This is a genomic window from Arcicella sp. LKC2W (assembly GCF_034931005.1).
In the GTDB taxonomy this organism is placed as follows: Bacteria; Bacteroidota; Bacteroidia; order Cytophagales; family Spirosomataceae; genus Arcicella.
Genome location: NZ_JAYGIN010000015.1, coordinates 57,672 through 246,426, shown reverse-complemented (window position 1 = coordinate 246,426; position 188,755 = coordinate 57,672). Strand labels below are relative to the sequence as shown.

151 protein-coding genes and 1 tRNA gene (1 of these 152 running past the window's edge) are annotated in these 188,755 nt (G+C 35.5%); 91 read left to right on the top strand and 61 right to left on the bottom strand.

Annotated features, from left to right (window positions below):
* The first annotated feature begins 365 nt into the window (after positions 1 to 365).
* On the top strand, positions 366 to 818 hold the full coding sequence (gene tnpA, locus VB796_RS14050; protein ID WP_323347193.1) for an IS200/IS605 family transposase: 453 nt from the start codon (positions 366 to 368) through the stop codon (positions 816 to 818).
* A 90-nt stretch (positions 819 to 908) separates the two neighbouring features.
* Entirely contained in the window at positions 909 to 2,180 is a 1,272-nt protein-coding gene (serS, locus tag VB796_RS14045; RefSeq protein ID WP_323347192.1) for a serine--tRNA ligase, read from the top strand.
* A gap of 165 nt (positions 2,181 to 2,345) precedes the next feature.
* Here the strand turns inward: serS and VB796_RS14040 are convergent, their stop codons facing one another.
* Positions 2,346 to 3,179: a phytoene/squalene synthase family protein gene (locus VB796_RS14040; protein ID WP_323347191.1), complete on the bottom strand. Its 834-nt coding sequence runs from the start codon at positions 3,177 to 3,179 to the stop codon at positions 2,346 to 2,348.
* Positions 3,180 to 3,291: 112 nt separating this feature from the next.
* The gene (locus VB796_RS14035) at positions 3,292 to 4,761 is read right to left on the bottom strand and encodes a phytoene desaturase family protein (RefSeq protein WP_323347190.1); all 1,470 of its coding nucleotides are present in this window, start codon (positions 4,759 to 4,761) and stop codon (positions 3,292 to 3,294) included.
* A 136-nt stretch (positions 4,762 to 4,897) separates the two neighbouring features.
* Here VB796_RS14035 and VB796_RS14030 point away from each other — a divergent pair, with 136 nt between their 5' ends.
* The gene (locus VB796_RS14030) at positions 4,898 to 5,443 is read left to right on the top strand and encodes a Uma2 family endonuclease (RefSeq protein WP_323347189.1); all 546 of its coding nucleotides are present in this window, start codon (positions 4,898 to 4,900) and stop codon (positions 5,441 to 5,443) included.
* Between the two features lie 150 nt (positions 5,444 to 5,593).
* Here VB796_RS14030 and VB796_RS14025 read toward each other — a convergent pair whose 3' ends face one another.
* Positions 5,594 to 6,823: an isocitrate dehydrogenase (NADP(+)) gene (locus VB796_RS14025; RefSeq protein WP_323347188.1), complete on the bottom strand. Its 1,230-nt coding sequence runs from the start codon at positions 6,821 to 6,823 to the stop codon at positions 5,594 to 5,596.
* A gap of 295 nt (positions 6,824 to 7,118) precedes the next feature.
* Here VB796_RS14025 and VB796_RS14020 point away from each other — a divergent pair, with 295 nt between their 5' ends.
* The 6 genes from VB796_RS14020 to VB796_RS13995 all read left to right on the top strand — a co-directional run bounded on the left by VB796_RS14020 (position 7,119) and on the right by VB796_RS13995 (position 16,559).
* Entirely contained in the window at positions 7,119 to 8,531 is a 1,413-nt protein-coding gene (locus tag VB796_RS14020) for a S8 family peptidase (protein ID WP_323347187.1), read from the top strand.
* 70 nt (positions 8,532 to 8,601) lie between these two features.
* Positions 8,602 to 11,313 carry a CHAT domain-containing tetratricopeptide repeat protein gene (locus VB796_RS14015; RefSeq protein ID WP_323347186.1) on the top strand — a complete coding sequence of 904 codons (2,712 nt, stop codon included), beginning with the start codon at positions 8,602 to 8,604 and terminating at the stop codon, positions 11,311 to 11,313.
* A 100-nt stretch (positions 11,314 to 11,413) separates the two neighbouring features.
* A complete protein-coding gene (locus tag VB796_RS14010; RefSeq protein ID WP_323347185.1) occupies positions 11,414 to 12,571 on the top strand; it encodes a PepSY-like domain-containing protein in 1,158 nt (385 codons plus the stop codon).
* A 160-nt stretch (positions 12,572 to 12,731) separates the two neighbouring features.
* Entirely contained in the window at positions 12,732 to 13,997 is a 1,266-nt protein-coding gene (locus VB796_RS14005; RefSeq protein ID WP_323347184.1) for an Ig-like domain-containing protein, read from the top strand.
* A 599-nt stretch (positions 13,998 to 14,596) separates the two neighbouring features.
* Positions 14,597 to 15,148, top strand: a complete 552-nt coding sequence (locus VB796_RS14000) for an RNA polymerase sigma factor (RefSeq protein WP_323347183.1) — start codon at positions 14,597 to 14,599, stop codon at positions 15,146 to 15,148.
* Positions 15,135 to 16,559, top strand: a complete 1,425-nt coding sequence (locus VB796_RS13995; protein WP_323347182.1) for a hypothetical protein — start codon at positions 15,135 to 15,137, stop codon at positions 16,557 to 16,559. Before VB796_RS14000 ends, VB796_RS13995 begins: the two co-directional genes overlap by 14 nt.
* A 231-nt stretch (positions 16,560 to 16,790) precedes the next feature.
* On the opposite strand, the gene VB796_RS13990 is transcribed toward VB796_RS13995, so the two are convergent.
* From VB796_RS13990 to VB796_RS13980, 3 genes are all read right to left on the bottom strand, one after another.
* On the bottom strand, positions 16,791 to 17,303 hold the full coding sequence (locus tag VB796_RS13990) for a DinB family protein (protein ID WP_323347181.1): 513 nt from the start codon (positions 17,301 to 17,303) through the stop codon (positions 16,791 to 16,793).
* A gap of 194 nt (positions 17,304 to 17,497) precedes the next feature.
* Positions 17,498 to 17,947, bottom strand: coding sequence for a GNAT family N-acetyltransferase (locus VB796_RS13985; RefSeq protein ID WP_323347180.1), 450 nt, complete (start codon positions 17,945 to 17,947; stop codon positions 17,498 to 17,500).
* Between the two features lies 1 nt (position 17,948).
* Positions 17,949 to 18,413 (bottom strand): DinB family protein, encoded by a 465-nt coding sequence (locus VB796_RS13980; protein ID WP_323347179.1) that lies wholly within the window; start codon positions 18,411 to 18,413, stop codon positions 17,949 to 17,951.
* Positions 18,414 to 18,795: 382 nt separating this feature from the next.
* Here VB796_RS13980 and VB796_RS13975 point away from each other — a divergent pair, with 382 nt between their 5' ends.
* From VB796_RS13975 to ilvN, 6 genes are all read left to right on the top strand, one after another.
* Complete coding sequence (locus VB796_RS13975) at positions 18,796 to 19,356, top strand: GNAT family N-acetyltransferase (RefSeq protein ID WP_323347178.1); 561 nt, start codon at positions 18,796 to 18,798, stop codon at positions 19,354 to 19,356.
* Positions 19,357 to 19,455: 99 nt separating this feature from the next.
* Positions 19,456 to 20,010: a DinB family protein gene (locus tag VB796_RS13970; protein WP_323347177.1), complete on the top strand. Its 555-nt coding sequence runs from the start codon at positions 19,456 to 19,458 to the stop codon at positions 20,008 to 20,010.
* 563 nt (positions 20,011 to 20,573) lie between these two features.
* Positions 20,574 to 22,262, top strand: coding sequence for a dihydroxy-acid dehydratase (gene ilvD, locus VB796_RS13965; RefSeq protein ID WP_323347176.1), 1,689 nt, complete (start codon positions 20,574 to 20,576; stop codon positions 22,260 to 22,262).
* Positions 22,263 to 22,402: 140 nt separating this feature from the next.
* Complete coding sequence (locus VB796_RS13960) at positions 22,403 to 23,713, top strand: hypothetical protein (RefSeq protein WP_323347175.1); 1,311 nt, start codon at positions 22,403 to 22,405, stop codon at positions 23,711 to 23,713.
* Positions 23,714 to 23,821: 108 nt separating this feature from the next.
* Positions 23,822 to 25,564, top strand: coding sequence for a biosynthetic-type acetolactate synthase large subunit (gene ilvB, locus VB796_RS13955; protein ID WP_323347174.1), 1,743 nt, complete (start codon positions 23,822 to 23,824; stop codon positions 25,562 to 25,564).
* Between the two features lie 154 nt (positions 25,565 to 25,718).
* Positions 25,719 to 26,249: an acetolactate synthase small subunit gene (gene ilvN, locus VB796_RS13950; protein ID WP_109743873.1), complete on the top strand. Its 531-nt coding sequence runs from the start codon at positions 25,719 to 25,721 to the stop codon at positions 26,247 to 26,249.
* Positions 26,250 to 26,365: 116 nt separating this feature from the next.
* On the opposite strand, the gene ilvC is transcribed toward ilvN, so the two are convergent.
* Positions 26,366 to 27,850, bottom strand: a complete 1,485-nt coding sequence (gene ilvC, locus VB796_RS13945) for a ketol-acid reductoisomerase (protein ID WP_109743876.1) — start codon at positions 27,848 to 27,850, stop codon at positions 26,366 to 26,368.
* Positions 27,851 to 28,126: 276 nt separating this feature from the next.
* Here ilvC and VB796_RS13940 point away from each other — a divergent pair, with 276 nt between their 5' ends.
* Positions 28,127 to 28,999, top strand: a complete 873-nt coding sequence (locus VB796_RS13940; RefSeq protein WP_323347173.1) for an AraC family transcriptional regulator — start codon at positions 28,127 to 28,129, stop codon at positions 28,997 to 28,999.
* 65 nt (positions 29,000 to 29,064) lie between these two features.
* Here the strand turns inward: VB796_RS13940 and VB796_RS13935 are convergent, their stop codons facing one another.
* Complete coding sequence (locus VB796_RS13935; RefSeq protein ID WP_323347172.1) at positions 29,065 to 29,874, bottom strand: DUF4405 domain-containing protein; 810 nt, start codon at positions 29,872 to 29,874, stop codon at positions 29,065 to 29,067.
* A 192-nt stretch (positions 29,875 to 30,066) separates the two neighbouring features.
* Between VB796_RS13935 and VB796_RS13930 the strand changes: the two genes are divergently transcribed.
* The 3 genes from VB796_RS13930 (at position 30,067) to VB796_RS13920 (ending at position 33,471) form a co-directional block, all read left to right on the top strand.
* A complete protein-coding gene (locus VB796_RS13930) occupies positions 30,067 to 30,591 on the top strand; it encodes a collagen-like protein (protein ID WP_323347171.1) in 525 nt (174 codons plus the stop codon).
* 171 nt (positions 30,592 to 30,762) lie between these two features.
* Positions 30,763 to 32,196: a hypothetical protein gene (locus VB796_RS13925; protein WP_323347170.1), complete on the top strand. Its 1,434-nt coding sequence runs from the start codon at positions 30,763 to 30,765 to the stop codon at positions 32,194 to 32,196.
* 198 nt (positions 32,197 to 32,394) lie between these two features.
* A complete protein-coding gene (locus tag VB796_RS13920; protein ID WP_323347169.1) occupies positions 32,395 to 33,471 on the top strand; it encodes a M12 family metallopeptidase in 1,077 nt (358 codons plus the stop codon).
* A gap of 48 nt (positions 33,472 to 33,519) precedes the next feature.
* Here the strand turns inward: VB796_RS13920 and VB796_RS13915 are convergent, their stop codons facing one another.
* Positions 33,520 to 36,189: an MGH1-like glycoside hydrolase domain-containing protein gene (locus VB796_RS13915; protein ID WP_323347168.1), complete on the bottom strand. Its 2,670-nt coding sequence runs from the start codon at positions 36,187 to 36,189 to the stop codon at positions 33,520 to 33,522.
* 546 nt (positions 36,190 to 36,735) lie between these two features.
* On the opposite strand from VB796_RS13915, the gene VB796_RS13910 reads away from it, so the two are divergent.
* The 7 genes from VB796_RS13910 to VB796_RS13880 all read left to right on the top strand — a co-directional run bounded on the left by VB796_RS13910 (position 36,736) and on the right by VB796_RS13880 (position 44,752).
* A complete protein-coding gene (locus tag VB796_RS13910; RefSeq protein ID WP_323347167.1) occupies positions 36,736 to 37,023 on the top strand; it encodes a YHS domain-containing protein in 288 nt (95 codons plus the stop codon).
* Between the two features lie 194 nt (positions 37,024 to 37,217).
* Complete coding sequence (locus VB796_RS13905; RefSeq protein ID WP_323347166.1) at positions 37,218 to 38,480, top strand: aminotransferase class I/II-fold pyridoxal phosphate-dependent enzyme; 1,263 nt, start codon at positions 37,218 to 37,220, stop codon at positions 38,478 to 38,480.
* 293 nt (positions 38,481 to 38,773) lie between these two features.
* The gene (locus VB796_RS13900) at positions 38,774 to 40,957 is read left to right on the top strand and encodes an FUSC family protein (RefSeq protein WP_323347165.1); all 2,184 of its coding nucleotides are present in this window, start codon (positions 38,774 to 38,776) and stop codon (positions 40,955 to 40,957) included.
* 74 nt (positions 40,958 to 41,031) lie between these two features.
* Positions 41,032 to 42,273: a NupC/NupG family nucleoside CNT transporter gene (locus VB796_RS13895; RefSeq protein ID WP_323347164.1), complete on the top strand. Its 1,242-nt coding sequence runs from the start codon at positions 41,032 to 41,034 to the stop codon at positions 42,271 to 42,273.
* Positions 42,274 to 42,301: 28 nt separating this feature from the next.
* On the top strand, positions 42,302 to 43,429 hold the full coding sequence (locus tag VB796_RS13890; RefSeq protein ID WP_323347163.1) for an AAA family ATPase: 1,128 nt from the start codon (positions 42,302 to 42,304) through the stop codon (positions 43,427 to 43,429).
* Positions 43,393 to 44,046, top strand: coding sequence for a DUF4276 family protein (locus VB796_RS13885; RefSeq protein WP_323347162.1), 654 nt, complete (start codon positions 43,393 to 43,395; stop codon positions 44,044 to 44,046). The genes VB796_RS13890 and VB796_RS13885 overlap by 37 nt, the downstream gene beginning before the upstream one ends.
* A 136-nt stretch (positions 44,047 to 44,182) precedes the next feature.
* Entirely contained in the window at positions 44,183 to 44,752 is a 570-nt protein-coding gene (locus VB796_RS13880) for a hypothetical protein (protein ID WP_323347161.1), read from the top strand.
* 52 nt (positions 44,753 to 44,804) lie between these two features.
* Here VB796_RS13880 and nadB read toward each other — a convergent pair whose 3' ends face one another.
* Positions 44,805 to 46,394 carry an L-aspartate oxidase gene (gene nadB / locus VB796_RS13875; protein WP_323347160.1) on the bottom strand — a complete coding sequence of 530 codons (1,590 nt, stop codon included), beginning with the start codon at positions 46,392 to 46,394 and terminating at the stop codon, positions 44,805 to 44,807.
* A gap of 201 nt (positions 46,395 to 46,595) precedes the next feature.
* Here nadB and VB796_RS13870 point away from each other — a divergent pair, with 201 nt between their 5' ends.
* Positions 46,596 to 47,549 (top strand): hypothetical protein, encoded by a 954-nt coding sequence (locus VB796_RS13870; protein ID WP_323347159.1) that lies wholly within the window; start codon positions 46,596 to 46,598, stop codon positions 47,547 to 47,549.
* Between the two features lie 383 nt (positions 47,550 to 47,932).
* On the opposite strand, the gene VB796_RS13865 is transcribed toward VB796_RS13870, so the two are convergent.
* Positions 47,933 to 48,424, bottom strand: a complete 492-nt coding sequence (locus VB796_RS13865; protein ID WP_323347158.1) for a gamma carbonic anhydrase family protein — start codon at positions 48,422 to 48,424, stop codon at positions 47,933 to 47,935.
* Positions 48,425 to 48,636: 212 nt separating this feature from the next.
* On the opposite strand from VB796_RS13865, the gene VB796_RS13860 reads away from it, so the two are divergent.
* The 7 genes from VB796_RS13860 to gldN all read left to right on the top strand — a co-directional run bounded on the left by VB796_RS13860 (position 48,637) and on the right by gldN (position 59,252).
* On the top strand, positions 48,637 to 50,454 hold the full coding sequence (locus VB796_RS13860) for a family 16 glycoside hydrolase (RefSeq protein WP_323347157.1): 1,818 nt from the start codon (positions 48,637 to 48,639) through the stop codon (positions 50,452 to 50,454).
* A gap of 91 nt (positions 50,455 to 50,545) precedes the next feature.
* Entirely contained in the window at positions 50,546 to 52,546 is a 2,001-nt protein-coding gene (locus VB796_RS13855; RefSeq protein WP_323347156.1) for a c-type cytochrome, read from the top strand.
* A gap of 478 nt (positions 52,547 to 53,024) precedes the next feature.
* Positions 53,025 to 53,999, top strand: a complete 975-nt coding sequence (locus VB796_RS13850) for a type IX secretion system membrane protein PorP/SprF (RefSeq protein ID WP_323347155.1) — start codon at positions 53,025 to 53,027, stop codon at positions 53,997 to 53,999.
* Positions 54,000 to 54,245: 246 nt separating this feature from the next.
* Positions 54,246 to 55,406 (top strand): SUMF1/EgtB/PvdO family nonheme iron enzyme, encoded by a 1,161-nt coding sequence (locus VB796_RS13845; RefSeq protein ID WP_323347154.1) that lies wholly within the window; start codon positions 54,246 to 54,248, stop codon positions 55,404 to 55,406.
* A 247-nt stretch (positions 55,407 to 55,653) separates the two neighbouring features.
* On the top strand, positions 55,654 to 56,439 hold the full coding sequence (gene gldL / locus VB796_RS13840) for a gliding motility protein GldL (protein WP_323347153.1): 786 nt from the start codon (positions 55,654 to 55,656) through the stop codon (positions 56,437 to 56,439).
* A 129-nt stretch (positions 56,440 to 56,568) separates the two neighbouring features.
* On the top strand, positions 56,569 to 58,152 hold the full coding sequence (gldM, locus tag VB796_RS13835; RefSeq protein ID WP_323347152.1) for a gliding motility protein GldM: 1,584 nt from the start codon (positions 56,569 to 56,571) through the stop codon (positions 58,150 to 58,152).
* 188 nt (positions 58,153 to 58,340) lie between these two features.
* Positions 58,341 to 59,252: a gliding motility protein GldN gene (gene gldN, locus VB796_RS13830; protein WP_323347151.1), complete on the top strand. Its 912-nt coding sequence runs from the start codon at positions 58,341 to 58,343 to the stop codon at positions 59,250 to 59,252.
* A gap of 55 nt (positions 59,253 to 59,307) precedes the next feature.
* Here gldN and uvrC read toward each other — a convergent pair whose 3' ends face one another.
* Positions 59,308 to 61,119, bottom strand: a complete 1,812-nt coding sequence (gene uvrC, locus VB796_RS13825) for an excinuclease ABC subunit UvrC (RefSeq protein WP_323347150.1) — start codon at positions 61,117 to 61,119, stop codon at positions 59,308 to 59,310.
* Positions 61,120 to 61,473: 354 nt separating this feature from the next.
* Here uvrC and VB796_RS13820 point away from each other — a divergent pair, with 354 nt between their 5' ends.
* The 6 genes from VB796_RS13820 (at position 61,474) to VB796_RS13795 (ending at position 75,293) form a co-directional block, all read left to right on the top strand.
* The gene (locus VB796_RS13820; protein ID WP_323347149.1) at positions 61,474 to 64,674 is read left to right on the top strand and encodes a TonB-dependent receptor; all 3,201 of its coding nucleotides are present in this window, start codon (positions 61,474 to 61,476) and stop codon (positions 64,672 to 64,674) included.
* A 39-nt stretch (positions 64,675 to 64,713) separates the two neighbouring features.
* Positions 64,714 to 66,408: a RagB/SusD family nutrient uptake outer membrane protein gene (locus VB796_RS13815; RefSeq protein WP_323347148.1), complete on the top strand. Its 1,695-nt coding sequence runs from the start codon at positions 64,714 to 64,716 to the stop codon at positions 66,406 to 66,408.
* Between the two features lie 227 nt (positions 66,409 to 66,635).
* Positions 66,636 to 69,956 carry a VCBS repeat-containing protein gene (locus VB796_RS13810; RefSeq protein WP_323347147.1) on the top strand — a complete coding sequence of 1,107 codons (3,321 nt, stop codon included), beginning with the start codon at positions 66,636 to 66,638 and terminating at the stop codon, positions 69,954 to 69,956.
* Between the two features lie 59 nt (positions 69,957 to 70,015).
* Positions 70,016 to 71,563 (top strand): VCBS repeat-containing protein, encoded by a 1,548-nt coding sequence (locus tag VB796_RS13805; protein WP_323347146.1) that lies wholly within the window; start codon positions 70,016 to 70,018, stop codon positions 71,561 to 71,563.
* Positions 71,564 to 71,721: 158 nt separating this feature from the next.
* Positions 71,722 to 72,852: a DUF4249 domain-containing protein gene (locus VB796_RS13800; protein WP_323347145.1), complete on the top strand. Its 1,131-nt coding sequence runs from the start codon at positions 71,722 to 71,724 to the stop codon at positions 72,850 to 72,852.
* A gap of 41 nt (positions 72,853 to 72,893) precedes the next feature.
* Positions 72,894 to 75,293: a TonB-dependent receptor gene (locus tag VB796_RS13795; RefSeq protein WP_323347144.1), complete on the top strand. Its 2,400-nt coding sequence runs from the start codon at positions 72,894 to 72,896 to the stop codon at positions 75,291 to 75,293.
* 67 nt (positions 75,294 to 75,360) lie between these two features.
* On the opposite strand, the gene VB796_RS13790 is transcribed toward VB796_RS13795, so the two are convergent.
* Both VB796_RS13790 and VB796_RS13785 read right to left on the bottom strand, forming a co-directional pair.
* Complete coding sequence (locus tag VB796_RS13790) at positions 75,361 to 76,176, bottom strand: response regulator (RefSeq protein ID WP_323347143.1); 816 nt, start codon at positions 76,174 to 76,176, stop codon at positions 75,361 to 75,363.
* Between the two features lie 48 nt (positions 76,177 to 76,224).
* Positions 76,225 to 79,377, bottom strand: a complete 3,153-nt coding sequence (locus VB796_RS13785; RefSeq protein ID WP_323347142.1) for a ligand-binding sensor domain-containing protein — start codon at positions 79,375 to 79,377, stop codon at positions 76,225 to 76,227.
* Positions 79,378 to 79,737: 360 nt separating this feature from the next.
* Between VB796_RS13785 and VB796_RS13780 the strand changes: the two genes are divergently transcribed.
* The 3 genes from VB796_RS13780 to xylA all read left to right on the top strand — a co-directional run bounded on the left by VB796_RS13780 (position 79,738) and on the right by xylA (position 87,754).
* Complete coding sequence (locus VB796_RS13780) at positions 79,738 to 82,188, top strand: glutaminase family protein (RefSeq protein ID WP_323347141.1); 2,451 nt, start codon at positions 79,738 to 79,740, stop codon at positions 82,186 to 82,188.
* A gap of 255 nt (positions 82,189 to 82,443) precedes the next feature.
* On the top strand, positions 82,444 to 86,034 hold the full coding sequence (locus tag VB796_RS13775) for a VCBS repeat-containing protein (protein ID WP_323347140.1): 3,591 nt from the start codon (positions 82,444 to 82,446) through the stop codon (positions 86,032 to 86,034).
* Between the two features lie 388 nt (positions 86,035 to 86,422).
* Positions 86,423 to 87,754 (top strand): xylose isomerase, encoded by a 1,332-nt coding sequence (gene xylA / locus VB796_RS13770; protein WP_323347139.1) that lies wholly within the window; start codon positions 86,423 to 86,425, stop codon positions 87,752 to 87,754.
* 109 nt (positions 87,755 to 87,863) lie between these two features.
* Here xylA and VB796_RS13765 read toward each other — a convergent pair whose 3' ends face one another.
* The 3 genes from VB796_RS13765 to VB796_RS13755 form a co-directional block, all read right to left on the bottom strand.
* Positions 87,864 to 88,880, bottom strand: a complete 1,017-nt coding sequence (locus tag VB796_RS13765) for a GntR family transcriptional regulator (RefSeq protein ID WP_323347138.1) — start codon at positions 88,878 to 88,880, stop codon at positions 87,864 to 87,866.
* Between the two features lie 2 nt (positions 88,881 to 88,882).
* Entirely contained in the window at positions 88,883 to 91,234 is a 2,352-nt protein-coding gene (locus VB796_RS13760; RefSeq protein WP_323347137.1) for a penicillin-binding protein 1A, read from the bottom strand.
* Positions 91,235 to 91,444: 210 nt separating this feature from the next.
* A complete protein-coding gene (locus VB796_RS13755; RefSeq protein WP_323347136.1) occupies positions 91,445 to 93,589 on the bottom strand; it encodes a hypothetical protein in 2,145 nt (714 codons plus the stop codon).
* Positions 93,590 to 93,864: 275 nt separating this feature from the next.
* On the opposite strand from VB796_RS13755, the gene VB796_RS13750 reads away from it, so the two are divergent.
* From VB796_RS13750 to VB796_RS13725, 6 genes are all read left to right on the top strand, one after another.
* The gene (locus tag VB796_RS13750; protein WP_323347135.1) at positions 93,865 to 94,071 is read left to right on the top strand and encodes an AtpZ/AtpI family protein; all 207 of its coding nucleotides are present in this window, start codon (positions 93,865 to 93,867) and stop codon (positions 94,069 to 94,071) included.
* Between the two features lie 341 nt (positions 94,072 to 94,412).
* Positions 94,413 to 94,775 (top strand): DUF1304 domain-containing protein, encoded by a 363-nt coding sequence (locus VB796_RS13745; protein WP_323347134.1) that lies wholly within the window; start codon positions 94,413 to 94,415, stop codon positions 94,773 to 94,775.
* Between the two features lie 25 nt (positions 94,776 to 94,800).
* Positions 94,801 to 95,295, top strand: coding sequence for a DinB family protein (locus VB796_RS13740; RefSeq protein WP_323347133.1), 495 nt, complete (start codon positions 94,801 to 94,803; stop codon positions 95,293 to 95,295).
* 74 nt (positions 95,296 to 95,369) lie between these two features.
* On the top strand, positions 95,370 to 97,361 hold the full coding sequence (locus VB796_RS13735; protein WP_323347132.1) for a peptidoglycan D,D-transpeptidase FtsI family protein: 1,992 nt from the start codon (positions 95,370 to 95,372) through the stop codon (positions 97,359 to 97,361).
* Between the two features lie 96 nt (positions 97,362 to 97,457).
* On the top strand, positions 97,458 to 98,747 hold the full coding sequence (gene rodA, locus VB796_RS13730) for a rod shape-determining protein RodA (RefSeq protein ID WP_323347131.1): 1,290 nt from the start codon (positions 97,458 to 97,460) through the stop codon (positions 98,745 to 98,747).
* Positions 98,748 to 98,870: 123 nt separating this feature from the next.
* The gene (locus VB796_RS13725) at positions 98,871 to 100,124 is read left to right on the top strand and encodes an MFS transporter (RefSeq protein WP_323347130.1); all 1,254 of its coding nucleotides are present in this window, start codon (positions 98,871 to 98,873) and stop codon (positions 100,122 to 100,124) included.
* A 455-nt stretch (positions 100,125 to 100,579) separates the two neighbouring features.
* Here VB796_RS13725 and selD read toward each other — a convergent pair whose 3' ends face one another.
* The 4 genes from selD to VB796_RS13705 all read right to left on the bottom strand — a co-directional run bounded on the left by selD (position 100,580) and on the right by VB796_RS13705 (position 104,616).
* Positions 100,580 to 101,620 (bottom strand): selenide, water dikinase SelD, encoded by a 1,041-nt coding sequence (selD, locus tag VB796_RS13720; RefSeq protein ID WP_323347129.1) that lies wholly within the window; start codon positions 101,618 to 101,620, stop codon positions 100,580 to 100,582.
* Positions 101,621 to 101,736: 116 nt separating this feature from the next.
* Positions 101,737 to 102,789: a tRNA 2-selenouridine(34) synthase MnmH gene (gene mnmH, locus VB796_RS13715; protein ID WP_323347128.1), complete on the bottom strand. Its 1,053-nt coding sequence runs from the start codon at positions 102,787 to 102,789 to the stop codon at positions 101,737 to 101,739.
* Between the two features lie 373 nt (positions 102,790 to 103,162).
* On the bottom strand, positions 103,163 to 103,732 hold the full coding sequence (locus VB796_RS13710; RefSeq protein WP_323347127.1) for a phosphoribosylglycinamide formyltransferase: 570 nt from the start codon (positions 103,730 to 103,732) through the stop codon (positions 103,163 to 103,165).
* Complete coding sequence (locus tag VB796_RS13705) at positions 103,729 to 104,616, bottom strand: geranylgeranylglycerol-phosphate geranylgeranyltransferase (protein WP_323347126.1); 888 nt, start codon at positions 104,614 to 104,616, stop codon at positions 103,729 to 103,731. The genes VB796_RS13710 and VB796_RS13705 overlap by 4 nt, the downstream gene beginning before the upstream one ends.
* A 316-nt stretch (positions 104,617 to 104,932) precedes the next feature.
* Between VB796_RS13705 and bshA the strand changes: the two genes are divergently transcribed.
* The 7 genes from bshA (at position 104,933) to VB796_RS13670 (ending at position 111,422) form a co-directional block, all read left to right on the top strand.
* Positions 104,933 to 106,093 carry an N-acetyl-alpha-D-glucosaminyl L-malate synthase BshA gene (gene bshA / locus VB796_RS13700; protein ID WP_323347125.1) on the top strand — a complete coding sequence of 387 codons (1,161 nt, stop codon included), beginning with the start codon at positions 104,933 to 104,935 and terminating at the stop codon, positions 106,091 to 106,093.
* Between the two features lie 64 nt (positions 106,094 to 106,157).
* The gene (locus VB796_RS13695) at positions 106,158 to 106,379 is read left to right on the top strand and encodes a hypothetical protein (RefSeq protein WP_323347124.1); all 222 of its coding nucleotides are present in this window, start codon (positions 106,158 to 106,160) and stop codon (positions 106,377 to 106,379) included.
* On the top strand, positions 106,380 to 106,979 hold the full coding sequence (locus tag VB796_RS13690) for a hypothetical protein (protein WP_323347123.1): 600 nt from the start codon (positions 106,380 to 106,382) through the stop codon (positions 106,977 to 106,979). It abuts the gene before it with no gap.
* Between the two features lie 3 nt (positions 106,980 to 106,982).
* Entirely contained in the window at positions 106,983 to 108,266 is a 1,284-nt protein-coding gene (locus VB796_RS13685) for an NAD(P)/FAD-dependent oxidoreductase (protein WP_323347122.1), read from the top strand.
* A gap of 203 nt (positions 108,267 to 108,469) precedes the next feature.
* Positions 108,470 to 109,120, top strand: coding sequence for a sterol desaturase family protein (locus VB796_RS13680; protein WP_323347121.1), 651 nt, complete (start codon positions 108,470 to 108,472; stop codon positions 109,118 to 109,120).
* A gap of 158 nt (positions 109,121 to 109,278) precedes the next feature.
* Entirely contained in the window at positions 109,279 to 109,962 is a 684-nt protein-coding gene (locus tag VB796_RS13675) for a response regulator transcription factor (RefSeq protein WP_323347120.1), read from the top strand.
* A gap of 74 nt (positions 109,963 to 110,036) precedes the next feature.
* Positions 110,037 to 111,422, top strand: a complete 1,386-nt coding sequence (locus VB796_RS13670; RefSeq protein ID WP_323347119.1) for a HAMP domain-containing sensor histidine kinase — start codon at positions 110,037 to 110,039, stop codon at positions 111,420 to 111,422.
* A 137-nt stretch (positions 111,423 to 111,559) separates the two neighbouring features.
* Here VB796_RS13670 and VB796_RS13665 read toward each other — a convergent pair whose 3' ends face one another.
* Positions 111,560 to 111,706 (bottom strand): hypothetical protein, encoded by a 147-nt coding sequence (locus VB796_RS13665; RefSeq protein WP_323347118.1) that lies wholly within the window; start codon positions 111,704 to 111,706, stop codon positions 111,560 to 111,562.
* A 7-nt stretch (positions 111,707 to 111,713) separates the two neighbouring features.
* A complete protein-coding gene (gene folK / locus VB796_RS13660; RefSeq protein ID WP_323347117.1) occupies positions 111,714 to 112,187 on the bottom strand; it encodes a 2-amino-4-hydroxy-6-hydroxymethyldihydropteridine diphosphokinase in 474 nt (157 codons plus the stop codon).
* Between the two features lie 79 nt (positions 112,188 to 112,266).
* Here folK and VB796_RS13655 point away from each other — a divergent pair, with 79 nt between their 5' ends.
* Both VB796_RS13655 and VB796_RS13650 read left to right on the top strand, forming a co-directional pair.
* Positions 112,267 to 112,821 carry a YqgE/AlgH family protein gene (locus tag VB796_RS13655; RefSeq protein WP_323347116.1) on the top strand — a complete coding sequence of 185 codons (555 nt, stop codon included), beginning with the start codon at positions 112,267 to 112,269 and terminating at the stop codon, positions 112,819 to 112,821.
* A gap of 144 nt (positions 112,822 to 112,965) precedes the next feature.
* A complete protein-coding gene (locus tag VB796_RS13650; RefSeq protein ID WP_323347115.1) occupies positions 112,966 to 113,418 on the top strand; it encodes a hypothetical protein in 453 nt (150 codons plus the stop codon).
* A 55-nt stretch (positions 113,419 to 113,473) separates the two neighbouring features.
* Here the strand turns inward: VB796_RS13650 and VB796_RS13645 are convergent, their stop codons facing one another.
* Together VB796_RS13645 and VB796_RS13640 are read right to left on the bottom strand one after the other, a co-directional pair.
* Positions 113,474 to 114,193: a pirin family protein gene (locus VB796_RS13645; protein ID WP_323347114.1), complete on the bottom strand. Its 720-nt coding sequence runs from the start codon at positions 114,191 to 114,193 to the stop codon at positions 113,474 to 113,476.
* 110 nt (positions 114,194 to 114,303) lie between these two features.
* On the bottom strand, positions 114,304 to 114,894 hold the full coding sequence (locus VB796_RS13640) for a Crp/Fnr family transcriptional regulator (RefSeq protein ID WP_323347113.1): 591 nt from the start codon (positions 114,892 to 114,894) through the stop codon (positions 114,304 to 114,306).
* A 164-nt stretch (positions 114,895 to 115,058) separates the two neighbouring features.
* On the opposite strand from VB796_RS13640, the gene VB796_RS13635 reads away from it, so the two are divergent.
* The gene (locus VB796_RS13635; protein WP_323347112.1) at positions 115,059 to 116,072 is read left to right on the top strand and encodes a zinc-binding alcohol dehydrogenase family protein; all 1,014 of its coding nucleotides are present in this window, start codon (positions 115,059 to 115,061) and stop codon (positions 116,070 to 116,072) included.
* Positions 116,073 to 116,255: 183 nt separating this feature from the next.
* On the opposite strand, the gene rho is transcribed toward VB796_RS13635, so the two are convergent.
* Positions 116,256 to 117,965 carry a transcription termination factor Rho gene (rho, locus tag VB796_RS13630; RefSeq protein WP_323347111.1) on the bottom strand — a complete coding sequence of 570 codons (1,710 nt, stop codon included), beginning with the start codon at positions 117,963 to 117,965 and terminating at the stop codon, positions 116,256 to 116,258.
* A 379-nt stretch (positions 117,966 to 118,344) separates the two neighbouring features.
* On the opposite strand from rho, the gene VB796_RS13625 reads away from it, so the two are divergent.
* A complete protein-coding gene (locus VB796_RS13625; protein WP_323347110.1) occupies positions 118,345 to 118,593 on the top strand; it encodes a hypothetical protein in 249 nt (82 codons plus the stop codon).
* Between the two features lie 159 nt (positions 118,594 to 118,752).
* Complete coding sequence (locus tag VB796_RS13620) at positions 118,753 to 119,814, top strand: NAD-dependent epimerase/dehydratase family protein (protein ID WP_323347109.1); 1,062 nt, start codon at positions 118,753 to 118,755, stop codon at positions 119,812 to 119,814.
* Positions 119,815 to 119,881: 67 nt separating this feature from the next.
* On the opposite strand, the gene VB796_RS13615 is transcribed toward VB796_RS13620, so the two are convergent.
* From VB796_RS13615 to VB796_RS13605, 3 genes are all read right to left on the bottom strand, one after another.
* Entirely contained in the window at positions 119,882 to 120,538 is a 657-nt protein-coding gene (locus VB796_RS13615; protein ID WP_323347108.1) for a LysM peptidoglycan-binding domain-containing protein, read from the bottom strand.
* 152 nt (positions 120,539 to 120,690) lie between these two features.
* Positions 120,691 to 121,173 (bottom strand): 5-(carboxyamino)imidazole ribonucleotide mutase, encoded by a 483-nt coding sequence (gene purE, locus VB796_RS13610; protein WP_323347107.1) that lies wholly within the window; start codon positions 121,171 to 121,173, stop codon positions 120,691 to 120,693.
* 90 nt (positions 121,174 to 121,263) lie between these two features.
* Positions 121,264 to 122,385, bottom strand: coding sequence for a 5-(carboxyamino)imidazole ribonucleotide synthase (locus VB796_RS13605; RefSeq protein ID WP_323347106.1), 1,122 nt, complete (start codon positions 122,383 to 122,385; stop codon positions 121,264 to 121,266).
* A 180-nt stretch (positions 122,386 to 122,565) separates the two neighbouring features.
* Between VB796_RS13605 and VB796_RS13600 the strand changes: the two genes are divergently transcribed.
* Positions 122,566 to 123,138 carry a DUF6580 family putative transport protein gene (locus VB796_RS13600; protein WP_323347105.1) on the top strand — a complete coding sequence of 191 codons (573 nt, stop codon included), beginning with the start codon at positions 122,566 to 122,568 and terminating at the stop codon, positions 123,136 to 123,138.
* A 164-nt stretch (positions 123,139 to 123,302) separates the two neighbouring features.
* On the opposite strand, the gene der is transcribed toward VB796_RS13600, so the two are convergent.
* The 4 genes from der to era all read right to left on the bottom strand — a co-directional run bounded on the left by der (position 123,303) and on the right by era (position 127,580).
* Positions 123,303 to 124,625, bottom strand: coding sequence for a ribosome biogenesis GTPase Der (der, locus tag VB796_RS13595; protein ID WP_323347104.1), 1,323 nt, complete (start codon positions 124,623 to 124,625; stop codon positions 123,303 to 123,305).
* A 140-nt stretch (positions 124,626 to 124,765) separates the two neighbouring features.
* Positions 124,766 to 125,593, bottom strand: coding sequence for a hypothetical protein (locus VB796_RS13590; protein WP_323347103.1), 828 nt, complete (start codon positions 125,591 to 125,593; stop codon positions 124,766 to 124,768).
* A gap of 297 nt (positions 125,594 to 125,890) precedes the next feature.
* Positions 125,891 to 126,610: a DUF3800 domain-containing protein gene (locus VB796_RS13585; RefSeq protein WP_323347102.1), complete on the bottom strand. Its 720-nt coding sequence runs from the start codon at positions 126,608 to 126,610 to the stop codon at positions 125,891 to 125,893.
* A gap of 64 nt (positions 126,611 to 126,674) precedes the next feature.
* A complete protein-coding gene (era, locus tag VB796_RS13580; RefSeq protein ID WP_323347101.1) occupies positions 126,675 to 127,580 on the bottom strand; it encodes a GTPase Era in 906 nt (301 codons plus the stop codon).
* Between the two features lie 326 nt (positions 127,581 to 127,906).
* On the opposite strand from era, the gene VB796_RS13575 reads away from it, so the two are divergent.
* The 8 genes from VB796_RS13575 (at position 127,907) to VB796_RS13540 (ending at position 134,171) form a co-directional block, all read left to right on the top strand.
* The gene (locus tag VB796_RS13575; protein WP_323347100.1) at positions 127,907 to 129,247 is read left to right on the top strand and encodes a site-specific integrase; all 1,341 of its coding nucleotides are present in this window, start codon (positions 127,907 to 127,909) and stop codon (positions 129,245 to 129,247) included.
* A 65-nt stretch (positions 129,248 to 129,312) separates the two neighbouring features.
* Entirely contained in the window at positions 129,313 to 130,218 is a 906-nt protein-coding gene (locus tag VB796_RS13570; protein WP_323347099.1) for a hypothetical protein, read from the top strand.
* A gap of 89 nt (positions 130,219 to 130,307) precedes the next feature.
* Positions 130,308 to 130,613, top strand: coding sequence for a helix-turn-helix domain-containing protein (locus VB796_RS13565; protein ID WP_323347098.1), 306 nt, complete (start codon positions 130,308 to 130,310; stop codon positions 130,611 to 130,613).
* Positions 130,610 to 131,035 carry a hypothetical protein gene (locus VB796_RS13560; RefSeq protein ID WP_323347097.1) on the top strand — a complete coding sequence of 142 codons (426 nt, stop codon included), beginning with the start codon at positions 130,610 to 130,612 and terminating at the stop codon, positions 131,033 to 131,035. The genes VB796_RS13565 and VB796_RS13560 overlap by 4 nt, the downstream gene beginning before the upstream one ends.
* A 96-nt stretch (positions 131,036 to 131,131) precedes the next feature.
* A complete protein-coding gene (locus VB796_RS13555; protein WP_323347096.1) occupies positions 131,132 to 132,598 on the top strand; it encodes a hypothetical protein in 1,467 nt (488 codons plus the stop codon).
* A 424-nt stretch (positions 132,599 to 133,022) separates the two neighbouring features.
* Complete coding sequence (locus tag VB796_RS13550; RefSeq protein WP_323347095.1) at positions 133,023 to 133,310, top strand: helix-turn-helix domain-containing protein; 288 nt, start codon at positions 133,023 to 133,025, stop codon at positions 133,308 to 133,310.
* 50 nt (positions 133,311 to 133,360) lie between these two features.
* Entirely contained in the window at positions 133,361 to 133,573 is a 213-nt protein-coding gene (locus VB796_RS13545) for a hypothetical protein (protein WP_323347094.1), read from the top strand.
* A gap of 364 nt (positions 133,574 to 133,937) precedes the next feature.
* Entirely contained in the window at positions 133,938 to 134,171 is a 234-nt protein-coding gene (locus VB796_RS13540) for a hypothetical protein (RefSeq protein WP_323347093.1), read from the top strand.
* Between the two features lie 455 nt (positions 134,172 to 134,626).
* Here VB796_RS13540 and VB796_RS13535 read toward each other — a convergent pair.
* The 6 genes from VB796_RS13535 to VB796_RS13510 form a co-directional block, all read right to left on the bottom strand.
* Positions 134,627 to 134,699, bottom strand: a tRNA-Met gene (locus VB796_RS13535).
* A gap of 253 nt (positions 134,700 to 134,952) precedes the next feature.
* Positions 134,953 to 135,684 carry an ABC transporter ATP-binding protein gene (locus VB796_RS13530; protein WP_323347195.1) on the bottom strand — a complete coding sequence of 244 codons (732 nt, stop codon included), beginning with the start codon at positions 135,682 to 135,684 and terminating at the stop codon, positions 134,953 to 134,955.
* 78 nt (positions 135,685 to 135,762) lie between these two features.
* Entirely contained in the window at positions 135,763 to 136,035 is a 273-nt protein-coding gene (locus tag VB796_RS13525; RefSeq protein ID WP_323347092.1) for a hypothetical protein, read from the bottom strand.
* A 10-nt stretch (positions 136,036 to 136,045) separates the two neighbouring features.
* On the bottom strand, positions 136,046 to 136,510 hold the full coding sequence (locus VB796_RS13520) for a hypothetical protein (protein ID WP_323347091.1): 465 nt from the start codon (positions 136,508 to 136,510) through the stop codon (positions 136,046 to 136,048).
* Between the two features lie 36 nt (positions 136,511 to 136,546).
* Entirely contained in the window at positions 136,547 to 138,988 is a 2,442-nt protein-coding gene (locus tag VB796_RS13515) for a hypothetical protein (RefSeq protein ID WP_323347090.1), read from the bottom strand.
* 189 nt (positions 138,989 to 139,177) lie between these two features.
* Positions 139,178 to 139,597 (bottom strand): hotdog fold thioesterase, encoded by a 420-nt coding sequence (locus tag VB796_RS13510; RefSeq protein WP_323347089.1) that lies wholly within the window; start codon positions 139,595 to 139,597, stop codon positions 139,178 to 139,180.
* 274 nt (positions 139,598 to 139,871) lie between these two features.
* Between VB796_RS13510 and VB796_RS13505 the strand changes: the two genes are divergently transcribed.
* From VB796_RS13505 to VB796_RS13455, 11 genes are all read left to right on the top strand, one after another.
* Positions 139,872 to 140,525, top strand: coding sequence for a histidine phosphatase family protein (locus VB796_RS13505; protein WP_323347088.1), 654 nt, complete (start codon positions 139,872 to 139,874; stop codon positions 140,523 to 140,525).
* A gap of 123 nt (positions 140,526 to 140,648) precedes the next feature.
* Positions 140,649 to 141,740: a sensor histidine kinase gene (locus VB796_RS13500; protein WP_323347087.1), complete on the top strand. Its 1,092-nt coding sequence runs from the start codon at positions 140,649 to 140,651 to the stop codon at positions 141,738 to 141,740.
* A 68-nt stretch (positions 141,741 to 141,808) separates the two neighbouring features.
* Positions 141,809 to 142,546 (top strand): LytTR family DNA-binding domain-containing protein, encoded by a 738-nt coding sequence (locus tag VB796_RS13495; protein ID WP_323347086.1) that lies wholly within the window; start codon positions 141,809 to 141,811, stop codon positions 142,544 to 142,546.
* Between the two features lie 134 nt (positions 142,547 to 142,680).
* Positions 142,681 to 143,223: a hypothetical protein gene (locus VB796_RS13490; protein ID WP_323347085.1), complete on the top strand. Its 543-nt coding sequence runs from the start codon at positions 142,681 to 142,683 to the stop codon at positions 143,221 to 143,223.
* On the top strand, positions 143,220 to 144,173 hold the full coding sequence (locus VB796_RS13485) for a hypothetical protein (protein ID WP_323347084.1): 954 nt from the start codon (positions 143,220 to 143,222) through the stop codon (positions 144,171 to 144,173). The genes VB796_RS13490 and VB796_RS13485 overlap by 4 nt, the downstream gene beginning before the upstream one ends.
* A gap of 201 nt (positions 144,174 to 144,374) precedes the next feature.
* Entirely contained in the window at positions 144,375 to 146,240 is a 1,866-nt protein-coding gene (locus tag VB796_RS13480; RefSeq protein WP_323347083.1) for a carbamoyltransferase, read from the top strand.
* Entirely contained in the window at positions 146,240 to 147,421 is a 1,182-nt protein-coding gene (locus VB796_RS13475; RefSeq protein WP_323347082.1) for a hypothetical protein, read from the top strand. The genes VB796_RS13480 and VB796_RS13475 overlap by 1 nt, the downstream gene beginning before the upstream one ends.
* A gap of 102 nt (positions 147,422 to 147,523) precedes the next feature.
* Complete coding sequence (locus VB796_RS13470) at positions 147,524 to 147,673, top strand: DUF5989 family protein (RefSeq protein ID WP_323347081.1); 150 nt, start codon at positions 147,524 to 147,526, stop codon at positions 147,671 to 147,673.
* Positions 147,674 to 147,750: 77 nt separating this feature from the next.
* Entirely contained in the window at positions 147,751 to 148,125 is a 375-nt protein-coding gene (locus VB796_RS13465; protein WP_323347080.1) for an SxtJ family membrane protein, read from the top strand.
* Positions 148,126 to 148,211: 86 nt separating this feature from the next.
* Positions 148,212 to 149,147 (top strand): glycosyltransferase, encoded by a 936-nt coding sequence (locus VB796_RS13460; protein WP_323347079.1) that lies wholly within the window; start codon positions 148,212 to 148,214, stop codon positions 149,145 to 149,147.
* Between the two features lie 88 nt (positions 149,148 to 149,235).
* Positions 149,236 to 149,970: a glycosyltransferase family 2 protein gene (locus tag VB796_RS13455; protein ID WP_323347078.1), complete on the top strand. Its 735-nt coding sequence runs from the start codon at positions 149,236 to 149,238 to the stop codon at positions 149,968 to 149,970.
* Between the two features lie 6 nt (positions 149,971 to 149,976).
* On the opposite strand, the gene VB796_RS13450 is transcribed toward VB796_RS13455, so the two are convergent.
* On the bottom strand, positions 149,977 to 150,420 hold the full coding sequence (locus tag VB796_RS13450; RefSeq protein ID WP_323347077.1) for a hypothetical protein: 444 nt from the start codon (positions 150,418 to 150,420) through the stop codon (positions 149,977 to 149,979).
* An 84-nt stretch (positions 150,421 to 150,504) separates the two neighbouring features.
* On the opposite strand from VB796_RS13450, the gene VB796_RS13445 reads away from it, so the two are divergent.
* On the top strand, positions 150,505 to 152,247 hold the full coding sequence (locus VB796_RS13445) for a capsule assembly Wzi family protein (RefSeq protein WP_323347076.1): 1,743 nt from the start codon (positions 150,505 to 150,507) through the stop codon (positions 152,245 to 152,247).
* 1 nt (position 152,248) lies between these two features.
* Here the strand turns inward: VB796_RS13445 and VB796_RS13440 are convergent, their stop codons facing one another.
* From VB796_RS13440 to VB796_RS13415, 6 genes are all read right to left on the bottom strand, one after another.
* Entirely contained in the window at positions 152,249 to 153,781 is a 1,533-nt protein-coding gene (locus tag VB796_RS13440; protein ID WP_323347075.1) for a glycoside hydrolase family 10 protein, read from the bottom strand.
* Between the two features lie 42 nt (positions 153,782 to 153,823).
* Positions 153,824 to 154,519: a response regulator transcription factor gene (locus VB796_RS13435; protein ID WP_323347074.1), complete on the bottom strand. Its 696-nt coding sequence runs from the start codon at positions 154,517 to 154,519 to the stop codon at positions 153,824 to 153,826.
* 187 nt (positions 154,520 to 154,706) lie between these two features.
* On the bottom strand, positions 154,707 to 156,233 hold the full coding sequence (gpmI, locus tag VB796_RS13430) for a 2,3-bisphosphoglycerate-independent phosphoglycerate mutase (RefSeq protein ID WP_323347073.1): 1,527 nt from the start codon (positions 156,231 to 156,233) through the stop codon (positions 154,707 to 154,709).
* Positions 156,234 to 156,357: 124 nt separating this feature from the next.
* On the bottom strand, positions 156,358 to 156,957 hold the full coding sequence (locus VB796_RS13425) for a DUF1684 domain-containing protein (RefSeq protein ID WP_323347072.1): 600 nt from the start codon (positions 156,955 to 156,957) through the stop codon (positions 156,358 to 156,360).
* Between the two features lie 10 nt (positions 156,958 to 156,967).
* A complete protein-coding gene (locus tag VB796_RS13420; protein WP_323347070.1) occupies positions 156,968 to 157,471 on the bottom strand; it encodes a low molecular weight protein-tyrosine-phosphatase in 504 nt (167 codons plus the stop codon).
* A gap of 68 nt (positions 157,472 to 157,539) precedes the next feature.
* The gene (locus tag VB796_RS13415; protein WP_323347068.1) at positions 157,540 to 157,929 is read right to left on the bottom strand and encodes an FtsB family cell division protein; all 390 of its coding nucleotides are present in this window, start codon (positions 157,927 to 157,929) and stop codon (positions 157,540 to 157,542) included.
* Between the two features lie 394 nt (positions 157,930 to 158,323).
* Between VB796_RS13415 and VB796_RS13410 the strand changes: the two genes are divergently transcribed.
* Positions 158,324 to 158,611 carry a hypothetical protein gene (locus VB796_RS13410; protein WP_323347066.1) on the top strand — a complete coding sequence of 96 codons (288 nt, stop codon included), beginning with the start codon at positions 158,324 to 158,326 and terminating at the stop codon, positions 158,609 to 158,611.
* 77 nt (positions 158,612 to 158,688) lie between these two features.
* Entirely contained in the window at positions 158,689 to 159,990 is a 1,302-nt protein-coding gene (locus tag VB796_RS13405; RefSeq protein ID WP_323347064.1) for a hemolysin family protein, read from the top strand.
* Positions 159,991 to 160,049: 59 nt separating this feature from the next.
* On the opposite strand, the gene VB796_RS13400 is transcribed toward VB796_RS13405, so the two are convergent.
* From VB796_RS13400 to VB796_RS13355, 10 genes are all read right to left on the bottom strand, one after another.
* On the bottom strand, positions 160,050 to 161,279 hold the full coding sequence (locus tag VB796_RS13400) for a chorismate-binding protein (RefSeq protein ID WP_323347063.1): 1,230 nt from the start codon (positions 161,277 to 161,279) through the stop codon (positions 160,050 to 160,052).
* A gap of 138 nt (positions 161,280 to 161,417) precedes the next feature.
* Positions 161,418 to 162,737: an adenosylmethionine--8-amino-7-oxononanoate transaminase gene (bioA, locus tag VB796_RS13395; protein ID WP_323347062.1), complete on the bottom strand. Its 1,320-nt coding sequence runs from the start codon at positions 162,735 to 162,737 to the stop codon at positions 161,418 to 161,420.
* A gap of 82 nt (positions 162,738 to 162,819) precedes the next feature.
* On the bottom strand, positions 162,820 to 163,431 hold the full coding sequence (bioD, locus tag VB796_RS13390) for a dethiobiotin synthase (RefSeq protein ID WP_323347061.1): 612 nt from the start codon (positions 163,429 to 163,431) through the stop codon (positions 162,820 to 162,822).
* Positions 163,428 to 164,555: an 8-amino-7-oxononanoate synthase gene (locus VB796_RS13385; protein ID WP_323347059.1), complete on the bottom strand. Its 1,128-nt coding sequence runs from the start codon at positions 164,553 to 164,555 to the stop codon at positions 163,428 to 163,430. The genes bioD and VB796_RS13385 overlap by 4 nt, the downstream gene beginning before the upstream one ends.
* A 264-nt stretch (positions 164,556 to 164,819) precedes the next feature.
* Complete coding sequence (locus tag VB796_RS13380; protein WP_323347058.1) at positions 164,820 to 165,290, bottom strand: GyrI-like domain-containing protein; 471 nt, start codon at positions 165,288 to 165,290, stop codon at positions 164,820 to 164,822.
* 8 nt (positions 165,291 to 165,298) lie between these two features.
* Positions 165,299 to 165,580 (bottom strand): putative quinol monooxygenase, encoded by a 282-nt coding sequence (locus VB796_RS13375; protein WP_323347057.1) that lies wholly within the window; start codon positions 165,578 to 165,580, stop codon positions 165,299 to 165,301.
* 14 nt (positions 165,581 to 165,594) lie between these two features.
* On the bottom strand, positions 165,595 to 165,987 hold the full coding sequence (locus VB796_RS13370; protein ID WP_323347056.1) for a VOC family protein: 393 nt from the start codon (positions 165,985 to 165,987) through the stop codon (positions 165,595 to 165,597).
* A 122-nt stretch (positions 165,988 to 166,109) separates the two neighbouring features.
* A complete protein-coding gene (locus VB796_RS13365) occupies positions 166,110 to 166,592 on the bottom strand; it encodes a hypothetical protein (protein WP_323347055.1) in 483 nt (160 codons plus the stop codon).
* A gap of 69 nt (positions 166,593 to 166,661) precedes the next feature.
* On the bottom strand, positions 166,662 to 169,007 hold the full coding sequence (locus VB796_RS13360) for a M1 family metallopeptidase (RefSeq protein ID WP_323347054.1): 2,346 nt from the start codon (positions 169,005 to 169,007) through the stop codon (positions 166,662 to 166,664).
* A gap of 132 nt (positions 169,008 to 169,139) precedes the next feature.
* Positions 169,140 to 170,585 (bottom strand): S41 family peptidase, encoded by a 1,446-nt coding sequence (locus VB796_RS13355; protein WP_323347053.1) that lies wholly within the window; start codon positions 170,583 to 170,585, stop codon positions 169,140 to 169,142.
* 220 nt (positions 170,586 to 170,805) lie between these two features.
* Here VB796_RS13355 and VB796_RS13350 point away from each other — a divergent pair, with 220 nt between their 5' ends.
* A complete protein-coding gene (locus VB796_RS13350) occupies positions 170,806 to 171,318 on the top strand; it encodes a hypothetical protein (protein WP_323347052.1) in 513 nt (170 codons plus the stop codon).
* A 187-nt stretch (positions 171,319 to 171,505) separates the two neighbouring features.
* On the opposite strand, the gene VB796_RS13345 is transcribed toward VB796_RS13350, so the two are convergent.
* The gene (locus VB796_RS13345; RefSeq protein WP_323347051.1) at positions 171,506 to 173,497 is read right to left on the bottom strand and encodes a sensor histidine kinase; all 1,992 of its coding nucleotides are present in this window, start codon (positions 173,495 to 173,497) and stop codon (positions 171,506 to 171,508) included.
* Positions 173,498 to 173,752: 255 nt separating this feature from the next.
* Between VB796_RS13345 and VB796_RS13340 the strand changes: the two genes are divergently transcribed.
* From VB796_RS13340 to VB796_RS13330, 3 genes are all read left to right on the top strand, one after another.
* Positions 173,753 to 174,094: a LytTR family DNA-binding domain-containing protein gene (locus VB796_RS13340; protein WP_323347050.1), complete on the top strand. Its 342-nt coding sequence runs from the start codon at positions 173,753 to 173,755 to the stop codon at positions 174,092 to 174,094.
* Between the two features lie 707 nt (positions 174,095 to 174,801).
* On the top strand, positions 174,802 to 178,005 hold the full coding sequence (locus tag VB796_RS13335; protein WP_323347049.1) for a T9SS type A sorting domain-containing protein: 3,204 nt from the start codon (positions 174,802 to 174,804) through the stop codon (positions 178,003 to 178,005).
* 105 nt (positions 178,006 to 178,110) lie between these two features.
* A complete protein-coding gene (locus VB796_RS13330; protein WP_323347048.1) occupies positions 178,111 to 178,899 on the top strand; it encodes a hypothetical protein in 789 nt (262 codons plus the stop codon).
* A 55-nt stretch (positions 178,900 to 178,954) separates the two neighbouring features.
* Here the strand turns inward: VB796_RS13330 and VB796_RS13325 are convergent, their stop codons facing one another.
* From VB796_RS13325 to VB796_RS13310, 4 genes are all read right to left on the bottom strand, one after another.
* On the bottom strand, positions 178,955 to 179,539 hold the full coding sequence (locus tag VB796_RS13325) for a LutC/YkgG family protein (RefSeq protein ID WP_323347047.1): 585 nt from the start codon (positions 179,537 to 179,539) through the stop codon (positions 178,955 to 178,957).
* A gap of 129 nt (positions 179,540 to 179,668) precedes the next feature.
* On the bottom strand, positions 179,669 to 181,036 hold the full coding sequence (locus tag VB796_RS13320) for a lactate utilization protein B (protein ID WP_323347046.1): 1,368 nt from the start codon (positions 181,034 to 181,036) through the stop codon (positions 179,669 to 179,671).
* A gap of 101 nt (positions 181,037 to 181,137) precedes the next feature.
* Entirely contained in the window at positions 181,138 to 181,866 is a 729-nt protein-coding gene (locus tag VB796_RS13315) for a (Fe-S)-binding protein (RefSeq protein ID WP_323347045.1), read from the bottom strand.
* Between the two features lie 155 nt (positions 181,867 to 182,021).
* On the bottom strand, positions 182,022 to 182,876 hold the full coding sequence (locus VB796_RS13310) for an AraC family transcriptional regulator (RefSeq protein WP_323347044.1): 855 nt from the start codon (positions 182,874 to 182,876) through the stop codon (positions 182,022 to 182,024).
* 352 nt (positions 182,877 to 183,228) lie between these two features.
* Between VB796_RS13310 and VB796_RS13305 the strand changes: the two genes are divergently transcribed.
* From VB796_RS13305 to VB796_RS13295, 3 genes are all read left to right on the top strand, one after another.
* Complete coding sequence (locus VB796_RS13305) at positions 183,229 to 184,458, top strand: MFS transporter (RefSeq protein ID WP_323347043.1); 1,230 nt, start codon at positions 183,229 to 183,231, stop codon at positions 184,456 to 184,458.
* Positions 184,459 to 184,776: 318 nt separating this feature from the next.
* Positions 184,777 to 186,276: an alpha,alpha-trehalase TreA gene (gene treA / locus VB796_RS13300; RefSeq protein WP_323347042.1), complete on the top strand. Its 1,500-nt coding sequence runs from the start codon at positions 184,777 to 184,779 to the stop codon at positions 186,274 to 186,276.
* A gap of 372 nt (positions 186,277 to 186,648) precedes the next feature.
* Positions 186,649 to 188,755: the 5' portion of a TonB-dependent receptor domain-containing protein gene (locus VB796_RS13295; RefSeq protein ID WP_323347041.1), read on the top strand. Its footprint extends 701 nt past the window's final position; the window shows 2,107 of its 2,808 coding nt (coding positions 1-2,107); its start codon is at positions 186,649 to 186,651; its stop codon lies beyond the right edge, outside the window.

Below are 188,755 nucleotides of genomic sequence, written 5' to 3'. Positions count from 1 at the left end.
TAAAGTCATTGAGAACACAGGCTTTAGCTAACAAGTATTACTAACTCCAGCCTTTAGGCTGGGGAAAAGAATCATAGGTTTTGGCTAAAGCCGTTGCTTACAAATACTTGAATAATCTGCCTTTTTTTGATAAAGTCATTGAGAACACAGGCTTTAGCTAACAAGTATTACTAACTCCAGCCTTTAGGCTGGGGAAAAGAATCATAGGTTTTGGCTAAAGCCGTTGCTTACAAATACTTGAATAATCTGCATTTTTTTGATAAAGTCATTGAGAACACAGGCTTTAGCCAAAAAATATTACTAACTCCAGCCTTTAGGCTGGGGAAAAGAATGAAAATAGACAATATCTACTAAATTAAACGATAATGAGTTTTGTGAAAATATATCTTCATGTTGTTTGGGCAACGAAAAAACGTGAGCCATTTCTTAAAAAGTCTATTCGTCCAATTCTCTTTCAACACATTTTACAGAATGCTCGTGAAAAAGGAATTTATGTAGATTTTATTAATGGTGTTGAAGACCATATTCATTGTTTGATTTCGTTGGGACCAACCCAAAATATTGCCAATGTTATGCAACTCATTAAAGGTGAGTCTTCATTTTGGGCAAACAAAGTTGAATTAGTCCCCGAAAAATTAACTTGGGCAGAAGAATATTTTGCAGTATCAGTGAGTGAATCCCAAGTAGATAGTGTTCGTAATTATATCAAAAATCAAGAAGAACATCATAAAAAGAAATCTTTTCAGATTGAATGTGATGAGTTTATAGAAAAATATGGGTTTCCAATCGCTGATTTACCTTCTGAATTAAAAGAATAAGGGTATTATTTTGAGTGATTTACTTTACCCTAAAATTATCATTAAGTCTTGCCTTTAGGCTGGAGATTATAAAAATTACAAGTTATAACCATGTTACAAATACAACAAATAAAAGAAAACAAAGCCGCAACGATTGAAGGCTTGAATAGAAAATATTTCAAAGGTGGAGAAGAAGCCGTTGAGCAAATTTTAGGTTTAGACGAAAAACGTCGTGAAACTCAGGTTGAATTAGACAATACACTTGCCAAATCAAATGCTCTTGCTAAAGAAATTGGTGGTTTGATGAAGGCAGGTAAAAAAGAAGAAGCCGAAGCCGCAAAAGCTGAAACGGGTACTTTGAAGGCTCGCTCTAAAGAATTAGAAGATGTGTTAAAAGGTTTAGAGTCAGAACTTTATGAAGTATTGGTGACTTTGCCAAATCTTCCACATTCAAGCGTTCCCGCAGGAAAAACACCCGAAGAAAATGAAGTTGTTTTGGAAAATGGTGCTATTCCAACGCTTCCAGAAGGAGCAGTTCCGCACTGGGATTTGATTAAGAAGTACGATATTATTGACTTTGAATTAGGGAATAAAATCACGGGGGCAGGGTTTCCTGTTTACAAAGGAAAAGGAGCAAGAATACAACGTGCTTTGATAAATTTCTTCTTGGATGAAGCTATTAATGCAGGTTATGTAGAAGTGCAACCTCCAATTTTGATTAATAAAGAATCTGGTTTTGGCACGGGACAATTACCCGATAAAGACGGTCAAATGTACCACGCTACTGAAGACGATTTATTCTTGATTCCAACTGCCGAAGTACCAATTACCAATATGTACCGTGATGTAATTTTGCAAGAAAGCGAATTACCCATTAAAAATGCGGGTTATACGCCTTGTTTCAGAAGAGAAGCGGGTTCTTGGGGGGCTCACGTGCGTGGCTTAAACCGTTTGCATCAGTTTGATAAAATCGAGATTGTCCGCATTGAAAAACCAGAAAATTCTTATGCGGCTTTGGAAGAAATGTCTTTGCACGTGCAGAGTATTTTGCAGAAATTAGAATTGCCTTACCGTGTGTTGCGTTTGTGCGGTGGTGATATGAGCTTTACGTCTGCTCTCACGTATGACATGGAAACTTATTCAGCGGCACAAGGGCGTTGGTTGGAAGTAAGTTCAGTTTCAAACTTTGAGACTTATCAAGCAAATCGTTTAAAATTGAGAATGAAAACTGAAGGAAAATCTCAATTATTACATACGCTAAACGGTTCTGCATTGGCTTTGCCACGTATTTTAGCTACCATTTTGGAGAATAACCAAACGGCTGAAGGGATTAAAATTCCGAAGGTTTTAGTGCCTTATTGTGGGTTTGAGATGATTGCTTAGATAATGTATTTCAACTTCCCGAAAGTTCTAAAACTTTCGGGAAGTTCCCCAATCAAAGGGTTTGGAATAAACATTATTAGACAAACTTATGTACAATTTTGTGTATCTCTTTATAACCTTAAGTTCTTCATAAAACTATTCTAAATGGCTTCTTAGTAACTTTATCTACAAAACATTCAACCTCAACTTCACATACGTACTCGCCAACAAAGCCATTTTTTGAATATCTGGAACTCTAATTCTTTCGTTTTGAATTTTGGAAGCAGGACAGTTTTTGATTTTATCGAATAGTCTCAAATAATATTTATAAGCTAAATAAACGCCTCCTTTTGCTCCCTTAGGTAAGGCTAAAATACCACGAAGTGCCGCATCAAAATCCGCTTGAATATCATCTTCAATGGCTTTTTTATCGGCTAAGGTAAAATTCTGAAAATCTACATCGGGGAAATAGGTACGTCCTCTTTCTTGAAAATCAGATTTAATATCTCGCAAGAAATTTACTTTCTGAAAAGCTGAGCCTAAACGTTTGGCATCAGCTTTTAAAGTGTCATATTGTTCCGAATTTCCTTCACAAAAAACTCGCAGACACATCAAGCCAACTACTTCTGCTGAACCGTAAATGTATTCTTCGTAACCATCTTGATTGTAGTCGGCGAAGTACAAGTCCATTTCCATCGAGTGCAAAAAAGCCTCAATTAATTCATGGTCGATTTTATATTTATTGACAATCAACTGAAAAGAATGCAAAACAGGATTTAAACTAACACCCTCTTCAATTGCCGTATAAGTATCCGCTTTGAAGCGGGCTAATAACGCTTTTTTATCAAAACCATGAAATGTATCCACAATCTCGTCTGCGTAGCGTACAAAACCATAAATAGCATAGATAGGCAAGTGAAATTCCTTGTCTAAAGTCTTGATACCTAAGGTAAAAGACGTGCTGTAATGCTCCGTGATGAGCTTGCTACATTCAAGCGTTGTTTTGGTATATAAATCCATTTTTAGATATTAGATAATAGAGGTCAGAGTATAGATTTTGGATAACAAAGGTCAGAGCATAGATTTTAGACTTTAAACGAAAGGAATGAGTCATAAATCTATTCTCTGTAATCTATCCTCTATTCTCTTTTTCAACTTCCCCTGCTACCAAAAGCCCCGAAATCAAGGACGGTGGAACGCCTGGCCCTGGAACGGTCAATTGACCTGTATAATATAAATTTTTTACTTTTTTACTTTTTAAGGTTGGCTTCAAAAGTGCCGTTTGCATCAAAGTATTGGCTAATCCATAAGCGTTTCCTTTGAAGGCGTTATAATCGCTCTTAAAATCATGGTGAGCGTAGCTTCTTTTGTAAATTACAGAATCTCTGACATTTTCGCCACAATATTTTTCCAAACGTTCCATAATGATGTGATAGTATTTCTCTCGAATTTCGTCAGTATCTTCCAAATTGGGTGCTACTGGAATTAGTAGAAACAAGTTCTCACAGCCTTCTGGGGCAATACTATCATCTGTTTTTGATGGAGCTGAAGCGTAAAAAAGTGGTTTTGAAGGCCATTTTGGCTCGGTATAAATTTCATGAGCGTGAACTTTGAAATCTTCATCAAAGAATAAATTATGATGTTTTAATTTTGCAATTCGTTTGTTTACGCCCAAATAAAACAACAAGGACGACGGAGCCATTACTCGTTTATCCCAATATTTTTCGTCGTAATTTCTGTATTTATCTTCTAACAATTTATCTTCTACGTGATGATAATCAGCACTTGCCACAACTACATCAGCCGTAAATTCTCCGTCTTCGGTAATAACTTTATTGGCTTTATCACCTTGAACTTCAATTTTCTGGACGTTTTTGTTCAATAATATTTTTACGCCTTTTTCTTCTGCCAAAGACACCATTCCTTTCACAATTTCGTGCATTCCGCCCATTGGGTACCACGTTCCCATTTCCATCTCGGCGTAATTCATCAAGCTGTACATGGCGGGTGTATTTTCGGGTGTAGCTCCCAAAAATAAAATAGGAAACTCCATGATTTTTAGGATTTTTTCATCCGTAAAAAACTTCCGAATGTGCGAAGAAAAAGATTGGAATACGTCTAATCGAGTTACGTCGTACAATAATTTTACACTCAAAAATTCGGTAATACTGCGTGAAGGTTTCCAAACAAAATTATTGATGCCAACGTCGTATTTATACGCTGCCTGACGCATAAATTCTTGGAATTTAACTTTGCTTCCTGCTTCCATACTCTCGAATAAATCGCCTAATTTCTCTACTCCCGCAGGTAAATTGATAGTTTCATTTCCTTCTAAAATAACCGAATATGAAGGGTCGAGGCGAACTAAATTGTAATAATCGGAAGTCTTTTTACCAAAAGTTTCGAAATAATTATCAAACACATCTGGCATCCAATACCAACTTGGACCCATATCGAAAGTAAATCCTTGCTCATGAAAAACTCTTGCACGACCACCCGCAACGCTATTTTTTTCTAAAATGATAACTTCATGTCCTTTATCTGCCAAACTTGTAGCTGCTGCCAATCCCGAAAAACCCGAGCCGATTACTATTACTTTCATGTATTTTTTATGATAATGCTTAATAAAATCTAAACAAAGATAAGCAGGCTTTGTTTGAATAATGCTCTAAGATTTTGAATAGAAACCTTGATTTTTACGGATATTTCTCTATTTTTGAATAAAAAATAATAAACCAATGGTAGCAACAAAAGACATATTAGCTCTACCCAGAACCTTAGAGGAGTTCATGGCTTGGGAACCAGAAGATGGTTTTAAGTATGAATGGAACGATGGGGAAATAATCAAATTTATCGGCATGAACAAAACACAAGTCTTTATCTACGAAGCACTTAATCAATTATTTATTGAAAAGGGATTATGGAAATTAGGTACATTTATCTCTGAGTATGATGTTCAACTTACTGGTATTCAGATGAGAAGACCAGATATCGCTTTTCTTTCAAAAGAGCAGATAGCATTAACAAAACAAGGTGAAGACGAAATTCCAGAGTTTGTAATTGAGGTGATTTCTGGAAATGATAAGGCAAATAAAGTAGAGGAGAAAACGGTTGAGTATTTTAAAGCAGGCGTAAAAGTTTTGTGGTTAATTTATCCAGATAATAAAACAGTTCAAGTTTACACATCTCTAAAACAAGCTCAGATTTGCTATGATGATGATATTTGTTCCGCCAGTCCAGTTTTACCAGATTTTGAAATTAAGGTGAATGATATTTTTAATTGATACATTATTAAAACAAAACCCCACAAGATATTAAAATCTCGTGGGGTTTTGTTTTACATTGCGAAGCAATTCATTCAATCACAAATCACTCATTCACTAAATATCGTGGAGTAATTCACTCAATCACAAATCACTCATTCACTAAATGAATTACGCTAATGCTACTTGTAAATTCTCGTCAATTGCTGCCAAGAATTCTTCTGTATATAGATAGTGTTCGCCATGACTCACTTTATTTCCGTGAATACAAACAGCTAAATCTTTTGTCATTTTTCCAGACTCTACCGTAGCAACACAAACTTTTTCTAAAGTTTGGCAGAAGTTAATTAGAGCTTCGTTTCCGTCTAATTTACCACGGAATTCTAAACCACGAGTCCATGCGAAGATAGAAGCGATTGGATTAGTTGAAGTTGGTTTTCCAGCTTGGTGGTCACGGTAGTGACGTGTTACCGTTCCGTGAGCAGCTTCAGCTTCCATTACTTTTCCGTCTGGTGTAATCAATACTGAAGTCATCAAACCTAATGAACCGAAACCTTGAGCAACTGTATCTGACTGAACGTCTCCGTCATAGTTTTTACAAGCCCAAACAAAGTTACCATTCCATTTCAAAGCAGAAGCAACCATGTCATCAATCAAACGGTGTTCGTAAACAATACCCGCTGCCTCAAATTGTGCTTTGTAATCTGCTTGGTAGATTTCTTCAAAAATATCTTTGAAACGACCATCGTATTTTTTCAAGATGGTGTTTTTCGTAGATAAATATAAAGGCCATCCTTTGCTCAATGCCATGTTGAAACATGAGTGTGCAAAACCACGGATAGACTCGTCAGTGTTATACATTGTTAAAGCTACACCGTCGTTTTTGAAGTTGAATACTTCAAAAGTTTGAACTTCAGAACCGTCTTCTGGCGTGAAAGTAACGGTTAATTTACCTTTTCCTTTTGTTAAGAAATCAGTTGCTCTATATTGGTCTCCAAAAGCGTGACGACCAATCATGATTGGTGCAGTCCAGTTTGGTACTAATCTTGGAACGTTTGTACAAACGATTGGCTCACGGAAAACTGTACCATCTAAGATGTTACGGATTGTTCCGTTTGGAGATTTCCACATTTGTTTCAAATTGAATTCTTTCACACGAGCTTCATCAGGAGTGATGGTAGCACATTTGATACCTACACCATACTTTTTGATAGCTTCTGCTGCATCAACAGTAACTTGGTCGTTGGTTTCATCACGGTATTCCATTCCTAAGTCGTAGTATTTAATATCTACGTCTAAGTAAGGAGTAATTAATTTATCCTTGATAAATTTCCAGATAATACGAGTCATTTCGTCGCCATCAAGTTCAACGACAGGGTTTGCAACTTTAATTTTTTCCATTGTGAAATATGCTAATTTTTGTATTTCGTGAGCAAGAATGCTCTGTTTTATCAGATTTTAAAGTATCTGAGATTATTTTACTAAAATAATTTGGGGCAAAGGTACGGAATGAATTAATACGGTGTATTTCATTTGATTGTGAACCGTTAAATAAGTTATTAAGATTACATTATTTCTTGATTGAGATAATTTGTATCTTAAATTATTAAACTGTTCGTGTTTCCTTTTCTACTGATAATTGCGACTAAATTTCCAGTTGAAACTTTTCAATATTTAACCCTTTAATTATTAAACCATGAAACGTCCACTGCTTGTTCTCCTACTACTTCTTTTATTATTCTCTATTTTCTTCTACTTTTCACTCGGAACAAAACCCAAAATTATTGGAGAAGAATCCAATAGGTCTCGTTCATTTACGCAATTAGATTCAGTCATGAGGGGGGCATCAAATTATGTTTATTTAGAAGGTGCTGGTTATGTACTAAAAAATCGTCGGGCGGTATTATTGATGGGAAAAGATACCGTAAAAAGTCAGCAAAGTGAGGCAATAGAATCTGTTGAGAAAGAATTGGAAAGCTATTGGAAATGGGAGGTTTTGTCTGGCAATAAAACGCTTGAAGATATAACGCCAGAAAATAAATCAAGTGAAAGAGAAACCCCCAATATGTTAAGTAGAATTGTGAATGTTTTTAAAGTGGCTGATGCTGTCAATGTTATTGTAGATGCTAATAAAACCTGTGATTGTGATGGAGGTTTATTAATGCTTGCTGGACCAGATTTGCATAAAATAGAAACGACTTTAAATCCAGACGGTGAAATTATTGGAGCAGGAGTGCCACATTTTGACCCAAATATGCCAACATATAAATCACCATATTTAGGCTCATTGAAACAAGCTCGTAATGAGCCAGTGGTAGGTTCTGGAAAGTCTGAAACGTTTACCATTGGTATTATTGACTCTGGTATTAATGCAAATGATGAACCTTTTATTGCGAATCACTTAGACTCAACTTTAGACTATAATTTTGTGGCAGAAGGTGCAACTTCTACCAATGACGTAACTGACCCAAATCCAGTCATTCACGGAACAAAAATTGCACGAGTTATTGTACAAGAAACTGGAAAAGCATACGCTAAAAATTTGAAAATCGTTGGTTTAAAGACCTTTGACAGCCAAAATATTGGCAATTTATATGATAATTTATGTGCCATTTTATATGCTATTAAACATAAAATGAAGGTAGTAAATGCCAGTTGGGGAGGAAAGAAAGATTCGCCAATATTCAGAGAAGTGATGCGTCGGGCGGTGGAAGCAAAATTAATTGTTATTTGTTCTGCTGGAAATGAGCAAATTGATATTGATGCAAATCCTTATTATCCAGCGTGTTATGCTGATGATGCTTTGTTCGGAAATAACGTTGTGACAGTTACCAGTAAATTTAAGGGTATGGTTTGTATGAATAAATCAATTTCAGCGAAGAAAATAGACCTTTCAGTAGATGCCGATATGATGGGAATTACTTGTTTGCACGCCATTCCAAACTCAGTAGGGAAAACGGGTTCTTATGAAGCAGGAACATCTTATGCCGCACCTTATGTGGTGGCAGAGGTTGTGAAATATATGCAACGAAAACCAGTTTTTGTGAAAAATGATTTTATCAATTCTCTTAGCCGCAAAGGGAAAATTAGACGATATACAAATCCGTAAGAAAATTTTAAATCTCCTATAAAAGTTTTAAATTGAAGCAGTTAACCCAAAACTGTTTCAATTTAAAACTATGCAAAAATATCTTTATACTTTTCTTTTTGTTATTCTCTCCAATTTATTCTCTTGGGCAAATTGTCCAACCTCTTCTGAAATTTGGCTCAATTATCAAAAGGCTATTAAAGTAAAATCTCCACAAAATGTATTTATTAATTTGAGTCAGATTTGCTCAAAATGTAATATTAAAGATTCTACCTACACATTTATTTTAGAAAAAATCGCAGAAAATTTTGCTGCCGATAATCAATACGAAAAAGCTATTCAATTTATCAATCAAGCTATTGTGTTGAATAAATCTCACCAACGAGGCTATGACGAATCTTGTTTGGAGAGTAATTATTTTTGTTTGGGCAAATATTATAATCATCAAGGTGAAAACCAAAAAGCTTCTGATGCCTTTGACTTGAGTATTTTAATGGCAAAGAAATTTCCCAAAAAATCAAAGTTTTTGTCTAAATCATATTCTCAAAAAGCAATGATTTGGAGTAAAATTGGGGACTTTGAAAAAGCCATTACCCAAGCAGATATTGGCATTAATTATGGTAAGCAAAAAGGCGATAAAATGGTGTTGGGTTTGTGTTATACTGAAAAAGCCAAAGCCTTAAACAGTTTAGGAAAATCATCTGAAGCGGATGTCATTTTGTACAAAGCCATTGAAGTATTGGAAAATGGTAACGCTGAAAGTTTTTCATATTTGGCGTATGCTTATTATATATTAGCCCAAAATTTCAAGAGTAAACAAGCTTATAATGAGGCAATTACACTTTATCAAAAGGCTCAAAAATACTTCGCTCTTAGTGAAGAAACCTATATGTTTTCGATGACTTATATTAGTCTCGGCATGGCATATTATTATCTGAAAGATTACAACAAAGCCTTAGCTCACTTTAATATTGCCCTCAAAACCAACGAAAGTCCATACATAAAAGTCAATATTTTGGATGATATTGCTTCAACTTATAGAATGAAAAAGGAGTATCCATTGGCTTTTTTATTCTTCCAAAAGGCTTTAGCAATTGCTCCCATTGGCTTTAAAAATACGTCACTTTTTGATAATCCATCGGTTTCTTCACTCAAACGAGCAGATTTCAAATCTTTTTATCTTACAACGTTGACCGATAAAGCCGAAACTTGGCTTGAATATTACGAAAAAACAAAATCTCCTGAACACCTGAAAGTGGCTCTTGAAACGTACAGTATTGCCGACAAATTAATCGACATTATGCGTTTTGAACATACAGGCACAACTTCTAAATTATTTTGGCGGAGCAAAACTCATTCACTTTATGAACAGGCAATTAAGACCTGTTTTTTGCTGAAAAATTATGATAAGGCGTTTTATTTTTTTGAGAAAAGTAAGGCAATTCTTCTCAATGACCGCCTCAACGAGCTGACCGCAAAACAACAACTTTCCCCCGAAGATTTGGCTAAAGAAGTTGATTTTCAACAAAAAATAACGGAACTAAATAAAAAGCTATCTTCTGAAAATGAAAACTCTGATAAGTACGAAAACTTACAAATGAAAGTGCTTGATATTCAGAAGCAACAGGAGCAATTTATTAGAGGTTTAGAAACAAAAAATCCGACTTATTTTAGGTATAAATATGATACAACGTTGGTTTCACTAAATCAAGTCAAAAAGTATTTGATAAATGACCAAACACTGCTCGAATATTTTGTGGGTAAAAATGCCATTTATGCTTTACAAGTATCTGATGATAGTGTAAATATGTATGCCATTGATGTGAAAAATTATGCAGATAATGCTACTCGTTTTTTGTCTTATTGTGCTGATAATCAAATGTGTAATAGTGACTTTAAAGGATTTTTGAGTATTAGTAATCAACTTTATCGGCAAATGTTTACTAATATTTTTATTCCCAAAGGACGATTGATTATTGCTCAAGACGGCTTTTTTATTCCCTTTGAAGCCCTCAGTAAATCGGCACAAAAGCCGTCATATTTACTCAATGATAATGCCATTAGTTACACTTATTCGATGCAATTTTTGTTGAAAAACTTAGGCGAGAAATCATTTTCATTTCGGCATAAATTTATGGGAATGTCGCCTGTGAATTTTAGTGATAATTTGAACCAAACAGCTCTTTCAGGCTCTGATTTTTCGTTGGCAACTATCACCTCAAACTTCTTATTTGGGAAGAATTTTAATCAACAAGAAGCCACCAAAAATACATTTTTAGCTAATGCCCACAATTATCAAATTGTGCATCTTTATACCCATGCCCAAGCTGATAGCACCGACCAAGAACCCATGATTTATTTTAAAGATTCGGTCTTGAAATTATCAGAATTATCAGGTTTAGAACGCTTCAAAACTCAATTAATGGCATTGTCAGCCTGTAAAACTGCCGTTGGTAAAAATGCAGTAGGAGAGGGGATTTTGAGCCTTTCAAGAGGTTTTGCCGCTTTGGGAATACCCGCTACATTAACAACACTTTGGAGCGTTGAAAATCAGGCAACTTATACACTCAACGAGTTGTTTTACAGGTATTTATCGGAAGGATATTCAAAAGATATTTCTCTGCAAAAAGCTAAATTGGAGTTTCTTCAAAGTCAATCTGGCGAAAAGCAATTACCTACCTTTTGGGCGGCGGCGGTTTTAGTGGGTGATGCCGAAGCCATAAGCTTTAATAAATTTTGGTTTTATCTGCTTGCGGGTATCGTTTTACTTTTGGGAGGGTTTTGGTGGTTTCAAAAAAAATAATTTCAACAATGCAACCCTTCACTTGTACGTTCTTGTCTAATGGTTGTAGCTGCAAAAAATTATTAAAACTTGATTATTAAAACTCTTGATATCTTAAAACATGAAAAAACTTATTTTTATTTGCTCGATGACCTTAGTAGGTTTATTGGCTGGCTGTACCGAAAAATTAGATACGGCAATAGAGCCAGCACAATCGGTTGATAATACAACGACTGCCCGCATTTCGGCAGTGATTAAAACAGATTACCCAGCGGCTACCAATCTTTCAGTTTCAACGATTGATGATAAAAAAGTTTACGGATGTGATTTCTCGGTGTCGGGTGTGTTGCATGAAGCAGCGGTTTCTGCAACAGGACAAATCTTAAGTGTATATCATTCGGCTGATAGTTTGAAACTGCCAGATGCTATCAAAACGTATCTTTCTACTACTTATTTGGGTTATAAACTTGAAAAAGTAGCCATCGGAAAAGATGCTTCTGGCAATGCTTCATACAAAGTTTTGATAGAACATAATGACCAAAAAATTACGATTGTCTTTGATGCTAAATTGGCAGTTGTGGCAACATTTACCGAACCAAAGAATAATGTTTCGGGGGATAAAAATAAGATTTTTGCTGCAAAATTAGCCGATTTGCCAACTATAATTCAAACTCAATTGACTGGTTATGATTTTATTGGAGCAGTCGTGAAAACTAATTCTGACGGTAAAAAGAAATATTTTGTAACAGCTAAAAAAGATGGTATCCTTTATGAATTTACGTATGATAATGAAGGAAAATTAATCAAAACGGATTCTATCGACCCAAGTAAGAAAATTGAGGATAAATCCTTGAAAGAAAGTGATTTACCGCAAGTTATTAAAGATTATATCCAAATAAATTATAAAGACTGGAAATACGAAAAAGGAGTGGTATTGTTGAAAGGTGGCGTGATAGATTCGTATTCTATCATCTTGTTGAAAGATAAAAAAATATCAATTTTATTCTTCGATAAAGACGGGAAGTTCTTGAAAGTGGTAGAAACACCAACCATTCAATTACCTAAATTTGAAAATAAAGTAATAATTGTGACAGATTTGCCAGCAATTATTACCGAATATTTAAACAAAACGTATGCAGGTTGGACATTCACCAAGGGTACGGTTACTTTAAAAGATAGCTCGCCCGAAGCATATTATGTGTATATCACCGTTGGAACTGATAAATACCATGTTTATTTTGATAAAAATGGTAAATTCTTAGCGGCAAAAAAAGGATAATACAATTCTTTGGAACTGAATAATAATCCAAATTTGAGAGGTAGTTGTGTAGGAGAGTATTGAGTTGAAGTACAGCGTGTTTGTGGTTTTGAAAAATTACAGCTTGATACTTTACACATCGTACTCAATACTTTCTAACACAATTACATCTTACAAAAGCATGAAAAATGTAGTAAACATATTGATATTTATCGTACTGTGTCTTCTGTCGTCTTGCGATGAAATAAAACAAGTGCCTACGCCAGTGATTGTCAATCCTACGGTAGAAACTCCGTTGATTAATACCAGAATTATTTATACCCAACCCAATAATTTCGTTGCTTTTGATACAAAAGATTTATTGTTAAAATCACAAGGTTTTACTTCTCTAAAGCTTGAAGCTTTACCTAAATTTGGTAAAATCAGTTTCAGTAAATCAGGATTGATTTTGTATAAAGCTGATTCTGCCAAAGCCGAAACGTCAGAATTATTGATTTACAAAACCATCAATACTGACCCCATCAAAACAAAACAAGACACCCTCCGAATTGTCGTAAGTTCAGACATCAATAAAATTCCGTGTAATGCAGGGGCAATTCCTGATTTTTATACCGTAAAAGTGAATACGCCTTCCGTTCTGAATATCTTAAAAAATGACCGATTTTGTAATGCCATTCTTGATTCTGTAACCCTTGAAATTGTTGAGAAACCACTTTTAGGAACAGCTTCTATTCAAAATAATCGTGTTTTATACACTCCTCGGACTGGCTTGAGTGCTGATGATATTTTCTTGTATCGTATTTGTACAGGCGGTGCTACGCCCAAATGTATGATTGCGGGTGTGAGAATAGACGTAGAGGGAAATTTATGTAAAACGTTTTTGATGCCGGACCTTTTGGTTATTAATAAAACAAATGCTAATGCTCAGACTATTAAGGTGTTAGACAATGATAAACTCTGTGATAATTATGACAAAAAGAGCCTTAAAATTTCAGTTCAACCACGTTTTGGGAAAGCAATTGTTAATAATAGCGAAATAGAATATACTCAAACGGCGAATAAAGCCACCATTGATGCCTTAGAATATACCATTACGGATAAAGAAGGAAAGAACCCTTTGAAAATGATGGTTGAAATATATATCAAAGAAGTTGTAACCTGTAAAGCTGATGCCAAAAATGGAGAAATGGAAGTGTCTGTTAGTCAAGTAAAAGAAACGGAAATAGAAATTCCGTATAGCTTATATCTGACCACTTGTGTAGAGATAAAGTCCGTAAATTTTGAGGTACAACCAAATTTTGGAACATTGCGAATAGAAGGTAAAAAGTTATGGTATAAACTAAAACCTTCTGATGGAAAAGAGCATAACGACCAGTTTAAATATATGGTTACCACGACTAACGGTGAGACGTTGAAAGCCAATTTTACCGTTAAGATTAAAAAATGATTGTAAGTTTTTGGGGGGGAGTTTCTCAAAAATGCTAAAATATTCAGGTTTGCAAATAGAATAAGCTTTATGATATTAAATACACTGTTTAATAAGTTATTTAAACTTCCCGAAAGTTCTAAAACTTTCGGGAAGTTCTCCAATCAAACATTTTAGGGTGAAAATTATTCAGAAAACTTATTAAACACTGTATTAAAGCTGTTTAAACTTTTGAGATTTCGTAGAAATAGGACTTAGAAATCGTCTTTGTGACCCTGTCTGACTATCGTATGGTCGAGCTACCTCGTCTGACTATCGTCTGACTGCGTAGAACTTTACACGCAGTCAGACGATAGTCAGACGAGGTAGACTTTACACGCAGTCAGACGATAGTCAGACGAGGTAGAACTTTACACGCAGTCTGACGATAGTCAGACGAGGTAGCTCAACCAGACGATAAGATTCAATCTAATCAAGAATTGACATAATTGAGAAAGTTTAAACAGTTTCATTGTTAATAAATAGCCTATGCTATTTGCTTTTCGCAAATCGCTTACGATAAATAACTTCTCTTAAAAAAAAGGCCCAAGCTTAAAGCCAATAGCCGAAAGCCCAAACGCATGATAAACGAACAGGAATTAGTCAAAGCCTGCCAAAATAATGACCGCAAAGCCCAAACTGCCTTTTACAACTTGTACAAGGGCAAATTGATGGGTGTTTGTCGGCGTTATACCCGCACGCCCGATGAAGCCGAAGATATTTATCAAGAAGCCTTTGTAAAAATTTTCAACAACATCCATACCCTCGAAAAAGCAGGAGCGGTGGGTGCTTGGGTTCGTCAGACGGTTATCAGGACTGCCATTAATTACTACCACGCAAATCTTAAATTCCAACAAAATACCGATTATGAAAGCACTTTACTAAGCAACGATGATTACCCCAACCTGTTAGCTAATCTTTCAAATGAAGAATTGCTGACACTTATCAACCAACTTCCCGACGGCTACCGTATGGTTTTTAACCTCTATGTAATTGATGGTTATAGCCATGCTGAAATCGGACAGATGTTGGGAGTGAGTGAGAATACGTCAAAATCGCAACTCTCACGAGCAAAAGAACTGCTTAGAAAGCAACTAAAACCAATGGGAATTATCAGCTATGAACGCACTTAATAACGAAAACGACCCTTTTGAGGATGTATTTAGAGACAGATTCGCTGATTTCGAGTCTGAACCAGATTTCCAACTTTGGCATAAAATAGAGCCTCAACTCCCTGTGAACCCCACAAGGAAAATACCGTATTGGCAAATCTCAACGATAGCATTAATTATGTTATTGACAGGTTTGAGCGTGTATCATTTCTCAAAATCTTCAGAAGAAAATACCGTAACTTTTTCAGGATTTCACCCCAAAAAAATGACTGAATTTGAACGTAAATTAGTATTACAAAAAGTAGAAAATGATAATCAGAAAATAGGTATAATACCATTGAATGCTAAATCAACTCCTTCGCACAAATTAGAAGAAAAGCAAAATGAGACTACTCAGCTTTTTTCAAAGATTATTTCTAATAAAAAATCAAAACTGGTTACTAATTATACTAATCCCAATCATTTTAATGCTACACCTGAAAATCAGACTTTTGTTGAGGTGACTTCTGAAAAAAGTACCATTTTCAATATTGAAAATCAGAATAAGTCTAAAAAATATAATAAAAATAATAAAGCTCAATTAAACCTTTTTCCCTCAAAAATATCTAAAGAGAGCATTGTAGAAAATTATCATGAAATAAATGAAAATATTTTTGACATTAAAGGCAATAAAAGCCCATTACTTAATGTATTTAATAATAATAAAGGTTTTTTATTGACAATCTTAAACTCAAAAGATTATAGTTTATTATCAAATGATTTTAGAAAACTAAAGTTGAAATATGTAACTTTGCAAAAAGAAGAAGAATATTTCAAAGAGTCAAAGCCAATTGATTTGTATTTTAGTGTAATGCCTTTATTGAATTATTACACAATTACGCCTAATGGCAACGATGCAAATTTTGTACATGGAATAGCCGTAAATGATGATGATGACCGTCTGGGATTTTATACACAAGGTGGGGTCATTTTTACCCTATCTGATAAGTTTAAGCTACGTACAGGATTAACTTATACAAGTACCAAACACAGCATCAATTATCAGATTAGGACAGACTCCTTAGTCGTGCAATCGCCTGATAATAAAGGGGTTGATGTGAGTTTTGCAGAAATAAATAAAACATATTCACAGGCTGCAAACTATTTAGGCACAAAAATTGAATTACAATATATATTCCTAAAAGGAGAGGCACTCACACATTATGTGAATGTCGGTGCAGAGGGAGCTTATAGGCTTAATGGCAATCATCAGTTTAACGGTTTTGCCAACTTTGCTTACGGCGTAACTCGTCAAATTGGAGACAATGCTTACTTATTTATTGAGCCAACTTTTAGTTATTCACTCAATCAACAAAGCGACAGCAACGCCTTCTTGTTAGTTAAACCTAATAAAATCGGTTTTAATATCGGTGTTAATTTTAAAATTAAGTAAGATGAAAAATGTATTGAGTTTTTGTTGGAAAACAGTCGCTTGTGTAGCAATGATATTTGTGGGGTTAGCAGTTGCTATTTTTGATGGTGACATTCATAAAATGTAAAATATTCTGAACAGTTTTGATAGATTTGGTCTTTATCATTTCGTTCAAATTGTTTATCAGATTGTATATTAATAACCTAAAAGGCGAATGGAATACATTCGCCTTTTTCAATTTCTGGCACTCCTTCAACTGAGTTGAAATAATATCGCTTTATAATGATGCAAGGTATGATAAATCGTAAAGTATAACATTTCTCGAAGTGTCAATTTGCCTAAAAGTGGATGTGGTAAGAGATATTTATCTAAATCTTCTTCCGAAAATTCATCAACCTTTTTCAAAAATGTATCATTTACCGTTCTAAATTGCTTCAATAATTCGTCCTTGTTGATGTCTTCTTCTTTGGGAGTAAATTGCCCAGTAGGAACATTTCCTTCCGCTAATTTTTGGTGATATTTCTCCACCATTTCTTCATAATTTCTTGGACTTCTGTTCAATTTTCCAAAAAATAACAGAGCAAAATTGGGTAAGGTGAAAGCTAAATTTAATGGTTTCACCGAGAGAATCAAGTGCTGGATATTTTGGGCAGCCGACCATTTTTCTTTTTTTTGGTAGAAAATATCGATTGCTGAGTGATTTATAGAGGTTTCAACAATATTGAAACCTTCTGAAAGTTTTTGGATAATTTCTTGTTTCGTCATGTTTTGAATGGTTTTGGAATTAAAAACTGGGCAAATTCAAAGAACTCACCCAGTTTATACTATTAATCATTGTATAAAATTTTGTAAATCAATCTGATTTAAGAATGTTTTGCCAAACGATTGTTTGGTAAAAATGCCAAATGATTTTGAATAAAGCAAATTTTGAAAGTAATACTTTTGTAAGGGGTTGATTTTTAGAGGAATGATTGTTGTTCTGAGGAGTTGCTGAAATACAGTGTGAAAGAATCTTCACTTTCTTCAATCATCACAAAACCTAAATTTTGATAAAACTGAATAGCTCTTTTATTAACTTTCAAAACCTCCAAATGTATTTCAGAATGTTGTTTTATTAAATCTTGAAGAATGATTTTACCAATTCCATTTCCTTGAAATTGCTTCAAAATCATGATATTTGCCAGAAAAATATGGTCCTCACGATTTTCTATTTCGAGATAACCAATACCTTCTTCGTGCCGTTCAATAATTTGGAAATGCTCTTTTTTGTAGTGTTCACGATGAAATTCATCTTGGGCTTGTTCGTTCCAACCCCAAAGCATTTCGAGATATTCGTACAAGGCATTTTTCTTGGTTTTGTAAGTCAAATCAAGGTCGTTGTCAGTCGCTTTTCGTAGGGAAAAAATCATGTTAAATAGTCACTCCTATTTGTCTGAGATGATGGTCGAGGTGGCGAACATAGTCATTGGCAACAAATTCAAGTGTAACCAAATCATCTTTCAGCATAGGAGTTGTTGCACTGCCCCAATTGGTGATAGTTTTGTAATTTTCAAGAGGTAAATTGCTTAAGATTTGACAAAAATGTTTATTCAATAACACCCAAAAACCAAGTAAATCTTTTGAGTCATAGTTCTGATAATCAGCCGCTTTAACCCATTCGTTTTGATGATAAATAATATGTGCATTTTCCTGATATTGTCCAACAACCATTCTACGGATATTACTTTGGGCTGAATCAATTAAATGCCCTAAAATCTCTTTTTTAGACCAAACTTCTGGATTGCTTTTGGCTTGTAAATCTTCTTCTGAAAGTGTAGAAATATAGGAATTTGCTAATGAAATTCGATTGTTTAATAGATTGATTACTTCGTTCATATTCGTAAAATTTTGTGCTACAAACTTACACTATTTTCACTTCTTTGGAGTTATTTTGATTTACAGATTGAAGTCTGTCGAATTACCTTTGTTTCAAAAAAGTATATTTATAAATTTACATAAGCCTCAAATTATGGGATAATTCCTATTTGGAGAGGAATAAAAAATCGGAACTATCTACAATTTGTCGCAGAATAAAATTAGCCCACAGATTGTACTGATTCAACGGATTTACAGGGATAAATTTAAAGGAAAGTCAGTGTAAATCTGTTTTATCTGTTCTATCCGTGGTCTAATTTTGTCTTGCTACAAATAGTAGATAATTCCGTAAAAAATCAATCAATTTAAGTACAATTTTCATTAAAAACTATCCATTAAATTTATGAGTGTCATTTTCACGACCATAACGACAGACCGAGAAATCCAACAATTATTGGATTTGCAACAAGTAAATTTGACGAAAAATATCTCCGAAGACGTTGCCAACGACCAAGGATTTGTTACCGTAGTTCATAATTTTGACCTGCTTTCACGCATGAATCAGGCTTATCCGCAAATTATTGCTAAAGACGGCGACAAAGTGGTGGGTTACGCTTTAGTAATGCCCGAAAGTTTCAGATTTGACGTTCCAGTGTTGACCGCCATGTTTGAAATGTTGGACAAATTGGAATACAAAGGCAAACTGATAAAAGATACCAAATACTACGCAATGGGGCAGATTTGCGTAGCGGAAGGCTACCGAGGACAAGGTATTTTTGATGGACTTTACGCCAAACATAAAACCGAATTATCCGACCATTTTGAGCTTTGCGTAACCGAAATTGCCAAGCGAAATCTCCGTTCATTGGCGGCTCATAAACGAGTAGGTTTTGAAATTATCCACGAATATTTTGATACGACTTATCCAGAATTATGGGAAGTGGTGGCGTGGGATTTTTCGTAAACAAACATAAAACACTATAATCAATCGCTGACCCTGATTTGCACTCAGGGTCGTTTGGTTTAGCGTCTTTGACGCATTTTAAACACTAAAATCAACTGCATGAAAATCTCCAGAAATACCCTCTTAAAAACTCTAACAGCAGGATTAATTACCATCCCAAGTTTTGGAAAAAAGCAAATTGAAAAAGACCTTTTGGGTTTTAAAGATGAATTTGCAACCGCTTGGAAACGCTCGGAGGAATATACGCTGACAATTTTCAACCAAATGCCCGAAGAGAAATTGGAGTTTCGTTATACTCCCGAGTCGTTTTCGTTCAGAACGCAATTTGTGCATTGTATCATTTATACGGCTATGCAATTGTCTGGGCGTTTAAATATTCCCAATCCTTACGAGAAAACGCCACCGTCATTTTGGGCAAAATTATCAAAAGCTGATTTGGAAAAGGAACTTCAACAGTTTTACGCTTGGGTTATAACGGTGGTCAATGCTACCAAAGCTGAACAATTGCTAAAACCCGAAGATTATGCGGGAGGAAGTTTGCCCGTTTGGCGTTTTTTCTATGCTATGGAAAACCACATCATTCATCATCGTGGACAAGCAATTTGTTATTTACGACTCAACGAAATTATTCCAGAAGGATACGTTGGTTGGTAGTTTGTAGCACGGGAATCTTTCCCGTGTATCTTCATCCAATGCACAGAAAAGATTCCTATACTATACAAAAATGAATTTTGCGAATTTTCGCTAAATGTAATTTTCTAAAATTCGCAAAAATATTTTCTCTTGAATCTGTCCTTTTTTGCAAAATAAAAGATAGTAAATTTAATTATTTAAAGAATTATCTTTTGAATTTTATGCATAATTCAAAAAATAATCATTGGCGAAAGTGTGAATTGGTAAAATATTATTTGGTTTTTCTTTGCAATTAAGAAATAAACTCCTGTATATTTGTTCAGTATCGAATAATAATATAGCGAATTTTCGCTGTTAAATAATATGATTAATTTAGATGCTTCAACATGGTTTAAATATTATTGTAGTCCTAATTCTGCTCTGCTAAAAAGTTAGAGATAGGCTTTTATATATCATTAAAGACCTTTCTCTATCCGAGGAAGGTCTTTTGTTTGAACTGTAGGACAGGTTTCCAACCTGTCAATTGCGTCCTGACAGGTTGAAAACCTGTCCTACTATTAAAAAAACTATCAAAACAATCAATCATGAGTACTGAAAATCAACTTAACAAATTCTCTCGTACACTTACTCAAGAAGTTACAAATCCTGCTGCAAAAGCGATGCTTTATGGTATCGGTCTGACAACAGAAGATATGCAAAAAGCCCAAATTGGTATCGCCAGCACGGGTTATGAAGGAAATACTTGTAATATGCACTTGAACGGACTTTCGGTTCATGTCAAAAAAGGTATTCAAGATAATGGAATGGTTGGTTTGATTTTTCATACCATTGGCGTTTCAGACGGAATGACTAACGGAAACAACGGAATGTCATATTCTTTGCCTTCTCGTGATTTAATTGCTGATTCAATCGAAAACGTAGTGGGTGCTCAATGGTACGACGGCGTAATTGCCGTAGTGGGTTGCGACAAAAATATGCCAGGAGCCATGATGGCAATTGCTCGTTTGAATCGTCCTGCCATGTTAGTTTATGGTGGAACAATTCGTTCAGGAGAATACAAAGGACAAAAATTAGACATCGTTTCTGCTTTTGAAGCTTTAGGAAAGAAATTCGCAGGAAATATTTCAGACGAAGATTACGAAGGTGTTATCAAAAATGCCATCCCAGGAGCAGGAGCTTGTGGAGGTATGTACACAGCTAACACAATGGCGAGTTCGATGGAAGCAATGGGTTTGACTTTGCCAAATTCATCATCGTATCCAGCAACGCACGAAGGCAAAAAAGCTGAATGTTTAGCGATTGGGGCTGCCATGAAAAATATGTTGGAGAAAAATATTCTTCCACGTGAAATCATGACTCGCAAGGCATTTGAAAATGCTATGACGGTTGTAATGGCAATGGGTGGTTCAACCAATGCTGTTCTTCATTATTTGGCAATTGCTCGTGCAGCGGAGGTTGATTTTACCTTGAAGGATATTCAAGCAATTTCTGACAGAACGCCTTTAATCGCTGACTTAAAACCTTCTGGAAAATACTACATGGAAGATATGTTGGCAATTGGTGGAGTTCCTGCGGTAATGAAATACTTGTTACAAGAAGGTTTATTACACGGTGATTGTATGACGATTACGGGTAAAACCATTGCTGAAAATTTAGCAGAAGTTCCTGAGTTGAATTTTGAAACGCAAAAAATAATTGTGCCATTAACAAGTCCAATCAAAGCAACGGGTCACTTACAAATTTTGTACGGAAACTTGGCTACTGGCGGAGCAGTCGCAAAAATTACAGGAAAAGAAGGAGAGAAATTTGAAGGAGTTGCTAAAGTTTGTGAATGTGAAGAAGAAGTAATTGAGTTTTTGCAAAAAGGCGAAATCGTGGAAGGACAAGTAATTGTAATTCGTAACGAAGGTCCAAAAGGTGGGCCAGGAATGCCAGAAATGTTGAAACCAACTTCGGCAGTAATGGGAGCAGGTTTAGGAAATAAAGTAGCCATGATTACTGACGGACGTTTCTCGGGTGGTACGCATGGTTTTGTGGTTGGACACGTTACGCCAGAAGCTCAAGTAGGTGGAAATATTGGTTTGGTAAAAGACGGAGACTTAATCACCATTGATGCTACCAATAATATTCTTCATGTACACGTTTCAGACGAAGAATTGGAAGAAAGACGTAAACTTTGGAAACCAATCGAGTCGCCATTTAAGCAAGGTGTTTTGCGTAAATACGTGAAAAATGTAAGCTCTGCGAGTGAAGGTTGTGTGACGGATTTATAAGAAAATATCGTTTTCTCGATTGGTTAAAATACAGAATTTTGACCAATCGAGATGATCTAAGATGGAATAAACTGCTTAATGAGTAGATAAAATAGATTTTATAAATGGGGGTAAAATCGAAAAAATTAAAGATGAAATTTATGAAATTAATTAATTCAAGCATTTTTACTGTATTAGAAATTACCATTTTTGCCTCATTAATTTCATACTTATTTGTTAACCAACTCAACATTCCAACGATTGATGAATGGGAATTGGCGGGTTTTGTCAAACATTATTATGAAGGAACGCTCAGTATTTCAGTTTTAAATGCTCCTCATAACGAGTGCAGAATGTTGTATCCTCATTTGATAAATTTGTTCATTATCTTAATTAGTAAATGGCAGTCGTTTTATCTGGTTTCGTTCAACATGGTACTCTTGTTTGGATTTTACTTGATTTTTAAGCGTAATGTTTTTAGTTTTTTAAGCTCAAAAAGTACCATCAATCATATCGTTTTAGTGATGTGTATGGTGATGATATTTTCATTTAAGAATTATGAAGGCATTATTTCTGGATTTATTCTATGTCATTATTTAATGATTTTTGCTACGTTTTTATCATTGATTATTTTGCAAAAAATTACATGGAGAAATGTCTTGATTAGTTGTTTATTGGCTCATATTGCTACTTTATCTTATGCAACGGGCTTCCTGACGTGGGTGTGTATTCTTGCTATAATTATATTAAATAGCTTAGAAATAAAGAATAAAATTGGTTTTATCTTATTTGTTTCGCTGTGTATGACGCTTCAAGTATTTTTTTACTTTAGTGATTATCATTCGACCAGTGTTTTGACGGAAAGAACTTTAAATCCCTTAAAAATCGTTCCTTATTGTTTGAGTTTTCTTTCTAATAATATTACATCAAATAGTACGTTGGGAATTATTTTTTCCATTGGGCAATTTATCTCAATTTTTGGAGCAACTTACCTGATTTTCAAATTTGACAGAGAAAAATTAAAGCATTTAATTCCTTATTTGATATTTGGATTGTTTGGTGTTTTAATTAGTTTGATGACCGCCTACGGGAGGGCATCGGAAGGTGTTGAACAAAGTTTGGCGAAGCGATACTGTATTTTGAGTTTACCTTTTACGTTATTATTCTTTGTGTCAATACTCATCCATTTTGAATACTTAAACCGTTGGAATAACTTAAAATTTGTTAAGAATGCTTTTTTATTATCAGTGTTGGCTTTTTTCTCCTATTTAGTTTTTACACAAGGACGATACATTAAGTTGGCAAATGAGAAAAATACGGATATTCTTACTGCCAAAGAATTGGTTTTGCAGTCGGATTACTCAAATATTATGGTGAAAAATTTCATTTATCCATATCCAGAAAGATTAAAAAAACACGTAGAAATTTTGAATAAATATAGATTTAGTTTGTATTATTCTGGGAGTTTGTAGGCAATGCAGTTGGGTGAAATTTTAGGAATCATCCACAACCAGAAAAGTAAAATTATCAAAGACACAAAACCACAAGAATAAAAATTATTCAATTAAAAAATTAACAACATGGCAAACACACAAACCATGACCGCAGAAGCGACCACAATCGAACCTCCCAAGTTTTTATCGGGAGCTCAAGCCATCATGCAATGTTTGGTAGAGAATAATGTAAAAACCATTTTCGGTTATCCTGGAGGGGCAATTATGCCAACTTACGATGCCCTCTATGATTATCAAGACCGTATTAAACATATTTTGGTTCGTCACGAACAAGGTGCTGGACACGCTGCCCAAGGGTATGCTCGTATGACAGGGCGTGCAGGGGTTGCGATGGTGACATCTGGCCCAGGAGCAACTAATTTAATGACTCCCATCGCTGATGCTTTGTTGGACTCAACACCAATGGTTTGTTTGGTTGGTCAAGTAAAAGCTAATTTATTGGGAACAGATGCTTTCCAAGAATGTGATATTATTGGTATGTCGATGCCAGTAACTAAGTGGAATTATCAAATTACAGATGCCGATGAAATTCCAGAAATCATGGCGAAGGCATTTTATATTGCCGAGTCTGGTCGTCCAGGCCCAGTATTATTGGATATTACTCGCACCGCCCAAGCAGATTTTATGACAAAACCATTTGTCTATAAGCCTTGTGATGAAATTGTAAGTTACCGTCCGAGATATATTCCGAAGCAATCACAAGTTGAGGAAGCTGCCAAATTGATAAACTCGGCTCAAAAACCATATATTTTTGCAGGTCATGGTATTTTAATTGCTAATGCTCAGGATGAATTAGATGCCTTTGCTCGAAAAGCCGATATTCCAGTAGCTACTACACTTTTGGGAATGTCAGCATTGCCCCATAATCACCCAAATTATATTGGTTGGTTAGGAATGCACGGAAACTATGGAGCAAATGTTTTGACAGACGAAGCCGATTTAATCATTGCCATCGGAATGCGTTTTGATGACCGTGTAACGGGTGATTTGGCTAAATTTATCAGTCAAGCAAAGGTTGTTCATATAGATATTGACCCTGCAGAAATTAACAAAAATATCGTGGCAACTGCACCAGTTGTAGGTGATGCCAGAGAAGCACTGAAAGCCCTTTTACCATTAATCAAAGAACGTAAGCATACCGAATGGATTGCAGAATTCAAAAAGTATGATGAAGTAGAATTTGAGAAGGTTTCTAAACGTGATTTATTCCATGATGGCGACCAAATCAAGATGGGAGAAGCCGTTGCGATGCTTTCTAAAAAGACAAAAGGTGAAGCCGTTACGGTAACAGACGTTGGACAACACCAAATGATTGTCAACCGCTATTATGAGTACATGAAACCAAATTCGTTGGTGACATCAGGTGGTGCTGGTACAATGGGATTTGCCCTTCCTGCTGCTTTTGGGGCTAAAGTTGGAGCTCCCGACCGTGAAGTAATTGCCTTAATTGGTGATGGCGGTTTTCAAATGACAATTCAAGAATTGGGAACGATTGCTCAAAGTGGTTTACCTGTAAAAATCATCATTTTGAATAATAATTTCTTAGGAATGGTTCGTCAGTGGCAACAGTTGTTTTTCGAGAAAAGATATTCATTCGTAGAACTACAAAACCCTGATTTTATTACCATTGCCAAAGGTTTTGGTATTGATGCTCACAAGGTTTCAGACCGTGCTGAATTATCGGGAGAATTGGATAAAATGTTGGCAGCTAATACGCCATACTTGTTAGAAATTGTTTGTGAGAAAGAAGAAAACGTATTCCCAATGGTTCCTGCTGGTGGAAGCGTGTCGAGTATTCGTTTGGAATAATAATTTCGATAATATGTAGGGGCGTATCGGATACGCCCGATATTAGTTTGGGCGTATCCGATACGCCCCTACATACTAAGTTATCTAATATTTTCTTAAAGTAGAAAGAGCAAAATTGATTTTAGGTTAAATTTATTGCTCCGTAATCAAAACAATGACAACATACACATTATCCATATTCACCACCAATACCATTGGTTTATTGAACCGTATTACGATTATTTTTACTCGTAGAAGGTTAAATATAGAGTCCTTAACTGTTTGTGAAACCGAACGTAAGGGCGTTTCTCGCTTCACCATCGTGATTCGTCACGAAAGTCGTGATGCTGTTGAGAAATTAGTACGTCAAATCCGTAAAGTGGTTGATGTTTTAGCCGTTTTCGGGTATCTTGACCACGAAATTGTATTCAACGAAATTGCTCTTTTTAAATTAGCAACTCCACTTGGAGGAACGCCATTAGACATCAAAGAAATCAACCTCGACTGGAACGCAAAAGTTGTTCATTGGGGACTTGATTACGTAGTAATTGAAAAGAACGGAACAGAAGCAGAAATTTCTGAATTCTACCAATACATGAAAAATTGGGAGATTTTGGAATATTTAAAATCAGGAAGAGTAGCCGTTGGAAAAACCGAAAAAGGCTTGGTAGAATATTTGCCAGAAGCGGATTGGGAGACGGTTTAGCCTTTATTCAGCTACAATAAAAAAATCCTGTAAATCTTCAAAGTTTACAGGATTTTTGTTTAGGAAGCAGTGACCAACAAACGTTAATCACTGTTTTCTGATTATTGATAACTGAATTACGCTACCGTAGCAATTGCTTTCATAGCACCCATTGCCTGACGTAATCTGTCACCAACTTTCTCAATTGAATGGCTACGAATTGCTTTATTTACTGCGTTTAATGTTCTGTTATCTACACCGTTATCTTTTCCTTCGTTGAAGTTTTTACCAACGATGTCAGTCTCAACTTTCGTCATGAAATCAGCTAATAATGGCTTACAAGCGTGGTCGAATAAATAACATCCGTATTCAGCCGTATCAGAAATTACTGAGTTCATTTCAAATAATTTTCTACGTGCAATTGTATTTGCGATAAGTGGCGTTTCGTGTAATGATTCGTAGTAAGCAGATTCTTCAATGATTCCTGATTCTACCATTGTTTCATACGCTAATTCAACACCTGCACGTACCATTGCAACCATCAAAAGACCGTTGTCAAAATATTCTTGTTCTGCAATTTTAACCGCTCCAGCAGGTGTTTTTTCGAATGCTGTTTCGCCAGTTGCTGCTCTCCAAGTCAATAAGTTTTTATCGTCGTTAGCCCAGTCTTCCATCATTGTTTGCGAGAAATGACCGCTCATGATATCGTCTTGGTGCTTTTGGAACAACGGACGCATAATCGTTTTCAATTCTTCAGAAATTTCAAATGCTTTGATTTTCGCAGGATTTGAAAGTCTGTCGAACATACCCGTAATACCACCTTGTTTCAATGCTTCCGTGATAGTTTCCCAACCGTATTGGATTAATTTTGAAGCATATCCAGCGTCGATTCCTTTCTCAATCATTTTGTCGAAACAAAGGATTGAACCAGTTTGCAACAAACCACAAAGGATAGTTTGCTCACCCATTAAGTCAGATTTTACTTCTGCCACAAATGATGATTTCAATACACCCGCACGGTGTCCACCTGTACCTACGCAATAAGCTTTTGCGTAATCCCAACCTTTTCCTTGTGGGTCGTTTTCTGGGTGAACGGCAATCAAAGTAGGCACACCAAAACCACGAACATATTCAGCACGAACTTCTGAACCTGGGCATTTTGGAGCAACCATAATAACTGTTAAATCTTTACGGATTTGCATTCCTTCTTCAACGATGTTGAAACCATGTGAATAAGAAAGCGTAGCATCTTGTTTCATCAATGGCATTACCGCTGAAACAACCGCTGTATGTTGTTTATCTGGCGTAAGGTTGATTACTAAGTCAGCCGTTGGAATTAATTGCTCGTAAGTACCAACTGTGAAATTATTTTCAGTAGCACTTTTCCAAGATTGTCTTTTTGCGTCGATAGCTTCTTGACGGAGAGCGTAAGAAACGTCTAAGCCAGAATCACGAAGGTTTAAACCTTGGTTAAGTCCTTGAGCTCCACAACCTACTACCACAATTTTTTTACCTTCTAAAGCTTTAACACCGTCAGCGAATGCACTGCTATCCATGAATTCACAAACGCCTAATTGACTAAGTTTTTCTCTTAATGAAAGAGTATTGAAATAATTTGCCATTATTTTTTGAGTGATTTTGTTAAGTATTGTCTGCCGTGTTCCCCACAGCGAAATTTATAATGTAAAGTTCATCAAAAACCATTGAAATATTGTGGTAAATAATCCTTAATTTTAGGTAGTTATGATGGGTAATGAATATTTTGAATTTTACTATTTATATTTAATTGATTGTTTTACAGTCTTTTATGTAAAATGTTAATTGTGAAAATATTTATAAAAATATACTTTCGGTGGAAAAATCACTCAATCATAAATCACCCAATCACTAAATTATTCATGCAATCAATCCCCGTTTATAGCATAGACAAGTTCAATTCTAAAACCGAAAATACCATTCAGTTTCAGATTGAACCTTTTGATATTCACCGAAATTTTAAAGTGACTTATCCGCATAGGCACGATGATTTTTATGAGATTCTTTTCATCACACAGGGCGAAGGCGTTTATACGATTGATATGCAGGATTATGTCATTAAGCCTTACACCATTTTCTTTGTTTCACCAGGGCAAATCCATGAATTAGTATTATCCGAAGATGTGCAGGGCTTTATTTTCCTGTTTACTTCGTCGTTTTATCATTTCAATAAAACTGACCCTTACAAACTTTTTGAGTTGCCATTTTTCTATAATTTAGCCCAAGAAACACCGCCTCTTTATTTAGAAAATGAAGCAGAAAGGCAAAATTTTATTGACCTTTTTAAGAAAGCAATCCAAGAAAATTATTTAAAATTAGCTGATAATGAGGAGGTTATTAGGGCATTGTTGGATTTAGTGTTGATTCAAAGTAAACGGATTTACCCTGTTCATGTTACCGAAGAATCTACCAATAAAGGACGTATTTTAGTGAAGCGTTTTAAACAATTAATTGAAGAAAAATGTCAGGAGAATTTGTCAGTGAAGGAATATGCAGAACTCTTGAAAATTACATCGAATCACCTGAGTGAAACCGTGAAAAATATCACAGGAAGAACTTCAACTGATTTAATTAATGACCGCATGATAATGGAAATTAAGCGATTATTAACCCATACAGATTTGGGCGTTTCGCAAATTGCATATCAACTCAATTTTGCTGACCAATCTTATTTTTCAAAATATTTCAAAAAGTTGACGAACCAAACGCCAGTAGAGTTTCGTAAAAATTTGTAGTGGCGTATCCCATACGCCAGTCACCCAATAATCAGGTCACTGGCGTATGCAATACGTCACTACGGCTATAAAATCTCTACTAATCCACTCTTAATCAATGAATTATCTTTAGAAGATAATTTTGAAATTCCTCCACTAACTTTCGCTTCGTAAACTTCTGTTTTGTCTTTGCTTTTTACTTCCAATAATACATAGAAAGTCCCTTTGGCAGTCGTTTTTGAATTAACCACAAAGTTTTCGTGTGGCGTATCTTTTTCTGAAAGAGGTAATTTTGATGTAGTTTTTGCCTGCCAAGTCGGAAGTGATTCTGGTTTGAAATCAGAAAATTCAAATTTACCTTCTCTCGCTTCTTCTTCGCTTTTGGGAGCTTGGGCTTCTTTGGCAGGAACGTACAGATTTTCTACAAATTTATGCGTTGAATCTTCCACCCAAATGGCTACAACGGGCATTTCTGTCTCCTTGTTTTTCTCTACTAAAACTCTCAATGCTGTTCCCTTTGAGTCTTGATTGGTTTTTATTTCTTCAAAAGATAATGCCTCAGGACGTTGTCTTTTCTTAGCAAAAACTCTCCCTGCTTCTGCTATTGGTTCAAATACTTCAGTAACACTTCCAATGAGTACAATACCAAAAATTGCGGAAGCTACTATAAGTTCTTTCTGAATTTTTCCTGATTTTCTTTCTTTAGAATAGCCTGTAATTGATGACCAATTGTTGACAATGTGAAAAATAGCAAAGCCGATAAAAATCAAACCAAAAATGGTATGAGTGATTTCGGCAGCGTGAGATTTCTGTTTGATGTAAAGTAAAATACCCGTGATGGCAATAGCCAAAAAGGCAAATGCAATGGTTAAGCTAATAATGTTCTTGCTTTTCATGTTTTCGATTAAATGTGGTACTAACAAATTTAAAGAATTTATCTGATTGTGTTGAAAGGTAAACCGTTAAATCAGTAAAGTGACCGTAAAATCAGAAGTTTATAGAGGGTATTTTTTTATAATAGTTCTTTGCTATCGCTTAGTCAATGTACTTGATGAGCATCTATTGTTTAACATAAAAATATAGAAAACATGAAAACAACTACAAGAATTTTCGGATTAGCATTGATAACTATGGCTGTTATCTTAATGAATGCCTGTAAAAGTGAAAAAGGCGATGTTGGACCTGTTGGTGCAACGGGAGCGACAGGAGCAACGGGAGCTACTGGTGCAACAGGACAAACTGGTGCGACAGGGACAGCGAATGTTCAATATTCAGATTGGATTACTGTTAGCTTTATTGGTTCTGGAACAGTATATACAGCGGTTGTGGCTGCACCAAAAATTACGCAAGAAGTTTTGGATAAAGGTATCGTGTTAAGTTATTATAACAATGGTTCAGGTGTTTATTCAATAAATGCAGCCTCTGGTAGTTATACGCTTATACAAGGGCTGACAGTTGGTAAAATCACTTATACCGCAAATCAAAATTTCAGTAGTGTCAAGTTTCGATATGTAATTATTCCAGGCGGCGTAAGTATTGGAAATGGACGTATCCAGGAATTGAAAAGTAAAAGCTACGTAGAAATTAAGGAAATGTTTAATATCCCTGATTGATGTTTTGGGTGTTGCGAAAAATGTAATAATTATTTGATTGTCAGGACTTTTATGAGGTATTTAAACCATTAACTCAATAATGATACCACATAATAAGAAAAAGTATTTCTGCATTTAAAATGTATTTACGTTTGTCTTGAAATTTTTAAACAATCTAAACACTCAATAAAAATGACACAGGATATTATTTTGTATTGGAATGAGGTGGCTCTTGAGGCGAATAAAGTAAGTCATACCTCTGGAAAAGATGGAGCTATGGTTAATGGTCCAACGCTTAGTTCTCGGGCATTAGCAATTATTCATTTAGCAATGTATGACGCTTATGTTGGAACAAGTGGTTCGTTATTAACGAGTTATACTGGTACGGCGGGTATTGTAGGTGCTTCTGTCAGTGCAGCGGTTTCTGCGGCTGCTCATGCTACCTTGACTTGCCTTTTTCCTACTCAGAAGCCTTTTTTCGAACAAAAACATAAGAAAGCAACAATAACAGGGACTACTGCTGAAATAAACGCTGGTCATAAGTATGGACAGGACATTGCTAATAATATTTTGTTTTTAAGAAAAGATGACCCAGATGCAAAAGATAATGATTATTCATCTTATCCAAGTCATGGAACGCATCGTCCAGACCCAATCAATGTAAATCAAGGTTATCATGCTCCTTTTTATGGACGACGTTCTGATTTATTTGCTTCGTCAATGCGTTACGAATTGGATAGCCCTTCAAGTCCTTATGAAACAGACCCTAATTACCAAAAAGCATTAAAACAAGTTAGGGGAAAAGGAATCGCCGCTGAATTGATGGGGACTTTACCCACTACTTATTCTAAAAGAACGGTTGATGAAACCCTTATTGGTATTTATTGGGGATATGATGGTGCAAAAGAGTTAGGTACACCGCCAAGATTATATAATCAGATTATTCGAGAAATTGCAAAGGAACAAAATAATACGCTTGAAGAAAATGCTCATTTGTTTGCTCTCGTTAATGTGGCAATGGGTGATGCAGGAATTTTAGCATGGGAACAAAAGTATCGTTATAATTATTGGCGACCAGTGTTAGGCATAAGAGAACACGATGATTCGATGGGCCCTGTTGGTACTGGAAAAAGCAATATTGATAATGATTGTGATCCACTTTGGTTGCCACTGGGAGCTCCAAGTACAAATGAGAAAGGTAAACCAAATGGTACACCCAATTTTCCTGCTTATCCATCTGGTCATGCCACGTTTGGTGGAGCAACCTTTGAAATAGCGAAACAATTTTATGATTGGAAAGGTAAAAACTTACAGCCAATGTTCGATACAGTAGCTTTTGTTTCGGAAGAATTTAATGGAGAAAGTTTTGATAATAATGGTGTAGTAAGACCCAAACATTATCGAAAATTTTCAGATGGTTTTGACCAAATGATTGCAGAAAATGGTTTTAGTAGAATTTACCTTGGCGTTCATTGGTCTTTTGATGCTTTCGCTTTAGGTAGTGATGGTAAACCAGACTTATCTCAAAATATTGGGGGTGTTCCTTTAGGAGTTAATATTGCTAATGATATTTTTAATGGAGGTTTAGGAATTAGAAAATCAACAGTTAAAGGGGTAAAACCTTAATGAGTTTTGTAAATAAATTGCGGAACTATATACTTATTAATGCAAAACCGCTGACGGGGTGAAAAACCGCCTTCAGGGTTACGGAAGAAGACCCTGACGGCGGTTTTTCACCCCGTCAGCGGTTAATTTGGGTCAAATTTGCATTTGCATTTTTAAGTACATAATTCCGATAAATTGTAACCTAAAATATTTATGAAAATGTCAATTCAAGAAGAAGTTGAAGAACATCCAAAACATAGCTTTTGTTCTTTGCCCATGATAGCCCCAAGAGTATTTGATGAATTTGTCAATAAAGAAAGAGCCAACGTTATTATCTCAGTTGGTTCTAAATGGGCGAATGGGACGATTTTGAAGTATTATTTTTTTCAAAATGATGAACCTTCATGGAAAGGATCACCTCAGCAAGAACAAGTCGTCAGAAGTGCTTTCGATGTTTGGAAAAATGTAGGTATTGGTTTAGTTTTTAAAGAAGTTAATAGTCCCGAAGAAGCTGATATTAGAATCGGGTTTATGAGAGGTGATGGTTCATGGTCTTATGTTGGGCGAGACATTTTTAACCAACCCGTAAATGAGAGAACAATGAATTTTGGGTGGGATATTTCACGAAATGCCAAAGAAATAGATACTGCTATTCATGAAATTGGACATACGCTTGGTTTTCATCATGAGCATCAAAACCCCAATGCGGGTATTGTATGGAATGAAGAGGCAGTTTATGGTGCTTTAGGTCAGCCGCCCAATAGTTGGAGTAGAAATACAACTTTTTATAATATCATTCGTAAAATTAGCACTACGGAAGTAGCAGGTTCTACTTGGGATCCTAATTCTGTAATGCACTATCCTTTTGAAAGAGGTCTAATTAAAGAACCTGCCCTATACCGAAATGGGTTAACTCCTGCGGGTGGGCTTTCTGATAAAGATAAAGAATATGTAAAATTTTTCTATCCACCTCTTAATCAAGATAGTTATACTAAAATTTCTTTGTTAGAATCAAAACCCATTACCGTAGGAAGCGGAGAACAGCAAGATTTTATATTTAGGCCGAAATATTCCAAAAAATATAAAATTCAAACTTTTGGAAATATGGATACGCTGATGGTTTTGTTTGAGGAATCTACCAAAGATGACCCAGAGTATCTGTCTGGCGACGATGACAGTGGCACAGAAAATAATACATTTATTAAATTGAGATTATTGAAAAATCGTAAATATATTATTAGAGTAAGAGTGTTATATAGAGGAGGAGATGGGAGTGGAGGAATTGTAATTTCTTAATGTAAAATAAAATGGGGTTATGTATCAAATACATAACCCCATTTTATTTTACAACATATCCTTCACAACTGCTTTCTTCTCTCTCGAAACTGTCAGAATTAACTCGGCTATTAAGCCTGTCCAACCTGTTTGGTGAGCGGCTCCGAGTCCTTTTCCTGTGTCGCCATCAAAGTATTCACTGAATAAGTATAAATCTTTGAAATGTGGGTCAGATTGTAGCTTTTCGTACTTTTCATACATCGGACGTTTACCTTTTTCGTCCTCTGTAAATAGTTTTATTAACCTTTCGGAAATACTCAAGGCTGCATCTTTAATGCTTACCATCATTCCAGAATCGGTTGGATATTCTACCTCATAGTCATTTCCATAATATGCTTGGAATTTTAATAATGAGTCAATCAACAAGAAATTCATTGGGAACCAAATTGGTCCACGCCAGTTTGAATTTCCTCCAAACATACTTCCTGTTGACTCGGCAGGCGTATAATCTACTCGTAAAATATCATTGTTCACTCGGAATTGATAAGGATTTTCGAGGTGATATTTTGATAATGAACGAATCCCGAAATCTGATAAAAATTCACTTTCGTCAAACATTCGTTTCATAATCATTTTCATACGGTGTCCACGCAAAATGGCAAGTAATCGGTTTTCTCCTTTTCCTGATTCGTACCAACGTGAAATTAATCCTGCTAAATCAGGGCGGTTATTCAATACCCATTCTACTCTACGACGGAAATCTGGAAGTTTTTCTAACATTTCGGGCGTTAAAACTTCTACCGCAAAAAGTGGAATTAATCCAACCATCGACCTGATTTTCAATAACATACTTTTACTATTCGGTAAATGTAGCATATCGTAATAGAATTGGTCTTCTTCGTCCCAAAGGCTAATGTCATCGCCACCCAATGACTGCATCGCTCCTGCAATGTGCAAAAAGTGCTCAAAGAATTTAGAAGCCATATCCTGATAAACAGGACGTTCCAACGCAATTTCACAGGCAATTCTTAGCATATTTAAGCTATACATAGCCATCCAACCTGTTCCATCGGCTTGTTCCAAGTGTCCGCCCGTTGGTAAAGTTGCCGAACGGTCAAAAACTCCGATATTATCCATTCCCAAGAATCCACCGCCAAATACGTTATTGCCACCTTCATCTTTTAAATTAACCCACCACGTGAAGTTGAGTAGTAATTTATGGAAAATTCTTTCTAAAAAGGCAATGTCACCTTTACCGTTTATTTCTTTATCAATTTCATAAACCTTCCAAGTTGCCCATGCGTGTACAGGTGGATTTACATCTGAAAATGACCATTCATAAGCAGGAATTTGTCCGTTCGGGTGCATATAATATTCACGCAAGACAACTGCCAATTGACGCTTGGCAAAATTGGGGTCAACACGAGCCAATGGTAAAGTATGGAAAGCCAAATCCCAAGCGGCAAACCAAGGATATTCCCATTTATCGGGCATCGACAAAATATTGGCAGCATACATGTGCCTCCAACCTGCATTTCGCCCATACTTGCGGTATCCAGAAGGTTCAGGCATCGCTGGGTCACCTTTTATCCATTCATTGACATTATAATAATACCATTGTTTTGTCCACAACATTCCTGCATACGCCTGACGCTGAATTTTTAATAACTCAGGGTCTTTGATGTCTTGCTGAACTTCTTCATAAAACTGATTTCCTTCACGAATTCTTTTATCCATCGTGTCCTCGAATCCTCCGAAAGGCTCAAGAATAGAATGGTCAACCAAACGCAAACGTACCGTTACACTTTCTCCTGCTTTTACGATTTTTTCATATTTTGCCGAAGCCTTCGTGCCAATATTATTTGGATTAACTGCTTTTGCATCTCCTTCTACGACGTATTCATTGATGCCATCTTTGGTGTAAGGAGAGAAATTGGCCGCACCATAAAGACGTTCAAAATTACTTTCATTCTCGGTAAAAAGTAATTCATCAGCTCCTTCACAATACAATTTGAAATGCCCAACAACTTTATGGTCAATTTCAACGGCTTTGTTGGATACCCCCCTCATCATGGGTTTATACTTGAAGTTTTCATAACCCCAGCTCCACGTATTTCTAAACCAAACAGTTGGCAGTAGCGTTAGAGGAGCATCTTTAGCACTACGGTTGTGAGCCGTTATTTTGATTAAAATATCTTGTTCGTCAGACTTGGCATATTCGATAAAAACGTCAAAATATTCATCTTTATCAAAAATTCCTGTGTCAAGTAGCTCATATTCAGGCTCTAATCTTGAACGTTTACGGCTTTCGTCAACCAATTTATCGTAAGGATAAGCATTGATTGGATACTTGTAAAGCATTTTCATGTATGAGTGCGTAGGCGTTGAGTCGAGGTAATAATACAACTCCTTTACGTCTTCACCATGATTAGATTCGTTTCCTGTCAATCCAAAAAAACGTTCTTTCAGAATATGGTCATTATGATTCCAAAGTGCTAAAGCAAAACAAATATGTGATTTATTGTCTGAAATTCCAGCGATACCTTCTTCACCCCAACGATAAGCAACAGAGCGTGCCATATCATGCGAAATGGCATTCCAAGCATCTTGACTTGGTGAATAATCCTCTCGGACAGTTCCCCATTGACGTTCCGACAAATATGGTCCCCATTTTTTCCAACCCTTATTATCTTGACGAGTGTTTAATCTAAGTTTCTCTACACTAATAATTTTACTCATATTTTCTTTATATAAATGGCAATTCAGAAAGCCTTATTTGAATTATTTATGAATGGTACAAATTTCAGAATATATTGCAATATATTGCAATTTCTGTTTTTAAGTTTGCAAAAAAAAGCAGACTATAATTCAAATTTAATTAAAACACTCGCATCACCAACCAAACGAGTATAATAATTACGCAAAAAATATAATCTTTTTGCCAACTTCCTCATTTGCATAATAACTTTGCAGTCTAATTTTAAAAAAATCAATGACTTCAAAAAAATACTTCTTGTTGATTAACATTGTCATTAATGAACGTCAAAATGATAAGTAATAGGACACGATAAAACACTATTTTGAGATTCGGTAAGTCATTGATAATCAAATTTATGGTACTCGTAAATCGTCATTGTACTTACTTGTATCTAAGTTGTTCTTCGTTATTCTATTGTTCAATAATTTTTGGACATATTTTTGTCTCCGAACAATTATATTAAATAAAACTCAGGCACTTACTACTTAATCCATTAGAAATTAGGCAGTTCACTAATAAATTATATCATGAAAAAGATTATCATCACTACATTTTGTACATGGGGTTTACTATTTGGAATTTTTGCTCAACAGGAGGGAAAATCGAAACAATTAGGCAAGGTAAAAAAATCGAAAACGGTAAAAAAAGTAGTTGTACAGACTCTGAAAGAAGATACAACCGACCCTATTTGTAAAATGGCTGTTCCAAAAGGAGCAAAACAAGTTTCGATTTATAAAGGAAAACAAGTAGGTTTTTGTAGTATCGTTTGTAAGGAAATGTTTGATGAGAATCCTAAATTATACGGAAGTCATTAAGATTAAATTGACATTTTGTTTAAGATGTAATGGGTTGATAATCAGTATTTTTACTTATTATGTCCCACTTAAATAGATAATTCAGCCATTTGTGTATCCCTTTACTCATTCGTGAAGATTTTTGTTGTTTTGGGAGTTATTATGATTCATATTTGGTGTTGCAATTGTGCAACGCCAACCTAAGTAAAATTTTTATGAATCACTTTCCGCCCCAAGTGAGACAAATGCAAGACATTATGTCTCACGCAAAATCCCTTGGAATACTCCACGGGCATTTTTCCGATTACCAATTAAATGGACAGACAATTAATCTTAATGGACAAGACCTACATCATTTCGCCAATTGTAGTTATCTTGGGCTTGAGCTTGACCAACGTCTAAAAAATGCTGCAAAAGATGCCATTGAACGATATGGTATTCAATTTTCATCCTCCAGAACCTATCTCGAATCGGGACTTTATGAGGTTTTAGAAGATAAACTTGCCCAAATTTTTGGAAATCCTGTCATTGTCGCCCCCACGACGAGTTTAGGACACATTTCTTGGATACCCAATGTTGTACATAAAAATGATGCCGTCATTCTCGACCATCAAGTACACCGCAGCGTTCAGAATGCCACCATGATTGCGAAGGCAAACGGAACCCACGTTGAGCTATTACGCCACAATCGAATGGATTTATTGGAAGACCGAATTATTGAACTTTCAAAGAAGTTTCGTAAAGTTTGGTATATGGCAGACGGTGTATATTCTATGTTTGGAGACGTAGCACCGATGCAAGAATTATACGATTTATTGAATAAACACGAACAATTTCACCTGTACGTAGATGACGCACACGGAATGAGTTGGGCGGGTAAACATGGACGAGGTTTTGCCCTCAGTAATGTGGACTATTATCATGAAAAAATGTGCTTGATTACCTCTATTAATAAAGGTTTTGGGGCAAATGGCTCTGCAATGATTTTCTCTGATGAAACTCAGAAAGCAATGATAAAAAATGCAGGTTCAACATTGATTTTTTCTGGCCCTGTTTCTCCTGTAATGTTGACCGCAGGAATTGCTTCGGCTGATATTCACTTGAGTGATGAAATTTATGAGCGTCAGAATAGATTAACAGGATTGATTAAACATTTTAACCAAACTGCAACCGCTTTAGATTTGCCTTTGGTTCGTCAAGATATTACACCAATTTGTTATTTAGCCGTTGGGGCAAACCCGCTTCATTGTGTAGAAATTGCTCATGGTTTGCAACAAGACGGTTATTTTGTTAATGTATCGTCTTTCCCAACTGTCCCTCTGAAAAATTCGGGGATGAGAATTACACTAAATACCAATCATACCGAAGAGGCAATTACAGGTTTGTTAAACTCTCTGAAATACAGAATGGACGAACGAGAAATTGTTACAGAGGAAGTACTGAAACCGTTTGTGAGTAGAGATTTAGTAGTGGCTTAGTACACTGTTTAATAAGTTATTTCTACTTTCGGGAAGTTGATAAACAATGTACTTAGTTAGGTATTAGTGTTGGCTCATTATTAATCAAGTTGGTCAATCATAAACTGATGTATATGAATGTGCTGATTAATTGGAAACTTAAATAATAACAACTAAATCCTAAAACCTAAAAATAGGGTAAGTAAATGGCTCAATTCCATTTGTTTGCCCTATTTTTTGTGTAAAGAAATCAACCTTGCATGATTTTTTCATGTATCTTTGGAAAGAGTCGTTTTGAAATTTCTGATAAAATAATGTCAATTAATCCTATACATAAAACCTCAAATACTATTAAAAGTTTTGTGCTGAGTCCGTACTTTGGTGATGGACTGCGGATAACTTTTGGGGTAGTGCTTCCGAGTATTGTGCTGGCACAATTTGATTTATTAAAAACAGGAATCAATATTTCATTAGGGGCATTATGTGCCAGTATTGCTGATACTCCAGGACCCATTACGCATCGTCGAAACGCTATGTTTTTTACGACGGGTTTGGTAACAATTGTTTCATTAATAACAGGATTGGCCACACTTTCTGTTTTTTTAACCGCTTTATTAATTGGAGGGTTAAGTTTCTTATTTTCAATGTCTTATATCTATGGAAACCGTGCTTCGTCAATCGGAGTGGCGGCTTTGTTGGTAATGACTTTGGGAATTGATGATATTAGACCTTTGCCCGAAATTGTCATTTATTCTCTTTTTATCGCTTTCGGAGGACTTTGGTACACGGCCCTGAGTTTGTCGCTATACAAAATTATGCCTTACCGTTTAGCGACATTATCCTTAGCAGAATGTGTGATGGAAATAGCTGATTTTATGCGAATAAAAGCAGGGTTTTATCACGCAGGAATGGACTATGACGAGAATTATAAGAAATTAATCGAAGCTCAAATAACCGTCAATGAACGTTTGGATGCGGTCAGAGAGCAGTTATTTAAAAGTCGTGAAATTGTAAGAGAAAACACCCAAGAAGGACGTTTTTTGCTTGTTGTTTTTGTGGATATGGTCGATTTGTACGAACAAATTATTTCTACTTTTTACAACTATCAAAAACTCCATAAGCAGTTTGACCATACAGGAATTTTGAACGATTTTGAGGTAATTCTGACGCTTTTGTCTCAGCAAATTGAAGAAATTGCCTTTTCGCTAAAAGACGGAACAAAACCCAATTTTGATTTAAGTTTACCCCGAAAAATTCAAGATTTGAAATTAGCTATCGAAGCACTTGCTCTCGAAGGCGATGAAATGAAAGAAACAGCCGTTTTTTCAAGTACAGGTTTACAGGCACTTAAAAATATTGAAGTAAATGTTGAAAATATCTTCCTCAGAATCAAGAAGATAAAAGGCTACTTTAAAGAAAAGCAACTCAAAAAATTAGGTAGAAATGAAATAAAGACCAATTCATTCACTTCGCACCAAGAATATGAATTAGACACTTTCTTTGAAAATCTAAACCTGAAATCTGAAAACTTTAGACATGCTCTTCGTGTTTCGGGCATGATGCTGATTGGGTTTATCATCGCCCAATCGTTCAATTTTCTGCATAGCAATTGGATTCTCTTGACCATTATGGTGATTATGAAACCCGCTTATAGTCTTACCAAAGAGCGTAATCTTGACCGACTTATTGGTACCGTTTCGGGGGCATTTATTGGTATGATGATTCTCAATTATGTCACCAATGACTACTGGCTTTTTGCCATTTTGCTATTTTGTATGTTAGGAACGTATAGTTTTCAACGCAAAACGTATTTGGTAAGCGTGGTATTTATGACACCATTTATTCTCATCCTTTTTGATTTTTTGGGAATGGGAAGTCGGGCATTGATGATTGAACGAGTTTATGATACACTTATCGGCGGAGGTTTAGCTTTTATTGGCAGTTACGTTTTATTGCCCAATTGGGAACATGAGAAACTTAGAAAGACATTGGGTGAAATGTTAGAAGCTAATTTGGCTTATTATCACCAAGTTACACAAATGTATTTTGGGGAAGAATACGACCGAGTTCCGTATAAAATTATCCGAAAAGAAGTCTTTGTTCGAAGTGCTAATTTAGCTTCAGGCTTTCAGCGAATGTTTTCTGAGCCAAAGCATAAGCAATTAAGTATCAATGAAATACATAAATTTTCTGTATTGAATCATTTAATGTCGTCCTACGTGGCTACGCTTGCTTTATACGCCAAAGAGCATTTTGAAGAATTACCTGATTTTGAAGAGTTGAAACGAATCGCTCAAAACACTGAAAACATGATGAATGAAGCCATCAAAATTATCGAACAAAGTGAATTTGTGGCAAAAGAAAATATCCAGATTTTAAAATTAAAAGCCACTTCCGAACCCGATGAAGAAAGCAAAATTGTCATTCCAGAGCAATTTATGAATCTTCAAAAAGTAGCTTTTGATATTTGTAAAATTTCGGAGCGGATTCGGTTGTAAAAAAAAACTGTTATCTTTAACCTTTCATCTAATAAACAAAAACCACTTTTATCTTTAGTATCAACCCTTCACGTATGGAACGTTTCACAGGACTCATTGGAATTGTATTGATTTTGGGCATCGCCTATTTGATGTCAAATAACCGTAAAGCTATTAATTTTCGCACTGTTGGTATGGGCTTGGCTTTGCAAGCTGGTTTGGCCGTTTTTATCTTAAAAACCTCAGTTGGTGCAGTTATTTTTTCAACGTTGGGGAATTGGGTTACTCGTGTCATTAATTTTAGTAATGAAGGGGCAAAGTTTGTTTTTGGACCTTTGGCAGACGTTCCAGCCGTATCAAAAGCTTTTGATGGTGGAGGTTTCATTTTCTTCTTTAACATTATTCCAACTATCATTTTTGTAGCCGTTTTAGTAAATATTTTTTATCATTTAGGCGTAATTCAAGCCGTTGTGAAAGTATTGGCAAAAGGAATGAAATTCTTAATGGGCGTAAGTGGTTCAGAAGCACTTTCTAATATTTCGAGTGCTTTTGTGGGGCAAGTTGAAGCTCAAATTATGATTAAGCCTTATCTGAAAGGAATGACGCTTTCTGAGTTAACAGCTTCAATGTCTGGTAGTTATGCTTGTATTGCTGGTGGTGTAATGGCTACTTATATCCAATTTGGCGTACCTGCCGCATATTTGATTGCTGCCAGTATTATGGCTGCTCCAGGTGCATTGGCAATTTCAAAAATCATTTATCCAGAAACAGAAGAATCCGAAACGAAAGGAATTGTAAAATTAGAAGTCAAAAAAGAATATACAAACCTGATTGATGCCATTTCAGCAGGTTGTTCGGATGGACTAAAAGTAGGTTTAAATGTATTAGCCATGCTTATCGGTTTCTTGGCTTTGATTGCTCTTATCAACTTTATTTTTAGCAAAGTAGGTGGTATTTTCAATTACACAGATTTTAGTTTAGATACCCTTTTAGGCTATTTATTTGCAGGTTTTGCTTGGTGTATGGGTGTACCGAAAGAAGAAATTGTACAAGCAGGTTCATTGATGGGAACAAAATTGGCAGCCAATGAATTTGTGGCATATTTGAAATTATCACCCATGATTCAAGCTCATACGCTTTCTCCAAAAACAATCGCTATTGTAAGTTTTGCTTTGTGCGGTTTTGCTAATTTTGGTTCTTTGGGTATTCAAATTGGAGGTATTAGTGCATTAGAACCAAGTCGCAGAAAAGACTTAACAAAAGTGGCAGTTCGTGCTTTAATTGCTGGAACATTAGCAAGTTATATGTCAGCTACTTTGGCGGGGATGTTGTTTTAATGAAGAGCCGTAAAATGATAATTATAAAATGATAAAGAAAATAACAGTACAAAATTTCTTTAGTTTTGGAGAAGAACAAACCATTGAGTTAAACGCTGATACCAATATTTTGGTAGGGATTAATGGCACTGGTAAATCTAACTTTATCAAATTGATTTTATTGCTTCAACAAGGAATTAAAGGAGAGTTTGAAAAGTTGTTTTCTCATAAGTGGGGGGGCTTTTCAGGTTGTACGAATTTTATTCATCCTGACTCTAATGAGATTATAATAAGTTATTGTTTTGATAAATTAGGAATTGACAAGGCGACAAAGAAAAAATGGAGTTCAAATAGCGATATTTTTTATGATGTTAGGATAAAGAAAATAGGGCTAACTGACTATGTCATATCAGAGGAGGTTTTTAATGAGACTAGTAAAATTATTATTAAATATTCTCATGATAATAATCCTAAAGAATTACCGATAATATTTCTATCAGAACTTTCGAACCCTAAACTTTATTCCATAAAAAAAGCTATTGAGAAAATCTCAATTTACGACTATTTTGACACTTCTTTTGGAGGAGAAATTAGACAACTTTCTCCTTATTATTCTGAGGATAAATTACTGTCGAATGGTAAAAATCTAACTGCTTTAATGAGTTATTTTAGTAATAGTTCTATTAAAGTTTATGATAAAATCATTGAAGAATTAAAAAATGTAAATACTAATTTTAAAGAGTTGTCTTTCATCTCTTATCCTGGAAAAACACTACTATCTTTAAAAGAAAAAAACTTAGATAGAGCTATTACAATTGAACAAATCTCTGATGGTACATTACGCTATTTATTACTTTTGTCCATTTTTTATAATCCAAATCGAGGAAGTGTAGTTTGTATTGATGAACCAGAGGCAGGTTTACACCCAGATATGATTAATGGTATTGCCAGAGGTATAAAATATGCAGCTCAAAATGGCACTCAAATGATTATCGCAACACATTCACCTTTATTGCTAAACGCCTTTGAATTAGAAGATTTGATGATTTTTGAAAAAGATGAAGATAATCAGACAGTGGTAAAAACAGTATCAGAAGAGGATTTTCCTGATTGGGAAGGTGAGTTTTTAACGGGGCAAATGTGGCTACGTGGCGAGTTAGGAGGTGTACGGTGGTAACTATCAAGGTGTTTTTTGAAGGTGGTGCTGACCCAAAAAGTAATCCGAATGCAGATACTTTTGATAATACAAATAGATTAAGAGAAGGGTTTAATAAGCTACTTAACTCAGAGTTTGAAGAAGAAAGAGTGAGAATCCAAGCAGAACCCGCTTATTCAATTACGAACGTTGTAAAAATTAGAGAACCTAATAGTTTGTTATTGATAGACTTAGATGATTCAAAAGATAAAAAAAAGGATAGAATAGAAAATAGCAATCTCTCTGATATAGAGAAATTTGTCTTTTTTATGGTTCAAAGAATGGAATCATGGATACTTTCTCAACCAGAAGTTATCGAAGACGTTTTTGCTTATTACAAGAACAAGGCTTCTCATATTAAAGATGATAATTTGATTTACAATAAACATCTTGAAGTTATCCGAAATCCCGATGATGTTTTAAATACTATCTTTCAGCGGTATTTTATTATTATAAAGGGAGGAAAAGAGAAGAAACTTAAATATGGAAAATTAAAGCATTCTCCTGATTTAATCGAAAAACTTGACTTACAGAAACTACGAAACACTTTTGAAGATGTTGAAAGTTTGATTCAGAAAATCAATGAACTTTCCATTTGATAATTATACCAAATCTCAAAAAAAAACGTTATTTTCGTAACTAAAATGTCAACCTAAATGGTTGGCATTTTTTTTGATAACATTCCTTATATCACATAAATAGAATCTCAACCACGATTCAATAAAATCATCTCAAATGGCAAATCAACTTAGTGTTTTATCATCTTTTACACACATTACACAAGAAATTCAAGGTATTCGTGCCATCGTATCTGTTCAATATCCAGAATTAACCGCCATGCAGTCGCTGAGTGATTCATTTGCAAAAATTTTAGGTAATAAAAGAGCCGTTTATTTAGCCGTTACCGACCAACAATTTTGGCACGTTCATACAGTAGGGGAGAAAGTTGTGAAAAAAACACCAATTGAAGCAAATCATATTGATGATGTGAAAATCTCCAATACAACGCTTACGGGTGAAAGAGACGTTAAATTACCACAAGTAAGTATTACGACCAAACACGTAACACACAAAACGATAAAGGAAGGGAAAGAGAAAAAAACAGTTGAAATTCCGAATTTTACACAACATGATTTTACCTTGTTCCCTGTGACTTTTCTTCCAAATTTGAAGTATAATCAGAAAATGGATGAAGTGCTTCAATCAGTTGAAATGAGACAGATTGTATTAAGTTCTTTGCAAAAAATTCAAACAAAAATTGCTGATAAAAAGATAATTGAGCAGTTTAACGCTCAAGGGAAATAATGTAACACAGACTTTAGTCTGTACCAACTTACAGACTAAAGTCTGTGTTACGTTATTCAGTTTTGATATTGTCTAAATTATAATGTAAACCTCTGTTTTCTTCTCTCGCAATAGCATCCTTAATCACCAAATAGGCAACATTAATCATGTTGCGTAATTCAGTTACTTTTACCGAAATTTTAGATTGTCTGTATAATTCTTCATGTTCAATATAAATCAATTCTAAACGGTCATAGGCACGTTTTAAACGACGGTCGGTTCTCACAATTCCCACGTAATTACTCATGATAGACTCTAATTCACGAGTCATTTCTGTTACCAATACCAACTCTTCTGGGTGTGTAGTCCCATCATCATTCCAATCAGGAATATTGGTTGGTAAAACGTTTTCTTCAAATGTCTCAATTGACTTCAAAAAGGCACGGTGGGCGTACACAATTGCTTCAAGTAATGAATTGGAAGCCAGTCGGTTAGCCCCATGAAGTCCTGTTGCAGAACATTCTCCTGCGGCAAATAAATGCTCAATATTGGTTTGAGAATATTCGTTTACTTTGATACCACCACATAAATAATGCTGAGCTGGCACAACTGGAATCATATCTTTTCCCGTAATGTCCAAACCAAGATTATCCTTACAGTAATTATAAATCATCGGGAAGTGATGTTTAAAATCCTCAGATTCAAGATGACGAGTATCTAAATAAACATGGTCAACTCCATTTTTTTTCATTTCGGAGTCAATGGCACGAGCTACAATATCTCTTGGAGCAAGTGACAAACGAGGGTCGTAACGCTCCATAAAAGTGGTTTCATCAATATTTTTCAGAACACCACCATGCCCACGAACAGCCTCAGAAATCAAGAAGGAAGGTTTTTTGCCAGGTTGATACAAAGACGTTGGGTGAAATTGGATAAATTCCATACCTTCTACTAAAGCCTTTGCACGATAAGCCATGGCTATACCGTCGCCAGTTGCAATAATTGGATTGGTGGTACTTTGGTAAATATTGCCAATGCCACCCGTTGCTAAAAGAGTAGTTTTTGATAAGAATGTTTCTGTTTTGCCTGTCAACTTATTGAAAACATAAGCTCCAAAACACTTTTTATGAGGAGTGTCTTTCGTTACTTTTTCACCTAAATGATGTTGAGTGATTAAGTCAATGGCAAAATAATGCGTAAAAAAATCAACTGATTTAAACGACTTTACTTTTTCTAATAATGCTCTTTCAATTTCGTTTCCCGTTGAGTCTTTATGGTGTAGGATTCGTTGGTCAGAATGTCCACCTTCTTTTACTAAATCATACGTTCCATCTTTCTTTTTATCAAAATTAGTACCGTAAGAAATCAATTCTTTCAAACGTTCTGGAGCTTCAGTTACAACGATTTCAACGGCTCTGCGGTCGGATAAAAAATCGCCCGCCACCATTGTATCATCAATGTGCTTTTCAAAAGAATCATCATCTTTCCAGACGGTAGCAATGCCACCCTGAGCATATTTTGTATTACTTTCTTCCGCAACCGTTTTGGTGATAATGGCAATTTTTATATCCTTGCCTTTTTCCTCAAAATAAGTAGCAATTTTGGCGGTGTACGAAAGCCCTGCAATTCCAGAGCCAATTACTAAAAAGTCATATTGGGGCATCTTTTATAATAGTTATTTGATGTTTAATGTTCGTTATTTGAGATTATTATCTTTAACAAAGCTAATGACTTAACAGTTTACCTTTCATAAATTTAGTCTGAAAATTTCTCTAATCCGTTGATAATTACTAAATTCGGAACTCTAAAATTTCAAAAAAGAACTTTAGATACTCATCGTTAACCCAAAATTCAGAATATTTTTATGGAAGAATCATCGCAAAGCAATGGCATTTGGAAAGCATTAGTGGGAATTCTGGTAGTCGTTTCAGGAATACTTGGCTACTTATTATTCGATGCTAAAACTGCAAATAAAAACCAAGAACAAGTAATTAATCAAAAGGTTGAGGAGTTGGCTTCTGCAAGGGTTAGATTAGACTCAATTGGTTCACAATTGGACGCAAAAATTGCTCAGATTAAAGTTTTAGGTGGAAATATTGAATCATTGGAAGCGGCAAAAAGACAATTGGAAGCAGACAAAGTTCAGTTGAAACAAGTTAATGTTTTCTCTAAAAAACAATACGATGTTAAAATTGCTGATTTTGTAACGCTTTTGGCGGCAAAGGATGCAGAATTAGTACAATTAAAGCGTGAAAATGGCGAATTAGTTGCTAAAAATAAAGACCTATTCTCTCAAAATAGTACCTTGACAAATGAAAATATGGGTCTGAAAACGTCTAAGCAAAACTTGACAGACTCTGTTGATAATTTCTATCGTCGCAACCGTGAATTAACCGCTAAAGTGACTCGTGCATCGGCTCTACAAGCACAATTTGTACAAGCTCTTGCGGTTTCAGATAAAAACAAAGAACGTGATGGAGGTGTTTATCGTGCTTCAAAAGTGGATAAAATTAAAGTGATTTTCCAATTACAGCCAAACCCAATTGCAAAACAAGATACCAAAACGATTTATATGCGTGTTTATGACCCAGATGGCTCAGTTTTGTATGATTCGGGAGTGGGTTCTGGTAACTTCGATTTGTTTGGAAAGGAAACAACTTACACAGCTAAAAAAGATATTCAGTTTCAAAATAATGGACAAGGCGTAGAAATTATTTATGGACGTGGTTCTGCGATTCAATACCGTGAAGGACATTATAAAATTGAACTTTTCTCAGAAGGATTTAAAATCGGAGAAGGAAGTTTTGATGTGAAGTAGTTAGGGGTAAGTACAAGGACGATTTAAGAATTAAGATTTACGATTATCATAAACTTGATTATCAATGGTTTGTGATATTTTAAAATAGCGTTTTATTTTGTCTCATTACTTATTAGAAATAAATTATTTGACATTATGTAGTGGCGTATAGCATACGCCAAAATTATCAAAACATTGGCGTATGCTATACGCCACTACACATCAATGACATTAATTTTATTAAATATTAGTATTCAAAGTGTTATTAATCATGGAATTATTGAAATACTAAATTGAACTAATACTTAATGTAAAATAAAAAGGGTTTCAAAACATTGATTTTGAAACCCTTTTTATTTAGGGTATCGTAAAAACACTAATCCCTAAAACCAAAATCCTAACCCCTAATTCATCAACTCAAACTCCCCCTTCTCATGTCTTGCCGCCATTTCTACATAATGTAAGGCACCCAAAGGCAAGTGTTGAGCTTGTTGTTCCGAAATTTGCTTAATCACTTTCGCAGGAATCCCAACGACTAAAGAATTATCTGGAATTTCCATTCCTTCTGTCACCAAAGCACAAGCCCCAATAATACAATTTTTCCCAATTTTTGCTCGGTTCAAAACCGTTGCTCGCATTCCGATTAATGAGCCATCTCCAACGGTTGCACCGTGTACAATTGCACCATGTCCTACGGTTACGTCTTTTCCAATAATGGTTGGGTCGCCTAAATCGGCATGAAGCACTGCGGTATCTTGAATATTAGAACGGTCGCCGATAATAATGGCTTCAACATCTGCACGAATAACCGCTCCGTACCAAACAGAAACATTCTCCCCGAAAGTTACTTTGCCCATTACTGAAGCGTTTGGAGCGATAAATGGTTTATTTTTCATTATCTATCTTAAATTTTATTTGAATGGTAATTAATTACTGATTATTTCTTGAAAAGTGAAATTATGAAACAATTAGACAAAAGATGGATACAAAAACGAATAAGTGATGTTTTTTGCTTTTGTATTTTTGTAAATTCAATATGAAATGCTTTTTGCTTTTTAACTTTCAAAAAGAATATCTCATCATTCAATACTTAAAAAAACTCCCTCAAATGAAACATTTGATTTTATGGTTGGCTCTTGTCAGTCCTTTGCTGATAAATGCTCAACAAAAAGTTCCTTTAGACGATATGTCATTTTGGAAATCAAGCGATAAAACAAACTGGCAAATTGCTGGAGATGTTACCGCCGACCTCAATCAAGCCGAAGCCATGACTAAAACTGCTGGAAAAGGTGTTTTGGTAAATATTCCTGACGCTCAAAATCGTTCAAATTTACAATCAATAGCTGAATATGGCGATGTTGATGTTTCATTTGATTTTATGATGGCATCTCATTCAAATTCTGGTTTTTATTTAATGGGACGTTACGAAATCCAATTGTTAGATAGTTGGGGCGTTAAAAATCCAATGACTGGCGACTGTGGAGGAATTTACAAACGTCGTCGTTATGAAAACGGAAAAGAAATTCTTTGGGAAGGTCACGCACCACGCCTCAATGCTTGCTTGGCTCCAGGTTTATGGCAACATTTAGATATTTCTTTTCAAGCACCACGTTTTGATGCCGCAGGAAATAAAATTGCTAATGCCAAAGTTTTATTAATCAAAATGAATGGTGTTGTTGTTCAAGAAAATGTAGAATTGACAGGGCCAACAGGTGGACCAATTGCTGAAACAGAAGCCCCAACAGGCCCTTTCATGATTCAAGGCGACCATGGGCCAGTAGCTTTTAGAAATTTTGTGGTATCTAATTTCAGTGGAAAACCTGCTGAATTTTCAAATGTTTCTTACAAAGTTTTCTACGGAAAATTTAAAGAACCAAAAGATTTTTTAAGCAAGAAACCTGATGCAACAGGTAAAATTGACAAATTAAGTTGGGATGTAAGTAAGCAAGACAATGATTTTGCCCAAATTTTTACAGGAACATTAAAAGTGCCAGTGGCAGGAAAACACCAGTTTACTTTCCAGATTGGAGGAAAATATTATGTAACTGTTGGAGGAAAAGAATTACTTCCCGATGCTTGGACGACTTCAAATAACAAACGCTCAGCCGATATTGAGTTAACTGCGGGAGATGTACCCGTAGAAATTACCGTTTATAAAACTGACGGTTGGTTAGCTCCAGTTTTAGGAATGTCTGTTCAAGGACCAAATTTTAGAAATACTCAATATCAATCTTTAGGTTCATTACTTTCTTCTCCTCCCAACGACCCGATTTATTTAGAGGCAAAAGAGCCAACTATTTTACGTTCATTTTCTGACGTTGTAAAAAATGGTAAGAAACAAAAACGTATCACACACGCTGTAAATGTAGGAAATCAAGATAAGTTACATTATACCTACGACCTTTCGAATGGAGCAATTGCTCAAATTTGGAAAGGAGATTTCTTGGATACTTCACCCATGTGGGATAATCGTGGCGATGGTTCTTCTCGTCCACGTGGAGCAGTTTTAGCCTTGACCGATTCACCACTTTTAGTTGCAACAGACTCAAAAGGCACCGTTACAGAAACTCCTGCCGAAAATGCTAATTACCGTGCTTTGGGTTATGATTTAGATGTGAATAATCTGCCAACTTTCCGTTATCAAATGTTAGGTTCTGAAGTAGAAGACCAAATCAGAATCACCGATGGTAAATATCTGACACGTGCATTGAGCGTGAAAAATATTGATGCTAATAAACAAGCGATGTTCCGTGTGGCGGTGGGTTCAAGCATTACCAAATTAACCGATAATACTTACGAAATAGATGGTAAAAGCTATTTCATCAAATTAGTAGCAGGAACAACTGCAACTATCGAAAAAGTTGGCGACAATACCATGCTTTTGATTCCTGTGAAGGAAAAAGTTGAGTATTCAATTATGTGGTAATCTGTAAACCAATGTTCGTGCATTGGTAGCGATAAGAGTTTAAATTTGAAAATACTTGATGTCCGATATTTCAGCATCGGAAAACAATAAAATGAAACTAAAATCATTCATATATTCTTGCACGCTTGCGTGCTTTTCGTTGGGAGCTATTGCACAAAGCGAACCAACCGAAAACGATTATTATAAAATCGTAAAAATTCCTATTCCAGAAGGTATCGTTTTAGAAGTGGGTGGAATTGCCAAAATGCCCAATGGCGATATGGCGGTTTCTACCCGTAGAGGCGATGTTTATATCGTAGAAAATATCACTTCTGGAATGCCAACTTTTCGCAAATTCGCTTCGGGTTTACATGAAATTCTGGGACTTGCGATTAAGGACGGCAATATCTACGTGGCTCAAAGAGGAGAATTAACCAAATTGGTAGATAAAAATGGCGACGGAAGAGCTGAACGCTATGAAACGGTTTGTGCTTTGCCAATTTCTGGACACTATCATGAATATTCTTTTGGACCTAAAATCGCTCCAGATGGTTCATTTTATGTAACAGGAAACGTTGGTTTTGGTAATTCTGACTGGTGGGCAGGAAAATCTTATGTGCCATTCAGAGGTTGGACAATGAAGATTTCGGAAAATGGAAAATTAACGCCATTTGCCGCAGGTATGCGTTCTCCGTGCGGAATCGGAATGGTTGACGGAGAGTTTTTCTACGGAGACAATCAAGGCGATTGGATGGGTTCTGGGTTTATTTCGCACGTGGAAAAAGGTGATTTTATGGGACACCCAGCGTCTTTAGCTTGGGCAGACCGTCCAGATTCGCCCGTAAAAATGCGTAAAGAAATGATTTACTCAAAAGTTGACCCAAGAGACGACCCAAAAGTTAAACCAGAATACGTGAAAGACGAGCCAATGACGACTATCTACGAAATGGGAAAAACAACTTATCCGAATATGGGCATTAAAGCTCCTGCGGTTTGGTTGCCACATGGAGTTTTGGGCGTTTCTACTTCTGAATTAATTACGGATGATACCAAAGGAAATTTTGGACCTTTTGCAGGACAAGTTTTTGTGGGCGACCAAGGAATGTCAAAAATTGCTCGTGTGTTCTTAGAAAAAGTAAACGGAAAATATCAAGGAGCATCTTTCGACTTTAAAAGTGGTTTCCGTTCGGGCGTATTGCGTATGGCTTGGGGAAGCGACAACGCCATGTATGTAGGTGGAACAAATCGTGGTTGGGGTTCAGTTGGTAAAGAAGATTTTGGCTTAGAACGCTTAGTTTACACAGGAAAAACACCATTTGAAATGAAAGCAGTAAGAGCAATGCCAGATGGTTTTGAGATTGAATTTACTGTACCAGTTGACAAAAAAACGGCAGAAAATGTGGATAACTATGACGTTTCAAGCTATGTTTATAAATATCACCCAGTTTACGGAAGTCCAATCGTAAACCGTAACGATAATTCAGTAAGAGGAGCGAAGGCATCGGAAGATGGACTGAAAGTAAGAATTGTAGTTGATGGATTACGTGAAGGTTATGTACACGATATTAAGCCAGAAGGCGTTCGTTCGGCAAAAGATAATTTGACGTTATTACATGGTTCGGCATATTATACTTTGAATAGTATTCCGACAGGAGAAAAAGCAAATATTACTTTGGTTACGCCAAAAACTCGTGCAGAACGTGAGCGTATTGATGCAGGAACAAATGTCAACACACCTGATAACCAGATGAAAGAAGCCATGCCAACAACTGCGGGTGTAGCAGCAGCGGCAAAAGGGAAAACAAATGGAAAAGCTACCACAGCAACGCCAACAGCAGTAAAAGCATCCATTATCTCTGATGCAGAAGCTACAAAATTATTGACAAAACATACTTGTTTGGCTTGTCATAAAGTTGGAGAACGTGCCGTTGGTCCCTCATATAAAGAAGTTGCCAAACGTAAATATACTAATGAGCAAATAGAAGCATTAATTATTGAACCAAAACCAGAAAATTGGCCAGATTTTTCTACGCCAATGGCTCCAATGTCACACGTACCCAAAAGTGATATTAAGAAAATTGCGGCTTGGATAAATGCTTTAGGAAAGAAATAATCATACCATTCTAAAAAAACAAAAACGTCATTCAGTTCACTTGCTGGATGGCGTTTTTGTTTTTTTAGAATATTGTAAGATAAATATTTTGTTATCTTCGTGAAAATTATGAGCATCCAAAAACTATCTTAAAAAACTTTAGATTCAGAACCAATTTCATTCAGGATAAATGATGGGATTATTTAGAATAAAGTTGAGTAAATATTGGGGGCAAAAATTATTTTAATATAACAAAGAATTAGATTAGTAAATATTTGAAAATCAGCAGTGTATGTTGTTTTTAGAGGTATTTTTAAGAATGATGTCCGTTTTATAAATACATTCTGAAAAATATCCATCAAAACTCTAATCACTACATCACAACAAAATCACCATAATTAACGTTAAAAATTACCAAACCATCAATTTTTAGCGTATATTAGAAATGTTTATTAGTTTTGAGTCGTAAGGTTTTTATTCCTCAGCTTATTGAATCATTATGCAAAAGAATTTACTATATATTTTTCTAAGTGTATTTATTTTCTCGAGTTCTGCAACATTTGCTCAGCAAGATGCACAACTGAGCCAATATATGTTTAATCCATTATATATCAACCCAGCCGCTGCGGGGATGGATGGCGTTACGAGATTTCAATTGCATTACCGCAATCAATGGTCAGATTATCAGACAACCTTTGACGGCAGTGGTTCATTAGGAACACAAATATTTGCGGCTTCTATGCCATTAAATGGTTTACACAGCGGAATCGGCATACAATTTGTAAATGATAAAACACCGTCGGGTGCAGGTTATCAAAATATGTTGTTATCATACTCATATCAGATTGGCTTATCCAACGGTGGAGTGGTTTCAATTGGAGCAAAAGGCGGTTTTCATACTAAATCATTTGATTCTCGTTTTCGTCCACGTGATACAGGCGACCCCATTGTTGATGCACTTTCAGGGAGTATTAATCAAATGAAAGCTGATTTTTCAGTTGGAGCGATTTATAAAACCGTAAATTATCAGATTGGGGCGAGTCTCAATCATGTCAATACGCCAAAATATAGTTTTGGAACTGATAATTCTGGACAATACGCTATCAAACAAGTGTTGAATTTAACGGCGAGCTATGATTATTATTTAAATGATGATATCAAAGTAAGTCCGATGGCATTGTGGAAGACCGATTTTACAACAAATGTATTAGAAGGAGGAGCAATTTTTACCTATGCCGATAAATATTGGCTTGGAGGTTCATATCGTTTAAACGATGCTGGCATTATTATTGCAGGAATTTCGATGTTAAAAGATAACGCATTGAGGTTCGGTTATTCACTTGACTTAACCACTGTAGGAGCAACCGCCAAAGCCCCATTAACGCACGAAATCTTGCTTAGTTATGCCATACCCGCCCCTCGGCTTTTAGCAGGAAAGAAAACCCCCGTGCGTACTCCAAGATTCAGACGTTAAATCAATTAGTGCGAAAAACACTAAATCATTGATAGACAACACAAAAAAATATTTAACTTTGTTGTTCTGATTTTATACTAAATCGACATAAGTTCACGTTTTTAAGAAAATTTAACATATTAAAATTGTATTAGATTTCTCGATTTAGAAAAAATATTATCATTAAGTAAATAAAAAACACAGTCATATTTGAAGCATCATTACCTAAATTATTTACAGGTATCATTCAAAAAAGTTTATAACACTATGAATTACGGTGGAATTTTCAGGAAATCACTTTTACTACTTTTGGTAGTCATTCCTGTCTTGTTCTTGGAAAGTTGTAGCTCAGGCGGAAGCAAGAGTAAAGGCAAGTCAACGGCAAGTAGCAAAGGAAGAAGTAGCAAAGGGAAAGGTGAAGTAGCCTCTAAGGGAAAAGGCAAAAATAGTAAAAACAGCCGAAGTAGTAAAAAAGAGGATGTTGGTATGGTCAACGGTGAAGTTGCTGCCACTGCTCGTAAAGGTTGGAAACAGACTACTCCGCTTGGAATGGTTTTAATCACTTCTGGCTCATATATGATGGGACAAGCTGATGAGGACGTTGCGTCAACATCTGTAAGTTTCAATAAACGTGTGACCGTTGCTCAATTCTACATGGATGATACCGAAATCACTAATAACGAATATCGTCAATTCACAAGTGTGATGATGACGGATTCTATTTCGGTTTTGGGAGAAGAGAAAATCTTAGCAGAATACTATCCTGATACAACTGTTTGGAGTAAAGACTTTACTTATCACAACGGTGACCCAATGACAGAATATTACTTCTCAAGCCCTGCCTTTGATATGTATCCAGTAGTGGGTGTAAGTTGGGTAGCAGCAAGATATTTCTGCGAATGGAGAACTAAAGCTTATAACGACTACCGTACTTCAGAAGGTATGTATATTTCTCCAAGATTCCGTTTGCCGTCAGAAGCAGAATGGGAATGGGCAGCTCGTGGTGGAAAAGCATCTGCCAAATATCCTTGGGGTAACCCTTATGTAGCTAACGGAAAAGGGTGTTTATTAGCCAACTTCAAGCCACATAGAGGAAATTATGACGCTGATGGATACGCTTATACAGCACCAGCAAACCAATTTAATCCAAATGATTATGGTTTGTACAACATGGCAGGCAACGTAGCAGAATGGTGTTTAGATGCTTATGCAGATAACTCGGTAGCTATTACTTGGGACTTAAACACAATCAATGATGACAAAGATGAACCACGTAAAGTAATTCGTGGAGGTTCTTGGAAAGATGTTGCTTACTACTTAGAAACAGGTACACGTTCTTATGAATACGAAAATAAGAAACGTTCTTATATTGGATTCCGTTGTGCAATGAACCATTTGGGTCGTTCATCAGGAAAAGAATTCAAATAGTTAAATTGAAAACTTGAAGAAATGTCAATTTAATTATTCGTTAAACGAAGCATTTCAAATAAATAAGCGAGGGATACCAATCGTACAACAACGACAAGTTCCCTCGCTTACTTTTAATACATTGACTAAAAGAATGAAGATAAGTAATCATTTTACTATTATAACTTAGCATTCACTCATTTTATCACTCTATCATTCATAAAAATACAGGTATTAGTCTCAAAATAAATTTATCTTATTAATCACAATGGAAAGAATTATTAACGTTATCGCCAGTTTTGGTGCCGCAGTAGTTATCGTTGGAGCCTTATTTAAAATTTTACACTGGAATGGTGCAAACGAAATGTTGATGGTCGGTATGTTTACAGAGGCCGCAATTTTTATATTGTTTGGAGTTCTATATTTAGCAGCAAAGCCAGAAAAGCAATATGAGTGGGAGAGAGTTTATCCAGAATTATCAAAAGATTTCTCGGGAGAATTACCAAAGAGAAGTGTTGCCGCTCCATCTACTGGAACAGGTATCACTGCGAAAATGGACGAGATGTTAGCTAACGCAAGAGTTACGCCTGATATTTTTGATAATTTAGGAAAAGGTATGAAGTCATTAACGGATACTGTTTCTAAAATTGGAGATATTACAGATGCTACCATCGCAACAAGCGATTATGCTAAAAATGTAAAATCAGCATCAGGAGCAATGGGTGAAATGAACAAAGCTTATGGAGCTACTATGAATGCAATGTCAGAAATGTCATCAGCTACACAAGATGCAAAAGACTACCGTGTTCAGTTCCAGAAAGTAACCCAAAACATGGGAGCATTAAATGCTGTTTATGAATTAGAATTACAGGATACTAACAAGCACTTGAAAGCAATGAATACTTTCTATGGTAATTTAACTACTGCTATGGAAAATATGGCTGATGCAAGCAAGGATACTCAACAGTTTAAGCAAGAATTATCTAAATTGACAACTAACTTATCTTCATTAAACAACGTTTACGGAAGTATGTTATCGGCAATGAAAGGATAGTAATAGGTATTAGGTTGAAGGTCTTAGGTTTTAGTAGTTTTTGCTAACCCCTAAATCCTAACCCCTACCCCCTAAAAATAAAACTTAAACTAAAACGAAATCCTATAAGCACATAATATCATGGCAGGAATGAAAGAAACGCCCCGTCAGAAGATGATTGGGATGATGTATTTGGTGCTAACCGCCCTACTTGCGTTGCAGGTAAGTGATGCCCTTTTACAGAAATTTGTATTATTAAATAATAGCTTAGAAACGGCAAATAGTTCAGCCGTTCAAAAAAATATTGCAACAATTGAAGGCATGAAAACTTTGTTGGAGAAATCCGCTAACAAAGCAAATGATGCTCAATATATTACTCAGGCTCAAGAAGTTCATAAACTTGCTGATGCAATGGTTGGAGAATTAGATAATCTAAAAGCTCAAATTGTTGAAAAAACAGGTGGTTATGATAAAGAAACAGGTGCTTTAGTAGGAATGAAAGAAACCGAAAAGGTATATGAGTTAATGATTGGTGGAAAGAAAAATGGTTTAGCCTATGGTCTTAAAACTAAATTAGATGACTATGTAGCCAAAATTTCTAAGTATGCTGGTGACAGTAAATTGAAAGTTGAGCCATTAGCGATGTCTGGTAATGAAGACCCAGCGGTTGCAAAAGACGCTAACAACAAGAATAAAGACTTTGCTGAATTAAACTTTGCTGAAACACCAGTTCCTGCTGCATTGGCAACTTTAAGTCAGAAGCAATCAGAAGTTCGTCGTCATGAAAGTACAATTTTGAGTGCATTGGCTCAAAAAATTGGTTTGAAAGACATCAAATTTGATAAAATTTTGGCAATGGTTTCTGCAAAATCAAATACAGTTGTTGCAGGCATGGACTATGAGGCCGAAATGTTTATTGCCGCTTATTCATCTGGAATTACTCCAAGAATGAGTTTCAATGGTTCTTCTGTTCCTGTAAAAGACGGTAAAGGTCAAATTAAATTTAAAGCACAAGGTGGTCAATATGACGGTCGTGGTCTTTCAAGAAAAACTTATACCGCAACTATCTCTTTCAATGGACCAAATGGTGCTGAAACAAGAACAATCGACCAAGAATACTTCGTTTTAAAACCAACTTATAATATTGAAGCTGGTAGTTTACCTCCATTATATTTAGGCTGTGCTAATAAATTAAGTATTGTGAGTCCAGGTTTGGGAGCTTTATGGCAACCAAGTATTACTGCTAATGGTGGAGATGTCATTGCAGGAGGTGGAGCAGGAAAAATTACCGTTGTTCCAAGTGGTACATCTGTTGAATTAAGTATTAATAACGGTGGTATTTTATTAGGGGTAGAAAAATTTAGAGTTCAAAGAATTCCTAAGCCAGAAGTTAGAGTATTTGGTAACGGTGGCGAATTGGATGAAAAACGTGGAGCAAGTGCAACAGGTCTAAGAAGTATTGATGCTCGTGCCATAGCACAGGAATCATTCAAAGCAACTAACCCTGATGATGCTAACTACCGAGTTTCAGAAGTATATGTAGCGTTAGCAAGAGGTAGTAAAAAAGTAGGAGATGTAACTTTATCAGGAGGTGGAAGTATAAGCTCTTTAGCTCAAGTAGCTCAAGCTGGCGACCGTTATTATATTGAAATTAAAGGTGTTCAGAGAAAAAGCTTTAGAGGAACAATTGAGACCATTCCTTTTAATATGGTTAAAAACATTCCATTGAATTAAAAAGAATAGTGTACGAAGTATTATGTATTAAGTTTAGTCCATAACATTTTTTAGCGTTTTATTCTTAATACTTGGGACATAATACTTGATACTAAAAGTAAAATCATTTCGTTATTCAAAATATGAAACAATAGGTTTACAGATACTTGAAAATCAAATAATTGTAAAACTTATCATTCCATAATTTTATGAAGAATCTTAGTAAAATAGCAAGCGTTGTAATGTTGTCGTTGACAGCTTGTACATGGGTTTCTGCCCAAGAAAAAGACAATAAAGGGAAGAACCCTGATTCTGTTCGTCCAATTGATGAATCTAACATCATGTGGAAACAGCGTTTGTGGAGACGTATGGATTTGAATGAAAAACAAAATCAGCCCTTTTTCTCTAAAGGAAATGAAATTACGAAATACCTAATTGAATGGGTACAAAGTGGCGTTTTGCAACCATATAGAGGTGACTCTCTAAAAACTAAAATTTCAAAGGAAGATTTCTTGAAAAACTTAGTAATGGAGAATTCTATTGGAGATAATGCTTTATCTGATGCTGAAAAAGCAGCAGGTTTTGGTACTGAAAGTGGAGGTGCTGCAACGGCAGATGATGGTTGGGGTGACCCAAAACCAAAAACTCCTGCAACAGGTGCTACTAATGATGGTTTTAATGGACCAAAGCCCGCTTCATCTGGAGGAGAATATTATTTTCCGAAAGAGTTATCAATTTTAGAAATTCGTGAAGATGCTATTTTTGATAAGCAACGTTCTCGTTTGTATTATGATATTCAATCAATTACAATTATTATCCCTGCTAATAAAACAGTAGCAGGTTTTGATAAAACGGTTGCTTCATTCAAATACAAAGATTTAGATAAGTTATTCCGTAGCAATCCGAATTGCGTTTGGTATAACGAGCAAAACGAAGCTCAACACAAAAATATGGCTGATGCCTTTGACTTGCGTTTGTTTCATGCACGTTTAACTAAAAAAGGAAACTCTAAAGATGATGATTTAGATACTATCTATGGAGGAGCGAAACAAGGGATGGTTCAGTCTCAGCAATTAGAATACAAATTGATGGAAATGGAACACAATCTTTGGGAATATTAAAAGATTTTAATTTCAAAACAAAAAAGAACGTCAATTACTGACGTTCTTTTTTTGTTTATTGCCCACTTACTTCTTCTAATTGTTGTTTGATTTTTATAGCACGAGCTTTGCCCAATAAACTTTCTAATTCCTGTGGAGTGGCTTTATAAATATTGCTTACCGTTCCAAAGTGCTTTAATAGTTTTTCTGCTGTATTTTTTCCAATGCCATCAATACTTTCTAATTGACTAATGATAAAGTTTTTAGAACGTTTATCACGGTGTTTGGTAATACCGAAACGATGGGCTTCATCTCGAAGTCTTTGAATTAATTTTAAGGATTCTGATTTTTTATCAATGTATAAAGGAATGCTATCCTCTGGGAAGTAAATTTCTTCTAACCTTTTTGCGATACCAATAATCGGGACTTTTCCATATAATCCAATGGCTTTTAGAGCGTCACTTGCAGAACTTAATTGCCCCTTACCACCATCTACAATAATCAAATCAGGCAATGCGGCTTCCTCTTCCAATAAACGAGTATATCTTCGAGTGATAACTTCATACATCGTTGCAAAGTCATTTGGACCAACTACTGTTCGTGGTGTAAAGTGGCGATAATCCTTTTTTGACGGCATTCCATTTTTAAAACAAACCATTGCGGAAACGGGGTTTGTTCCTTGAATATTGGAGTTATCAAAACATTCGATATGTCTCGGAATAGTTTTTATTTGCAAGTCATTTTTTAGCGTTAATAAGATACGCATTTTGGTATCACCTGCACTTTCTTCGGAGGCTTGTCTGTCGGCTTTTTCTTTACGGAAATACAGCACATTTTTGAGCGACATATCCAATAGTTTCTTCTTATCGCCGATTTGTGGAATGGTATTTTCGACCCCTTTGAGTTCAACCGAAAGAGGAATATTAGTAATAACTTCTTTTGCATCACTTTCATATTTATCTCGCATTTCCCAAACCATCATGGTTAAAATATCTTCTTCAGTTTCATCCAATTTTTTCTTTACTTCCAAAGATTGAGATTGAGTAATAAATCCATTCTGAACCTTCATAAAGTTAAAGTAGATAGCTTCTTCGTCAGATACAATCGAGAACACATCAACATCTTTAATATTGGGATTTACAACAGTCGATTTGCTTTGAAAGTTTACTAAATAAGCCAATTTTTCTTTAAACTCTTGAGCTTCTTCAAAATTTAACTTACTGGCAGCTTCCAACATTTTTTCTTCAAAATACTGGCGTGGAAGAGCCATATTTCCTTTTAAAATATTCTTTGCTTGGTCAACTTCTTTTAAATAATCAGGTTCAGTTTGTAAGTTCTCGCAAGGACCTTTGCAATTTCCAATGTGGTATTCAAGGCATACTTTGAATTTCCTTTCTTGAATATTCTTCTCTGATAAATTTAAGTTACACGTTCTGAATTTATACAATTGTTTGAACATATCCAGAATGGAATACATCACCTTCAAATTAGCAAAAGGTCCAAAAAAAGTCCCTAATTTTTTATCGACTCTTCTGATGGTAATAATTTTAGGAAAAGGCTCATTGGTGATACAAATGAATGGGTACATTTTGTCATCACGAAGTAAGATATTGAATTTTGGTTGGTACTTTTTGATGAGCGTGTTCTCTAAGAGGAGAGCATCAAATTCAGTATGGACAATCGTAAATTCTAAATTCCTAATCTGGCTAACCAAGCGTTTGGTTTTGCGGTCATGTTGATTTGATTTTGCAAAATAACTACTAACTCTATTTTTAAGGTTTTTAGCTTTTCCTACATAAATAACGGTACCTTCTTCGTCAAAATACCGATAAACTCCTGGTTCTTCGGGGACTTTTGCTAAGGCTGTTTTAGAGTCAAATTGTGTCATAAAATTAGAATATCGTCAATGATGAAGTATTGGTTTTGAAATTATAGTTTATAGGGTTAACGATTATTTACTTGTTGATTTAAAATCTGTCCTGTATTACAATGAAACGATTGCAGAGGGCAAAATAATTCAAATATACTACATTCAAAAATAGCCTTAGAGCTACTCAGAGTAAATTTAAAAAGTTTTTTTCGAGTTTTTTTGGGCTTTAAATTATTAAAACATAGTATTTTATGTCTAAAAAATAGTAGTTAACTAATGTATATGATTTGTTTTGTTAGAAACGAAGTTCTACCTTTATGATGATTTTCAACCAAAAGTCAAATTTTTTCAATTAAAAACCCAATTTTTATTATGAACACAAAATTTTACTCTCCTTTGAAGAGTATGCTTTTGTTAGGCGTATTTCTCCTGAGTACGTTATTAACTTTAGCACAGGACAGACGTGTGACTGGAAAGGTTACAGGTGCTGATGGACAGGGAATTCCTGGGGTATCTATCCTTTTGAAGGGTACACAAACAGGTACAACTACAGATGTAGGCGGTAATTTTGCAATCGGCTTGAAATCGGGAAAGGACGTTTTAGTTTTTTCTGCAATCGGTTACAAGGCTTCTGAAGTTAGTGTTGGCTCACAAACTTCAGTAAATGTTACTTTGAATGATGATGTATCAGCTTTGGATGAGGTAGTTGTAACGGGTTATCAGACTGTTCGTAAAAGAGACATTACTGGTGCTGTTACTGTTATTGAAACTGAAGGTTTGAAAAGTGTTAAAGGTGCTTCTTTTACACAAAACTTAGCTGGTAGAGCTCCAGGGGTAACAATTTCAACTTCTGGTTCTCCTGGTGATGCAACAAACGTGCGTGTACGTGGTATTGGTTCATTTACAAGTAATGACCCTTTGTACGTGATTGATGGTGTTCCTGTTCAAGATCAATACCAAAATACAATTAACCCAGATGATATTGAGTCAATCCAAGTGTTAAAAGATGCTTCAACATCTTCGATCTATGGTTCTCGTGCATCAAATGGTGTAATCGTAATCACAACTAAACAAGGAAAATCAGGTAAGACAAAAATTACTTACAATGCTTCTTTTGGTTTAGCAAATTCAGTGAAAGGTTATGATGACATATTGAACTTGAATACAACTGATTATGCAAAGGCAATGAAGTTGAAATTTCCAGGTGAAACAACGGCATGGTTTTCAAACCCAGGTAGTTACCCTAAGTATATTCACAAACCTGATCAAACTTTAGGGAATCCTGCACTTTATGATGAATATACTAACCGTATTTCAGAAACAAATACAGTAGGTACAAACTGGTGGAAAGAAGTTTCTCGCACAGCACAGATTCATGATCATAATGTTAGTTTTTCTGGAGGTAACGATTTTGCAACATTCAGTCTTACAGGGTCATATTTGACTCAGCAAGGTGTTTTGAATCATACTGATTATAACAGAGCTACTATTCGTGCTAACTCAACATTCAAAGTTTCTAAGAAATTTAGAGTTGGAGAAAATTTGATGTATGCAACTAACTGGGGTGTAAGTACGAACTCAGCAGGTGGTGGTAACAATGAGCAAGGAGTTATTGGTAATTTATTAAAAGCTACTCCTGTTGTACCTGTTTTCGACATTAAAGGAAATCCTTCGATGCACAGATCTAACCTTACAGGTAACTTTACGAACCCTGATGATATCTTGAGATTGAATAAAGATAATACTAATAGATATAATCGTTTATTAGGAAATATTTATGCAGAAGCTGATGTATTAAAAGGCTTAACTTTAAGATCAAGTTTTGGTGTTGATTTTGGGAATGGTTATAACCAAAGATTTAGTATTACTGCTAACCCAGCATCTACTGAAAGTGTTCCAACTCCTACTTCAAATGCTTTCGGTGAAGGTTGGAATCAATCGTTTACTTATACTTGGACTAATACAGCAAACTATTCAAAAGACTTTGGACCTAAGCATCATATCGGTGTATTAATTGGACAAGAGGCAATTGCTGGTACAAATAGAACAATTACGGGTGGTTTGTCAAGTTATTTTACAACTGATGTAAATGCTTGGTATTTGAATACTGCTTTTGGAGACCCTACTTCTCGTCAAGTTAGCTCTTTTGGTTCTGAAGCGAAGTTGGCTTCAATTTTTGGAAAATTTGATTACTCATACGATGATAAATATTTATTTAGTGCTACTATTCGTCGTGATGGTTCTTCTAAATTCTTATCAGATGTACGTTATGGTGTATTCCCAGCGGTATCTTTAGGATGGAGAGTTTCTCGTGAAGGATTCATGAAAGAATTGCCATGGATTTCTGACTTGAAATTGAGAGCTTCTTATGGTGAAGTTGGTAACCAAAATATCAGAAACTACAACTTTGCTAACCTTTACGGTGGTTCTGTAGGAGGTACTTTCTATGATATTAACGGTACAAATGGTGGTGTTGCTACTGGTTATGCTCTAACATCACGTGGTAATGCTTCAACAATTTGGGAAACAGCTAAAACATCTAACTTTGGTGTTGATGCAGCTTTCTTGAACAATCAATTAACGTTTGTATTAGATATTTATAAGAGAAATACTGAAAACCTTCTTTATAACCCAGCGTTACCAGGAACAGCAGGTGCAGCAGCAGCTCCATTTGTTAATATTGGTGCAATGACAAACACAGGTTATGATATTGCTGTGAACTATCGTAAAACAGTGAATAAAGATGTAAGCTTTAATGTTGGCTTAAACCTTTCTCACTACAAAAACACAATCAATCAAGTATCTAACAATGATGACCACTTTATTCCTTCAGATGGTTTGGACGGTCGTTTGGATATTCCTGCTTATGATAACAAAGTTGGTTATTCAATCTCATCATTTAGAGGTTTTATCGTTGATGGATTAATCACAACTGAAGCAGAAAAAACGAATGGATATGTAGGTTCTGCTATCGGAGGTTTGAAGTTTAAAGACTTAAATGGCGATAATAAAATTACAGATGCTGACCGTACTATTATCGGAAGTCCTCACCCAACTTTTACAGGTGGTTTAAACATTGGTGTTAACTATAAGAGTTTTGATTTAACTGCATTTATGTTTGGTTCATTCGGAAACGACATTTTTAACTATACAAAAATGTTTAGTTATTTCATGAACTTTAACTCTAACATCGGTAAAGATGTATTAGCAGTTCAAGGTACAGGTAACAATCCAAAAATCAATGGTTTAGACGTAGCAAGCCGTGCATCATCAACATTCTATATCGAAAACGGAAGTTATGTTCGTTTAGCTAACTTACAGTTAGGATACAGAGTGCCTAAGGATATTGCAGCTAAGCTTGGTGTAGCAGGTGCAAGATTATATGTGCAAGGACAAAACTTGTTGACTTTCACAGGTTATTCTGGAGTTGACCCAGCTGTTTCAAGTGCAAATATTGGAGGTAGTAGCGTTGCAGGTAATGCTTCGGTAAATGATTCTGGTAAGATGGGATTTGATGCAGGTCATTATCCAGCAAACAAAATAACTACAATTGGTCTTAGTGTAGAATTTTAATTCCATCATTCAATATATTAATTCAAAAAAGATATAAAAATGAAAAAATATTTCAAACATACATTCATTGCGATAGGTATTCTTGTTGTCGCTTTTGCCTGTAAAGATTCTTATTTGGACACGCCCCCACAGGCGGCTCTTGCAGGCTCTACGCTTGCATCAAGCAAGAATGGGGTGAATTCAACTTTAATTGCATCATATAAATCATTATTAGGTTGGACAGGTAACGATGCGGAAGGCCCTTGGGGAACTGGTCCATCAAACTGGGAATTCAACATCGCTGCCGACGAAACTCACAAAGGTTCTGAACCTGGTGATGGAGATACTTGGTTGACTTTTGAGTTGTTCCAATGGAGTCCTGATAACCAGACTTTCCGTGCAAGATGGGTTGCTGACTATGAAGGAATTGTAAGAGCTAACTCTGCAATTAATACTGCGAAAGCTTTTTTAGCGGCGAATCCAACAGAAAAAGCTTATGCTGATGCTACGATTGGTGAAGCTACTTTTTTAAGAGCGTTCTTCCATTTCGAGGCGTATAAAATTTGGAAAAATGTACCATATTATTTAGAGACTGATATAGATTTCCAAAAAGCAAATGACCAACCCGTATTACCTTTAGTAATTAAGGATTTGGAAACTGCAATTGCACTTTTACCAGCTAACAAAACTGCAGTAGGTAGAGTTGACAAAACAATTGCAACGGCTTATTTAGGAAAAGCAAAACTTTACGCAGGAGATTATACAGGTGCTTTGGCTGCTTTCAATACTGTAATTAGCAGTGGTAAATATGCTTTGGCTGATTCTTTCTATGATAACTTTAGTATTTCTGGTGATAATAACAAAGAGTCAATTTTTGCAGCTCAAGCATCAGTAAATGATGGTGACCCAAATGGTGCTAATGGAAACTATGGAGAACGTTTAGCTTATCCTCATGGAGATAGCCCTTATGGATGTTGTGGTTTCAAACAACCAACTTATGATTTAGCTTATGCTTTCAAAGTTGACGAAAAAGGCTTACCAATTCCTGTTGTTGCTTCAACAACTTTGAAAAGAATTGAATCTGGTGCTTCTGATTTATTAGACCCTCGTATTGACTATACTATGGGACGTACAAATGTTCCTTACCTTAATTGGGGGGTGCAGAAAGATTCTTGGATTCGTGGACAAGGTTATATGGGATGGTATTCTCCTAAGAAAAATGCAAGTGCAAACGGCGACCAAACTTTATCAGGTGGTTGGGCAGGTACGCAACTTTCTAACTTGAACGTAGAATTGATGCGTTATGCTGATGTTCTTTTAATGGCTGCTGAATGTGAAGTTGAAGTTGGTTCTTTAGCTAATGCTCAGAAATATGTAAACATGATTCGTAAGCGTGCTGGAAGTTCTGCTCAAGGTTCGTCTTCAATTAAAGTTGCCATCAATTCTCCAGAAATTACTTGGGCTAAATACAATGTAGGTACTTATGATGTAGCTTGGACTGATAAAACTGCTGCTCGTAATGCTGTACGTTTAGAAAGAAAATTAGAATTAGCTCTTGAAGGACACCGTGTTTTTGACTTACAAAGATGGGGTACTTTTATAGAAACGGCTACTGCATATAATGCAAGAGAAAGAAAAGTTGTTCCTGTTTTGGCTAATGCAAATGCTCCAACTGCAACAAATTTAGCATTTCCTTTACCTACTTCTGAAGTTGCAAGATCAGGTGGTAAGATTAAGCAAAATGCAGGTTATTAAGAAGTAATAGTTAGATTTTGGGAGTAGGTATATTACAGAAACTAATTTTTTAACTAAAACTTTAATTAATTTGTTATCAATGAAAAAAACGCTGAAATTCTATTTCGGCGTTTTTTTTATTGATAAATTTAATGTGACAACAACAAGCCTTATCTGGTGTAATATGCTTTTATACAAAATGGATAAGATTGTTGTAATACCTAAAATTCTCAGAGAAGCCCAAAATGATGTTAAAATTATTGCCTTTCCTTTCTTTCATAATTTTATTTTCTTGTAAGAAAGAAACAGAAACTGCGGTGAGTGATGTTTCAGCTTTTACACAACTAAATAATGAAGAAATAGGAGTGAATTTTGAAAATACCGTTGAAGACCAAGAAAATTTTAATATCCTTACCTACCGAAATTATTATAATGGAGGAGGCGTTGCTATTGGAGATGTCAATAATGATGGCTTGAAAGACATCTATTTTACCGCTAATATGAGTGATAATAAATTGTACTTGAATAAAGGAAAAGGAGAAAAAGAGACTGTACAGTTTGAAGATATTACTAATCAAGCGGGAGTAAAGGGGAAAAAATCGTGGTGTACAGGAGTTACAATGGCAGATGTAAATGCTGACGGATTTCTGGATATTTATGTGTGTTATTCGGGAGGAGTATTAAAAGATAACAAAGAAAATGAGCTTTTTATCAATAATGGAATTGCAAAAGGTGGCGTGCCTACTTTTACCGAAAAAGCCAAAGAATTTGGTTTAAATGATGCAGGAAGTACAACTCATGCTTCGTTTTTTGATTATGATTTGGATGGAGATTTAGATTGTTATGTACTAAATGATAGTTATAAATCGCCCGATAAAATAGCATTGGTGGGGCGAGAAAAATTTGATGAGAAGGCAGAAGGTGGTGATAGATTATACCGTAATGATGATGGCAAGTTTGTAAATGTTACGCAACAAGAAGGTATTTTTTCGAGTGATATTGGTTTTGGATTAGGAATTTCAGTAGGGGATATTAATGGAGATTTTTACCCTGATATTTATATTTCAAATGATTTTTGGGAAAGAGATTATCTTTATATAAATCAAGGAAGTGGGACTGCTTCGTCGCCACAATTTAAAGAAGTATTGCCAGAAAAAATGGCTTATACTTCGTTGTCAAGTATGGGGTCGGATATGGCAGATATTAACAATGACGGTCATTTGGATATTTTTAGCACTGATATGCTTCCTCCAGATAATCAACGGTTGAAAGCTGCCACTAAATTTGATGATTATTATTTAGCCGATTACCGTTTCAAAAATGGTTATCATCACCAAATGTTTCAAAATTGTTTGCAGGTCAATAACGGAGATGGGACATTTCAGGAATCCGCTTTTTTCTCAGGAGTTGCAGCAACCGATTGGAGTTGGGGAGCATTGGCTTTTGATATGAATTTGGACGGTCAAAAAGATTTATTTGTCAGTAATGGTGTCTATAATGATATTACAGATTCAGATTTTGTGGATTTTATTGCTGACCCATCGGAAGTTAAAAAAATCGTTGAAGAAAAAGGGAAATATGATTTTAGAGATTTTGTGAAGTTTTTACCTCATAATAAAAGAAAAAACTATGCTTTTATCAATCAAGGAAAACTACATTTTGAGAATTTGACATCAAGCCTAAATCTTGACCAAGAAGGATACAGTAATGGTTCTGCCTATGGAGATTTAGATAATGATGGCGATTTTGATTTAGTAGTAAATAACGTAAATATGCCTGCTTTTATTTATCAAAATAATGCGGTAGAAGAGAAAAAGAATGCTTTTGTGAAGTTCAAATTAGCAGGAAGTGAAAAGAATAAATTTGGCATAGGTTCTACGGTTTTGGTGTATCAAAAAGGGAGTGTGCAAATGGCTCAAAGTATGTCGTCGAGAGGATTTGAAAGCTCGGTTGACTCTGATATTATTTTTGGACTTGGAAATAATACTGTCATTGATTCAGTCAGAATTATTTGGACAGATTTAAAGACGCAAGTTCTCAAAAATGTTCAAAGTAATACAATACTTACGCTTGATTATAAAAATGCCATTGGTGTTTATAAACCTCAAGTTATTCAGCCCCAAATCAACTTTAAAGATATTACTAATCAAGTAATTGCTGATGCCACTCATGTTGAAAACAAATATGTAGATTTTGATTCTGACCGTTTAATGCCTCACGTACTTTCTGCTGAAGGGCCTAAAATGATAAAAGGGGATGTCAATAAAGATGGAAAAGAAGATTTTATATTATTGGGGGCAAAAGATGGGGCAGATAAATTGTTTTTGAATAACGGAAACAAATTTATTGAAAGTAAACAGCCGTCTTTTATAGCTCAAAACCTATCTGACCATATTTCGGGGGCTTTATTTGATGCCGATACTGATGGAGATTTAGACTTTTTAGTAGGTTGTGGAGGGAATGAATATAAGCTTGGCATTGCGGGTTTTACTGCCATTTATTATGAAAATAATGGGAAAGGAGAATTTACAAAACAGGATAGTAAAGCTCCAATAATAAAAGGGCAAATCAGTTGTATAAAACCCTGTGATTATGATAATGATGGCGACATCGACCTTTTTGCAGGTGGAAAAGCAGTGCCAGGTGGATACGGTTTGAATCCACGTAGTTTCATGTTACAAAATGATGGAAAAGGGCATTTTACAGATGTTACTAATGAATTTACAGGCCCACTTGGTATGGTTACTGATGCCGTTTGGTCAGATATAAATGCAGATAAATTACCCGATTTAATCGTTGTGGGAGAATGGATGCCCATTACGGTTTTTGTGAATGAAAGTGGCGAATTTGTAAAACCTCATTTAATTCCGAATAGTGAAGGCTGGTGGAATTCTATCAAAATGAGTGACATAGATGGTGACGGAGATATAGATTTTATGTTGGGAAATTGGGGGCAAAATATCAAACTCAAAGCAAGTCTTGAAAAGCCATTAAACTTATATGTCTATGACTTTGACCAAAATAAAAGACCAGAAGTTGTGATGGAATGGTTTACGCAAGAAGACGTAATACCATACCCTTTTGCCAGTAAAGCTGATTTGACGGCTCAGATGCCTACCCTCAAAAAAACAGGTTTGAAATACCAAGAATTTGCCCAAAAACAGGTGAAAGATTTATTTGATAATAAACTGTTAGTGAAAGCATTACAAAAAAGAGTAGTCAATTTTTCATCTTCTGTTTTGTTAAATAAAAACGGTGATTTTGTTTTGGAGTCTTTACAAAATGAAGCACAAATGTCGCCAGTGTTTGCCATTGAAACAGGTGATTTTGATAAAGATGGAATCACAGATTATTTTTTAGGAGGCAATTTTTACAGATTGAAACCCGAAATGGGCAGACATGATGGTTTCAGTGGTGGGTATTTTAAGGGCATAGGTAAAGGTAAATTTGTATATAAATCTTCGGTCAATTCTGGAATTAATATCAAAGGCGAAGTAAGAGATGCCTTGTGGTTGGATAAAAAACTTATCATCGCCCGAAACGATGCTGCTGTAATGATATTTCAGTAAATAGTTAAAGTCTTTAAGGTTTTGACTATCAGAATCTTAACGTTTAAAGTTAGCCAAAAATGTTTTTATCATTTAGAAATATAATAGTGCCATTGGTTGTATTAGTATTGCTGTACAGTTGTAATAATACTCCGAAAAAAGAGCCATATACGCCACCCAAACCTCAAAATTTGTCAGGAAAAGTATTGGCACAAACCTATTGTGGTAGTTGTCACCAAGTGCCTGACCCTACAATGTTGGATAAGAAAACATGGGAAAAAGGGGTACTTCCCAAAATGGCGTATAGACTTGGCGTTGACCAAGATTTTTTCAAGCTATTTGCCAATGTTGATGCGGATGAAATGCAAATTGTTTTGGGTGCAGGTATATATCCCGAACACCCACAATTGGCAATGGAAGATTGGGAGAAAATAAAAAAATACTACCTCGATAATGCCCCAGAAAAACCAATTAAACAAGATGAAAAACCTAAAGTAAAAGTTGGTTTAACGGATTTTGAGGTAAAACCATTGAAAGTATGGGGTGACGAACCGCCAAGAATAACTTTAGTGAAATTTAATCCTGAGTCGCAAGAAATATATGTGGCTTGGAGAGGCTTTAGCAATTTTATTAAAAAATATAATGCAAAGCTATTGAAAACAGACTCCATAACGGTTCAAAGTGCGGTTTCTGATATTATTCCTAAAAAAGAATCGCTCAGTATTTTGTCGATGGGAATTATGGATCCCAGCGACAAATCAAGAGGAACACTTACGCAAGTTGATAAAACCAAGAAAGTTTCCAAACAATTAGATAGCCTCAAAAGACCAGTTCAGATGAGTTATGGCGATTTGAATCAGGATTCGGTTGAAGATGTACTTATCTGCAATTTTGGAAATGAAATAGGGAATTTAACATGGTACGAAGGAGGAAGTATGAAACCTCATCTTTTAAAGGCATTGCCAGGGGCAAGAGTTGCTTATTTGAAAGATATGAACAATGATAAATTACTTGATATTGTGGTTTTAATGACCCAAGCCCGTGAAGGAATTTCTATTTTTTACAATAAAGGAAAAGGAGAATTTGATGAAAAAGAAATCCTTCAATTTTCGTCGGTTTATGGCTCAAGTTTCATGAGTTTAGTTGATTTTAATAAAGATGGATTCACGGATATACTTTATACCAATGGAGATAACGCCGATTTGTCTATTTCACTAAAAGCTTATCATGGAATCAGAATCTTTTTAAATGATGGTAAAGGAGCCTTCAAATTGGGATATTTCTACCCAATGTACGGAGCATCAAAAGCTCTTGCTGCTGACTTTGACTTGGATGGAGATTTGGACATTGCCGCTATTTCATTCTTTACCGCTCCCGACCAAAAGCCCAATGAAGGTTTTTTACTCCTTAAAAATAAAGGAAATCTGAGATTTGATGCTTCAACCATTCAAGAAGCTAAATCAGGGAAATGGATGGTAATGGATGTGGGTGATATGGATAAAGATGGTGATGATGATATCATTCTTGGTTCGTTTCTAAGAGGAGGAATGTTAGGTTTAGAAGGGTTAAGTTTTAAAGGAAAAAGTCCACCAGCCGTACTTGTTTTAGAAAATAAACATTTTAAATAGCTTCTAAGTGTTAGCCGATTGACTCCCCAAAAGTTATAAAGACTTTTGGGGAGTTTGACTATGAAATATAATGCATTGAAAATAAGTACCTTACCAATTCTTAAATCACTAATAACTACTTACTCAAACAGTTTTAACTATATCCCAAAATTATCAACGTGAAAATTATAAGTTACTTATTTTGTCTGCTTATTGCCTTCGGAGCAATGAGTTGTATAGACCCCTATTCTTTAGATTTTAATCAGAAAAATAGCGTATTGGTTGTTGAAGGATTTTTGACAGATGATTCAGTAAAACCTGATACGATAAAAATTCAATATTCAAATTTCGAGAATGAAGTCGTTTCAATTGTTCCAATTGCTTCCGTAAAAGCATCTGTATTAAATGTGGAAACAAATGAAGAAACAAAGCTGATAGAACAGCCTAAAGGCGGTTTTTTACCTCCCAAGAATTTCAAGATAAAGATTCAAAATAAATATATTTTGAAATTTAGCTTACCTAATGGACAGAATTATGAATCAGCCCCAGAAACAATAACACCAACGCCAGCCATTGCTAAAGTTTATGATATTTTCAATCCTAAAAGTGTGCTTTCGGAAGATGGGAAAAAATATCTATCTGCCAATGAAGTTTATTTGGATACTCAAGACCCCAGCGAACAGAAAAACTATTATTTGTGGCGTTATATCCACTTTGAAAGGCTTGGTTTTTGTATCACCTGTACAAAATCTCAGTACAGCGTACAAACAGGTGCGTGTAGTATTCCACTCGCTAATTTTAACAGAACGGCTTATTACGATTATCAATGTGCGGGCGACTGTTTTTCTATTTTTAAGAGTAAACAAGTAAGCGTACTTTCAGATGTAGCCTCGAATGGGCAACTGATTAAAGGTAAATTAATTGCCAAAATCCCTAATTACAGTCCAACGGGGTGCTTAATACAAATCCAACAAATTAGTATTTCTCCAGAAATGTTTTTGTACTTTAAAATCCTTGAGGCACAAACGCAGTCTAATGGAGGTTTGGCAGATACACCGCCTGCTGGTATTGTAGGTAATATTAAAAATATCACCACCCCAACTGAAAAAGTAGTAGGGTATTTTGGAGTAGTATCCATTCAAAAGAGCAATTATTGGATTGATAGAAAAGACGCAAAATCGCCTTACGAATTAATATTAGGACACGAAATATCCGTAGAGAATTCTACTGCTGATACCTCAAGACCACCTTTTGCTCCTTGTACTGCCAGTTCTACCAGAACACCTATTAAACCAGATGGTTGGCAGTAAAGCGTATCAATCTTTCAAATATTTCTAATCCAAAATATGGCATGAACTCAAAAGTTATACTTATACTCATTTCGTTATTTTTAACAAGTAGCGGAATTTTTGCACAGCAATCATCACTCATTAAAATTACCGTTAAAGACTCAAGTGATAATACACCACTCAAAGACATTGTTATCAAAATTGACTTTAAAAGAGCAAATTTTTCTTCGAGTGAAAACGGTGTACACACTTTTTATCTCCCACAAGGCGAATATGGAATTACCATTAGTCATTTGGGTTATAAAACTTTCAGAGAAAGAATCAACGTCAAAAAACCGATTATTGAATTATTAGTTAGTTTAATAAACGTAGCGAAGGAATTAGATGAAGTCGTTGTTAATAATCAAGGTGGAAACGGGGGGAATGTTTCCCGCCAATTATTAGGCGTTACACCTCTAAGTATCAAAACGATTAAGAAAATCCCTGCCATGATGGGAGAAACGGACGTTTTGAGAGGCTTACAAATGCTTCCTGGTGTTACATCGGTAGGTGAAGCTGCCAATGGTGTCAATATCAGAGGAGGAACAACAGACCAAAACCTCATTCTTTTAGACGATACCCCAATTTTTAATCCAACCCATTTGTTCGGATTATTTTCTATTTTTCCTCCCGATGCCACCGCAGGGTTAGATTTATACAAAGGCGGAATTCCATCTCGTTTTGGCGGACGAGTTTCGTCGGTAATTGATATAAGTTTATTAAACCCCTCTTTAGAAAAATTTAAAGCCAGCGGAGGTATAAGTTTAGTAGCCAATCGTTTGACGATAGAACAACCCATTATCAAAGATAAAATGGCGGTTTTAGTTTCAGGGAGAGCATCTTATAATGACTTCTTCTTCAAATTGGGACCTCCTAAATTGCAAAATATCAGAGCTAATTTCTATGATTTGGTCACGAAGGTATTTTACAGAATGAATGCAAAAAATACGTTAACTTTTTCGGGCTATTTGAGTAATGATTTTTTCCAGACTGATTTATTAGGTACAGTTAGTAATGTTAATGCAACCAGTACACAATATGCGTATTCAACGAAAAATGCTTCGTTAAAATGGTTTCATTCGTTCAACTCAAAGCTAAATATCCAAACCTCCGCTATTTTAACAGATTATCAACCCAAAACGCTTTTGCCTGAGTTGAATTCAACGAATACTGTCAATATTGAATCAGGAATTGTTTATCAACAACTAAAATCCAGCCTTAGTTACGCCCTCAATGATAAACACCATTTTGAAGGTGGTATAAGCTCAATTTTATATACAATCAATCCAGGAAAACTTAATCCTGGAACGTCCCAAAGCGTAAATCCGATAATTATTCCAGAAGAAAAAGGTATTGAATCGAGTATATTTTTGGAAGATGAAATCGCTCTTAATAAACGTGTAAGTTTATCGCTTGGATTGAGATATTCTCATTATATGGCATTGGGAGCAGCTACCGTAAGAAACTACGAAGCATCTCAGCCACTCAATGATTTTAGCGTAATAGACTCAACCAAGTATAAATCAGGAGAAGTATTTGCTACTTATGGAGGTTTCGAGCCTCGTATTTCATTCAAATATTTACTGACAGAAAATTCGTCGGTAAAGGTTGGATATAGCTTGATGAGACAATATTTACAAGTGGTTTCCAATACTACTACGCCATTGCCAACATCACGTTGGACGATGAGTAATAAATACATAAAACCGCAAGTAAGTCAATTAATTTCAGCAGGATATTTCAAAAACTCTGCCAATAATATCTACGAATTTTCTTTGGAAGGATATTATAGAAGTACAGAAAATGTATTGGATTTTAAACCTGGAGCAGATTTTGTATTTCAGCCATTCATTGAAACCCAAACCTTGCAAGGAAAGGGGAAAGCGTATGGTTTGGAGTTGATGTTGAGTAAGAAAAAAGGTGAAATAACTGGTTGGGTAAATTATACTTATTCAAGGGCGTTGAATCAAATAAATGTGGGAAAGAGCTTTGGAGAGCAAATAAATAGTGGAAATTGGTATGCAACCAATTTTGACCGTCCGCATAGTTTTAATGCCACCGTGAGTATATCACAAGGAGGACACCACGAATTTGGTTTTACTTTTGTTTATAATACAGGAAGACCTTTTACCGTTCCAGAAGGATATGTACAGTATAATGAAGTGAAATATCCGTATTATTTAGAAAGAAATAATGAGAGAATTACCGACTATCACAGACTTGATTTTTCATGGACAATCAGAAATCCATCTATGACTAAGAAACGTTGGGAAGGCTCATGGACATTTGGAATTTATAATATTTACGGCCGTCAAAATGCGTATTCGGTATATTTGAAATCTGAAAAAACAATCAATGCGTACCAATTAACGATATTTGGGTCAGCCATTCCATCATTGACGTATAATTTCAAATTTATGTAAGAGTGATTTTTGACAATTAGTTATTGGTGATTAGAAAATGGGTAAATTACTAATCACCAATAGCCAATTACTTAAAAAAAACGGTCTTTAAATCTAAAGCATTATTCAGAATATCCTCTTTATCCAACACTTTAGAATTCATATATTCGGAAGGAGTGATGTTAAATTGTTTTTGGAAATTACGAGCAAAATTACTTTGCGAACTAAAACCAACCATATAGGATACTTCAAAAATTCGATGATTACCTTCAGCTAATAATTCAGCCCCACGCTTTAAACGTGTAATATTGATTAATTCTATGGGCGTTAATACCGAAATCGCCTTGATTTTTCGATAAAGTGTAATACGACTCATATTCATAATTTGGGCTAATTTCTCCACATCCAAATCCGTATCTTCAAGATTTTTATTGATAGTATCATGTAACGCTTCTAAAAACGATTCGTCAGCTTTGGTATGGGCAATACTTTTAATATGAACAAGCGGAGAGCTGGCAAAATATTCCCGAATCATGTTTCGGTTGTTTAGTAAACTCGCAATTTGTGCTTGAAGATGTTCTTTTGAAAATGGTTTTTCAATATAAGCATCTGCTCCCAATTCAAGCCCTTGCACCTTAGCTTGCATACTGTTTTTGGCAGTAAGTAAAATCACAGGAATATGAGAATATTCAAAACTACTTTTAATTTTTTGACAAAACTCAAATCCATCCATCACTGGCATCATCACATCACTAACAACTAATTGGACTGTTTCTTTATCAAGTACACTGAGAGCTTCTGTACCATTTTCGGCTTTCAAAATGGTATATTTTTGTCTGAGCATTCTTTCCAAAAAATCCAGAATCTCATCGTTATCATCTACAAGTAAAATGGTTGGTAACATAATTTTTCGATAGTTTGGGTTTCAAATGTGATTGAATTTAAACAGGTTTTAAAATAGATGATTTTGCGAATGATTTACAATAATTCTATCTTGGTTAATTGGTAATATAAGTACAAATATGATTGAATCGTCAGTGGTTTCTTTCAGGTATAAATCGCCATTGAGTAGTTGTGTCAAGGAACGAGCTAAAGCCAATCCAATACCTGTTCCTTCTTGTTTTGCTTCTTTTAATCTATAAAATGGCTCAAAGATTTTCTCTTTTTTCTCCAATGGAATTTTCAATCCATCATTCTCAAATTCGATAGTATAATTGATGGCATCTTCAGGAATAGGTAAAATTCTGACTGATACTTTTTTTAGGGCAAATTTGATAGCGTTATTAAAAAGATTACTGAAAATTTTGTTTAATGCTTCTTCATCAACAAAGGCATAAATATCTTCTTGGAGATACTCAATGGTATATTCAAGTTTTCTTTTTTTGGCAAGTGGAGAAAAATTTTGATATGATTCTTTCAGTAAATTAGAAACATTTAATCTATTAAAGTCTATGCTAAAACTGTTGGTTTCTACTTTTCTGAAATCTAAAATTTGTGTTACGAGTAGAATCAGACGATTGGTATTTCTATCCATCAATACAATGTCCTCCTTTATTTCGGGAATGTCATCTACTTGTTCTAATAAATTTTCAATAGGTCCTTTTATTAACGTTAAAGGCGTTCTGATTTCATGTGCCAAATTAGTAAAAAAATCAATTTTTGCTTCATAAACTTCCTTCTCTTTTCGGTCTTGAATGATGATGTGATAACTCACAAAGACATTATAAATAATAGCTATCAAAATGATAGAATATAAAATGTAAGCTCCTAAAGTTGCCCACCAAGGGGATAAAATAGTAATGACTAATTGTTTTTCGGCGGTTGTATGGCTTCCGTTAATCGAGGCTTTTAAATTAAAAATGTATTTTCCTGGTGAAAGATTGGTAAAATAAACCTTACGATTTGGCTTTATTTCAGTCCATTCTTTATCTAAACCTTTCATAAAATAACTGAAAGAGGTCATTTCTGGGGAATAATAACTCAAAACAGTAAAGTCAATACTGAATGAAGATTTATCGTGCGGTAGTGTGATTTCATCGGTATAAATGATTGATTTTTTTAAAAAAGAATTCTTATTACCAATAATTTGCTCTTTATTTTCGACTTTGAAATCAGTAATATAAATGGGAGCTTTCACAATTGCCTGCAAAACATTCTGCGGGTCAAAAGTTACCATACCCTTAATACTTCCAAAATATATTCTCCCGTTTTGGTCTTTATAGCCTGAATTATAATTAAACTGGTCGCTCAATAACCCATTATCAATTGTATAAGTAATAATTTGCTTATTGAAAGGATTATAGTTGGCTAATCCACGAGAAGTGGCAATCCAGAAAGTCTTATTATTATCTTCCAAAACCTTCAAAACGAAATTGCTGGGTAATCCGTCTTTCATGGTGAGAGAAGTCATCGTTTTGCGGTTTTTGTCTAATTTACAAACACCTCCGCCTTCTGTCGAAAACCATAAACATTGTTGACTATCCTCAATCATGCTGTTGATGTCATTATTTGTCAAAGAATGTGGTTTTTTAGAATCATTAAAAAAATGTCCTTTTTCTTTGGTGGTCGGATTATAAAAAAACACGCCTGTATTAGTCCCAATCCAAAGAATTCCTTTTTTATCTTCCAACACTGACGTTGTAAAAGTATTATGTGGTATTTCATTGGCAACCTCAAAACCACCCATTTTAGGATTGTATTTGGATAAAGAACGAGCAGTTGCCACGAAAATTTCGCCAGATTTTGTTTGGCAAATATTCATAATAAAATTACTTTTCAAATCATATTTACCTAATCCTGCATTATAATGTTTCTTGATTTTTCCAGTTTTAATGTCCATGATGTCAAGCCCATGTTCAAACGTCCCAATCCATAAATCATCACCAACATTTAATAAGCCCTGAATATTGGTGTATGCAATACTGTTTTTGCCAACATTGGGAATAAACTGAGTAATTGAACCTGTTTTGGGGTTTAGTTTGTTCAAACCTGCATCTTCTGTACCAATCCAAATATTGCCAAATCTGTCTGGACAAATCTCTCGAATAACATTGCCACTCAGTGTTTTTGATGAATTATCAGCAAAATATTTTTCAAATAATGAGTTCCGTTTAGAATAATAATTAACGCCACCAAAGAAAGTACCAGCCCAAATTCCACCTTCGTTATCTTTACAAAGCGAATAAACGGCATTGTCGGTTAAGGAAAATGGGTCAAGAAATTTCTTTGTGATGTTTGTAAAATGATTGGTTTGAGTATTGAGAATAAAAATACCAGACTCCGTAGCGAGCCAAAGTTCATTAGGGAAAAACGGTTTTATATCACGGACGTGAATGATATTGTTTGATTTGCTATAAATTAAAACGTCTTCATACGTTTTGGTAGGAACATGAAATTTCTTTAATCCTTGATTGACCGTACCAACATAAATGGTTTCTGAACCCAAACATGAAATCGTCTGAATCAATTTGGAAGAAACCTTGCCTGAATGTGAAAAAACATCATATTTCTGAAAAGTTTGAGTACGTGCATCAAATTTTTGAATAAAACCATCTCGTGTTCCTACCCAAATTTGTCCTGTTATATCCGACGAAAGTGAGGAGGCTGGAAAGTATTTTGCTATTGGAAATTCAACCAGTTTTTTGGTTTTAAAATTATATCTCCACAGCGTAAAAGCTGAAATAAACCAAATTTGATTATTATTATCTATCTGGATATATTTCACTTCTTTGAGGGTATCTATCAACGGAATTAGTTTTTCATTTTCATAATCGAAATAGAATAACCCTTTTGAACTCCCAACCCATAATGTGCCTTTTTTATCAGGAGAAATACAATATATTAAATCTGTATGTAAAGAGTTTTTAGGGTTATCGGTTTTGTAAGTTTTGAAATGATAACCATCAAAACGATTTAGACCGTCCTTTGTTCCAAACCACATAAATCCCTTTTTATCCTGTGTACTACAATAAATGGCATTATTTGAAAGACCATTTTCTACCTGATAATGCCTGAAAAAATAGGGTTGAGCTATTATTTTGAAAGTACAAAATAATACAAGAACGACGGCTTTTGGCAGAGATGAAATATATTGAGGGGTTTTCAAAAGACTATTCGTGGGTTTGGTTGACAGTGTACTTGAAATGGTGATATAAAGTTAAGACAATATTACTCAAGCGTGATAAAATGAAACAATATGTGGAAATAATGATAATTTTTGAATCAATTGACAAAAATGGAAAGCATAATTTTGTGATGTATTCTGAGAATGATTCAAAGTCAAAATAAAAATATAACTCTTTGTGAGTCAAATTTAACTTGCGTCAATAAGTACATATTTTTTCCGCAAAAATTCAATAAAAATTAAGTAATAAACGATTGGGTATAGTGAAAGAAAATGTGGGGTTAATTTTAGCCCCACATTTCTTAAATTTTATCATAATAATCAGCATTTAATAATAAAAAAATGAAAAAAATATTTTTAGTAGCACTTATTTTGTCTCAAGTAGCATACTCCTCTTTTTCCCAAAATACTCAAGCTCCCGCTTTTCCACTTATTACACACGACCCATATTTTAGTATTTGGTCAACGTCCGACAAACTCAACGACTCGCCCACCAAACATTGGTCTGGCACTGACCATTCTTTGATGGGTATGCTAAAAGTGGACGGAACAATTTACCGTTTTATGGGTGCCAAAAGTATTGGGTACAAAAATATATTACCCGCAGGTGATGATATAAATTATTCGGCAAAATATACAGAAACAGAACCTGCAAACGACTGGAAAAATGAAGGTTTTGATGATGCTAATTGGCAAAATGGAGTTGCACCTTTCGGAAATAGAGATGGGGTTTCAAAGACTTTATGGAAATCTAAAAATATTTGGATGCGTCGCACTTTTACGCTTGATAATCTTAATTTTAAAGAACCCCTTTTAAAACTTCAACATGACGATAACGTAAAGGTTTATCTCAACGGTGACTTAATCTATGATGCAGGTTGTTGTGCAGGGAAATATTTGTATTTACCACTTAGCAATGAGGTAAAAAGTAAATTGAAAAAAGGTAAAAATGTATTTGCCATTCATGTAATCAATACAGGCGGCGAAGCATTGTTGGACGTTGGTATTGTTGAAAAAAATATTCCTACTACCGATGCTAAAATACAATTGGCAGAACAGAAAAGCGTGAAACTCAATGCTACCCAAACCCTTTATGAATTTGCTTGTGGAAAGGTGAATTTATCGCTAACTTTTACCTCACCTTTGTTGATTAATGACCTTGATATTATGGCACGTCCAGTGTCGTATATTAGTGCCAAAGTGAAGGCAAACGATGGGGCATTGCATGATGTGCAATTGTATTTGGGTGCTTCAACAGATATTGCTACCAATCACGATTCGCAACCAATATCTGCTCAAAAATATACCAATAACAATTTGAGTATTTTGAAAGCAGGAACTTCTGAACAACCCATTCTAAAGAAAAAAGGAGACGACCTCAGGATTGATTGGGGATATATGTACGTGGCAACGCCAACTTCTGCAAACGTAAAACAATCAATTTCTACGAATGATATTCAGAATCCTTTTCAATCAATTTCTAAAGATGTTTTATTAGGTAAACGCTTGACTTTGAATACTATTGCTGATATGGGAAAGGTTGGGAATACATCCAAAGAACAAGTAATTATGCTTGCTTATGACGATTTATATGCCATTCAATATTTTGGGAAAAACCTATTGCCTTGGTGGAAAGAGAATGGCTCAACCATTGAACAACAACTGACTTTAGCAGCAAAAGATTATTCAACAATCGTTAAAAAATGCGAAGTTATCAACCAAACAATTTATGATGATGCTTTGAAAGCAGGTGGAGAAAAATACGCAAAATTGTGCGAATTGGCTTATCGTCAGAGTATTTCGGCTCATAAATTAGTCAAAAGTCCACAAGGAGAAATTTTGTTTCTCTCAAAAGAAAACTTTAGTAATGGTTCAATAAATACAGTGGATGTAACTTATCCGTCAGCACCTCTATTCCTAATTTATAATCCTGATTTGATGAAAGGAATGTTGAATGGAATTTTTTATTATAGCGAAAGTGGAAAATGGGCAAAACCATTTCCTGCCCACGACTTAGGGACGTATCCACTTGCCAATGGACAAACTTATGGTGAGGATATGCCTGTGGAGGAATGTGGAAATATGATGATTTTGGCGGCAGCAATCTGTAAAGCAGAAGGTAATAATGAGTACGCCAAAAAACATTGGAAAACGATGAATATTTGGGCTGATTTCTTGGCAAAAGACGGCTTTGACCCAGCCAATCAACTTTGTACGGACGACTTTGCAGGTCATCTTGCTCGAAATATTAACCTTTCAGCAAAAGCCATTGTTGCCCTTGAAACTTATACGCAATTAGCGAAGGAATTGGGCGAAACGGCAACTTATCAAAAGTATGATGCCATTACCAAAGGTTTTGTAACCAAGTGGATAGAAATGGCAAAAGATGGCGACCATTACGCCTTGACTTTCGATAAAAAAGGTACGTGGAGTCAGAAGTATAATTTGGTTTGGGATAAAGTTATGAACCTTCATTATTTTCCGAAGGAAGTATTTGAGACTGAAGTAAAATATTATTTGACAAAGCAAAATGAATTCGGTTTACCACTCGACAGCCGTGCGACGTACACAAAATCAGATTGGGTAATTTGGACTTCAGTCTTGGCTAATAATCCCCAAGATTTTGAAGCATTCATCAACCCGATGTACACCTATGCAACCCAAACATCATCAAGAGTTCCAATCAGCGACTGGCACGAAACCAAGACGGGTAAAATGGTTGGATTTCAGGCAAGAAGCGTTGTTGGAGGCTATTTTATGAAAGTTTTAGAACAAAAATTTAAGCATAAATAATTTTCAACATAGGTGGATGATTTCTGAAATGCCTTTGCCTTTGGAGAAATTAGATTTTAAACAAAAAGAGACGGTAGCAATGCCGTCTCTTTTTTGATAGATGGCATTGTCATCAATTAACAAATGTTAGGCTTGAGTTTTCAAATTAGGATAAATTAATCTCATTGAATTTTAGAAATCTTACATAAAATCGTATTAAATTTATATTTTATATATAATCAAAAAACGTATTTCAATTCTGAAAGCATTAGAGTCATGACCCGCAAATTGTCCCTTTCCTTATCAATAATCACTTCATTTTTTTTATATTCTTGTAAAGACGATACTGTTTTTACAAAACTCGCAACGGATAAAACGAATATCAATTTTTCGAATCGTATCACCGAATTAGATACCATGAACATTCTCACCTTTGAATATGTGAATAATGGCGGAGGCGTTGCTTTGGGTGATTTTAACAACGATAAATTAGTGGATGCTTATTTTACAGGCAATCAAGTTGATAATAAACTTTACCTCAATAAAGGAGATATGAAGTTTGAAGATGTTTCACAAAAAGCAAATGTTGAGGGTAAAGGACGGTGGTGTTCGGGCGTAGCGGTTGTGGATATCAACAACGATAAATTATTGGATATTTATGTATGTGCTACCGTGAAGAAAGTCGCCGCCGAACGTGCCAATTTATTATATGTAAATCAAGGAGTTGGCAAAGATGGCGTGCCTGTTTTTAAGGAAATGGCTCAAGAATATGGAATTGCCGATACCACCCATACAACCAATGCGGTTTTCTTTGATTATGATAATGACAGTGATTTAGATTTATATGTATTGGTGAATGAAATGGATGATACTCGTTTCCCGAATAAATATCACGATAAAATTGTGGACGGTTCATCAAAACGTACTGATAGATTATACCGCAATGATTTCTCTAAAGAACTCAATCACCCTGTTTATACCGATATTAGTAAAGAAGCTGGAATTTTGATTGAAGGTTATGGTTTGGGGGTAAATATTACAGATATTAATCGTGATGGTTGGAAAGATATTTATGTCACCAATGACTATTTAACCAACGATTTGCTCTACATCAATAGTGGAAATGTAAATGGTGCATCGCCAAAATTTACAGACCAAGCGGCTGATTACTTTAAACATACGTCACATTCAGCGATGGGAAATGATGTAGAAGACTTAAATAATGACGGATTGGTAGATTTTATGTCAGTTGATATGATGCCCGCAGATAATTATCGTAAGAAAATGATGACGATGGCAAACAATTATTTGGTTTATCAAAACAATAATCAATATCATTATACTTACCAATACCCAAGAAATACTTTACAGATAAATCAGGGAATTAATCCTAAAACTGGAAAGCCCGTTTTTAGTGAAATGGGTTTATTGGCAGGTGTTGCAGAAACAGATTGGAGTTGGACACCGATGATTACCGATTTTGACAATGATGGTTTCAGAGATATTATCATCACCAATGGTTTTCCGAAAGACATTACCGACCAAGATTTTATGGCGTATCGAAACGATGTTGGAAATTATACCGAAACGATGTCGCTTTTAGAATTGATACCTTCTGTAAAAATCTCGAATTATGCTTTCAAAAATAAAGGCAAATCAAACGATACACAGATTGGTTTTGAAGATGTAACAAAAGCATGGGGAATCGATGTGCCGAGTTTTTCAAATGGTGCCGCTTATGCCGATTTGGATAATGATGGCGATTTAGACTATGTTGTCAATAATATCAACGATTCTGCTTCGGTTTATCGTAATAATTCTATCCAATTGAAGCCCGAAGAAAGTAATTATTTGAGAGTGAAATTTAATGGTTTATCCAATAACATCAACGGAATAGGAGCGTGGGTAGAAATCGCTTACGACAACGGACAAAAGCAAGTTTATGAAAATACGCCTTATCGTGGGTATTTATCAACCATTGAAAATGTGGCTCATTTTGGTTTAGGAAAAATCAAAAAGATTGATGAAGTAAAAATCATCTGGCAAAGTGGAAAACAACAGATTCTCAAGAATATTCCTGCCAATCAAGTGCTAATTGTTGATGAGAGATTGGCAGTTAGTAGTCCAGATAAAGCAGGAATAAATACAGTTGTATCATTGTTTGAAGACGTAACCGATTCATTAGCAATAGATTATATTCATAGTGAATTTGATGCGATTGATTTTAATATTCAGAAATTATTACCTCATAAACTTTCTCAATTTGGACCTGCCATCGCCGTTGGTGATGTTAATGGAGATGGATTAGAAGATGTATTCATTGGTGGTTCGATGAAAAAGAAAGGCGTATTTTTAGTGCAAAATGCCGCAGGTAAATTCGTGAAAACTGATTTAATCTCGAATGAAACCGATGAAACAAAATTAGCGGAGGATATGGGCGTACTTTTATTTGATGCCGACCACGATAATGACCTTGATTTATACATTGTGAGTGGAAGTAACGAATTGCCAAAAGATTCACCTGATTATCAAGATAGATTTTATGAAAATGATGGAAAAGGACATTTTTCTCAAAACAAAAACGCTTTACCGAAATTCTTGAAAAGTGGCTCGTGTGTGAAAGCAACAGATTATGACCACGATGGCGACCTCGACCTTTTTGTGGGCGGACGTATGGAAGTAAGTGCGTATCCAAAACCTGTTTCAAGCTATATTTTACGGAATGATTCTCGTGGAGGTCAGCCCGTTAAATTTACAGACGTTACTGCTCAAATTGCTCCAAATTTGAATAATATTGGGTTGGTTTGTGATGCTCTTTGGACAGATTTTGACAATGACGGTTGGGTAGATTTGATGCTTGCGGGTGAATGGATGCCGATTACTATTTTGAAAAATACGAATGGAAAATTTGCGAACATAACCCCAAATACTGCTTCGTTGAACAAAGAAGTTGGTTTGTGGACAAGCCTAACATCTGGAGACTTTGACAATGATGGAGACATGGATTATATCGCAGGTAATATGGGTGTAAATTCCCTCATGCGTGCGTCAGACGAATATCCTGTAAGTATTTATGGAAAAGATTTCAATAATGATGGGAATTATGATGCCATTCCGTCGGTCTTTTATAAAGACAAAGAAGACAAAAGAACAGAAGTTACGTTTCATGGAAGAGATGATTTAGCCAAGCAAATGAATACTATCCGTAAGAAATTTGATAACTTCTCGAAATTTGCCAATGCAGGAATTAAAGATGTTTTGTCGGAAGATGATTTGAAAGATGCACTCATTTTAAAGGCAAATCATCTCAAAACCAGTTATATCGAAAATCTTGGCAAAGGAGAGTTTAAAGTTTCAGCTTTGCCTTTACAAACACAAACCGCACCGATAAACGGAATGTTAGTAGAAGATTTTGATGCCGATGGAAACGTGGATATTTTGATGGTGGGTAATGACTACGGCACAGAAGTTTCGGTAGGTCGTTTTGATGCTTTTAATGGTTTACTATTGAAGGGAAATGGCAAAGGGCAGTTCAAGCCTTTAACATTATCTGAAACTGCTTTCTGCGTAAGTGGCGATGCCAAAGGTTTGGTAAGAGTTACCAACGCCAAAGGACAACCTTTGATGATGGCAACGCAAAATTTAGCCGAATTGAAAACTTTTAGAGGTATGAAAAACTATATTTCAAAACCTTTACAATCGGGTGATGCAGTGGTTATTGAAAAATTGAATAATGGCAAAAGTAGGAGAGTAGAAGTTGGTTACGGAACGTCATTCTTATCTCAATCATCCAGAAATTTATTGCTTTCTCCCAACGTAAAATCGGTGGAAGTAATTGATAGCAAAGGGAAAAAGAGAAATTTGTAAGAAATATTTTTAGAATTTTAGTAGAGACAAGGCAATGCCTTGTCTCTTTTTGTTTGGGAAATGGTCTGGCGAATTGTCGTAATTTCTTTGTGGCATTAAAAACACAAAACCTCTTCACGCTTGATTTGCAAATCAGGGTAAGCGAGTTTGAAACGGTAAAATAGTAACATCAGATAATGTTATTTACTGCCAATAACGGAGTAAATAGTAAAACATATTTTATACAAGACATTGCCTTATTTCTACTTAAACCGAAAAATATCCATAAAATTCAATGAATTTATTTTGATTTTCTTAGAACAAATTATACTTTTGTTTTAAATTTATAGAACAGTATAGAACACTTGATTAAAACATTCAAAAAATAAACAATCAACATTTCAAAACAATGGCAAACATCACGTTAGGAGACAAAGAATATTTTGCAAATATTGGCAAAATTCAGTTTGAGGGTAGAGAATCTGACAATCCTTTGGCGTTTAAATGGTACGACGAAAACCGTATTGTGGCAGGTAAAACAATGAAAGACCACATGCGTTTTGCAACAGCTTACTGGCATACTTTCTGCGGAACTGGTGCTGACCCATTTGGCCCAGGAACAAAACAATTTGCATGGGATGCTAAAAATGATGCCGTTGGTCGTGCGAAAGATAAAATGGATGCCGCTTTTGAATTCATGACAAAATTGGGTACTCCGTATTACTGTTTCCACGATATTGATTTGGTTGACGAAGGAAATTCTCTTTCGGAATACGAAAGTAACTTGGCGGCTATTGTTGACTATGCTAAACAAAAGCAAGCAGTTAGTGGCGTGAAATTATTGTGGGGAACTGCCAACGTTTTCTCTAATCCGAGATACATGAATGGTGCTTCTACTAACCCAGATTTCAACGTATTGGCTCATGCAGGTACGCAAGTGAAAAATGCAATTGATGCAACCATTGCTTTGGGTGGCGAAAACTATGTATTCTGGGGAGGTCGTGAAGGTTATATGACTTTGTTGAATACTGACATGAAGCGTGAAAAAGCTCATTTAGCTAAATTCTTGACAATTTCACGTGATTATGCTCGTAAAAATGGATTTACAGGTAAATTCTTTATCGAACCAAAACCATGTGAGCCAACAAAACACCAGTACGATTACGATTCTGAAACGGTAATTGCTTTCTTGAAAGAACACGGTTTAGAAAACGATTTCATGTTGAACATCGAAGTAAACCACGCTACTTTGGCAGGTCATACTTTCCAACATGAATTGCAAATTGCGGCTGATGGAGGTTTCTTGGGAAGTATCGATGCTAACCGTGGAGATTATCAAAATGGTTGGGACACTGACCAATTTCCGACGAATTTGAATGAAATCACAGAGTCTATGTTGATTATTTTAGAAGCGGGTGGAATTACACACGGTGGTATCAACTTTGATGCAAAAACTCGTAGAAATTCAACTGATTTAGATGATATTTTCTTGGCACATATCGGTGGTATGGATACGTTTGCAAGAGCTTTGGTAATTGCGGATGATATTTTGACGAAATCACCATACAAGAAACTTCGTAAAGACCGTTATGCGTCGTTTGATGCTGGAAAAGGAGCTGATTATGAATCAGGAATCTTAACTTTAGAAGACTTGAGAAACTTCGCTTTCGAAGCTGGTGAACCTGCTCAAACAAGCGGAAAACAAGAGTTATTCGAGAATATTATTAATCAGTATATTTAAGATTAGTTATTGGTTGATTGGTTATTGGTTAATTGGGAATTGGTTATTGGTTAATTGGTTATTAAAATAATCTCTTAATAACCAATCAACCAGTAACCAATCAACCAACTCACAACGACCCTCTCACAATCAATCTACTTTCACTTCTGATTTTTCCTTTCTGACGATTGTGAACCATTCTACCTGCTAATTTTCCCATTTCTACAAAGTCATTTGAAATGGTGGTGATGCCATCTTCTGCTAAAATCTCTTTGATTGGCGTATCATCATAAGACAAAAGTCCGATGTTTTTTCCTAATGTTAAATCCTTCCGATTCGCATAATTTACGAAACGAACAAGGTCATTTTCTAAAAATAAAATGTAAGCATTTCCTGCTTCCAAAGACTCAAAAACCAAATTATCCACTACTTCGTTTTTGATATTATTGGCTTCGCAAAATTTTAGAAAACCCTTCAAAATACCTTTGGGCGTGTATTGAAACTGGTTTTTACTCAGAAATAAAGTCAAACTTTTATATTGACGAATCTTGGGTAAAGCGTCGGTTAGTCCTTGATAAAAATTCTGTTCAAAATCTTGATAAAGCGTTGGATATGTTTCGTCTAATTGCTCAACATCAATATCCAAAATCAATAATTTATCCTTCGGAATTTGCTTCACAATTTCAGATACATCTTCATTAAAATGGGGCATGATGATATAAAAATGATAATTGCCAAGATTGTTGACAATCACATTTTCAAAGACATTCAATTCGTGATAATGGAAGTATAAATCAATGGAAACCTTGTCGCCGAGGGCTTCACGGAGTGATAAAAAAAGAGCTTCTTTGTAGGAGTTCATGGCATCGAACAAGACAAAAACGTGCATTTTTGCTTGAACATCCGTAGAAATAACGTAGTAACCTTTTCCATGTTGTGGAGCTACAATTCCCCGTTCTCGTAACTCCTCGTATGCACGAATAACCGTCATTCGAGCAACGCCCAATGAGCCAGTTATTTCATTGATAGTGGGCAATTGGTCGCCTCTTTTCAAAACACCTTGTTGAATACGCTCAATTATCTCATCGGTAATTTGCTGATATTTAGGTGTTTGTGAATTGGGTTCGATTTGTAGTGGCTTTTTCATGCTTACTTCAAAAAGCCCTCCTCATCCTCTTTTGGTTTGGCAGTTGGTTGTTGAATACCCGTTGAGTCGGTACTAATGGTATAACTTGAATTACATCCTAAATCAGCTCCTTCGGGCTTGCGGAACGGTTCTTTTTTAAATCCTGCGATGACTAAGGATTTATCGGCATAAACTTTATCCATAAACATGGCGTAGGCGGGCATTGCCATTTTTGCCCCTTGTCCGAGTGAAAGACTACGGAAGTGAATACTGCGGTCGTCGCCACCTACCCAAACGCCAGCCACTAAGTTTTGAGTAACACCCATAAACCAACCGTCTGAATAATTGGAAGTTGTACCTGTTTTTGCTCCAATATCGTTTCCTTTTGCACAATTATATCGGTTCAAACCTTGAGCCGTTCCCCCTGATTCTTGGATTGCTCCTTTCAGCATGTGGGTCATTTGATAGGCAGTTTCTGAGCTAATTACTTTTTTTGAAGTAGTTTCAAAACGTTTTAATTCGTTGCCGTTTTTATCTTCAATTCTCAAAATCAAAATGGGGTCAATTCTTTCACCTTCGTTCATGAAAGTACAATAAGCGGCAACTTGCTCATAAACAGATACTTCGCTCGCACCTAAACACAAAGCAGGTGTTTCATTTAATGTACTTTGAATGCCCGCACGGTGAGCAAATTCGGCTACTTTTTCAGGGCCTAAAATTTTCATTAATTTAGCCGAAACTGAATTAATTGAAAGTCCCATCGCATGGCGTAAACTCATGCTTGCATACGAATATCGTCCTTCTGAGTTTTGAGGAGTCCATGTTTTTCCAACTAATCCGTCTTCTGCTCCAAAAGTTACGGGTTCATCTACCACATAGTCACACAAATTGGCGGCTCCGTTTTCCAAAGCAGCCGCATACACAAATGGCTTGAAAGTTGAACCAGGTTGACGTTTTGATTGACGCACGTGGTCGAACTTGAAAAATTTGAAATTGATACCACCAACCCATGCTTTTACGTGACCATCATTTGGATTCATCGCCATAAAACCACAGTTAAGGATTCGTTTATAATAATTCATCGAATCCAAGGGTGAAAGCGTCGTATCTCGGTCGCCTTGCCACGAGAATACGGTCATTTTTACAGGCGTTTTTAATATCTTCCAAACGGTTTCTTCATCACCGTTATATTCTTCCATCAAGGCTTTATAGCGTTGGGTACGTTTCATAGCATCTTTCAAAAAACCTTTGATTTCGTGCATTTTTTCGTCCACCCAAGGATTACGCCCTTTCCAGTGAGCATAAAATTTCTTTTGTTGGTCTCTCATGTGGTCGTCCAAAGATTCCTGAGCGTATTGTTGCATTCTCGAATCTATGGTCGTATAAATTCTTAATCCGCTGGTATAAAGGTTCAATTTATCGCTTTCATCACGAGTTGAATTGATGTCCGCTAAAGCATTTTGTAATTGTTTTTTGAGAGCTTCACGGAAATAAGGAGCATCACCAGTATTCTGATTTTCTACCTTGAAATTAAGTCCAAGTGTTTTACCTTGTAATTCAATCGCCTCTGCTTGGTCGATGTAACCATAACGATACATTTGTCCGAGTACAATATTTCTACGAGTCAAACAGCGTTCTGGATGACGACGTGGGTCATAAAGTGAAGGGTTTTGCAACATTCCGATTAAAGTTGCCGCTTCTTTTTCCGTGACATTGTTTACGTCTTTTCCGAAATATGTTTTACAAGCTACTCTAATTCCGTAGGCATTATTCCCAAATGACACTTCATTGAGATACATTTTTAAAATCTCCTGTTTGGTATAACGGCTTTCTAAACGTACGGCTAAAATCCATTCTTTAGTTTTGGCAATGAGCGTTCTGATTAAAGGGATTTTGGCTAAAATACCTTTATAACTTGTACCGTCTTCGGAGTTGTCTTCTTCAGCACTACGACGAGTATCAAATAAATTTTTGGCTAATTGTTGAGATAACGTACTACCACCTCCCGCACTTCCCAAGTGTGTAATTACTCGAAATGTTGAGCGTAAATCTATCCCCGAATGTTGTGTAAAACGAGCATCTTCAGTAGCAATAAGTGCTTTGATTAAATTGGGCGAAAGTTCTTCATACTCAACGGGTGAGCGGTTTTCACGGAAATATTTACCCATTTCTACGCCGTCTTCAGAATATAAAACCGAAGCGACTTGACTCTTGGGGTTTTCTAATTCTTGTAAACTGGGCATACCACCAAATAGCCAAAGGAAATTGAATTGAACGGCTAAAATGTACAATAGAAATGATGCAAGACCAAAGCCCGACCACTGCCAAATTTTAGCGATAATTGATTGATATTTACCTTTTTGTAGTTGAAACATACTATATAAATTGTAAGGATTTTTAGCTTTAGGCTACGCTATTTTATGCAAAATGTATGAAATAGCTGGAATTTACAAATTTAGAAATATTAAATGACAATTCTGATATTCATATTCAACATAGGTGTTAGGGCTTAGGTATTAGGTAATAGAGTGATACCCCATTGCCTAATGCCTAAGCCCTAATATTTATGGTTTTTATGTATAACGTTATTTCTTCTCAGCAGCTTGTAATCGTTCTTTCGCCATTGAAATTAATTGGCTTTTGGGGTAATCAGTAATGAAGTTTTTTAAGGCTTTTTGATATACTTCCACCGACTGCGTTTTGGCTAAAAGCATTGTTTTCAAAAACACAAATTTATCCTCAATTTGGCTGTTTGGATATTGTTTTAAACCTGTTTCTATAAACGTCTGAGCGTCTGTAAAATTACTTTGAGTATAATAATCGTAAGCCTCAGCGTAAAGTTTTTGGGCTTCTGATTCTTTGCCTGTGCTTAATGTTTCGTTGGTATTACGGTTTAATAATCGGGCAAAGTAGGAGTCTTCATAATCCTTCATCAATCTTTTTCTGTACGTTTCTTTACCTGCTGGATTATCTTCGTTTAGTAAACAAAGTAAATATAATGCTTCTGGTTCGTGCGATGATTTAGGGAAATCACTCAAAAAATGCTCAAATGAAATCACGGCATTTCGTGGTTCATTTAGTTTGAATTTATAGACTTTTCCTAACTCGAAAGATGCTTCTTCTTTGCGTTTTTGTGATGCCGTTAAAGCGTCAGCCGAGAACGGAATTTTGGCTTTCAACTCTGCCACATCGGCTTTTATGCCTAAATCCTGTGGAATGCTAAGATTTTTGAAGTTATTATTATTGCTGGTTGCTTGTGCATTATTCGTTGGGTTGTCAAAACTTAAAGCATTGTCTTTGCTTTTTCTACGCCAGTTGTCTTCCAATGCTCTTGTTCCCCAAACAGTTGTAAATGAGGTTTTTCCTTGTTGTTGAGCAATTGGGTTGGTGAAATACCAAGATGTTTTGTTGGGGTCAGTGAAAACATCAGTGTTTGACTTTGCTTGTTGTTGTATTCCTTTATTGACAATATCTTGAGCTCTTTGTAAGTCGGCTTGTTCTTTTGCTTTTTTATCCAAAATTACTTTTTCTAAAACCTTTTCTAATTGAGCAGGATTCATTTTAGCTAATTTTTGTAAAGAATCTTCCGTTTTGATAATGGTATATTGTTTTACAAAATCACCCAAAGAACGCTGTTTTTCAATCACTCGTTTGTAGGCAGGGTCTTGCGGAGATAACAATGAAGCCGTACTGTCGTAATATGCCGCTGCCATTTCATAATTACCCATTTTATTATAATATAAATCGGCTAATTTCAAGAATGTATAAGGCAATTGTTGTAAATTTTGGCTATTACGGGCGGACGCTTGGAGAAATTTTACGCCATCTTTAGAATTACCTTTTCGCATTTCCACCATTGACATGGCTTCGTAAATTTTATCTTGCAAATCTTTGTTTTTAGAATCCTTCAAAAGTTTTTCAAAACCAGCGGTTTGTCCTAAAACTAAGGCATTGTTTAGTTTTGCGTAAAATCCTAAATCATAAGATGGATGACTTTTATTGACTGCTAAATACATTTCAGAAGCGGCATCTTTTTCGTCTAATCCTTCATACATTTGTCCCGCTGCGTACAATACACGAGCTTTTTGCTCATTTTTTTTCATGTACGGCAATACTTCTTCAATAATGGCAACAGAAGTTTCATATTCACCTTTGAGTTGGTGTAAATAGGCTTTTGTTAAATAAAAATCACGAGTATTTTCTTTGTCTAATGGCTCTTCTCTCAATAATTCTGCCACTCTTAATCCCGTTTGGTACTCGCCTTGTTCGGTGTACGCTCGCATCAATCCGATAAGTGCCGCATCACGTGCTTTGTCGCTCGTAGCGTTCGTATTTACGTATTTGAATGTTTCAATGGCATTTTTATAATCAGCTTTCATCAAACGAGCCTTTCCGATAAGAACGTAGGCATCATCTAACCATTTTGAATTTTGATGGCGTTCTGCCACCAAAGAGGCTTTTTTGATAATGGCGGTTAATTGCTCACCGACTGCCCCTGCCGAGTTAGAATCAATCGGAATTAAAATAGGAAGTTGTTGAGAATAATTGTCTTTGTGAGCGTCAAATAGGATTTTTTCAGCTTCTTGCATTTTTATATTAGCCTGAAAAAGAGCATTATATTTTGCATTGACATTATGAAAACCAACGCTTAAAGGCGAGTTACTGTATTGTGAACATCCCAAAAGGATTCCACAAATGAGCGTTATGTATAGAAAGTATTTTTTGTTCATTTCTTGAAAAGAGGCACAAGGTGACGGACGCACAGAGGCACAAAGGGAAAACGGAAAACTAACCGTAATTTGAAAACGCAATTTTACACAAAAATAGTATCAGTTTCCATGCCAAAGGAATAAGAATTCACTTTCAAGTTTATAATTGACTGAAAATTAAACAATCAGGGCAAAATATATGGTTTTTTACCTTCATTTCTCTGCTGAAAATAATTCTTATAAAAACTATCTTGTCTAATATTTCTATTGTGCTTACAAAGGTTTATTTTTGTAAAATGGAACAAAAAAACACTCCCAATAAATATGCACGTTACGCAGGAGCAGGAATGCAGATGCTCGTGACGATTGTCATTGGGGTATATCTGGGAACTTGGCTGGATGAAAAATTCAAAATGCAAACGCCGTGGTTTACGGTTGGGTGTTCGTTGTTTTTCATTTTTGCAGGAATGTACTTATTTATCAAAGGTTTACCGAAGGAGTGAGGAGTTTATGTGTGAAGGGTTTATGAGTGAGGAGTTTATGAGTTAAGAGTTTATGAGTGAAGGGTTTATGAGTAAGTATAAAACCCCTAATATACCCTGATTTTTGAGTGAATTAGATTTATAAAAACAAATGATATGAACTACTAAATGCACTGTTTAATAAGTTATTTCAACTTCCCGAAAGTTCTAACACTTTCGGGAAGTTCTCCAATCAAACATTTTAGGATGAAAATTATTCAGATAACTTATTAAACAGTGTACTAAATACTGAGGAGGTAAAGTTTTCTCGCTTTTCGCAAATCGCTTTTTCGCTTATTTAAACAATCTCAATCCCTAAAAAAATGAAAATAATATCTGAAATCGCTATTGGATTAGTTGCCTTAGAGGCTTTTTACATTTTGTACATAGAAATGTTTGCTTGGACGACCAAAGGTCCAAAAATATTTAAAGGTTTTCCAAAAGATTTATTTGTACCAACCAAAAGTTTGGCGGCAAATCAAGGATTATATAATGGCTTTTTGGGAGCAGGTTTGGTTTGGTCATTGCTGATTACGGACTCGCAATGGAGCGTTAATGTAGCTTGTTTCTTTTTGGGGTGTATCATCGTTGCAGGAATTTACGGTGCTTTAACGGCTCAAAAATCTATATTTTTTACGCAAGCAATGCCCGCAATTATTGCTTTGGCTTTGACGTTGTTGAGATAAGATTCAAAATTAATTTTTAATTGAAATGAACAAAAAATACCTCATTGAATTAGCCGATTACAATATTTGGGCTAATAATCTTATTTGTGATTGGCTCTTGCAAATAAGCGAGGAACAATTTATACAGTTTGTAGGCGGAAGTTTTAACAATATTCAAGAAACCGCATTGCACATTGCCGCTGCCGAAAAAATTTGGTATGAAAGGTTAGACGATAATGTCCAAGAATGGTTAGGTTTCACTTTCAAAGGAGATAGAACTGAACTGATAGAAATTTGGAAGAAATATTCTCAAAACTTTAAGCAATATATCGAACATACGTCTGAGGAAGATTTATTAGAAAAGTTTGCTTTTACTACCCGAGACGGAACACCGCATTTCATGCCAAGATACCAAGCTTTAGTTCATGTTTTTAATCATTCTACGTATCATCGTGGACAAATAGTACAGAGCCTTCGTCAAGTTGGTTTTACCAATGTTGGCTCAACTGATATGATTGGCTATTATAGAAAATTTAGTTAGGTCAGCGTAAAAATAGTATTGTTCTTTAAAATAATTATAACTCATCCATCCTTTACCCAATCACTCATTCCCCAATGGAAGAGATTAGAAAACGATTTATTCAAGGTTTTTTTATTCTGATAGCGTTGATTTACGTTAGCAGATTATTCTATTTACAAGTCATCGACGAAACGTATAAACTTGATGCAGAAAATAATGCCATCCGAAAGTTAATTCAAGTACCTTTTCGAGGTTTGGTTTATGACCGTAATAAAAAACTGATTGTAAGCAATACAGTTGTTTATGATTTGTATGTTACGCCCAAAAAAGCAAAAGTGGCGGATACACTTCGTTTCTGCGAAATGTTTGGCATTACTCGTCCCGAGTTTGACAGCCTTACCCATCTTGCCAGAATTTACTCGCCCGTTCGTCCGTCATTGATGTTACGTCAGCTTTCTCGGCAAGATTATGCTCGTGTGCAAGATGCAATGGTTGATTATCCTGGATTTGATTTTCAGGTAAGTGCTTTACGTACTTATGACTCAAAAGCGATGGCAAATGCTTTGGGTTATGTAGGTGAAATCAGTCCAGAACGACTATTGAAACAAGAAGAAACTGGCGAAGGATATTACCGACAAGGTGATTATGTAGGCGTTACAGGCTTAGAACGTCAATATGAAGAACAACTAAGAGGAGAAAGAGGCATCAAATACATGATGGTAAACAGTAGGGGAGTTGAAAAAGGGGCATTCAAGAATGGAGCTTTTGACAAAGAACCCATTGCAGGAAAAAACCTAATGACATCCATCGACATCAATTTACAAGCTTATGCAGATAGTTTGATGCAACATAAAGTTGGTAGTGTGGTGGCAATTGAACCATCAACAGGTGAAGTTTTGGCAATGGTGTCAGCTCCGACGTATGACCCAAGTTTATTATCGGGCAGAACATATTCAAAGTATTTTCAAACCTTAAATCTCAATCCATTACATCCACTTCTTAATCGTCCGCCAAGTGCGTATTATCGTCCAGGTTCAACATTTAAGATTATTCAAGCCTTAGTTGCTCTACAAATGGGGGCAATTTCTCCAGGTACAGGTTTTGGACATGGAGGTTCTCCGATAAATTGTAGCCATAATCACCCCGTTGCGAGTGATGTGCAAAAAGCCATTCAATATTCTTGTAATCCATATTTTTATCAGACTTACAAGCGAATGATTTATAAAAATAGCGAATCCAATGTATTTAAAAAATCAGCGGTAGGTTTAGCTAAATGGGATGAAATGGTAGCGAAGTTTGGTATTGGGCAATCGTTAGAAATTGACCTTCCGAATGAGAAAAAAGGAAAATTGCCAGACGTACCTTATTACGATAAAATGTACAAAGGAGAATTGCGTTGGAAGTTTTCAAATATTGCCAGTAACAGTATTGGAGAAGGTGAAATTATCGTAAATCCTCTAAAAATGGCAAATGTTGCAGCCATTGTAGCAAATAGAGGTTGGTATATCCGTCCACATTTGGTAAAGGGCGTTGGTAAAATTGGCGATGTTGATGAAAAATATAAAGAAAAAATATCCGTAGGCATTGAACGTCGTCATTTTGAAACCGTTATTGGTGGAATGGTTGCGGCAGTTAATAATGGTACGGTTTCGGGAGATGGACGAATGAGTGATATTCAGATGTGCGGAAAAACGGGAACGTCACAAAACCGACACGGTGAAAACCACTCCATTTTTATTGCTTTTGCTCCGAAAGTCAATCCCACAATTGCCATTGCCGTTTTTGTAGAAAATGCGGGTTCTGGTGGAGCCCATGCTGCTCCAATTGCTTCTTTATGTATTGAAAAATACATCAAAGGACACTCTGACAGAAAAGCAATTGAAACAAAATGGATGAATAAAGGCTATCCAATTAATATTATTAGAACTACTCCAAAATCAGATAATTCTAAAAATCCATCTGCTAAAAAAGACAGTGTTGTGAAAAAAGTAGATGAAGAATTGTTCCTGACAACGCCACAATCATTACCACTAATTGGGGCAGAAAAACCAAATACATTTAAAATTCCGATGAAACCGAAGAGGTAAAGGAAATAGTTATTGGTTATTAGAAATTGGTTATGCTCAAACCCTTGAGACGACCAATTACTGATTTCTAATTCCCAATCACTAATCACTAAAATAATGGCAAGACAAGAAAAAATATCAAAAAATTTAGATTGGATTACCGTCCTTCTTTTCATCGTGTGTGTGATAATGGGTTGGGCAAATATATATGCAGCGATTTACAATCCTGAAAATCCGATGTGGATTGGTGATGCTGGCTTTTTCGATACCAATGCAGGTAAACAACTTATCTGGATTGGCACAACCGTTTTACTGATAATCGCCATTCTGGTAATTGATTACCGTTTTTACGAAACCACCGCATTTTTTATTTATGGTTTCTTTATTTTCATGCTAATTTCCGTTTTTGTGATTGGTGCTGAGATTAAAGGTTCGCACTCATGGATTCGGATTGGTGGTTTTCAAATACAACCCGCCGAGTTTGCTAAAATGGCAACGGCTTTGGCTTTAGCAAAATACGTGAGTACGCCAATGGTCAATTTATCTCGTTTCAAAGACCAATTCAATGTTGCTTTAATCATCTTGATTCCACCCATTCTGATTTTACTTTCGCATGAAACGGGAGTTGCATTGGTTTTTGCTTCATTCATGGTTTTATTATACAGAGAAGGTCTTCCTGGGGTTTATCCAGCATCATTTCTGAGTATTATTATATTATTTGTTCTGTCATTGATTTATTCTTCTTCGCAAATATTTATTGGTTTAGCCGTTTTATCAGGCTTAATTATTTGGATTTTACCCCGTTATGAACGTAAAACTCGGAATATCTTGATGATAATCGGAGTGGCTTTTGCAATGGGTGTTTTTGCTACGGGGGTAGATTGGGCAATCAATAATGTTCTCCAAGAACATCAACGAAACCGTATAAAAGTATTAATTGACCCTGATTTTGACCGTAAAAGAACAGGTTATAATGTTCGTCAAGCAAAAATTGCAATTGGTTCTGGCGGATTAATTGGCAAAGGATATTTACAAGGAACACAAACAAAATTTGACTTCGTACCCGAACAAAGTACCGATTTTATTTTCTGTACTGTTGGCGAAGAAGAAGGTTTTGCAGGAAGTTTATTAGTTGTAGGCTTGTTTCTGAGCTTATTATTGAGGGTGATTTATTTAGCGGAGCGACAAAAATCCCGATTTGCCCGAGTCTATGGTTACGGGGTAGTATCGATTTTGTTTTTCCACTTTATGGTCAATATTGGTATGACCATCGGTTTGATGCCCGTTATTGGAATTCCTTTGCCTTTCTTTAGCTATGGAGGTTCGTCGCTTTGGTCGTTCTCGATTCTATTATTTATTTTTCTGAAAATTGACGCACACCGTTCTCAAGTTTTATCAAGATGGTAGTGAGAATGTAGATTTTTTGAATTACGATTTACGAATAAATTGTTAATCTTGAAATTACTTAATCATACTAATCATGGTTCAAACAAAGGTTTAATCGTCAATACCTAACATACAATTTCCAAAATGACTACAACAGATACCTCAATCTCAAAAAATGCCAAAATTCTGATTGCCGTAGCTGCATTGGGCTACTTTGTGGATGTTTATGACCTCATTCTTTTTGGGGTTGTTCGTAATCCGAGCCTTGTTAGTTTGGGTTTAAACAAAGCACAACAATTATCAGAAGGGCTTTCTTTATTCAATATTCAAATGGCAGGAATGCTGATTGGTGGAATTTTATGGGGAATTTTGGGTGATAAAAAAGGACGTAAATCGGTATTATTTGGTTCAATTTTGATGTATTCTACCGCCAATGTTCTGAATGGATTTGTACAAAATACTTCATTTTTAGACGCAATCACCCAATACGGAATCCTTCGATTTATAGCAGGAGTTGGTTTGGCAGGAGAATTAGGAGCAGGAATTACGCTCGTAAACGAAACTTTACCGAAAGAAAAAAGAGGATTTGGAGCCTTAGTTATTGCAGGTACAGGAGCATTAGGAGCTGTTACGGCAGCGATAGTTGGTGGGGCAAGTCAAGACCCCGAATGGTGGAGAACTTGCTATTTTATTGGTGGAGGCATGGGACTTTTCTTATTGATTTTACGTTTTGGAACGTTTGAATCGGTGCTTTTTCAGAATGTAGAAGCAAATGTAGAGAAAGGAAATATGCTAAGTCTTTTCTCAAACCGTGAGCGATTCGTGAAATATTTTTACTGTATTCTGATTGGTTTACCCGTTTGGTACATCGTTGGAATTTTGATTTTGACTGCTCCCGAAATGAGTAAAGTATTGAATGTACAGGGAGAAATTACGGGTGGAAAAACCATCATTTTTTGTTATTCAGGACTTTCTGTTGGCGATTTTTTGAGTGGTTGGGTAAGTCAAGTATTAAAAAGTAGAAAGAAAACAGTCTATATTTTTGTAGGTTTTGCCATTGTTTCTACCATTATATATCTGAACGTTAGCGGTTTATCATCCACTGTTTTCTATATTCTTTGTTTTGTTTTAGGTTTTGGTGGAGGTTTTTGGGCAGTTTTTGTAACGATGGCTTCAGAACAATTTGGTACTAATATTCGAGCAACGGCAACAACTACCGTTCCCAATTTTGTGAGGGGTGCATTGATTCCCATTACGGTTGGTTTCAAAGCCCTCATTCCTTCTTTTGGACTTGTTAATGCGGCTATGATTGTGGGTGTAATTTGCTACGGAGCTGCCTTGTGGGCAACGTATAAAATAGAAGAAACTTTCTCGAAGGATTTGGATTATATCGAGTAGAAAACTTCATGAAATTAGGGACTATTCAACATGAGTCATCCCGAATTTTTCTTTTGAATTCGGAATTATCTACTATTTGTCGCAAGACAAAATTAGCCCACGGATAAAACAGATAAAACAGATTTACACTGATTTTTCTTTAAATTTATCCGTGTAAATCCGTTGAATCAGTACAATCTGTGGGCTAATTTTATTCTGCGACAAATTGTAGATAGTTCCGTTTGAATTAGGGACTTTTTGATAATTCACAAGTTTTTGTACTTATTCTCGTCCTTACTTTTTGTCCTGAAACAAAAAGTAACAAAAAATTCAAGAATTCCTAAACTCGCTACGCTCAAACAGTAGGAATTCTGTGTCCCATCAACCGTAAAAAAGCGGTCAAAAACCTAATTTTGACCGCTTTTTTACGATTTTAATATTCGGGATGACTCATGTTAAGTTGAAAATACAAGTTCCTAAATAACTGAAACAACCTTTTCTTTTTTACTCGTCAAATACCCAATTGGTTTAATAAATCCTTCCAAACCATTCGCTTTCAAAACATCAATAACTTCTTGAGTTTTATCTTTATTGACTGCAATTAGTAAACCGCCACTTGTTTGTGGGTCGGCTAAAATAGCCCATTGTTGTTCGGTAATTGTATCAATTTTATGTCCGTAACTATCTCTGTTTCTGTTTGTTCCGCCTGGAACCGACCCTTGAGCGATGTACTCAAAAATATCAGGGGTGATAAGTGGAACGTTCTCAAAATTGATAACGGCACTTAAATTGCTCCCTTCGGACATTTCAGTTAAATGTCCCAACAATCCAAAACCCGTTACGTCAGTCATGGCGGTTACAGCCGTCAATTTCCCCAATGCTTCGCCCACTATATTCAATTGCATCATTTGATTGGCGGCAAGGTCTTTATCTGCTTCTTTGAGGAGTGATTTTTTTTCTGCGGTTGTCAAAATTCCTACGCCCAAAGGTTTAGTCAAAAACAAAATATCACCTTCTTGAGCTTTATTATTTTGCTTGATGTTTTCGATGGGAATGATGCCATTTACTGCCAAGCCGAAAATGGGTTCGGGCGAGTCAATGCTATGCCCACCTGCCAAAGAAATACCTGCTTCTTTACAAATACTTCTACTTCCATCAATGACTTGTTGGGCAATTTCGGGCGATAATTTATTGATAGGCCAACCCAAAATAGCAATCGCAAGCACAGGTTTTCCACCCATCGCATAGACATCGCTGATGGCATTGGCAGAGGCGATTCTTCCAAAATTGAAAGGGTCATCCACAATTGGCATGAAAAAATCAGTGGTGGAAATCAGTGCCGTGCCGTTACCCATGTCCAAAACTGCCGCATCGTCTTTGCTATGATTTCCCACAATGAGTTTGTCATTATCGGGCATGGCGATATTTCCTTTGAGAATTATGTCTAATACTTGCGGTGAAATTTTGCAACCACAGCCCGCACCATGTGAATATTGGGTAAGTTTTATTTGTTCCATTTTATTTTATGAGTAACACGGGAATCCTTCCCGTGAGCTTTTATGAATAACACTGAAAATCTTTCCCGTGAACGGTTTTGTCCGATTCACAGGAAGGACTCCTGTGCTATTTATTCTCAACTGTTTTTCATCAAAAGTTGAACATTTTGTTCAGTATCAACTTTTTCTGCTTTAATTATTGTGATGATTTCCTGAGCATTTTCTCGTTTGTAAAGCCCTTTTTCGTACCATTTGTCGTAGTATTTTAATAGAATTCTAAAACTTTCCTTGTGATTATTTTCTATTAAAAAATTGATAGCATTTTTGGTTTCAAGTCCGCCCAATCTTTTTTGAATCCGTAAAATGGCACTTACTAATTCTTGTTGAGGATGAATACCGTATTCTTGGGTCAGATAATCCAAACGTTCTTCAAATGGAATATCCACAAAATAGACTTTACTCGCCTGCATTTTTTGCCATAATGATAAAGGAATTTGCAAATTTCCAATCCGCTGACTTTCGTCTTCCAAGAAAATAGGTTTGTCTGAATCTGAAATATTGGCTAAAGCTTCACCCAATAAATTCTCAAACATTTCTTGGCTCGGTTGTGGCGACAAACCGATTGCTCCTAAAGCTGAACCTTTATGATTGGCTATTTCCTCCAAGTCAAGAATAGATTTTTCTTTTTTGGCTAACTGATGAATTAGTAAGGTTTTTCCGCTTCCTGTATATCCACCAACGATTTTGAAATGATAAGTTTTTTCAAATTGTTGAATAATCCAGTTGCGATATATTTTGTAACCACCCTCAAGCATATAAACCTGAAACCCGTAAAGGTCTAAAAGCCAAGCTACTCCGCCACTTCGCATTCCTCCACGCCAACAGTGTACCAATATTTTTTTGGAAGAATGAGGCTCATTTTCAGAAACATTGGTAAGGCGTTCGGCTTCTTCAACCATTGTCCGCATTTTAGGGCCAAAGTAATCTAAGCCGATTTTTATGGCAATTTCACGACTTTGTTGTTTGTAAGCCGTACCGACAATTTTCCTTTCCTCATCCGAAAATAAGGGAAAACTCACCGCCGAGGGAATATGTGCATGGGTGTATTCGCTGGGACTACGGACATCCAAAACCAAATGAGTTTTTGACATTTGGGCAAATGTTTCAATATTGATTTTTTGAATTGCCATGCGTATTTGAGTGAATAGTTATTGGTTACTGAAAAATTGTGGTGGTATTATTTTTAGTTGAAGTTAAAATTTATCCGCAAACAAAAAAACACCAAATAATGGTGTTTTGGATTAATCTCTTTTTGATTTTTTCTCTCGCTTTTCTTCTTTTTTCTCCTTTGCGGTTTTTAAAGGTTCTTTCTTAACACTCTTTTGTACATTCTGACCTTTTGCCATGTTTTTGTTTGTTTTTGTGTATGGTAAAAGTAAAAATTATTATTTGTAAGAAATAGTAATTTGAGAATAATTGAGAATAAAATTTTGAATTTCAGTAGTTTGACCTTCGTTTTTTAATAATTTGTATCTCTATGAATGAATCTCCAAACTTCAGCACCTAATTATTCTCTAAAACAATTTTCTCAATCACTTCTGGGAAATGTTTATGTTCCAAAACTTGTCCTTTGGCAGCTACATCTTCGGGCGTATCTGTTGGAATAACGGGATATGAGGCTTGAAAAATAACCGCACCTTCATCATAGTGTTCGTTTACAAAATGAATAGTAATGCCCGATTCTGTTTCTTTATTTTCCACAACGGCTTCATGCACAAAATGCCCGTACATTCCCTTTCCGCCAAATTTTGGCAATAAAGCAGGGTGAATATTGATAATTTTATTCGGGAAAGCTTCCACAACATTCTTGGGAACAAGCCAAAGAAAACCCGCTAAAATTACCCAATCAATTTGATTTTCTTGTAAAATTTTCACGACTGCCCCCGACTTAAAAGCAGGGCGGTCGAACATCACTAAAGGAATTTGTAATTTTTCGGCACGTTGGATAACGCCCGCTTCTGGATTATTACAAAGGAATAATTTTACGTTAACCTCCTGAGAGGTAGCAAAATATTCAACAATTCGCTCGGCATTAGAGCCTGAGCCAGATGCAAAAATGGCAAGGTTTTTCATACAAAAATCATCGTCAAAACGCCAATTAACATTATAATTTTACAGGCGTTACTCAAAAAAGAAAAGTCTCGGGGTTTGTCGGCATACACCAATTTGTACGTCAAAAATCCCACAGGAAACATCATTAATAAAAATATATATGCAATTCTATCATTCGGAAATTGCGTGGCAAGTATAAAAAGCGTTGAAATAAAACAGGCAATTAGGCAGTAAAGTAATAGTTTGGTTTGGGCAATTCCCCAGATGATGGGTAGCGTTCGGCAACCGTGTTTTTCATCGCCTTTTACGTCTTCCATGTCTTTAATTATTTCTCTGATTAAAGTAATGAAAAACGAGAATATAGCATAAATCCAAACTTCTCGTTGGTGTCCAGGATAATAAACGGCTAATACTAATAGTGAAAATCCTGTGAGAATGGCTACCATTAAATTGCCCCAAAATGCCAAGCGTTTCAGTTGATTGGAATATAACCACAAACAAAAAACTGCTGCTAAATTCACCAAAGCCACTTTTCGACTTACTAAAAGTCCCAATAAAATTCCTGACCCATTAAAAATTTGATGAATCACCAAAGCCCAACGGCGTTTGATGTATCTTCCAATGACAACTCTTTCAGGTTTATTGACCAAATCAATTTTTACATCGTAATAATCATTGATAATATAACCAGAAGCGGCAATCAAAACTGTTGCTAATGCAATGATAAAGAGATTTCTTTCTTTAAAAGTTTCAATCAAGTGGCTGAATGACAGTAGTTTATCTTCAATTAAAAAAAACCTTGTAAAATATTGAGTAAATACAATAATCGCCAAATTCTGCCAGCGAATCAATCGAATAAAGCCTTGTATGGTTTGGAGATATGTTATTTTTCGAGGTTCTTTCATATTGTTTTGGTACGCAGATAACGCAGATTTAAAAAAAGCTTTAGATGAAATCAAAATATTTTTGACTCCTATTTTGATGAAAAGAATATCCTTTAAATCTGCGTTGTTTACATCTGCGTTATCAGCGTGCCATTATCTCTAATCCCAAAATTATCTCTTTTTAATCCCCCAAAAAAGAAAATCTTTTACTGAGTGAGACATTTTTATATTTTCTTTGTTCTAATTATGAAAAGGATTGCTGATTAAGTTTTTCACTTGATTAAGAACAGTCTCTTAACAATCGCTCATTATTTCTTTCCACATTGAATATTGATAAATGAAAATCGGAATTGTTTGTTATCCAACCTACGGCGGTAGTGGCGTAGTAGCCACCGAGTTAGGGAAAGCCCTCGCCAAAGTGGGGCATCAAGTGCATTTTATTACGTATTCTCAACCGTCAAGGTTAGATTTTTTTAATGAAAATATCTTTTACCATGAAGTGAGTATCTCGTCTTATCCGCTTTTCCAATATTTACCTTATGAGTCGGCTCTGGCGAGTAAAATTGTAGATGTAGTTGTTAATGAACGACTTGATTTGCTCCATGTACACTATGCCATTCCACACGCTTCGGCGGCTTATTTGGCAAAACAAATTCTAAAATCTAAAGGAATCCATATTCCATTTATCACCACTCTTCACGGTACAGATATTACTTTGGTTGGTAAAGACCCATCTTTTGAACCAGTTGTTACTTTTTCAATTAATGAATCTGACGGCGTTACGGCAGTTTCTGAAAGTTTGAAAAATGAAACTTATGAAGAGTTTGAAATTGTGAATAAAATAGAAGTAATTCCTAATTTTATTGACTTAGAACGGTTCAAGAAATTACGGAAAGACCATTTCAAAATTGCCATTTGCCCAAATGGTGAAAAACTGTTAATGCACACTTCAAACTTCCGAAAAGTGAAGCGGATAGAAGACATTGTACAAGTTTTTCATAAAGTTAATCAGCAGATTCCGAGTAAATTATTGCTTGTGGGTGATGGCCCAGAACGTACAGGTATTGAAATGCTTTGTCGTGAATTAGGCGTACAGCAAGATGTTAGATTTTTGGGTAAATTAGACGTTATTGAGGAGGTACTTTCTTTGGCAGATTTATTTTTGTTGACTTCCGAAAAGGAAAGTTTTGGTTTAGCAGCTTTAGAAGCCATGGCTTGCGAAGTACCCATTATTTCGTCTGATGCAGGTGGAATCCCAGAAGTCAATATTCATGGCGTTACGGGATATGTTTCTAAAATTGGAGATGTAGAAGATATGGCAAAAAATGCAATTTCTCTATTGGAAGATGATGAAAAATTGAATCAATTTAAACACAATGCTCTCGAAAGAGCCAAAGAGTTTGATATTGAAAATATTTTACCTTTGTACGAGCGTTATTACGAAAAAATAACCGCAACCAGTTGGAAGTTTCCAGAGCAAATTTGTGCTGAGAAGTAGATGAACGGAAAACTGTTCTGTGATTATCTTAAGAAAGAATAGAAACCATTTTTTGTTATTAATCATGAAAAAAGAAGAACTTAATATTGTGAATTTTACGGGTTATCGAGGAGAAATGACGAAAAATGTTTCAGAAATGACCCATATTGAACTTTTAGAATGGGAGAAAGAAATAAATCGAAAAATTCGTACCAATCTTTTTGCTATTAATATGCCTTTAGTTCATACATACAATGGTCATGTAGTTGCAGAAATGGCAGATGGTACAATTGAAATAATAAGATAGATGCCCAAAATTTATATTGTTGCAGGTACACCAGGCATTGGTAAAAGTACCAGTGGAAAGTATTTTGTTCCTTCAACTGTAAAAATCCTTAATCATGATAGCCTTCTTCTTTATTTCAAAAACAAGAGTGCTGTTGACTATGAGGAGCTTTCAAACTTAAAAGCTAATGAGTTTATTTTAGAACAGTTAAATCAAAATCAAGACTTTGGTGTTGAATTAAATCTTGGTTTTGATAATCACTATGATTTACTGCGTTTTGTAAAAAAGAAATTCTATCAATATAAAATAGAAGTAATACTTTTTCATACTGATAATATTCAACTTTGTATTGATAGAGCCATACTGAGAGAAAAGTTTGGAGGTCATGCCGTCAAAATTCATATTATTGAACAGATGTATAAAAATATGATTCCATTACTCCAAAATAATGCAAGTCTTATTCATAATATCCAACTTATAAATGTAGAGTTTGATTCTCTGAAAATTGTTTATCCAATAAATAATAATCTCCCTTCAACTTACTTAGAATTGGTTAATTGGGTCAAAGTGCTTTCCCCAGAAACATTAAAACTTGAATCATCAATTAATAACAGAATGTAAATTATGCCATTAAATATTCCACAAACCAATCAGAAAAAAGTTATCATTATCGGAGCGGGCTTCGGAGGTTTGCAACTTGCACAGAGCCTTGCTGGAGATAGCGATTTTCAAGTAGTATTGATTGATAAAAACAATTATCACCAATTTCAACCACTTTTTTATCAGGTTGCCACCGCTGGACTTGAACCTTCTGCGATTTCGTTCCCGCTTCGTTTAGCGTTTCATAATCACCCAAATGTTCACGTTCGGGTGGCATCGGTAACGAAAATTATGACGGAATCAAACACCATTGAAACTGATTTGGGCGAATTACAATACGACTATTTAGTGATGGCAATTGGAGCGGATACAAACTTTTTTGGCAATAAAAATATTCAAGAAAAAGCCTTGCCAATGAAGTCGGTAGGAGAGGCTTTGGGTTTGAGAAATAGACTTTTAGAGAACTTTGAAAAGGCGTTAGTTTCTGATAATCAAGAGGATAGAGTTGGGCTGATGAATGTCGTTGTTGTAGGCGGAGGACCAACAGGCGTGGAAGTTTCTGGAACATTAGCCGAAATGAAAATACACGTTCTCCCAAAAGATTATCCCGAATTAGACTTTGATTTGATGCAAATTCACATCATTGAATCGGGAGCAGAATTGTTAGGGCCAATGTCAAAAAACGCTCAGATAAAATCAAAAGAATATCTTGAACAATTGGGCGTTAATGTAAGATTGAGTACACGAGTTACTGATTTTGACGGCAAATATGTTTATATCAATGACGGAACGACAATTCGTACCAATAATTTAGTTTGGGCGGCAGGTGTAAAGGCAAATACTATTGAAGGAATCAATCCTGAAGTTTTGGTAAGAGGCGGACGCATGAAAGTAAATCGCTATAATCAAGTAGAAGGTTATGAAAACATTTTTGCACTTGGCGACGTTGCTTTTATGACGGAAGATAAATATCCGAACGGACACCCACAAGTGGCTCAACCTGCCATTCAACAAGGTAAATTGTTAGCAAAAAACCTGAGAAAACTCATTCGTGGAAACACACTTACTGAGTTCTTTTACAAAGATTTAGGCTCTATGGCTACCGTTGGAAGAAATTTAGCGGTGGTAGATTTGCCTTTTTGGCGTTTTCAAGGCTTTTTCGCTTGGTTGACGTGGATGTTTGTTCACCTAATTGCGATTGTGGGCGTAAAAAATAGACTTTTAATCTTTATCAACTGGCTTTGGAATTATGTCACTTATGACCAATCCTTGAGATTAATTATTAGAGCAAAGTCACCGAAGAGTTAGCATTTCAATAATTCAACAACTGCTAATTGCCGATTGCTATTTTTTTTACAAATCCCCAATCTTCAAATTAATTTATTCCGTATCTTTGTGGTTATAATTCAATGAAAAGATATATATTCTTGAATTTTTATTAAATAAATACAATTTCATCAAGAGTGGAATCTCTAAATAAATAAGCTAAAACCTACGAGTAAAAGAGTTTTATGGAAGCAACACAAAAAAAGATAAGACCTAAAAATAGCGGAACAAAACAGTTGTTTGATAACCCGATTTTAGAAAGACTTTCGCATACCCATATTGCAGTTCCTGTATCAATGTTTTTCATTTCAGGGGCAATTTTGGGCTATTATGCTTTTACGCACACAAACTTAGGGAATGTTGCCATCGGCGGATTATTTGTCTTGGGAGCAATCACATTCACTTTTGTTGAATATTGGGTTCATCGTAGTGTTTACCACATCGAACCAACCACGGAGGCAAGAGCGAAATTTCAATACGTAGCTCATGGGGTTCACCACGAATATCCAAAAGATAAAACTCGTTTGGCAATGCCTCCAATTCTTGCGGCAGTAGCTGCAATTACGCTTTTTACTATATTTTTTGTATTGATGAGAGAATCTGCCTATGCTTTCTTTCCAGGTTTTATTTGGGGATATGCGGCTTATTTATTGGTACATTATTCGGTACACGCTTATGCTCCACCCAAAAACTTTTTGAAACAATTGTGGATTAATCATGCCGTGCATCATTACAAAGACGGAAATGCGGTTTTCGGAGTATCTTCTCCACTTTGGGACTATATTTTCGGAACGATGGCAACGATGGATAAATCGAAAGTTTCAGAAAACCTTTAAGTCAGAGATTTACCGAAAAGGTTATAGATTTTAAACTCCACATAGCAGAATGCTTCATGTGGAGTTTTTTATTTTATCTTTGGATAGATTTAGTAGGACAGGTTTCCAACCTGTCACAACAAAACAGACAGGTTGGAAACCTGTCCTACTCATAAGTTATGAAAATATTATTAATAGAAGACGAACCCAAAACGCTACAATCGCTCCGACAAGGACTTGAGGAAAATGGCTTTGAGGTAGATATTGCTTATGATGGAATGATTGGGAAACACCTTGCCAAAAAAAGCCAATACCAAATTATTGTTACTGACATCATTATGCCAGGAATGAATGGTTTGCAACTCAGTAAAGAGCTACGAGAGGAAGGAATTACTACGCCAATTTTGATGCTGACTGCCTTGGGAAGTATTGAGGAAAAATTAATGGGTTTTGATGCTGGTGCGGATGATTATTTAGTAAAACCATTCGATTTTTTAGAGCTTTTAGCACGGATAAAAGTGTTGGCAAAACGTAGCCAAACGCCTTTGCCTGTGACGGGTAATTTGCTGAATTATGGCGATTTAGAAATGAATTTAGATGCTCATTCAGTAACCAGAGGAGGTAGTAAAATAGATTTGACCGCTCGTGAATTTGCTTTATTGGAATACCTTTTGAGAAATCACGGAAAGGTAATTTCAAAAGCAGATATTGCTGCTAAAGTATGGGACAGTAGAATCGACATGGGAACCAACGTTATTGAGGTTTTTATGACGATGTTGCGTAAAAAAGTAGATAAAAATTACGATACAAAACTCATTCACACGCAGTACGGCGTAGGTTATGTGTTGAAAATAGAAGAATAATTTCAGTTAGCAGTTATCAGTAATCAGTTATCAAATATCTGTTCACTGCTTACTGCTCACTGTTCACTGAAAAAATGCAAATACGAGCCAAACTTACTTTACAATTTACATTATTAGTTTCGGTGATTGTTTTGGCAATCTTCGTGGTGATTTATTGGCTTCGACATAACTATATTGAGGAGGAATTTTATAAACGTCTCACTCAAAAAGCTACCACTTCGGCAGAATTATTAGTATCCGTTAAAGAGGTGAATGCCAAGCTTTTAAAGAAAATTGAAAAGGCAAATAATGATGTTCTTTATCGTGAAAACCTCATTATTTACGATTATAAAAATTTAAAAGTTTATTCTCGAAATGATACGAGTCGCTTTAAAATTTCTCCCGAAATGCTCAATCAAATCAGGAAACAACATTTTGCACGGTTTAAGCAAGGGGAATTTAAAATAGTAGGAATGTTATATACCGACCGTTTCAATCGGGTTGTAACGGTGGCGGGAGCAGTTGATGTTTCGGGTAAAAAAGACCTACAAAACCTACTTGGTATTATGATTTGGCTCTTTTTGTGTGTCTTTTTGTTGGTAACGTTTGTTGGTTATTACTTCTCGGTAAGAGCATTGTCGCCTATTTCGGAGGTTATCCAACAGGTGCAAACCATTTACCCCCAAAATGTCAATCAAAGACTTACCATTCAAAATCCAAAAGATGAAATTGGGCGACTCACTGCCACTTTTAATGAACTTTTAGAACGTATCAGCGAAGTTTTTAGGCTACAAAACCTATTCGTTTCCAATGTCTCGCACGAGATGAAAAACCCTTTAATGAAGATTGGTTCTCAGATTGATGTTGCTTTGCTGAAAAGTCGTTCGCCAGAAGAGTATTTGGCTACATTACAGTCAGTTAGGCAAGATATTCGAGAAATGGGGCAGTTATCAAATACGCTTTTAGAATTGGCAAAAGTGAGCGATTTGAACCATAAATTGATGTATGATGAAGTCCGTTTGGATGAAACAATTTGGGAAGCGGGTGATTTACTACTCCAAGCCGAACAAAACTATCAAGTACAAGTAGATTTTGCTGATGAATTGGAAGAAGATACGCAATTGGTGGTAAAAGGAAACGCTCAATTACTGAAAACGGCTTTCGTGAATTTGATGGAAAACGGCTGTAAATTCTCTGAGAATCATTTAGTTAAAGTGAGTTTACATTTTTTGAAAGACCATATTGAGGTACAATTTACGAATCACGGTAAAATGGAAAAACCCGAAATTGACCTGATTTTTGAGCCTTTTTATCGTAGTCAAAATACCGCAAGTATCAAAGGCTACGGTGTTGGATTATCATTGGTAAATAGAATTGTAAAACTGCACGGAGGAAATATTAAAGTGCAATGTGCTGGTAATCAGACAGTTTTTGTGCTTTGGCTACCTTATTCCGTTGGAGGGAAAATGGTTACTGGTTAATTGGTTACTGGTAGATTGGTTATTGGTTACTGGTAGATTGGTTATTGGTTAATTGGTTATTGGTAGATTGGTAATTGGTTGACTGGTAGTTAGTTGTTTATTATTGGATGTTGAGTATTGATTACTTGGTTTTATTCCTAATAACCAATCAACCAATAACGAGTCAACCAATAACCAGTCAACCAATCCACCAATAACCAATCAACCAATAACCAATCCACCAATAACCAATCAACTAATAACCAGTCAACCAATAACCAGTCAACCAATAACAAATCAACCAATAACCAACTATTTAATTTCTTCCAAAAGTTTAGCCACCGATTTTCCTAAAACTGGATGTATAAAATTAGGGGCAATTTCTGCCATTGGCTCTAAAACAAAAAGTCTTTCTTGCATCAATGGGTGCGGAATGTTTAAATGATTAGTAATATTAATGATTTCCTGTCCGTAGAAAATGATGTCAATATCAATCAATCTCGCTCCCCATTTTTCAATTCTGACCCTTCCTAATTGCTGTTCAATAGCCTGAGTTTTTTCCAAAATCACTAAAGGCATCAAATTTGTACTTAATTCTAAAGCAATATTCAAAAAATCAGGTTGGTCGGTTTTTCCCCAAGCAGGTGTTTCATAATATTTTGATTGTGAAATAATTAGACCAATATTTTCTTGAATTGTGTCAATTGCCTGACTAAGTATTTCTTCTCTATTTCCTAAATTAGAGCCTAAAAGTAAATATACTGTTTGGAGATTTGCCGTTTGCATCGTATTTTTAATAACAAAGATACGCAAATATAGAGCCTAATTTTTATTCATTTGGGCTTATAAACACCTCATAAGACCAATGCGAAATATATCAAAAGGTACCGTGTTGATTTCTGAACCGTTTTTAGGCGACCCTAATTTCGAGCGAAGCGTCGTGTTGATTTGTGAACATGAAACTACTCAAGGTTCGTTCGGATTGATTTTGAATCAAACTTCTAAACTCTTTCTTGCCGATGTCTTAGAAGAGAATATTTATCCAGATATTCCCCTTTTTGTGGGTGGCCCAGTTCAACATAATACGCTTCATTATTTACACCGCCGACCAGACGTAATTGATGGAGGTATAGAAATAATGAAGGGCGTAACTTGGGGTGGTAATTTTCAGCAGGTCAAGGAATTATTGAATAATGGTGTTTTATCTGCAAAGGATATTCGTTGTTTTATCGGTTATTCAGGTTGGGAAATTGACCAGTTAAATAATGAATTGAAAAAGGATTCTTGGATTGTTTCTAAAACAACTGCTGACGTAATTTTTGATACGCCCGCTGAGACTTTTTGGAGAAGTATTTTGAAAGAAATGGGTGGAGATTTTAAAGTAATGGCAAATTACCCAATCGACCCGAGACTTAATTAATGGTGATTGAGTGAATTAGTGATTTAGTGAGTTGTGATTTAGTGATTTAATTAATGGTGATTTGTGATTTAGTGAATTGTGATTTAATCAGCTAATGACAACCAGTTTCCAATCCCCAATCCCCAGTAACCAATATCCCAAAACGTGAACGAAATTTCAGAACACACCATAATTTATACTCGTCCTACTGAACATCTTATGTTTCTTTTAGGCGGTTTGGGTAATGCTTTGTACATGATTTTTTTCTTGATTCAAACGGAATATATTCTTGGGTTTTTGTTTTTATCAATTTCTATCTTTTTGATTTACAGATACATACAAAATGCTAAGCCTCAGCCCAAATTCATTCTTAGTCAAGATGGAATACAAGTAATTGGTCAGTCTTTTGTTTCTTGGGCGATGGTACATGGATTACAAATTCGTCCAAATATCAAGGATAACGAATATACCGAAACCTTCGTTTTTACCAATAACGGACGGATTCAAGAATTCCCAATCAATAAACTTTCTATAACTTCTTGGCAATTAGAAAGACTTTTAGAAAATTACCAAGAGCGTTTTAGGGGAAGTCAGCAATTAGAACAGGAAGAGTTGTAAGTAACACAGACTTTAGTCTGTTTGTCTTCTAAACAGACTAAAGTCTGTGTTACATTTAAAGTTCCATCGGAACATCCATCAATAAAACCTCCGCATCATCTGAATTGGCAGTAATGGTAATTTTATCCGTATCCCAAATTCCAAAACCGTCTCTTGTTCCTAACTGAGTTCCTTCTATGGTTACATCTCCTTTCAAAATAAAGGCATAAACACCGTTTCCTGCACGTTTAATGCTGTATTCCGTTGAAAAATCTTTATCAAATTTTCCCATTGAAAACCACGCATCTTGGTGAATCCAAACGCCTTCATCTGCTGGATTTGGAGAAAGTACCTGTTGGAATTTATTATGACGGTCATTTTCATTCAATGTAAGTTGGTCATAACGTGGAGCAACATTTCTTTTATTCGGGAAAATCCAAATCTGTAAAAACTTCACCAATTCATCTTGATTACGGTTATATTCGCTATGAGAAATACCCGTTCCTGCACTCATTATCTGAATATCTCCTTTACGAATTACCGCCAAATTACCCATACTGTCTTTGTGTTCAAGGTCGCCTTCCAACGGAATAGAAATAATTTCCATATTATCATGCGGATGCGTTCCAAAGCCTTTTCCCGAAGAAACAGTATCGTCATTTAATACTCTCAAAACGCCGAAGTGCATTCTTTCTGCATTACGATAATTTGCAAAACTAAAAGTATGATAACTATTAAGCCAACCGTGATTAGCGTGTCCACGTGTTTCTGCTTTATGAATGATTGTATTTGCCATGATTTCTAAATCTGTTAAATGATTAAAAGTAAATCTTGATTTTTCTCTCTCGATTACTGATACAAAGTTGGTGCATTCTCAAAGCCAAAACATTGAACTATGACAAGAAATTAACGCTTCGTTGACATTTTTGCTCTTATTTTACTCAAAAACTCCGCTGAAATTCCTAAATAAGCAGCGATATAATGTTGGGCCACTCGTTGGGCAACGGAAGGATAACGTTCTAAAAACTCAACATATCGGTCTTGGGCAGGTTTGGCGATGATATTAATCAAACGGTTTTGAGTAACGGATAAATTTCGTTGAACCATTAATCTAAAAACACGCTCAAATTGTGGCACTTTCATGAGTAATTCTTCCTTGGCTTCGTGCGTAAGTATGAGTAACTCGCAATTTTCTAAAGTTTCTATGTATAATTTACTGGGCGTTTGTTCGTGAAAACTGGCAATATCACTGACCCACCAATCTTCTACGGCAAATTGTAAAATTACTTCCGCACCGTTTTCGTCCATGCAAAAAGTGCGAATACAACCTTTGAGAATATAGGCTTCAAAATTACAAATTTCACCTTCACGCAAGAGCATAGTTTTCTTTTTTACGGTTTTATGTTGTAATAAATCATCAAAAAGTTGAATCTCATTTTCTGAAAACACCGCACATTTATTCACATATTGGTTGATTGAATTGAAAGTAGATTGCATGATTGAATGACTTTATACTGAAGGATTTGGGTTTAGAAGAAATTGTTGGAATTAATCTTTGGAGAAATTAACAGCCGAAGATGAATGTCTATTTATAAACCGTAAATTACTTTTAGAAAATCTATTAAACAAACCCTCGAATCAATATTTAAGAATATAACCTTATGAAAACATTAGTGTGTATCACGCCCAAACAATTTGAATATCAGGAAGCTGAGAAACCTCAACTTATTAAAGATTACGCTATTTTGAAAGTAAAACGCATCGGTATATGCGGAACTGACTTACACGCTTTTGAAGGCACACAACCATTTTTTAATTATCCACGAATTTTGGGACATGAATTGGCTTGTGAAATCGTTGAAATTGATGAAAATGCTGGTTTTTCAGTTGGCGATGCCGTTACATTTATACCTTATTTTAATTGTGAAAAATGCGTAGCTTGTCGCAACGGAAAGCCTAATTGTTGTACTGATATACAAGTTTTTGGCGTGCATATCGACGGTGGTATGGCGGAATATATTCGTGTTCCTACCAGACTTTTGATTGCCAGTGAAGGCTTGTCTTTTGATGAATTGGCATTAGTTGAACCTTTGGCAATTGGGGCTCATGGCGTAAGACGTGCCGACGTACACGCAGGCGAGTTTGCCCTCATTGTAGGTGCTGGCCCAATCGGTTTGGGTTGTATGGAATTTGCCCGAATCGCAGGAGCGAAGGTCATCGCTTTGGACGTGAATGAGTCGAGATTGGACTTCTGTAAACAAAAATTGGGCGTTGATTATACCATAAATGCTCTTGCTGAAAATGTCTTGGAAAGATTACAAGAAATTACCAATAACGATATGCCAACCGTCATTATTGATGCTACGGGTAATCAAAAAGCAATTCTAAATGCCTTCCAATATTTGGCACATGGCGGAAGATACGTTTTAGTAGGTTTGCAAAAAGGCGAAATTTCATTCAGTCATCCCGAATTTCATAAACGAGAATCGACATTGATGAGTAGTAGAAATGCCACTCGCCAAGATTTTGAAAAAGTGGTTGAATCGATGAAAAACGGATTAGTAAAACCAACGACTTACATTACGCATCGAGTAAAATTTGAAGAAATAAAAGACAATTTTGAGTTATGGCTCGACCCAAAAAATGGGGTTATTAAAGCCGTTGTGGAGGTTTAGGAGGCGATATTTTGAAAAAACATCTTGTTTATTTTCAGTCTGACTATTGGTTGAATAAATTGTACTCTAAAACAAAGAAACCGCTTCAAAATGCCAAATAAAGGCTCTTGAAGCGGTTTGTAACCCAGACTTTTAGTCTGAATTTGAACGTTTTAAACAGGCTGAAGTCTGGGTTACGAAAATCTATCTATTCATCGAAACCAAAAACTCTTCATTTGTTCTTGTTCCTTTCATTTGCTGTTGTAAAAACTCCATAGCTTCCACCGAGTTCATATCGCTCATGTGTTTACGCAAAATCCATACACGTTGTAGCGTTTCTTTATCCATCAATAAATCTTCTCTACGTGTACCTGATGCTGTTACGTCAATCGCAGGATACATTCTGCGGTTCGATAACTTACGGTCAAGTTGAAGTTCCATGTTACCCGTACCCTTGAATTCTTCGAAGATAACTTCATCCATTTTAGAACCTGTATCAATCAATGCCGTTGCAATGATTGTTAATGAACCACCATTCTCAACATTACGAGCCGCTCCGAAGAAACGCTTTGGTTTATGAAGAGCGTTAGCATCCACACCACCCGATAAAATCTTACCTGATGAAGGAACGACTGTGTTATACGCACGAGCCAAACGAGTAATTGAATCTAACAAAATCACCACGTCATGCCCACATTCAACCATACGTTTTGCTTTTTCCAAAACAATGCTTGCCACTTTTACGTGGCGTTCGGCTTGTTCATCAAAAGTAGAAGAAATTACTTCTGCACGTACACTACGTTGCATATCTGTTACCTCTTCTGGACGTTCATCAATCAATAAAATCAATAAATAAACTTCTGGGTGATTTTTAGAAATGGCATTCGCAATTTCCTTCAAAAGCACCGTTTTACCCGTTTTAGGTTGTGCCACAATCATACCACGCTGTCCTTTACCGATTGGAGCAAATAAGTCTAATATACGTGTTGAATATTGGTCTGGACGAGAAGATAAACGTAATTTTTCTTCTGGGAAAAGTGGTGTTAAATATTCAAACGGAATTCTATCACGAATTTCTTCGGTAGTCTTTCCGTTGACAGATTCTACTCTTAAAAGGGCAAAATATTTTTCTCCTTCTTTCGGTGGACGAATTGCCCCACGAACGGTATCGCCTGTTTTCAAACCAAATAATTTGATTTGAGATGGTGACACATAAATATCATCAGGAGAAGCTAAATAGTTATAATCCGCTGAACGTAAGAAACCATAACCACCGTCTTGCATGATTTCTAAAACCCCTTCATTTTCAATAATGCCATCAAATTCTCTAATGGCTTGATTGTAAATAGGTTTCTTGAAATTACTACTTGATTGTCTTGTTTCTGGACGAGTTTCTGGTTCTTGTGGTAATCCAGAAGTATCATCGGGTGTGATAAATGAGGTATCTACGGCAAAATCTTCTTCAATATCAGCAGGGAAGTCAACTATTGGTTCTTCGTCAAACTCATAAGTAAGTGATTCTGTTGGTGTTTCAGTAGTATCGATAGTAGGTTTTGGTTCACGACCTACTTTTGCTTTTGTTTGCTCAGGTATATACGCAGGCTCGTTAACTGCCACAGATTCGATAGCTTGAGCATCGTTTTCGTCTTTAGAAATACGTTGTCTTTTAGGCCGTGGTGTGTCAGACTTTTGGGCGGATTCTTTTCTTACCTTTCTTTCGGTTTTGTTATCGTCTTGCATGATGTTGTTGCTGGCAGGTTTACGGTCTGTTATTGGCATTACCGCCTGTTTATTAAGTATTTTGTAGATGAGTTCTTGTTTAGGAAGGTTTATTATTTCAGGAATAGCATACTTTTGGGCAAGCTCACGAAGCTCCGAGATGAGCATCATGTCTAATTCTTCAATTTTATACATAAAAAATTATTATCGAAAACTTACAAAGCAAACACTTTGTTGTTTGGTGGTTAAGTAAAGAAAAATTCTTTGAAAAATAATAAAGATTAAAATCAAATTGGGAAATCTTGGTACGAGATGGATGTTTGACGTTAATCTCTTGTTAATCAGAGTTTTAACGGGAGAAATCACAGGTTAGTGAAATGTTCTGCAATGATAATACCAATATTTGAGATTATCAAATAATTTTTAAATTATTTAGGATTAATCTGTATTATACCGCAAAAATATAGTCTTTTTACATAAAATATTTCAAAAGATGTTTAATAATACAGAGTCAATTTTTTTAATTAAGGATACTACACTATTTTTGCATAATTAAAAACAGAATTTTACGAAAATGAATCGCAAAAATATTTTAACTATCGCTGGGATTGCTCTATTAGCAACAGCTTGTAATTATCAGAAAAACAACACTATCAAGCAGGCAGACCTCAACGAAAATGATGCGTATGTATATGGAGTTCACCCAGACTCTGCTGCTCGTCAGACAAAAAATAAATATGCTTCTAAGCCTGAGAGCGAAATAAGAGCTAATAAAATTCGTGAAAAATTATTTAACGATAGCACTAACGCTCAAGGGAACTAATTTTAGCGATTAGCAACTGGTTTTCAGCTTTTTAAATACTTTAGAAAAGCGTTGCGGTATAATTTCGTGACGCTTTTTGTATTACAAATAAGTTCAATAAAGAATGCAATCGTTTGTGTTTCTCGTTGAATTCAAATCTTATAACTCATAAACTTACGTATGAACATTGCACTTGTAACGGGTTCAGCGGGCTTAATTGGTAGTGAAGCCGTTAACTTTTTTTCAGATAAGTTTGATTTAGTAATTGGCGTAGATAATAATATGCGTCAATATTTCTTCGGTGAGGAGGCTTCTACGGCTTGGAATCGTAGCCGTTTAGAAGAACAATTCTCTAATTATAAACACTATCAAGCTGATATTCGTGAGGTTTCTCAATTAGAAGTAATTTTCAAAGAATACGGAACGGATATTAAATGTGTGTTGCATACAGCCGCACAACCTTCGCACGATTGGGCTGCTAAAGAGCCTTTTACGGATTTCTCTGTAAATGCGAACGGTACGCTAAATATGTTGGAGATGACTCGTCAGCATTGTCCAGAAGCGGTGTTTATTTTCACATCAACGAATAAGGTTTATGGAGATAATCCAAACTATTTGCCATTGATTGAAACTGAAACCCGTTTTGAAATTGATGCTAACCACCCATATTTTGAAAATGGTATCGACGAACTACACAGTATCGACCATACAAAACACTCTTTGTTTGGAGCCTCAAAAGTAGCGGCTGACGTATTGGTTCAAGAATATGGTCGTTATTTTGGAATGAAAACGGGCGTTTTCCGTGGAGGATGCTTGACAGGTCCAAATCACTCAGGAACACAATTACACGGTTTCTTAGCGTATTTGATGAAATGTGCGATTACAGGAAATCATTATACAATTTTTGGGTATAAAGGAAAACAAGTACGTGATAATATTCACTCTTACGACTTGGTAAATATGTTCTGGCATTTCTATCAAAATCCACGTTCTGGTGAGGTTTACAATGCAGGTGGTGGACGTTTTGCTAACTGCTCGATGTTGGAAGGAATTGCTATTTGTGAAGAGTTAACAGGTAAAAAAATGAGTTATAGCTATTCAGAAACAAACCGTATCGGTGACCATATTTGGTATATTTCTGATTTATCTAAATTTAAGGCTCATTATCCAACTTGGAATTGGACATTTGGTTTGAATGAAACCTTACAACAAATCCACGACGGTATTGCTTCGAGATTGTAAAATATACAGGTCATAAAAAAATCCCTTATTGATTTTATCAGTAAGGGATTTTTTTATGACTCGAATTTTATTGCAACGGAATAACTAATTTCTCGCCACGTTCAGCCATATCTTTTGTTTTCTTGTTTGCATCCATCAAAGCCTGTTTGCTAATGCCGTATTTTTGAGCAACTACTCGTAGTACATCGCCAGCACCTACGGTATGGATTGTTCTAATTTTTACTTTCAATTTCGTTACGCCTACTTTAATTCCGTCTGCTTTTACGTCTGGATTAAGACTTTGAAGTGTTGCTTTACTAATATTATAGCGGTTAGCTATTCCAAAAAAGGTTTCTCCTGACTGTACGGTATGCGTAATTGTTTCACCTTTGGGAGTTTCAGTTTTTTTCGTTGGCTTTTCTTCTTCACTCACTTTTTTCTCAATGGGTTCAACTGACTTTTTTTCTTCTTCCTCTTTTTCTTCTTTTTTCTTGTCGTCTTTTGCCACATTATCCCCAGTTTCTTCAAGAGGAGGAGGAACAATCACTTCTGCGTTATTTTGTCCAGACATTGCAACAGAATTGGGGCTTTTACTAACGAGTTCATCGTCTTTTGTAGAGCCAGTTCTTACAGATTGCCAGCCTACATAAAGCAAGGCAATTACCATAGCAATTAATACAAATAGCGTAATAGTGGGAAGTTTTGAAGTTTCTTCAACGGGGCGAGGATTACGGTTTTCTTCCATAATAACGTTTTTTACGAGTAAGGAGGTTATGAGTAAAGAATGACAGTTTTTTTTAAGTAAAAGATTCGTTTTAGGGTCTAAGAGTTGGTATTGATATTTGCTGATTAATGACAAATGGAAATACTAACCCTAATGACCAAAACCTAACCTAATTATTTATTTCTTAATTCCGAAACCATTTCTGCTACTTTTTCACTCAATTCAGTTTTATATTTTTGCAATTTAATAGCAATTTCCTGATTTTCAATGCCTATCATCTGAATTGCAAGGATTCCTGCATTTTTTGCACCATTTAAAGCAACCGTAGCAACGGGTACACCTGATGGCATTTGAAGAATTGACAAAACAGAATCCCAACCATCAATTGAGTTTGAAGATTTTACGGGTACACCAATGACAGGTAAAGTCGTTACCGATGCCACCATGCCTGGTAAGTGAGCCGCTCCACCTGCACCTGCGATAATGACTTTTATGCCACGTTCACGAGCAGTTTGGGCGTATTCTACCATTTTCAAAGGAGTACGGTGAGCCGAAACGATGTCTATTTCGTAAGCTACGCCAAATTGTTTACAAATTTCTACGGCTTCTTCCATGACTTTTAAGTCTGAAATACTACCCATGATGATTCCTACCATTTTTGTTTAATTAAGGACGTTTATTTTCAACAAAGTTAATTTGAAAAAATGAAAAACCCTTTGAATCTTTAAATTCAAAGGGTTTTAGTATTATGCGATTACTTTCAAAGTTTCTTTTACCTTCGCCACTTTTGATTTTAGGCTATCTAAATCTTCATCAACCACAGTTATATGTCCCATTTTACGGAAAGGTTTTGTGATTTTTTTACCGTATAAAAATGGATAAACACCCGATATCGAAAGACTTTCGTTCATGCCCTGATATTTGGCTTCACCTGTAAAACCGTCTTCGCCCAAAAGATTGACCATTGCTGCTTTTGAGTGTGCCGTAGTATCGCCCAAAGGCAATCCTAAAACCGCTCGAAGATGTTGCTCAAATTGTGAAGTATGATTGGCTCTGATGGTATGATGCCCGCTATTGTGTGTACGTGGGGCAACTTCATTGATGAGAATTTTTCCATCTTTAGTCAAGAACATTTCAACTGCCAATAAGCCCACAATACCTAATTTTGAGGCTGTTTCAATCGCAATTTTACAGGCTTCATCGTGGATGTTTTCTGATACTTCAGCAGGAGCAAAAAGGTATTCTACCAAATTATGAACAGGATGAAACACACATTCAACTGTTGGAAAAGTTTTCATTTCTCCGTGTTCATTACGAGCCACAATTACGGCAATTTCTTTGTCGAAATCAATGGCTTTTTCTAATAAACTTGGTTCGGTGAAAGCTAAAGAAATATCTTCTTCGGAAGATAGTTTTTGTACGCCACGACCATCATAACCGCCTTTTCCTAATTTATTGAAAGCTGGTAAAAAGTCAATATTTTTCGTAATATCTTCGATAGAATCCGTCAGAATAAAATCGGAAGTTGGTAGGTTATTATCCAGATAAAATTGTTTCTGGATACGTTTATCTTGAATAATTTCTAATACTTCTGGCTGAGGAAATACTTTTTTTCCTTCAGCTTGTAATTTTTTGAGAGCTTCAAGATTGACATTTTCAATTTCGATGGTAATAACATCACAATCTTGTCCAAATTGATAAACAGTATCAAAGTCTAAAAAAGAACCCACCACAAATTCTGGGGCAATTTTGGCACACGGAGCGTCTGGGTCTGGGTCAAGTGATTTTACATGAATATCTAAATCCATGGCAGCTTGGAGTAGCATCTTACCCAATTGTCCGCCACCTAATAATCCTAATTTTTGCATTTTTTTAGCGATATGCTATAAGCGATATGCCGTAAGCAGTTGGTTTAAAGAAGCCCTATTGCTTAAAGTCTAATGCGTACAACAAACATTTATTTTTTCAAAATTACGCTGAAATCTCTAAACCTTCTTAAATTTGTAGAATAGAATTAATCAGCGATGTTCAAAATCGCTTTGAAAGAGATGAAAAATTCAGTAAATCTTCGTTTTGGAGTTATTTCGGGAATGATATTGTTAGCGGCAATTAGCCGTTTTGTACCAGTGATGATGCCTTCATTGTCAAATTTTTCTCCAGTTGGAGCAATGGCATTGTTTGGTGGAGCTTATTTTACTCGTAAATCTTGGGCTTTTGCGGTTCCATTATTTGCCCTTTGGGTGTCAAATTTGGTATTAAATAATGTTTTTTATAAGCAATATTATCCAACATTTTCTTTTGGTTTTGAGACAACCGTTTTCATTAGTATTTCCGTTATGGTAGCTATCGGAATCGTAACGTTGAAGAAAGTAAATGTTAGTAATGTCTTATTAGCCAATCTTTTAGCAACACTTGCATTTTTTACGGTATCAAACTTTTTTGTTTGGAATGGCGGAACAATGTATCCAAAAACAATGGAAGGTTTGGTTACTTGCTACACAATGGCATTGCCATTTTTGAAAAATTCATTGATGAGTAATTTGTTATTCTCAGGCGTAATGTTTGGAATGTATGAATATGCTAAAACACAAGTAAAAGAATTAGCAGTTGTTCATGCGTAATTCAATTTGACGTTTTAACAAATAGAAAAAGCCTGCAAATCCTAAAATTTGCAGGCTTTTTTGTGGTATTATCTGAACTTAGATGTATTAGATTAATGGATTTAAAGATTTTGATAGAATAAAATCAAAAACCAATCCACCAATAATCAATTTCCAGTAACTACTTACTTTTGTCTAAAGAAAATCTGAATTGGTACACCTGTAAAGTCGAAGTGTTCACGCATTTGGTTTTCTAAATAACGCTCATAACTTTCACGGATGTATTGTGGTAAATTACAGAACATTACAAATGACGGCGACTTCGTTGGTAATTGCGTCATGTACTTGATTTTGATATACTTACCTTTCCATGCTGGTGGTGGATAATTTTCGATTACCTTTAGCATCACATCATTTAATTTTGATGTAGGGATTTTCTTCGTTTTGTTCTCATAAACTTCCAAAATCATTTCAACCGCTTGGAAAATACGTTGTTTTTCTTTCACAGACGTAAAAATGATTGGCATATAATTTAGAGGAGCCATACGCTGACGAATTGCATCTTCCATACGCTTAGAAGTCATTGAATCTTTTTCAACCAAATCCCACTTATTAATCATCAACACGATTCCTTTTTTAGCACGGTCAGCCATTGAAATAATGGTCATGTCTTGTGCTTGTAAACCTGTCTGCAAATCAATCGTGGTAGCATCAATCAAAATAACGGCAATATCACATTCTTCCATCGCTTTAATAGTACGCAAGAAAGAATAATACTCGATGTTATCTTCCATTTTTGCCTTGCGACGAATCCCAGCGGTGTCGGTAATGATAAAATCCTTCCCGAACATATTGTAGTGGTTATCAATCGCATCACGAGTTGTACCAGCAATATCCGTAACGATACTTCTTTCTTTACCCAAAAGAGCATTTAAGAATGAAGATTTACCAACGTTTGGTTTTCCCAGAATCGCAATTTTAGGAATTCCTGCATTTGGATTTTCAACGCCTTCTTCTTCAAAATGACTCACAACGGCATCTAATAAATCTCCCGTTCCCGAACCACTTTCTGCGGCAATAGCAAAAGGTTCGCCCATACCTAATTCATAAAACTCAACGGCATCCATCCCTTTTTCGTAGGTATCAGCCTTGTTGGCAACGATGTAAACAGGTTTTTTTGATTTACGAAGAACCTTTGCGAAGTCTTTGTCTAAATCAGTAATACCCGTAGTACAATCCACCACGAAAAGACAAACGTCTGCTTCTTCGATTGCCAATTCCACTTGCTCACGAATAGCACCTTCAAAGGTATCTTCAGAGCCTACAACGTATCCACCTGTATCAATAACGGTGTAATATTTTCCAATCCACTCACCGTATCCGTAGTGGCGGTCACGAGTTACACCCGAAACGTTGTCCATGATTGCCTTTTTCTGTTCGATAAGGCGATTAAAAAGTGTTGATTTACCCACGTTCGGGCGACCAACAATTGCAACAATATTTGACATTTTACTTGTTTTTTGAGCTGTTCCCTATAAACTGTGAATTAATTAAAAAGCTGAATTTCAGTGTTTTAATCTTAGTTTATAAGCACCTCGATTTTTGAATAATATACTTTTAAGGTAGGGGTAGAAATTGCTGATTATGTTTATTTACATTGATATTCAAATTCTTGTATTGATGTTGTAGGAGTATTTATTTTTACACCTGTACTTGTATAATTGTAATTGATTTGTGTAATGTTTTTTACTTTTTTATTGTCTGTATTAAATGCATACGTGAATAAGGCTTCATACTTTAAAATATTTGCTTCATAATGCTTAATTGACTTAACGAACTTCATAAAAGGTCTTAAATTATATGACCCATGCGACCCGTAGTCATAAAGTGCTTCCTTATTAGCAAAATCAGTAACTTTATATTCAGTGTAATATTCGTATAAATCAGAATTACTCAGGAAAATTTGACCATTTACAATATAATTATTTGTAATTTTAGAAGGAAGCCCCGTTGAATTATATTCATAAGCAATAGTATAAAATCCACTTTTAGTAACATATCCTTTGTCATTATATTCAAATTTGGTAGTTATAGGAACATAATTTGCTGCCTTCTTTTCAATCTCATTTTCTTCCAATGTTTGAATAATTTGGTCTTTACTATTTAATGTAATAGTGTTGGTAGTTTTCAGGGTATTTTTACCATTAAAAACATCATACGTTTTCACTATTACTTTATTTGTGCTGTGTACATATTCAGCAAGATAGCCATAGTCAGTATTATAAATTTTGCTAATCTTTTGACTTGCATCATATACAATGTTATATGATGTAGAAGTCGATTGTAAAGGAACAGTTGTTTTAGTTGTCAATGTTAATTTACTCATGTAACAATTTGCTGTTGGACTTACATCATTACTACTTTTTTGACATGATATAGTAACAATAAAAATGCTTAATAGTAATAGTTTCTTCATGATTTATGTAGGATTTTATTTTGTAAAAATTAAGATTCTTCCTTACAAACTGTGAATTAATTAAAAATCTGAATTTCAGTGTTTTAATCTTAGTTTATAAGCACCTCGATTTTTGAATAATATACTTTTAAGGTAGGGGTAGAAAATGTACTTATTTTTTAAAAGTTACCATATAGTAACTTTTTGCAATTTTATTTCTAAATTTGTATCAGCTAAAAAGTTTATCGCTTCTATATCTCATCCCATGATGGGTGCTACCAGTATTGGTACGAGGGCGACTGGATTTTTTGGCTTTTTTTATGTCTCTGGATATAATTCTACAACTGTTCCGTATTTATCTTTCAAAGCCTCAAAAAATCTTGCTTCTCCTTTCAATAATTTTCGTTGAACTGCCCAAATCATATAATCAATTATACTCAATTCTGGGGTATCATCACTTGGTACAATTTCCAACGAGTAATTGATTTTTGATGATAAATTCACCTTACTTTTATCAATTTTTAAGGCTTTTGTAACAGCTTCCTCAAAACGATTCATTGAATTATTCCCTCTTTGTGATAGAAATAACTGATAATGAATGGAGCTGTCCGTCATTTTATCAGCTAATAAATGCCTTAAAACATCAAAATAAAACTCTGAGGGGTTATTATTATGTTTTCGATTAAAGATAGAAAGGTTTTTTCGAGCAATAGTAACATGAACTTTGAAGCCGTCTAATTGTCTTAAAAACTCAAAGAATTTTAGTCTAATTTCTGGATGGTCTCCACGTGCATGGACATACCAACCTTTGGAAGTTGCCACTGATGGAATTGAATTAAACATCACATCCGTTTTAATAGCCTCCATAAAATCAAGAACCGATTTTCTTAATGCCTTTCTGTTGAGAGTTTCAATCATACCAATAATCAGATATGGTTGAAAACCCTCCGTTCCTACCAATAATTTCTTGCCAGAACCATAAAAAGTAGGGTCTCCACTTTCATCAATGAAAATATATTTTTTAGGTAGATTAGTCATTTAAATGGTAGAGAAATATGTAATAAATTTTCTGGAGAATATAGGGATATATGACCTAATAATCTCAATCCTGTCCATATCCAAACATTCGTAATTTCTGAGCTTTCTGTCTCCAATCGGGTTCTACTTTGATGAATTGCTCCAAGAAAACCTTTTTGCCAAAGAATTTTTCCATTGCCTCACGGGCTTGCGTACCTACTTTTTTAATGGATTCGCCTTTGTGACCAATCAAAATGGCTCTTTGGGTTACTCGTTCAACGTAAATTTCTGCCGAAATTCTAATTAAATTATCTTCTTCCTTAAATGCCGCAATGGACACTTCGCAAGAATAAGGCACTTCTTTTTTATAATTCAAGAATATCTTTTCTCTGATTATCTCCGAAGCAAAAAAGCGTTCTGGCTTATCGGTCAACTCTTCTTTATCAAAATACGGCGGATGATTCGGTAAATGTTCAACGATTGAATCAAAAATTTCTCCTGTATTTTGTTCTTTCAAAGCAGAAATTGGAATGATTGCTTGCGTTGGGAAACGTTCACGCCAATGAGCAATTTTTTCAGCAATTTGTTCTTCGGTAGCTAAATCAATTTTATTAATCAACAACAAAACAGGAATATGGTCGATACGAGCAAGCTTGTCGATAACATCATCTTCATCGTATTTCTCAAAAATATCTGTTACAAACAAAATCACGTCGGCATCTTCCAAAGAACTATGCACAAAAGTCATCATTGATTTATGTAACTCATATTTGGGCAGAATAATTCCTGGTGTATCAGAGTAAACTAATTGAAAATCAGTACCCTTATGTGTGCCATTCAAAATACCCATGATACGGTGACGGGTAGTTTGAGCCTTTGATGTGATGATACTGAGGCGTTCACCCACCAAAACATTCATTAAGGTTGATTTACCAACGTTAGGTTTCCCAACGATGCTGACGAAGCCTGCTTTATGATTGATTTGTTCCATTTCTGTAAGTATAATGCAAAACAAAAAAGCGTAACTACTTTTTTTGAGTAAGTTACGCTTTTAATTAGTAGCAGGAACAGGACTACAAAGTATTGAATTGTAGTTTTATGTCTGCGTATTGAAAAGCCTTCTAACTTATTGATTTTTAATGCTTTATTTTAATTTTTATTCCAAAGATAGTTAAAATAGATTAAGTTAAATTAAGGTAAGTAAATAAAAACCGTCCCCGAAACCGTCCCCGTTCTTTTGGAATTAATCACAAAGGTACTACCTTTATAGTAATTTATTAGGTTAATTTAATACGTTTGTTTTAAAGTTTTAAAGTTATGGCTGGAATTACCTTTGTTTTGCGTGAACCTAACGCAAAAACTCCTCAAAAAATAAATTGCATTATTAGGGTTGGCAAGTCTGAAAGGGCTAAATTATCAACTGGCTTTACCGTTTTGCCTAAAAATTGGAGTGGCGAAAAAGGCAGAGTGAAGGACGTTATAGCCGAAAAGGATAAAACTTTAATCAATAGGGTATTACAGAGTATTGAGAACGAATTTAACCGTATAGAGGTGCAAATGATAGCCGAAAAGAAAACGGTAACGGCTTTGTCTTTAAAATCGCATATAGAGGAGTTTTTGAAGCCCAAAGACCCCGAAACCGTCCCCGTCCCCAACGAAACCCCAACGCAAGAACTTTTTAGAGTTATAGAGCAATATATCACGGATAGCGAAAACGGGACACGCAAAAACCATGACGGGGAAAAGTTAGCGTTTAGGTCTATTCAGAGATACCGAACAGTACAGGCTCGGTTATTGGAGTTCTCTAATATTTACGACCGTGAACTAAGTTTAATTGCCATAGATGAGGTTTTTCATAATGACTATGTAGAATGGTTGGAAAAAGTTAAAAACCTTGCAAAAAATACGATTTGGAAGGACGTAACAACCATTAAAAGTATAATGAATTATCTGTTAGAGGAGGGAATGATAAAGGCGTTGCCATATAGAACTAAGAAATTTAAAGCCGTTGAGGAGGATTCCGATAGTATTTATTTAACCATGTCAGAACTTGAAAAAATAGAGGGCTTGGATTTATCCAATAATTTAAGGTTAGAGCGTGTTAGAGATTTTTTTATAGTTGGTTGCTATACTGGTTTAAGGTATTCCGACCTTTCAAAAGTGAATAAATACAGTTTTCTAAAAGACGAAGACGGAACGGAATTTATACAGTTAATTCAAGAAAAGACAGGCGACCCCGTGACCGTCCCCGTCCTCCACGTAGTTAAACAGATTTTTGAAAAGTACGGCTATCAATTACCAAGTATTAGCAATCAAAAAGTAAACGACTACATAAAAGAAGTTTGCCAACTGGCAGAGATAAACGAAACTGTTTCTAAGGCTATAACCAAAGGAGGGCAAAAGATAATAACTAACTATGAGAAATGGCAGTTAGTAACCGACCACACGGCAAGGCGTTCATTTGCTACCAATGCGTTTAAACGTGGCGTTAGTACGCTTGTTATCATGGCTATTACTGGACACAAAACCGAAAAATCATTTATGAAATATATAAAACTTGATGGAATGGAAAAGGCTAAACGCTTTACTTCTGACTGGTCAAAATATCGTGATGATAGCGAAGCCTCAAAGATTATTATTAAAGTATTAGCAAGCTAATTTAACTTATCCTTTACCATGTGGAGGTGTGCGTTCCCTCCGCTTAAAAAATCAAAATAAAAATCATGGAAGTTTACGAACTGGATTTAGAAAAATATACAAGTAATTTATTCCGTATTAGTCAAGATATTAAAGCGGATTTACCATTTATAAAAAAAAAATGGCAACAATGCAGTGATATTTTGAGCCGTTTAATTGATAGAGAAATTTCAAAAAAAGGAAGTGTTTTTAATGATGATGATTTGCCCCCTACGTCGGAATTGATAGACAAAGTTAGAAGTAAATTTTTATTTCTAATGAAGGAAATAAAGCGGATAGAGGAGGTTAAAGCGTTGTTTGAGTATGAGAGTTTAGGAGTAAAAGAGGTTTTGGCAGGATTAGAGTTGCCCGTGTTTTTGTTGCCTAATAATGAAGATATAGAGTTTATAAATAGTCTTAGAAGTGTTATTTTTGAGGATTTAAAAAAAGGTTTTGAGCGTGTTTTGCAGTCAAGTTCGATGTTAGAAATTGACATTATTAATGAGAAAATAAAAGACGTAAAGTATTGTTTTTCAGAATTTTATGAGAGTGGCGAACCAATTAAAATAAATTCAGTTTTGGGCGTTGATATATCAAATTTTAACCTTGCTCGTGATTTAGGAAAATTTGATTTTGTGCAATATTTAAAAGTAAGAAAAAATGATTTGTTAGAGATAGAGCCAATTGGTAAACAAGATGATTTAAAAAGAGAAATTAAAAGTTTGTCGCAAGTAATTATGTTGTTATATGAAGTTGGTTTTTTTGATTTGCCAATATTAAAAAATATTAGTTCGGATAATAAAAGAGGGGATTTAGTTAATAAAATCCTACGCATTAATGATGATAATACAAGAAAGTATATAACAGGATTACAAAATAAAGACAAAAACTATAACCCATTGAAACATAAAGAGTTATGCAAAGAGATAGTAAAAGATTATATTTTAGGGTAGTTTTTAGGGTACACCCTGTTAAGTTAATTATGATAAAGTAGGGGAAATTTACAACCGTCAAACGAAATACAACGTTTGACGGTTTTTTTATGCAAACTACCACAATAGTACAGGTGCAGCAAATAGACGTTAGCACCTTACTTTCTAACATTGACGGACTTATAGAGAATCGTTTAAAGTCTTTCATTCCCCAAACCTCCACGCAATCAGATGCAGAGGAGTTTTTGACCCGTGAGGAGGTCGCTAAACTTTTTAAAATATCACTCCCAACGCTCCACGACTGGACAAATAAAGGTTTATTAAAATCTTACCGTATCGGTAACAAAGTACGATACCGTAAATGTGAAGTATTGGCAAGTCCCAAAGCAACGCATGAGGAGGGCGTAAAGGTATGAGAAGTTATAATAATTTTAAGCGTACAGACCTTTATGATACTCTTTGTAAACAGGAAAATTCACTTAAAAATGTATTAGATACATTTGCGACTTTTAATGCTTTTGCTGGTGAATTGGCATTAGTTAAGGGTGATAAGATGGTTAAACGTAGTGCGTTAGCGGTTGAATATCTTTTAACTATTTACAATAGTTTGAGGGATTTTCCTTTATTGGTATGCTGTAATGAGACACACCCTAAAACGTTTGAATATCTTTCTATGATGCTTGCGGTGGCAAACGTTGCTAATGATTTAGAAATAATACTTTGTACTGATTTTATGCCTTTAAATGTTGGTTTAGATTTGCCCTTGTTGTCTATTGAGAAGGAAGTGGAAAGAGTATTTGGGTTTATTATTGAACTAAAAGAAGGGCTTGAAGTATGACAATTTGCCCAAATATAAAGAGCGGTTAGTAACCCTGCTGTATCTAAAATCTTAATTTATTTTTAATTCCCAAATTTTCCCGTAAATAATCACGCAATGATAGATTTTGTAAATCTTTCAGTATATAATCTTTTGTTCTCAAAGTGGCTTGAAAACGCTATTTTGAGGGAAAAAGGCTTCGATAAAATACTGGTAAGTGAAGACACGGGCGAAATATTAAGCAGAGGTAATGCAGAGTATAAAGGCTTGATTTTTAAGCTAATACCCTCCACTAAAATTACAGGCGAGTATGTTAAAATAGTAAGCGGTTCACTTCATAAATACTTTAATGGTGGCGAACATAATCATAATAGATTTACACATAATGACTGTGTACGTATAATCAATGAGTTATCAGAAATGTTTGATATTAACCCAACTGATAGCGTATTGCATGGTTTAGAGTTTGGTGTAAATCTTTACTTGCCATTCAGTCCCCAACGGGTTATAAAATCGGTAGTGGTACACGGAAATAAGCCATACGAAGCCATACAGTCAAATAGGCGTAAAGGTGTTGTTTGCGTTAGGAGTGAGTACAGTATCAAGATTTATGATAAGGGATATACAGACAAGCAACCCCAAAAGAATATTTTAAGGATTGAATACAGGGTTACGGATATGAGCCATTTAGGAAAATTTGGTATCAAATTATTATCTGATTTGATGGACGAAAACAAGGTTAATTTCTTGCTTGATTTACTGTTAGGTGCGTTAGAGAATACAATTTTTATACCTACGGATTTAGAAATTGAGCAACTAACAAACCATGAAAAAATCAATTTTCATGCAATGGGTAAGCCTTTATTTTGGAAAGAATTAACACGAAAACAACGGCATGACCAACGGTTACGTATTGATAGAATATTGAAAAAATGCAATACTATTGATTATAAAAATGAGTTGAAAAACAGGGTTGAAAACGAGTGGAAAAAGCTGTTTTTAGTGCCGAATGAAGCAGGAAAAAGTGTAACGTTTTCGACAACTTTAAAAGCAAGTGAAGCACACGAAAAAGGTAACGTTTTCGACAGTTCGTTCAGTATCGAAAACGTTACAAGTAGGCATGAAAAACAGAATACGGGGAATGAATCGGAAAATGAGGTTTTCAATAATCAGATTAGAACCTGTAAAACCTGTGGAAAAGATATTTCCATGAATAGGAAAGAATCTTTGTTTTGTTCAATAAAAAATAATCCGTTCGCAAAACGATGCAGGAACAAAGACAGTAACAAACGTAGAACTTTTAAAGCCCAAATAATGAGAGCAAAAAATAATGATAATTGGTTGCGGATAACTTACAAAGATTTAGATAATCCCGACCGCCCAAATTTTACAGACACGTTGCATAGTTCGGAGGTTACAATAAATCGTGGTTGGCTCAATACTATTGTATCAATTGAGATTTTGCACGAAGCCCCAACGCTTTACGGAAATGCCAACGAACCACACCCCGAAATTTTAACGGGTGTAAATGCTCGGAATTATGCAAGTAGTTTAACACGGGAAAATAGTAACGAAGCTAATTAATGTATATACATTGATTTTAACGATTGGTTTAGTTTTTTTAGTGAAAACTGTATTAAAATCGTTCATTTTACTTTGATTTTTAAAGATATTTAACTGAATATCAAATAATTAAACAAAAATTAAAGCAAAAAAATGTTTATTAAATAATCGTTCATCAAACTACTAAAAAGACGGTAAGGGTGTTATTTAGTCCATGCTTTGAGTTGTATTTTATGGGTTTTAAGCCCTTTTTAGGCAGTTTTAATGTTCAATTTTCTAACAAACGGCTCAAATTAGCCAAAATATGAAAGTAGGGGTATAGGTGTTTAGTGTCTTAAAATAACCTATAAAAATACGTTGTTGTTCGCTTTGGTGCTACGATGCCCAATTTTTCAAAAATTTTAAATTCACTTCAATTTCACTTTAATACATTCCACATTTACGCATGGAAAAGACAAAATTTAGAAATCAAAACAAGTATCAATCAGCATTGAGATATTTTACAATGGGACTGAACGCAAAAGAAATTAGTAAACTGTTGGATTGCTCGCATAGAACTATTGAAAAGTATATTTCAGATGGGCAATGGAAAAAGCCGACCGATAACCGAACATTAAAGGAAAAAGTGGTGGCGTTAGTGGATAGTGGTAAATCTTATTCAGAGGTCGCAAAAGAGTTCGGGATATGTAAAGCTACTGTTTATAACTATTTGAAGCGTGAGAGGGCTAAATGATGCCAATTTTTAAAGATTTGTATTAACTTTTAACCAATCCTTTGCACAAAATGGAAAATCAAGTAAAAAAGAAGTCAGTAGCGTTCCCAAAGCCAAATGTTATTGAACGTGTTTTAAGTATTAGAGAAGACTACGCTTCTATGACAACAAAAGAGGGTAGAAAATCGGTATTTGTTATTGAGAAACTGGCTAAAAAATATTTCTTAGCTTCCCGAACTATTGAGGATATTGTTTATTGTAATGGATATTACAAAAATATTTGAAGTTTGGCGTTTTATGATTTGTGAATGATAGGGTTTGGGGTTGCCTACTGGCTTTAAAGGCTCAATCATTCGCAATTCATAAAATGCAAGCCCAAACGGCAGGTTTCACGCCAACGATAAGCACGCACCAACGCAATAACCGCCAATTATGCACCCTATCAAAATAAATTCCTCCTCCTCTTTGGATTTTTGATTTTAGTATCTAAACTTTGTTACTCCTAAAATACAAAGTGAATATGAAAAATATTAAAATATTGCCCTGTGATGCAGACGGTAGGGGAAACCCCCGTAAACGCCTACTTTGTAGCGTTAGGACTGCTTAGACAGGGCTTTTTTATTTATTTAACTCCTAAAATACAAAGTCATGGTACATTTTACAAAAGACGGTTTCGTTATTACGGTTTCTGCTTTAAATCCGTTTTGCGACTATCAAACATTACAAAAAGGTTTAGCCGATGTAATGACATTAGTTTTTGCTAATAGGGATTCTATTCCCTCTAATGAGCCTATTTATTGTTTAGCTGATTTTATGAGTACGTTATCAGAAATTGAGCAAAAACAGAGTTATGAAATTGATAAATTAGTACAGAAACTATAAACAGAACGCCCAAACCTATTTGATAGATTTGGGCGTTCTTGTTTTGATTAAGTAGTGATTAAATACTGTTTAAATGATTGTAACCCTATAAAATCACCAACGCCCAAACCTACTTGATAGATTTGGGCGTTTTGTTGTTGTGGCAGATTAGGCAATAATGAAACCATAACAACCGATGGGGGAACGTTGACGTTAATCGCTGTTCATTACGAAATTAGTAAAAGTATTTTAAAGCACAAAGGACAACCTTTTGAAGTTGTCCCTTTTGGGTGGTCATCAGCATTACCTCTAACCTGTGCTTGTGTGGTAATTGGAGTGTGTCCGCTCACCTCCGCAAATGTAATATTTTTTTAGTTTTTTTGAGCAAATTTTTAAAACCGTCCCCCAAACCGTCCCCGTCCCCGAAAATGAAAAAGGTAAGTATCTGATATTTAGATACTTACCTTCGTTCGTTGTAGCAGGAACAGGACTCGAACCTGTGACCTTTGGGTTATGAGCCCAACGAGCTACCTACTGCTCCATCCTGCGGTGTTGTTTCCATTTGATTGGACTGCAAAGGTACGAAAGATTTTTGGTTATGCAAGTACCTGATTGAAAAAAAATAAATTATTTTTAAAATGTTTTAATTTCTACCTCGAAGAATTAACAATAAAATACCTCCGACAAGCATTAAACCGTAACTATTGCCATTTTTATACTTAAATAACCACCTGATATAATTAGGATTATAGAAAGAGTAATCATTTAATATGAAATAGTTTCCTTAGGCATAATCAATCCCTTAATCCTGCGACTTCAAACTCATCATCAATTCCTTAGCTTGCTTCACATTCGGGTTGATTTTATCTGTTTCTACTAAGCCATCACGTAGGCGAACGATGCGGTGAGCGTATTGGGCGATGTCGTCTTCGTGCGTAACCATTACGATGGTGTTGCCTTTTGAGTATAGTTGGTCAAATAAATCCATGATTTCGTAGGAAGTCTTGGTGTCCAAGTTTCCAGTGGGTTCATCCGCCAAAAGAATTGAAGGGTCGTTTACCAAAGCACGAGCAATGGCAACACGCTGGCGTTGTCCACCCGAAAGTTCGTTTGGTTTGTGATGAGCTCGATTTTCAAGTCCAACGCCTTTGAGAGTTAGCATCGCTTTTTCTATACGGTCGGCTTTGTTGTAACCTGCGTAAATCAAAGGCAAAGCAACATTTTCAAGTGACGATTGACGGGGTAAGAGGTTAAATGTTTGGAATACAAATCCAATTTCTTTATTACGAACGGTTGCCAATTCGTTTTCGGTCATTTGGCTAACATCTTGATTATTAAGGATATATTTTCCAGAAGTAGGCGTGTCTAAGCAACCAACAATGTTCATTAAAGTTGACTTTCCCGAACCCGAAGGACCCATGAAAGCCACGTATTCGCCTCGATTTACTGAAATAGAAACGTCTTTGAGAGCTTGAATAATTTCTTCACCCATGACGTAACGTCTTGAAATATTGGTAGTTTTGATGATTTCCATGTTTGCGTATTTATTGAGCATTTTGAGTTTGGAAACTCATTTGGGATTCAAGTTTAGAGCCTAAAACTATATTTAGATTCAAATGAAAATTTTTGAAATAGCTGCTAAAGCTATGAAACCTAACAAAATAGATAACCCTAAAGTGATTTTTGCATTTGGATTATCTTTTATTCTTTGATAGTTTAAGTAATTGGCAATTGAGAGACCGCCAAAGCCTATGAATCTTGTTATACTGTCTTGTTTTTCAGATATTTGAAAGTCTTGCCATTTTAATATGTATCTTGATAGTAAAGCAATAAATGCAATAGCTACTAAAACCATCTGTAGTTTTTTGTTTTGATTTACTTCCATGTTGGCGTGTTTAGGCGGCTGCTGCTTGTTTTTGTTGATACAATGAAATAAGAAATATACCAATGGCTAAACAAATTTCGTCTTCTTTATAGACATCTATTTTACCTGCATTTGAGAACCAATCTTTTTTGAAATGAATTAAAATATTTTGGTCGTCAAAAACTTCCCATTCACTTGAAAAGAAATCTGTCTTTTTAAAGTAAAATGTTTTTCCGTCTCTTAGATTAATCGTTGCATTACTTGTCCATGTGCTTAAATCGACATTTCCAATAAGATGACTTTGAGCATCGTAAATATCTACAGAGTCTGAAAATATTCCTTTGACATCGAAAAAGAAATCTTCATCCCCAATCCTGACATTGGTATCATAAGACCAAAAAGAATCTTTTTCGGTTCTAACGACTACTTTAGTTCCGTCTTTTATTTGATAAACGGAACTCCAAAAGTCTTTCGAAAAGGTAAGCGTTTGATTCATTGCTGTAAATGTTTTCTACAAAACAAACTTAACAATTTACTGAAAGCCAGCACTTGCCTTTTCGATGGATTGTTGTTTGGCTTGATAGGTTGGCAGAAAACGCTGATAATCGGTTGGGGATAGTTTTTGGAGTATGGCTAAACCGTCATTGGCGTATTCTTTCATACCAATATTTTGGGCTTGCGTGATATAGATTTCATAAAGTTTGGGAGAATCTTTTCGCCAAGAAATTGCTCGCATTACTACGTCGTAGGCTTTTTCAGGTTGTTTATTTTGGTTATAAATATTGACCGCTTTTTCAACAACTTTTTCATTCAATGGGAACTGCTTTAAAACTTGTTCTGCTTCTTTAATCGACTTAAAATCAGGCGTTTTTTTGTTTGAAAGAGATTCTTTTTTCAAAAATGTATTCAAAAGAACGCCAAAATATTTTCCTTTTTTATCAGTAGAGTCGGAGTTAGACCACATTTGCAAATTCTGAAATGCAAATAACTTATCGCCTTTATAATAATCTTGAATCATATTGGCAAAAGAAAGGTCTTCTGCGTATTCTTCATTACCTTCTTCTTCGGCAAGTGTACGAAGTGAAAGCGTATCACCTTGTGATTTTTGAGCCAAAGCAAAATTATAAGTCCACGCAAAATCTGCCACATTTCCTTTGCTTAGTGGAGGCACTTCTGTTTCCGTATTTTCAGTAGATTGTGCAACTAATTTTAAGGCTAATTTATTGCCTTGAAACGAATTGTACGCAATATTTTCGGTTTTACTCAGTATATCTTTTGCAAGACTACTTTTCCCATTGGTTGCCCAAAATGCCAATAAATTGCTGGCTGGCACTTCTGATTTTTTGGCATTTTTTACCGCCATTTCGTAATATATTACGGTAGAATCTGACAAGTTAGATTTGTTGTATAGATACGCCAAATTATTCTGTAATTCACCCGATTTTGGAAATTTCTGCAAGCCTTCTTTCAAGGTAAAAATGGCATCAAAAAAACTTTTTGCATCGAATAATGAACGGCTTAGTGCTTCATAGGAGTACGCAGAAGGATTTTTCGCTAAAGCCTGACGGAAATAAACACCCGCCGTTTCGTTGTCGCCCTGAGTGAGTGAAAGCGATGCTAAAGCGTAATTGGTTTTATGGTTGCGATGTTCGTAAGCTAAGGCTAATTTGTATTCAACTTCGGCAAATTTGTAGTCTTTTTCGGTGGTGTAATAATCGCCAAGACAGTTATAAAATGCAGCTGAAGCTTGTTTTACAGGGAAAAAATCTTTCAGAACTAACAATGATGAAATTACGATAACCGCTAAAATTTGGAACATCCAAACAGGGAATTTTAATGGTTTGAAAACAACTTTGTAAACCTCTAAACTTTGCTTGAAAAGTCCTGAAAAATTCACGAGAACATAGCCCAAAAACATAATTCCCATAGCTAAATGTGAGTAGGTGATGGCATCTTCTAAAGCTTCAGTCATTGGGTCGTTGGCAGTAGCAAATGAAAGCCCGCAAGTGGCAAATGTAATGATGGCTAAACCTGCGTAAATAAATGCTCCAGATTCTTCAAAATCCGTGATGGAAGCACTCAAGTTTCTACGGTTTCTAAAACCCCAAATTCCTAAAATGGTAGAGATAATTAACAACAAAAACGGACTCAAATAAATCATATTCCAGTCGATAATCTTGTTGTTGTTTAGGAATGTTAATAATACATTTGCTAAATATATCGTGCTAATTATTAGGAAGTTATTTAGTGATTGTGTGCTTTTTGTTGAGGTTGTAATGAATAAAAAACCATTGATGATTTCATAAGAAATTAAGAAAATAAACCCTACACTCAAAAGCATTGCACCCGCAGTTCGGTAGCTTGAAAGTAGTAAAAAGGGGTGATTTACGGATGAAAATTTATAGATACCAATTCCCAGTAAAATAGTGATGAAAAGAAACGTTCCGAAGCGTTTTAGAATATCAATATCAGGGCGAAAAGCGTGGAAAAAATAGCTTGTTCCAACGTATAAAACGATGAGTCCGACGTTGAGATAATTGTTGGCAAGGTTGAAAATTAATCCAAAATTGAAGGTAACAATTAACAAAATAACTGAACCCATAAATATCAAATACCAAAACCTATTTACGGCTGATAATGCCGAGAGAATTAATAAAAAGCCCAAAACGAAAAGTCCCAAGAAAATATAATTCCCAACGATATTAATTGCCATTGATGAAGCCACAAATTGCTCTGTAACGGTGATTGCTTTGGCAGGAATAGTAAGCGTTTCGTCGGGCGAAACTTTAAATTGGTCAAGCACAACGGGCAAATCATTTAATTCACTTAGTACGTCCCAATGGATAACATTTTCTAAGCCTTTGAAATAGGCTATTCCAAAAATTAACAGCGATATAACAAGGATAGATAACGAGAAAAGATAAAGAATACGGGTAGGCTTTTGCCAGTTCGCCCAGAATTGTAATTGATTCATAATTGGTTGTTTTTCTTAGAACAAAGTTAGGCAGGAAATATTGTTTGGGAAATGGAGTTTGTTGTTTGGAGGACGGAGTTTAGGATAAAGTTAACGTAGTCAGCGTTCAAAACGCTGACTACGTTGCTGATTTCGTAAAACAAGTTTTGTGAAAATCTTAGCTATATCAAATTTACCGATTTTTGTTTCTTAACGCTTCTCAATAATTGCCGTAGTCAATCGACTAACACAAACTAAATCGCCAGCTTCGTTAGTAATTTTTATGTCCCAAATGTGCATAGTTCTGCCTACTTTCAAAGGCGTGCATTTGGCATAAACGTAACCATCACGAGCAGATTTTAAATGATTTGCATTGATTTCTACGCCAACTGCTGCTTGTTTTTCGGGGTCAATGGATAAATAAGAAGCAATACTGCCCAATGATTCCGCCAAAACTACCGACGCTCCGCCATGTAAAAGTCCCATTGGTTGTTTGGTTCGGTTATCAACTGGCATTTTAGCACAGATATATGCTGAATTTAGTTCGGTAAACTCTATGCCAAGAAGTCCAACCATATTATTTTCGCTCATTTTATTGAGCATTTCCAATGAAACTGAGGTATTTATCATTTTATCTATTGTTTTTTAGTTCATGAATAACGCAATTGTTTGAGTCAAATCCTGCTATCATTTAGCAAAAATATTATCAATATGTCTTAGTTTACCATCAATCTTTAAATATGTGTTCGCTTTTGACTGAAAACCTGTACTTTTGCGTGAAAATTAGTAACTACAAATGTCTAATAGAAGGCAGTGGTTGTAGGAAGTCAATTTTCTCTCAAAAGATTGTTGGACTATTTACTTTTGCAAATCGCTTTTCGCTCAAATTTAACCTTACGAATCAATGTCTAACGACCAGCCACCAATTCATCATACCAAGACCATTTATTTAATTCGTCACGGAGAAACTGATTTCAACCGTCAGGGAGTTGTTCAAGGAAGTGGCGTAGATTCTTCTCTCAATGAGTTGGGACAAGCTCAAGCTGAAGCTTTTTTTCAAGCTTATCAACATCTTGACTTCGATAAAATTTATACCTCAGTTTTACAAAGAACGCATCAGTCGGTAAAGAAATTTATCGAAAAAGGACATTCTTGGGAACAATATGAAGGCTTAAATGAGATTAGTTGGGGCGTGCGTGAAGGTAAAATCCCAAACAGTCGTGATAATGAATATTATAAAATTTTGATTGATAGTTGGGTTGAAGGCAAAACCGATATGCCATCGGAAGGCGGTGAAAGTCCAGAAGATGTGGTAGCCCGTCAGAAACCCGTTTTTGAAATAATTCTTAGCCGTCCCGAAGAAACAACCGTTTTAGTCGCTATGCACGGGCGTGCCATTCGTATTCTCTTGACCCATTTAATGGAACGTCCTCTGCACGAAATGGATACTTTCGACCACGCTAATTTATGTTTGTACAAATTGATTTACGATTATAAAACATCAAAATTTACCGTTGAATTAGCCTGTGATGTTTCGCACTTGGAAGGTCTATCATAATAATTGACCTTTCAAAATCTTCCGTTTATCCACATTACTTTCCGTTTACTCAATTTTCCCAACGTTTTCCACACGATTACGCTAAATTGTTGTTGTCTAAAGGTAAAACTTTAATTAAAATTCATGTCAAGAACAAAACTATATTGGACATTACAAATCTTTGGCTGGTCGGCTTGGCTTGCCAACGAAGCGTTGATATACGCCAATAATTATGGGTGGTCGCTTGACTGGTTTGTTGCTGCCGTCTTGAATGTTGTGATTGCTATTTTAATGACCAATAATTTCAGAAAAATCATTAAAAAATATGGTTGGGTAGAACTTCCCATTGAAATGGTAATGCCCCGTATTCTATTGGCAGTAGCAACAATGTCAATTTTTATGGCTTTAGCAAACATTCCACTCGACTCATATCTTTTACGGGAACACGAAGAGGCTGATTTATGGTCGTTTTTCTTTATCCTACAATATATTTTCAATTGGGCGAAACCCTTAATGATTTGGACTCTTTTCTATTACGCTTCTCATTATTTTGAACGGAAATCAGAGGTTGAAGTAGATAAAATCCGCTTAGAATCATCCGTAAAAGAAACAGAATCGAAGGTTTTGAGGGCTCAAATGAATCCGCATTTTATGTTTAATGCTCTAAATTCAATCCGTGCCTTGATTTTGGAAGACCCCGATAAAGCCCAAAAAGCCGTTACGCAATTATCTAATATTCTGAGAAGTTCTTTGTTAGCAGATAGACGAAAAACGGTTTCACTTTCGGAGGAATTAAGAACGGTTGAAGATTATTTAGCCTTAGAAAAAATCCGTTACGAAGAGCGTTTACAAGTTCGGAAGAATATTTACCCCGAATCATTGACGGTACAAGTGCCACCCATGTTGTTACAAACTTTGGTAGAAAATGCTATCAAACACGGTGTGTCAAAACCCGTAAAAGGTGGTTTTGTGAGTTTGGAAGCACAAGTAATTGATAAAGTTTTGTTGATGACTATCAGTAATACAGGCGTTTTGGAAAGTACAGAATCGGAAGGATTTGGCTTGCAAAATACTGCTCACCGCTTGGAATTATTGTTTGGTCCAGAATCAAAATTTAAAATATTTCAATCAGCCAAAGATGTAGTAACGGCTGAAATCACAATTCCAATTCCACAAATAGAATCAGAAAAAGCGAACCCTTTGACGAAGATTACTAATTTGGTGAAGGTGGGTTGATAATATCAACACTCGTCCAGATTTACAATTTGGATTAGCAATATTCTAAAAACTGATAACTGAATAATATGAAAGCTCTAATCGTAGATGATGAACGTTTGGCAAGAAATGAACTGAAACGCTTGCTTGAAAATTTTCCAAAAATTAATATCGTTGGTGAAGCCGCCAATGCGGAGGAAGCCGTTGAGTTGATTGACCAATTGCATCCAGACCTTTTGTTTTTGGATATTCAAATGCCAGGAAAAACGGGTTTCGATTTGCTGACTGACCTTGAAGGATACGTTCCAGAAGTCATTTTTACGACTGCCTACGATGAATATGCCATCAAGGCTTTTGAGTTTAATGCTTTGGATTATCTTTTGAAACCCATTGAATTACACCGACTTAGCGAAGCCGTTCAGAAGGTTGAGGAAGAATTTGACCGTCAAAAACAATTGACTGAAACCACAAAAGACAACACAACCGTACTTTCTGAAAACGACCAAGTATTTGTAAAAGACGGAGAAAAATGTTGGTTTGTGCGTTTAGGAAATGTTCGCCTTTTTGAATCAATGGGTAATTATGTTCGTCTTTATTTTGACGACCAAAAGCCTTTAGTTTTGAAATCATTAAATGCTTTGGAAGACCGATTAGACCCTAAAATTTTCTTCCGTGCCAACCGTAAGCATATCATCAATTTAAAATACATTCAAAAGATAGAGCCTTGGTTTTCAGGAGGTTTGCAAGTAACCTTGCGTGAAAGTGGAGATAAAATCGAAATCTCACGTCGTCAAGCAATTCGTTTTAAAGAACTATTGAGTTTATAAGAATAATGTCTACCAAAAGGGTTTTAACAATGTGTTGAAACCCTTTTTTAATATCCATAGTTTTGTCTTTATTGAGGACTTTCGTCAAAACCACCGAATTTGTCTTTAATTTTACAGAAATGTTAAGATTTTATATGAGACAATTGACTTATTTATTGATATTAAGTGCTTTTTTGACCTCTTGCGAAGCTGAAAACCAAGAAAGACAAACGAAAAAATATTTTGATTTGAAGGGATTAATCGAGCAGCAAATTCAAGTTTTGCAAAAGAGAAAACCGATGATTCAAAAGACTATTTCAATGGCTGAAAAATCTGAAAAACAGCAGGTTAAATCAGTTGATTGGACAAAAGAATTGGAACTATTCACGCAGATAGATTTGAATAAACCTGCCTATATTAGCAGTTATAGCATTGATAGTTCTGCCAACGGAATGAAGTACGTTTTGAAAGAAACCGAAAAATTGCCTGTTAAATATTTGACTATCAGCAAAGTAGGAGGGAAGACAACCCAGATTGAAGCTTTAGTAAGCAATGAAAACTATTTGTATCAGTCCGAAAAGCATTTGAAATTGTCACTGATTAATGAGCAACTATCTGATTATCAAATTGATGGGTTTCAAAAAGTGGTGTTTGGGGATAAAAAAGATTTTAAGATTAACGGTAAAATTGCACAATGATAATTCAATTTTTCAAGAAAGTTTTTGTGCTTTGTTTACTGCTTGTACTGAGTCTTTACGCCTTATCGTACATGGTGGATGCTGGACTTCGGAAGTCTCGAAATGATTATTTTGCTTCTTGGAATGATTTGTATTCTTCCAAGATGAATGCCGACCTGCTCATGATGGGTTCTTCACGGGCGGCATTTCATGTTTCTCCCAAAATTATAGATTCCACTTTGTCCCTTAATTCCTACAATTTAGGGCTTTCCGCTTGGCATTTTGATATGCAATATGCTCGTTTCAAAATGTATTTACAGCACAATCGCAAACCTAAATACATTATTCAAAATGTAGATGTTTATGGGTTTTCAAAGCGAGCAGACGTAGCGGATTACCAACAATTTTTGCCTTATATTCAGGATACTATTTTGCAAGAAACCATTCGTGGACATAAAGGAGAATTTGACGTTTATCAAAGAAATATTCCTTTATTAAAATATAGAAACCTGCAAAATTTAGCGTTTGAGGGATTTTTTACTTTTTTAAATTATCCGAATTTATACGATTCTACGGCAAATTATAAAGGTTATCGAGGTAATAACTACGCTTGGAATCAAGATTTTGAGAGATTTAAAAAACGATTTCCTAAAGGAGCAAAATATACTTTTAACAAAGAAGTAAAACGCCAATTTAAGGAGTTTTTAGCATTTTGTCAGCGTGAAAATATTAAAGTATTTTTGGTGTACGCTCCAGAATATTTTGAAGTGCAACCCTATTATAAAAACAAAGCTGAATTAATTAATTTATGCACCGAATCCGCCAAGAAATACCATTGTCATTTTTTAGATTATTCTAAGGATTCCCTTTGCTACAATCGTCAATATTTCTATAACTCTCAGCACTTAAATAAAAGAGGAGCAGAGTTGTATTCTAAGGATTTAGGGAAGAAAGTAAAATTGCTTTTATGAAATGTAACCATTTTAATATTTTCTTGCGTCTTTAAATATAATAAAACTATGTATGATAAGAAGCTATAATATTAGAAATCATGCAAGATAAGAACCTACAAATAGCCTTTTAATAATTTTATAATCTACTTACCTACTCAAAATTGGCTTTTCCCTCAAACCGTCGTACTTTTGTACTTCAAATACCCAGAAAACTATTTCATGAATATATTAGGAATATCAGCATTTTATCACGACTCAGCCGCCACTATTACACAAAACGGCGAAATTATTGCCGCTGCTCAAGAAGAACGCTTCACTCGTATTAAACACGACCCTGCCTTCCCTACCAAAGCCGTTGAATATTGTTTGATGGAGTCTGGATTGTCTTTGGATAAATTAGATGCGATTGTTTTCTATGACAAACCGCTTTTAAAATTTGAGCGTTTGTTAGAAACCTATTATGCTTTTTCACCAAGTGGACTTCGCTCGTTTTTGACTTCAATCCCTGTTTGGTTAAAGGAAAAGATGTTTTTGAAGAGAATGTTGTACGACGAACTTTTCAAAATCGGTCAATTCGACAAGAAAAAAGTTAAACTTCTTTTTCCAGAACATCACCTTTCGCACGCTGCCAGTGCATTTTATCCTTCTCCTTTTGAAGAAGCCGCCGTATTGACTATCGACGGTGTTGGCGAATGGGCTACGGCTTCTATTTGTCATGGAAAAGGTAAGGATATGACCATTCTGAAAGAATTGCAATTTCCACACTCATTGGGTTTGTTATATTCTGCAATCACTTATTTTGCAGGATTTAAAGTAAATTCTGGTGAATATAAATTGATGGGTCTTGCTCCGTATGGCGACCCAAATTCAGAAAATACAAAGCGTTATGCTGATATTATCCGTACAAAACTGATTGATATTCACCCTGATGGCTCTATTTGGTTAAATCAAAAATATTTTGATTATGCCACTGGACTCCGCATGGTGAAAGATAAAGAATGGGAAAAACTTTTCGGTTTTGCTCGTCGTGAATCTGAAACAAATCTTCAACCAGAACACTGTGATTTTGCTTTAGCGGCTCAAATTGTTACGGAAGAAATCGTGATTTTAATGGCAAAAGAAGCCAAAAGATTAACAGGTTCTGATAATATTTGTTTGGCGGGTGGTGTTGCGTTAAACTGCGTTGCCAATGGAAAATTGCAAAACGAAAAGATTTTCAAAAATGTTTATATCCAACCAGCCGCAGGTGATGCAGGTGGAGCTTTGGGTGCGGCATTAGTGGGAGAATATATTTACTTCGGACAAGAACGCAAGCATACAGCAGGAGCTTTAGACGAAATGAAAGGCTCTTATTTAGGCCCAGAATATTCAGATGTTGATACACGTTTGATGGCGAAAAAATACAATGCCGTTTATACTTATTACGAAAACTTTGAAGAATTAGCGGCTAAAACTGCCACTGCTTTGGCAGACGGAAACGTAGTCGGTTGGTTTCAAGGTAGAATGGAATTTGGTCCTCGTGCCTTGGGTGGACGCAGTATTTTGGGCGATGCAAGAAACGAAGAAATGCAGAAAAAACTAAACCTCAAGATTAAATATCGTGAAGGTTTCCGTCCGTTTGCTCCTTCGGTTTTGGCAGAAGATGCCGCTGAATATTTTGAATTGGAAGGTACTTCGCCGTATATGCTTTTGGTACACGGGGTTCAAGAAAAACGTAGAAAGAAATTACCTGATAATTACCGTGCCTTGCCTTTGATGGAGAAATTGTACTATCTCCGTTCAGATTTACCATCAATTACACACATTGATTTCTCGGCTCGTATTCAAACGGTTCATAAGGAAACCAACCCAAGATATTGGACTTTAATTGACCAATTTAAGCAACAAACAGGTTATGGTTTGGTGGTAAATACCAGCTTCAACGTGCGTGGCGAGCCTATCGTTTGTACACCAGAAGATGCTTATAAATGCCTTATGCGTACAGAAATGGACTATTTGGTAGTAGGTAATTTTATTTTTGATAAAAGAAATCAACCAGAGTGGGGAGAAAAAGACGACTGGAAGGACGAATTTAAGTTAGACTAATGAATACATTCAAAATCATCTTTTTACTGTTACTATTAAGCGTCTTGGGTTCGTCAGGATTGCTACTGCTTGACTTGTTGAGAGGTGATGGTAATGGTATTGTAGCAGGAATTAATCTTGCTCCCGTTGCAAAATACTTGACTTATGCTTTTTTAGCGTATTCGTTTTGGTATGCTTTTAAGCAGAAAATTGGGTGGTTACAAAATGTTGTAATGTCTGGTTTGATGATTTTCTTAACGGTTCTTCTGTTAGAATGGATTTGTGGAATTATCTTGAAAAAACAAGGAGAACTTGCTCCCAAAATTGAAGGCCCAACACATTCAATGAATTGGGATAATGTTTTAGGATATAAACCAAAACCCGATACCATTCATACAGGAACACGCACAAAAGACGGCAAAGTTATTTATAGTATCACTTATTCAACGGATGCTAATAGCTTGAGAGTCACGCCAATAGATACCACTAAGCCACGAATAAAATACGCTCAGTTTTTTGGTTGTTCAATGACTTTTGGCGAAGGTGTTCAAAGTAATGAGACTTTACCGTATTACTTTGCAAAATTTGATAGTACCTATCGTTCCTACAATTTGGCATATAGTGGTTATGGTCCACACCAAATGTTGGCTCGTTTAGAAACCAATCAGTTAAAGGATATTGTCAAGGAAAAATCTGGAGTTGGCATTTACATTTATATCAATGACCACGTAAATCGGGTGTTGGGTACAATGACCAATTTTAGCTATAACGGAGGTAATGCCCCTTATTTTCATAAAGTAGACGAAGAACTTAAACATGATGGATTATTTAAAGATAGTCGTAAAATTAGAAGCTTGATTTTTGAGGAATTATTGAAAAGTAATATCTTAAAATTATTCAAAATTGGCTATCCTTTCAAGATTAAGGATGAAGATTATGAATTGACCGCCGAAGTGATGGCTCAGTCAGCAAAACTTTATAAAGAACAGTTTGGTAATGATAATTTTTATGTAATTATTTATCCAACTTCGGTAAATAGTTCTTTGATAATCAATTTGTTAAAGCAAAAAGGCGTGAAAGTTTTAGATTATTCAAAACTATTTAACCCGCTCGATGATAAATACGCTATCCCGTTTGACGAACACCCAACGGCATTGGCAAATGAAATTTTGATTAAACAATTAGTAAAAGATATAAACTGAATTTGAAGATTTGATAATAAGGTAATTTGGCAACGAAAGAGAAAGACTCTATCTTCAAATTAACCAATTATCAGATAACCAAATTATCAAATTAACACAATCATGGATTTTTTATCAGACCTTTTTAATTTTCTAAGAGAGCGTAAAAAGTGGTGGCTCTTACCAGTTATTGTTGTATTGTTATTAATCGGTGTACTCATCGTTATTGGCGGTGGCTCAGCTATTGCACCATTTATTTATACGTTATTCTAATTTTGATTTAGTGAATGAGTGAATACAGCTAAACATGGCGAATGTATTCACTCAATCACTCAATCACTAATTAAAACATGAAAAGAGAAAAAAATCTTGAAACCATGCTTGTCATTACGGTGGGTATGTTGGTATTATATTTTGTATTTAGAGAAAAAACTTGGTCGAACAACCTCCTAATTGCTTCTTTAGTAATTGGCTTAATTGGCGTTTTTTCTGACTTCTTGAGCGAGAAAGTTGCTTGGGTTTGGGGAAAAATTGCTCATATCATGGGTACTTTCAATTCTTACGTTTTATTATCAATCATCTTTTTTGTGTTTCTTACACCAGTCGCTTTTTTATTCAAATTGACTCGTAAGGATTCATTAAAATTGAAAGCTCAAAAAAATGGTACAGTCTATGAAGAACGTAATCATTTGTATGTAGCAAAAGACGTAGAAAACGTTTGGTAATGGATAGGTTTTAGGAATTAGTTGTTAGGTTTTAGATTTAATCGGTTGCTAACACCTAATATCCATGCCCTAATACCTAAATAAAAATGATAAAAATAATCATACCTCTTTATAACGACTGGGAAGCTCTCGATTTATTACTCCAAGAAATAAAAAAGAGCGTCTCAGTCGAACTGTTTTCTAAGTTGTCTTTCGTAATTGTGGACGACTGCTCGTCTGTTGAATGTGATATAAAACAATTCTCTTCTTATAATTTATCAATTATTAGACTTTGGCGTAATGTAAGTCACCAAAAAGCAATTGCTTTGGGGCTTTCTTATTTAACACAAGCGTCTGATTTTGAAAAAGTTATCGTAATGGATTCGGATGGAGAAGATAAACCTTCTGATATTCAACGCCTTTACGATGCCTCTCTGAAAGAACCCAACAAAATTATTTTTGCCCAAAGAGCCAAACGTAGCGAAGGATTAGTGTTTAGAATTGGTTATACAGTTTATAAATTCCTTTTCGGATTATTGACAGGCAAAGTTATCGAGTTTGGTAATTTCAGTATTTTACCGTTTCGACAAGCCCAAAAATTAGCTTATGTTTCTGAGATTTGGAATCATTTTCCTGGAGGAATTATTCGCTCAAAATTGCCGTATTCTTCTATTCCGATTGAAAGAGGAACTCGTTTGGCTGGTAAATCTAAAATGAACTTTGTTTCTTTAGTTTTACACGGTTTAAGTGCGGTTTCTGTTCATCTTGACACCGTTGCAGTGAGAATCCTCATTGGTTCTTTATGGATGACGTTTATAGCGGGCGTAGGGGCAATTATTGTCGTCATTGTGAAATTTTTATCGCCTGCCAATGCTTCGCCAGGTTGGGCAACTACTTTGGTTACGGCTTCAATAATCATTATTTTACAGGCATTATTGAGTTCATTGTTTTTGATTTTTACGGTATTAAATTACCGCACTCAAAAGCATTTTATCCCAGCAAAAGAATATTCAGATTTTATCGAAAAAATAGAAAAAGCGTGAAGGAGTTTATGAGTGGATTTTCCCTAAGATAGAGATTATCTTCCTTTTTTAATCGTAAATTTTTGCGTTTCCATTATATAAGAATAATATGAAATTAAGCGTAGTCATTCCTGCTTATAACGAAGAAGAATCTCTTCCTGAAACTTTACGTTCATTGTACGAAACGTTGGTCAAACATAATATTGACCATGAAATTTGCGTGACCAATGATAACTCAAAAGACCGTACAGAACAGGTTTTACAAGACTTGCAAAAAGAAATACCGACTTTAGTTTATTTTACCAATAAAGGACCAAATGGCTTTGGATATGCTATCAGATACGGTTTAGAACGTTTTTCGGGGGATTGCGTAGCAGTGATGATGGCAGATATGTCGGATTCGCCTGATGATTTGGTGAAATATTACAACACCATGATTGAGCAAGATGTAGATGCTGTTTTTGGTAGTCGATTTATCAAAGGAGGAGCCGTTTATGATTATCCAAAAGTTAAATTATTTATTAATCGTGTTTCTAATTTTGTGATAAAAATGCTCACAGGAATTAAAACAAACGATACTACCAACGCCTTTAAACTTTATAAACGAGAAACCATTGAAGGGGTAAAACCTTTCATGTCAGCCCATTTCAATTTAACGGTTGAATTACCACTTAAAGCCTTTGTTCGTGGGTATTCATACACCGTTGTTCCGAATAGTTGGCAAAATAGAAAGTATGGAAAATCAAATTTAAAGATAAAAGAAATGGGCAGTCGTTACTTATTCATTTTGCTCTATTGTATGATTGAAAAGTCATTTTCAAGAGGGGATTATATGAAAAAGTAAAGAATTTTATACGAAAAAGTGTTTCAATTCTGACATTTGAAAAATCAAAAATGTCATTATAATACCCCAAAACAAGGCAAAAACTAACATTGAAAACAAAATTTTAGGAATTGGTACTTTGAATGAAAGTGCCAATAATGTTCCACCGATTGGGGTAAAAAATAAAGGAGTAAAGCAGGCTATTCCCCAGATGCCTAATTTTTGCCATATTTTCACGGCAAATCGACTTCTTTTTGAAAATAACTTCGGCTTTGTTTTTCTATATTTCGCCATCAGTTTCTGAATTTCTCTTCCCAAAAAAGACATTATTGTTACCATCGACATCATTCCGATGATTGAACATATAGCAGTTTCTTGCCATGTTAGTCCCAGAAAAATTCCTGCAATAGGCCCGTTAAAAAATTTAATAGCTGTGGCTAAAATAACTGTAAAATATTTACCGAATGGCATGGTTTTGGGGTCAGGATACTTAAATAATTCTTATCTTGCGAAGGTATTTCTCGCAGGGAAACTAAGCCCTAACAATTTAAAATTATGTTAAAAAAAATACTCTTACTTATTTTATTCGTTTGTATATCAATAAGTTACCATTCAAAAGCTCAAAGTGCATTTGCCCCTTTGAATCAAGACTACTATCATCTTATCGACCGCTTCGAGATAAAAAGAGGAAAATTCTCGGAAGGTTTTCACACAACAGTTAAGCCATTTACTCGCAAAAGTATCGTCGCTTTAGTTGATAGCGTATGGAATGATGGTTCTGTCGATTTATCACCGCAAGATAAGTTCAATCTCGAATATTTGGAAAATGATAGTTGGGAATGGGCGAAATCCGATTCAGCCGGTAAAAGTCGTAAACCTATTTGGAATGTTTTTTACACTAAAAAAAGTGATGCTTATTCCAGTTCTAACGACGTTTTTGATATTCATATTAATCCAGTAGTCAATTTTGAAGTAGGAACGATTGAAGGCAAAAATGCAACTTCTACTACGCTCAATACTCGTGGTGTCGAAATTAGAGGAATGATAAATCGAAAAGTAAGTTTCTATACTTTTTTGACGGATAATATTTCCCTAATTCCTGATTATGTTAAAGAATTTGCTGATAAATATAATCAAAATGAACAACGTGTTGCTGGCAGACTTCCTGGTATGCCAGGGGAAGGACTTACCAAAGAGTTTCGCCAAGACCCACTCAGTACTGATTTCTTCTCTGCTCGTGCTTACATTACTTTTCAAGCTACCAAAAATATTCAAGTCCAATTTGGGCATGATAAAAACATTGTTGGCAATGGTTTTCGTTCTTCGATACTATCTGACAACGCTGCTCCGTATTTGTTCCTAAAGTTAAACACAAATATTGGTAGATTTCAGTATCAGAATATATTCTCTCAATTGGTTTACACAGGTTTTAAGCCAAATGACCAAATTTTTCCGAGAAAGTATATGACAATGCACCATTTGAGTATCAATATCTCTAAAAAACTTAATATTGGTTTGTCTGAGAGCGTTATTTTTCAGAGAGATAGTACAACAGGGAGTGGTTTTGATTTGAATTATTTGAATCCTGTAATTTTTTACCGTTTTGTAGAAAGTTTTCAAGGCAGTGCCGATAATGCTTTTTTAGGAATTGATTTTAAATGGAATTTTGCGAAGAAATTTTCTTTATACGGTCAATTTATGTTGGATGAGTTTAACTCTAAACAGTTTTTTAAAGGAACAGGTTTTTGGGCTAATAAATACGCTATACAAGGAGGATTGAAATACATTAATGTTTTTGGAGTTGATAATTTAGACTATCAAGCAGAAGTTAATGTTGCCCGTCCTTATACTTATAGCCATTATGATGATGCGAATTATTCTCATTATAATCAAAGTTTAGCTCATCCATTGGGGGCAAATTTTGCAGAATGGTCACATATTATTCGTTGGCAACCTATCAAAAGACTACAATTGACTGGTCGAGTTATTTATGCAAAATTTGGAGAAGACCGTACTACTACCGAAAACTGGGGTGGTGATATTTTGAAGGATTACGACACCAGAAGTAGAAAAGTGCTCTACGATGACCTCTACGGAAATTATATGGGGCAAGGTAGAAGTACCGTTACCACTATCCTTGACCTAAGAGCCTCTTTCCAAATTAAGCATAATTTATTTATCGAAGGGCATTATATGAACAGAAAATACGATAGTTCGGTTGATAAATTAGATTATACCAATAGGATTTCTTCGTTGGGAATTCGTTGGAATGTGCCAGCCAGACAAATGTTTTTCTAAACTATTTTTCTCCGTACTCAATCGTAGCTTTTGCTGAAGTGTTGGACTCATTATGCAGACGGTCAAAAGAAGTGATATGATAAACGTATCCACGAGCTTTTTCAGCAGTGGAGTCTGTAAATGTATTTTGTCTTCCAACGTAAAGCATTTTGTCAACTCTTTGAAAATCAGGAATTTCTGCTCTTTCAAAACGATAGACGGCATAGTAAGTATTTTCATTGCCATCACTTGCAACTTCACCAGGTTGCCAAGTTAATATTGGATTTCCAATTTCATTACGAGTAATAAAAACCTTTTTTGGGGCAAGCGGTGGTATATTATCTTTCCAAGGCATGGCTGGAATGATAGCAGGTTTTCGATAAAAATCAGTTCTAAGAGAGTCTTGAAATCCACCATAATTTTCTGTTAATGACTTTGAACTGAAAAATAAACCTCCATCAATTTGAGGAAATTGACGGTCGAGGCGAATTTGTGAAGGGGCTTCCGTCAAACTCCAACCTGTTTTTATTTTATACACGCCATGACCAATGTAAAGGTGTTTGCCAAAAGCATTTTCCATCCACCATTTTGATAATTCTTTATATGGAACTTTGGCATGGAGGCGGTCGAAGTAAATTTGAGGAGCAATATAATCAATCCAACCCTGCGACAACCATTTGCGAGTATCTGCATATAAATGCCCAAAAGAAGTTTGTCCTGCCTGTGTACGTGAACCTTCGGGCGTAGCAGTGCTATAATTTTTCCAAACACCAAATGGACTAATCCCAAATTTAACATGAGGTTTATTTTTCTTGATGGCTTCGCTGATTTGGAAGATTAGTAAATCGGTATTGTTGCGTCTCCAATCTTCAATATTGGTGAAGCCGTTATTATATTTCCTAAAAGTTGCTTCATCTCGCAATACTTGCCCCGTTACTTGATAGGGATAGAAATAATCGTCAAAGTGAATTCCATCAACATCATAATGTTTTACAATGTCTAAGACTACATTCGTGATGTATTCTCGTACTTCAGGAATGCCAAAATTGAGTAGTTTTTGACCGTCATAAGTTAGCATCCATTCTGGTTTTCGGTTGCTAATGTGGTCAGGAGTGACGCTCGTAGCACGTCTAAAAGTAGCACGATTGAGGTTTAGCCAAGCGTGAAATTCTAAATTACGGTCATGAGCCTCCGTAATCATGAAGCTGAGAGGGTCGTAAAAAGGATTGGGGAATTTACCTTGTTGTCCTGTCAAAAACTCTGACCAAGGTTCAACACTACGGGCATAATATGAATCACAAGCATCTCTAACCTGAACCATAACTGCATTCAGATTAGAGCGTTTGTGTTCGTTTAGGATACGAATAAAATCAAGTTTTTGTTGGTCTGAATCATGCTCGCCACGTTTTGGCCAGTCAATATTTTCAACGGTAGCAATCCACACCGCCCGAAACTCATATTTGGGCGGATTACTTAATTGACGGTTTTTTTGGGCGTGACAACTAAGGGAAATAAATAGTATTAAGAGTAAAGTTTTAATAACTTTTTGTAGCATAATCAAGTAAGGAATGTACAGCGACTATGCAAGTTATTAAATTTATTCTTCAATCGAAAACATATAGCCTACGCCTTTTAGGGTTTTAATGTATTGTTCTGGGATTTTTTCACGTAATTTACGGATGTGAACATCCACCGTTCTCTCGACTACATAGACATCCACGCCCCAAACTTTCTCTAATAATTCATCACGATTGAAGACTTTATTTGGGTGTTTTGCCAAGAAATAAAGCAGTTCAAACTCCTTTTTAGGCATCACTAAAGGATTACCATTGTTGATAACGCTATAATTGGTACGATTGATTGTTAAAACGCCAATTTCTATCAATGAATCGCTTTCAACTTGTTGGGTATCTCTACGCAGAATTGCTTTAATTCTACTAACTAAAGCACGTGGTTTGATAGGTTTAACGATATAATCATCAGCTCCTACGTCAAATGCAGCGACTTCTGTATATTCTTCTGCACGAGCCGTAAGGAATAAGATATACGTATCTTTAAATTCAGAAATTTGTCTAATCTGACGAGCCGTTTCAATGCCATCTTGACGAGGCATCATTACATCCAAAAGTATTAAATCGGGTTTGAAATCTTTTGCAACTTCTAAGGCTTGAAGACCATCGCTTGCAGATGCTGTCTCGAAACCTTCCTTGTTAAGGTTATATTCTAATAATTCAATGATGTCTGGGTCGTCATCAACTAATAGAATTTTGGGGGTAGGTAAAGCGTTTGCCATATTGAAGTTTATCATTACATTACAAAGTTAGCTACCTCAATGTTACGGAATTGTTAAATATAAATGAAAAGGGATGGGGGAGTTTATGAGTGATGAGTTTATGAGGAGTAGTTGTGTGGTTGAAGTTAGTGATAAGTCTGTAAATCGACTAACTGTCGACTTACAGACTTATCACTAACAACTTTATCTATACCAAACTCAAACCCGTCATGATTGCAGGTTTTTCGATACCCATTAATTCTAAAACGGTAGGAGCAATGTCTCCTAATTTTCCATTTCTAACAGCTTTTTTATCTTTGTCAATCAAGATACACGGTACAAGATTTAAACTGTGTTGTGTATTTGGTGAACCATCATCGTTAATCATATAATCAGCATTTCCGTGGTCGGCTAATACAATTACTGAATAATCGCTTCCGATGGCAGCAGTGACTACTTCACCTAATGATTCGTCAACGGCTTCGCAAGCTGCAATTACTGCCTTGAAATCTCCCGTATGACCAACCATATCAGGGTTTGCAAAGTTTAAGCAAACGAAGTCAGCTTCCCCTTTTTTCAAAGCAGGAACTAATGAATCACGAACGTCATAAACTGACATTTCTGGTTGTAAATCGTAAGTAGCTACTTTTGGAGAATTTGATAACAGCCGGCTTTCTCCTTCAAATAATTCGTTACGTCCACCCGAAAAGAAGAATGTTACGTGTGGGAATTTTTCGGTTTCTGCAATTCTGATTTGTGTTTTGCCTGCATTCGCAATTACTTCTCCTAAAGTTGAAGGAAGGTTGCTATCATCAAAAATTACGTTTACATTCTTGAAAGATTTATTATAGTTGGTCATTGTGTAATACTTAATGTCCAATTTTTTCATGCCATTTTCAGGAAAATCTTCTTGCGTAAGTGCCTTTGTTATTTCTTGCGGACGGTCGGTACGGTAGTTGAAACAAAGAACCACATCACCATCTTTAATGGTTGCAATTGGTTCATTGTTTTTAGTAACCACAATCGGTTTGATAAATTCGTCGGTAATACCCGCAGCATAAGATTCTTGCATTAAAGCAACAATACCTTCATCACATACTGGAACGCCTTCACCTTTCACCATTACGTCGTAGGCTTCTTCGATACGTTCCCAACGGTTATCTCTGTCCATTGCGTAATAACGACCCGTTACGCTGGCAATTTTACCAACTGAAGTTTTCAAGAAACTCTGTAAATCACTGATAAAACCAACACCCGATTTAGGGTCACAGTCACGTCCATCAGTAAAAGCATGGATGAAAACGTTTTCTAAATCGTTGTCTTTAAATACATTGCAAAGAGCTTTTACGTGACTAATATGGGCGTGTACACCTCCGTCAGACACTAAACCAATTAAATGGACTGGTTTGTTATTTTCTTTTGCATACTTGATTGCTTCAACGAAAATGGGTTCGTGACGAAGGGAATCCTGCTCAATGGCATTGTTTAAACGCACCAAACTTTGTCTTACAGTACGTCCAGCTCCTAAGTTCATGTGTCCAACTTCTGAGTTCCCGAACTGTCCTTCTGGTAAGCCCACTTCTGGACCAAAAGTTACGAGTGTACTGTTAGGATAATTCGCAATTAACGAATCATAAAAAGGAGTTTTGGCGGCAATAATTGCAGAACGGTCTTCATAACCTTTCTCGGCAATTCCCCAACCATCTAAAATGACTAAAATTACTTTTTTGCTCACGATATTATTATTATTTTTTGGAATATACTTTTTATTTGTGAATGGTGATTGAGTGAATTATTTAAAGACATTTTTTGCGTAGAACAAAACTCACTAAATCACAACTTACTCAATCACTAAATGCCTAATGTGCTTTTTTGAAATTCTTTTCGCCTGCTTCGATTCTCGCTTTCAAGTGATTTTCTTTGGGCGGAATCGGGCAACTGAATCCACTACTGAATGCACAATACGGATTATATGCTTTATTGAAATCTAAAATTACAGAGTCTCCTTGAATATCCGTTGTTTGTAAGTCTAAATAACGTCCGCCACCGTAAGTTTCTTTTCCACTCGTTTGGTCTTTAAAAGGAATAAAAAGGTAGTTTCTGTATTTTGGATTATTCATCAAAGACAAACTCCGATAGACGTTCAATATCAACTTTTTCCCATTAATCTCAAATGACAAAATACCATATTTGAAATATTCTTTTTGCTTGCCGTCCACCGTAGGAATCTTGAAAGTTGACGGGTCTTTTTTCGCTTTGAATTGACACTTTACACGGTAAATGGTATCAGGTTCATAAAACTCAAAATACGCCATATCTTCCTTTTTTACAGGCCCTTCCAAATTTTCCAAAAACTCATTTTTATAAGTTTCACGATGTTGAGCAATGCTTTCTTGATACGTTTGTGCGTTTATTTTGAGAGCAAAGATGATGAATATTATGAGGAGGAGTTTGTTCATTTTTGGGTTTTTATAATCCATGTTTCTCTATCAAATAATCCAAAAAAACTTCTGCACAACGATTTACTATTTGGTAAACTTCTTCAAAATCAGATGATTGTCCGTAATATGGGTCGGGGACTTCGGGCGTTTTTGTTGATTTGTTGGGTATTGTAGCGTCGAATCTTCTATATAAAAAACAACTTTCTTGAGGTTGTGGCATTCCTAATGAACGATTACTAATTGACTGGATATTTTCCATGTTGTAATTGTCCATGCCTACTACATAATCAAAAACCGAAAAATCTTCTCCATTTAATTTCCTACATTTATGCGTAAGGGTAAGGTTGTGTTCGGTGGCATTGGTGCGAGTTCGTTGGTCGGGCAATTCTCCAATATGGTAAGCGTGTGTGGCGGCGGAGTCGCACTGGATTTCTCTTTGTAAATTTCTCGCTTTTACTGCTCTTCTAAACGTTTCTTCAGCAATGGGCGAGCGGCAAATATTTCCAGTACAGACAAATAATATTTTAAGCATTTTATTTAGGGGTTGAAGATTAAGATTTGGGATTTGGAGGTTTCTAATTTTTCCCTGATTCTTAATCTCTATTTCTCAATAGGTTGATTTTCTTCATCAACAATCACGAATATTTCTTCCTTTGGTTTTTTCATCAGATATTTTTCACGGGCAAACTTTTCGACTAATTTTTTATTACCCATCACTTCAATACGTTCTTTTTCTACTTCCTTAATTTTTTCGATGTAATATTTTTTTTCATCTTCCAAACGCCCCAATTCTCGATACATTTTGATTTGCGTAAAAATATCATTGATGTCAAAAAATAACATCCAAAAAAATAAACCTGCAAAAGTGAGGGTATAAAAGCGGTATTTATGTAAAAGAAGTTGCTTCATAACAATGATTTTTTCACCACAAATATAAGGCTTTTGCAAGTTTATTGATAGATTTTCAAGGATTGCTTTCCATAAAGACATTATCTTTAGATTAAGATGTAAATTTGTAGAAAATTTTTGGACAGTTGGAAAAACTTATCAACTCACAAAATGCTTTTATGTAAAGGATATGTCTTAGTGATGAATCATATCTTAAGCAGGTTATTGTACAATTTGCCTTTTGATTAAAAAACAAACGGAATTATCTACTATTTGTCGTAAGACAAAATTAGACCACGGATAGAACAGATAAAACAGATTTACACTGATTTTTCTTTAAATTTATCCGTGTAAATCCGTTGAATCAGTACAATCTGTGGTCTAATTTTATTCTGCGACAAATTGTAGATAGTTCCGTAAACAAAATATAGAAAGTGGTTCTTCGTCTAAATTACCAAATTTGTATAAATCGCTTTTCGCTTACTAAATAAATATTATGTCAAAAAAAGAAATACTTCTCCTTTTTGCCGCAGTTGGCTTTTTGATTATTTGGGTTTTAGACCTTCGTGCTGGTCTTCCTGAAGGACTTGAACCGACCTTCTGGAATAAAATTTTCTATCATTATTCATGGTTAATGTTTGCGGCAGGTTGTTTGTTTTACTTTCAATATTCTAAGCAAATTCGTTTGAAAAAAGAGGATGAAAAAGCTAAAAATAAGCCTGTTGAAAAAGTTAAAGATGATAAAAAAGCCGAAAGAGATGCTTTTTTGAAAGGAAAGAAGTAGGTTTTTTGTATATTTGAGCATATTAAGTAGGTATGGTTGTATAATATCATTTTGCCTAAAACCTCGCTAATTCATATATGGACTCCCAACAAGCATTAGGAATTATAATATCAATCATTGCCTCAGCATTCTTTTCGGGTGTTGAGATGGCGTTTGTCTCTGCCAATAAACTGTATTTTGAACTCCAAGCCAAGCAAGGTGTTATTACGGGGCAAATCATTTCAAGATACCTCAAAAATCCTTCAAAATTTATCGGAACAATGCTCATCGGTAATACTTTATCGTTGGTGGCTTATGGTATTTTTATGGAAGGATATTTACACCATGAAATAGAACAGTATTTGCCGATTACTGGTTTAGCAGCGGGTTTGATTGCCTCATTAATTGGTACAATTATTATTTTGGCTACCTCTGAATTTACCCCAAAAAGTATCTTTTTGTTGAATCCAGACGGATTTTTAGAAGTTTTAGCCATTCCCATCTTAATCATTTATACGCTGATGTATCCGCTTGTGTGGGCAATTGTTGGTTTGTCTAAGTGGTTTATTAACAATATTTTACGTTTGGAGTATTCCGAAGAAAGACCTGCTTTTGGTTTGACAGATTTGAATAATTATCTGCAAAATCTTAATCGTAAAACCTCTACCGAAGAAGAAACTGAAGTGGATACCAAAATCTTTAATAATGCCCTTGAATTTAAACAAGTTCGTGTTCGTGATTGTATGATTCCGAGAACAGACATTGTGGCGGTTGATATTGAAGGTGGAATTGATGAATTAAAGAAAACGTTTGTAGAAAGTGGTCATTCGAGAGTTTTGGTTTATAAAGAAACAATGGAAGACGTTTTGGGATATTGCCATTCGTTGTCGATGTTTAAGAAACCGAAGGAGATTCAAGGAATTTTGACTCCAATCCCGATTGTGCCAGAAGCTATGCCAGCAAAAGATTTATTATTCAAATTCTCGAAGGAACATAAGTCATTGGCTTTGGTGGTGGATGAATTTGGTAGCACAGCAGGTTTGGTAAGTATGGAGGATGTAATGGAGCAAATTTTTGGCGATATTGAAGATGAATTTGACGATAACGACGAACTAACCGAAAAGCGTTTGGAAGATAAAACCTATTTACTTTCTGGACGTTTGGAGATTGATTATTTGAATGATAAATATGACTGGAATCTTCCTGAGGGCGATTATGATACGTTGGGAGGGATGATTATTAGTATTAATGAGGACATTCCAGAGTTGAATGAAACCATAGTTGAGCATCCATTTAATTTTCAAATTATGGAAATGACCGATGCGAGAATTGACTTAGTGAAATTGACGATAATTGGTGAGATTGAGAAGAAAACGGAAGGGTATTCGATGAAACACTGATAGGTTTTGTCTGAACTAAGATTGCGACGTTTCGCAATCTTAGTTCAGATAATTTTAGCTCAAATAATAACCTTCATCAAAGTCTGAATTTTCATCTCGGTTTCATACCATTCCTTCACTGGATTTGAATCTTCCGTAATTCCACAACCTGCATAAAAAACGGCTTCATTTCCAATTATCTTCATTGTCCGAAGATTGACAAATAAATGACTTTCTGCTTGGATATTAACAGGGCCTAAAAAACCGCTATAAAATTCTCGATTATGTAATTCTTGTTCTGCAATGATTCTGAGAGCAGGAATTTTGGGCATTCCACAAACTGCCGAAGTAGGATGGAGGAGTTCCAACATCACCGTTCCCAATTGTGGGAAATTAACTTCCTTCGTGTCCACCATATAATCCGTGCGGAGGTGCATTAAATTCCCTGCTTGTACGGTTTTTGGTCCACTTTCATGGTATTCTCTCAAACGAATTTTCTTGAAACATTCAATAATATAACGGCTCACAAAGGCTTGTTCTTCAATTTCTTTGTGCGACCAACGAATGGAATTGATGCACAAAGTTTCGCCATTTTCTCCAATTGCCGACTGTGTTCCCGCCAAAGACATCGTTCTAAATTTTCCGTCTTTATCAACACTTACCAAAGTTTCAGGCGTAGCACCCAACCAAAAAGAATTATATTCTGGCAAATAAACCAATGAAATAAAGGCGTTTGGATAAGTATTACAAAGTTTTTGAAATGCCTCAACTACCTCAAAATCATCTGATAAAGTAACGTTCTTTGTTCTTGATAAAACTACTTTCTGAACTTCGCCTTGCTCAATGGAAGTAACAGCGTTGGAAACCATTTCGGCAAACCGCATTTCATTATAAAATCCAAAATGTTTTTCTTCCGTAATGAAATTAGGATGTATTTCCTCGTGACTTACCTTTTTATCTTCTTCATCAGCATACGTTAAATACTGTTTCTCGAAAACCTCTTTTTCTGTATTTTGTCCTGCTAAATTTTGTTCAACTTCTTGATTTTCAGTATCAAAACGGTAATATAAATCGCCTTTCAAAAACAATGATTCACCTTGAAACGGACTCATAGCAAAGCCAGAAGGTAATTCCTCAAAGTCAATATTTGTCCTTGAAACATGACCCGATAAATCAATAATTAACTGTTTTTCGGTGGTTTTGGGTAGTCTCCATAAAGCAATTGGAAAACCTTCGTGTAAAGCAGTCTGCCAGAGATTCTTAATCTTAGGAGATTTAGTGGAAATATGGATTTCTGAAGTCAGAGACATATTTTACGTATGATTAGGTAGTGAATAATTTTGTTGATGAATATTTATTGATAACGCAATGTTTGAATGAGAGGTTTCAAAAAATGTAAATTGATGTTCCTACATTAAATTTAATATCTTCGATGTAGAAACATCGAGTTACAAATTCAAAAATTCTTCAATACAGCCATAAATATATTTCAAATCTTCTTCCAAAATGCAATAAGGGGGAAGTAAATAAATCACATTGCCCAAAGGTCTGATTAAAATGCCTTTTTCAATGAAAAATTTGTAAGCAATATCTCGAATATTATTGAAATATGACGTTCCTTCTTCCGTCTGAATTTCGATGGAAAGAATTGTTCCTTTTACCGTAATATTGGGATGGGTAGTATGTTTTTGCTTAAATTCTTGATGTAATTGATTGATTTTGAATATTTTAGTTTCAGTTTCTTCACTCAGTAATAAATCCATACTTGCCAACCCTGCCGTACAAGCTAAGGGGTTTGCCGTAAAAGAATGACTATGGAAAAGCGTTTTTCTACGGTCTTCCGAGAGAAAAGCGTCATAAATTTCTTGCGTACACGAAGTAACGCCCAACGCCATTGCTCCGCCCGTAAGTCCTTTTGAAAGACACAAAATATCTGGTTTTGTTTCGATGTAATCAGTGGCGAAAAGTTTTCCTGTTCTGCCAAAACCCGTCATAATTTCATCCGCAATGGTCAATACACCATTTTCTTTTGCCAATTTGATGAGAGCGTCCAACATTTCGGGTTCGTACATGACCATACCGCCTGCTCCTTGAATAAGTGGCTCAAAAATAAAACACGCAATTTCATCGGCATTTTCCATGAGCTTTTTCATCGTTTCCAACGAATGTGCTTGCTGACCTTTTACGGGAACTGGCAAATAAATAGTTTCGTACAAAAAAGCCTCAAAAGGAGCATTAAAGCCTGATTTTGCACCCACTGCCATCGTCCCGAAAGTATCACCATGATAGCCGTTTTCGAGTGCAATTACTTTTCGTTTTTTCGTAAATCCTTGATTATGAAAATACTGAATTGCCATTTTTAGAGCTACTTCCACCGAAGTAGAGCCATTGTCGGAATAGAAAATTTTTGCCTGATTTTTCGGTAAAATTTCTAATAATCTTTCCGCCAATCTTACGGCTGGTTCATGGGTGAATCCCGCAAAAATGACTTGTTCTAATTTCAAAAATTGTTCAGCAACTTTTTGAGCAATGTACGGGTGCGAATGTCCGTGCAAATTGACCCACCAAGACGAAATGGCATCAATGTATCTTTTGCCCGAATCATCAAATAAATACGCTCCTTCTGCCCGAACAATCGGAATGGAAAGTGGAGCGGTTTGGTGTTGCGTAAATGGGTGCCAAACCACTTTTGCATCTCGTTCGGTAAGTTGCGATTTTGTAATATATGATTCCGTATTTTCTACGGGATATTCTATTTGTTCGTTCATTTAGGCAGTAGTGGCGAATAGCATTCGCCAACGGTTTATTTTCTGATTTTGGCGAATGCTATTCGCCACTACTGAATATAAATTAAAACTGAATCGCTTTCGACCATTTTTCGACGGTTTCTTTCGTAATATTTTCCTCAAAATTTACCCGACCTAAACAATCCAATTTCGTATATTTTAAGATAAAATCTTCGGATGATTTATTTTGTTCTCCGTTGAAAATCAAGCCTTTTACTGGAATATTGTTGAGTTTTAAAATCTCCGCTGAAAGTAAAGTATGGTTGATTGAACCTAAGTAATTTCGAGAAATTAGAATGACAGGTAAATCTAATTTTTTGATTAAATCTAAATTGGTTTGATGCTCGTTTAGAGGAACCATAAGTCCACCCGCTAATTCAACGATTAAATGATTGTCAGTTTGGGGTAATTCAAATTTTGAAAGCTCAATCGTTACGCCATCAATTGCCGCCGCAGCATGGGGCGACATTGGCTCGTTTAGTCGGTATGTTTCTGGATGAAAAACCGTTTTATCATTAGAAATTAAACTTTTCACCGTGTCAGAATCCGTAAAATCTAATGCTCCTGCTTGTACAGGTTTCCAATAATCTGCGTGTAATGACTCTGTTAAGATGCTGGAAATGAAAGTTTTACCAATTTCTGTTCCAATTCCTGCGATGATATATTGTTGTTTCATGGTAATTCTTTTAATACTTCAAAAATCTTCAAAATTTCCTCTTCTGTATTGAATGCGTGTAAGCAAATCCGTAGCCTTTCTTTGCCTTTTGGTACAGTTGGCGATACAATTGGGCGAATATCCAAGCCATTTTTTTGTAATTCCGAAGCTACCAATCTACAACGTTCATTGCCCGAAATAATAATGCACTGAATAGCCGAAGAACTTTCGATAAGTTCTAAACCAGAAATTTGTAATGCTTGTTTTTTAAAAAATCGAATTAGCTGATGCAATCTTTCATTTGAAAAATCGGGCGATGTTAAGAGTTGGTACGCTTGCCTAACGCTCTCGTGGGTGTGTTGTGGGGCGGCAGTTGTGTATATGAATGAGCGAGCAAAATTAATGAGATAATCTCGTAAGCCATTGCTTCCTAACACGATAGCTCCGTGACAACCCAAAGCTTTTCCAAACGTAACAACACGAGCAAAAACTTTCTTTTCTAAACCTAATTCATTGACTAAACCCTTCCCATTTTTACCGAAAACTCCTGTTGCGTGAGCTTCATCTACGATGAGATTTGCTCCGTATTTTTCGCATAAATTGGATATTTCTAATAAATGAGCTTTGTCTCCATCCATCGAATATACCGATTCGAGGGCGACAAATGAGTTAGGAGTTGTGTGTTGTGCGTTATTTTCTATTTGCAGTTTTTTCTCTAAATCTTCAATATCATTATGTCGAAATTTATACCTTGTGGCATAACTCAATCTTGCCCCGTCAATCATGCTGGCGTGGATGAGTTCGTCGGTCAATAATACATCATTTTTTTGTGGAATACACGCTAATAAACCTACATTGGCATCGTATCCAGAATTGAAAATTAAACCTGCTTCTGCACCATGAAAGTCGGCAATTTCTTGTTCCAAATCTTCAATAAATTGTGTATTTCCTGCCAAAAGTCTTGAGCCTGTTGCTCCCGAAGGAAAATCATTTATTTCAGAATTTAACAATATTCGTTTAGAAAATCCGAGATAATCGTTGGAACAAAAATCGACCAAATTTTCTTTGGTTCGTAATGAACGGAAAAGAGACTGTGCTTTTCGTTGTTCAAGAGTTGTTAGAATTTGTTGCTCTATCTGTTTCACATTTCATTTTTTGTATAGCAAAGTTAATTATAAAGCCCCAATTTTACGTGTTCATGGATTTCTATTCACGTTTAATAAATAACAATTATTTTTTTTAAGATTTCACTTGACTTTACTTCAAAAAATTCCGTATCTTCGCACTTAATAGGTGTAGAACTATTTACTAAGTTTGCCCAGATGGTTTCCGTCTGGGCAACTTTCTTTTTAGGGCATCAAAGAAATTGTAACAAAAAAGGCTTGCAGAAACTCTGCAAGCCTTTTTTGTTATTGAATCGGAATCCATATTTCTTCTTCTGAATCGGGATGATTGTTTTTGTATTTTTCTCCTAAAATCTCAAAATGTGGTCGGTGGTCTAATTGATAGTTTGATTGAGGTAACCATGTATTAAAAATATACATGAAAATGTCTGTGGATTGTCCTTTTTGATTGAACACTGCGTACTTACCTTCTACAAGCGTAAAGGCTTCCATGTCTTCGGGAATATTCTCAAAAGAGCTTACTTCTGTGACCGCCCATTTCTCAAAAAAATCTTCGGGATTAAAGTTGAGAAAAGGATTTATTTGGCTATAATTCTGCAAACTGAAAAGGTCAGGGCTAACCGTATTCTCAATTTCCTTGCGTCTGGGCATAAAACTTCGCCATAATTCAGCGGTTTTGTTGTTAGCAAAACTCATTTGTAAGCGTTTCCCGACGAGTTTCTTTTGCGAAATGATTTCGATTCGAGGTTGTTGCATATTTTCTTTTATAAAACCCCTGACTCCAATTGGTCTAAATAAATGAAATCGGGAGCTTTTACACCCGCTTCTTTTCTGATTTGAACCAATTTGGGCGATTCAAAAAAACTTTTGGCATTTTCATGGGAAGTCCAAACCGAAAAATGAACAATTTTATTGGCATCATTTTCATATTTTAATACTTGGTATGAAATTTCTCCTGCCTCTTTTCTAATATCAGCGGCATTATCAAATACCTTTTTCCATGCTTGGTAGTCTTCTACTTCATGGATGATTAATACGTATTTCATAGTATTGGATAGCATTAGCCCATTGGTGTACATATCTCAATGAGGAAACCGTCTAAATCTCTCGCATACGCAACTACTTGTCCCCACGGTTTGGTTTTGGGTTGTTCAATGATTGTGGCTCCTGCTTCTTCGGCGGCTTTGAGGGTTTCTTCCACATTGTCAGTCGTAAAACCGATTTCTATGCCGAAAGGTTGAGTACTTAAACTACCTTCTTGAAAACCATCTTTCAGGTTTGATTTTGCTAAAGTAACCGAAGCAAAAGAAAGCGTGGTTTCACCCGTAATAATTTCTCCGTAAGAATTGTCAGGTGTGATGAATTTTCTAACAAAGCCGAATGCTTTTTCATAGAATTCAAGTGTTTTGGCAACGTCTTGAACGTAAAGGATTGTGTATGTGAATTTTATCATGGTTTTGGGTTTTAGGATGAATGATTTTGGTTTATAAGTTGGAAATGGAATAGGCTGGAAGCCTGTGAATGCTTATCACTCCAATTCCATTGTGGACAAGATGCGAGCGATTGATGGAGAAATTACTTCTCATTACAAATAATGGGATTTGGATTCAAATATTCCCCCTGTTCAGTAATGAGTAAAACTTTAATCTGTGGTTTATGTGTAAATTCTATGTGACCACCATAAACATCATCAAATTGAGTAATAGAAGTACTGTCAATAATTTCTGTTGTACAATTTCCAATGGTATTGGTTTGATCGTTGTCAAGTTTTTTTATTCTGAAAGAAATAATATTTTTAATCTTAACTAAACAAAAGTGCCATTCATTATCATATTTTTCAGATTGAGAATATTTCTGATTCCAAAAAGCGTCTAATCGAATAATACAAACATATTCCATATCTTGATTGATAAAAGAACCAATCCAAAACGAATCGTGAAAAGTAACATAATTGAGAAATTCATCAAAGGTTGTAGTAAATGATTTTTCCCATAAAAAAGTATCATCTATGATATTCTGCTGTAACCATTGGGGGTTATTCTTATAAAAATCATCCATATTCTTATTTTTAATTTAAGGTGTAAACATCCCGAAAGTTTTAAACTTTCGGGATGTTAATATAAGGTATTAATTCTTAGCTCCTTGCACTGCCGAACCTGATTTTTTCTGTGCTTCTTGCATCGGGTTTGGTTGTGATGGACGTTGTCCTTTGAAAACTTGGAAACGTGATGGTTGCTCTGGCTCACGTGGGAAAGTGTTATCTTCAGCCTCAATATCCGCAATTTCCATAAATGGGTCAAGTGTCCATTTAGCTACTTTTTTATCCGTTGGAATTACTTTCTTGATTTCTTTGTCGTTCAAACGCCAAATCTCCGCAGGGAATCTGAACACTTCGTTTGTTCCGTCTTCGTAGTTCGCTTGTACGATAACTGGCATTGGTAAACCACCTTTGTTTTTTACGTTCAATACATAAAAATTCTTATTTGAATCTACCAATTTCTTTTCCTCTTCATTCAAATTCGCCATCGTTTGGTCGAAACGCTTTTTATCAGCCTCTGAAGTAGCAAAACGGTCGTAAGTATTGTAGAAATCTCTCATGTCTGGATTTTCTTCTACAACCGTTTTTTGAATATCTTTTTTATTACGGATATTGCTGATTGTCTGACGTTTAGCTTCTGTTTCGGCTTTCGCTTTTTCATTTTTCTTTTCAGGTGAAAGGTTGTCAATTCCGTACCATTCTACCGTTTCAAGTGACTGATTTACAGGCTCAACTCCGTAGAACCAACCTTTCCAGAACCAATCCAAATCTACGCCCGAAGCATCTTCCATTGTACGGAAGAAATCAGCAGGGTATGGTTGTTTGAATGCCCAACGACGAGCGTATTCTTTGAAAGCTGCATCGAATAATTCTCGTCCCATGACGGTTTCACGCAAGATATTTAAAGCCGTTGCGGGTTTTGCGTAAGCATTTGGACCAAAAGCCATGATATTTTCTGAATTGGTCATAATGGGTACTTGCTGCGTTGGGTCGGTTTTCATGTAAGGTACAATATATTGGGCTTCACCACGACGAGACGGAAAGTTTCTATCCCATTCTTGTTCCGCTAAATATTGGCAGAAAGTATTTAAACCTTCGTCCATCCATGACCACTGTCTTTCGTCAGAGTTGATAATCATCGGGAAGAAATTGTGTCCAACTTCGTGAATAATTACGCCAATCATACCTGCTTTTACTGCTTCCGAATACGTTCCATCTGCTTCTGGGCGACCACCGTTAAACGAAATCATCGGGTATTCCATACCGCCACCCGCAACTGAGTGACACGAGTAAGCCACTGGATATGGATACGCCACTGTATGTTTTGAATACGAGCGTAAAGTATGAGCGACTACCATCGTTGAGTATTGTCCCCAAAGTGGATTTCCTTCTTTTGGATACAAAGACATTGCCCAAACTTTTTTGCCTTCTACGTCCACTTGCATGGCATCCCAGATGAATTTACGAGAACTCGCAAAAGCAAAATCACGCACGTTGTCAGCTTTGTAAATCCAAGTTTTTTTGCCCGTTGGCTTTCCTTTTTCGGCTTTTTCAGCTTCTTCTTGCGATACTAACAAAACTGGACGAGTGGCAGTTTTTGCTTTTTCCCAACGTTTCAATTGTTCAGCAGAAAGTACCGAATTTGGGTTTTGTAATTCTCCCGAAGCACCAACCACGTGGTCGTTTGGTACGGTCAAAGCCACTTTATAGTTTCCGAAAGTCAAGGTAAATTCGCCTTGTCCCAAAAACTGTTTGTGTTGCCATCCGTACACGTCATTATAAACCGCCATTCTTGGAAACCAGTGAGCAATGAAATAATTGACATTACCGTCTTTCGCAAAATATTCGTAACCAGAACGTCCGTAATATTCTGTGATTAAATAATTCCAATCAATTGAAAATGAAATACTTGTGCCTGACTTTAAAGGCGTTGGTAAATCAATACGCATCATGGTATTATTGATGGTATGTTTCAATGGAGAGCCTTTTGCATCTTTTACCGAAAGAATATTGTAACCGTATTTTTTGGGGTCAGACAAATCTTTGAACTGAGCAAAACTTGCTTGTCCGTTGATACCGCCCGTTTTGGTATTGTTACCGATAGCATCTTTTTGGAAAAGATTTTGGTCTAATTGCAACCACAAATACTGTAATTCATCGGGAGAATTATTGAAATACGTAATAGTTTCCGAACCTGTGATTTTACGTTCAACATCGTCTAATTCGGCTTTAATGTCATAATCAGCCCGTTGTTGCCAATATTCTTTTCCAGGACTACCCGAAGCCGTGCGGTAAGTGTTTGGGGTTGGTAAAACGGTTTCTAATTGCTCGAAACGCTTATTTCCGTTGTAAGGATTTGTGGGAGTTTGTTGTGCCAAAAGCGGTGTGCTTTGAGCAATGAGTACACCAAAAAGTAGTTTGAGTGTGTTTCGCATTGGGTTTTTAGGTTGAAGTGAAATAGTAGTTTAATGAGCGAATAGTGAGTTTTAAATTGTGAATAACATCCCACTCAGCATTCATCGAAATCTTAATAATACGAATTTAATGAAAAAAATAAGTCATACCAATCATTTATGGTTCGTTATCAGGGTAGAAACCGTTTCAAGTTCCAAATCTCTGTTTTGGGCGATGTCCTTAGGAGTATAATTAATGGGGAAATTTGGCATTACACCACGTCCAATATTGGTTGCTTTTGTATTTACTTCAAGGTGAAAATGTGGAAATTTGAGTTTCATGTTACTCTGTGGTAAAATCACCTTCGAGATTAAGCCTCCGCTACAACCTGCTTCGCCACCCCCCGTTTCTTGTCCGATGAAAATGGCATTGCTATGTGCTTTTAACAAGCTTGCTAAAATTGCACCCGCCGAGAAAGTTAAGCCACTTGTGAGTACGTAAATATTCCCCGAAAAGTGCAAGTTTTTATAAGGAGTTAATAATGAGATACCGTCCACAACTCGTCGATACTTACCATTTTTGAGTTGTTTTAATTGTTTCGGATTAAAAAGATGGTCTTTTGGAGCAGGTTCAATATCTTTTGTGAAAGAAAGTTTGCCAACGGGAGCATCGCAAGTTAGAAAATTTGGGATAGGTTTTTTGAGAATATATTTCAAAATATCGTCGGATATTCCAACATCTCCGCCCGAATTATTCCGTAAATCAATGATTAAGTTTTTGATTTTTTTCTGCTTAATTTTAGTAAAAACTTTCCGATTGAAAACCTTGTAATCTTCATAACCAAAGCCATTGCAGGTCATTAACAAAGCATTTTCCTTTTTCAAGATTTCGTAATTTCGCATACTTCCCAAATCTTTTGCTTTGGCAATTTTCTCTTCATCTTTTGTGAGTTTTTTTTCGGGTTTTATAGGTTCTGGCGATGCTCTTTTCTTGGTAAAAACAACGCTTTCTCGAATATTTTCAAACGTATCTTTTACCGTAAAACGATAAGGTTCTTTTTTGCCAAAATGATACATCAAGGCTTCTTCAAAGCGATAAAGCCCAATGAAATAGTCTTTAAATGTTTGGTTAAAGCCATCAGCGAAAAGATTCATTCTGACCATTTCTACCATTTTAGCTACAGGAATACTATCAATAGCTATAATTTCTGTGCCTTTTGTGAGCGTAGAATCAGAACAGCTTTTGCTAAGATTTACAATCAATAATTTATCGTTGATATATTTCAATTGCATCGGTAGCCAAATAGGTTGTTGAGCAATTTCAAATGCTTGAGAATAATTCAAATAGGTATGTCCACAATGAATTTTTGCAATTAATGGAGAGAAAATATTGTATAATTCTCGCTCATTCAGCGGGCGATTAAGTAGCAATTTTGTAGCCTTAAAAGCACTATCCATTTCCGTTTTGGGCGTGTACCAATAAAGGCTTGGGTGGGCTTCTTCAAGAATACGTTGAAGAAAGTCGAAATCCTGATTAATTTGCTCAACGCTAAGTTTTTGTGCTGAAATAGTTTGTTGTTGGAAAAGAAAAAATAGAAGTAGATAGAGTTTTTTTTTCATAGCGAGCAGGTTAATTGGTAATGATTTTGTAAATTTAATCTAATCGAAATTACAAATTTATCCTCATTCCAAAAACAAAAATCTTTTACGTCTCGTTACGGTTTTATATATTAAAATTGGGATTTTTTAAGCATAACTTGTATACTGGTTCGACTCCGGCTCCGGGTATAAGGTTTTATAATCACAATTCACTCAATCACAACTCACAAATAATCAAAACATGGCTCACGCAAATTTGAAATTGATTGATGCCCTCAGAATAACGGCTCAAAAATTGGCAGAAGGTGGAAATTACCAATGGGGACACATGGGTAGTTGCAATTGTGGAAACTTGGCTCAGGAATTAACGAAACTCACAAAAGCAGAAATTCATCAATTTGCGATGGAAGGTCGTGGCGATTGGCGTGAGCAAGTAGAACAGTTTTGCCCAAGCAGTGGCTTAAACATAGATTTATTAATTGTTGATTTGCTAAATCATGGCTTGAATGTAACCGATTTGCAGGATTTAGAATGGCTTTCTGATAAGAAAATTCTGCAACGGATTCCTTTGGAGAGAAGAGATAAAATGCGTCATAACGTGCGTGAAGACGTGGTTTTGTATATGAACACTTGGGCGGATATGTTGGAAGAACAATTAATCCCGCACATTAAATTGAACCTTGATTTTCTTGAAAACAAGGATTTCGTGAAAACTGACAAAGTTTCAGTATTGGTAAATTCAGTAGCAGTATAAAACTTTGATTGGGAACTTCCCGAAAGTTATCACCCGCAATGGAGATTGTTTCGGGAAGTTTAAATAGCTTCTTGAAAAGTATATTTTAACGCTCAATTGTTTTAACGATGGTTTTTATGATTTCGAAATTTTAAGGTTTTACAATCAATAATCTCTAACCATAAAAATCATCATTCTGACTAATAATCTACTTTTTAGCAATACTAATCGTGATTATAGTTCCTTCTTCGGAAGATTGAATATTTGCTTGTCCGCCAATTACTCTGCTTCTTTCAATAATATTATGTAGTCCAAATGCTTTTCCGCTGTTGATGGTATTTTTTACGTCAAATCCCTTTCCATTATCTCTGATTTCTATAAAAACCTTATCATTTCCATCATTGATAGTAATTTTTGCGGCATAAGCATTGGCGTATTTTATAACGTTGGTAAGTGCTTCCTGAATGATTCTATAAATCTGCAATTCATCTGAAGAAGTTAAAGAACCGCTATAATCAATATCGAGATTTACCATAAAATCATTCTGATATTGGATTCTCTCTATCAAAGCCTCAATGTTGGGTTCTAAGCCAATTTTGTCAAACATAACAGGGTGGAGGTTACGGCTTATTCCACGAATGTCATTGATAATTCCATCAATTTTATTACTGACAATGGCAATATCTTGTGATAGCCCTGATTTTAGATTGAGCAATTCATGACTAATACTATCGTGTAAATCGCTGGCAATTCGTTTGCGTTCCGTTTCGGTATTCTCCAAGAGTTGTTTCGTGAAGTTCATGCTATTGTTTTTTTCTTGGGTTAGATTTTTTTGTTTATGCCATAGATAATACGTGGTAATGAGTAAAAACAAGCCGATTATTGACGATACCAACAAGCCGATTAATGAGTTTTTCTTAGAAATTTCCGCTTCCTGCAAATGAATTTGCTGTTCTTTTTGAGCTGTTTTGTACTTTTTGTCAAATTCCTTGACTTTTATTCTTAAAACTTTATTATTCAAACTATCGGTAGCTATTTGGAATTGCCTCTGATAATATAGTGCATTTTTATAGTCCTTTTTCAAAAACGCATCATCGTGTAGAATGTGGTTGTAAAGTGAAAGTCTTAAATAGTCTTCATTCTCCTTTAATTCTGGAATTTTTTTGTGGTAATAATCTATAATTTTAGAACCTTGCCCCATTTTTATTTCATATTCCGAAAAAGCATTGAAATAATAATCCCGACTCACTTCATCTACGCTATTAACTAAAGGTTTCAATTTATCTAAAATGACTTTTGCTTCCTCCAATTTATTTTCAAAAACAAGTTTGAAGGCATACCAACTTTCAATTCCGAATAGTTGCAAATCTGTTTTCTTGCTCCAAGCCTGTGCAAATCTTCTCGTAGAATCAATAAAAACACCCAAATTTGGGTTATTCATGTCATTGTACAATGTAATCTTATTGAGTGAAACGACTAATATTTTGTCAGAATCACTCGTTTTTTTTATCAATTCAAAGCCTTGATTTTCGTAATTGAGGGCTTCTGTATAATCATCTTGAAATCGGTAAATACAAGCAATTCCCGAATATGTAGCTCCTAAATAAGCAGTATCTTTTAAGTTTTCATACATTTTAAGTGCTTTAAATCCATTTGATAGCGACTGTGCTAATCGACCATTATTCAAATGGCAAAAAATTAGGGAATAAGCAGAATAGGCGTTGTTTTGATATGTCGATTTGTCGTTGGCTGGAACCATACTTTTATTAAGGTAATAAGTTCCCATGTCAAATTTCCCGATGTCAGAGTAATACAATCCAACATTTGAGTAAAGGTTAGAATAGTATTTTGAACTTAGTTTTTTGCCGAACTTTCCCAAAAAGTGGAGGTTTGTTTTTATAAAAGAACTATCCAATATATAAATTTTACGCAAACAATCTCCCGTAATAGTCAGAATTTGTGCCGCAGAATCTATTTTGTTTTCATGTACCAATTTATTGAAACGTTTGTAGAAAAAGGGCATATAAGCATTATTAGAGGCATTTTGTGTGTTTTTAAAATAACTACAATATTGGTCGAGTTTTTCTTCGGGAGCTTCAGGAAAAATGCTAACGTCAGTCTTTGGAGTATTACAAGCTGATAAGCCAATTATGAAAAATAAAAGGTAAAGAGAAATATTTTGGCGTTTATAATAGTGCATGAGTTGGAGTGTTATTTGATAAATCAAAATTATATAAACTCTTCTTCTTTATCATTGTCTTTTTGAAATACAGGGGTTAGCCCTTGCATCCTAAGAAAATAATTCAATCTAATTTTGAATGTAATTATTGGAGCAAATCATAAAAATATCTACTTCAAATACAAAGAAAGTAGAATTTCGTGACCATGCAAAAATGATATTTTAAGGATAAAATCATTAAGGTAAGATTTAGTAAAATCATTAACACACTATTTTATGAAAACATATAAACAAAAAGGGAATACTGCACTCTTAATTCTCAATCAGAAAACATCAGCAAAGGTTTTGGTTAATAATGTAGTATTAATTAAAGGTGATGTGAATTATACTACTTTTTACTTGAATGGTGGGCAAGAAAGAGTAGTAGCACACACCATGAAATTTTTTGTCAATCATCTGGAGAATTTCGGTTTTTTGCGTGTTCACCGAGCGTTTATGATAAACCCCAGTTATGTCAAAGAATACAATCCAACTGAAGAAAGCGTGATGATGTCCAATGGACAAAAAGCAAATATTTCAAGAAGAAAAAAGCATATCTTGAAAAAGATTTTGATATAGGTAATTCTCTGTCTTGTGCCTTCAGAATTGCTGATTTAGTGGCGGCTATTTCAGTCAAATTCTCGCACAGGGCAGATTTGTACTTGGCAAAATTAGTTATTTAAAAAAAACATAAACATCTTAAATTAAAAGTTTTAATCCTTCCTCAATAATAATTCTAAGCTATTTTTACTGCTTTTGATTGATAGCCATACATTAATTTTGTGTATAAAAAAATACTTGTTAGAAGGTGTTTTTTTATACACAAAATCGGCGTAGTTTTAAGAAATAATTGAGAATCTGTTTAGACATCCCCGTTTAAACATTCTTAGATGAAAAATCCTAATCAATCCTAATGCTTAAATATAGATACCATAGAGCTTCATTTCAAGTCTCTGGACTTCGTCTTATGTCCAAATCAAGAGATACAATTATCATCAAATTTTTATAATTGACTGTACATAAAACATTAATACCTAACTCTTTAAAATAATCAAAGTTCAAACAGCTTCATTGAAACAAAATGTTTCATATACAATCCTACATATTTTAATATTCATGTATTTGGTGTACTCAATTTAGAGGGCATGAGTGAATAGTTTATCAGTTTGTAAACTATTTGTCATCTATCGTTGGTACTTATCATTGTCGTTACGGGAGGGTCAATACCTAAGTTCTCATCTTATTTTTAACGTGCCAATGTAGAATTACTTAAACTATATATATAAATGACCATGCTTAAAAAAATTACTCTATCAGTCTTTCTGATTTTGCCTTTCTTTACATTTTCTCAAAAAAGAGAAAGTGGTCAAGTGCGAAGAGCCAATTGGGAAAAACTAATAACTAAAGACCCTCAGACAGGTCAGATACCACGCTATGAATTAGAAAAGGCTCGTATAGAAATGGGTCGAATGATTCAAAGAAATAAAAGTAGTCGAATACAATCTGCCATTCCGAACGTAAAATGGACAGAGCGTGGGCCTAATAATGTTGGTGGGCGTACTCGTGCATTACTTTGGGACCCAAATGACTCCACCAAAAGAAAAGTTTGGGCAGGAGGAGTTGCTGGTGGATTATGGTTTAATAATAATATTCTTGACGAAAATTCTTCTTGGCAAAAAGTCAATGACCTGTGGGATAATATCTCTATTGGCTGGATTGCTGCCGACCCAAGTAACGCCAAAATTATGTACGTAGGCACGGGCGAAAGAGGAGGCTCTGGTAGTACCGATAATACTGGTGGTAGTGGCTCTGGTGGAGCAGGAATCTGGAAATCAACGGATGCTGGAACAACTTGGAAAAGATTGAATTCTACCATACCAGATTATGAAAAAACGAGTACTGCTGCCAGTTGGCGAGAAATCTACAAAATCATTGTAAATGCTAAAGGAGATGTATTTGTCTTGAATTATGGCGGAGTGTTTCGTTCAAAAGATGGAGGTACAACTTGGGAAGCATTGAGTGGTGAAAATGCTCCTGCCATTGGAGAGTTTGAAAAAGCATCAGATATGGAAATTGGTTCAGACGGAATTCTGTACATAGCAGAAGGTTCAGGAAATTATCCTGTCAGAATTATCAAGTCAACAGATGCTAATGTTACGGCATTCAAAAATATTACACCTGAAGGAAAGTTTGATAACGGACGTGTAGAGTTTGCTCTTGCCATCAGTACAAAGGCTGACCAACAAGTAATTTATGCAGTGTCTGCTCAGAGTGGTATAGCTAAATCTAATTTCTTTTTGAAAAGCTCCGATGCAGGAACCACATGGGCAGCCATCAAAGTACCTGTTTATGAAGACCTAAACGGTGGCGGAGAAAAACCATTTATGGGTGACCAAGGTACGTATGACCTCATCTTAGGTACTCACGATACCAATCCAAACGCTCTTTATGCAGCAGGGGTTAATTTTAGTATAAGCACTGACGGAGGTGAAACTTGGCTTGCCAAAAAAGGATATGGTGAGTATTCTGACTTGATGCATCCAGACCATCATGCCTTTATGACTCGCCCTGGTTTTCCGAATGAAACTATTTTTGGAAATGACGGAGGGGTTTATTACTCGCCTGATTGGGCTACTTCGGGGAAAAACTATCCTGACACAAAAAGTAGAAATAAAGGATATAACGTAACTCAATTTTTTAGTGTTGATATCAATGTTTCGCCAGATAATGGTGTTGTTGTGGCGGGAACACAAGATAATGGTACAAAGACCATTTCATCAGCTTACGGAAGTATTGGTAGTGGAAAAGAGATTCATGGTGGTGATGGCGGTTTGGTTTTTATTGATAAATTAGATTCTAATATCGTGATTTCACATTATACTCATGTAACGCCCAAACTACACAAAGCAGGTTCTGTTAGTGGTGATTTAGCTGAAGAAATGACTCCAGCAGATGGTAAAAGAGGAGGATTTATTAACCCTGCCGATTATGATTCGCCAAGCCATACTCTTTATGAAAACTATACATTAGCCTCAGAAGAAGAAACCAAGATTATTAGATACCATATTAAGGGCGAATCTCAAAAATATACCTTTACGTCTTCTATTTTGAAATTCTCAGGCGTGAAAGCACTAACCATTTCTTTTATAAAGTTGGGCAAAACTGCTGGTAATTTATATATCGGAACAAATGATGGTGAAATTTATAAAGCAACTGATATACCTAAAGAGGGAGATGCTACCATAGCTTTGACCAAAATAATGGATAAAGCTAACACCTCTGAAGGTAATGTTTCTTGTTTAGATTTTGGGACAGACGAAAATACAATGGTTGTAACCAAGTCTAATTATAACATACTATCGGTTTTTTATTCAATTGATGGTGGTAAAACATGGATTTCAAAAGACGAATCTCAATACGGATTACCTAATATCCCGATTAGATATGCTTTGATTAACCCAAAAGATACGAAACAGGTATTATTGGCAACGGAATTAGGTGTTTGGTCAACTACTGACATTACTGCCACCAATCCAGTTTGGGAACCCAATAATACTACATTAGCAAATGTTCGTTGTGATATGTTGAAATACCGTGCTTCAGATGAAACAGTAGCTTTGGCAACACATGGACGTGGTATTTTTACCACAAAAATCAACCAAGTTTCATGTTCAAATGCAGTAGTAGCTGACGCAAATCCGACTATTTGCAATGGTACAACAGTTTCATTGTCAGCAACTTGTGCCTCTGGTTCTGTAAAGTGGTTTGATGCAACAGGTGCGAAAGAATTAGCAAAAGGTTCTCCTTTTCTAACGCCTGCCCTTACAGCAAATACTGCTTATAAAGTTCGTTGTGATACCACAAATTGTCCTGTTTCATTTACGGATATATCTGTAACTGTAAAACCTAAAGTAGAAGCCCCAGTAGCACTTGGAACGAACGTAAAATTGGGAACAAGTATTACCCTAAAAGCTACTTGTGCAGTAGGTACTCCCAATTGGTATAGTGAACAAACGGGTGGAGTATCGCTTGGTTCTGTTACTTTCGCAACACCTGAATTAGAAGCCAATACTTCATATTATGTAGCCTGCGAGTTGGGTGGGAAAACAAATTGTGTAAGCAGTAGAACATACCAAGCAGTGAGAGTACAAATCACGAGTTCAGTTGTAGAAACTCCACAGGCTGAAATGACAAATGCAAAAGCTCGTTTAGCGAGTGAAAACGCAGAAGAAATTGCAGAAATTGTAGTGAATGTTTCACCCAATCCAACGAGTGGACTATTGAACTGGGTACTTCAAAGCAAGGAAACAACCGATGTTAATTTATTTTTATTCAATGCACTTGGTAAAGAACAATTCTCTCAAAGTTCTCCAGTTCTTTCGCAAACTCACGAAGGAACAATAGATATGAGCAAATTTTTAAAAGGAGCTTATATTTTGAAGTTTAAGGTAGGGGAAAAAGTCATTACCAAGAAAATTATTAAAAATTAAAATTTCAACAATGATTTGGCATAATTTATCGAACATAGAAGTCGTCTTTGAAAGATGACTTCTGTGCAAGCCTAAATTTGCTTTATCATTATAATCTTAGCATTCATGAAAAAAGTATATAACTTATTGGTAGTTAGTTTTTTAACTTTGATAATAGTTGTTTCTTGTAAAAAAGATACAGATACCACACCCCAAACGTGTTATCTGTCAACAATTGCAAATCAGAAAGGAAATGTTTTGGGTACAATGACTTATGATGGCAATAATCGTTTAGTATCATATAAAAGCGATTCATCAAATGTTTCCTATAATTTTATTTACAACACCCAAAATTTAGTAGAAAAAGTAAATTTGGCTTATAAGATAGGAACAAAAGTTTATACATTCGTGGCAACTTTTACGTATGATGGTACTGGAAAAGCCACAAAAGCAGTAACAACACTAAGTGATAAGCCGTATCAAACCAGTGTTTTTGCCTACAATGCTAATGCTCAATTAAGCAATATTACAACAACATACAGTCAGGGGGAAACGGATGCTCTTAGATTTGAATATTTGGGAAATAATATTGCAAAGGTTTTTGAAAAATTAGACAAAGACCCAGAGTATTTGTACTATGAAATTACAAAATTTGATGATAAGCAGAATATTTATCCAGAGGCGTTCAGAGCCATTGCATTGGGCTTCTCTGGTTTAGTTGATGACTTTAGTTATCTAACTAAAAACAATTCACTTTCTGAAAAATTTTATGAAGAAGATAAATATGTTTTTTATACAGAAAATCACACTTTTGAATATAATAGTACATCACAACCAATAAAACGAACCAGTGATATTGACGATGATGGAGATAAATATACGAGTGTTCTATCTTTTCAGTATAATTGTAAGTAGATATTATAAACTTCCCGAAAGTAAATTTCGGGAAGTTTATAATATTCCAATATGATTAATCCAGAACATAAACCGTTAGTCCTCTCGCTCCGTGAGCTCCAATGACTAAACTTTGCTCAATATCGGCTGTTTTGGAAGGGCCAGAAATAAAAGTTCCAAAGCCTGTTTCGTCAACTTTTACTCGCTCGTAAGCACGGTGCATATTGGTAACGATTTCAGATTTTTTGACAACGATTACTAAATATTGGGTAATCATTGGCAAAACACGATGTGGAATGTGTTTTTCAGAAACCCAAATAGCTCCATTTTCTGCTACCGCAAAATCTCCTTTGATAATGGCTAAATTAAGCATTTCTAAATCATGTGGGTCGCTGATATTTAGGTTAAAATCAGCTAATGATGAAAGTTCAGAAATGGTCGTAGCAATATTTTTTACACCTTTATAATGCTCTTGAACATCCGCCTTTATTTCTTCGTAATTATTGACTACAATAGCTTTGCCTCCTACAAAACTCAAGATTTCTGAGAATTTTTCAAACAAGTTTTCATAAACTGTATCAAACTTAAACTGAACGTCAAGCTTTTGATAATCAGGCTGATTTGTTTTGATGTTGGCTAATATTTGTTCTCTTGATGACATTGTTTTGATAGGTAGAGACGTTTCATGAAACGTCTTCATTGCACAAAATTTTACAAATTATTTTTCATTCAATGAAACGTCTTCATTGTACAAAATTTTACAAATTATCTTTCATTCAAAAAAGACGTTTCAGGAAACGTCTCTACGAAGATACCATTCTCTGAAACTCTCTTTGGGTACTTCTGGCATTTCTCTTTGATTGTACCAAACATTCAAATTATTATTAACCATGAATGGAGCTGTTTTCATTAAGAATCTACCTAATTTCCCTGCGGTTCTATAAAATTTTGGAGAGTTTAAAACGCTCGCCATTGATTTGATACCTATGCTTTTTATACTTGAAACATGACCATCTTGTACCAAAACTTGTCGCCATTTATACAATTGTTCATGAATATCAATTTTTACAGGACAAACATTTGAGCATGAACCGCAAAGCGTGGAGGCAAAAGGTAAATCTGCATTTTGAGCCATGTCCAAATTCGGAGCGAGAATTGAACCAATTGGCCCTGCAATGGCAGTATGATAACTATGCCCGCCCGAACGACGATACACAGGGCAAGTATTAAAACAAGCAGCACAACGAATACACTTCAATGAATTTCTAAAATCTGGGCGACCCAATTGCGTAGTTCTGCCATTATCCACAATCACAATGTGCATTTTTTGTCCTTCTCGTGGCTTATGAAAGTGACTCGAAAATGTAGTAATAGGTTGTCCTGTGGCACTTCTTGCTAATAATCTCAAGAAAACGCCCAAGTGTTCAGCTTTCGGAATGATTTTCTCAAAACCCATGGCTGCAATATGAACGTCGGCTAAATGAGCTCCCATATCAGCGTTGCCTTCGTTGGTACAAACCACAAAACCACCTGTTTCGGCAATGGCAAAATTTACACCTGTCAAGGCTACTTTACGAGTTAGAAACGTATCTCTCAAATGTTGGCGAGCCGCTTCTGTTAAATATTGTGGGTCGGTTGCACCTTTTTCTGTACCAAGATGTTGATGAAAAGTTTCACCAACGTCTGACTTTTTGAGGTGAATGGCTGGCAAAACAATGTGCGAAGGTGGTTCTTCACGCATCTGAACGATACGCTCGCCAAGGTCGGAATCAATGACTTCAACGCCTTTTTCTTTCAAAAAATCGTTTAAATGACATTCTTCAGTTAGCATAGATTTGGACTTGACCATGCGGTTTACGCCCTCATTCTTGATAATCGAATAAATGATTTCGTTATGTTCTTTGCCGTCAGCCGCCCAGTGAACCGTAATGCCGTTTTCAGTTGCTTTTTTCTCAAATTCAGTTAAATAATCATGTAGATTTGATAAAACATGATTTTTGATTTGTGAACCTGCTTCACGCAATTGTTCCCATTCTGGAATCTGAAAAACGGCTTTGTCACGTTTAGAACGTACAAACCAAAGGGTTTCATCATGCCAGTTTACACGTGCTTCGTCTTTATTAAATTCTGCTGCTGCTGCTGAGTGGTCTTTTGTCATTTCACGTGGCACGGGAATCTTTCCCGTGAATTTTTATGTAGCACGGGAATCCCTTCCCGTGAATCGGACTTCATTGCACGGGAAAGGATTCCCGTGCTACATTATGAATTCAATATCTCTGCTATATGTTTTACTTTAATTTTAGAGCCTTGTCTTCTCAAAATTCCTTCCATGTGCATTAAGCACGAAACGTCTGAACCAATGATATATTCGGCTTCTTGGCGAGTGTGGTCATCAACTCTGTCTTTACCCATTTTTACAGAAACTGCTTCTTCGGTTACACAGAATGTTCCTCCAAAACCGCAACATTCATCTTTACGGTCTAATTGAACTAACGACAAACCTTCTACCATTTGCAATAGTTGTTCTGCTTTAGAAAATGCAGGAGCAACTAATTCCGACATTTGAGCGATTTTCAAGCCTCTTTGTCCATGACAACTTTGGTGTAAACCAACTCTGTGCGGAAATTTTGCGGTTAGGTTTTCAACTTTCAAAACATCAGTCAAAAATTCTGAAAGCTCATAAATGTGTTTGCGAATGTGAGTTGAGGCGGTTTCATCCGAACCATGCAAGTGGTCTTTGATATGCAGGGTGCAACTTCCAGAAGGTGAAACAATATGGTCGTAACCTTTAAAGTTTTCTACAAAATTATTATCACAATCTTTGTTGAGATGCTCAAAACCCGAATTTGCCATTGGTTGTCCACAGCAAGTTTGGTTGAGTGGAAAAACAACTTCACAGCCTAATTTTTCTAATAATTCTAACGTAGCAATACCAACTTGTGGGTAAAATTGGTCTATATAACAAGGAATAAAAAGGGCAACTTTCATATTTGATATTTTAGCGAAGTGCGATTAGCAACGAGCGAATCAGATAAATTCAGCGATAAACTATTCTGAATACTTTAGCCTTTGCCTGAGTTTTTTGGATACCGTTTTCAAAGTTAAAGTACAAAACCATGCGTACCATACTGTACATTCATGGTCTAATTCATGCTAAATTTTCTTCTAAATTCAGAAGGATTTGTTCCTTTGATTTGTTTGAAAACTCGTCCAAAATATGATACATTATTGAAGCCACAACGGAAACAAATATCCACAATTTCTAAACCTTCCAAAAGCATTAAGCACGCTTGATTGACCCGATATTCATTGGTGAAATCAGTGAAGGTTTGATTGAGATTTTTCTTGAAGTAATTGCAAAATGCGGGAACTGTTAAATGGCAAATATTGGCAACTTCTTGTATATCAATGTTTTGGGAGAAGTTTTCTTCTACAAAACCATATACTTTTTTCAAGCGTTCTTGGTCTTTCAAACTAAAATTATAACGATTTTCAGCAGCGTTTAATAGTCCATATTCTTTTGAATTTGCCATTATTTGTAGGACTTTCAATAAAGATAGTAGTCGTTCGAAGGGTGGAACGTCGAGTAAATCCCGTAGTTGTTTAGTAATCTTGCGTTGCGTTTCTCCACTAAAGCAAATGCCTCTTTTTGAACGCTCAAATAATTTTTTGATAGATTTCATTTCAGGTCTTGATAAAAAACCTTCACCCAAAAAATCTTCTTTAAATTGAATCACAACCTCTTCGTGTGTGTCCACTGAGCCATAACCGAAACCTCCGTGTGGGAGATTTGAGCCGATTAAAACTAAGTCACCATTGGTGTAATTGCTGAGGTGATTTCCTACGTGCCTTCGTCCAGAACCTTCAAATACACAAACAATTTCGTATTCTGGATGGTAGTGATAATGCCATTTGAAAGCATCAGCGGCAACCTTATGATGTAAAAGTCGGAAAGAACTACCTTCATCAGGTTGGATAATTTCAAATTCAGTTTTCATATAATATTATTTAGAGAATATTTGGTGATATTGTTTTAATTAGTCTTTTATTACTAATAAATATAGAATTTTAAGTTAAAAAATATTAATATAGTTTAATTATTGAGTAAATAAAGAGTAGTTATTTATCAAAAAACGCTGCAACTTTGTATTAATCATTAACCATTTCGTAATAAAAATTGATTGCAGGTTGAAAATAAGAAAAAGCGGACAAAAGTCCGCTTTTTTGGTAATAGATTTATGCAGAATTGTTTTCCTAATGTATTTACTATCAAAAGAACTACCAAAAGTTGTAAACACATATCGAATTAATAAAATATCCACTAATTATTCCTAAAACACTCACTGAAACATGAATAACTGGAAAATCAAACTCTCAATTTTTATTAATTATTTTCTGTTTGCTATTTTATTGAATAGCGTCGGAACGGTCATTTTGCAAGTTCAAAATACTTTTGGCGTTACAGAGTCTTCCGCTGCAGTTTTAGAAGCATTTAAAGATTTAAGTATTGCTTTTGTATCTTTTTTGGTGGCTTCTTATCTCACTCGGATTGGCTACAAAAATTCTATGTTATTGGCTCTGTTGATAGTTACCATTGCGTGTTTGGGAATGCCTTTGGTGAATCAATTTTGGATGACAAAATTACTTTTTGCTGCCGTAGGGGCAAGTTTTGCTTTAATAAAAGTATCGGTGTATGCTACCATAGGTTTAGTGGTAAAGGATAAAAGCGAACATATTAGTTTAATGAATTTTATAGAATCCTTTTTTATGGTTGGAATTATGTCAAGTTACTTCATTTTTGGAGCTTTCATAGACGACAATAATCCACAATCAGACACTTGGATTCATGTTTATTATCTCTTGGCTGGGCTTGCTGTCTTGGCTTTCTTGCTACTATTTACAACGCCTGTTGATGAATCAAGCATTCAGAAATCGAGTGATGAAAAGTCAATGGGTGGTTTTTCTGAAATGTTTCAACTAATTGTAGTACCTGTGGTTTTGGTGTTTGTGGCAAGTGCTTTTATTTATGTTTTGATAGAACAAAGTATCATGAGTTGGCTGCCCACTTTCAATAGTAAAGTGTTGCATTTACCTTCAACTTTGAGTATCCAAATGGCGAGTATTTTGGCGGCATCAACAGCTATTGGGCGTTTTTTAGCAGGTGTAGTTTTGAAAAAAATAAAATGGTTAACGGTTTTGATATGCTGTGTTTTATTGGCAGGAGCTTTAGTTTTATTGGCACTTCCTTTAGCCCAAAATCTTGGAAGTGAGCCTATTACGGGTTGGGGGAATGCTCCGTTAGTTGCCTTTATTTTCCCGATGATTGGTTTGGTGATTGCTCCAATTTATCCTGCTATCAACTCAGTGATTTTGAGTTCATTACCAACTCGCCAACATGGAGTAATGTCTGGTTTAATCGTGATTTTCTCGGCTTTGGGTGGTACAACGGGTTCACTAATTACGGGTTATATTTTTGAACATTACGGCGGACAAAGTGCCTTTTATTTCTCCTTAATCCCGATGACTTTGTTGATTATTTGCTTAATATTCTTCAATAAATTATCAGTAAAGGGGAATTAGTTACTGGTTAATTGGTTATTGGTTAATTGGGAATTGGTTATTGGTTAATTGGGAATTGGTTACTGGTTAATTGGGAATTGGTTACTGGTTAATTGGTTAATTGGTTATTGGTTACTGGTTAATTGGGAATTGGTTACTGGTTAATTAGAAATTGGTAATTGAGACGTAAAATCAACAAGGTCTAAAATACTTTTTTACTAACTTATCAACTAACGAATCCCCAATAACCAATAACCAGTAACGAATCCCCAATCTCCAATAACCAATAACCAATAACCAATAAAACTCAGCATTAACCATTTTTATATAAACTTATAGATGTTACAATTATTAGAAGATACTTATCCTTTTGCTTCAACTGAAGTTTTTAAGGCAGTGCAAATGAGTTCGATTTTTCCAGATTCTAAGACTTTTACCGATTATATTCCAAAATTTGATATTGGTTTAATTGAAGTGAAATTTTTGGCTCAACGGAATGAATCTGATTTTGATTTAACTCAATTTGTTACTGAAAATTTTGATAAAAACCCCTTTGAATCGCTGGAATATCACAGCGATACAAGCAAACCGATTTCAGAGCATTTGGATGGCTTGTGGGAAATCCTCACCCGTGAACCTGCTGAAGCAAAAGGTTCTTTAATTGCTCTGCCACACCCATACATTGTACCTGGAGGGCGTTTTCAAGAGATTTATTATTGGGATAGCTATTTTTCAATTTTAGGTTTGCAAACCAGCCGAAGAGTTGATTTAATCGAAAATATTGTCAATAATTTTGCTCATTTGATTGACCAAATCGGGTATATTCCCAATGGTAATCGTGCTTATTTTTTGGGGCGTTCGCAACCACCGTTTTTTTCATTGATGGTGGAGGTTTTGAGAGAAGAAAAAGGTGATGAAATTCTTACGAAATATTTGCCAGTTTTAGAAAAAGAATACCAATTTTGGATGTCGGGGAAAGATGAACTTTCAATTCAAAATCAGGCAAATAACCGAGTTGTTTTGTTAGAAAATGGAACAGTTTTGAACCGTTTTTGGGACGAATATGATACACCACGACCAGAATCTTACCGTGAAGATGTAGAATTAGCCGAAAGTCTTTCTGAACATTCGAAGGGTTTTTATCGCCACATTCGGGCAGCGGCAGAATCAGGCTGGGATTTTAGTAGCCGTTGGTTCAAAGATTGCCAGAATATGAACACCATTCACACAACAGATATTTTGCCTGTTGATTTGAACTGTCTTCTGTTGAATCTTGAAAAAACACTATCAAAAGCTCATTCATTGGTAGGAAATCAGGAAAAAACTCAGGAATATACAATCTTGGCAACTCAGCGAGAAATAGCCATTAGTACCTATTTTTATAATGCTGAAATAGGTTTTTATGTTGACTATGATTTTGTAGAACAGCAACAATCCCATTGCCGAACTTTAGCGAGTGTTTTTCCTTTGTTTTTTAAAATAGCCAAACATACTGAAGCTGAAAAAGTAGCAGATATTTTGAAAACTGACTTTTTGCAAGATGGAGGTGTAATTACAACTTTAGATAAAACGGGTCAGCAATGGGATTCGCCAAATGGTTGGGCTCCTTTGCAATATATGACGTATAGAGGTTTAATGAATTACGGATTTACGGATTTAGCAAATGACTTAAAACATCGTTGGATGAAAACCAATGAAAAGGTTTATCAACAAACTGGAAAAATGACTGAGAAGTACAACGTAAAAACACCTGACACTTTAGCAGGTGGGGGAGAATACCCCAATCAAGATGGTTTTGGTTGGACTAATGGCGTGTATTTGAAGTTTTTGAGAGGTTGATTTACTAAAAGATAATTATTATAAGTCTCTGACTATTAGATATTAATGTCTAAATGTCAGAGGCTTTTTTTGTTATAATGGCTTATGAGTCAAATATTTACGAATCTTTTTTGCAACATTTTTGAAATTGTTTCGTCTTTTAACGAAAGGTTAAAAATGTAAAATGATGTTAAAGATTGTTAAAGCAAATTTTATAACTAAATAAATAGTTATATTTGCAACGTTCTTAAAAATCAACCTCAAACAATTTAATTATGACCATGATTTTACACCTAAATAATTCATACCACAACGCATAAACTAAAATCTTGTTAGGGAATTATCCCAGTATTTAAACTCTTTTTTTACCTCAAAAAAACGTAATCTACTACCATGCGTAAAATTTCCGTATTGCTAATTGCGTACCTGTTTTGTGCCTTTTCAATGTTGGCACAAAATCCTGTAAGAGTGACCCTCAAAGGTGTCGTTCAAGACACTTCCTCTGCCGTATTAGGTGGTGCAACTGTCATGCTTTTGCAACCAAAAGATTCTGCTTTGGTGAATTTTTCAAGGGCAAACGACAAAGGTGCATTCGAGTTTCGAAATGTCAAAAATGTCAATTACATTCTTAAAATTTCGTATGTGGGTTATATTCCGCATCAACAATTAGTGAGTCCATCTGCTAATGAAGTGGTTGATTTGGGAAATATCGGCATAAAACCCATCACGAAGGAATTATTGGAGGTAGTTGTCAGAACCGCCAGAGCTCCACTGACCATCAAAGGCGATACCATTGAGTACGATGCTCGGGCGTTTAAAGTCCCGCAAGGTTCATCGGTAGAAGATTTACTTCGTCGCTTACCAGGAATGGAAGTTGACGCACAAGGGAACATCAAAGCACAAGGGAAAGACATCAAAAAAGTGTTGGTGGATGGAAAAACCTTCTTTGGAGACGACCCAAAAGCCGCCACCAAGAACTTAGGAGCAGAAACTATCTCGAAAGTACAGGTTTTTAATGATAAATCAGAACAAGCAAAACTGACAGGAGTTGATGATGGAAAGAAAGAAAAAGCTATCAATTTAGAGCTGAAAGACGAATACAAAAAAGGTGCTTTTGGTAAAATTACGGGAGCAATGGGTACTGATTCACGGATGGCTTTGCGTGGAAATTATAACCGATTCAATAAAAAAGAACAGTTTTCAATTTTGGGATACGGAAACAACATCAACGAAACAGGTGTAAACTGGAGCGATTACGGTGAATTTAAAGGAAATAATAGCTTCAATAATAACGATAATGGTGATTTTGGCTTTGGTGGAAACCGTTGGTGGTCGGGTGATAATGACGTTGTAACCAATAATTTTGACGGTAGAGGCTTTACCAACAACGGTGGGGGAGGAGTCAACTATAATTTTGACAACAAGAAAACCAAAATCAGCACAAGTTATTTTTATAATCAAACTCGTTTGATGCTCGACCAGTATCAAAATACAAAAACCTTCTTGCAAAATAATTCCTTTACTACCACCGATACCACCAATCAGAATAACTTTAGAGGCAATCACAGTATCGGAAGTCGTTTTGAACAAATGGTTGACTCTAATAATACCGTCATCGCTAAAGCCAATTTGAGATTTAGTACCAATAATATTTCAACGATTCAGTATCAACGAAATTTTTCGGAAGATAATGTTTTACGTACATCTTCGGATATTAATAACAGCTCTGCTTTATCATCATTTAGCTTGACGAGCAACGTTATCTATCGTCATAAATTCAAGAAAAAAGGACGCACTTTTGCTTTAAGCGGAGGTTATAATGTCAATAATTCTGACGGAACGGAAAACCTAAACTCAAACAGTAAATTTTTAAATGCAGGAACGATTTCACAACAAATTCGTGCTTTGGGGCAATTAAATAATAATGCCAATCGCCAAAATTTATTGAAAGGAAGTGTTTTGTATTTAGAGCCACTTTCAAAAAGAATGTATTGGGAAAGTTTCTATAATGTCAGTGCCGACAATCGAGAAGTGGGTCGTGATGCTTTTAATGCTAAATTGGAAAATCAGCGAATGGACAGTTTGAGTACCTATTACAAAAATAATATTACTTATAATCGTCTCGGAACAAGTATGCGTTATTCTCATGCGGGCGTAAACGTGACGGTTGGTTTAGCTGCTTTACGTTTTGACCTTGACGGTAAATTATTCCCACGAAAAGATGCTCAAGTTGCCAGTAGCATTTCAAAAAACTACTCGTCAATTACCCCATATCTTGGAACAGACATTGAATTGAAAAGTAATGTTTATCTAAGTGTAAACTATAATTTGAATGTTGAAGCTCCGCAAATTGCCGATTTACAGCCTGTTATCAATAATAATAACCCATTTTTTATCTCATCAGGAAATCCAGATTTAGCACCAGAGAAGAGCCACAATATTAGTGCTTATTTCAATAAATTTGACCCTGCTACTTTTATGTATGTCAACTTATGGACAG

What these genes read in the sequence shown, in the direction of transcription:
- tnpA (WP_323347193.1), top strand. Translation starts at nt 366, where the DNA reads ATGAGTTTTGTGAAAATATATCTTCATGTTGTTTGGGCAACGAAAAAA.
- serS (WP_323347192.1), top strand. Translation starts at nt 909, where the DNA reads ATGTTACAAATACAACAAATAAAAGAAAACAAAGCCGCAACGATTGAA.
- VB796_RS14040 (WP_323347191.1), bottom strand. Translation starts at nt 3,179, where the DNA reads ATGGATTTATATACCAAAACAACGCTTGAATGTAGCAAGCTCATCACG.
- VB796_RS14035 (WP_323347190.1), bottom strand. Translation starts at nt 4,761, where the DNA reads ATGAAAGTAATAGTAATCGGCTCGGGTTTTTCGGGATTGGCAGCAGCT.
- VB796_RS14030 (WP_323347189.1), top strand. Translation starts at nt 4,898, where the DNA reads ATGGTAGCAACAAAAGACATATTAGCTCTACCCAGAACCTTAGAGGAG.
- VB796_RS14025 (WP_323347188.1), bottom strand. Translation starts at nt 6,823, where the DNA reads ATGGAAAAAATTAAAGTTGCAAACCCTGTCGTTGAACTTGATGGCGAC.
- VB796_RS14020 (WP_323347187.1), top strand. Translation starts at nt 7,119, where the DNA reads ATGAAACGTCCACTGCTTGTTCTCCTACTACTTCTTTTATTATTCTCT.
- VB796_RS14015 (WP_323347186.1), top strand. Translation starts at nt 8,602, where the DNA reads ATGCAAAAATATCTTTATACTTTTCTTTTTGTTATTCTCTCCAATTTA.
- VB796_RS14010 (WP_323347185.1), top strand. Translation starts at nt 11,414, where the DNA reads ATGAAAAAACTTATTTTTATTTGCTCGATGACCTTAGTAGGTTTATTG.
- VB796_RS14005 (WP_323347184.1), top strand. Translation starts at nt 12,732, where the DNA reads ATGAAAAATGTAGTAAACATATTGATATTTATCGTACTGTGTCTTCTG.
- VB796_RS14000 (WP_323347183.1), top strand. Translation starts at nt 14,597, where the DNA reads ATGATAAACGAACAGGAATTAGTCAAAGCCTGCCAAAATAATGACCGC.
- VB796_RS13995 (WP_323347182.1), top strand. Translation starts at nt 15,135, where the DNA reads ATGAACGCACTTAATAACGAAAACGACCCTTTTGAGGATGTATTTAGA.
- VB796_RS13990 (WP_323347181.1), bottom strand. Translation starts at nt 17,303, where the DNA reads ATGACGAAACAAGAAATTATCCAAAAACTTTCAGAAGGTTTCAATATT.
- VB796_RS13985 (WP_323347180.1), bottom strand. Translation starts at nt 17,947, where the DNA reads ATGATTTTTTCCCTACGAAAAGCGACTGACAACGACCTTGATTTGACT.
- VB796_RS13980 (WP_323347179.1), bottom strand. Translation starts at nt 18,413, where the DNA reads ATGAACGAAGTAATCAATCTATTAAACAATCGAATTTCATTAGCAAAT.
- VB796_RS13975 (WP_323347178.1), top strand. Translation starts at nt 18,796, where the DNA reads ATGAGTGTCATTTTCACGACCATAACGACAGACCGAGAAATCCAACAA.
- VB796_RS13970 (WP_323347177.1), top strand. Translation starts at nt 19,456, where the DNA reads ATGAAAATCTCCAGAAATACCCTCTTAAAAACTCTAACAGCAGGATTA.
- ilvD (WP_323347176.1), top strand. Translation starts at nt 20,574, where the DNA reads ATGAGTACTGAAAATCAACTTAACAAATTCTCTCGTACACTTACTCAA.
- VB796_RS13960 (WP_323347175.1), top strand. Translation starts at nt 22,403, where the DNA reads ATGAAATTAATTAATTCAAGCATTTTTACTGTATTAGAAATTACCATT.
- ilvB (WP_323347174.1), top strand. Translation starts at nt 23,822, where the DNA reads ATGGCAAACACACAAACCATGACCGCAGAAGCGACCACAATCGAACCT.
- ilvN (WP_109743873.1), top strand. Translation starts at nt 25,719, where the DNA reads ATGACAACATACACATTATCCATATTCACCACCAATACCATTGGTTTA.
- ilvC (WP_109743876.1), bottom strand. Translation starts at nt 27,850, where the DNA reads ATGGCAAATTATTTCAATACTCTTTCATTAAGAGAAAAACTTAGTCAA.
- VB796_RS13940 (WP_323347173.1), top strand. Translation starts at nt 28,127, where the DNA reads ATGCAATCAATCCCCGTTTATAGCATAGACAAGTTCAATTCTAAAACC.
- VB796_RS13935 (WP_323347172.1), bottom strand. Translation starts at nt 29,874, where the DNA reads ATGAAAAGCAAGAACATTATTAGCTTAACCATTGCATTTGCCTTTTTG.
- VB796_RS13930 (WP_323347171.1), top strand. Translation starts at nt 30,067, where the DNA reads ATGAAAACAACTACAAGAATTTTCGGATTAGCATTGATAACTATGGCT.
- VB796_RS13925 (WP_323347170.1), top strand. Translation starts at nt 30,763, where the DNA reads ATGACACAGGATATTATTTTGTATTGGAATGAGGTGGCTCTTGAGGCG.
- VB796_RS13920 (WP_323347169.1), top strand. Translation starts at nt 32,395, where the DNA reads ATGTCAATTCAAGAAGAAGTTGAAGAACATCCAAAACATAGCTTTTGT.
- VB796_RS13915 (WP_323347168.1), bottom strand. Translation starts at nt 36,189, where the DNA reads ATGAGTAAAATTATTAGTGTAGAGAAACTTAGATTAAACACTCGTCAA.
- VB796_RS13910 (WP_323347167.1), top strand. Translation starts at nt 36,736, where the DNA reads ATGAAAAAGATTATCATCACTACATTTTGTACATGGGGTTTACTATTT.
- VB796_RS13905 (WP_323347166.1), top strand. Translation starts at nt 37,218, where the DNA reads ATGAATCACTTTCCGCCCCAAGTGAGACAAATGCAAGACATTATGTCT.
- VB796_RS13900 (WP_323347165.1), top strand. Translation starts at nt 38,774, where the DNA reads ATGTCAATTAATCCTATACATAAAACCTCAAATACTATTAAAAGTTTT.
- VB796_RS13895 (WP_323347164.1), top strand. Translation starts at nt 41,032, where the DNA reads ATGGAACGTTTCACAGGACTCATTGGAATTGTATTGATTTTGGGCATC.
- VB796_RS13890 (WP_323347163.1), top strand. Translation starts at nt 42,302, where the DNA reads ATGATAAAGAAAATAACAGTACAAAATTTCTTTAGTTTTGGAGAAGAA.
- VB796_RS13880 (WP_323347161.1), top strand. Translation starts at nt 44,183, where the DNA reads ATGGCAAATCAACTTAGTGTTTTATCATCTTTTACACACATTACACAA.
- nadB (WP_323347160.1), bottom strand. Translation starts at nt 46,394, where the DNA reads ATGCCCCAATATGACTTTTTAGTAATTGGCTCTGGAATTGCAGGGCTT.
- VB796_RS13870 (WP_323347159.1), top strand. Translation starts at nt 46,596, where the DNA reads ATGGAAGAATCATCGCAAAGCAATGGCATTTGGAAAGCATTAGTGGGA.
- VB796_RS13865 (WP_323347158.1), bottom strand. Translation starts at nt 48,424, where the DNA reads ATGAAAAATAAACCATTTATCGCTCCAAACGCTTCAGTAATGGGCAAA.
- VB796_RS13860 (WP_323347157.1), top strand. Translation starts at nt 48,637, where the DNA reads ATGAAACATTTGATTTTATGGTTGGCTCTTGTCAGTCCTTTGCTGATA.
- VB796_RS13855 (WP_323347156.1), top strand. Translation starts at nt 50,546, where the DNA reads ATGAAACTAAAATCATTCATATATTCTTGCACGCTTGCGTGCTTTTCG.
- VB796_RS13850 (WP_323347155.1), top strand. Translation starts at nt 53,025, where the DNA reads ATGCAAAAGAATTTACTATATATTTTTCTAAGTGTATTTATTTTCTCG.
- VB796_RS13845 (WP_323347154.1), top strand. Translation starts at nt 54,246, where the DNA reads ATGAATTACGGTGGAATTTTCAGGAAATCACTTTTACTACTTTTGGTA.
- gldL (WP_323347153.1), top strand. Translation starts at nt 55,654, where the DNA reads ATGGAAAGAATTATTAACGTTATCGCCAGTTTTGGTGCCGCAGTAGTT.
- gldM (WP_323347152.1), top strand. Translation starts at nt 56,569, where the DNA reads ATGAAAGAAACGCCCCGTCAGAAGATGATTGGGATGATGTATTTGGTG.
- gldN (WP_323347151.1), top strand. Translation starts at nt 58,341, where the DNA reads ATGAAGAATCTTAGTAAAATAGCAAGCGTTGTAATGTTGTCGTTGACA.
- uvrC (WP_323347150.1), bottom strand. Translation starts at nt 61,119, where the DNA reads ATGACACAATTTGACTCTAAAACAGCCTTAGCAAAAGTCCCCGAAGAA.
- VB796_RS13820 (WP_323347149.1), top strand. Translation starts at nt 61,474, where the DNA reads ATGAACACAAAATTTTACTCTCCTTTGAAGAGTATGCTTTTGTTAGGC.
- VB796_RS13815 (WP_323347148.1), top strand. Translation starts at nt 64,714, where the DNA reads ATGAAAAAATATTTCAAACATACATTCATTGCGATAGGTATTCTTGTT.
- VB796_RS13810 (WP_323347147.1), top strand. Translation starts at nt 66,636, where the DNA reads ATGTTAAAATTATTGCCTTTCCTTTCTTTCATAATTTTATTTTCTTGT.
- VB796_RS13805 (WP_323347146.1), top strand. Translation starts at nt 70,016, where the DNA reads ATGTTTTTATCATTTAGAAATATAATAGTGCCATTGGTTGTATTAGTA.
- VB796_RS13795 (WP_323347144.1), top strand. Translation starts at nt 72,894, where the DNA reads ATGAACTCAAAAGTTATACTTATACTCATTTCGTTATTTTTAACAAGT.
- VB796_RS13790 (WP_323347143.1), bottom strand. Translation starts at nt 76,176, where the DNA reads ATGTTACCAACCATTTTACTTGTAGATGATAACGATGAGATTCTGGAT.
- VB796_RS13780 (WP_323347141.1), top strand. Translation starts at nt 79,738, where the DNA reads ATGAAAAAAATATTTTTAGTAGCACTTATTTTGTCTCAAGTAGCATAC.
- VB796_RS13775 (WP_323347140.1), top strand. Translation starts at nt 82,444, where the DNA reads ATGACCCGCAAATTGTCCCTTTCCTTATCAATAATCACTTCATTTTTT.
- xylA (WP_323347139.1), top strand. Translation starts at nt 86,423, where the DNA reads ATGGCAAACATCACGTTAGGAGACAAAGAATATTTTGCAAATATTGGC.
- VB796_RS13765 (WP_323347138.1), bottom strand. Translation starts at nt 88,880, where the DNA reads ATGAAAAAGCCACTACAAATCGAACCCAATTCACAAACACCTAAATAT.
- VB796_RS13760 (WP_323347137.1), bottom strand. Translation starts at nt 91,234, where the DNA reads ATGTTTCAACTACAAAAAGGTAAATATCAATCAATTATCGCTAAAATT.
- VB796_RS13755 (WP_323347136.1), bottom strand. Translation starts at nt 93,589, where the DNA reads ATGAACAAAAAATACTTTCTATACATAACGCTCATTTGTGGAATCCTT.
- VB796_RS13750 (WP_323347135.1), top strand. Translation starts at nt 93,865, where the DNA reads ATGGAACAAAAAAACACTCCCAATAAATATGCACGTTACGCAGGAGCA.
- VB796_RS13745 (WP_323347134.1), top strand. Translation starts at nt 94,413, where the DNA reads ATGAAAATAATATCTGAAATCGCTATTGGATTAGTTGCCTTAGAGGCT.
- VB796_RS13740 (WP_323347133.1), top strand. Translation starts at nt 94,801, where the DNA reads ATGAACAAAAAATACCTCATTGAATTAGCCGATTACAATATTTGGGCT.
- VB796_RS13735 (WP_323347132.1), top strand. Translation starts at nt 95,370, where the DNA reads ATGGAAGAGATTAGAAAACGATTTATTCAAGGTTTTTTTATTCTGATA.
- rodA (WP_323347131.1), top strand. Translation starts at nt 97,458, where the DNA reads ATGGCAAGACAAGAAAAAATATCAAAAAATTTAGATTGGATTACCGTC.
- VB796_RS13725 (WP_323347130.1), top strand. Translation starts at nt 98,871, where the DNA reads ATGACTACAACAGATACCTCAATCTCAAAAAATGCCAAAATTCTGATT.
- selD (WP_323347129.1), bottom strand. Translation starts at nt 101,620, where the DNA reads ATGGAACAAATAAAACTTACCCAATATTCACATGGTGCGGGCTGTGGT.
- mnmH (WP_323347128.1), bottom strand. Translation starts at nt 102,789, where the DNA reads ATGGCAATTCAAAAAATCAATATTGAAACATTTGCCCAAATGTCAAAA.
- VB796_RS13710 (WP_323347127.1), bottom strand. Translation starts at nt 103,732, where the DNA reads ATGAAAAACCTTGCCATTTTTGCATCTGGCTCAGGCTCTAATGCCGAG.
- VB796_RS13705 (WP_323347126.1), bottom strand. Translation starts at nt 104,616, where the DNA reads ATGAAAGAACCTCGAAAAATAACATATCTCCAAACCATACAAGGCTTT.
- bshA (WP_323347125.1), top strand. Translation starts at nt 104,933, where the DNA reads ATGAAAATCGGAATTGTTTGTTATCCAACCTACGGCGGTAGTGGCGTA.
- VB796_RS13695 (WP_323347124.1), top strand. Translation starts at nt 106,158, where the DNA reads ATGAAAAAAGAAGAACTTAATATTGTGAATTTTACGGGTTATCGAGGA.
- VB796_RS13690 (WP_323347123.1), top strand. Translation starts at nt 106,380, where the DNA reads ATGCCCAAAATTTATATTGTTGCAGGTACACCAGGCATTGGTAAAAGT.
- VB796_RS13685 (WP_323347122.1), top strand. Translation starts at nt 106,983, where the DNA reads ATGCCATTAAATATTCCACAAACCAATCAGAAAAAAGTTATCATTATC.
- VB796_RS13680 (WP_323347121.1), top strand. Translation starts at nt 108,470, where the DNA reads ATGGAAGCAACACAAAAAAAGATAAGACCTAAAAATAGCGGAACAAAA.
- VB796_RS13675 (WP_323347120.1), top strand. Translation starts at nt 109,279, where the DNA reads ATGAAAATATTATTAATAGAAGACGAACCCAAAACGCTACAATCGCTC.
- VB796_RS13670 (WP_323347119.1), top strand. Translation starts at nt 110,037, where the DNA reads ATGCAAATACGAGCCAAACTTACTTTACAATTTACATTATTAGTTTCG.
- folK (WP_323347117.1), bottom strand. Translation starts at nt 112,187, where the DNA reads ATGCAAACGGCAAATCTCCAAACAGTATATTTACTTTTAGGCTCTAAT.
- VB796_RS13655 (WP_323347116.1), top strand. Translation starts at nt 112,267, where the DNA reads ATGCGAAATATATCAAAAGGTACCGTGTTGATTTCTGAACCGTTTTTA.
- VB796_RS13645 (WP_323347114.1), bottom strand. Translation starts at nt 114,193, where the DNA reads ATGGCAAATACAATCATTCATAAAGCAGAAACACGTGGACACGCTAAT.
- VB796_RS13640 (WP_323347113.1), bottom strand. Translation starts at nt 114,894, where the DNA reads ATGCAATCTACTTTCAATTCAATCAACCAATATGTGAATAAATGTGCG.
- VB796_RS13635 (WP_323347112.1), top strand. Translation starts at nt 115,059, where the DNA reads ATGAAAACATTAGTGTGTATCACGCCCAAACAATTTGAATATCAGGAA.
- rho (WP_323347111.1), bottom strand. Translation starts at nt 117,965, where the DNA reads ATGTATAAAATTGAAGAATTAGACATGATGCTCATCTCGGAGCTTCGT.
- VB796_RS13625 (WP_323347110.1), top strand. Translation starts at nt 118,345, where the DNA reads ATGAATCGCAAAAATATTTTAACTATCGCTGGGATTGCTCTATTAGCA.
- VB796_RS13620 (WP_323347109.1), top strand. Translation starts at nt 118,753, where the DNA reads ATGAACATTGCACTTGTAACGGGTTCAGCGGGCTTAATTGGTAGTGAA.
- VB796_RS13615 (WP_323347108.1), bottom strand. Translation starts at nt 120,538, where the DNA reads ATGGAAGAAAACCGTAATCCTCGCCCCGTTGAAGAAACTTCAAAACTT.
- purE (WP_323347107.1), bottom strand. Translation starts at nt 121,173, where the DNA reads ATGGTAGGAATCATCATGGGTAGTATTTCAGACTTAAAAGTCATGGAA.
- VB796_RS13605 (WP_323347106.1), bottom strand. Translation starts at nt 122,385, where the DNA reads ATGCAAAAATTAGGATTATTAGGTGGCGGACAATTGGGTAAGATGCTA.
- VB796_RS13600 (WP_323347105.1), top strand. Translation starts at nt 122,566, where the DNA reads ATGAAAAATTCAGTAAATCTTCGTTTTGGAGTTATTTCGGGAATGATA.
- der (WP_323347104.1), bottom strand. Translation starts at nt 124,625, where the DNA reads ATGTCAAATATTGTTGCAATTGTTGGTCGCCCGAACGTGGGTAAATCA.
- VB796_RS13590 (WP_323347103.1), bottom strand. Translation starts at nt 125,593, where the DNA reads ATGAAGAAACTATTACTATTAAGCATTTTTATTGTTACTATATCATGT.
- VB796_RS13585 (WP_323347102.1), bottom strand. Translation starts at nt 126,610, where the DNA reads ATGACTAATCTACCTAAAAAATATATTTTCATTGATGAAAGTGGAGAC.
- era (WP_323347101.1), bottom strand. Translation starts at nt 127,580, where the DNA reads ATGGAACAAATCAATCATAAAGCAGGCTTCGTCAGCATCGTTGGGAAA.
- VB796_RS13575 (WP_323347100.1), top strand. Translation starts at nt 127,907, where the DNA reads ATGGCTGGAATTACCTTTGTTTTGCGTGAACCTAACGCAAAAACTCCT.
- VB796_RS13570 (WP_323347099.1), top strand. Translation starts at nt 129,313, where the DNA reads ATGGAAGTTTACGAACTGGATTTAGAAAAATATACAAGTAATTTATTC.
- VB796_RS13565 (WP_323347098.1), top strand. Translation starts at nt 130,308, where the DNA reads ATGCAAACTACCACAATAGTACAGGTGCAGCAAATAGACGTTAGCACC.
- VB796_RS13560 (WP_323347097.1), top strand. Translation starts at nt 130,610, where the DNA reads ATGAGAAGTTATAATAATTTTAAGCGTACAGACCTTTATGATACTCTT.
- VB796_RS13555 (WP_323347096.1), top strand. Translation starts at nt 131,132, where the DNA reads ATGATAGATTTTGTAAATCTTTCAGTATATAATCTTTTGTTCTCAAAG.
- VB796_RS13550 (WP_323347095.1), top strand. Translation starts at nt 133,023, where the DNA reads ATGGAAAAGACAAAATTTAGAAATCAAAACAAGTATCAATCAGCATTG.
- VB796_RS13545 (WP_323347094.1), top strand. Translation starts at nt 133,361, where the DNA reads ATGGAAAATCAAGTAAAAAAGAAGTCAGTAGCGTTCCCAAAGCCAAAT.
- VB796_RS13540 (WP_323347093.1), top strand. Translation starts at nt 133,938, where the DNA reads ATGGTACATTTTACAAAAGACGGTTTCGTTATTACGGTTTCTGCTTTA.
- VB796_RS13530 (WP_323347195.1), bottom strand. Translation starts at nt 135,684, where the DNA reads ATGGAAATCATCAAAACTACCAATATTTCAAGACGTTACGTCATGGGT.
- VB796_RS13525 (WP_323347092.1), bottom strand. Translation starts at nt 136,035, where the DNA reads ATGGAAGTAAATCAAAACAAAAAACTACAGATGGTTTTAGTAGCTATT.
- VB796_RS13520 (WP_323347091.1), bottom strand. Translation starts at nt 136,510, where the DNA reads ATGAATCAAACGCTTACCTTTTCGAAAGACTTTTGGAGTTCCGTTTAT.
- VB796_RS13515 (WP_323347090.1), bottom strand. Translation starts at nt 138,988, where the DNA reads ATGAATCAATTACAATTCTGGGCGAACTGGCAAAAGCCTACCCGTATT.
- VB796_RS13510 (WP_323347089.1), bottom strand. Translation starts at nt 139,597, where the DNA reads ATGATAAATACCTCAGTTTCATTGGAAATGCTCAATAAAATGAGCGAA.
- VB796_RS13505 (WP_323347088.1), top strand. Translation starts at nt 139,872, where the DNA reads ATGTCTAACGACCAGCCACCAATTCATCATACCAAGACCATTTATTTA.
- VB796_RS13500 (WP_323347087.1), top strand. Translation starts at nt 140,649, where the DNA reads ATGTCAAGAACAAAACTATATTGGACATTACAAATCTTTGGCTGGTCG.
- VB796_RS13495 (WP_323347086.1), top strand. Translation starts at nt 141,809, where the DNA reads ATGAAAGCTCTAATCGTAGATGATGAACGTTTGGCAAGAAATGAACTG.
- VB796_RS13490 (WP_323347085.1), top strand. Translation starts at nt 142,681, where the DNA reads ATGAGACAATTGACTTATTTATTGATATTAAGTGCTTTTTTGACCTCT.
- VB796_RS13485 (WP_323347084.1), top strand. Translation starts at nt 143,220, where the DNA reads ATGATAATTCAATTTTTCAAGAAAGTTTTTGTGCTTTGTTTACTGCTT.
- VB796_RS13480 (WP_323347083.1), top strand. Translation starts at nt 144,375, where the DNA reads ATGAATATATTAGGAATATCAGCATTTTATCACGACTCAGCCGCCACT.
- VB796_RS13475 (WP_323347082.1), top strand. Translation starts at nt 146,240, where the DNA reads ATGAATACATTCAAAATCATCTTTTTACTGTTACTATTAAGCGTCTTG.
- VB796_RS13470 (WP_323347081.1), top strand. Translation starts at nt 147,524, where the DNA reads ATGGATTTTTTATCAGACCTTTTTAATTTTCTAAGAGAGCGTAAAAAG.
- VB796_RS13465 (WP_323347080.1), top strand. Translation starts at nt 147,751, where the DNA reads ATGAAAAGAGAAAAAAATCTTGAAACCATGCTTGTCATTACGGTGGGT.
- VB796_RS13460 (WP_323347079.1), top strand. Translation starts at nt 148,212, where the DNA reads ATGATAAAAATAATCATACCTCTTTATAACGACTGGGAAGCTCTCGAT.
- VB796_RS13455 (WP_323347078.1), top strand. Translation starts at nt 149,236, where the DNA reads ATGAAATTAAGCGTAGTCATTCCTGCTTATAACGAAGAAGAATCTCTT.
- VB796_RS13450 (WP_323347077.1), bottom strand. Translation starts at nt 150,420, where the DNA reads ATGCCATTCGGTAAATATTTTACAGTTATTTTAGCCACAGCTATTAAA.
- VB796_RS13445 (WP_323347076.1), top strand. Translation starts at nt 150,505, where the DNA reads ATGTTAAAAAAAATACTCTTACTTATTTTATTCGTTTGTATATCAATA.
- VB796_RS13440 (WP_323347075.1), bottom strand. Translation starts at nt 153,781, where the DNA reads ATGCTACAAAAAGTTATTAAAACTTTACTCTTAATACTATTTATTTCC.
- VB796_RS13435 (WP_323347074.1), bottom strand. Translation starts at nt 154,519, where the DNA reads ATGGCAAACGCTTTACCTACCCCCAAAATTCTATTAGTTGATGACGAC.
- VB796_RS13425 (WP_323347072.1), bottom strand. Translation starts at nt 156,957, where the DNA reads ATGAACAAACTCCTCCTCATAATATTCATCATCTTTGCTCTCAAAATA.
- VB796_RS13420 (WP_323347070.1), bottom strand. Translation starts at nt 157,471, where the DNA reads ATGCTTAAAATATTATTTGTCTGTACTGGAAATATTTGCCGCTCGCCC.
- VB796_RS13415 (WP_323347068.1), bottom strand. Translation starts at nt 157,929, where the DNA reads ATGTCTTTATGGAAAGCAATCCTTGAAAATCTATCAATAAACTTGCAA.
- VB796_RS13410 (WP_323347066.1), top strand. Translation starts at nt 158,324, where the DNA reads ATGTCAAAAAAAGAAATACTTCTCCTTTTTGCCGCAGTTGGCTTTTTG.
- VB796_RS13405 (WP_323347064.1), top strand. Translation starts at nt 158,689, where the DNA reads ATGGACTCCCAACAAGCATTAGGAATTATAATATCAATCATTGCCTCA.
- VB796_RS13400 (WP_323347063.1), bottom strand. Translation starts at nt 161,279, where the DNA reads ATGTCTCTGACTTCAGAAATCCATATTTCCACTAAATCTCCTAAGATT.
- bioA (WP_323347062.1), bottom strand. Translation starts at nt 162,737, where the DNA reads ATGAACGAACAAATAGAATATCCCGTAGAAAATACGGAATCATATATT.
- bioD (WP_323347061.1), bottom strand. Translation starts at nt 163,431, where the DNA reads ATGAAACAACAATATATCATCGCAGGAATTGGAACAGAAATTGGTAAA.
- VB796_RS13380 (WP_323347058.1), bottom strand. Translation starts at nt 165,290, where the DNA reads ATGCAACAACCTCGAATCGAAATCATTTCGCAAAAGAAACTCGTCGGG.
- VB796_RS13375 (WP_323347057.1), bottom strand. Translation starts at nt 165,580, where the DNA reads ATGAAATACGTATTAATCATCCATGAAGTAGAAGACTACCAAGCATGG.
- VB796_RS13370 (WP_323347056.1), bottom strand. Translation starts at nt 165,987, where the DNA reads ATGATAAAATTCACATACACAATCCTTTACGTTCAAGACGTTGCCAAA.
- VB796_RS13365 (WP_323347055.1), bottom strand. Translation starts at nt 166,592, where the DNA reads ATGGATGATTTTTATAAGAATAACCCCCAATGGTTACAGCAGAATATC.
- VB796_RS13360 (WP_323347054.1), bottom strand. Translation starts at nt 169,007, where the DNA reads ATGCGAAACACACTCAAACTACTTTTTGGTGTACTCATTGCTCAAAGC.
- VB796_RS13355 (WP_323347053.1), bottom strand. Translation starts at nt 170,585, where the DNA reads ATGAAAAAAAAACTCTATCTACTTCTATTTTTTCTTTTCCAACAACAA.
- VB796_RS13350 (WP_323347052.1), top strand. Translation starts at nt 170,806, where the DNA reads ATGGCTCACGCAAATTTGAAATTGATTGATGCCCTCAGAATAACGGCT.
- VB796_RS13345 (WP_323347051.1), bottom strand. Translation starts at nt 173,497, where the DNA reads ATGCACTATTATAAACGCCAAAATATTTCTCTTTACCTTTTATTTTTC.
- VB796_RS13340 (WP_323347050.1), top strand. Translation starts at nt 173,753, where the DNA reads ATGAAAACATATAAACAAAAAGGGAATACTGCACTCTTAATTCTCAAT.
- VB796_RS13335 (WP_323347049.1), top strand. Translation starts at nt 174,802, where the DNA reads ATGACCATGCTTAAAAAAATTACTCTATCAGTCTTTCTGATTTTGCCT.
- VB796_RS13330 (WP_323347048.1), top strand. Translation starts at nt 178,111, where the DNA reads ATGAAAAAAGTATATAACTTATTGGTAGTTAGTTTTTTAACTTTGATA.
- VB796_RS13325 (WP_323347047.1), bottom strand. Translation starts at nt 179,539, where the DNA reads ATGTCATCAAGAGAACAAATATTAGCCAACATCAAAACAAATCAGCCT.
- VB796_RS13320 (WP_323347046.1), bottom strand. Translation starts at nt 181,036, where the DNA reads ATGACAAAAGACCACTCAGCAGCAGCAGCAGAATTTAATAAAGACGAA.
- VB796_RS13315 (WP_323347045.1), bottom strand. Translation starts at nt 181,866, where the DNA reads ATGAAAGTTGCCCTTTTTATTCCTTGTTATATAGACCAATTTTACCCA.
- VB796_RS13310 (WP_323347044.1), bottom strand. Translation starts at nt 182,876, where the DNA reads ATGAAAACTGAATTTGAAATTATCCAACCTGATGAAGGTAGTTCTTTC.
- VB796_RS13305 (WP_323347043.1), top strand. Translation starts at nt 183,229, where the DNA reads ATGAATAACTGGAAAATCAAACTCTCAATTTTTATTAATTATTTTCTG.
- treA (WP_323347042.1), top strand. Translation starts at nt 184,777, where the DNA reads ATGTTACAATTATTAGAAGATACTTATCCTTTTGCTTCAACTGAAGTT.